General features: G+C 42.6%; 168 protein-coding genes, 2 tRNA genes and 3 pseudogenes (2 of these 173 only partly in view). 64 read left to right on the top strand and 109 right to left on the bottom strand.

Annotated features, from left to right (window positions below; genetic code table 11):
• Positions 1–1,125, top strand: partial view of a S46 family peptidase gene (locus tag KTR07_RS01900; RefSeq protein ID WP_008766212.1) — the 3' portion only. 1,035 nt of this gene lie to the left of the window's left edge; 1,125 of the gene's 2,160 nt are visible here — the last part of the coding sequence; its start codon lies beyond the left edge, outside the window; it ends in the stop codon at positions 1,123–1,125.
• Entirely contained in the window at positions 1,126–3,282 is a 2,157-nt protein-coding gene (locus KTR07_RS01895) for a S46 family peptidase (protein ID WP_008766213.1), read from the top strand.
• An 89-nt stretch (positions 3,283–3,371) separates the two neighbouring features.
• Here KTR07_RS01895 and KTR07_RS01890 read toward each other — a convergent pair whose 3' ends face one another.
• Positions 3,372–3,554, bottom strand: coding sequence for a type II toxin-antitoxin system HicB family antitoxin (locus tag KTR07_RS01890; protein ID WP_008760535.1), 183 nt, complete (start codon positions 3,552–3,554; stop codon positions 3,372–3,374).
• Positions 3,551–4,678: a glycosyltransferase family protein gene (locus KTR07_RS01885; protein WP_117981218.1), complete on the bottom strand. Its 1,128-nt coding sequence runs from the start codon at positions 4,676–4,678 to the stop codon at positions 3,551–3,553. The genes KTR07_RS01890 and KTR07_RS01885 overlap by 4 nt, the downstream gene beginning before the upstream one ends.
• A 195-nt stretch (positions 4,679–4,873) precedes the next feature.
• Here KTR07_RS01885 and trxA point away from each other — a divergent pair, with 195 nt between their 5' ends.
• Positions 4,874–5,173 carry a thioredoxin gene (gene trxA, locus KTR07_RS01880; protein ID WP_008760534.1) on the top strand — a complete coding sequence of 100 codons (300 nt, stop codon included), beginning with the start codon at positions 4,874–4,876 and terminating at the stop codon, positions 5,171–5,173.
• A gap of 14 nt (positions 5,174–5,187) precedes the next feature.
• Positions 5,188–5,652, top strand: a complete 465-nt coding sequence (locus tag KTR07_RS01875) for a co-chaperone YbbN (RefSeq protein ID WP_008766216.1) — start codon at positions 5,188–5,190, stop codon at positions 5,650–5,652.
• A 111-nt stretch (positions 5,653–5,763) separates the two neighbouring features.
• On the opposite strand, the gene KTR07_RS01870 is transcribed toward KTR07_RS01875, so the two are convergent.
• The 12 genes from KTR07_RS01870 to KTR07_RS01815 form a co-directional block, all read right to left on the bottom strand.
• Positions 5,764–6,399 carry a SagB/ThcOx family dehydrogenase gene (locus KTR07_RS01870; RefSeq protein WP_008760532.1) on the bottom strand — a complete coding sequence of 212 codons (636 nt, stop codon included), beginning with the start codon at positions 6,397–6,399 and terminating at the stop codon, positions 5,764–5,766.
• Between the two features lie 98 nt (positions 6,400–6,497).
• Entirely contained in the window at positions 6,498–7,058 is a 561-nt protein-coding gene (locus tag KTR07_RS01865) for an NADH peroxidase (RefSeq protein WP_008760531.1), read from the bottom strand.
• Positions 7,059–7,080: 22 nt separating this feature from the next.
• Positions 7,081–7,509: a Fur family transcriptional regulator gene (locus KTR07_RS01860; RefSeq protein WP_008760530.1), complete on the bottom strand. Its 429-nt coding sequence runs from the start codon at positions 7,507–7,509 to the stop codon at positions 7,081–7,083.
• Positions 7,510–7,697: 188 nt separating this feature from the next.
• Positions 7,698–8,174: a lipocalin family protein gene (locus KTR07_RS01855; RefSeq protein WP_008766217.1), complete on the bottom strand. Its 477-nt coding sequence runs from the start codon at positions 8,172–8,174 to the stop codon at positions 7,698–7,700.
• Between the two features lie 21 nt (positions 8,175–8,195).
• Positions 8,196–9,011: a DUF1573 domain-containing protein gene (locus KTR07_RS01850; RefSeq protein ID WP_008766218.1), complete on the bottom strand. Its 816-nt coding sequence runs from the start codon at positions 9,009–9,011 to the stop codon at positions 8,196–8,198.
• A gap of 12 nt (positions 9,012–9,023) precedes the next feature.
• Entirely contained in the window at positions 9,024–11,111 is a 2,088-nt protein-coding gene (locus KTR07_RS01845) for a subtilase family N-terminal domain-containing protein (protein WP_008766219.1), read from the bottom strand.
• Between the two features lie 50 nt (positions 11,112–11,161).
• Positions 11,162–13,144, bottom strand: a complete 1,983-nt coding sequence (locus KTR07_RS01840; protein ID WP_008766220.1) for a BACON domain-containing protein — start codon at positions 13,142–13,144, stop codon at positions 11,162–11,164.
• A 17-nt stretch (positions 13,145–13,161) separates the two neighbouring features.
• On the bottom strand, positions 13,162–15,876 hold the full coding sequence (locus KTR07_RS01835; protein WP_008766221.1) for a DUF4458 domain-containing protein: 2,715 nt from the start codon (positions 15,874–15,876) through the stop codon (positions 13,162–13,164).
• A gap of 45 nt (positions 15,877–15,921) precedes the next feature.
• Positions 15,922–17,874 carry a DUF5003 domain-containing protein gene (locus KTR07_RS01830; RefSeq protein ID WP_008766222.1) on the bottom strand — a complete coding sequence of 651 codons (1,953 nt, stop codon included), beginning with the start codon at positions 17,872–17,874 and terminating at the stop codon, positions 15,922–15,924.
• Between the two features lie 17 nt (positions 17,875–17,891).
• Positions 17,892–18,791 carry a DUF4984 domain-containing protein gene (locus KTR07_RS01825; RefSeq protein ID WP_217315025.1) on the bottom strand — a complete coding sequence of 300 codons (900 nt, stop codon included), beginning with the start codon at positions 18,789–18,791 and terminating at the stop codon, positions 17,892–17,894.
• Between the two features lie 17 nt (positions 18,792–18,808).
• Positions 18,809–20,344 (bottom strand): RagB/SusD family nutrient uptake outer membrane protein, encoded by a 1,536-nt coding sequence (locus KTR07_RS01820; protein ID WP_008766224.1) that lies wholly within the window; start codon positions 20,342–20,344, stop codon positions 18,809–18,811.
• Positions 20,345–20,361: 17 nt separating this feature from the next.
• The gene (locus tag KTR07_RS01815) at positions 20,362–23,304 is read right to left on the bottom strand and encodes a TonB-dependent receptor (protein WP_008766225.1); all 2,943 of its coding nucleotides are present in this window, start codon (positions 23,302–23,304) and stop codon (positions 20,362–20,364) included.
• 658 nt (positions 23,305–23,962) lie between these two features.
• Between KTR07_RS01815 and KTR07_RS01810 the strand changes: the two genes are divergently transcribed.
• Entirely contained in the window at positions 23,963–25,888 is a 1,926-nt protein-coding gene (locus KTR07_RS01810; RefSeq protein ID WP_008766228.1) for an NAD(+) synthase, read from the top strand.
• Positions 25,889–26,002: 114 nt separating this feature from the next.
• On the opposite strand, the gene KTR07_RS01805 is transcribed toward KTR07_RS01810, so the two are convergent.
• From KTR07_RS01805 to KTR07_RS01725, 17 genes are all read right to left on the bottom strand, one after another.
• The gene (locus KTR07_RS01805; RefSeq protein ID WP_008766229.1) at positions 26,003–26,563 is read right to left on the bottom strand and encodes a dual specificity protein phosphatase family protein; all 561 of its coding nucleotides are present in this window, start codon (positions 26,561–26,563) and stop codon (positions 26,003–26,005) included.
• A gap of 39 nt (positions 26,564–26,602) precedes the next feature.
• Positions 26,603–27,727 carry a bifunctional histidinol-phosphatase/imidazoleglycerol-phosphate dehydratase HisB gene (gene hisB, locus KTR07_RS01800; protein ID WP_008766230.1) on the bottom strand — a complete coding sequence of 375 codons (1,125 nt, stop codon included), beginning with the start codon at positions 27,725–27,727 and terminating at the stop codon, positions 26,603–26,605.
• Positions 27,728–27,730: 3 nt separating this feature from the next.
• Entirely contained in the window at positions 27,731–28,771 is a 1,041-nt protein-coding gene (gene hisC / locus KTR07_RS01795) for a histidinol-phosphate transaminase (RefSeq protein ID WP_008766231.1), read from the bottom strand.
• Complete coding sequence (gene hisD / locus KTR07_RS01790; RefSeq protein WP_008766232.1) at positions 28,768–30,051, bottom strand: histidinol dehydrogenase; 1,284 nt, start codon at positions 30,049–30,051, stop codon at positions 28,768–28,770. The genes hisC and hisD overlap by 4 nt, the downstream gene beginning before the upstream one ends.
• 12 nt (positions 30,052–30,063) lie before the next feature.
• Entirely contained in the window at positions 30,064–30,915 is an 852-nt protein-coding gene (gene hisG, locus KTR07_RS01785) for an ATP phosphoribosyltransferase (RefSeq protein WP_008760516.1), read from the bottom strand.
• A 253-nt stretch (positions 30,916–31,168) separates the two neighbouring features.
• Complete coding sequence (locus tag KTR07_RS01780) at positions 31,169–31,660, bottom strand: PaaI family thioesterase (protein WP_008766233.1); 492 nt, start codon at positions 31,658–31,660, stop codon at positions 31,169–31,171.
• 75 nt (positions 31,661–31,735) lie between these two features.
• Positions 31,736–33,640: a fimbrillin family protein gene (locus tag KTR07_RS01775; protein ID WP_113748593.1), complete on the bottom strand. Its 1,905-nt coding sequence runs from the start codon at positions 33,638–33,640 to the stop codon at positions 31,736–31,738.
• A gap of 309 nt (positions 33,641–33,949) precedes the next feature.
• Positions 33,950–34,603, bottom strand: a complete 654-nt coding sequence (locus KTR07_RS01770; RefSeq protein ID WP_008766234.1) for a DUF2490 domain-containing protein — start codon at positions 34,601–34,603, stop codon at positions 33,950–33,952.
• A 204-nt stretch (positions 34,604–34,807) separates the two neighbouring features.
• Positions 34,808–36,154 carry an MFS transporter gene (locus tag KTR07_RS01765; protein ID WP_011107160.1) on the bottom strand — a complete coding sequence of 449 codons (1,347 nt, stop codon included), beginning with the start codon at positions 36,152–36,154 and terminating at the stop codon, positions 34,808–34,810.
• 12 nt (positions 36,155–36,166) lie between these two features.
• Complete coding sequence (locus KTR07_RS01760) at positions 36,167–37,066, bottom strand: glycerophosphodiester phosphodiesterase family protein (protein ID WP_011107159.1); 900 nt, start codon at positions 37,064–37,066, stop codon at positions 36,167–36,169.
• Between the two features lie 20 nt (positions 37,067–37,086).
• Entirely contained in the window at positions 37,087–38,145 is a 1,059-nt protein-coding gene (locus KTR07_RS01755) for an MBL fold metallo-hydrolase (RefSeq protein WP_008766236.1), read from the bottom strand.
• A gap of 1 nt (position 38,146) precedes the next feature.
• Positions 38,147–39,028, bottom strand: coding sequence for a sugar phosphate isomerase/epimerase (locus KTR07_RS01750; protein ID WP_008766237.1), 882 nt, complete (start codon positions 39,026–39,028; stop codon positions 38,147–38,149).
• A gap of 6 nt (positions 39,029–39,034) precedes the next feature.
• Complete coding sequence (locus KTR07_RS01745) at positions 39,035–41,002, bottom strand: PQQ-binding-like beta-propeller repeat protein (RefSeq protein ID WP_008766238.1); 1,968 nt, start codon at positions 41,000–41,002, stop codon at positions 39,035–39,037.
• 27 nt (positions 41,003–41,029) lie between these two features.
• The gene (locus tag KTR07_RS01740; protein ID WP_008760507.1) at positions 41,030–42,421 is read right to left on the bottom strand and encodes a RagB/SusD family nutrient uptake outer membrane protein; all 1,392 of its coding nucleotides are present in this window, start codon (positions 42,419–42,421) and stop codon (positions 41,030–41,032) included.
• Positions 42,422–42,444: 23 nt separating this feature from the next.
• Positions 42,445–45,885 carry a TonB-dependent receptor gene (locus KTR07_RS01735; protein ID WP_011107158.1) on the bottom strand — a complete coding sequence of 1,147 codons (3,441 nt, stop codon included), beginning with the start codon at positions 45,883–45,885 and terminating at the stop codon, positions 42,445–42,447.
• 212 nt (positions 45,886–46,097) lie between these two features.
• Entirely contained in the window at positions 46,098–47,084 is a 987-nt protein-coding gene (locus tag KTR07_RS01730; protein WP_008760505.1) for a FecR family protein, read from the bottom strand.
• Positions 47,085–47,168: 84 nt separating this feature from the next.
• On the bottom strand, positions 47,169–47,771 hold the full coding sequence (locus KTR07_RS01725; RefSeq protein ID WP_008766239.1) for an RNA polymerase sigma-70 factor: 603 nt from the start codon (positions 47,769–47,771) through the stop codon (positions 47,169–47,171).
• Between the two features lie 192 nt (positions 47,772–47,963).
• Between KTR07_RS01725 and KTR07_RS01720 the strand changes: the two genes are divergently transcribed.
• A complete protein-coding gene (locus KTR07_RS01720) occupies positions 47,964–48,668 on the top strand; it encodes a pirin family protein (RefSeq protein ID WP_055299588.1) in 705 nt (234 codons plus the stop codon).
• A 95-nt stretch (positions 48,669–48,763) separates the two neighbouring features.
• On the opposite strand, the gene KTR07_RS01715 is transcribed toward KTR07_RS01720, so the two are convergent.
• Both KTR07_RS01715 and KTR07_RS01710 read right to left on the bottom strand, forming a co-directional pair.
• Positions 48,764–50,818 carry a cytochrome c biogenesis protein CcdA gene (locus KTR07_RS01715; RefSeq protein WP_016267980.1) on the bottom strand — a complete coding sequence of 685 codons (2,055 nt, stop codon included), beginning with the start codon at positions 50,816–50,818 and terminating at the stop codon, positions 48,764–48,766.
• Between the two features lie 15 nt (positions 50,819–50,833).
• Positions 50,834–51,133: a Dabb family protein gene (locus tag KTR07_RS01710; protein ID WP_008760502.1), complete on the bottom strand. Its 300-nt coding sequence runs from the start codon at positions 51,131–51,133 to the stop codon at positions 50,834–50,836.
• A 101-nt stretch (positions 51,134–51,234) separates the two neighbouring features.
• Here KTR07_RS01710 and udk point away from each other — a divergent pair, with 101 nt between their 5' ends.
• Both udk and KTR07_RS01700 read left to right on the top strand, forming a co-directional pair.
• Positions 51,235–51,852, top strand: coding sequence for a uridine kinase (gene udk / locus KTR07_RS01705; RefSeq protein ID WP_008760501.1), 618 nt, complete (start codon positions 51,235–51,237; stop codon positions 51,850–51,852).
• A 17-nt stretch (positions 51,853–51,869) separates the two neighbouring features.
• Positions 51,870–53,258: a transglycosylase SLT domain-containing protein gene (locus KTR07_RS01700; protein WP_008760500.1), complete on the top strand. Its 1,389-nt coding sequence runs from the start codon at positions 51,870–51,872 to the stop codon at positions 53,256–53,258.
• Positions 53,259–53,338: 80 nt separating this feature from the next.
• Here the strand turns inward: KTR07_RS01700 and KTR07_RS01695 are convergent, their stop codons facing one another.
• The 9 genes from KTR07_RS01695 to KTR07_RS01660 all read right to left on the bottom strand — a co-directional run bounded on the left by KTR07_RS01695 (position 53,339) and on the right by KTR07_RS01660 (position 62,099).
• Complete coding sequence (locus KTR07_RS01695) at positions 53,339–54,889, bottom strand: sodium:solute symporter (protein WP_008760499.1); 1,551 nt, start codon at positions 54,887–54,889, stop codon at positions 53,339–53,341.
• Positions 54,886–55,011, bottom strand: coding sequence for a symporter small accessory protein (locus tag KTR07_RS28700; RefSeq protein WP_008766705.1), 126 nt, complete (start codon positions 55,009–55,011; stop codon positions 54,886–54,888). Before KTR07_RS28700 ends, KTR07_RS01695 begins: the two co-directional genes overlap by 4 nt.
• A gap of 71 nt (positions 55,012–55,082) precedes the next feature.
• A complete protein-coding gene (locus KTR07_RS01690) occupies positions 55,083–55,682 on the bottom strand; it encodes a nitroreductase family protein (RefSeq protein WP_016267982.1) in 600 nt (199 codons plus the stop codon).
• Positions 55,683–55,694: 12 nt separating this feature from the next.
• The gene (metH, locus tag KTR07_RS01685) at positions 55,695–58,442 is read right to left on the bottom strand and encodes a methionine synthase (protein WP_117981219.1); all 2,748 of its coding nucleotides are present in this window, start codon (positions 58,440–58,442) and stop codon (positions 55,695–55,697) included.
• Between the two features lie 89 nt (positions 58,443–58,531).
• Positions 58,532–58,984: an SsrA-binding protein gene (gene smpB / locus KTR07_RS01680; RefSeq protein ID WP_008760495.1), complete on the bottom strand. Its 453-nt coding sequence runs from the start codon at positions 58,982–58,984 to the stop codon at positions 58,532–58,534.
• 9 nt (positions 58,985–58,993) lie between these two features.
• The gene (locus KTR07_RS01675; RefSeq protein WP_008760494.1) at positions 58,994–59,539 is read right to left on the bottom strand and encodes a Yip1 family protein; all 546 of its coding nucleotides are present in this window, start codon (positions 59,537–59,539) and stop codon (positions 58,994–58,996) included.
• Positions 59,540–59,565: 26 nt separating this feature from the next.
• A complete protein-coding gene (locus KTR07_RS01670) occupies positions 59,566–60,351 on the bottom strand; it encodes a hypothetical protein (protein WP_048693181.1) in 786 nt (261 codons plus the stop codon).
• Positions 60,352–60,433: 82 nt separating this feature from the next.
• Entirely contained in the window at positions 60,434–60,934 is a 501-nt protein-coding gene (locus tag KTR07_RS01665; RefSeq protein WP_032841243.1) for a DMP19 family protein, read from the bottom strand.
• Between the two features lie 760 nt (positions 60,935–61,694).
• Positions 61,695–62,099, bottom strand: coding sequence for an HsmA family protein (locus KTR07_RS01660; protein WP_008760491.1), 405 nt, complete (start codon positions 62,097–62,099; stop codon positions 61,695–61,697).
• A 238-nt stretch (positions 62,100–62,337) separates the two neighbouring features.
• Here KTR07_RS01660 and KTR07_RS01655 point away from each other — a divergent pair, with 238 nt between their 5' ends.
• The 8 genes and pseudogenes from KTR07_RS01655 to KTR07_RS01630 all read left to right on the top strand — a co-directional run bounded on the left by KTR07_RS01655 (position 62,338) and on the right by KTR07_RS01630 (position 68,588).
• Complete coding sequence (locus KTR07_RS01655; RefSeq protein ID WP_005677723.1) at positions 62,338–63,039, top strand: iron-sulfur cluster assembly scaffold protein; 702 nt, start codon at positions 62,338–62,340, stop codon at positions 63,037–63,039.
• Positions 63,040–63,058: 19 nt separating this feature from the next.
• Positions 63,059–64,069: a GGGtGRT protein gene (locus KTR07_RS01650; protein WP_008760490.1), complete on the top strand. Its 1,011-nt coding sequence runs from the start codon at positions 63,059–63,061 to the stop codon at positions 64,067–64,069.
• Positions 64,070–64,389: 320 nt separating this feature from the next.
• Positions 64,390–64,481 (top strand): annotated as a pseudogene (locus tag KTR07_RS28695) (GGGtGRT protein); the annotation flags it as partial.
• 262 nt (positions 64,482–64,743) lie between these two features.
• Complete coding sequence (locus KTR07_RS28325; RefSeq protein WP_008760489.1) at positions 64,744–64,956, top strand: hypothetical protein; 213 nt, start codon at positions 64,744–64,746, stop codon at positions 64,954–64,956.
• A gap of 138 nt (positions 64,957–65,094) precedes the next feature.
• Positions 65,095–65,490 (top strand): hypothetical protein, encoded by a 396-nt coding sequence (locus tag KTR07_RS01645; RefSeq protein ID WP_008760488.1) that lies wholly within the window; start codon positions 65,095–65,097, stop codon positions 65,488–65,490.
• A gap of 114 nt (positions 65,491–65,604) precedes the next feature.
• Positions 65,605–66,888 (top strand): zinc-dependent metalloproteinase lipoprotein, encoded by a 1,284-nt coding sequence (locus KTR07_RS01640; protein ID WP_117981220.1) that lies wholly within the window; start codon positions 65,605–65,607, stop codon positions 66,886–66,888.
• 171 nt (positions 66,889–67,059) lie between these two features.
• Positions 67,060–67,413: a DUF1622 domain-containing protein gene (locus KTR07_RS01635; protein ID WP_008766711.1), complete on the top strand. Its 354-nt coding sequence runs from the start codon at positions 67,060–67,062 to the stop codon at positions 67,411–67,413.
• A 119-nt stretch (positions 67,414–67,532) separates the two neighbouring features.
• The gene (locus tag KTR07_RS01630) at positions 67,533–68,588 is read left to right on the top strand and encodes an endonuclease/exonuclease/phosphatase family protein (RefSeq protein WP_016267987.1); all 1,056 of its coding nucleotides are present in this window, start codon (positions 67,533–67,535) and stop codon (positions 68,586–68,588) included.
• 54 nt (positions 68,589–68,642) lie between these two features.
• Here the strand turns inward: KTR07_RS01630 and KTR07_RS01625 are convergent, their stop codons facing one another.
• The 3 genes from KTR07_RS01625 to KTR07_RS01615 form a co-directional block, all read right to left on the bottom strand.
• On the bottom strand, positions 68,643–69,560 hold the full coding sequence (locus tag KTR07_RS01625) for a HEPN domain-containing protein (RefSeq protein ID WP_117979893.1): 918 nt from the start codon (positions 69,558–69,560) through the stop codon (positions 68,643–68,645).
• 1,185 nt (positions 69,561–70,745) lie between these two features.
• Positions 70,746–71,303 (bottom strand): TlpA disulfide reductase family protein, encoded by a 558-nt coding sequence (locus KTR07_RS01620; protein WP_048698511.1) that lies wholly within the window; start codon positions 71,301–71,303, stop codon positions 70,746–70,748.
• A gap of 15 nt (positions 71,304–71,318) precedes the next feature.
• On the bottom strand, positions 71,319–71,720 hold the full coding sequence (locus KTR07_RS01615; RefSeq protein WP_008766716.1) for an FKBP-type peptidyl-prolyl cis-trans isomerase: 402 nt from the start codon (positions 71,718–71,720) through the stop codon (positions 71,319–71,321).
• 96 nt (positions 71,721–71,816) lie between these two features.
• Here KTR07_RS01615 and KTR07_RS01610 point away from each other — a divergent pair, with 96 nt between their 5' ends.
• The 8 genes from KTR07_RS01610 (at position 71,817) to KTR07_RS01575 (ending at position 85,428) form a co-directional block, all read left to right on the top strand.
• Positions 71,817–77,465, top strand: coding sequence for an alpha-2-macroglobulin (locus tag KTR07_RS01610; protein ID WP_055228978.1), 5,649 nt, complete (start codon positions 71,817–71,819; stop codon positions 77,463–77,465).
• A 45-nt stretch (positions 77,466–77,510) separates the two neighbouring features.
• Positions 77,511–79,829 (top strand): penicillin-binding protein 1C, encoded by a 2,319-nt coding sequence (gene pbpC / locus KTR07_RS01605; protein WP_055228979.1) that lies wholly within the window; start codon positions 77,511–77,513, stop codon positions 79,827–79,829.
• A 19-nt stretch (positions 79,830–79,848) separates the two neighbouring features.
• Positions 79,849–81,024 carry an MFS transporter gene (locus KTR07_RS01600; protein ID WP_008766719.1) on the top strand — a complete coding sequence of 392 codons (1,176 nt, stop codon included), beginning with the start codon at positions 79,849–79,851 and terminating at the stop codon, positions 81,022–81,024.
• Between the two features lie 47 nt (positions 81,025–81,071).
• On the top strand, positions 81,072–81,506 hold the full coding sequence (locus KTR07_RS01595) for a hypothetical protein (RefSeq protein ID WP_008760478.1): 435 nt from the start codon (positions 81,072–81,074) through the stop codon (positions 81,504–81,506).
• A gap of 121 nt (positions 81,507–81,627) precedes the next feature.
• The gene (locus KTR07_RS01590; protein WP_008760477.1) at positions 81,628–82,500 is read left to right on the top strand and encodes a VIT1/CCC1 transporter family protein; all 873 of its coding nucleotides are present in this window, start codon (positions 81,628–81,630) and stop codon (positions 82,498–82,500) included.
• Positions 82,501–82,594: 94 nt separating this feature from the next.
• The gene (locus KTR07_RS01585; RefSeq protein ID WP_117981221.1) at positions 82,595–84,022 is read left to right on the top strand and encodes a Na+/H+ antiporter NhaC family protein; all 1,428 of its coding nucleotides are present in this window, start codon (positions 82,595–82,597) and stop codon (positions 84,020–84,022) included.
• A 67-nt stretch (positions 84,023–84,089) separates the two neighbouring features.
• Positions 84,090–84,680: a DUF4251 domain-containing protein gene (locus tag KTR07_RS01580; protein WP_008766721.1), complete on the top strand. Its 591-nt coding sequence runs from the start codon at positions 84,090–84,092 to the stop codon at positions 84,678–84,680.
• A gap of 85 nt (positions 84,681–84,765) precedes the next feature.
• The gene (locus tag KTR07_RS01575) at positions 84,766–85,428 is read left to right on the top strand and encodes a response regulator transcription factor (RefSeq protein WP_008760474.1); all 663 of its coding nucleotides are present in this window, start codon (positions 84,766–84,768) and stop codon (positions 85,426–85,428) included.
• Positions 85,429–85,457: 29 nt separating this feature from the next.
• On the opposite strand, the gene mnmA is transcribed toward KTR07_RS01575, so the two are convergent.
• Positions 85,458–86,525 (bottom strand): tRNA 2-thiouridine(34) synthase MnmA, encoded by a 1,068-nt coding sequence (mnmA, locus tag KTR07_RS01570; RefSeq protein WP_011107145.1) that lies wholly within the window; start codon positions 86,523–86,525, stop codon positions 85,458–85,460.
• Between the two features lie 329 nt (positions 86,526–86,854).
• Here mnmA and KTR07_RS01565 point away from each other — a divergent pair, with 329 nt between their 5' ends.
• Positions 86,855–88,309: a S41 family peptidase gene (locus tag KTR07_RS01565; protein WP_048692724.1), complete on the top strand. Its 1,455-nt coding sequence runs from the start codon at positions 86,855–86,857 to the stop codon at positions 88,307–88,309.
• Positions 88,310–88,315: 6 nt separating this feature from the next.
• Positions 88,316–89,191 carry a DUF4595 domain-containing protein gene (locus KTR07_RS01560; protein WP_117981222.1) on the top strand — a complete coding sequence of 292 codons (876 nt, stop codon included), beginning with the start codon at positions 88,316–88,318 and terminating at the stop codon, positions 89,189–89,191.
• A gap of 365 nt (positions 89,192–89,556) precedes the next feature.
• On the opposite strand, the gene KTR07_RS01555 is transcribed toward KTR07_RS01560, so the two are convergent.
• Together KTR07_RS01555 and KTR07_RS01550 are read right to left on the bottom strand one after the other, a co-directional pair.
• Positions 89,557–90,375, bottom strand: coding sequence for an alpha/beta hydrolase family protein (locus tag KTR07_RS01555; protein ID WP_008766725.1), 819 nt, complete (start codon positions 90,373–90,375; stop codon positions 89,557–89,559).
• Between the two features lie 26 nt (positions 90,376–90,401).
• The gene (locus KTR07_RS01550; RefSeq protein WP_008760469.1) at positions 90,402–90,836 is read right to left on the bottom strand and encodes a DUF2007 domain-containing protein; all 435 of its coding nucleotides are present in this window, start codon (positions 90,834–90,836) and stop codon (positions 90,402–90,404) included.
• Between the two features lie 97 nt (positions 90,837–90,933).
• Here KTR07_RS01550 and KTR07_RS01545 point away from each other — a divergent pair, with 97 nt between their 5' ends.
• The 4 genes from KTR07_RS01545 to KTR07_RS01530 all read left to right on the top strand — a co-directional run bounded on the left by KTR07_RS01545 (position 90,934) and on the right by KTR07_RS01530 (position 96,173).
• Positions 90,934–93,312, top strand: coding sequence for a TonB-dependent receptor (locus KTR07_RS01545; RefSeq protein WP_217315023.1), 2,379 nt, complete (start codon positions 90,934–90,936; stop codon positions 93,310–93,312).
• Between the two features lie 38 nt (positions 93,313–93,350).
• Entirely contained in the window at positions 93,351–94,133 is a 783-nt protein-coding gene (locus tag KTR07_RS01540) for a M48 family metallopeptidase (protein WP_032813850.1), read from the top strand.
• Between the two features lie 217 nt (positions 94,134–94,350).
• Positions 94,351–95,637, top strand: a complete 1,287-nt coding sequence (locus KTR07_RS01535; protein ID WP_117981224.1) for a hemolysin family protein — start codon at positions 94,351–94,353, stop codon at positions 95,635–95,637.
• 59 nt (positions 95,638–95,696) lie between these two features.
• On the top strand, positions 95,697–96,173 hold the full coding sequence (locus KTR07_RS01530) for a copper resistance protein NlpE (protein ID WP_008760465.1): 477 nt from the start codon (positions 95,697–95,699) through the stop codon (positions 96,171–96,173).
• Between the two features lie 99 nt (positions 96,174–96,272).
• Here the strand turns inward: KTR07_RS01530 and KTR07_RS01525 are convergent, their stop codons facing one another.
• The 10 genes from KTR07_RS01525 to KTR07_RS01480 form a co-directional block, all read right to left on the bottom strand.
• Positions 96,273–97,493, bottom strand: coding sequence for a glycoside hydrolase family 88 protein (locus KTR07_RS01525; protein ID WP_011107138.1), 1,221 nt, complete (start codon positions 97,491–97,493; stop codon positions 96,273–96,275).
• A 60-nt stretch (positions 97,494–97,553) separates the two neighbouring features.
• Positions 97,554–99,203, bottom strand: a complete 1,650-nt coding sequence (locus KTR07_RS01520) for a glycoside hydrolase 43 family protein (protein ID WP_055228983.1) — start codon at positions 99,201–99,203, stop codon at positions 97,554–97,556.
• 204 nt (positions 99,204–99,407) lie between these two features.
• Positions 99,408–100,784, bottom strand: a complete 1,377-nt coding sequence (locus tag KTR07_RS01515; protein WP_008766732.1) for an alginate lyase family protein — start codon at positions 100,782–100,784, stop codon at positions 99,408–99,410.
• 9 nt (positions 100,785–100,793) lie between these two features.
• Complete coding sequence (locus KTR07_RS01510; RefSeq protein ID WP_113748625.1) at positions 100,794–102,179, bottom strand: Ig-like domain-containing protein; 1,386 nt, start codon at positions 102,177–102,179, stop codon at positions 100,794–100,796.
• A 29-nt stretch (positions 102,180–102,208) separates the two neighbouring features.
• A complete protein-coding gene (locus KTR07_RS01505; RefSeq protein WP_008760460.1) occupies positions 102,209–103,948 on the bottom strand; it encodes a RagB/SusD family nutrient uptake outer membrane protein in 1,740 nt (579 codons plus the stop codon).
• A 10-nt stretch (positions 103,949–103,958) separates the two neighbouring features.
• Positions 103,959–107,189 (bottom strand): TonB-dependent receptor, encoded by a 3,231-nt coding sequence (locus KTR07_RS01500; protein WP_181981928.1) that lies wholly within the window; start codon positions 107,187–107,189, stop codon positions 103,959–103,961.
• A 133-nt stretch (positions 107,190–107,322) separates the two neighbouring features.
• The gene (locus KTR07_RS01495) at positions 107,323–107,838 is read right to left on the bottom strand and encodes an RNA polymerase sigma-70 factor (protein WP_008766735.1); all 516 of its coding nucleotides are present in this window, start codon (positions 107,836–107,838) and stop codon (positions 107,323–107,325) included.
• Positions 107,839–108,585: 747 nt separating this feature from the next.
• The gene (locus KTR07_RS01490; RefSeq protein ID WP_055228984.1) at positions 108,586–111,369 is read right to left on the bottom strand and encodes a two-component regulator propeller domain-containing protein; all 2,784 of its coding nucleotides are present in this window, start codon (positions 111,367–111,369) and stop codon (positions 108,586–108,588) included.
• A 185-nt stretch (positions 111,370–111,554) separates the two neighbouring features.
• Positions 111,555–113,474 (bottom strand): glycoside hydrolase family 127 protein, encoded by a 1,920-nt coding sequence (locus KTR07_RS01485; RefSeq protein ID WP_032813852.1) that lies wholly within the window; start codon positions 113,472–113,474, stop codon positions 111,555–111,557.
• A 110-nt stretch (positions 113,475–113,584) separates the two neighbouring features.
• Positions 113,585–115,195, bottom strand: coding sequence for a hypothetical protein (locus KTR07_RS01480; RefSeq protein WP_072067321.1), 1,611 nt, complete (start codon positions 115,193–115,195; stop codon positions 113,585–113,587).
• A gap of 152 nt (positions 115,196–115,347) precedes the next feature.
• Here KTR07_RS01480 and KTR07_RS01475 point away from each other — a divergent pair, with 152 nt between their 5' ends.
• The 3 genes and pseudogenes from KTR07_RS01475 to murQ all read left to right on the top strand — a co-directional run bounded on the left by KTR07_RS01475 (position 115,348) and on the right by murQ (position 117,335).
• Positions 115,348–116,130: a HipA family kinase gene (locus KTR07_RS01475; protein ID WP_072067322.1), complete on the top strand. Its 783-nt coding sequence runs from the start codon at positions 115,348–115,350 to the stop codon at positions 116,128–116,130.
• Complete coding sequence (locus KTR07_RS01470) at positions 116,108–116,491, top strand: DUF3037 domain-containing protein (protein ID WP_008760453.1); 384 nt, start codon at positions 116,108–116,110, stop codon at positions 116,489–116,491. The genes KTR07_RS01475 and KTR07_RS01470 overlap by 23 nt, the downstream gene beginning before the upstream one ends.
• A 10-nt stretch (positions 116,492–116,501) precedes the next feature.
• Positions 116,502–117,335, top strand: a pseudogene (gene murQ, locus KTR07_RS01465) (N-acetylmuramic acid 6-phosphate etherase).
• Here the strand turns inward: murQ and KTR07_RS01460 are convergent.
• Positions 117,319–119,268 carry a glycoside hydrolase family 97 protein gene (locus KTR07_RS01460; RefSeq protein WP_072067323.1) on the bottom strand — a complete coding sequence of 650 codons (1,950 nt, stop codon included), beginning with the start codon at positions 119,266–119,268 and terminating at the stop codon, positions 117,319–117,321. The pseudogene murQ and the gene KTR07_RS01460 overlap by 17 nt on opposite strands.
• Before the next feature lie 212 nt (positions 119,269–119,480).
• On the opposite strand from KTR07_RS01460, the gene KTR07_RS01455 reads away from it, so the two are divergent.
• Together KTR07_RS01455 and uxuA are read left to right on the top strand one after the other, a co-directional pair.
• Positions 119,481–120,296, top strand: a complete 816-nt coding sequence (locus KTR07_RS01455) for an SDR family oxidoreductase (RefSeq protein ID WP_072067324.1) — start codon at positions 119,481–119,483, stop codon at positions 120,294–120,296.
• Positions 120,297–120,308: 12 nt separating this feature from the next.
• Positions 120,309–121,496, top strand: coding sequence for a mannonate dehydratase (uxuA, locus tag KTR07_RS01450; RefSeq protein ID WP_080974017.1), 1,188 nt, complete (start codon positions 120,309–120,311; stop codon positions 121,494–121,496).
• 105 nt (positions 121,497–121,601) lie between these two features.
• Here uxuA and KTR07_RS01445 read toward each other — a convergent pair whose 3' ends face one another.
• From KTR07_RS01445 to KTR07_RS01435, 3 genes are all read right to left on the bottom strand, one after another.
• Positions 121,602–121,973: a hypothetical protein gene (locus KTR07_RS01445; protein ID WP_008766743.1), complete on the bottom strand. Its 372-nt coding sequence runs from the start codon at positions 121,971–121,973 to the stop codon at positions 121,602–121,604.
• A 210-nt stretch (positions 121,974–122,183) separates the two neighbouring features.
• Positions 122,184–125,477, bottom strand: coding sequence for an alginate lyase family protein (locus KTR07_RS28690; protein WP_080979771.1), 3,294 nt, complete (start codon positions 125,475–125,477; stop codon positions 122,184–122,186).
• A 144-nt stretch (positions 125,478–125,621) separates the two neighbouring features.
• The gene (locus KTR07_RS01435; RefSeq protein WP_048692704.1) at positions 125,622–128,378 is read right to left on the bottom strand and encodes a heparinase II/III family protein; all 2,757 of its coding nucleotides are present in this window, start codon (positions 128,376–128,378) and stop codon (positions 125,622–125,624) included.
• 581 nt (positions 128,379–128,959) lie between these two features.
• Between KTR07_RS01435 and nuoF the strand changes: the two genes are divergently transcribed.
• From nuoF to nuoE, 3 genes are read left to right on the top strand one after another with little or no spacing between them, the layout of a single operon-like run.
• Positions 128,960–130,867 carry an NADH-quinone oxidoreductase subunit NuoF gene (gene nuoF, locus KTR07_RS01430; RefSeq protein WP_113748630.1) on the top strand — a complete coding sequence of 636 codons (1,908 nt, stop codon included), beginning with the start codon at positions 128,960–128,962 and terminating at the stop codon, positions 130,865–130,867.
• An 11-nt stretch (positions 130,868–130,878) separates the two neighbouring features.
• Positions 130,879–132,645 (top strand): NADH-dependent [FeFe] hydrogenase, group A6, encoded by a 1,767-nt coding sequence (locus tag KTR07_RS01425; protein WP_022470149.1) that lies wholly within the window; start codon positions 130,879–130,881, stop codon positions 132,643–132,645.
• Positions 132,646–132,663: 18 nt separating this feature from the next.
• Entirely contained in the window at positions 132,664–133,140 is a 477-nt protein-coding gene (gene nuoE / locus KTR07_RS01420; protein ID WP_048692703.1) for an NADH-quinone oxidoreductase subunit NuoE, read from the top strand.
• Positions 133,141–133,190: 50 nt separating this feature from the next.
• On the opposite strand, the gene KTR07_RS01415 is transcribed toward nuoE, so the two are convergent.
• The 3 genes from KTR07_RS01415 to KTR07_RS01405 form a co-directional block, all read right to left on the bottom strand.
• Entirely contained in the window at positions 133,191–134,198 is a 1,008-nt protein-coding gene (locus tag KTR07_RS01415; RefSeq protein WP_048692699.1) for a beta-ketoacyl-ACP synthase III, read from the bottom strand.
• 174 nt (positions 134,199–134,372) lie between these two features.
• A tRNA-Ser gene (locus tag KTR07_RS01410) sits at positions 134,373–134,460 on the bottom strand.
• Between the two features lie 109 nt (positions 134,461–134,569).
• Positions 134,570–134,654 (bottom strand) — tRNA-Ser (locus tag KTR07_RS01405).
• A 240-nt stretch (positions 134,655–134,894) separates the two neighbouring features.
• On the opposite strand from KTR07_RS01405, the gene pflB reads away from it, so the two are divergent.
• Both pflB and pflA read left to right on the top strand, forming a co-directional pair.
• Entirely contained in the window at positions 134,895–137,123 is a 2,229-nt protein-coding gene (pflB, locus tag KTR07_RS01400) for a formate C-acetyltransferase (protein WP_016268114.1), read from the top strand.
• 16 nt (positions 137,124–137,139) lie between these two features.
• On the top strand, positions 137,140–137,865 hold the full coding sequence (pflA, locus tag KTR07_RS01395) for a pyruvate formate-lyase-activating protein (RefSeq protein ID WP_032841249.1): 726 nt from the start codon (positions 137,140–137,142) through the stop codon (positions 137,863–137,865).
• Here the strand turns inward: pflA and KTR07_RS01390 are convergent.
• From KTR07_RS01390 to KTR07_RS01380, 3 genes are read right to left on the bottom strand one after another with little or no spacing between them, the layout of a single operon-like run.
• Positions 137,858–138,307 carry an N-acetylmuramoyl-L-alanine amidase gene (locus KTR07_RS01390; protein ID WP_008766752.1) on the bottom strand — a complete coding sequence of 150 codons (450 nt, stop codon included), beginning with the start codon at positions 138,305–138,307 and terminating at the stop codon, positions 137,858–137,860. The two genes, pflA and KTR07_RS01390, sit on opposite strands and share 8 nt — an antisense overlap.
• The gene (locus KTR07_RS01385; RefSeq protein ID WP_008766753.1) at positions 138,294–138,461 is read right to left on the bottom strand and encodes a hypothetical protein; all 168 of its coding nucleotides are present in this window, start codon (positions 138,459–138,461) and stop codon (positions 138,294–138,296) included. The genes KTR07_RS01390 and KTR07_RS01385 overlap by 14 nt, the downstream gene beginning before the upstream one ends.
• A 59-nt stretch (positions 138,462–138,520) precedes the next feature.
• A complete protein-coding gene (locus KTR07_RS01380) occupies positions 138,521–139,024 on the bottom strand; it encodes an HU family DNA-binding protein (protein ID WP_008766754.1) in 504 nt (167 codons plus the stop codon).
• 193 nt (positions 139,025–139,217) lie between these two features.
• On the opposite strand from KTR07_RS01380, the gene KTR07_RS01375 reads away from it, so the two are divergent.
• Together KTR07_RS01375 and KTR07_RS01370 are read left to right on the top strand one after the other, a co-directional pair.
• Complete coding sequence (locus KTR07_RS01375) at positions 139,218–139,448, top strand: DUF4248 domain-containing protein (RefSeq protein WP_008760437.1); 231 nt, start codon at positions 139,218–139,220, stop codon at positions 139,446–139,448.
• Positions 139,449–139,534: 86 nt separating this feature from the next.
• Entirely contained in the window at positions 139,535–141,649 is a 2,115-nt protein-coding gene (locus tag KTR07_RS01370) for a BT4734/BF3469 family protein (RefSeq protein ID WP_181981930.1), read from the top strand.
• 69 nt (positions 141,650–141,718) lie between these two features.
• On the opposite strand, the gene KTR07_RS01365 is transcribed toward KTR07_RS01370, so the two are convergent.
• Together KTR07_RS01365 and KTR07_RS01360 are read right to left on the bottom strand one after the other, a co-directional pair.
• Complete coding sequence (locus KTR07_RS01365; protein WP_008760436.1) at positions 141,719–142,024, bottom strand: helix-turn-helix domain-containing protein; 306 nt, start codon at positions 142,022–142,024, stop codon at positions 141,719–141,721.
• Positions 142,005–142,337: a type II toxin-antitoxin system RelE/ParE family toxin gene (locus tag KTR07_RS01360; RefSeq protein WP_008766756.1), complete on the bottom strand. Its 333-nt coding sequence runs from the start codon at positions 142,335–142,337 to the stop codon at positions 142,005–142,007. The genes KTR07_RS01365 and KTR07_RS01360 overlap by 20 nt, the downstream gene beginning before the upstream one ends.
• A gap of 166 nt (positions 142,338–142,503) precedes the next feature.
• Between KTR07_RS01360 and KTR07_RS28310 the strand changes: the two genes are divergently transcribed.
• Positions 142,504–142,770 (top strand): hypothetical protein, encoded by a 267-nt coding sequence (locus KTR07_RS28310; protein ID WP_165938008.1) that lies wholly within the window; start codon positions 142,504–142,506, stop codon positions 142,768–142,770.
• A gap of 156 nt (positions 142,771–142,926) precedes the next feature.
• Here the strand turns inward: KTR07_RS28310 and KTR07_RS01350 are convergent, their stop codons facing one another.
• From KTR07_RS01350 to KTR07_RS01305, 11 genes are all read right to left on the bottom strand, one after another.
• A complete protein-coding gene (locus KTR07_RS01350) occupies positions 142,927–143,181 on the bottom strand; it encodes a hypothetical protein (protein WP_008766758.1) in 255 nt (84 codons plus the stop codon).
• Between the two features lie 17 nt (positions 143,182–143,198).
• Positions 143,199–143,333 carry a hypothetical protein gene (locus KTR07_RS28605; protein WP_008766759.1) on the bottom strand — a complete coding sequence of 45 codons (135 nt, stop codon included), beginning with the start codon at positions 143,331–143,333 and terminating at the stop codon, positions 143,199–143,201.
• A 117-nt stretch (positions 143,334–143,450) separates the two neighbouring features.
• Entirely contained in the window at positions 143,451–144,809 is a 1,359-nt protein-coding gene (locus KTR07_RS01345; protein WP_117981232.1) for an MFS transporter, read from the bottom strand.
• 15 nt (positions 144,810–144,824) lie between these two features.
• Positions 144,825–145,745: a glycerophosphodiester phosphodiesterase family protein gene (locus tag KTR07_RS01340; RefSeq protein ID WP_062695267.1), complete on the bottom strand. Its 921-nt coding sequence runs from the start codon at positions 145,743–145,745 to the stop codon at positions 144,825–144,827.
• A 14-nt stretch (positions 145,746–145,759) separates the two neighbouring features.
• Positions 145,760–148,291: a glycerophosphodiester phosphodiesterase family protein gene (locus KTR07_RS01335; protein ID WP_008766762.1), complete on the bottom strand. Its 2,532-nt coding sequence runs from the start codon at positions 148,289–148,291 to the stop codon at positions 145,760–145,762.
• Positions 148,292–148,312: 21 nt separating this feature from the next.
• Entirely contained in the window at positions 148,313–149,656 is a 1,344-nt protein-coding gene (locus tag KTR07_RS01330) for a RagB/SusD family nutrient uptake outer membrane protein (protein WP_008766763.1), read from the bottom strand.
• A 12-nt stretch (positions 149,657–149,668) separates the two neighbouring features.
• Positions 149,669–153,088, bottom strand: a complete 3,420-nt coding sequence (locus KTR07_RS01325; RefSeq protein ID WP_008766764.1) for a TonB-dependent receptor — start codon at positions 153,086–153,088, stop codon at positions 149,669–149,671.
• Positions 153,089–153,258: 170 nt separating this feature from the next.
• Complete coding sequence (locus KTR07_RS01320) at positions 153,259–154,236, bottom strand: FecR family protein (protein WP_113748637.1); 978 nt, start codon at positions 154,234–154,236, stop codon at positions 153,259–153,261.
• Positions 154,237–154,309: 73 nt separating this feature from the next.
• Positions 154,310–154,897, bottom strand: a complete 588-nt coding sequence (locus tag KTR07_RS01315; protein ID WP_008766766.1) for an RNA polymerase sigma-70 factor — start codon at positions 154,895–154,897, stop codon at positions 154,310–154,312.
• 180 nt (positions 154,898–155,077) lie between these two features.
• A complete protein-coding gene (locus KTR07_RS01310; protein WP_008766767.1) occupies positions 155,078–156,334 on the bottom strand; it encodes an outer membrane beta-barrel protein in 1,257 nt (418 codons plus the stop codon).
• 8 nt (positions 156,335–156,342) lie between these two features.
• Positions 156,343–156,891 carry an RNA polymerase sigma factor gene (locus tag KTR07_RS01305; RefSeq protein ID WP_008760422.1) on the bottom strand — a complete coding sequence of 183 codons (549 nt, stop codon included), beginning with the start codon at positions 156,889–156,891 and terminating at the stop codon, positions 156,343–156,345.
• A gap of 179 nt (positions 156,892–157,070) precedes the next feature.
• Between KTR07_RS01305 and KTR07_RS01300 the strand changes: the two genes are divergently transcribed.
• Positions 157,071–157,793, top strand: a complete 723-nt coding sequence (locus KTR07_RS01300) for a NigD-like protein (RefSeq protein WP_008766768.1) — start codon at positions 157,071–157,073, stop codon at positions 157,791–157,793.
• Positions 157,794–157,911: 118 nt separating this feature from the next.
• On the opposite strand, the gene KTR07_RS01295 is transcribed toward KTR07_RS01300, so the two are convergent.
• Entirely contained in the window at positions 157,912–158,601 is a 690-nt protein-coding gene (locus KTR07_RS01295; RefSeq protein WP_032841205.1) for an MIP family channel protein, read from the bottom strand.
• Between the two features lie 121 nt (positions 158,602–158,722).
• Between KTR07_RS01295 and KTR07_RS01290 the strand changes: the two genes are divergently transcribed.
• Entirely contained in the window at positions 158,723–159,655 is a 933-nt protein-coding gene (locus tag KTR07_RS01290; protein WP_008760419.1) for a DMT family transporter, read from the top strand.
• A gap of 6 nt (positions 159,656–159,661) precedes the next feature.
• Here the strand turns inward: KTR07_RS01290 and KTR07_RS01285 are convergent, their stop codons facing one another.
• The gene (locus KTR07_RS01285; RefSeq protein ID WP_008766770.1) at positions 159,662–160,588 is read right to left on the bottom strand and encodes a hydrogen peroxide-inducible genes activator; all 927 of its coding nucleotides are present in this window, start codon (positions 160,586–160,588) and stop codon (positions 159,662–159,664) included.
• Between the two features lie 136 nt (positions 160,589–160,724).
• Between KTR07_RS01285 and KTR07_RS01280 the strand changes: the two genes are divergently transcribed.
• Positions 160,725–161,201: a Dps family protein gene (locus tag KTR07_RS01280; RefSeq protein ID WP_008766771.1), complete on the top strand. Its 477-nt coding sequence runs from the start codon at positions 160,725–160,727 to the stop codon at positions 161,199–161,201.
• A gap of 105 nt (positions 161,202–161,306) precedes the next feature.
• Here the strand turns inward: KTR07_RS01280 and KTR07_RS01275 are convergent, their stop codons facing one another.
• From KTR07_RS01275 to KTR07_RS01235, 9 genes are all read right to left on the bottom strand, one after another.
• The gene (locus KTR07_RS01275; protein ID WP_165938011.1) at positions 161,307–163,655 is read right to left on the bottom strand and encodes a glycoside hydrolase family 3 N-terminal domain-containing protein; all 2,349 of its coding nucleotides are present in this window, start codon (positions 163,653–163,655) and stop codon (positions 161,307–161,309) included.
• Positions 163,656–164,015: 360 nt separating this feature from the next.
• Positions 164,016–165,899, bottom strand: a complete 1,884-nt coding sequence (locus tag KTR07_RS01270) for an alpha-L-fucosidase (protein WP_117981233.1) — start codon at positions 165,897–165,899, stop codon at positions 164,016–164,018.
• Between the two features lie 76 nt (positions 165,900–165,975).
• On the bottom strand, positions 165,976–166,710 hold the full coding sequence (locus KTR07_RS01265; RefSeq protein WP_008766774.1) for a DUF1573 domain-containing protein: 735 nt from the start codon (positions 166,708–166,710) through the stop codon (positions 165,976–165,978).
• Between the two features lie 74 nt (positions 166,711–166,784).
• Positions 166,785–167,747 carry a BT_3987 domain-containing protein gene (locus KTR07_RS01260; RefSeq protein ID WP_008766775.1) on the bottom strand — a complete coding sequence of 321 codons (963 nt, stop codon included), beginning with the start codon at positions 167,745–167,747 and terminating at the stop codon, positions 166,785–166,787.
• Between the two features lie 17 nt (positions 167,748–167,764).
• Entirely contained in the window at positions 167,765–168,976 is a 1,212-nt protein-coding gene (locus tag KTR07_RS01255) for a DUF1735 and LamG domain-containing protein (protein WP_224200291.1), read from the bottom strand.
• Positions 168,977–168,996: 20 nt separating this feature from the next.
• Complete coding sequence (locus KTR07_RS01250) at positions 168,997–169,938, bottom strand: endo-beta-N-acetylglucosaminidase family protein (protein ID WP_008766777.1); 942 nt, start codon at positions 169,936–169,938, stop codon at positions 168,997–168,999.
• Between the two features lie 42 nt (positions 169,939–169,980).
• A complete protein-coding gene (locus KTR07_RS01245; protein ID WP_008766778.1) occupies positions 169,981–171,576 on the bottom strand; it encodes a RagB/SusD family nutrient uptake outer membrane protein in 1,596 nt (531 codons plus the stop codon).
• Between the two features lie 24 nt (positions 171,577–171,600).
• Positions 171,601–174,900 carry a TonB-dependent receptor gene (locus KTR07_RS01240; protein WP_048692445.1) on the bottom strand — a complete coding sequence of 1,100 codons (3,300 nt, stop codon included), beginning with the start codon at positions 174,898–174,900 and terminating at the stop codon, positions 171,601–171,603.
• Between the two features lie 249 nt (positions 174,901–175,149).
• Positions 175,150–176,073, bottom strand: coding sequence for a FecR family protein (locus KTR07_RS01235; protein WP_008766780.1), 924 nt, complete (start codon positions 176,071–176,073; stop codon positions 175,150–175,152).
• Positions 176,074–176,297: 224 nt separating this feature from the next.
• Between KTR07_RS01235 and KTR07_RS01230 the strand changes: the two genes are divergently transcribed.
• A complete protein-coding gene (locus KTR07_RS01230) occupies positions 176,298–176,867 on the top strand; it encodes an RNA polymerase sigma-70 factor (protein WP_011109391.1) in 570 nt (189 codons plus the stop codon).
• Here the strand turns inward: KTR07_RS01230 and KTR07_RS01225 are convergent.
• The 9 genes from KTR07_RS01225 to KTR07_RS01185 all read right to left on the bottom strand — a co-directional run bounded on the left by KTR07_RS01225 (position 176,841) and on the right by KTR07_RS01185 (position 187,262).
• A complete protein-coding gene (locus tag KTR07_RS01225) occupies positions 176,841–177,944 on the bottom strand; it encodes an AMP-binding protein (RefSeq protein ID WP_008766781.1) in 1,104 nt (367 codons plus the stop codon). The two genes, KTR07_RS01230 and KTR07_RS01225, sit on opposite strands and share 27 nt — an antisense overlap.
• Positions 177,944–178,969, bottom strand: coding sequence for an o-succinylbenzoate synthase (locus KTR07_RS01220; protein WP_008766782.1), 1,026 nt, complete (start codon positions 178,967–178,969; stop codon positions 177,944–177,946). The genes KTR07_RS01225 and KTR07_RS01220 overlap by 1 nt, the downstream gene beginning before the upstream one ends.
• 3 nt (positions 178,970–178,972) lie before the next feature.
• Positions 178,973–179,797, bottom strand: coding sequence for a 1,4-dihydroxy-2-naphthoyl-CoA synthase (menB, locus tag KTR07_RS01215; protein WP_008760413.1), 825 nt, complete (start codon positions 179,795–179,797; stop codon positions 178,973–178,975).
• 3 nt (positions 179,798–179,800) lie between these two features.
• Positions 179,801–181,468, bottom strand: a complete 1,668-nt coding sequence (menD, locus tag KTR07_RS01210; RefSeq protein ID WP_008766783.1) for a 2-succinyl-5-enolpyruvyl-6-hydroxy-3-cyclohexene-1-carboxylic-acid synthase — start codon at positions 181,466–181,468, stop codon at positions 179,801–179,803.
• A 19-nt stretch (positions 181,469–181,487) separates the two neighbouring features.
• A complete protein-coding gene (locus KTR07_RS01205; RefSeq protein WP_008760411.1) occupies positions 181,488–182,600 on the bottom strand; it encodes an isochorismate synthase in 1,113 nt (370 codons plus the stop codon).
• Positions 182,597–183,829 (bottom strand): Cof-type HAD-IIB family hydrolase, encoded by a 1,233-nt coding sequence (locus tag KTR07_RS01200; protein ID WP_008760410.1) that lies wholly within the window; start codon positions 183,827–183,829, stop codon positions 182,597–182,599. Before KTR07_RS01200 ends, KTR07_RS01205 begins: the two co-directional genes overlap by 4 nt.
• A gap of 84 nt (positions 183,830–183,913) precedes the next feature.
• Positions 183,914–184,276 (bottom strand): DUF488 domain-containing protein, encoded by a 363-nt coding sequence (locus tag KTR07_RS01195; protein WP_011109389.1) that lies wholly within the window; start codon positions 184,274–184,276, stop codon positions 183,914–183,916.
• 70 nt (positions 184,277–184,346) lie between these two features.
• A complete protein-coding gene (locus tag KTR07_RS01190) occupies positions 184,347–186,116 on the bottom strand; it encodes an AraC family transcriptional regulator (RefSeq protein ID WP_008766785.1) in 1,770 nt (589 codons plus the stop codon).
• 378 nt (positions 186,117–186,494) lie between these two features.
• A complete protein-coding gene (locus KTR07_RS01185; RefSeq protein WP_008766786.1) occupies positions 186,495–187,262 on the bottom strand; it encodes an N-acetyltransferase in 768 nt (255 codons plus the stop codon).
• 145 nt (positions 187,263–187,407) lie between these two features.
• Here KTR07_RS01185 and KTR07_RS28305 point away from each other — a divergent pair.
• Positions 187,408–187,513, top strand: a pseudogene (locus KTR07_RS28305) (MmcQ/YjbR family DNA-binding protein); the annotation flags it as partial.
• Between the two features lie 85 nt (positions 187,514–187,598).
• Here KTR07_RS28305 and KTR07_RS01180 read toward each other — a convergent pair.
• From KTR07_RS01180 to KTR07_RS01155, 6 genes are all read right to left on the bottom strand, one after another.
• On the bottom strand, positions 187,599–188,849 hold the full coding sequence (locus KTR07_RS01180) for a TolC family protein (protein ID WP_008766787.1): 1,251 nt from the start codon (positions 188,847–188,849) through the stop codon (positions 187,599–187,601).
• The gene (locus KTR07_RS01175) at positions 188,827–191,934 is read right to left on the bottom strand and encodes an efflux RND transporter permease subunit (protein ID WP_008766788.1); all 3,108 of its coding nucleotides are present in this window, start codon (positions 191,932–191,934) and stop codon (positions 188,827–188,829) included. Before KTR07_RS01175 ends, KTR07_RS01180 begins: the two co-directional genes overlap by 23 nt.
• 6 nt (positions 191,935–191,940) lie before the next feature.
• Positions 191,941–193,050 carry an efflux RND transporter periplasmic adaptor subunit gene (locus KTR07_RS01170; RefSeq protein ID WP_181981931.1) on the bottom strand — a complete coding sequence of 370 codons (1,110 nt, stop codon included), beginning with the start codon at positions 193,048–193,050 and terminating at the stop codon, positions 191,941–191,943.
• Between the two features lie 237 nt (positions 193,051–193,287).
• The gene (locus tag KTR07_RS01165; protein WP_224200290.1) at positions 193,288–196,281 is read right to left on the bottom strand and encodes a hypothetical protein; all 2,994 of its coding nucleotides are present in this window, start codon (positions 196,279–196,281) and stop codon (positions 193,288–193,290) included.
• A gap of 287 nt (positions 196,282–196,568) precedes the next feature.
• Positions 196,569–197,492, bottom strand: a complete 924-nt coding sequence (gene rlmF / locus KTR07_RS01160; protein WP_008766791.1) for a 23S rRNA (adenine(1618)-N(6))-methyltransferase RlmF — start codon at positions 197,490–197,492, stop codon at positions 196,569–196,571.
• A gap of 117 nt (positions 197,493–197,609) precedes the next feature.
• Positions 197,610–199,055, bottom strand: coding sequence for an alpha-amylase (locus KTR07_RS01155; RefSeq protein WP_008766792.1), 1,446 nt, complete (start codon positions 199,053–199,055; stop codon positions 197,610–197,612).
• 297 nt (positions 199,056–199,352) lie between these two features.
• Between KTR07_RS01155 and pulA the strand changes: the two genes are divergently transcribed.
• Both pulA and KTR07_RS01145 read left to right on the top strand, forming a co-directional pair.
• Positions 199,353–201,320: a type I pullulanase gene (pulA, locus tag KTR07_RS01150; RefSeq protein WP_008766793.1), complete on the top strand. Its 1,968-nt coding sequence runs from the start codon at positions 199,353–199,355 to the stop codon at positions 201,318–201,320.
• A 56-nt stretch (positions 201,321–201,376) separates the two neighbouring features.
• Positions 201,377–202,441 carry a mechanosensitive ion channel family protein gene (locus tag KTR07_RS01145; RefSeq protein ID WP_008766794.1) on the top strand — a complete coding sequence of 355 codons (1,065 nt, stop codon included), beginning with the start codon at positions 201,377–201,379 and terminating at the stop codon, positions 202,439–202,441.
• Between the two features lie 593 nt (positions 202,442–203,034).
• Here KTR07_RS01145 and KTR07_RS01140 read toward each other — a convergent pair.
• The gene (locus KTR07_RS01140) at positions 203,035–203,613 is read right to left on the bottom strand and encodes an RNA polymerase sigma-70 factor (protein ID WP_032841206.1); all 579 of its coding nucleotides are present in this window, start codon (positions 203,611–203,613) and stop codon (positions 203,035–203,037) included.
• A gap of 134 nt (positions 203,614–203,747) precedes the next feature.
• Between KTR07_RS01140 and KTR07_RS01135 the strand changes: the two genes are divergently transcribed.
• The 7 genes from KTR07_RS01135 (at position 203,748) to KTR07_RS01105 (ending at position 219,287) form a co-directional block, all read left to right on the top strand.
• Entirely contained in the window at positions 203,748–204,773 is a 1,026-nt protein-coding gene (locus KTR07_RS01135) for a FecR family protein (RefSeq protein WP_224200289.1), read from the top strand.
• Between the two features lie 169 nt (positions 204,774–204,942).
• On the top strand, positions 204,943–208,473 hold the full coding sequence (locus KTR07_RS01130; RefSeq protein WP_217315020.1) for a TonB-dependent receptor: 3,531 nt from the start codon (positions 204,943–204,945) through the stop codon (positions 208,471–208,473).
• A 10-nt stretch (positions 208,474–208,483) separates the two neighbouring features.
• Positions 208,484–210,505, top strand: coding sequence for a RagB/SusD family nutrient uptake outer membrane protein (locus tag KTR07_RS01125; protein WP_070750401.1), 2,022 nt, complete (start codon positions 208,484–208,486; stop codon positions 210,503–210,505).
• 198 nt (positions 210,506–210,703) lie between these two features.
• Positions 210,704–213,391, top strand: a complete 2,688-nt coding sequence (locus KTR07_RS01120; RefSeq protein WP_070750402.1) for a glycoside hydrolase family 2 TIM barrel-domain containing protein — start codon at positions 210,704–210,706, stop codon at positions 213,389–213,391.
• 53 nt (positions 213,392–213,444) lie between these two features.
• Positions 213,445–215,016 (top strand): arylsulfatase, encoded by a 1,572-nt coding sequence (locus KTR07_RS01115; protein ID WP_070750403.1) that lies wholly within the window; start codon positions 213,445–213,447, stop codon positions 215,014–215,016.
• Between the two features lie 202 nt (positions 215,017–215,218).
• Entirely contained in the window at positions 215,219–217,660 is a 2,442-nt protein-coding gene (locus tag KTR07_RS01110; RefSeq protein ID WP_070750404.1) for a glycoside hydrolase N-terminal domain-containing protein, read from the top strand.
• 49 nt (positions 217,661–217,709) lie between these two features.
• The gene (locus KTR07_RS01105) at positions 217,710–219,287 is read left to right on the top strand and encodes a beta-N-acetylhexosaminidase (RefSeq protein ID WP_048693566.1); all 1,578 of its coding nucleotides are present in this window, start codon (positions 217,710–217,712) and stop codon (positions 219,285–219,287) included.
• Positions 219,288–219,294: 7 nt separating this feature from the next.
• Here the strand turns inward: KTR07_RS01105 and KTR07_RS01100 are convergent, their stop codons facing one another.
• Positions 219,295–220,566, bottom strand: a complete 1,272-nt coding sequence (locus tag KTR07_RS01100; protein WP_070750405.1) for a histidine-type phosphatase — start codon at positions 220,564–220,566, stop codon at positions 219,295–219,297.
• Positions 220,567–221,833: 1,267 nt separating this feature from the next.
• Here KTR07_RS01100 and KTR07_RS01095 point away from each other — a divergent pair.
• The 7 genes from KTR07_RS01095 to KTR07_RS01065 all read left to right on the top strand — a co-directional run.
• On the top strand, positions 221,834–223,189 hold the full coding sequence (locus tag KTR07_RS01095) for an IPT/TIG domain-containing protein (RefSeq protein ID WP_080973887.1): 1,356 nt from the start codon (positions 221,834–221,836) through the stop codon (positions 223,187–223,189).
• A 30-nt stretch (positions 223,190–223,219) separates the two neighbouring features.
• Positions 223,220–226,345: a TonB-dependent receptor gene (locus KTR07_RS01090; RefSeq protein ID WP_048693557.1), complete on the top strand. Its 3,126-nt coding sequence runs from the start codon at positions 223,220–223,222 to the stop codon at positions 226,343–226,345.
• 19 nt (positions 226,346–226,364) lie between these two features.
• Positions 226,365–228,383 carry a RagB/SusD family nutrient uptake outer membrane protein gene (locus tag KTR07_RS01085; RefSeq protein ID WP_008766808.1) on the top strand — a complete coding sequence of 673 codons (2,019 nt, stop codon included), beginning with the start codon at positions 226,365–226,367 and terminating at the stop codon, positions 228,381–228,383.
• Between the two features lie 56 nt (positions 228,384–228,439).
• Positions 228,440–229,393 carry a BT_3987 domain-containing protein gene (locus KTR07_RS01080; RefSeq protein ID WP_008766809.1) on the top strand — a complete coding sequence of 318 codons (954 nt, stop codon included), beginning with the start codon at positions 228,440–228,442 and terminating at the stop codon, positions 229,391–229,393.
• Between the two features lie 640 nt (positions 229,394–230,033).
• The gene (locus KTR07_RS01075) at positions 230,034–230,360 is read left to right on the top strand and encodes a helix-turn-helix transcriptional regulator (protein WP_118195647.1); all 327 of its coding nucleotides are present in this window, start codon (positions 230,034–230,036) and stop codon (positions 230,358–230,360) included.
• A 77-nt stretch (positions 230,361–230,437) separates the two neighbouring features.
• Entirely contained in the window at positions 230,438–230,671 is a 234-nt protein-coding gene (locus KTR07_RS01070) for a thioredoxin family protein (protein ID WP_004292400.1), read from the top strand.
• Between the two features lie 10 nt (positions 230,672–230,681).
• Positions 230,682–230,686, top strand: partial view of a nitrophenyl compound nitroreductase subunit ArsF family protein gene (locus tag KTR07_RS01065; RefSeq protein ID WP_117981722.1) — the beginning only. Its footprint extends 439 nt past the window's final position; the window shows 5 of its 444 coding nt (coding positions 1–5); its start codon is at positions 230,682–230,684; its stop codon lies off the right edge, out of view.

Raw genomic sequence — 230,686 nt, 5'->3', positions numbered from 1 at the left:
ATCATTGACAATGACGTATTGGGCACTAAAGCAGAACAGGAAGCTAAATTTGCTGAATATGCAAAGGCACAAAACAATACCGAATATGCCAATGTTGTGAAAAAGATCGATGATCTGGTAGCACAAACAGCTCCTCTCAATTATCAACTGACTTGCCTGACTGAAGTTTTCTTCGGAGCTATCGAATTTGGTAACTCAATGTTAACTAAAACACGGGAAGCTTTGGTTGATAAAAACGACTCTCTGATCAAAGTTCGTCTGGAAGGTCTGAAAGAAAACTTCAAAAGCATCCATAACAAAGACTATGATCATGAAGTAGACCGCAAAGTAGCTAAAGCACTGCTTCCTCTCTATGCAGAAATGATTCCGGCAAACCAACGCCCTGCTATCTATAAAGTGATCGAGCAAAAATATAAAGGAGATTACAACAAGTTCGTAGACGATATGTACGATAAGTCTATTTTTGCCAATCAGGCTAACTTTGATAAATTCCTCAAAAAGCCGACAGTAAAAGCTATTGATGAGGATCTGGCTTTGCAATATGCCCAATCCAAATACGATCAATACGGCAATCTCCTTGATCAGCTAAAAGAGCTAGACAAAGAACTTGCTCTGCTCCACAAAACTTACATCCGCGGTTTAGGTGAAATGAAATTGCCTGTTCCTTCATATCCGGACGCAAACTTCACCATTCGCCTGACCTATGGTAACGTAAAACCATATGATCCGAAAGATGGTGTACACTATAACTATTACACAACAACAAAAGGTATTCTTGAAAAAGAAAATCCGGAAGACCGCGAATTTGTGGTACCGGCCAAGTTGAAAGAACTTATAGAAAAGAAAGACTACGGTCGTTATGCATTACCTAACGGTGATATGCCTGTCTGCTTCCTGTCAACCAATGACATTACCGGTGGTAACTCCGGTAGTCCAGTATTGAACGAAAACGGAGAATTGATCGGCTGTGCATTCGATGGTAACTGGGAATCTCTGAGTGGTGATATTAACTTTGATAACAACTTGCAACGTTGTATCAACCTTGATATCCGCTACGTCCTGTTTATCCTTGAGAAATTAGGAAACTGCGGCCATCTGATTAATGAAATGACTATCGTAGAATAAATGAGAAAACAAATTATATTTGCTATTTTTTCACTGGCAACTCTTAGCATCCACGCCGATGAAGGTATGTGGATGCTAACTGACCTGAAAGCACAAAATGCAGTTGCCATGCGGGAACTCGGTCTGGAGATTCCTGTTGAAGAGGTATATAATGCCAATAGCATCTCTCTGAAAGATGCTGTTGTACACTTCGGTGGCGGATGTACCGGAGAAGTCATTTCTTCTGAAGGACTGGTACTCACCAATCATCATTGTGGTTACGGAGCTATCCAACAACATAGTAATGTAGAGCATGATTACCTGACAGAAGGATTCTGGGCCATGAACCGTGATGCAGAACTTCCCACACCGGGATTGACCGTCACTTTTATCGACCGTATCCTTGATGTAACCAGTTACGTAAACGATCAGTTGAAAAAAGATGAAGATCCGAATGGTACTAATTATTTGTCGCCAAGTTACCTGAGCAAAGTGGCAGAACGCTTCGCTAAAGATGAAAATATAGAAGTCACCCCTGCAACCAAACTTGAACTTAAAGCTTTTTACGGAGGAAATAAATATTATATGTTTGTAAAGACCGTATACAGCGATATTCGCATGGTAGGTGCTCCCCCCTCTTCTATTGGTAAATTCGGAGCCGACACAGACAACTGGATGTGGCCCCGCCATACCGGAGATTTTTCCCTCTTCCGCATCTATGCTGATAAAAACGGCAAACCTGCCGCATATTCTAGAGACAATGTTCCTTTGCAGGTCAAAAAACATTTGAAAATCAGCATTGCCGGAGTACAGGAAGGTGACTTCACCTTTGTTATGGGATTCCCGGGACGTAACTGGCGATATATGATTTCCGATGAAGTGGAAGAGCGTATGCAGACTACCAACTTTATGCGTCAACATGTACGCGGTGCCCGTCAGAAAGTTCTGATGGAGCAGATGCTGAAAGATCCTGCCGTACGAATCCATTATGCAAGTAAGTATGCATCTTCAGCCAATTACTGGAAAAATGCAATTGGTATGAACGAAGGATTAGTACGTCTCAAAGTACTGGATACCAAGCGTAAACAACAAGAAGAACTCTTGGCCCGTGGCCGCGAAAAAGGTGATGATTCTTATCAGAAGGCATTTGATGAAATACGTTCTATCGTTGCTCATCGACGGGATGCACTCTATCACCAGCAAGCCCTTAACGAAGCACTTGTCACAGCACTTGACTTTATGCGCCTCCCTTCTACAACAGAAATGGTCACTGCCCTTAAGTCAAAAAACAAAGAACAAATAAAAACAGCTACCGAAAATCTGAAACAAGCCGGTGAAAAATACTTTGCCTCCGTTCCCTTCCCGGAAGTAGAGCGAATGGTTGCCAAAACCATGCTGCAAACTTATGCCAGCTACATTCCGGAGGAACAACGAATCAATATTTTCGAGATCATAAACTCACGTTTCAAAGGAAATATAGATTCATTTGTAGATGCTTGTTTTGAATATTCGATTTTTGGTAATCCCAAGAACTTTGAAAAGTTTATCAAAAAACCAAGCTTATATAAGATAGGTCATGACTGGATGGTACTTTTCAAATACTCCATCACAGATGGAATATTGAAAACTGCCATTGCCATGAAAGAGGCTAATCAGAACTACGACGCTGCTCATAAGGTATGGGTAAAAGGAATGATGGACATGAGACAGGAAAAAGGAATGCCTATCTATCCGGACGCCAATTCAACCTTACGACTGACTTACGGACAGGTACTTTCTTACGAACCTGCCGACGGAGTAGTTTATGACGCTCATACTACACTCAAAGGAGTTATGGAGAAGGAAGATCCAGGAAACTGGGAATTTGTAGTTCCGCAGAAGTTGAAGGAACTATATAAAGCCAGAGACTATGGACGCTATGGTAAAGACGGTGAAATGCCTGTCTGCTTTATTGTTAATACTGATAATACAGGAGGAAACTCCGGCAGTCCGGTATTCAATAGCAAAGGACAACTAGTGGGCACAGCTTTCGACCGCAACTATGAAGGGCTGACCGGAGACATCGCTTTCCGCCCCTCCTCACAACGTGCCGCCTGTGTAGATATCCGCTATACCTTATTTATTATCGATAAATATGCAGGAGCCTCCCACATTATTGATGAACTGAGTATTGAATAAATAGATAATGAAAAATGGATAATGGAAAATCTCTATGCAGAATGGCATCATCAATTCTCCATTATCCATTATCCATTTTCCATTATCCATTAAATAAACTCTTCTACCATATACATCTCATCTATCATTTCATTCATTGTTTCCTGCAAATTCAGCACAGCTTCTTCAGGAGACTCTCCGTAAGCATTACATTGCATATTCACAGTCAACCAGGCATAATATCCGCCGTCTGACGCCCGCTCAAGTACATAATCTGTTTTATTCAGTTTCATATCGGTAAATAATTAGTAAATGTTGGTATTGAAGTAATTGCTGATTGTGATGCAGCCAGTTTTTCCAGTTCCAGAATAATACGTCGTTCACCGCTACGTACCCAACGAACGAAAGTACGATTAGGAGAATACGTTCCGGCAAAACGGAGTAAAGGCTTCAAATCAAAAGAATCACTGATAATTCCGGCTCCTGCCCTCATTGCATCATGGGCATTACAATCCTGCTCAATATGTGCCGGAACCATCAATACAGGTTTTCCCAGATACATTGCTTCACAGATAGATTCGAACCCAGCAGTGGTAGCATAAGCACGACAACCGGCCATCCCATTAAGAAACTTCACATCATCTATCTGATAGAAACTTAGTGTTTCGTCAATCCTGGTCACCTCATCTGCATCTGCTTTGTCCCAGAAAAACCTCAAAGGAACTTCCGGATATATCGTATGAAACTCCTCCACACTATCTGCAAAACCGGAATTTACCATATATCCATGAATATAATTTCCTTCTTCCGGTTGAATAGCAGTTACTTCCTGCCGAATTAAAGGAGGAACTACCACCACTTGTTCTACCCTGTCCGGTTCCATATCATTGAAAGATAAAGCAAGTTTCTTCGAAGATCTTACAGCTGTCATCTTGGTGAAGAAACGCAGCATCCGTAATTGAAAAGAGTTTTTATCCGGAAATTCAAAATTCTGATGTAAAAACAAGTATTGGTGTCCGACGCAGACATATGGAACGGAGGGACGAAAGAGTGTGTAGGTAAGTCCTGTCAAAAGCTCGTAGAAGTTGATCACTACTTCCGCCCCTGTATCCTTAATCCGCTGGTTAATATAGCACATACTGCGAAAATATTCCGGAATACGCAGTAAATTATAAATAAAACTTTTCTTTAGATTCGCTCGTTTATTATCTGCCGCAGGCAAGAAATTAGGACTGATAAAACGTTTGACCGGTGCCTGTATATTCCGGTTAAAAAATCCGGGCAAGATACGTGATGAACTCTCACCGACTAATACTTCCACTACTTCATGTCCATTACGCAACAACATTTCTTCAAGGGTAATAGCTTGTGTCAAGTGTCCCCTACCCTCGCCTTGTACAATAAATAAAAATTTCATGAGGCTATCATTATTAGTTTATTTCTTATTTATTTGTTTTTCGTTATGCAAAGTTCCCTTTTCTAGATTACAATAAGATGACTCTACAATTACTATTTTATGAACAAAAACAGCTTTTTCCCGTTATATTAATAAAATAGAAATTATATTTGCAGTCTTCAAAGACTGATATTTAAATTTAAGAAAGGAAAGATTATGGAAAAGTTTGAAGATTTAATACAGTCACCGATACCCGTTTTAGTTGATTTCTTTGCAGAATGGTGTGGACCCTGCAAAGCAATGAAACCCGTTTTAGAAGAATTGAAAACAATGGTAGGAGATAAAGCCCGTATTGTGAAGATAGATGTTGACCAACATGAAGATTTGGCTACTAAATATCGCATACAGGCAGTGCCGACTTTTATTTTATTCAAAAATGGAGAAGCCGTATGGAGACATTCCGGAGTTATCCACAGTAGTGAATTAAAAGGAATCATCGAACAAAATTACATATAAAAGGAAAATAGCGAATGAAGAAAGTATTAGCAATGGTAGCTTTTGTCATGCTGAGCGTTATCGTATACGCCTTCAATGACAAACCGGATGCCAATCAAGGTAAAAAAGAGGTAACAGGTAACGGTGAAGTCGTCGTAATGGACAAAGAAATGTTTCTGAAAGACGTCTTCGATTATGAAAAATCAAAAGAGTGGAAATACAAAGGTGACAAACCTGCCATCATCGACTTATATGCAGACTGGTGTGGTCCTTGTCGCCAGACAGCCCCAATCATGAAAGAATTGGCAAAGGAATATGCAGGGAAAATAACAATCTACAAAGTCAATGTAGACAAACAGAAAGAACTTGCTGCCTTGTTTAACGCAACAAGCATTCCATTGTTTGTATTCATTCCTATGAAAGGAGATCCGCAGCTTTTCCGTGGAGCGGCTGACAAAGCAACTTACAAGAAAGCTATCGATGAATTTCTACTGAAATAAAGAGCCCTAATTATAGTGACACTATCCGGTCAGGATAATGACATTATAATATAAAAATGGTGACACTATCCGGTGTGGATAGTGTCACCATTTTTATATGCAGAATAAAGATCATTTAAAGTATCCCACGGGATGATTCATCATAGGAATCTGACTATCTTTCAGTTTCAATACTTTCTTCAGCTGAGCGGCATCCATCGAAGCACGTGGCACTGTAGCCAGTTTAGCCGCAGAACAGAAAATAGAAATATTCTGAGAAACAATACCGGCATCCATGGCTCCCATTAGTTGATTCTGTATCTTCTGAGCATCACCAAAACGGGAAACATCACTGATTAATACTAAAGATACCGGAGCCGTTTTTACAAAAGCCTGGCCACCCGCTACCGCTCCACGGTAATCTCCTTCAGCAATCAGATTTAACTGATGATTCTTTGCGTCATACAAGTAACTTCCTTCCGATAATATCACATATACGTCTACATCCTGCTTATTCATAGCGGAAGGAGCCGTTCGTTTTCCAGCATCCGAACGATTGATTCCGTTGGCCGCCCATAATAAGTCTGACAAATCAGCAAGAGTTAACGCTTTCGAAGCATACTCACGCGTAGATTGACGTTCAGACAATGCCTTCATCACCGTACCAGTACGATTTAAATTAGGTTTTGGTAACTTAACAACCTTATCAGCAGCAAAAGCAGCCGCTGAAAGCATTAAACAAACGAACAATAGTTGTACCTTTCTCATAATTGTGGTATTTATAAAGTTAATAGGCAAATATAAACAAAAAAGGTCTGCATTCACTATAGAACACAGACCTTTTAAAAGTTATTTATAAGGCTTTATTATTTCTTATCTCCGAAATAACGGTTGTAAAGTCCTTCAAAACCTTTACCATGACGAGCTTCGTCCTTGCACATTTCGTGTACAGTATCGTGAATAGCGTCCAGATTCAAAGCTTTAGCACGAGTAGCGATACGTTTTTTGTCTTCGCATGCACCTTGTTCAGCATCTTTACGCTTTTGCAGGTTAGTTTTTGTATCCCAAACACAGTCACCCAGCAATTCTGCAAATTTAGAAGCATGTTCAGCTTCTTCCCAAGCATAGCGTTTGAAAGCTTCAGCTACTTCAGGATAACCTTCACGGTCAGCCTGACGGCTCATAGCCAAATACATACCTACTTCAGTACATTCACCCATAAAGTGATTATTCAGATCCTTGATCATTTCTTCGTCACAACCTTTTGCAACACCAATCACGTGTTCGTCAGCAAAAGACAATGCACCACCTTCTACTTCAACAACTTCTACGAATTTGCTGGCAGGAGCTTTACACAAAGGACATTTCTCAGGAGCTGCGTCACCTTCATAAACGTAACCGCATACAGTACATCTAAATTTTTTCATTTTCTTCTCAATTTTAAATTAATTAGTCAATACGTGTTTCTTTATCTTTTCTTAAGCAATTCTTGCATATACCTTTATAATAATAATGAACTTCCGTCACTTGATGCCCATCCATTTCCAGACTTTCAACTTTCTTCACGGCTTCCGGAGATTTTAAGTCGTAAATATGTCCGCAATACCTGCATAAGAAATGAGAGTGAACAGAAGTATCCGCATCAAAATTTGTATTCTTCTCATCAATCGTGAGCATCAATGCAGCTCCCTGTTCCGAAAACAATCTCAAAGTGTTGTATACCGTCGTTTTCGAAAGTGTCGGCATAGAAGGAGATAACGCTGTATAGATATCATCAGCCGAAGGATGAATGGGATGATTCATCAAATATTCCATGATCGCTATGCGCTGCATGGAAGGCTTTATATTATGCTCTAACAATCGTTCGTATGGTTTCATAAGTTCTCCCTCTTTTCAAAGTTGTATTCATTACAATTATAAATCTGATGCAAATATAGAAAGTCCCAATATCATTTCCAAATAAAATCAATATTTTTTTTGCAGATATGTATTACTAAATTCTTCCATACAAAAAAGGCCATCTTAATAAAGATGACCTTTAGACATTGATATACCTCTATTTTGCCTTAATTCTTGTTGGTTTTAGCCTCTTCGATTATTGATTCAGGTACTTTTTCGCAACGGACATATTTATTCACGTCACTATCATCATCTTTTACAGTCCAAATCATGGAACCGGATTCTAGCAAATCCGTTACGATATAGTCATTGTTCCAGTCACCATTACCAAAATCATATTCACCACTAATAACATATCCCAGATAAGGATCGTTTTCTATATTAAAAGAACCAGTAATATAACGTGCATACATACTGTCAAACTTCTGATACATTTCAAAAGTCAGTTCTCTACGATTAAAAGTTATATAGCAATATGTACCTTCTGCCAGAGCTTGTCCGTTCCATTCAGAAAGTTGCCACGTTCCGTTTAAATTAGCAGCAGTGACCGGCAAGGCAGGAATCTCTACCTTTTCATCGTCGTCACAGGATGCGAAACAAAGCACGAAGGCGAATAAAGCCATTAATTTGAAAATATTCTTCATGTCTTCTTTTTATTTTTATTGTTACTTAATACAGTTTACTTTTATATTCAATGTTCGGTCTGACGGTTGCCCTTCCACTCCCTCTATAATAATAGGAAAAGTAAATGAACGACCTTTTTCCACAGGAATCAGTGAGGCGTCTATTGTAATCACAACGTCGGCTTCACTACCCGGACTGATTACTTCCGGCTCGGTACGAAAAGTTGCAAACTCAGGAATAACAGCAGCCGACAAACGCAATGATTGGTTTCCGCTGTTACCACACAGGATTCGTTCGGAAGGACGCTTTCCCGCATTTACTTCCCGAAATTCTATCCGGTTTTGTTTCAGTCTCAATTTACCCATCTTATATGGATAACGTCCCCATTCATCCGCTCCCGGCAACACATTACCTATTAATGTAAGGCGTGCCACAGGCATTTTGTCCGAAGAAGACAGATAAACAAAAGCATTCGTGTCTATCGTTCCGGGATGATTCTTCGGATGATAAGTCAATACTACAACTCTCGTTTCACCGGGAGATATCTCCCCTGTACGTACATCTGCTACCGCACATCCACAAGTAGTTCTTACACGGGTAAGATTTATGGCTTTGCCACTTACATTAGTACATGTGAAACGATACATTTTTGGAGCATCATCTTCGGTTAATGTCCCGATATTCAGCACAGTCTTGTCAAAACGCAGAATATGTTCCGCTCCTTTTATCAACGGCGGATTTATCAGCGTATCTGTTTTTTCCTGTGGAGTGAAATGGACATTCCGGGCTTCAACCGCCCGGAATTGTCCGATGACTACACATAATAAAAAGAATCGTATCCAAGTAACTGGTTTCATTGAATATTAAAATTACATCCAACCATTATCATTAGCCTTCTTGCGAACGGTAACAGTAATGGATTGTTCGCTTCCATTGCTTACTTTCACTGTAATACGGGTTGCACCGGTTTTTACCCCGGATACTGTCATAAACGTACCATTGACAGATACTGAAGCGACAGTTGTATCACCCGATGTGCAGGTATAAGTTAGATTCTCTCCATTAACAAAATAGCAGGCAAGGTTTAAAGTCGATGCTGCACCTTCTGCTACATACATATTGGGTACTACCATATCAGAACCATTACCCTCAATATTGTTAAGCAACATTCCGGCATCCAGCAAACCTGCTCCCATCTTGCCCACATATTTCGATAACTCTACTCTAGTAGCGGAAGCTCCGGATGAGATGTGGTTACGATAGTAAGCCTTCACTTCTCCTGTATTATACCAGCTATCGAGTGGTTTTGTAGATGATTTCAATAGTTCGACAAACTCACTTGCTTTAAAATGACGACGTTGTTTGACAGCATACGACAACCCCAATGCTGCAACTCCTGATACATGCGGACAAGCCATAGATGTACCATCCATAAATCCATAGGTCGCATTACCGTTTTGTATCCAAGTCGAGAGAATAGAACCGGAATGGATTCCTTCTTCCCAACCTTCAGGGTCATCTTGCCCCACCGGATTGTAATATTCCGTATCACCACCTGGAGCAGATATCGTGACTTCCTTTCCATAGTTGCTATATGAGGCCGGAGTAAAATCGGCCGCTACCGCACTGACAGATATACATTTGGAATAAGCAGCAGGAAATGCAGCCATTCCCGCATATTCGTTTCCGGAAGCGAAAATTGCCAGTCCACCGTCTATCACCCCATTGGGCGAACCGGCATTATTGATAAAGTAGTCCAATGCATCTTTTTCCAACGGATACAATTTTTCCCATTCTTCTTCCGATCCCGGACCGGGAGTATATCCTTCAATCAGATTGGCCAAGGAAGAGTTGTATCCCCAGCTACACTGAAGAATGACTGCGCCATTATCAGCCGCATATTTTATAGCCCTTGCTTCAGCATCCAAGGTAACACCGGCTTCACCCGCAAACACTTGACATGACATAATTTTCACTCCGGAGTTTTTGGAACCATCGCCACCGGCAATACCGCAAACACCTTCGCCATTATTATTCATAGCAGCAATAGTACCTGCAACGTGCGTCCCGTGTCCCGTGTCAACTGCATCCATCCACGAAATGATTCCTGAATTGCTCACGAAATTGTAGCCATATTTATCGTCCTTATATCCGTTACCGTCAGCATCCTTATCTGCATAAAGTTCTTCCTTTTCATTGATCCACATATTACCTTTCAAATCAGGATGGGTATACATCACACCTTCATCCAGCACAGCAACAATGATAGAAGGATCGCCCGTACACTTCTTCCATGCTTCCATACAACCGACATCACACCCCGGCCTGGAACCATTTTTCAATACGTTCTGATTGTCAAAAGGGTTATTGCCACTGTTATTATAATGCCATTGATATGCCAATCCGGGATCGGAGAAGGTGCTTCCTGTCGTAACAGTACGTGTTGCCGCCTTCTGTCGCAATGCACTCTCACTAACATAACTCCGATAGCCATCAACTCTGTAAGCACGCTGAATGTGACTGTTAGCCTGTACTTTAGCTACTTCGCCTAATTTAGCAAGACGACCGGCGGCTTCCTTCAAGTCTGTATTTTCATCAAACTTTACCCGATACCACAAATGTAATCCTGAAGTACGGGTACGTTCTTCATTTTTAGTGTCTACCGGAAATATACGTTCAAAATGATATGTACCCAGAATATCCAACACTTCGTCAGTAGAAGGAATCCCGGAACGGGTCATAGCCCCCCCACTTCTTGTTGCAACTGTGAGAGCCTGATCAAGAATCTCTGTCATTGCAGGATCGAATTTAATCAGCAATTCACCGGAAGTGACATCAGCCGGAAGCTGAACTTCCGTCCCCCCTGTTGGGGTAGACGGTTGTTCGATCACTTCTTGTTCCGAGCATGAAGCCAGCATCAAGGCAAACAGTGCTGTATATAAGAAATTTTTCTTCATTGTTCTTATTTAAAATTATTCTTGTTAATGATATTTACTCTATAGCCCTGCTAGTCTGTAGTTCCCGACAATACAAATTTTCTAAAATACAACGGATAAGCGACACCGCTAACAATTTGATTTGTCCCAGGGTCTGTACTTCCGTAATAATAAGAAAAATCGTAGTTTACGATATCCACATTATTGAATCCCACTGTATTTCCTTTTGAGTTTCTGCCGTCTTCTTGCTGATTGAATATCATGCTTTCGGGTCCCCAATATACAAAGTAAGGATGGAATAGCAACCAATTAGGCAAAGCACCTGTCAGGAAGTTCAAATTAATATGAACTGTACGGGCAAACGGTAACACACGCGGAATATCCTGCCCGCTTACTGGAGTCTGCTTCCGATATCTTACCTGATTGTCGGTCGTCAACAGCCACTGGCAAGTATCTCTAGATATCTTATCCATGAATATGGATGGCTTGGCAGTCAACTCATCTTTACTGAAGAAATCATCCGATTGATAAGTTTCCGGTTTATCTGCAGCTCTCAATGCCGCTCTCACCTCTGCGTCTGTAGGTAATTCTCCCTCCAAGAAGTTGTATGACATTTGCAATGAAATCAGTTTATCCCAAGTCAATAACTTCAAGAAAGCTTCTCTTTCAGGTTGTCCTTGAGAAATATCAACATGCAGACCGACATCCCTACCATTGTATTGGTTGTTCCCATCAATCAAGCTCATATCTTTCAGTGTTTCCGTAGCACGACATCCGGTTAATGTCAAATATCTCAAGTGCGGGAAATTCTTTTCGTTCACCACATCTGTAACTACAGACAACGACTGGAAATTATTACTTGCCAAATCCAAATTCTCCAGTTTCTTACCCAATTTAATAAAATTCTCAGGGAGAGCATTTATACCAAAAGAGAATATTGTCAGATCCTTCAGATACTCCAATTCGCAAATTTCTTCTCCTAAAGAAATAGTACGTATTTGTCGGTTGGCATTACTCTGAACTGAAAATGATTCCAGGTATTTCAGATGACGAATTTCTTTGGGGAATGTTTCACCGTCTTGCAAATCAATCATTGCATAACTTACAGACCTCACACGCCCTACAGCTTCAGTAGGAACTATTCCATCTTTTATTTCTTTATCAGTAGCTTCCCAAAGGGTTACAAAACTCCAGTTCATCATACTTTCACTGGTATCAAAACTCATCATGCTCTGGAGTTTGCTATTGATAGTAATAATAGCCAATGAGTCACCGGCACGATTATCCTCAATCTTCATAGCTGCTTTTTGTGTTACAGTCAACACTACAGCATCTATTTTATTACCGTTATTGTCCACCAATTGGTCATTCTCATCTACTGGAACCAGATGGATCTTTGCCACACGGGTATAGGGAGCCACATTCATTCCCCAACGGAAATCCACTTTAAGAGTACGGGGACGTGCTCCTTTGTCTAAATTCACCGCTAGATCTTTATCCTTCGGCAATGTCACCCAACCGCTACGTTCTCCTTCTACCTCTCTTTTCTCCTCTTCAGTCATCGTAGCCTCTTCTGCGAAAGAATAATCCACACTTCCGATTTTGAAATTTACGTTAGTAGAGATAATTGATTTAAAGTGACGGTTATCGAATGCATCCGAACTGGGGATTTCCACTTCAGGTTCTTTCACCAAGATTTGCTTACCGAAACCGAACTGTGTAACCGTAACCAAGCTAGGCTCACGACCATTCATTGTGAAACTTATCTGTGCTGTACGCGCAACATTCGTCAGTGTAGAGTCTATGGTAAGTTCACATACCGCTGAACCAAAACCGTTTGCCGGTGAAACGGCAATCCAAGGTTTAGAAACGCGTACCACCCATTGATCATTAGATGAAACGGCGATCTTCTCTGTTCCTCCTTCTGCACCGATAGCTATTTCTTCTTTATCTACCGAAATGCCATCGATCCTTGTTTCGTCGTCATCCTTACATGAGGAGATGATCCCCATGCAAAGAATTAGTCCTAATGTTATTTTACTAAAATATTTCATTAATAGATTCTTTTATATTATCGTTCAATACCCAAAGCATCACAACCACGAATATCTTGTGTCTTATCATATAACAGAACATACATACCTGCCTCAATATAAGGACATACGCTAGTTACATCAATCGAGATGTTGGGATTGTCTGCAATATCCAATATATAAAGCTGCGGTGTCAGTTTCTCGTCTACTTTACGGATGTCGTTAGAACCAATTTGCAATTGGATCAAACTAGGGCAAGTAGTGATACCGGTCGGCCATTGGCGCAAGATACGATTGCCTTCCGCATCACGTTGATGGCGAATTCCGAAAGCTTTCAACTGGCTACTGTTCAACGGTTGCGTCGGGAACGAAGAGAAACAATTATAGCTAACGTCCATATTGCTCAAATAAGGTAAGGTAGTCGCCCGGAAGTCATCAGACAAGCTGGTCAATTTATTGAAACGCAAATCTATAGTAGTCAGCAAATACGTATTCTTATAGTTTCCGTCTTTTGGTTTCAATGAATTTTCCGGAATCGATGTCATTAAATTGTTGCTCAGGATAATTGTCGAAATCGGAGAACCGGTTGCAAACAGTTCTGTAGGGAACTTCTGGATTTCGTTATATGACAAGGTTACCGTTGAGGCATTAATACCTTTGTAATCATCCATCGAACAACTGATGTTACGTCCCTCCGAACCTATTTTATTATACGAGAAATCTACAGATCCCATCACATATACCGACTTGGCATTGAATATATTCGGAATATATTTCAGCTTATTATGAGAAAATCCTAAGCCTTCCACTTGATCGGTAAATGCACAGAAATCTTCCGGAATCTCTTCAATCTGATTGTAGTCTAACTTAAGGTCAGTCAGTTTAACATTGGTACCAAAAGCTTCCAGATGTCTTACCTTATTATGCACACAATCAAGTAAGCCTAGTTTCACCATCTTCTGTAAAGAAGCAGATGCGGGAAACTCTTCCAAATTATTATAACCCATATAAAAAATCTGAATTTTAGGTCCTGTATCCTCATCGTCAGCGAGTCGTGTCCAATCAGCTTTTAATTGGGCAGCACTAATGCCTCTGTTACATGCAATGTTCAATGACTGTAATTCAGGAAGATCATACAAGAAGTCCGGAAGCTGCGTCATATTCGGACAGTTATACAACTCTACATCCGTGAGATCTTTCAAATTACTCCAACTCAATTCTTCATTTTCATACTGTTTGGCATAATCCGAGTTGGCATCTTCCCAATCGACAGCAATATTATCATAGGTAAAAGGAGAATTAGCAAAATAGATAATCTGCAACTTGGTCAACCGTTGAATAGCCTTCGAAATAAACGTTATTCGATTGGTAAGATTACCGATTTGTGTATCTTTCAATGAAATACGGCTATCCTTCTTGATCGGTTTCATTTCAGGATTTCTATTAATGGCATCTTGTAGTAGGTCTGACAAATTCAAGCGTTGGTCATAGTCAAGGAACATTTTCTTATAGTGCATACGAATTCTATGCTTTCTTTCCTCGCTCATGTCCGGAGTCAGTTCTTCATCTCCAAATAATCTGCCGCTCACCGTTTCGCTATGTGTACCGAACGAAAGCACTTTTAATTCAGTTAATTGTCCGATAGCATCGGGTACTCTGCCTTTGGCACCGAAACCGGCAAGCGAGAGTCCGGTGACACGCCCATTATTATCCAAATCAACACCGGGTTGGTCACCCCACATATCAAGTTCTTTGTTGAAGTTCCAGTTTAAACTGTGAATAGTATTGTTTATCGTCCCACTATAATATCTCCAATTCTTTCCGTCCAAAGCTTCCCAAATGGCTTTCAGCGCTTTATAGTCTTTAATGTACTCCGCCGTTTCCTTCAATTGGATAGGGACGTTGGCATCTTTTGTCAATTTGTTGTCTATCACAGTAAAAGATTCTCCTCTTACAGATTGCGTTTCCAATTCCGATCTTTTGATACCGCTTTGTGAGTAGGTGGTATATGCTACTACCTGATAGGTACCGGCAGGAAGCCATACGGCAGAGTCGCATGTTGCTACACCTATATCCATATACTTATCATTGGCATTATCGGGATTTTGGTGTTCTTTAGAATCTTCTTTATAGGTGACTTTCATCCCCTTCAATTCTGTGGTGACACGATTAAAGGAATTCATCACCGTAACATCGACATAGCGAATATTGCTGAATAAGTATTCGCCGGCTGCACGTGTACTAATTCCTTCTTTCGACAATTTAAAGGTAACGGTTCCATGCGGAACTGCATCTACAGTCAATGCTTTTTCCAGCAATCCTCCACTTACAACTGTCAGTTCATTGTCATCGCCGGCAGGTCCTGCCAACAGTACCTCATCAAGACCGTCATACAAATAATAGCCGACAATCTTATAAGTACCGGCCAGTAATTGCAATTTGTCACTACGCAGACCATATTCCGCATTGTTCGCATTGTATGCGTTCAGAAGCAGAGTTTGTGAAACGGTGGTACCGTTATGCGTCATCACCACCTTTATCTTCTGTGCACTAGACATTGATTCAAGTTTGCCCACAGCACGAGTGGTTGTTCCTTTCTCAAAAGAGGTACTCTTATAGAGTTTAAACTGCACATAACCGTATTGGCTTTGCAGCTCCTCGTCATCATCGGAACATCCTGTCACTACCAACATTGTCAGCAGGCCGACAATAAAAGGCAGGAAGAATATTGAGTATATTTTATGTAGATTCATTTATAATCTATTATTCGTTATAATTATTCACAAGTAAAATATGCATTATATATTGATAACCAGCATATGCTTGCTACCGTCTTCTCCGGTAATTATTAAAAATACAGTTTTAGTTAAACTGCTTCCATTGCCCAACCATACATTCAAATTTTGCTTTCCGGTACTCCAATCTTCAGATATTTCAATATCTGAAGATGCATCAACTATCTTTTCGTCAACATCATAACATTTGAAATCAACTATACTGGATGTATTAAGTGTCACAAATATAGACTCCCCAATCGGCGGATTTTTTATATCAGAAATATCAGTTACCTCATATTGGGTAATGAAATAATTAGCACCTCCCATACTACCATCATAAGCTGTACAACTCACAGGAGCTAATTGGCTGGTAGTTACAGTAAAGGGCACATCTCCTCCACCGCCACTTCCGGCATTGCTGATTCTGACAATCAACATCAGTTTATTTCCCGATTCATCAGAGACTATTAAAAATACATCTTTACCGTTTGCAGCCTCTGTATAGATTGTTATGTCAGTTTCGCTTATTGGTTCAGTAACGCCATTGGCCTCTTGTTCATCTTCAAAGTAATAGCAAACTGAATTGCTCCAATTAAAAGGCATTTTTGCCACAGTAGCGACTGATGCAGGCTGTTTTATCTCAAAAATTCCTGTCACGCCATACTCTGACTTAAAGTAATCTGCATCGCCACCTGTATAAGACGTACAATCAATAGGATTATATGTTTGACCGTCTACCGCAGTAATGGCTAGTTCATCGCCACCGCCTTTCGTTTCTTTCTGAGTAAACTGAAGAACAAGATTAGACTGCTCATATTTATAAACCAAATCTTCACCGTCAATGATGGTCGCTTCCAAATTATCTTTGATATCTTCATATTGAGCACGTGAGAAGACAAGAACATATCCAACTCTTTCAGCCGGTTCGTACGAAGCAGGAGTATATTCGTCTACAATAAGTGTCGCTTTACCACCTTCACGTTCGCAACGCATCCATTCATTATAGCTGGCATCCATGATATACAAATCATTATTGTTGCTTCCTTTTTCAACGAATACTACCTCATAATCATCGTTCAATGTTTTAACAGTAAAAGGCACACGATTCTTAAGAGTCGTAGTACTGCCTCCGGTACCTGCCACTCCACCTGCGCTCTGAGTAAAAGTCTTTCCGTCCAAAGATACAGCCCAATCATACTTATTAGATGACGGAAGTGTCATTTCCAGTACACCCGGAGTCATACCATCATAAGAAACGTTGAAAGAATAGAATGCTTTTCCTTCTTCATCCGAGAACGTTATCACATTTTTATCTGAAGCCGGAACCGGATATTTTTCACGGTTATCATCTTCTATTATTTTCAAGCCACCACTTACTTTCTGATTAACCGGACCAACAAGAGAACCACCTTCGAGTTCCACCCATCCCGGCAGATTGGTAGCAGCAAAGCGGAAGTTTGCTTGCACACTAAATTTAGAAAAGTGTTGGTATCCTACTTTCAGTTCGTTAATCTCTACTCCTTCTTCATCGAATATTTTCAATTCATATCCTGCTGCCGAGCGCGTAACCTCACCGATCACAATAGTCTGACCACCCATTGTTAACTCCAACTTAGCCACACTTGCGTTATCGTTATTTTGGTTTTCATTAGTAGCCATGATTGTTACGGTTTGCGTTCCAGCAGTTCCGGATACTACAAACTCTTCCGTATCGTTGTTCTGAAACTTACACCAGATTGTTGATGATGCCAAACTCCAGTTAGTATTAGCCGTGAAAGTGAACTCTTTTTTCTCGCCTGCATTACAGACAATATTTTGTTTTTCCGGAAATATCGGAGTCACCGTATCATCATCATCGTCCGAACATGCCGTCAGGCAGAAAGTCATAAGTAAGCCAATGAAGAAGCAGCTCTTGCACAACATCTTCATGCAAGAATCTCCTAGTGGTTTTAAACTAAACTTTTTCATATCCATTTATATTTCTTGTTTTTTTAATATCCTTGTTCTTTTAATTTCTCCGCTTCTGCTTCGCTTATCCATTCGATCACATTGACAAACGTGCCAACCGTACCGTATGATGATCCATCTCTATTGTTCACGCTTAGCGTGACATACTGTAGGACGAAATTTTCGTTAGTACTGAAGTAAGAAGTATAAGCGGTAGGTTGATTCATCAGCAACTTGCCATCACCGTAAATAGTTCCGAAAGCCGTTGCTGTAGATGCACAAAGCTGTTCATCCATTTCAACTAGGGGTTCTTGAACATCCTCACGGTTGAAAGTGATTTCCGTATCGTATCCGTCATAGTAAAGACCATGTATGGCAATGGTATTTTCTTTGCCTTCTACGATATCCGAAGTTACCAAACGCAATTCTAAATTGTTCAAATAACTTGCAAAATAAGTCGAACAGACAACACAATAACCTGTAAAGTTTTTAATGTCAAACGGACGGATTTTCTGCATTACAACTTTTGCTTCAGTTCCATAGAGTCCCCATTGTTCCGTTTCAGGAATTACCAGTCGCAATGCAAAACCCAGCGAATCATTAATTTCCAGATTATCATAAATACCTTGTACCTCTAAATTGGTACTCCTTTCTCCCGCCTTAATGGTAACGGTATTCGACAGAATTTTATAATGCTTACCTTCCACGGCATTACTTTCGCGATCAATTACTTCGACAGCGAAGGTCCGGTCATGATCGGCAGCCACAGTAGCAGAGATCGGAACATTGAATATCTCATTCGTTTCTTGCACGGCATACGTATAAAGCGTGTCAGAAAACATAAGATAACTGGGTCCGTTGTATGCCACCTTGTCCTGATCGCATCCGGAAAGAGCCATCAGAGCAGCAACGGCTGCTATACATCCTAATAATAATTTCTTCATTATCATATGCTTTTAATCTATTTGTTACTTTCATTCGGTTGAACCTGCGAACCGGGAGCATCCAGTTCATGCTGCGGTATCGGCCATACAAATAATGGATCATCTGCTTCCACTTTCAAGCTGCTACCGTTAGCCAGTGACTGGTCTTGCGGCTTCCGTTCGAATCCTTTATGCCAACGTTTTAAATCATGGAGACGAAAACCTTCCATATAAAGTTCTTTCACACGCTCTGCTTCGATAACTTCCATTGCATTGGAAGCAGACAAAGCAGTAGAACCACCGTAAGTTGAATAACGTGCTGTACGGAGAGTCGTAATATCTTTTCCTGCACGACCATAGTCAGGTTGCGCTTGCTGCACATAAGCTTCAGCACGTATCAGATATTGTTCGGACAGACGAAGCACTTTAGGCATAGATACGTGAAGGATCTGGGCATTTGTAAATTCTTCATTGCCCAAATACTTAATCAACAAAGGCCAGGAAAGACCGTGGCTATAGCCGGTAGTGTATGTTTGAAAGAAACTTGACACACGTAAGTCGTTACTATCATACGAATTGATAGCCCAAGTTGCCGGTACATAATCCGGACGGTAGCTACTGTAATCATAGTTAAAAAAGATCTGCCCCAAACTACCACCATAAGAATTTACAGTAAAACCAACTTTCCAGATAGCTTCGGTAGAGAGGTCGCTAGTCCACATATATTTATAATAGCTGACGTTTTCGGACACATAATTTGTACAACTGGACAATAGGTAATAATTACTGTCTATTACTTTACTGGAATACTTAATAGCTTCATCCCATTTTCTCATATAAAGAGCTACACGTGCACGCAGTGCGTATACAGTATATTCATTAAAGAATGCAGCAGTGTTGTACAAAGCATCTTTGCCGGTAGGCTGGAAGTCTTTATCCAATGCCAGTAACTCAGCAGCAAGATCAAGATCGTCTAAGATAAACTGATAAGAATCTTTCAGCGAAGCACGCTTCATTTCTTCGTTTCCCTTATAATGTCTAGTCAAAATAACACCCAATTGATTGGCAGCATCTTCATCGCTTTCATAAGCCTTGCAGAAAAGTTTAACCAGTTCCGAATAGGCAATCGCACGGGCAAAATAGGCTTCACCGCAACACTGGTCAATCAGATCCAAATCATCATCATTAGTTGTGTTCTTTCTTACATTATCCACACGGTCGAGCAGAAAGTTACAGCGATTGATCACATTGTACAATGCAGCATAAACACCTTCAATATTGGTATTGGTTGCCAATATGTCTTTCCAACGCCAGATTTCTCCGTAAATATTCGTATTACCATTTACTCCATACACTAAGTCTGTCTGCAAATCGGGCAGCAATGTAAGACTCCCGGAATAAAGAGAACTACTTTTAAAAGCATCATAGATACCTATGACTGCTAGATTTACGTCATCTACCGTTTGGATTGCCTCATCGAAAGGTATAGAATCTTCAGGCATCTTATCCAAACATGAAGTAGTGGATAACACCACGGCAGCCAACAAGATATATAATTTAAATTTCTTAATCATCTTTCTTTTATATACTATTAGAATGTAACTTCAATACCCAAAGTGAATTGGCGCGAAGCCGGATACTGTGCTCTATAAATATTGCTTGCAACTTCGGGGTCTAGTCCGGTGAAGCCGGTCCAAGTCAGTAAATTCTGTCCTTGCAAATAGACACGTGCAGCTGAGAAGAAATTAGTTTTCTTCAACCACGGCTGCGGAAGTGCATATGCCAATGTCAGATTCTTCAAACGAAGGAAGGAAGTGTTTTCAAGAAAGCGATCGTCCAATCTCGCCACCACGTCGTAGCGGGGAATATCAGTAATATCACCGGGCTTTTTCCAACGATCATACAATAATCGTTTTGACTGATTATAGGCACTATAGATTCCGTTACTCTCTTCAAAGAAGCGGTCATTATTCATCACGTAGCGTTTCGCCATCCAACTAAATTGAGCTGACAACGAAAGACCTTTCCACATAAGAGTAGTTCCAAAACCACCCGCCCATGGAGAGTCGAATGTCTTACCGGTCATTACTTTATCTTCTTCACGGAATTCAGTAGTCAGTTCTCCGTCAGCAGTATACCACAATGCATCGCCATTGGCTGGATTCACACCGGCATAACGATTCATGAAGTATTCGTGTACAGAATGTCCCACTACGTATTTCAATCCGGTAGTAGAGTTAACATATTCTTCTACACCGTTGTAGAGTTCCAACAACTTATTCTTATTATAAGAGAAATTTGCACTAAGATTCCAAGTAAAATCTCTCGTACGGATGACGTCACCATCCACTGCCACTTCAACACCCCGGTTCATCATCGCACCGATATTATCCCAATGACCGGATTCACCGGATATGGCATAAGACTGAGGAACAAACATCAACATATTAGTGGTCTTCTTATGATAAAAATCGAAGTTTACATTCACTCGATTAAAGAGTCCGACACTCAAACCGATGTTGTTAGCCCAAGTCTGCTCCCAGCCTAGCTCTTCGTTTCCACTCTGCAAAGGAAACAGACCAGCTTGATCAAGGTAGTTAGCATTTCCAGAAACAAGCGCCAGATGATCGTAGTCAGGAATAGTGGAGTTACCGGATGTACCTGTGCTCAACTTAATCTGAGCACCAGTCAGCCATTCCACATCTTTCAAGAAAGCTTCGTTTTTTATGTTCCACATAAAGCCCAATGACCAGAAAGCCCCCCAGCGATGATCTTTACCAAAACGGGAAGAGGCATCTGTACGTGCAGCAACTTCCGCATAATACAAATCTTTGTAATTGTACTCGGTACGGAAGAAAAACGACATAAAAGAATGGGCTGTATTAGCATCTTGCCATGAAGAAGCCCGTGTACCGGCGGTTACATTTGTCAATCGGTCAATGGTCTGTCCTCTCGTTACTACTTGAAAACCGGTCGAACGATAGTCTATCCCTTCTTGTCCCAACATAAAGTTAAATGAATGATCCTCATTCAATGCCCATCGGTAATTTGCAGTAAGAGTTTCAGTCAAGTTTAGAATATCCGACGAACTGCGTCCGGCCCTTCCTGAATTATTATTAATAATGTAGCTCGGATAAGACTTCATAAAAGATGTAGAGTGAGCATAATCAGCACCGAATTGTGCCCGGACAGTCAAGTTCTTAACAGGAGTAATATCTGCAAAAACAGTTGACAACAACTTATATTTTTTATGTTCTACAGGGTTATTTGCCATCCACTCAATAGGGTTCTGTCCTGTCCCTTTCCAAGTTCCGTCATTTTCAGAAGCTAAAGAGCCATCAGCATTATAAGGATTCCAGTAAGGCAACATAAAGCGTGAACCGGAAATAGGAGTATAAAGTGCCATATCTCCTTCTTCAGCCTGCGCTATTTCCTCATAAGCCATCATCGTATTGGTACCTATTTTTAACCAGTTGCTGGCTTTTACCTCCGCATTGGCACGCATGTTATAACGACGGAAAGTTGAACTTTGGGCAATACCGTCCTGATCGTAAAATCCTCCTGAGACATAGTAGTTCAAACGATCGGTAGCACGGTTAACAGACAGTTCATAGCTCTGCAACGGTGCACGGTCGTTAAACACTTCATCCAGCCAATTAATATTAGTGCGGGAAAGCAGATTGTAATCTTTACCGGTATCCTGACCTATTTCCTTTTCAAATTGGATACGCTCCGGTGTATTCATCATCATCCAGTTATCATTCGACGCCAATTGTGAGAACCCCCACTGTCCGCGCAATGTCACTTTTGCTTTATCCATTGCCAATCCGCGTTTAGAAGTGATAACAACCACACCATTCGCTGCACGTGCACCATAAATAGAAGTGGAAGAAGCGTCCTTCAACACAGAGATAGACTCTATATCTCCCGGACTGATCGTATTAAAGTCAGCACTGGAAATAGGCACACCATCCAAAATAAACAACGGTGCCGTACCCGAATTAATTGAATTCGTACCTCGAATCTGGAAAACAGCCGCCTTACTAGGTTCTCCCGAGTTAGAGATTACAGATAATCCCGGTGTCTGTCCCTGCAGTGACTGATCAAAACCTGCAGCAGGCACATTTTCCATTTTTTCCGCTTTAACAGTGGATACGGCACCAGCAATCGTCCCTTTTTTACGAGTTCCATACGCTACTACCACTACCTCATCTATTAAAGCAGCATCTGAAACCAGACGAACATTCAGTGTTCCGGTTTTGGCACTAACCGCATGTGCCTGTGATTGCATACCGATATAAGAGAACAGCAAAGTAGCACTTGCCGTACCCTTAATCTCAAGAGTGTAATTACCATCAATGTCGGTAATTACACCATTTGTAGTACCCTTCTCTAAAATAGACACACCAACCATCGGCTCATTATCTTCTGCCGAAACAACATGTCCTTTTACCTTATATCCACTCTGTGCAAAAAGCATAAGAGGAATATTCAGTAGAGCAAAGAGTACAAACAAGAGAATTGATTTTCTCATCTTTGATACTTGAATTTAAATTAATGAATTGATTTATTTTTTACAGATTTATCTACAAAACGAAAACTTAGCATATTACGCTTCACGCATGAAACAGCAATATACTTCTCCCCTTGGAGCGACTTTGAAAAGTATACTTTTATCATCGTTCCAGGACAGACTATCAAATAGTCTATACAATATATAGAATAGGGAAATTAGCTTGGCTGGTTTTTAATATTACGCCATATGTCTAAATAAATGTCTTGTGTCGCTGCAATACTAATAAAGTGTATGTCCATCTCTCTAAAATTATAGATATTAATAAGTGCTTATCGTTTGTTTAGGTGTAAATTGCCTATAAAATTCTTTAATTTGGCTACAAATATAATTATAATAGTTAAATAGAAAAAACAAAAAGTCTCATTTTTTATACCAAATTTCCTCAAATGTCTTTTTATTGCATAATTAACAAAATATTAATAAACAAATAGATATATCCCATATAAACCGTCAAAAATAAGACCATCTTACTTTCCATTTGACATTCTTATTAGTTGCTTATGCAATAGTCATTAAAACGACATAAGACACCTCATTTTGAGGATTCAGAGTCAAAAGGGCAAAAATCCAAAACTATTTCCTATTTTTGTACCCACTATATATAAAAAGGTACAAGATGAACTACGGATTCGTAAAAGTAGCTGCAGCCGTGCCACACGTTAAAGTGGCCGACTGTAAATTCAATGTAGAGAGAATAGAAAGCCAAATCGCAATAGCTGAAGGTAAGGGTGTGCAAATCATAGTATTCCCAGAAATGAGTATTACCGGATATACTTGCGGTGACTTATTCGGACAGCAGATTTTGCTGGAAGAAGCAGAGATGGGGCTAATGCAGATACTCAATAATACCCGCCAACTGGACATCATCTCTATTGTCGGCATGCCGGTAGTAGTCAATTCAACCGTGATCAATGCCGCCGTAGTGATTCAAAAAGGAAAAGTACTAGGTGTTGCTGCCAAAACTTACCTCCCCAATTATAAGGAGTTCTACGAACAGCGCTGGTTTACTTCTGCCCTTCAACTGACAGAAGATACCGTACGCCTATGCGGACAAATCGTTCCCATAGGTGCCAACCTGCTGTTTGAAACTTCCGATACGACTTTTGGGATCGAAATTTGCGAAGACCTTTGGGCTACCATACCTCCCAGTTCCTCATTGGCTTTACAAGGAGCAGAAATTATTTTCAATATGTCTGCCGATAATGAAGGAATCGGAAAGCATCATTATCTTTGTTCTCTTATCAGTCAACAATCAGCACGTTGCATTGCAGGATACGTATTTTCTTCCTGTGGTTTCGGGGAGTCCACTACGGATGTAGTATTTGCGGGAAACGGATTGATTTACGAAAACGGCTCATTACTGGCACGTAGCAAACGTTTCTGCATGGAGGAGCAACTGATCATTAGCGAAATCGATGTGGAACGCATACGGGCAGAACGTAGAATCAACACCACTTTTGCTGCCAGCCAGGGAAATCCAGGAGATAAAAAAGCAATCTCCGTCGCAACGGAGTTTATTAATAGCAAAGAGCTTACTTTGACCCGAGACTTCAATTCACATCCTTTTGTCCCCCAAGGAGCAGAACTGGATGAGCATTGTGAAGAAGTATTCTCTATCCAAATAGCCGGCTTGGCACAACGACTGGTTCATACCAAAGCTAAAACAGCTGTAGTCGGTATTTCCGGCGGATTGGATTCAACACTGGCATTATTAGTCTGCGTGAAGACCTTCGACAAACTCGGTTTACCCCGCAAAGATATTCTGGGAGTTACAATGCCAGGCTTTGGAACGACTGACCGTACTTATAACAATGCCATTGATTTAATGAAATCATTGGGCATTTCTATCCGGGAAATCAGTATTCAAGATGCCTGTATCCAGCATTTCAAAGATATCGATCATGATATCAATGTACATGATGTCACCTATGAGAACTCTCAGGCACGCGAACGCACACAGATATTAATGGATATCGCTAACCAAACTTGGGGAATGGTAGTGGGTACGGGTGACTTGTCAGAACTTGCACTCGGATGGGCTACGTACAATGGAGATCACATGTCTATGTACGGTGTCAATGGAAGTATTCCCAAAACACTTGTGAAGTATCTAGTGCAATGGGTAGCGGAAAATGATATGGATGAGGACGCTAAAGCGACTTTACTGGATATTGTAGATACTCCTATCAGTCCCGAATTAATTCCAGCTGACGAAAACGGGGAAATCAAACAGAAGACCGAAGACTTGGTAGGGCCTTATGAACTGCATGACTTTTTCCTCTATTACTTCCTGCGTTTTGGTTTCCGTCCTTCCAAGATTTACTATCTGGCTAATATAGCTTTCAAGGATGTATATGACAAAGAAACAATAAAGAAATGGCTATCTACTTTCTTCCGACGTTTCTTTAATCAGCAGTTCAAGCGCTCCTGTCTGCCCGATGGTCCGAAGGTAGGTAGTATTTCCATCAGTCCCAGAGGTGACTGGCGAATGCCAAGTGATGCAAGTTCAACTATCTGGCTTAAAGAAATAGAAGATTTATAATCTCTTTGATCTTTCTTCTGTGACATTTTTGTATTTATCTTAAGTATTATACGGGGTAAAACAGAAATGTCACATAACTGTGTATCAATCATACAGAACATACGGTCAATTGCACTATTGTAATACTTCTCTTTTAATACGTTCTATATCAGCCTTCTCAATAGTGCGAATGATATTTTTATAAATACGATGAAAACCGAAACCTCCTTCGGTCATTTCCTGAATAGCTTTTTGCTTTGACACTCCTTGAAATACAATACGATACATAGCACATACTGCGCCTGTCCTATCAGAACCGTGATGACAATGAAAGACGATTGGCCCTTTGCGGTTCTTGATAATGCGCAATGCATTGATCAATTGATCTTCACTGACTGAATGCGCTTTCATTTTTAGCCGATAAAGCTTAATCTTTGTTCCTGCCGCCTCATCATCGTCACTATGCCTGTTGCGAAGATTCAGCACTTCACGAATACCGTATTTCTCCAAAGCCTTAAAGTCAGCATCCGATGGTTGCTCCGAACGATATACACCTGAGTCTATCTGATACAAATTAGTCAGTTTACTATCGGGAACAGTTATCTTTTCAGCGTTTATGTTTTGACCATAAACCGAAAAAGACATCACTATCCCGATAAATAAACCAAGCCAAATTCGTTTGTTATTGATTATCATATAGCAATCCTATGAGATTATATAATATGATGAGGTAAATTATAGTACTCCTTTGCTCGAAGGAAGCTCAAAATGATAGATATCTCTTTTCAATGCCATTTTCAGGGCACGTGCAAGCGCTTTAAAGATACCTTCTATCTTGTGATGCTCATTCTGTCCTTCAGCCTTGATGTTCAGATTCATTTTTGCAGCATCACTCAATGATTTAAAGAAATGCAGGAACATCTCCGTCGGCATCTCCCCTATTTTTTCACGATTGAACTCTGCATCCCATACTAACCAAGGACGACCTCCGAAATCAAGGCAAACCTGACAAAGGCAATCATCCATAGGCAAAGCATAACCATAACGTTCGATTCCGCGCTTACTGCCCAAAGCCTGATAAATACATTCTCCCAAAGCGATGGCAGTATCCTCAATGGTGTGATGTTCATCCACTTCCAGGTCGCCTTTTACCCGAATGGTCAGATCCATTCCGGAATGCTTGCCTATTTGTTCAAGCATATGATCGAAGAAGCCAAGACCGGTAGAAATATCACAGCCTCCATTTCCATCAAGATTGAGAGACACATAAATATCAGTCTCCTTCGTTGTACGGCGAACTTCTGCTTTCCGCTCACCGGCAAAAAGAAACTCTGCCACCTGATCCCAGTCTGTTGTTGCAAGTGCACAAACTTCTTCCAGACCTTTCTCTTTCAAATCATCTGTTGCTTCTTGCAGATAAATAGCACGGCAACCAAGATTCTTTGCCAGCTCCACATCAGTAGGACGATCACCGATTACAAAGCTTTCCGCAAGATCATATTCCGGATTATCAATATACTTCGTCAACATTCCTGTACGCGGTTTGCGAGTCGGCGCATTATCTTCCGGAAAACTACGGTCGATCAGAATATCATCAAAGGTAATGCCTTCTCCGGCCAATGTTTTCAGCATCAAGTTGTGAGCAGGCCAGAAAGTGTCTTCCGGAAACGAAGATGTACCCAGCCCGTCCTGATTGGTAACCATCACAAATTCAAAATCAAGCTTGCTACGGATAAAGCCCAAATTACGGAAGACTCTCGGATAAAATTCCAGCTTTTCCAGTGAATCAAGCTGATAATCAATGGGAGGTTCAATGACCAATGTCCCGTCCCTATCTATAAACAATATTTTCTTCTTCATATACTATCCTTGATATTTTTTGAGGGCAGCAAGTAACGTATTATTCTCCACTCTGGTACCCACCGTCACACGCAGACAGTTGCAACAAAGCGAAATGGAATGACGGTTGCGCACTATGATCCCTTCACCTACCAAATAATTGTAAATCTTCACCGCATCCGTTACTTTCGCCAAGAAGAAGTTGGAATCGGACGGGTACATTCGGACTGTACAAGATAATTTCGCAAATTCTTCTTCCAGATAGTCGCGTTCTTCCTTCAATGTTTTTATCCAGCGTTCTATTTCATAATATTTATGCAGCATAGCAATAGCCTGCTGCTGTGTCAGCTGATTCACATTATAAGGATACTTGATTTTACTCAGGATTCCGATAATTGCTTCGGATGCAAAAGCCATACCCAAACGGATAGCAGCACATCCCCAAGCTTTGGAGAAAGTCTGAAAAACAACCAGATTCGGATATTTATCCAGCTCTTCGAGGAAAGAAGGTGCTTCGGAGAAATCATTATACGCTTCATCCAATATGACCAATCCTTCAAATTCGCGGAGTATTTTTTCTATTTCAGAACGTAGCAGGTCGTTTCCCGTCGGGTTATTAGGTGAACACAGGAAAATGAGTTTCGTACGCTCATCTGTAGCTGCAAGAAGCTTTTCTGCTGAGAACTGGAAGTTTTCGTCCAACAAAACTTTCCGGTACTCCACATTATTCACATCGGCACAGACCTGATACATACCGTAAGTCGGATCGATAGCAACTACGTTATCTTTTTCCGGTTCGCAGAATGCACGAAACACCAGATCAATCGCCTCATCACTGCCGTTTCCTAAAAAGATATGCTGGGGAGAAACCTTTTTAATTTTAGACAACAGTGTTTTCAGTTCCCACTGCATGGGGTCCGGATAGCGGTTGTGAGGCAGGTTATAAGGATTCTCATTCGCATCCAGAAAAACGGAAGCCACAGCGCCTTTATATTCATCACGAGCCGAAGAATAAGGCTTTAGTTTCCATATATTCGGCCGGGTAAGTTCTTGTAATGTTTTCATTTCAATGTATTTAATCGTACTGTAACTGCATTCTTATGAGCATCCAGAAGTTCGTTGGCTGCCATTTCTTCAATAGCCGGCCCGATAACTTTCATGCCTTGAGGAAGAATTTCCTGAAACGTGATTTTCCGGATAAAGCTGTCCAGGCTCACGCCGCTGTATGCTTTCGCATAACCATTAGTCGGCAGCGTATGGTTGGTTCCGGAAGCATAATCCCCTGCACTTTCCGGCGTCAATGAGCCAAGGAAGACGGAACCGGCATTTATTACACGTTCAGCAACTTCCAGATAATTTTCAGTCTCTACAATCAGATGTTCGGGTGCGTATGCATTCGTCAACTCTAACGCTTCATCCATGTCCTTCACCAAAATCAGTTTACTGTTTTCCAGAGATTTCGCAGCAATTTCCCGTCGAGGAAGCTTTGCCAGTTGGCGGTTTACTTCTTCCATTACTTCTGCCTGAAGCTTTTCAGAGGTTGTTATCAACATCGCCTGACTGTCCACTCCGTGTTCTGCCTGCGACAGTAAATCTGCCGCAACAAACACCGGATTAGCAGATGCATCAGCCAGCACTTCCACTTCGGAAGGACCTGCCGGCATGTCGATGGCTACATCCCGAAGACTTACCAACTGCTTGGCAGCCGTCACATATTGATTTCCAGGGCCAAAGATTTTGTAGACTTTAGGAACACTCTCGGTTCCATATGCCATAGCAGCGATAGCTTGCACTCCTCCCGCTTTGAATATCTTACTGACACCTGCCAGTTGAGCGGCAAAGAGAATAGCCGGATGAATATTTCCGTTTTTATCGGGAGGGGTACAAAGCACAATTTCCCTGCATCCCGCAATTTTTGCGGGAACAGCCAACATCAATACCGTAGAGAAAAGCGGAGCCGTTCCACCGGGAATATAAAGCCCCACCTTTTCGATACCTACCGCCTTTTGCCAGCAAGTTACTCCTTCCATTGTTTCTACCTTTTTGCCAACGAAGCGTTGGGAAGAGTGGAAAGTTTCAATATTCCGTTTAGCCAGCGTAATGGCAGATTTCAACTCGTCGCTGATCAGTCCTTCGGCTTTCTGTATTTCTTCGGAAGTCACAGTGAGAGCAGACAAAGTCACCTTATCAAAAGCCGCCTCATATTCCAAAACAGCTTTATCACCTTCCGCTCTTACCTTATTTATAATAGTACGAACTGTATCGAACAAGCTCTCCGTATTCAAAGCCGGACGCTTCAGAAGTTCTGCCCATTGTTCTTTGGAGGGATATTTGATTAGTTTCATCATTCAAACTTATTAGACTATCATTTTTTCAATCGGCAACACCAAAATACCTTCAGCACCCAGTCCCTTCAATTTGCCAATGATTTCCCAAAAACGCTTTTCATCTAGTACAGTATGAACAGAGCACCAGCCTTCTTGTGCCAATGGCATAATAGTAGGGCTCTTCATACCAGGTAACACGGCAATTATTTCTTCCAGTTTATCCTTCGGAGCATTCATCAGCACGTATTTCTTGTCTTCGGCAGTCTTTACTGCATTCATTCGGAACAAAAGTTCTTCCAGTACTTCTTTCTTCTCATCGCTCATGTTTTTGTTGCCAATCAACAGCGCTTCGGATTTCATCACTACCTCCACTTCCTTCAAGCGGTTGCTTACCAAAGTAGATCCTGAACTTACGATATCAAAGATAGCATCTGCCAGTCCAATGCCCGGAGATACTTCTACCGAACCGGTAATGACATGTATCTCTGCATTTACTCCGTTCTTCTTCAGGAAGTTTCTCAAAATGACCGGATAAGAAGTAGCTATTTTCTTCCCATTGAACCATGACAATCCCGGATATTCAATGTCTTTCGGCATTGCCAAAGACAAACGACATTTGCTGAATCCCAATCGTTTGATGATTTCAGCATCTTCCTCTTTTTCCATAAATTCATTCTCACCGACAATTCCCAAATCAGCTACACCGGTAGCTACTGTTTGCGGGATATCATCGTCACGAAGAAATAAAACTTCGATAGGAAAATTGGAAGACTGCACCAACAAAGTACGCTTCGTTGTACTGATTTTAATATCCGACTCTCCTAAAAGTGCCATTGTCTCTTCGAAGAGACGTCCTTTGGCTTGTACTGCGATTCTTAACATGATTTTATTTATTATTTTATGATTTACAATTCGAACAATTCAGAAATAAAAAAAGGCTTACCGTATTCGGTAAGCCTTCGTTATCTTTATAGAGTTATACACACTATCAATCACGCCCACCGAGTTATTCGTTAGGAAAATGATGATGATGATGTGCAACTGTATATTTCATATTTCTTTTATTTAATGCGACAAAAGTAAAGCATTTGTTTGATACTTCCAAACATTTATCACAAAAAGTTCAGTTTTTATTTCAAATTAAAGGCAATATCTCTTCTGGCTCTACATCACACTTATCAAAGTGCATTTCATCTTTCGACTTTTCGTGCGAGAACGTAAAGTACGTACAAACCGCTTCGGTACATACTTCGCCATCCTTATTATATAACTTAGCTTCAATAATTACAATATTTCGCTTGACTTCCTTAATAGAAGCACGCAACACAATATGGGAATCAGTAGTACTGACCGGCTTGCGGTAACGAGTCTCCATTTTTGAAGTTACTCCCGTTGTCTGTAATTTACGAAGTATCACCCAAGCGCAAATTTCATCCATGAGAACAGCCTGAATACCACCGTGCAAGGTATTGATCCATCCCTGATATTCAGGACGGGGTTTCCAGATACTTACCACTTCGTCGCCATCTTCATAAAACTCCATCTTTATTCCGGCTTCATTATTAGGGGCGCAACCAAAGCAATTGTACCCTTCCAGACCTTTCCAGGGATTTATTATTTTCTTCATAATCTATGACTTCTATTTAAGTTTCACTTCCCAAATATAAGCAAAATATAAAAAAGAAGAACAATTTTCCACGATTTACTTTCGGATGCAACGAATGGCGTAAGCTTTGTCTAACCCGGTGTTTCCCTCTGCTATTTCGTTTTTATCACTTCTCAACAAGAATATTTTCTCATCCGCATCTGTCCCTGCTTCATTCAAAGTCCAATAAGAAAGATATTTTCCTTCATAGGCAGACTGAAACTTACCGGCATACATTCCTACCGGATATCCATCAAAACCCGTGAGATTGGTAGCAGTTCCTACTATTGCACCGGCACCGGTACTTATTGCTTTCCATGTCCCGGTTTTCAACAAAGAGGCATCATTACTCAAATAAGTTTTCAGCATATTCCAATCATTCCAATCAGGCATATTCCACCCCACAGGAAGCAGCTTATTACTGACAATTGTTCCAAAACTATAAAAATAATAACTCTTATCTGTTTGAGACAATAGATAACCTGTCGCTCCGGCATTCATAATCTCCAGTTTCGGAATTTCTTCTCCATCTATATATAATGATGTTTTCAGATTACTTCCCATCCAATACTGCGTACCAATTTTCACTATCGGGTAATTGTGAATACTACTCCCACGCACATCACGCATTATATCTTTCATGGCCAATACGGGCAACATTTCTTCAGGCATAGACAATGCTATTTGTCCGTCAGGCAAAATATACACCTTACTTCGGGCAGCCTGATTTCCAGGAGTATATTTCAATGAATGTTCTTTCAAATCCCACGCTACAGTTCCGCCGTGCACTTTATCTGCATGTCCGACCAATTGTACTACCGTTCCCTTGGATAAGTCAACCGCATGGTTATCTTTCATCGGATAAACGACAATTGCCTGTGAAGAAAAATCAGGCGTCACTAGATATTCTTTACATATTTCTGCTACCTGCTGCCCAGCACTCAACACTTTATACACCTTCGAATCGTCAAATACCAATTTTGACACATCCACATAATTGTGGAAAACTTCGGACCCGGACTGCCCTGTATTTCCATCTTCCCAACTATTGATTTCTCCTTCGACTTTACTTATCAAAACATCTTCGGTCGGGATGAAGGAAATCGCCAGCTCACTCTGCTTACCACTCTGCAACTGCAATGAAGAGGGCAATGGGCTGGTATATATCTTACCTCCAACATCCAATACGATATATTGATAGCCCAAAGTGGTTTCTTGCGGAATAAGGATCACTTCTTTTCCGCTCAACCGATCTCCCTGTATCTCCCATTTTCCGGCAGGAGTAATGCTTTTCTCATTAGAAAAAGCGGAATAAGTTTCTTTTTGGAAATCATAAACCGCCTTAGTATAAAAACCACAAACAGAAAGTTTTGGGTCAGCATCCAGTATACCCTGCAATTCTTCACCTTCCTTTCCTACCAAAGCGATTTTTAATTTGAAAAATTTGTGATCATAGTGCAGGGCGATGGCTCCTTTAGGAGCTGATTGCAGATTTTGAGAAGCAACCAGAAAATCAGAGCAGAAATAGCCGGCAGAAAGATTTTGATCTGTTTCTACCGCCACCGACATCGTACTTTCTCCCATATTCACTCCCTCTTCCTGATAAGGATAATAACTGATCAAACGTAATGTTACCTCATCATCAGGATAATAAATCGGCTCACTGGACTCAAAAACTTTTTCGGAAGTACGAAAGAAACGCAAATTATCCGCATAACGTTCTTCCTTCATGGTGGAGGACCCTACAAGGGCAAATACTCCCACTTCATCATTCTCTTCAAAGCCATTGCCAGCAACACGTGTATATGTCACTTCATGAATATCAGCAGTAAATTTCAATGGAATATCTCCATTGCTGACTGCAGCCTTCTCTCCCGGAATATGATTTACACATGCTAATACAAAAAAAGAAGAAAAAAGGCACACAGCGATTCCTTTTTCCATTCTAAACAAAATATTCATGTCCTCTTTATTTAAATATAAATAATAAGAAATCTTTGATTGGGCAGAAAGAAGGACATAAGAGGAAGTATTCACTTTCAGTTATGAGATTCCACACAACACGTCTGTTGCGACTGGAGAATCATCAACTCCAACATTTCATTCTGAAATGCCAAAAGCAAAAGTATAAATCATAAATCAACCAATACTTCATTTTCTTAAATAATATTTATATTTATTCATAAGTATCAAATTAGTAGCACTTTATGAATCAGGGATATTTCAAAACCAAATAGGCTTACACATTATTATATTAGTAATCTAACATTTTCAAAAAGAATAGCCTATTTCTACCCCGGCAATATGTTTACCTTTTGGAGACTCATACTGATAACAATAAAAAATATCTAACGCCCATCGTTTAGCCAAAGCTATCTCTACTCCAGGCCGATAACGCATACGATCTGCTCTCCAAAAAGGAGCGTCATCCAAACTTTGATAAATTTCAATTGAGAAGTAGGGGGAAACGATTCCTTTTTCAGGTGCATAAGCTAATTTTAAGCGGGAACGAAGGCGAGCTTTTGAATCTCCACGGTCAAAAGTTTGCTGAAACCTTTCTCTCAAAGCAATTTTCAACCACTGATATTGAAAACTTGCAGTTGCTCCAAAGTTATAACGGTGTCTGAATTTCCATTCCGAATCTCCCAAATTCCGGAAATGAGTTTCATATCCGGCTTCCAGTTTCAAAAATGAATAAGCCCGATACTCGCCTCCAATGGCCAATCCCAAACGGTCCATTCTACTTACGTCATCCTTTGTCCGAAACTCCAGATTGCTTAAAAGTGAAAATCGGGGATCGATCTTATAGTTCACTTTGAATTTAGTCCATGTAGTGAAATCATCGCTTTGCGCAAATACAGTGGAAGTCATTCCAGCCAATAGCACAAACAGCAGTATTTTAGTAATTGCAAATATTCTACTCATCGATTACCGGGTTAAAAGTACAAAGATAATAAATCTCCCGCAAAGAAAAATTATGATACTGAAATAATTCTGAAATATCAAGGCTCATTCCTTTAAAAGAAACACCCCGTTGGTTTTAAAGGAACAGGTCGTTGGTTTTAAACCAAGAGCCCGTTCCTTTAAAAGAAAAAGTACCTATTTTATACTCCACTGATAATCAATGATTTATTTTTGCTTCGCATTCCACACCCATAAAGCGAAAAATACCGACAATATAGCCGATCCGATCCAAAACCAATTGATATAAGTAAAGTCGTAAACCTCTACCCCACTCCGGATCGTTTTATGTCCTTCAATCAAAACTCCGCTCATGACATCTTGCAGCCCAGCTCCGATATAACTGGCAATTCCAACAACTCCCAAAGCAGCTCCCGAAGCATTGCGAGGAGCAATATCAACAGCCATCAGCCCACCTAAGAAACAAATCAGTACTCCGATGCCCAGTCCAAAGAGGATCATTGCCACAGCATCGAGCCAAAAGTGTACCCCTGGCACTAATAAGAACAAACATAATGCTAAAACATTCGTCAGTCCGAAAATCAAAGCCGGAACATTACGCCGGCCACCAAACAGTTTATCAGAAATTACACCGGAAAACATAGTGCCGATAATACCACAAACAGAACTAATGGAAATAATGAAACTGGCATCCAAAGTGGAATATCCTTTCTGTGCTTCCAAATAAAAAACTCCCCAACTGTTTACCGCATATCGGCTGATATACATAAATGCACTTGATAAAGCAAGGATCCAGATAGCAGGCATTGTCAGAACCTGCCGTTGAGCTTTATTAAAATCTGTCGTTTCGGAAGCACTCATCGTTTTCTTTTCTTTCGGAACATTGACCGGAGGAAAGCCCTTGCTTTCGGGACTGTCATGAAAAAAACGCCATACAATTAATGCCCCCAGCAATCCTACCATACCCGCCCCAAAGAAACCATAACGCCAGCCGCAAACACTAACAATAGATGCTACAATTATAAATGTCAGTGCTTCACCAATATTATGACTGGCGGACCAAAAGCCATAATAAGAGCCACGTTCTTTATCCGTGAACCAACGGGAAAGTCCGACTACACACGAAGCAGCCCCCATAGACTGAAACCAGCCGCTGACTCCCCAAAGAACAGCAAACAAAATAAATGAATGGGAGAAACCGAGACAAAGATTAATCAATGCGGTAACAAGCAGGCCGGTAGTCATAAAACGATTTATATTACTTCGATCTGCCAGAAATCCATTCGTAAATTTACCCACCGCATACGTAAAGAACAGCACCGAACCGATTATTCCGAGTTCCGTTTCAGAAAAGATTCCCTCGTCTACAATCGGTTTCTTTACTACATTCAAGCTCAACCGGCAGACATAATACATACCGTATCCGAAAGTTGCCGAAAGAAAGGTAGACCATTGCAGATATTTCAACCGACGCTTGCCAGATGAAGACATAACGTCTCCGTTACAAGGCCCCGGTGAAGAGACCTTGTAAAAATTTATAAGATGTTTCAGCATGAAGGAATATCTTTAGTCGTGCAGTTTCTTTTTACGCAAATATTCGAGTAATAATGCCGGGCGGTCTGTTTGAATCAGTTTAGCCCCCTGATTCAAAATCCATCCCCAGCTTTCATCCGGTTGGTGTAGTTCTACCGCGCGATCGTCATCGTGACCTCCACAAAGTTCAGGCCACAAAGAATTAATGAAAAGCTTGGCACCACTATCACGTACTTTCCTGATCAAGCGAAGTATTTCTTCATTATCATCATTAAATACCAGTTCATAAGCAGTCGGTTTCATGTGTGACTGATAATCATTGATTATCTTTTCCGCTCCTTCTTTGTGCAGATTCACAATAGGCATAAAAATAACCTTATCAAGTACATCACCATTTTCTGCTTTCACTCGTTCATAGGGGAGCCCTGCTTTAATTACGCAATGGTCAATTGTTCCTGTTTTTTCAAGTACAGCATAAGCTTCCTGAAAATAATCGTAACCTTTATCGATATTCACCATTATCTTCCCTTTGCAAAGTAACATAACTTCTTCGAGAGTAGGAATCTGATGTCTGGTTTTACAGCCTGCTCCATTTTTAAGTCGCATTGCTTTCAGTTCTGCCAGTGTATAATCCTCAGCGTTTCCTTTTCCTGTCATTGTACGGTTAATTGTCTTATCATGCATGATGACCAAGTGACCATCTTTGGTCTTCTTCAAATCTATTTCTACCATATCCACTCCCATATCAATGCAATTCCGTATTCCTTGCAATGAATTTTCGGGAGCATTTCGCCAATCGGCACGATGAGAAACGACCAACACTCTATCGGAATAATTTCCTAACAGGTTTTCTCTGATTTCCGCAATCCGATTTTGGGCAACAGCCAGTTGCACCAGGCATACAAGCAATATAAAGTTATAAATTCGTTTCATAAATTCAAATATTAAAATTATTAGTTCAGCTTACCGTTCTTCCAGACCATCTTTTCTCCCCACATAGGCACATAGGTCTGGTCACAGTTAATCTTGGACGCCCGTTCTAGTGCCATGTCCAATGACCATCTGGATGCATCAACACCTGCATGAGCCATTTCCAGAATATGGGATAACAGAACATAATCCGGCTGTACCTGTCCCGCTCCGGTACCTAAAATATTATTCTCAGTCAGCGCATTAGGAGCATAGCGGGGAATCAAGACATTAACATGTGGCGCAATGTTTGTATATTGTTCCGTTTTAAAATTGGAATCACCGACATGCATAAAGACGAAATTTCCAGTATCGTCCCCACAGTCTATCTGGAAAATAGTTACGAAATTTGATAATCCGGAATTATTATGATCGGTAATACAAGTACGGATTTTAAATTTACCTATTTCATAATCTTTATCCCCCTTTGCCGTGTAGGGATAAGTGGTGTCTTTCAAATAATTGGATAATACCGGCTTATCCAAATCAAACATTGCCTGAATCAAATCTGTATTATAATGATCAGAATGCTTATGCGTCACACAAAGGAAGTCGATATAGGGTGCAAGTTCCTTCGCCCAGCGATGAGAAATATCAATAGCAAAACATCCGGAAGGAGTCTTAACTATATATCCCATGTTATAAAGCAACCAGATTTCTGCTGTGCCATTCTCTACTTTGGAGTTTTCAATTCCGTCCATCACCCGGTCAAAAGCACTCCGGTAATAGTATAAGATCGGTTCACTCTTCTCCATACTCATACTTGCCTGATCAAAACCATTCAGAAAACTGATAAAATAGTCATCCAGACATTTATCGGCATATCCCTGAATAGTGCTCAAAGCATCGGCACGTTCAGTATTTACAATTGATGGAGAAGTTCCCCATAACTGTTGGGTAGTGGCATCTACCTCTGCTGCCAGTTCCGTAAGAATTCCTTCGTACCCGGTCTTCTTATCATTATTATCATCGTCACTACAACTTGCAAGTCCTATTGCCAGCAGGCAAAACAGGAAATATTGTATTCTTCTTATATTATTCATATTATTTCAGTGTTTTATAGTCATCAGTTATTTTATCGAAGGTCTCTGCAATCCGTTCAAGAGCAGGTCTCACATTATTATTTTCGTGATCCTTCGTCGCTTCATACATGAAAACGCCTTTATATCCGGTCTTCTCCAAATCTTGCATCAACTTTCCCCATTTTATATTTCCCTGTGTAGGAAGCCAGTGGCATTCGTTCACCAAATCAAAATCTGAAGCATGTATAGTGCCGATACGGCTACCTACTATTGCCACAAAGTGCTCTGTCGTGCCTTTGGTATAGTGATTTGTATCAAAGCACACTTTTACGTCCGGGATATCTCCGACAATCCTCATAAGTTCCTCCGGAGTATTTCCCAAACAGGTTCTGGGCAGATTCTCTATACAAAGTTGAGCGCCAATCCTATCAGCATATTTCTTCAAATAAGCAATAGACTCCGAAGCATTGGCAATCCGTTGCGCCCGAATACTATCGGCTATCGGTTCCGAACTTGGATGCAAAACCAGGCAAGTCGGTTGGAACATGGCACACAATTCTATCATCTCTGCCATAAAATCTACATTTTCCTTCCTTAACCGATCATCCAGAACTGAGATATCCAGCGTTCGGGAGAAAGGAAGATGAATAGACCAGACTTCAATATCCGCACTGTCTATCTTCGCTTTCATTTCCTTTATACGTGGAATCACTTCATCGACAGGAACTCCCCTATAACATTGATTAAAGGCTACTTCGACATACTTCACACCAATCGCTTTTGCATGAAGGAAGTCGGCAGCAGCAGGTGCTTTCCACACTGCTGTCGTAGTACCTACTTCATATTTCTGTGCATATCCACAAACAGACATCACCATAAATGCGATAAATATCAATTTTCTCATCACCGTTTATTTTTGTCGGTTTGTACCTTGAATATCTCCACCCCGTATACTCCAGGAGTCTGTTTCCAACGTTTTATTAATGTCAAACGCTTTTATAGAACCTATATTGCTCGCTCCAATAGTACCACAATAAAGACGCTTGTCCGGACCAATCGAAACGGATGCCATTACCTGTTGACCCACAGATTCCTCATAAACAGTACTTCCATCTGCCGTATTAAGTCCGAAAATCTTATTATTTGACTGCGTTCCGATATAAAGAACACCATCTGTACTCAACGCAGCACCACTGTAGTTCAGGTTATTATTTACCTTCTTCACCCATACTTTTGAACCGTCAGCGTCTACAGCGTAAACTGTTTGCGAACCTTTCTCTGTAAAATAAACAACACCTTTCTTATCTACGATAGGGAAATAAGCATCACCGCCTGTTGTCGGATAGGTCCATTTTTTGGTTCCGTTCGTGATATCAACAGCAACAAGTCCAGCCTTTGACTTCAAAGTTGCGTAAAGCGTGTTGCCATTCAAAGCAAAAGTTCCCTGCTCTGTCACATTAACACCACTGAGTTTCCAAAGTTCTTCCTTATTTGCGCTGAAAGCATAAATAGCTTCACTGGTACCTGCATAGATATGTCCGTTTCTATCAATAGCCACCGCACTTCCTGTTGTTCCATCAAGAGATTGTTGCCATTTAATCGCACCATTCGCAACATCGAGTGCATATAACGTACTTTTATTAGTCAAACAATAGAGTACACCATCAGCAGACAAAGCAGGGAACGCACCTATCGGTCCGTCTAATTGCAATGACCATTTCTGAGTACCATTCGGATTTATGGCATACACATTCTTGATAGAAGCATCTCTCACGCACTGATAGATAGTACCGTCAGACCCCACTAATGCACCGCCGCCATAAGTTATTTTATCAATGGCAAATACCCATTTGAATTCGCCGCTGACTACATCTAAGGCAAACAAATGCCCGGCAGGCGTTGAAGTCGGAATATACATCGTCTTTCCATCCGGGGAGAATACAGGATTGGACGTCTTGACATATCCTGTTAATCCGTTAAAATTTAGATTCAGACTATCCCATTTATATTCGACAACATTAATTTCCACACTTCCTGACTCCGTCGTATTATTCGTATATGTTACTGTAATAGTAACTGTATAAGTTCCAGTAGCAGCAAAAGCATGCGATGGAGTCGTTTCAGCAGAAGCAGTACCATCACCAAAATCCCAGCTGACGGATTTAACATTGCCACCAGTAAAATACATATCGTTATAAGCAAAGACAGCAGACTCCCAGACAACCAATTCCGTATTGACTGCTACCGGATAAATAATTCCCGGAGTAGCCACCGCTTCCGCCGAAACAGAATTCCCCATCGGATAAATGCAAACAACATCAAACTTATACTCCTGATCATTAGTCAACCCTTCAACCATATATTCTTCCAATGTTGTGTCATCCAATTTGATAACCTGATTGCCGGGACTTACGGTAATCTGATAATTCGTAAACCGTTCGCTGGCAGGCTTCGTCCATCTCAGCCGGACTTTCTTGTCTCCCGCTGACGCAGTCAGACCAGTCACCGGATATCTTGCATTCTTTGGCGTACAAGAAGTAGATCGCTTACTCGCCAATCCTCCGGTATAGCGAGGTTGTACGGAGAATGTATAAGCAACATCATTGACAAGATCACTGACAGTTGCACCGGAAGCCTCAGCCTCCACAGTCATTTGCCCTCCTTCCGCTCCCGAAGAGCCCGAAGTCCAGCTAATAAGATATTCATCAGGACGGGCGTCCGGATATGCTTCCCAGGAAAGTGCCACATTCATATCTCCGGCCGTTGCCGTAAGCGTCTTTAATTCATATAAATCAAAACTTGCTTTTGGCAGTTCTTCGTCACAAGCTGCACAAACTGCCGTAATGACAAACAACAAGCTATATATTATTTTTTTCATCGTCTGAATTCTTTAAGTTTAACCATATTAATACCCCGGATTCTGCCACAACAACTCGGTATTGTTGATTCTTTCCAATTCCGTTTTAGGAATAGGATACAGAAACTGGAAATCCTGAATTGTATGTCCCTCCGCTTTCATAGCTTCCTTGGCACCTCCCATGCGAACAAGGTCAAACCAACGGTGTCCCTCATAAGGAAATTCCTGTTGGCGTTCCAGCATAATGGCTTTACGGAAACTATCCTGATCTGCCAGTTCCGTAATCTGAACCGGAGATAATCCGGCACGGGTATGTACCGCATTCAAAGCAACCATTGCATCAGAAGTCTGAGAGTTGCTATAGCTGATTTCGTTCAGTGCTTCGGCATACATTAACAGTACATCGGCATAACGAAGAATAATCTGATCGTTACCGACGGTATTGTATGTCGCACTTTTCAAATCCTTGAATTTATTCATTACGCAAACTTTATCTTCTACTTTCACATAAGTGATCAGGTCTTTGCGTTTATCACCGTCTTTATAGCACTCCTTCAAAGCCTTTGTCTGGTTAGTATCATCTGTCAGGTTGATAATTGAAAACCAATAACCATGTCCTTCACCCTCAACGTCCTTATTAAAGCGCACTGCGAAAATGATTTCATCGTTCATTTTATTATCGACATCAAATACTTTATCCGGTGTAGGCATCAAAGAATATCTGCCTATCAGTTGCGAAAGTACATTGCGTGCCTCTGTCCACTTATGGAAAGTCAGATAAATCTTTCCCAGCAATGCCATTGCAGCACCGGAGGTCGCACGTCCCGTATCAGTACCCGTATAAGAAGAAGGCAGCATATTCTCATTGATAACCTGATTCAAATCGCCGGTAAGAAAATCAAAGACCTGCTGCTCTGAGCTTCTTCCGATTTTAAGAGCTTCAGCCACCGTCACCACTTTATCAGTCATCGGAATTCCACCCCACAAGCGATACATATTAAAATAAGTAAGAGCACGCACGAAAAGCGCTTCCCCTTTATATTGTTTCTTCAACGTAGCATCAAAGTCAGCTGCGTCTATTTTGTCCAATACCAAATTACAGCGATATACTCCGTTATTAAAATTCGCCCAGGCGGATTCCAATATTCCATTAGAGGCTTTATCCGCAAACTGATCTATATCATAACGGTCTTGTGTTCCGGCAGTAGGAGCACTCAACGACAGGTTGTCACTCCGATATTCGCAGCATTCCGTGAAGTAGGAAACCTGTCCCTGCAATTTAGAATAACAGCCGATCACTGCTACATTAAAATCGTCTGCTGTCTTGTATACTTTATCTGTAGGCACACTGCTACTTGGCTCCAAGTCGAAAAAGCTATCTGTACAGGCCACTGATACAAAAGCAGTTGCCAAGAATAGGATTTGTCTATATATTTTCATACACCGTATATTTTTAAGGATGACTAAAGTGTTATATTTAATCCAAACAAGAAGGTTTTCGCCAGCGGATATGTTCCGTAATCTTCACCCGGCGAAAGTGAATTGCTCGGACGTGCATTTACTTCCGGATTGTATCCACCGTAGTTGGTAGATGTCCAAAGGTTCTGTCCGGAGACATAGACTCTCAACTTCTCCACAAAGAAACGACGTGTCAGATTCTGAGGCAAAGTATATCCTAACGTTACATTCTGCAATCTCAAATAAGAACCATCTTCCAGATGCCAGGTTGAAGTACGGCCATTATAACCTTTCGATTTGCGGTTGGCACGGTTCACCTGACCATTTCCGGGGTTATCCGCACTTTTCCAGCGATTCAGGGCAATCGTGGTACCATTGGTGTTTCCTTCCAAATTATCAATATAGCGACGATTCAGATTCAGAATCTCATTACCGTAAACTCCCTGGAAGTTAAAGTCAAGATCAATGCCTTTATACCATACTTTACCACCAAATCCATAGGTGAAGTCGGGCATATAGTTACCTACTATCGTACGGTCTTTGTCCAAGTCCATCACACCGTCTCCATCCACATCTACAAAACGGAAGTCTCCCGGCTGAGTATTGCTGAAATGAGGATATTTCTTCAATTCTTCTTCGTTGGAAAAGATACCGTCCTGCACCAGCAAATAGTAACATCCGATCGGTTCGCCTACTTTTGTGATATAATAAGCATGATCTACGCTTCCGGTAGAGATAATGGGAGCATTTCCCGGACCAAGAGCTTTTACTTCATTGGTATTCGTAGCATAGTTGGCATTAAAAGAATACCCAAAGTCTTTGGTGAAATTTTTCTGAGATGTCAAGGCTATTTCCCAACCACGGTTATTTACTTTTCCAATATTCATCAGGGCAGTGCTGTATCCAGTCAGATGAGGAACAGGAACATTCAGCAACATATTGGAGGTATTGGTATTATAGTAATCAACTGTTATCCCCAATAATCCTTTGAACATTTGCAGGTCCACACCGACATTGACCATTGCATTCTTTTCCCAGCTTAAATCATCATTCTTAATTGTATTGGGCTTATAACCTTGTACCAGTTGCCCGTTACCCGTACCCAGTATATAATTATCAAGAGCCATCAATGATAGATGATCGTAGTTGCCTATCTGAAAGTTACCTGTAACACCATAACTGGTTCTGATTTTCAAGTCATCTACAAAGGAGAGAAATTTCGCCTTCGTGAAGAAATCCTCCCCGCTAACTCTCCATGCCAATGATGCGGACGGGAAATATCCCCAGCGGTTATTTTTTCCGAAACGGGAAGAACCATCCGCACGAATAGCTCCGGAAGCCATATATTTACCTTTATAACTATATTGCACACGAGCCAGATAGGAAGCAATCGACCATTGGGTCTTATCAGACGCCCCCTTTATAACTGTTCCACCGGAGATCGTCTGTATATAATCATTCGGAAAATCGGTAGCCGTCACATTATCTCCTTTATAAGTTTCTTTTTGTGCAGATTGCACCAGAACCGCATTAATCGAATGATCTTCATTAATCACTGTATTATAATTAATCTTATTCTCAATCAGCCAATTAAAATAAAAACCGGAGGAGCTGTATGCAGTAGGGTTCGACTTGATATCATAATATTTCTGGCCCAGTAAGGGTAGTTCTGACGAACGATACTGATCATTATGAGAACCATAATAATCACCACCGAAAGAAATATTATAAGTAAGTCCCTTGAAAAGTTCCAGTTCGGCAAAGACTTTCCCTACAATTGCCATACGGTCTACTACGTCCGATTGTAGATTGGCCATTGCCACAGGGTTTAATACCGCATTGTGCTGATAGTCATTGCCAATTCTCCAATAGCCATTTCCCTGATAGTTATAACTACCGTCGGAATTATATACCGGCCACACAGGAGGCATCATCAAGGCCGACTGAACAATACCATTCGATCCGGAAGCATCCACCCGATTGGAAGTCGAATAAGAAGGAGAGAAATTAAGACCGAATTTCAGTCTTTTATATTTTCCGTCCAGATTCATACGCATGCTATATTTCTTGAAATCAGAATTGATGATAATACCTTCTTTATCATAATAATTGGCAGAAATAAAATAACCAACGGTCTTTCCTCTGCCGGAGATAGAAACATTATGGCTGGTTGTAGCCGCACTACGGAAAATTGCATCCTGCCAGTCTGTGTCCGTTAATCCCTGATCGCCGTTCAGATAAGGAAAAAGTTCTGTAGGAATCCGTTCCCATGAATTCGGACGCATACCATTAGGGTCATTAGGTGAACCACCGGGATTAGCATCCAGATAAGAATTATCATGCCCGTCTTTGGCAAACTCCGCAAACTGATAAGCATTCAACATCGGAAGTTTTTTCGAAATACTCTGGATACCATAATATCCATCATATTGTACTTTCATTTTTTCCGACTGCCCTTGTTTGGTAGTGATAATAATTACACCATTTGATCCGCGGCTACCATAAATCGCAGCAGACGAAGCATCTTTAAGTACCTCTACCGACTCGACATCATTATTATTCAGATTGGCAAAGCCACGCTCCACAGGTACACCGTCAATGATATAGAGAGGATCACTCCCCGCATTGACTGTACTGATACCACGAACACGGATACTGACACTTCCTTCCGGGTCACCGCTCGGCTGAGTCACTTGCACTCCCGGCATCTTTCCAGCTAATGCCTGACGAAAGTCGGAAGCAGAAACCTCCGCAATCTGCTCGGCTTTCACGGAAGAGATGGAAGTAGACACATCCCGTTTCCGCTGTACACCATATCCTACCACTACTACTTCATCGATCATCTTGCTGTCTTCGGTCAACGTAATCTTAGCCGTATTCTTATCTTTTGCAGAAAGGCTGACGGTCTTATAGCCAATATAGGAAATTGTCAATGTAGCCGATTCCGGTACATTCATCAACGAATATCGTCCGTCCATATCGGTAATCGTACCACTGCCCTCTCCTTTGATCTGGACACTGGCACCAATAACTGGCTCTCCCTTATCATCTACGACCACTCCCTGAACGGTACGTGTACGTTGAGCGCTTTCTTCTTTAAGCGGCTGTTTACTGACAGCAATTGTATTATCGGTCCTATTGAAATAAAGTTTTGACTGAGTAGTTATCACTCCCAGAATTTGTTTAAGCGTAGCGTTTTTTACATCAAAAGAAACATGCGGAGCGTTATTTACCGTTTCCTGATCGTAGATAAATTTAAAGTTGGTCTGTTCACTGATTTTATTGAAAACATTTTCTACCGGCTCGTTTTGTACACGGAGCGTAATGTTGTTCTCTTTCAATGTCTGAGCAGCAGTCGGAGCAACTAAAAGGAAGGTGAATAGTAAAAAAGCTAAAAACGAGCAGCTATTTCTACTTTTTCCTTTACAAATAAGAAGATTATTCATAAATTTGTGCGTTTTAGTAATTGACTAAAGTTATTAAAAACAAGCAACGTGCGATACGTTATTCATTTGGGTCGAAGCGAATGAATATCCGTCCGGGTTGCGGATAGAAGCATTCCTTAGGAGTGCTTCTATCTTTTTAGGGAGTTTCTATGAGGGTGATGCTTTCATTCTGTCCTTATTAACGGGTTAAACATTGATCTATTTTTTAATTCTCATTTTTTATAAAGAAGTATATTCCTGCCTTCTTTCTTATAATTGATATCACTGATAAATTCGATGGATTTAAGTACGGACTCCAGACTCTTATTGTCATGTTCACCGGTAATCAGATTATCAAATTCCTGTCCGGAAGCAAAGGTTATCTGACAATTATAAACACGTTCCAGTTCTTTTGCCACATCCCGGATCGGAGTACTGTTAAAACGCAGGCTTCCCTTGATCCAGACTGCTACCCCACGTTCTTCCTTCTTCTTACTATATTCACCGGAAACGGTATTTATCAGAACTTGTTCTTTTGCAGTCAATCGCATCATTGCTTCCGGCAGATCAACCTGTACTTTGCCACTCTCTACACTTACCGATACGATTTCATCCGTAGAGTAAGATTTTACATCAAACCGGGTTCCCAAAACACGAACATCCAGTCGCTTCGTCTGTACAATAAACGGCATATCTTCATTATGGGCAACCCTGAAATATCCTTCTCCTTCCAGTTCCACTTTCCGGATATCCCCTTGAAAAGAATCAGGATAACGTACTTGTGAACAAGAGTTCAACACTAATATAGTTCCGTCCGGTAATTCCACCCGTTTCTTCTCTCCAAAAGAGGTTGAGATTTCAGCGAAAGTTATCTGCTGCTCACTCATATACCGGAAATAACTGATACTTCCTGTCACGATGGCTATTACAGCCGCCACACTGGCTGCAATCGTCATTACCCGACGAAACCAGGTACGTTTCTTATGTTCAATATGTTTCAGCAACTGGCGAGCCTCCTTTTTATACTTCTCACGCTCCAAGTCAGTAACAGGCTGCTGGCTGACGGATTCCTCCCAGACTTCGGCAGACAACTCATCCAATATATCTTTATGGTCAGCATCTCTCATACTTTCCAGTAACTGCGATGCTTCCTCCCGGATGTACATATCATCCAGATAACGACGTAATTTATTTTTTTCTGTCTTCGTATCTTTCATCATATATTCAAATAAGGGTGCTGATTTCTCCCCTTCGTATTAGTAATACACAAAGGCAGGAAACAGCTAGGGTATGATTAACATTTATTATAAATTCAGACAAAGTAGAATCAGCAATATGTCAGCAGAAGTACCCGAATATTTAGTCAAGTAGGCACGAATCACTTTCAACGAAACAGAAATATGCTCCTGTACGGTATTGACAGAGACTCCCAGCGCTTCCGCAATTTCTTTATGGGACATCTGTAAATCTCGGCTCATATTAAAGACTTCACGCTGACGGGGAGTCAATTGTTCCAATGCACGGCTAAGGACATCCTTCAAATCATCGAACAATATTTTATTATTCGTTTCATTGGCCGAATCAACCGCATGAGAAAGGATATGCTCTTTCAACTTATCTTCATTCGCCATATCCCGTATCTGATTAAGGATACGATTGCGTACAATCGTATATAAATAGGATGAGAAAGACGCATCCGGATTGATAAAACGCCTGCTTTGCCATACAACCGTAAACGCGTCCTGAAAAATATCTTCGGCAAACTCACGAGATTTGACGAACTTCATCGCAAAATACAGCAAGCGATTCTTATAGGCGGCATAGAGTTCGCAAAAGGCATCCTCATCGCCGTCTATCAGACGGAGAACTAACTCCCGTTCGTCCATAAGCGTGTCTGTTGCGTACATATTTTCTTTACTTTTGGGCACAAAGGTATTGTTATGATGTTACAAACGTATGTATTTTTTCTGAAATAAAAAAATAACCTTCTTTCTTATTGAGTTTCCGGCCGAGAACTTTGTGTACTCTTTAATTGTTGTCCTATTATAAAAGTGCGAACAAAGCACACAACAAAGTTCTATAAAAAAGAAAGGAAGATTATGAAAAAAGTAATCGACAGAGCTTCATCAAGAGGCTATTTTAATCATGGCTGGCTCAAAACCCACCACACATTCAGTTTTGCTAACTATTACAATCCGGAAAGAATCCATTTCGGAGCCTTGCGAGTGCTGAATGATGACAGTGTAGACCCGTCGATGGGATTTGATACTCATCCACATAAAAATATGGAAGTAATTTCCATTCCGTTGAAAGGGTATCTGAGACATGGCGACAGTGTACAAAATACGAAAACGATTACTCCCGGTGATATCCAAGTGATGAGTACGGGCAGTGGTATCTATCATAGTGAGTATAACGACAGCAAGGAAAAACAATTGGAATTCCTGCAAATATGGGTATTCCCCCGAATCGAGAATACGAAACCCGAATATAACAATTTCGATATACGTCCGCTGCTGAAACCGAACGAGTTATCTCTGATCATTTCACCGAACGGCAAGACACCGGCCTCCATCAAACAGGATGCCTGGTTCTCTATGGGAGACTTCGATACGGAAAGAACCATCGAATATTGTATGCATCAGGAAGGTAACGGAGCTTATCTGTTTGTGATAGAAGGAGAGATCAGCGTGGCCGATGAACATCTGGCCAAACGTGACGGCATCGGAATATGGGATACCAAAAGCTTCTCTATCCGTGCTACTAAAGGGACCAAACTTCTGGTAATGGAAGTACCCATGTAAAAAACATTATTTCTAGTTTTATTCTATTCTATTTAAATGAAGCGGTCCCACTCTACAGAGTGAGACCGCTTCTCATTGATAGTTATATCTTCGGATTATTTTTCCTTCCGATAATTCTCCAGTCCAGTTTGCAGGAATTCAATATATTTGGGAATGTCTTCATCGTAAGCATAAGACTTATTCAAAGGACTTCCCTGATTATCCAGCAATACATAGAAAGGCTGTGCATTAGCACCAAACTTCACACGTTGCAGATAGCTCCACTTATCACCGACTGTACGCAAAGTACGTTCCTTACCGTTCTCTACGATTTTCACAGGTTCGGTCAACGGAGTTTTATTATCCACATACAGAGTAATCAGCACATAATCATTATTAATCAGATCACTCACTTTCGGGTCCGTCCATACAGCGGCTTCCATCTTACGACAGTTCACGCATCCATAGCCTGTAAAGTCAAGCATCACTGGTTTGCCATTCAGACGTGCATACTCCATACCCAGATCGTAGTCATCAAATTTCGCATGTACTTCATTCTTATACAGATTAAAGTCTTGCGTATGCATAGGAGGAGCAAAAGCACTTACGGCTTTTAACGGAGCTCCCCACAAACCGGGAACCATATATACGGCAAACGCCAGAGAAATAAGTGCCATAAAGAAACGAGTCACTCCCACCTTATTGTCATCATCGTCATGCGGAAACTTGATTTTACCAAGCAAATAGAAACCCAGCAATGCAAAAATGACAATCCACAGAGCGAGGAAGGTTTCACGGTCGAGTAATCTCCAGCCATAAGCCAGATCGGCAACCGACAGGAATTTAAGCGCAAATGCCAGTTCCAGAAATCCTAACGTCACTTTGATCACATTCATCCATCCGCCCGACTTCGGCATAGACTTCAGCCATGACGGGAACAGAGCAAAGAGTGTGAACGGCAATGCCAATGCAATGGCAAAACCCAACATACCGATAGCCGGGGCCACCACGCTTCCTGTAGTAGAAACCTGTACAAGCAGGAATCCGATAATCGGACCTGTACAAGAGAAAGATACCAGTGAAAGTGTAAATGCCATCAGGAAGATACTCAGCAGACCGGTAGTCGATTCCGCTTTACTATCTACCGCATTGCCCCACTTTGACGGTAATCTAATCTCAAACGCTCCAAAAAATGAAGCGGCAAAGATTACCAGCATCAGGAAGAAAAGGATATTAAAGACAGCATTCGTCGATAAAGCATTGAGCGCACTGGCACCAAATATCAGTGTGATAGCCAATCCTAATGCCACATAAATAACGACAATGGAAGCACCATAAGTCCACGCATCACGAATACCTTTCTTCTTATCTTTGCTACGTTTCAGAAAGAAACTGACTGTCATCGGGATAATAGGCCATACACAAGGAGTGAACAGAGCCAGCAATCCACCCAGGAAACCTGTCACGAAAATATAAATCCAGGACATATCTCCCTGAGTATGTTCCTCGCCCAGTGCCTGCAATTCACTGATTACCGGACGCCAAAGGTCACCGGAAGCTACAGCTGGTTGAATATCGGCATTTGCATCCGTAGCAGAAGCAGGAACCAGTTCCATCATTGCAGCAGAGTCTTTGGACGCAGCAGGAGCAGTTACTTCTTCCGCCTCTTTTGTCTCCGGCTTATCAGCTTTGGCTACAGGAGCAGCCGTAGTTCCGGCCTTTGCTTCACCCGAAAACTTAAAAGGAACTTCTGTCGGAGGCAGACAACTCTCATCGTCGCAGGCTCCATATTCCAGATAACCTTCTATCGCATAAGCTCCACCAGTCAGCTTCACTTTCTGCACGAATTTGGCAGTATTCTCGAAATAGCGCACTTTCATTTCGAACAGTTTGTCGAAAGTAGCTATTTCCTTGCCGACAGGCTTCAATTTACCTACCAGTTCTACACCAGACTTCTTCTCCACATTAAATGTGGCAGAAATAGGTCCTCCGTCTCCAAGATCGGTAGAATAAACATGCCACCCTTTGTCAATGGCAGCCGTAAACACGATCTCCGCTTCTGTATCAGAAAGAGAGTTCAGTTCTGTTTTAAACTTTACCGGATCTTTAATCTGCGCCTGCAATGTATAGGCTACAAAGCTTAAAAGCAGAAAAGAAATTAATTTTCTCATTTTCATTATTGGGGGTTATAATTCATAATCCACGCATGCACGACTGTCCTTTGCTTCAGCTATAATCTTTCCGGCTGCCACATGATCAGGGTGTGTTGCATAGAACTTCACATCCTCCAGCGTGTCAAATTCGCTATAGAGAGCTATATGCCAAGCCTCTCCCGGATTCATATTCAGTCCGACTTCAATCTTACGGATCACTGAAATCTTAGCGGGGAGCGCTTCGATAGCTTCCTTAAATTTATTCATCACTACGAGTTTCTCCGCTTCGGGAACTTCGTCTTTTAACTTAAATAATACAATGTGTTTCACCATTACGTTGTTATTTTAATGAATTGTTTCTATATTTGTCTTGTCAATGCATTACATTACTAATGCAAAATTACTCTATTTGGTTCAAATAACACTATAAAGAGATGTTAATAATAGGAATAGCAGGTGGAACGGGCTCCGGAAAAACCACCGTCGTACGAAAAATAATAGAAAGCCTCCCCGTTGGAGAAGTAGTACTATTACCTCAGGATTCATACTACAAAGACAGTAGTCACGTGCCGGTTGAAGAACGTCAGAATATCAACTTTGACCATCCGGATGCTTTTGAATGGAGCTTGCTTTCCAAACATGTGATGATGCTGAAAGAAGGAAAAAGCATCGAGCAACCGACCTATTCTTATCTGACTTGTACCCGCCAACCGGAAACCATCCACATCGAGCCTCGTGAAGTCGTCATTATTGAAGGTATCCTTGCCTTGTGCGACAAGAAGCTACGCAATATGATGGATCTAAAGATATTTGTAGATGCCGATCCCGATGAACGCCTGATACGTGTCATCCAAAGGGATGTCATCGAAAGAGGACGGACAGCGGAAGCTGTCATGGAACGCTATACCCGTGTTCTGAAACCGATGCACCTGCAATTCATAGAACCCTGCAAACGCTATGCGGACCTTATCGTTCCAGAAGGCGGCAGCAATGCAGTAGCTATCGATATATTAACAATGTATATCAAGAAACATTTGAAAAATGAAGAATGAAAGATAAAGAGTTCAGAATGAGTGCCAAGACACTGATCCTCCCCTTGTTTCTTATACTTTTGTGCTGTGTATTCGGATGCCGGAACAAACATCATACCGAAAAGAATGAAACAGCACACGATCTTCCACAGATTAAAGACAGTGGAGAACTGGTTGTGCTGACACTCTATAGCTCTACTTCATATTTCATTTATCGCGGACAGGAAATGGGATTCCAATACGAACTCAGTGAACAGTTCGCTAAAAGTCTGGGACTGAAACTCAGAATCGAGGTAGCCAGAAATGTCCGTGAATTGATTCAGAAATTACAGTCAGGCGAAGGAGATATGATCGCCTACAACCTGCCGATTACCAAAGAATGGAAAGACAGCCTTTTGTATTGCGGAGAAGACATAATCACCCATCAGGTTATCGTCCAGCAAGGAAATGGAAAGCATAAACCATTGAAAGATGTAACGGAACTTATCGGCAAAGATATATATGTCAAACCAGGCAAATATTACGATCGCCTCGTGAATCTGAACAACGAACTGGGAGGTGGTATCCATATTCATAAGATAACGGGAGATAGCGTTACCGCGGAAGACTTAATCACCCAGGTAGCACAAGGTAAGATTCCCTATACCGTAGCCGATAATGATTTAGCCAAACTGAATAAAACTTACTATCCCAATCTGAATATCGATCTTTCTATCAGTTTTGACCAGCGTTCTTCATGGGCTGTGCGAAAAGACAGTCCCGAACTGGCAGCCGCCGCCACAAACTGGCATAAAGAAAATATGACCTCTCCTGCCTATACGGCAAGTATGAAGCGTTACTTCGAGAATAGTAAAATGATGCCACACTCCCCCATCCTTTCACTTAAAGAAGGAAAAATATCACATTACGACGATTTATTCAAAAAATACGCCAAAGAGATCGGATGGGACTGGCGAATGCTGGCATCCCTCGCCTATACGGAATCAAACTTTGACACAACAGCCGTATCTTGGGCAGGAGCCAAAGGATTGATGCAATTGATGCCTGCCACTGCACGCGCAATGGGCGTACCCGCAGGTAAAGAACAAAACCCGGAAGAAAGTATAAAAGCAGCCGTTAAATACATTGCCGCCACAGACCGAAGTTTCAATATGATCCCTGACAAACAGGAACGGCTCAACTTCATACTGGCTTCTTACAATGCCGGCCTAGGACATATCTACGACGCCATGGCATTAGCAAAAAAATACGGAAAGAATAACCTCGTATGGAAAGACAACGTCGAAAACTTCATCCTGCTCAAAAGCAATGAGGAATACTTCACCGATCCTGTTTGTAAAAATGGATATTTCCGTGGCATAGAAACGTTCAACTTCGTACGTGATATTCAGTCCCGGTTCGAATCGTACAAAAAAAAGATAAAATAAGTAATAAGTATCAGGTAATAGGTAATAACCGTAGCTTATCAATAGTGTATCCGCACGGCTTATTACCTATTACTTATTTACTACTTGTTTCTGCCCGTCAAAAGGCTAACCACAACAATAGCCAGTATAGACAATGGTAATGCAAAGAGAATAGGGTCAATTACCGGAAACGGATATGTCTCAATCAATACATCCTTGCCAAACAGGAATTTACATATTCCCATTGCGGCAGCTTCTTTCTGATGAAGGAATATTAGTGCAAAAGCACTGCCTAAAGTTCCTACCCAGAGACTTGCCATTACTCCCTGTTTCGTCGCTTTCTTCCAGTACAATGCACAGAAGTAGGCAGGAAGAAATGCAGCAGCACAGATACCCATGAAAATAGAAGTTCCGCGGGCGATAATATCGTGAGGCAGCATATAGCAAATAATATAGCTGACCAAAATAGAGAAAAGTACTCCCAAACGAATCACATTTGTCAATTTGCCACGAGAACGGGGTTTATAAGTACCATAAATGTCAGAACCAACCGATGCTCCCATTGTGTGGAACTGAGAACTAAGCGTAGACATACTTGCAGAAAGGATACAGAGCATAAACAAAGCGGCAAACCAGTCCGGCATAGCTTTATTGATGAAATAAGGAATGATTTTATCAATATCCTGTATCACTTCCGTAGCAACGGCTCCTTCTGTCTTCAAGAAGAAAAGATTGCTTAATGCACCGGCATGATAGATAGCTCCTACCGTTATAATCAGGAAAAAACAACCGATAAATACGCCACGATTCAACTGTTTGCTACTTTCTACCGTCATAAAACGTACCACCAACTGAGGCTGTGCAAGGCAACCGATTCCTACTCCCAAAATAAGAGAGGTAACCAATGAGTACCACTGCGGAGAACCTGTCACAGGCATTGCGGTCCATCCCTGATGCCCCAATGCCTTGAACTTTTCCGGAACCAGAGGGGCTATATTTGTCAATTCCTTGTTTGCTTCCGTAAAACCCATGCCAAGCACCTGATACAAAGAGAACAACAGGAACAACATACAGCCAAACATGATAACTGCCTGTAAAGCATCCGTATACATCACCCCCTTCATTCCTCCTGCAATCACATACGCAGCAATGACTAACGTAAATATCAGCAGAGATATATTAAAATCAATCTGAAAAATCTGTTCAATAAATACAGCGCCCCCTTTCATCACCACAGCAGCGTACAGCGGCATGCCTATAAATATGACGGCTGCAATGAACACCTGTATATTACGGGAACGAAAATGACGGCCTAATAACTGCGGAAAAGTGCTGACATTCAGTTTTGCTCCCATGCGCCGCGTACGCAAGCCGAAGAATATGAAGGCGATAACTACCCCGACAAACATATTGAGGAAACACAGCCACTGAATACCCATACCGAAAGCAGCCGCTACTCCGCCAAAACCAACTATAGCAGACGCAGAGATAAACGTAGCACCATAAGAAAGCGCCATCACTATCGGATTCATCTGACGTCCGCCCACCAGATAATCACTGGTATTCGTAGTCTTCTTATATCCTAAAAAACCGAGGTAGGCCAATGACAGCAGATAAGCTATCACAATCAAGCCAAGAGTAAATGTATTCATCGCGTTTCGTCTTTATCGTCGTCCTTATTCCAATATTTCAGCCCAAACCAGGCAGCAAAAATCACACATATCACTGATAGGATATATGGCAAGACTATAAAAGGGTCATCTATTCCAAACATTTGCGTATCAGATTTTAATCAATTAAGTCGCAAATGTAAGGAATTTATTGAAAAGACAAAACTTTTGTTTACTAATACTGATTATAATGTATCTTTTTCTCGTCATATTTCTGTTTCGGCTGCTCTTTTGTTGCAGGATAGCCGAAAGGAATGACACAAAGAGGAAGAATATTCTCGGGCAGGTGGGTATATTTGCGAACGACTTCCATACGATCTTCATACGGATAAGCAGCTGTCCATACAGCACCCAGCCCCATACTTTCAGCAGCCAGCAAAATATTCTGTGCTGCAGCAGAACAGTCTAAATACCAATAAAAAGAACGGGCAGAATCACCACAGACAATAATCGCATTACGGGCTTGTGTCAACATTTTGGCATAAGGAAGAGCCGCCGCCATCGAATCCAGTTTCGCACGGTCGGAAACAACCACAAACTCCCAGGGACGAACATCCTTTCCCGATGGAGCAGACATCCCTGCACGAAGCATTAAATCAATTTTCTCTTTCTCTACCCCTTTATTCAAGTAAGTACGCACACTCTTACGCTCAAAGATATTATCCAAAGCGGCATTTCCGGTGCCGGTTGTTCCTTTTTCCTCTTTTGAGGAAGAACACGAGATCATAGCAGTCATTGCCATGAACATACACAAGAAAGAAAAAATCTTTTTCATTGTGACAAGTCTTTAAAATAGGTTTAACTTATTTTTCTGGGCTTCTTCCAACGATACTGTTTCACGGCGTAATAGTCCACTCTTCTCACGAAGTGCCTGATATTCCGCATCTAACTCATTAATCAGTTCGGCTTTCATCTGCGAATTCAACAGCCGGGAAGCAACACTGGCATTCTGAGAAGCATCTTTCAGATGTACAACCGGCGCATGATATACAGGTGCGATTTTCAGTGCCGTATGCATCTTTGAAGTAGTGGCTCCGCCAATCAACAGAGGAATATCCAGTCCGGCTTTCTCCAGTTCGGCAGCCACATGAGTCATTTCTTCCAGAGAAGGTGTGATCAAGCCACTCAAACCGATCATATCGACTTTTTCTTCTATGGCACGCTGAACAATGGTTTCTGCCGGAACCATCACTCCCAAGTCAACTATATCATAACCGTTGCACGCCATTACGACGGCAACTATATTTTTTCCGATGTCGTGCACATCCCCTTTTACGGTGGCAAGCAGAACTTTTCCGGCAGAAGATGATCCTTCCACTTTTTCTGATTCAATGATCGGTTGCAGTATAGCTACGGCTTTCTTCATAGTACGGGCAGTCTTCACGACCTGAGGCAGGAACATTTTTCCTGCGCCAAAAAGCTCGCCGACATAATTCATTCCATCCATCAACGGACCTTCAATTACATCTACAGCTTTATCATATAAAGGTAAAGCTTCCGCTAAATCCTGTTCCAGATAATCACCGATTCCTTTCATCAAAGCATATTTCAAACGCTCTTGTACGGATTCTTCTCTCCATGCATCCTGCTTCACAGTTGCCTGACCGGAAGTACCGCCCATCGTTTCTTTCAATGCTTCCGCCAGTTCTATCAGACGCTCGGCAGCATCGGGACGATGATTCAATACAACGTCCTCTATCTTTTCCAGCGTATCTGCCGGAATGTCACTGTAGAGTACGGAAGTTCCCGGATTGACGATCCCCATATCCATCCCTTGCTGGATGGCATGATAAAGGAATACCGCATGCATTGCTTCACGAATATAATTATTGCCACGGAAAGAGAAAGAAAGATTACTTACTCCCCCGCTGACGTGTGCACCGGGAAGATTTTTCCTGATCCATCCGGTAGCTTCTATAAAGTCTACGGCGTAATTGTTATGCTCTTCGATTCCTGTAGCCACCGCAAGCACATTCGGGTCGAAAATAATATCATGAGGATTGAATCCAACTTTATCAACCAGCAGACGATATGCACGTTCGCACACTTCTATCTTGCGGGCAGCAGTATCCGCCTGTCCTTTTTCATCAAAAGCCATCACGACAGTTGCCGCTCCATATTGCTTGATGATCCGGGCATGCTCCAGAAATACTTCCTCCCCTTCCTTCAGAGAGATCGAGTTTACGATTGATTTGCCTTGCAGGCATTTCAATCCGGCTTCGATCACTTCCCATTTGGAAGAGTCGATCATAACAGGTACACGGGCTATTTCCGGTTCGGACATAATGAGATTCAGAAAAGTAGTCATCTCAGTACGGGCATCCAGCAGACCATCATCCATATTAACGTCAATAACCAAAGCTCCGTCTTCTACTTGCTGACGAGCTATGGAAAGGGCTTCATCATATTTCTTTTCATTAACCAGACGAAGAAACTTTCGTGAGCCTGCTACGTTGCAACGCTCACCTATATTCACAAAGTTGATTTCCGGTTTCACTTCCAGCAGTTCGAGTCCGGAAAGCCACATACAATCCGGTTTGGGTGCCGGAACATGAGGTTTGGCACCTGCTATCAGTGTCTGATATTCTGCAATGTAGGCATCTGTCGTACCACAACAACCACCGATAATATTAACCAATCCTTCCTGAATATACTCCTTCACTTCATGAGCCATATCTGCGGGAGTCTGATCATATTTCCCCAGACTATTCGGAAGGCCCGCATTAGGATAAGCACTGATATAATAAGGTGCACGCGAAGCCAACTGTTCAAGAAAAGGCTTCAACTGACGGGCACCAAAGGAGCAATTCAATCCGACTGAAAATATATTGGCATGCTGCACAGAAGCAAGGAAAGCTTCCAAAGTCTGTCCGGACAATGTACGTCCGCCGATATCGGATACCGTCACAGACAACATAACAGGGACTTCTATTCCTGTCACCTTCATAGCCTGTCCGGCTGCAAAGATGGCAGCTTTCGCATTCAGCGTATCAAATATGGTTTCGATAAGAATGGCATCCACCCCACCTTCCAGCATGGCTTCCATTTGCTGCTGGTAAGAGGCAGCCAGTTCGTCATAAGACAAGGCACGAAACGCCGGATTGTTCACATCCGGGCTCATAGAACAGGTTTTATTAGTAGGTCCAACGGAGCCTGCAACAAAACGCGGTTTATCCGGACTCTTTGCCGTATATTCGTCCGCCAGTTCACGTGCCAGTCTGGTAGCGGCAAGATTGATTTCGCGCACATATTCTTCTACATGATAATCCGCCATTGAGACAGTTGTAGAACTGAATGTATTGGTCTCGATAATATCCGCACCTGCTTCCAGGTATTTACGATGGATATCTTGAATGACATCGGGGCGAGTCAGACACAACAAATCATTATTCCCCTTCAACTGACCGGGAATATGCGCAAAACGTTCACCACGAAAATCTTCTTCTTTAAGATTATATTGTTGGATCATTGTGCCCATTGCGCCATCCAGAATCAGAATACGCTCGGATACAATCTGAGAAATTGTCTTTTTCATTCTTACCTTATTACATTAACACCTAATTGTCACTCTGCCTATCTTAGACCTATCACGATCTTATCTTACTATTACGCTATAAAGCCATCTTATCGCTTAAACATTCGGGCCATGTCTCTGCGGTCATCTTTTTCTTTAATTGATTCCCGTTTATCGTACTGTTTTTTACCTTTCGCCAAAGCAACGACCAGTTTCGCCAAACCTTTTTCGTTGATAAACAAACGCACAGGAACGGTAGTAAAACCGGGGTCTTTCATTCCCCGTTGAATTTTCTCCAATTCTTTCTTATTAAGCAACAACTTTCTGTCTCTACGAGCTGTATGATTATTGTACGAACCATAGAAGTACTCGGCGATATGCATATTCTTTACCCATAATTCGCCTTTCGCAAAATAACAAAACGTATCCACCAGACTTGCTTTTCCTAAACGAATGGATTTAATTTCCGTGCCTGTCAATACAATACCTGCCGTGTAGGTATCCATCAACTCATAGTCAAATGTAGCACGTTTATTCTTGATATTTACAGAAGGTTGTTTCATCTTTACACATTAATTAAGTATGGCTATCAACTTACTAAATACAATTTGAATCACCGTCGGACATAGTATTAACAAAACTGATGAGAAAAGGGTGTATTTCAATCGTACTTTTTCCTCCACTTGCATCAATATGGGAGCTCCTTCCCATACTACATAGACAATGTAGAACTGAAATAGCCAGGCAATAATTCTAAAATCAGGTAAAAGTCCGGTCACAATCTGAAGCAAGAAGGGAACAACAAGTGCGTATCCGGCAAACTGTTGTGTCAACGGAGCATTGGCAGGCATCCCAAACATTCTTACTCCCATTTCGTTAATTGCATAGGCCGCCAGAAAGTAACCACCAAACAATGCCACAGCTACGGCACAACAATTGGTCATCGCTATTTGAAAACTTTGCGGTCCTCCCCATCCATTCGTCAGCAAAGAGCCGATAAAGACGGACAAACCGCATAAACCAATCATAGGATAGACAAAAGCCATAAAAACTTTTCGCCTATCCTCTTCCATAGAAATTTCCTCCCAGGCCTTGGCCGGAGAGGAAATCAATTTCATTGCTATATTAAATAATTCTTTGTAGTTCAATTTGTTTTAAGTGTTTCACTCCACGTTGAATTTGCGGCACCATCCAAAGAATTCTTTGAGGAGTTGGTCTTTGCATTTACTTTTATTTTAGTTGGTTCTACTCCAGTAGCTTGTTTGAATGCATAAATAACACTAGACAGATTATATGCCTTATAAGTAGAAGTATACTTATCACGAGTCACAGTCTCCTCTGAACCATCTTTAATCACATGATTAAGATTCAATACAAGTTCAGTTGACCCTGATGCCAATTCATCAAAATCATATGTGAGTATAAAAGAATGCTTATTAAGTTCTTCTTTCTGCTTTTCGTCTGTACTCTCTACTTTTACCCAATACATAATAGGAATTACAAGATATTGATCAAAAAGTATTCCCGGCTGAGTTGATGTATCGCTATTAAAAGTATATAAAGGTGCAGTAGCTTCGTTATAATCTGCCGCTTTCTCTGGTCCTTCAGTAGATTTTGCACTAATAGAAGTCGGAGTACTTCCTGCATAAAGTGTTACATCAAGAGTCTGAGAATTCCCTGGCTGTTGCGCTGTGTCAAACTGATAGTAAAAGAAATAGATTTCTCCTATATTCAAGTTAGACATTGACAATTCATTCACAACTAATTTCTGCCCATTAGCCAATTCAAATGTAGCAGGAAAATAGTTTGTACATTTAGCGAACGCAGGTCCGGTATATATCGTATTATCATCCCCATTCATACAAGAAGTAACAGACATCCCCATTAAAACCGTCATTAAAGCTACTAATAAAAATTTCATTTGTTTCATAAACATATTTTTTAGAGTTTGCAAAGATATAAATTCTAATTCACAATTAATAAATGCAGATACTTAAAAAATACTGCATCGTTTACTTTATTATTTTTGCAAAAAGTTCCAGGTGATTATCTACATAGCTGGCAACCAGTGTTGTCACTTGTTCCTCCATATCTAAATATGCCTCTTCCAAATCATCAAAAGCCTCATATTGCTCATACATCGCCATGAATTCATCATCCGTCCGTTCTTTTTCCAGATCCTTCCGGTTGGCATCATATATCTTCTTGGCTTTATATACCAATTTAGAGAACTCTTCCGCCCCCCACAGGCGCATCACTTTTGCAAAAGGATTATCAAAGATATATCCGCCATAACCGTTCTGAATCAACTGACAGAATCCGCCGAACATTATTTCATCACGAAAAATCTGATAAGCCAGCAATGAATGCTGTTCACCTGTCAACAACGGCATTGTGTCAGCAGTCAATTCACCACCGATTATTTCCTTATATTTATCAGTAAAAACCTGGATAAATTCATCCATTCCTTCGCCCGCAGCTTTCTGTAAAGCGGACTCCATAACTTCTATCATAGCTTTGTTCAATAAATTATTCAGCAAAGCTACTAATTTTATTCTATATCTATCTAGTAATACCGCTACATTCTCACTAAAACATACCTGTTGGCGGAATTAATTTAATTCAAACCCATGAAAACAGGGTATCTCATTCTGCTTTCCGATATCCGCCAGATAATTGCATGCCGATATACTTTCCCTTTCCCGGAAAAGCCTTTAAGCACATTTCTTTTACCGTTCAATAGTATGCAAACAACCCTATAATAACCTGCTTTACAACTATTATTGTCGCATTTTCAAAGGGAGTTCTTCATCGTTCCACCCAGGTGAACAAGCATGTCCACCTAGGTGCGCAGACCTGTTTACAAGGGTACAACGATCGGTTCACCCGGGTGGAACGATGAAGATGTCGGTAAAATAACACACGAATAAAGGCATCAAATGCCATAGAGATAAGTAACATAATATATAAACAACAAGTAAACAGCAACCAAGATGCTAGATGCATTCGGCAACTACTTACGCAAAGGGCAAAGAAATGGAATGAGGGATATCCCCCAAAAAGAGTGAGAGATAGACTGAAATGAAGCGATTCTAGGGAGAAAATAATGAGAGATACCTATTTAAAAAGTATCTCTCATTCTGTAATATACTAATTATATGCAGATTACACAAAAACAGTGAGACCGTGAGACTAAAATATTTTTTTCTTTGCAGGAGTTAGCTGAAAGAAGGAACTCTTTTAAGTCTATCTAATGCAAAAACATATAACTATTTATGCATGTAAATGCATTCCTATGGCCATACCTATTAAATAAGGTATTAACCAAATGCACCAAACGACGATACTAAAACGATTAAAATGCCTTTTCGCCTCGGCAGATCCCTTCACATAAGTCCATATCGCCCATGAAGCATGTACAAACATCAGAAGAATGGCAATCGTCCCCGTTACCGTGTGGATTTCATCATGCAAATGCGTTAATTCGGCAATATGCTCCATCAGGCTGGTCCCGACTGCATCGGACACCAATCCTAAAAGAAAGAAAATAATATGCCATAACTTCAGTTTCTTTTGCAGCCTTTCTCCCCATACACCGATAGTATAAAATACCAATGCAGATGAAATAACGCAGATTGCCGCTATCAAATAATGTATATCAACCTGATTGAGTTCCATAAAATTTATATTTCAGATAACAACAAAGCAACGAATAGATAGTTCGACACATAGTAATCTTTCACAAATGCAATCCCGACTTAGCAAACGAAGAAAAAACGTAAACGGATTTGTCACTTTTCACAAAAAAGTAAGATATGGCGATTTGCAGAAACAAATAAATCGACTACCTTTGTGGGCGATTTAGAGAATCGTGACTACGTATTTTTAATTATATCACTAAAAAAAAGAGCTAATTATGACTTATTCACACGAAGTGGAACACATGTGTGTTGTAAAGAAGGGTCCTAACCACGGACCGGCTCCCATACCCGAAGAAGGCAAATGGGTAAAATCTAAAGAAATCGTTGATATTTCAGGTTTGACACACGGTATCGGTTGGTGTGCACCTCAGCAGGGTGCTTGTAAACTGACACTGAATGTTAAAGAAGGCGTTATCCAGGAAGCTTTAGTTGAGACTATCGGATGTTCCGGTATGACTCACTCAGCTGCTATGGCTGCTGAAATCCTTCCGGGTAAAACAATCCTCGAAGCACTGAACACTGACCTTGTTTGCGACGCAATCAACACAGCTATGCGCGAACTCTTCCTGCAAATCGTTTACGGACGCACTCAGTCTGCTTTCTCTGAAGGTGGTTTGATTATCGGTGCAGGTCTGGAAGACTTAGGTAAAGGTCTGCGCAGCCAGGTAGGTACCCTTTATGGTACTCTGGCTAAAGGTCCTCGTTACCTTGAAATGGCTGAAGGTTACATCAAAAATATCTTCTTGGATAAGAATGATGAAATCTGTGGATACGAATTCGTTCACATGGGTAAATTCATGGATGAAATCAAGAAGGGAACTGATGCTAACGAAGCATTGAAGAAAGTTACAGGTACTTATGGTCGTGTAACAGCAGAACAGGGAGCAGTTAAACACATTGATCCACGTCACGAATAATATAAGGAGGAAAGAAACTATGATTAGAGAAGTAAAATTCGAAAGCCAAGACCGTCGTATCAAAGGTATCATTGAAGCCTTGAACGCTAACGGCATCAAAGACATCGAAGAAGCTAACGCAATCTGCGAAGCTGCCGGACTTGATCCTTATAAAACGTGTGAAGAAACTCAGCCTATCTGTTTTGAAAACGCAAAATGGGCTTATGTGGTAGGTACTGCAATTGCTCTTAAGAAGAACTGCACAAACGCTGCTGAAGCTGCTGAAGCTATCGGTATCGGTTTGCAGGCATTCTGTATCCCGGGTTCTGTAGCTGACGACCGTAAGGTTGGTATCGGTCATGGTAACCTGGCTGCTATGTTGCTTCGCGAAGAAACTAAATGTTTCGCATTCCTTGCAGGTCACGAATCTTTCGCTGCTGCTGAAGGTGCTATCAAAATCGCTGCAAAAGCAGACAAAGTACGTAAAGAGCCATTGCGTTGCATCCTGAACGGTCTTGGAAAAGACGCTGCTCAGATCATCTCTCGTATCAATGGTTTTACTTATGTTCAGACTCAGTTTGATTATTTCACTGGTGAGCTGAAAGTAGTTCGCGAAATCGCTTACTCTGACGGTCCTCGTGCAAAAGTAAAATGCTACGGTGCTGACGATGTTCGCGAAGGTGTAGCTATCATGTGGAAAGAAGGCGTAGACGTATCTATCACAGGTAACTCTACTAACCCGACTCGTTTCCAACACCCGGTTGCCGGTACTTATAAGAAAGAACGTGTATTGGCTGGTAAGCCATACTTCTCAGTTGCTTCCGGTGGTGGTACAGGCCGTACTCTTCACCCCGATAACATGGCAGCTGGTCCGGCTTCTTATGGTATGACAGATACAATGGGTCGTATGCACTCAGACGCTCAGTTCGCTGGTTCTTCATCAGTTCCTGCTCACGTAGAAATGATGGGATTCCTGGGAATTGGTAACAACCCGATGGTAGGATGTACAGTGGCTTGTGCTGTAGACGTAGCTCAGGCTTTGGCTAAGTAATTAAAGTTACATTATATAAATAAACTCCTGTAGTCCATGTGATTACAGGAGTTTTTTATTTGTGGTAATTTGAAGTAGATGGCAGTTTCAGATACCTTATCTCACCTATCATTTAGAATTGTTGAATGATAGATTTATATACAATGAAAGCTACATTTACATAAAATCATAATCAAAAGAAGCAGCAGGAACGCTTGAACCAGCAGAAAGCTATGAGAGAGGGCAAATCGAAGAGTTAATATCTTTTGCCAACTCAAATCATTTATGAATAACTATTATAGTATTGATTAATAACAGATTGCTATAGTTTACAAGAAGCCGAAATGATAGGATTCTTGGGAATTGGTACCCCCCAATGGTAAGTTGCACTGTGGCTTGCGCTGTAAACGTAGCTCAGGCCTTAGCTAAGTAATAAAAGTTACTTATTATTATACAGGAGAGTATTTTTTATAAGGCACTCTCCTATTTTTATAAAAAAGATGATGATTGTTACAAATAATCTACACTATCGTTGTTTAGTTCTCTACAACAAATTCTTACCATGAACCAGCTTATAACATATCTTTGCAATGAGATAATAATATCCATAAATTATTAAAAAGAGAAGAGGATATAAAGAGAGAATTTTAGAAAATAAAGAATTACATAAAATAAACTCTCGAAAATAATCCAGTATGACACACATCGGACAAATTATTGAAAAAGAGCTCCATCGCCAAGAACGCTCGGTCACATGGTTCGCAAGACGACTCTATTGCGATCGAACTAATGTATATAATATATTTAGAAGACAGAGCTTAGATACAGAACTGTTGTTACGTATATCCATTATATTAGAATACAATTTCTTCCAAATATATTCTGATATATATAACAACAGAACATAGAAATATCTTCTACAACCTTGTATATAAAACAGCAACAATTAAAAGGATATTTATGTTTAAAGAGCATGTATCTTTGCAAAGTTTTTTAAGACAACCAAAGTATATGACTAAAAAGATTACACATTAAAAACAAAAAAGATGAAACAATTTAGAATTTTAAGTATGTTGATGATTGTGCTTATATCAAGCCTGTCATTTGTATCATGTGGAGATGATGATGATGAAACGTCTGGTGATTTCAGTGCCAGCATAGCAGGAGTTTATACAGGTAAACTCAAAGTTGGAACTAATGTTACAGCTGATGCATATGTAGTCACTGTCACCAAAGTATCTTCTTCTGTAGTAAAAGTTACCGCTGACTTCTACACAGATAACGGTAGTGAAAATTACAATGTTACTAAAGAAGGCAATCAATACATTCTTTCAAGCGAAAGCTCATCTGGTATCAACATAACTGTTACAGGTAAAGCAATGACTATAAGTTTCCTTAATAATGCAGGAAGTATGACCACTTTTACCGGAACTCGTGACTAAAGCCCACCAATCTTTACAGTAAAAGTAGAAATTCAGTAAAGGTTACAAATATCCCAAAGCCGTAATTTCCCTTTTCTTGAAAATGAGAAATTACGGCTTTTATAAATAAAAGCTATGAAAATTGTATATAACACTATTCTCTTTACATTACTATTTCTAGCCACAAGCTGTGATCATTCGGAGAAAATCGATGATATAAAACTTGAAATTTCACAAAACATCTTCCGCAACATCGACAATAACGGAGGGAAAATAACTGTTGCTATCACATCTAATTCTGAATGGATCACCGCAAATTCAGCTGATTGGTGCATACCAGACAAATATCAAGGAGAAGGAAACGATATACTTACTATAAAAATTCTAGCTAACACCAAACATGCAAACAGACAAACTAATCTAATCATATCCGCCCAAGGGATAAACCAAACAATTAAGATTTCACAACAAAAAGGAGAAGTTAATCAAGATTTAGATAAAATACACTATCAGTTACCCGTTATTTTCCATGTTCTTTATCAAAACGAAAATGACATAAATCAATATATAAAAGAAGACCATTTAAAAGATGTATTAGTGCGAGCTAACCATTTCTATCAATCTGAAAAGTGTGGAATTGATATAAATCTCGAATTTGTATTAGCAACCAAAGATAAGAATGGAACCACATTACCAGAACCTGGAGTAGAAAGAGTGCCATTTAATGAGCTTCCTATTGATTGCGAAAAGTTTATGAGAGATAATACAGGAAAATATACATCTTTACTATGGGAACCCAATGAATACATTAACATAATGGTATATCCTTTTACGGATTCGCAGATTTTAGGCATATCTACATTTCCATATAGTTTAAAGGACTTTTTTTTAGAAGGGACTCAACAGGTATCAGCTTCGTGGATCACTTTAGAGAATTTGAGTTTCCCATATTGTATATCGATCAATAGTTCATATATTTATGAGCAAAGTACAGATGAAAGAATTAATCAAAACGATGCTGCAATAACATTAGCACACGAACTCGGACACTATTTAGGATTACGTCATGTATTCTCAGAAGGAGGGACCACTTCAATGTGTACCGATACGGATTATTGCAAAGATACTCCCAGTTATAACCGTAGTGAGTATGAACAATGGCTTAACAATTTGGATAAACAGAATAAATATCAATTAAAAGATTTAGCTAAACGATATAGCTGTGAAAAAGGAGAATATGAAGCACACAACATTATGGACTATGCATATTGCTTTTATAATGAAATAACTTTAGAACAACGAAAAAGAATACGCCATATCTTAAACTATAGCCCACTGATTCCAGGTCCCAAAGAAAGCAGAATAGATACCAGAGGCGTACAAGGCAGATTGAATTTGCCAATATGTATAATGAAATAACATAATCAGGTAAAACGGGGCAGCAAGTATTTCATCGATTGTTCCTCCATAGTAGTCAAATGTCAGAACAAGTCTTGACTATTACAACTAATTATCCGTTTTCTACATCACAATACAAAACTTTTATACAGGATAACTTGTTATTACAATATAACCAAACATCATGAAACGATGCTACTGACATTTTTAAACATACTGGCCACCATCATTGGCGTAATCAGTTTATTGATTGTAACCTATGGAGTATTCGTAGGATTCATCGCTTTTCTCCGTAACGAATTCAAACGGATCAACGGAACCTATACCATCAATAATGTCCGGCAGCTGAGAGCTGATTTCGGCAGTTACCTCTTATTGGGATTAGAATTTCTAATTGCATCAGACATACTAAAGACCGTAGTAGACCCGACTTTAGACGAACTGGCTATTTTAGGAGGTGTAGTTATAGTAAGAACTGTATTATCAGTCTTTCTGAATAAAGAAATAAAAGAACTAGCCGAAGAAGAAAATTCAAAAAGCACATAAATAGATTGGAATAAATAAAAAATGTATTACTTTTGCATGAATTCTTAATGACCTATGGTATGGAATATATCAATGAATTTCACAATGACTGAAATTCCAAAGAATATAAAGGACACGATATGAAAAAGAACTTACTATTATTACTTTGCTTGTTTTGTCTGGTCAATGTTTGCCATGCAAAAGCGAAAGACACTTTTACCGTTTTCCAATTAAACCTGTGGCATGGATGTACTAAAGTACCCAACGGAGATCAAGGCATTATTGATGTACTGGATCAGATGGATGCGGATGTCGTTTTTCTGTGCGAAATCAGAGACGGAAAACAGTTTATCCCTCATGTGATCGAAGAGCTGGAGAAGAGAGGAAAACATTACTATGGTGAAACGTTTGATCTTGCAATCGGTGTTTTGAGTAAATTCAAGCCGGACAGTTGGACCAAATGCTGCATCGTACCTGGTGACGAAGGTCGTGCTATGGTGAAAATGGTTGCAACAATCGAAGGCCAACCCGTATCTTTCTATTCTTGTCATTTGGACTACCGGCATTATCAATGCTATATGCCACGTGGATATAATGGTACTACCTGGAAGAAAATGGATAAGCCGATAACGGATGAAGAAGAAGTCTTGAAAGCAAACAGACAGTCTTTCCGGGATGAAACCATCCGTGCTTTTATTCAGGAAGTACAATCTGACATTCAACAAGGCCGCCCGATAATCATGGGAGGAGATTTTAATGAGCCCTCTCATTTAGACTGGCAGGCAGATACAAAGGATTTGTGGGATCATAATGGGGCTGTCATTCATTGGGACTGCTCAATGATGTTGAGCAAAGCAGGATTCAAAGATGCTTATCGTGAAAAATACCCCAATACAGTTCGATATCCCGGTTTTACATTCCCTGCCGGAAACAAACTCGCAGAAGAGGCAAAACTGGAAAAGTTGGCTTGGGCGCCTGAAGCAGACGAACGTGACCGGATTGATTTCATTTATTATTATCCATTGGAGTCGATGCTTTCCATGAAGAATAGCAAGTTGGTAGGTCCCTCCGAAACAGTTGTCCGGGGAAAAATAACAGAAAACGATTCTAAAGATAAGATTCTGACGCCTTCTTGTATTTGGCCCAGCGACCATAAAGGTAATCTTGCTACATTTAAGATTCGGAAGAAACGGTAATAGTATATTGAGTAGGGTGACTTTCATCGTGCGTCACCCTAAAATTCCAAAGCTTCAAATCAGAGAATTCTCTTCCTTCTCTATCATCTTATCATAATACGCAATGCGTGCGGCACACTCCCGAATAGTCACCTCGCGCAATGCTTCCGTTCGTGCCAGCATGTATTCGTATTGTTCTTCACTGACAGTGAATAGTCGGTTGTACCGAGCTTCGATATACGCCCGACATAATTTATCAAACGCTTCTCTATCTTCGGGAGTATTAACTGGAAATACATTAGCAAAACCTCGTGAACGGCTTTTAGCCATCGGGCCCAACACTTCCAATTTATGGGATTTAGGGCGAGTGCCACTATGGACAAGCATATACGTCTTGTAGTAACGTTCGCAAGCTTGATGTAAAAAGAATGAACCTAATTTATATTCTTTTTCCACTTGAGCCAATTTTCCATGTCTTAATAATCCCTCTGCCATGTCGAAACATCCTGCATATTCTTCCTCCGCATATTGCTTAATTTCCCGATACGGCAACTTCTCAGGTTTGCCAATCTGAAACGTGCCGTCGTCATATAATAGAATGCCATCTCTTAAGGCCTCATAAAAAAAATAATGTTTTCTTCTTATAGCCCGATTAACGGTCGTCGTGCTTTCAACAATGATCTGAGGTGGTGCAGGATGTCTCCTTCCTTCCATTCGTTTATCATACTTAGGAACAACAAAGGCGTTCGCATGATTCTCCGCTTTAATAGCATCGCCCGTATCACATATCACCAGAATATCAAGGTCGCTTTGGTAGTAAGTAAGTCCACCTCGTTCGTCGTATGTTTCATCCCAAATGACATATTCTCCACGTGCATAACTCCCATAGAGGATAATCATACGTACATTCACAAGGTACTGCAATATCAGTTCTTGCAGCACTGCCAACTCTTCCTGTGTGCGTTTGGGCAAACGCTTTATTGATCTTTTCATAATGACAATCATCTATTCTTAACCGCAAAGATAACTTAAATCAGTGTATTAATGATTGTATTGAAACGCTTTTTTCAAGACTTTGATAGTGTGTTATACTAAGAAATGGCATGTCTGCTATTTTTCATTCCATTGATTCTAGTACTTACTCCCATCAACTCTTGTACTTCATCTTGCAGTTTCTCGTACTTCATACTTCCAACTCAAGTACTTCAAACTCTCAACTCCAGTACTTTACTTCTTACATTCTTGTACATCATTTTCCCTCTTCAAGTACTTCAATCGTTACACTCCTCTGCCTCATTTCCTTTCACTTTTCGTTCTTTTCTCTTTGTATTTCTGTTCTTTCGCACTCACATATGTATACTATTTGCACCATTAAAAAGTCCTTTATTCCCTACTGACACTGACAACTGCCACTTTAGCGTTTCTTTAATAATAACATTTCTTTTTCCGTTTGCATACATTACTAATTATCAACACATTATAAACATATAAAATATTAATTCCATGCACACTCTGTCAGTATGGAGCATTTAGTGGCAGTACTTTTCCATTCATTCATTTGTAAATATATACACTACAACAAATATGAATAACCGGACGAAGGTAGGAATACAATTTCAACAGCGTTGAATAGGCTTCTTTCTTCCAGTGATGACAAAGTTATTAGTAAACTATGATTAATTCAAGTTTCGCAAGTTACTTTTGCGTTATCCAAACTATCTTAATTCCCCTCCCTCCTGGGAGGAGACTTAAGATACTACCGACTTTTTAGTCACTCCCAATTGAGATACTACTGTTTGTCAATAATATAAAGAATTTGCGGAACTTCAGTGATTAAGAGTTATTTAAAGGCATTTTAATTTACATACTCATCCATTCCTCTTGGATGTATTCTCTGTAAAGAGGCCTTAAGGTGTCAGTTGTCAGTAGTGTCAGTAGATTTACTTTTCTGTAGGGATAGCACAACAATTAAAATCCTGATAATCAATCAAGAGATCATCTTTTTTATTTTTTCAGTCTTCTGCCGTTCCACCCTGCATTTACTGACATAAAAATTGTTAATCTCCCGGGGAATATCGTAAATATATGATACAAACAAGTTTTTCACCAGTCTATAAGAATGAAAACAAATAATAGAAAAAGCCAGATTAAACCACCTGTTGATTTGCAACAAATGAGCTATCGTTCATTCCCGGACAACTTATCGATTAGGACAGCATCGATATCTTTTGCCAATTCTTGATAGGTCGCCAAAGGATCATCTGTATATACAGCACGAATAATCCCCTCCTTGTCTGTTATCAATATACGGGGAATGGTATGGGAAGCAAAAAGCGAAAAGACAGCATCATCATTCTGAGCGGAAAAAGGCAAGGTAAACGAATGTTTTTCCCAATAGACTTGTACTTCAGAGCCCGATTCCGAACGGCTGATACAAGACAATAATACATCCGGATTCTCTTTATATGTATCATAAACTTTCTGAATAACCGGAAGTTCTTTCTGACAATCCGGACAATCCGTATGAAAAAAGACAATCACTCCAACCTTCCCGCTAAATGACTGCGTATTCAACATTCCCCCATCACTCATCTCTACCGAAAACTGAGGAAGGGCGTCACCGGCAACAAGAGCAAAGTCTCCCCTATCATCATCATCGTCCGTGATACAGGAAGAAAAAACTGCCAGAACGATACATAGCAATATCACCACTTTGCTTCTTATTTCCACTTTCATATCTTTCTTCGTTAGTTATGCAACTCCCAAAAGCTCTACCTCAAATACCAATGTCGAAAAAGCCGGAATCGGACCGGATGCACGGGTTCCATATCCCATCGTGTAAGGTATATAGATGATCCATTTATCTCCCGCACGCATCCGTTGGAGCGCCAGTTGCCAACCATCTATTACATCGCAGAGGCGGAAAGCTTCCGGACAATTACGTTCATAAGAATTATCGAACACCCGACCGTTAATCAGACTCCCCTTATAATGAACGGTAACAATACTCCGCACATTAGGAAAAACAGTCCCCGTACCGGTCTCCAAAACCTTATAATAGATGCCGCAAGGCAAGGCATAAACACCTTCCTGCGATGACAATTCTTTTAAGAACTCCAAATTCGTCTCTTTATATTCTTGCTTTCTTCCCATAAATACATGATTTGAATGTACAAAAGTAAGCAGATTTAAGAGAATTCTTCCATAAAAACTGTATATTTGTTTGTTGAATCATAAAACCTCATCGCTATGGGACAAATTAAAACCAGATGCAGCACTGCTGCCGGACTATTCTTGATTCTTTTGACAGTAATTGCGGGATTTTCGTCCTGTAAAAGTAATCAGAAAGACATTATTCCTTCTGCCGAATACGCTCCATACGTCAATGCTTATACGGGAGGAGTGATTTCGCAAAACTCAACGATACGCATAGAACTGACACAGGACCAGCCGATGGTAGACCTGAATCAGGAGCTGAAAGACAATCCGTTCAGTTTCTCTCCTTCATTGAAAGGAAAAACGTATTGGGTCAGCAACAATACCATTGAATTTGTCCCCGAAGAAGGGGCACTGAAACCAGGTGCCTTTTACGAAGGAACCTTCCACCTGGGAGATTTCGTCGATGTAGACAAAAAGCTGGAAGAATTCAACTTCTCCTTCCGCGTGCAGGAACGAAACTTTAGTATTCATACCGATCCGATAACCGTCACAGCCACCCAGCCCGACCAAGTGACCGTAACGGGTGAAATACGTTTCAGCGATGTAGTGAAAAAAGAGGAAGTAGAGAAAATGCTCACAGCCGGAAGCGAAAAGAACAAAAGCTATCCGATTGAAATCACCCAGACAGATCACCCGACCCGATACGCATTCAGCATCAGTCAGATAACAAGGGAGGCGGAAGATTACCAACTGGAAATTACCGCCAAAGGCAATCCGGCAGGCATCGACCGTACCCAAAACGAAAGTATTCTGATCCCGGCAAAGAACAGTTTCCGCTTCCTGTCCGCCGTACGCATCGACCAACCGGAAAACGGAATTGAAATCATATTCTCCGACCCTGTATCCAACACACAGGACTTGAAAGGACTCATCGACGTGCCGGAAGTTTCTTCCTCTATTTTCCAGATCAAAGAGAATAAAGTATTCGTTTACTTCGAAGCCGGCAAACAGAATAAACTGACACTGAATATCCATGAAGGAATAAGAAACAGCCAGGACAAACCGCTGGGCACTTCCCATTCCATCTCATTCAGCGAACTGAACCTGAAACCGCAGGTAGAAATGGCTACTTCCGCTGCTATCCTGCCCGATTCGAAAAGTCTGATCATCCCCTTCCGTGCCGTCAATCTATATGCGGTGGATTTGAGCGTGATCCGTATTTTCGAAAACAACGTATTGATGTTCATGCAGAACAATTCGCTCTCCTCAGCTAATGAATTGCGCCGTTCGGGACGACTGGTTTATAAAAAGACATTGTGGCTGGCGAAAGATTCTTCCAAAGATGTGCACCGTTGGGAAGACTATTCGATAGACCTTGCCGGATTGATTCATCAGGAGCCGGGAGCCATTTACCGTGTCATCCTCTCGTTCCGCCAAGAATACTCCGCTTATCCTTGCGGGGGAAGTGAAAACAAGGAAATGCAGTTTGCCGACAACAAGTCTTCCGACAACCTGACCAAAGTCAGCGGAGAGACATTGTCGGAAGACGATGAAGCGGTATGGGACACTCCGGAAACATACTATTATTATAACGGCAGCGTGCCGATGGACTGGAGCCAGTACCGATGGACAGAACGGGATAATCCCTGCCATCCGTCCTACTATATGAATTCCGACCGGATAGCTGCCTGCAATATCTTTGCCTCCAATCTGGGAATGATTGTGAAACGTAATTCACTGAATAAGTTGTGGATTGCGGTAAATAACATTCTGGATACAAAGCCGGTAGCGAAAGCACAGGTAACGATTTACAACTTCCAGCTCCAGCCGATTGGAAAGGGAGAGACGAACGGTGAAGGGCTGGTAGAAATCACTCCGAAGGGAGTTCCTTTCATAGCGGTAGCCGAAGCGGACAAGCAAAAGGCATATGTACGCGTGGTCGATGGCGAAGAGCAGTCGGTCAGCCGGTTCGATGTGGAAGGAAAAGACATTCAGAAAGGTCTGAAAGGATTTGTCTATGGCGAGAGAGGCGTATGGCGTCCGGGAGATACACTGCATATTTCCTTCATGCTGGAAGACCGGGAGAAACGCATTCCGGACAAACATCCGGTAGCATTGGAGATTTACAATCCAAGAGGACAGTTCTATACCAAAATGATCTCTACGCAGGGTACAAACGGATTTTATACATTTGCCGTGCCCACACAAGCCGACGATCCCACCGGATTATGGAATGCCTACGTGAAAGTAGGAGGAACTGCCTTCCACAAGGGGCTGCGCATCGAAACCATCAAGCCGAACCGTCTGAAGATTACGCTGGCTTTGCCAACCATCCTTCAGGCTTCGAGCAAAGACGTATATGCCCCGCTTACTTCTTCATGGCTGACGGGAGCCACCGCATCGCGACTGAAAGCAAAGGTCGAAATGTCCTTATCGAAAGTCAATACGCAGTTCAAGAACTACGGACAATACCTGTTCAACAATCCGGCAACGGACTTTACGACCGTCCGGGCGGATGTGTTCAACGGGGTACTGGATGGGGAAGGAAGAGCAGGCGTCAACATACAGCTTCCGGTAGCAACGGGTGCTCCGGGTATGCTGAATGCAACGCTCACCACCCGTGTCTTCGAACCGGGAGGAGATGCAAGCATTTACTCGCAGACTGTTCCCTTCTCTCCGTTCACATCGTATGTGGGCATCAATCTGAACCAGCCGAAAGGAAAGTATATCGAAACAGACAAAGATCATGTGTTTGACATCGTGACGGTCAACGATCAGGGACAGCCGGTGAACCGTTCCAATCTGGAATATAAAATCTACCGGATCAGCTGGAGCTGGTGGTGGGAAAACGGTGAAGAGTCTTTCGGAACTTACATCAACAACAGTTCCATCACTCCCGTTGCCAGTGGTAACCTGCAGACCACAGGAGGAAAAACCTCCTTCAAGTTCCGCATCAATTATCCGGATTGGGGACGCTATCTGGTGTACGTGAAAGACCGTGAAAGCGGACACGCCACCGGAGGAACCGTCTACATCGACTGGCCCGACTGGCGCGGACGTTCGAACAAGACAGACCCGAGCGGCATCAAGATGCTCGCTTTCTCACTGGACAAAGATTCTTATGAGATAGGAGAAACAGCCACGGCAATCATTCCCGCAGCCGCCGGAGGACGTGCGCTGGTATCCCTCGAAAACGGTTCGACCGTCTTGCAGCAGCAATGGCTCGAAGTGTCCGATCAGGGAGATACGAAACTCACCTTCAAGATTACACCGGAAATGGCTCCGAATGTTTATCTGCATATCAGCCTGTTGCAGCCTCATGCGCAGACAGTCAATGATCTGCCGATCCGTATGTACGGCATTGCTCCGGTATTTGTGACCAACCGTCAGACGATTCTGCAACCGCAGATCAAGATGCCGGAAGTGCTGCGTCCGGAAACTGACTTTAACGTGACTGTCAGCGAGAAAAGCGGAAAACCGATGACTTATACACTGGCGATTGTGGATGACGGTCTGCTCGATCTGACTAACTTCAAGACGCCCGACCCGTGGAACGAGTTTTATGCACGCGAGGCTCTCGGCATCCGTACATGGGATATGTACGACGATGTGCTAGGTGCTTCCGGCGGACGTTACAGTTCATTGTTCAGCACAGGTGGAGATGCCTCGCTGAAACCGGCAGATGCCAAAGCCAACCGTTTCAAACCGGTGGTCAAATTTATCGGTCCTTTCTATCTTGCGAAAGGCAAGCAACAGACACATACGTTGAAGCTTCCGATGTATGTGGGTTCTGTACGTGCGATGGTAGTTGCCGGACAGGACGGCGCTTACGGAAATGCGGAAAAGACTGCATTTGTGCGGACACCGCTCATGCTGTTGTCTACTCTGCCCCGTGTATTGAGTACGCAGGAAGAAATTACCGTTCCGGTAAATGTATTCGCTATGGAGAACCAAGTGAAGAACGTGACCGTATCGCTGGAAGCATCCGGCGCAGGCGTACAGATCACGGGCAATCGCCAGCAGTCACTCACTTTTGACCAGCCGGGTGACCAACTGGCATACTTCACTCTGAAAACAGGCAGCAAAACCGGAAAGGCAACCATCCACCTGACGGCAAGCGGCAACGGACAGCAGACCAAAGAAACGATCGAAATAGAAGTCCGGAATCCGAATCCGGTGGTTACCTTACGCAACAGCCAATGGATAGAAGCCGGTCAGGAGGCCGAACTGTCATACACACTGGCAGGTTCTTCTTCGGCTAACAATCAGGTGCAACTGGAAGTCTCCCGCATTCCGTCGGTAGACATCAGCCGTAGATTCGACTTCTTATACAACTATCAGCATCATTGCACAGAGCAACTGACTTCCAAAGCATTACCTCTCTTATTCGTCTCTCAGTTCAAGGCGGTGGACGAACAGGAAGCCGAGAAAATAAAGGCGAATGTACAGGAAGCTATCCGGCAGATATATGCCCGCCAGCTTCCCAACGGCGGATTTGTATACTGGCCGGGCAACGCCGTCGCCGATGAATGGATCACTTCTTACACGGGTATGTTCCTGACACTGGCACAAGAAAAAGGGTATGCCGTTCATCCGAACGTACTGAACAAATGGAAACGCTTCCAGCGTGCCGCCGCCCAAAACTGGCGTATGCCGCAGGAAGCAAGTAACTGGCAGATATGGCAATCGGAATTGCAGCAGGCCTTCCGCCTCTATACCCTTGCACTGGCCGGTGCACCGGAATACGGAGCCATGAACCGCATGAAGGAACAGCCGGGACTCTCCATCCAAGCCAAATGGAGACTGGCAGCCGCCTATGCGCTGACCGGTAAGATGAAACCTGCCGGAGAATTAGTATACAACGCAGAAACGACCGTCATTCCTTATTCTTCCATGAACCTGATTTACGGTTCGTCCGACCGGGATGAAGCAATGATTCTGGAAACGCTCATTCTGATGAAGCGGGATCGGGATGCGTTGCAACAGGCTAAGAAGGTATCACAGAATCTGGCACAGGAAAACTGGTTCAGCACGCAGTCTACCGCCTTTGCCCTGATGGCAATGGGACGCCTTGCGGAGCAATTATCCGGTACACTGGATTTCACATGGAACTGGAACGGCAAGCAACAGCCCGCCGTGAAATCTGCTAAAGCCGTATTTGAAAAGGAGATAGCTACTTCTCCGAAATCGGGAACAGTCTCTGTGAAGAACAAGGGCAAAGGAGCATTGAGTGTAGACCTGATTACACGTACCCAATTGCTGAATGATACGCTGCCAGCCATTGCCGATAATATCCGGCTGGATGTGAAATACACAGATATGGCAGGTTCACCGATTTCCGTGGAAGACATCAGACAGGGAACGGACTTTATGTCTGCGGTCACCCTATCCAATATCAGCGGTACTTCCGATTACAGCAATCTGGCACTGACGCATATCATACCGTCCGGATGGGAAATATATAATGAACGGATGATTGTTCCGGAAGTGTCCTCTTCCAGTACCAATGAGGCGAATGTTCCGGAAAGTTCAGCCGGTAAGTATACCTATAAAGATATTCGTGATGACCGGGTATTGACTTATTTCGACCTGCGACGGGGTGAATCGAAAACATTTACCGTAAGGTTGCAGGCAACTTATGCAGGTAACTTTATTCTTCCGGCCATTCAGTGCGAAGCTATGTACGACGCAGCGGTACAGGCACGCACCAAAGCGGGAAGAACGACTGTCAGCCGCTGACAAGACTCTGAACAATAAGACAGCATTGACAGATAGCATAAGTGCATGGGAAGCAAAATCTTGAATTTCTTCAAACGATTGTCCGTCACCAAAAAAGTAATACTTTGTATTCTTGCTTTTTTGGTGACAGGATATATCTTTTGTCTTCCCCGCCACCTTTTTCATGTCCCCTACTCCACAGTAGTGACGGACCGGAACGAGGAACTGCTGGGTGCACGCATCGCCTCCGACGGCCAATGGAGATTTCCTCCCCGAAACACGACTCCGGAAAAGATCAAGGAATGCCTCATTACTTTCGAAGACAAACATTTCTATCACCATTGGGGAGTCAATCCGTTCGCTATCGGAAGAGCTTTCTATCAGAATGTGAAGAATAAACGCATCGTAAGCGGAGGCAGTACGCTGACCATGCAGACCATCCGCCTGGCACGGAACGAATCGCGCACCTTCCGTGAGAAACTGATTGAAATGATCTGGGCCACCCGCCTGGAATTTCGCGCTTCCAAAGAAGAAATTCTTTCCATGTATATCTCCCATGCCCCTTTCGGAGGAAATGTAGTGGGACTGGATGCCGCCGCATGGCGCTACTTCGGACATTCTGCCGATGACCTATCGTGGGCGGAGTCTGCCATGCTTGCCGTTCTTCCCAACGCGCCCGCCATGATTCATCTGTCCAAAGGACGAAAAACGCTGCTTGACAAGCGAAACCGCCTGCTGAAACAGCTTCTCGAAAAGAAAACCATCGATTCGTCTACCTACGAACTGGCTATCAGCGAGCCACTTCCCGATGAGCCTCATCCGCTCCCACAGATCGCACCGTATCTGGTCAGCCGGTTCTATCAGGAACGAAACGGCGAATACTCCCGTTCGACCATCAACAAGGGCATTCAGACTCAGATAGAAGACCTGGCGGAACGATGGAGCAACGAATTCAGGCGAAGTGATATTCGTAATCTGGCCATTCTGGTGATTGACATTCCGAGCAATCAAGTGGTGGCATACTGCGGCAACGTCCATTTCGACCAAAAGCAGGGAGGAAATCAAGTGGACGTCATTCAGGCTCCGAGAAGTACGGGCAGTATTCTCAAACCTTTCTTATATTACGCGATGTTACAGGAAGGAAGTTTACTGCCGGATATGTTGCTGCCGGACGTACCTGTCAATATCAACGGATTTACGCCACAGAATTTCAGTATGCAGTTCGAAGGGGCTGTTCCCGCTTCGGAAGCTCTCGCGCGTTCATTAAATATTCCCGCGGTCACGATGCTGCAAAGATACGGAGTCCCGAAGTTTCATAGTTTCCTGCAACAGATCGGACTAAAGACGATTAACCGTTCTTCTTCCCACTATGGTTTATCACTTATTCTGGGAGGAGCGGAAGCCACTTTATGGGATGTAACAAACGCATACGCAATGATGGGACGCAGTTTGTTGCAACTGCCGCAAAGGTCTTGCAGCCTGTTGCTCCCGACAAGCCGAATCACAGAATCAACCGATCCTTTTCAGCCCGGCGCCGTATGGCAGACATTCGATGCCTTGAAAGAAGTCAACCGTCCCGAAGAGATCGACTGGAAATCCATTCCTTCCATGCAGACCATTGCATGGAAAACCGGAACAAGCTACGGATTCCGGGATGCTTGGGCGGTGGGTGTTACGCCCCGCTATGCAGTCGGCGTATGGGTAGGAAATGCCACCGGAGAAGGAAAACCCGGGCTGGTAGGTGCACAGACAGCCGGCCCCGTACTATTCGATATTTTTAATCTGCTCCCCTCCTCTTCGTGGTTTACACGTCCTGCGGGCATCTTTGTCGAAGCAGAGGTCTGCCGGAAATCGGGACATCTGAAAGGACGGTTCTGTGATGAAACGGACACACTTCTTGTTTTACCGGCAGGACTGCGGACAGAGGCATGCCCCTATCACCATCTCGTCACTTTATCAGCCAATGAAAGCCAGCGTATTTATGAAAATTGCGCCAACACGGAGCCTACGCTTCGAAAAAGCTGGTTCACACTGCCACCCGTATGGGAATGGTATTACAAGCAACATCATCCGGAGTATAAACCGCTGCCTCCTTTTAAAGCCGGATGCGGAGAAGATACTTTCCAGCCGATGCAATTTATATATCCTCCGATGAACGCACGCATCAAACTGCCCAAGCAACTGGATGGCAGCAAAGGTTTCCTGACTGTAGAACTGGCGCACAACAATCCTAACGCTACCGTTTTCTGGCATCTTGACGAGACCTACCAAGCACAGACACAGGACTTTCACAAAATCTCCCTGCAACCCGCCGCCGGCAAACATTCGCTGACGGCAGTAGACGGTGAAGGAAATACCATCTCCACCACTTTCTTTGTTGAGTGATATTCATTATCTTTGCGGCATGAAACAGTCATTAAAAGAAAACGGAGGTCTGCCGGCATCCATCCTGTGGACGCTCGCCATTGTGGCAGGAGTCTCGGTAGCCAACATCTATTATATCCAACCGCTGCTAAATATGATACGCCATGAACTTGGCATATCAGAATTCCGTACCAACCTGATTGCCATGGTCACACAGATAGGCTATGCAGCGGGACTCTTGTTTATCACTCCCTTAGGTGATTTGTATCAGCGGAAAAAGATTATCCTTGTCAATTTCTTTGTCCTGATATTCTCCCTGCTGACGATTGCTTTGGCAGATAATATCCATCTGATACTCCTTGCTTCGTTCTTCACCGGAGCCTGCTCCATGATTCCGCAGATATTCATTCCCATAGCCGCCCAGTTCTCCCGTCCGGAAAACAAAGGCAGGAATGTCGGGATCGTCCTATCGGGCTTGCTGACCGGAATCCTTGCTTCACGGGTGGTCAGCGGATTCGTCGGCGAACTGTTCGGATGGCGCGAAATGTATTACATCGCCGCAGCCATGATGTTCGTCTGCGCGATTGTCGTGCTCAAAGTCCTTCCCGATATTCAGACCAACTTCCGGGGAAAGTACGGCGACCTGATGAAATCCCTCCTGGCTTTGGTGAAAGAGTTTCCGCAGCTACGCATTTATTCCATTCGTGCGGCGTTAAACTTCGGTTCCCTTCTTGCCATGTGGTCCTGCCTTGCCTTCAAGATGGGGCAAGCCCCCTTTCATGCCAACAGCGACATCATCGGTTTGCTGGGATTATGCGGTGTGGCGGGAGCATTAACCGCCTCCTTTGTGGGGAAATACGTAAAGAGAGTGGGTGTCCGCCGCTTCAACTTCATCGGTTGCGGACTGATCCTCTTTTCATGGCTACTCTTCTTCGTCGGAGAAAACACCTACCTTGGTATCATTCTGGGAATTATCATCATCGACATAGGTATGCAGTGCATCCAGCTCAGTAATCAGACCAGTATCTTCGAACTGTCACCCCGAGCCTCCAACCGCATCAATACAATTTTCATGACGACCTACTTCGTCGGCGGTTCCCTGGGAACCTTCCTTGCAGGTACATTCTGGCAATTGTACGGATGGCATGGTGTTATTGGAATTGGAGCTACACTGACCTGCATTTCTTTACTAATTACAACTTTGTCGAAGAAGTGAGTCAACAAAACGGAGCAGTAAACCGTTTAATACAAAAAAAGGGAAACATGAAATACGGAGTTAACAAAGAAATCTTACTTATCACAGCAGGCACCGTCTGGATTATCGCCGGTGCCAATATCTTGCGAATAGGCATCGTTACATGGCTTAATAACTCCGAAGGCTGGATGTTCAAGATAGGAGAAGCAACCATCGTCTTTCTGCTGTTCTTCGTATTAATCTTCAAAAGACTCTATTACAAGCATACTCAAAGGATCGAACGGAAAAAGGAACAGAAGAACTGCCCTTTCTCCTTCTTCGATGTCAAAAGCTGGATCGTCATGATCTTTATGATCTGTATGGGCATCACCATCCGCAGCTTCCACCTGTTGCCCGAAAGTTTTATATCTGTCTTCTACACAGGACTGTCCATCGCACTGATCCTGACCGGCGTACTCTTCATCCGTTACTGGTGGCTGAGGCGCAAGACGAATCCGGTGTAACAGGAAAGCATCTATATTCCAATAAAATATAAACTTATAATAAATTTTATTGTGCTGTCCGGCAAGGCAAAAAGAATTCTGTCTTTTTATTGTATCTTTGCGCGACCAAAAAAATAAAGAAATGATTCCAACCCAACAGGATATTGCCGAATTCACCCGCTTTCAACGAAACGAGATAACAGAAAGCATCTTATATGAACGGCTCGCATCTATCGAAAAAGACGAGAATAACCGCAAAACGCTCCGACTGATAGCAGCAGAAGAAAAGTCGCATTACGCTATCCTCAAGAAATATACAGGAAAAGAAATCGGTCCGGACTATAAGCGTATCGCCCGTTTCTACTTTCTGGCACGCATACTAGGTATCACATTCGCCATCAAATTAATGGAGTCCAGTGAGGAAAATGCCCATAATAATTATGATAAATATGCCCATATACCGGACCTACAACGGCTGGCACATGAAGAAGAAGTGCACGAGCAAAAGTTGATTTCACTTATCAATGAAGAACGGCTGGAATATATGGGATCGGTCGTACTGGGACTTAATGATGCGCTGGTTGAGTTTACAGGTGCACTGGCAGGTTTCACACTTGCCTTGAGTGACAGTAAACTGATAGCACTGACCGGCAGTATCACAGGGATAGCCGCTGCACTGTCAATGGCATCTTCCGAATATCTTTCTACCAAATCGGAAGGGGATGATAAGAAACATCCGGTAAAAGCAGCTGTATATACAGGAATCGCCTATCTGATCACGGTAGTGTCACTGGTTACTCCGTTTATACTGATCAGCAATGTAATCGTAGCTTTGGGAGTGATGCTGACCATGGCACTTATCATCATTGCCCTTTTCAACTACTATTATTCCGTAGCCCGTGGAGAAAGCTTCCGAAAGCGGTTTACGGAAATGGCTGTACTCAGTTTCAGTGTGGCAGGTATCAGTTTCCTGATAGGATACGCTCTAAAGACATTTACCGGAATCGATGCCTGAAATCAATAAAGCATCCGACATCATTGAAGGTCCGGTAGTTACATAATAAAGAAACCTAAACCACCAGATTAAATAATAAAGCGTTATATTTAGAATGAAGAAAGCTCCATCTCCCCTCATATCACTATTGCCCATTGTCGTATTAGTGATATTACTATTCGCCACCATTCGTGTATTTGGCAGTGATGCCCTCAATGGCGGAAGTCAGATATCGCTGCTTACTACCACCGCCATTTGTATCCTTATCGGCATGGCTTTCTACAAAATCCCTTGGAAAGACTACGAACTGGCAATCACGAACAACGTGGCAGGAGTGACAACAGCCATCATCATCTTACTGATTATCGGCGCATTAAGCGGTATCTGGATGATTAGCGGAGTAGTGCCCACTTTGATTTATTACGGGATGCAGATTATCCATCCCAGTTTCTTCCTGACATCCACCTGTATTATTTGCGTATTGATCTCCGTTATGACCGGAAGTTCGTGGACAACGATCGCCACCATCGGTATTGCTCTCATGGGCATCGGAAAGGCACAGGGATTTGAAGAAGGCTGGATTGCGGGAGCTATCATCTCCGGTGCCTATTTCGGCGATAAGGTTTCTCCTTTGTCCGAGACGACCATATTGGCGGCATCCGTCACGGACACGCCCCTCTTCCGTCATATCCGCTACATGATGATTACTACGGTGCCCTCACTGATCATTACACTGATTATATTTACGGTAGCAGGACTGTCTCATGACGCCAGCAATACCCAGCACATCGCAGAAGTAGCAGCTGCCCTGAACGAAAAGTTCCATATCACCCCGTGGCTACTGATTATACCGATAGCAACAGGCATATTGATTGCACGGAAAGTGCCTTCCATCATTACCCTGTTTCTGTCCACTCTATTGGCAGGCATTTTCGCTCTGATCTTCCAACCGGATTTGTTGCGGGAAATTTCGGGGGCTGCTGTTTCCAACTTCGACTCCCTGTTTAAAGGACTGATGATGACCATCTACGGCAAGACAAGCCTGCAGACCGACAATGCTGTTTTGACAGATTTAATTGCCACCCGTGGTATGTCGGGAATGATGAATACCATCTGGCTGATATTATGTGCCATGTGTTTCGGCGGGGCAATGACAGCCAGCGGTATGCTGGGAAGCATCACATCGCTCTTCGTACGTTTCATGAAGAAAACGGTCAGCGTCGTATCGGCTACCGTCTGTTCGGGGCTTTTCCTCAATCTGGCAACTGCCGACCAGTACATCAGCATCATCCTGACCGGTAATATGTTTCGCGACATTTATGCTAAAAAAGGTTACGAAAGCTGCCTGCTCAGCCGGACCACCGAGGATTCAGTAACCGTTACATCCGTACTGATCCCATGGAATACCTGCGGAATGACGCAGGCTACCATTCTGAGTGTGCCTACGCTGGTGTATCTCCCCTATTGCTTTTTCAACATTATCAGTCCTTTAATGAGTATCGCTGTCGCAGCTATCGGATATAAAATTGTAAAACGCCCGTGAACAATCTGGCATACACTTTGTTTTTGCAATAAACGAACAACGTATTAAACCTAAACAAAAAAAAGTTATGAAAAAGTTTATTGCATTATTAGCATTAGTTTTAGTAAGTGCGAGCACAATGATGTATGCACAGGAAAGTAACGCAGCCATCCGCCGCGCAGACAGAAAAGCAGAAAGAGACGCAGAAAGAGCAAAACTTCGCGCAGAAGAACAGGTACAGGACATGGCAGCCTACCAGCAGGCTGTACAGGCTTTGAAGAACAAACAGTTTGTTCTGGAAGCCAATCAGGTGATCTTCCGTAACGGTATGAGTTCCTTCGTGACTTCCAACACTAACTTCGTCCTGATGAACGGAAACAGAGCCACTGTACAGACAGCTTTCAACACTCCTTATCCCGGCCCTAACGGTATCGGTGGTGTGACTGTAGACGGTAACTCTTCGGACATGAAGATGAATATCGATAAGAAAGGAAATGTAAACTGTTCATTCAGTGTACAGGGCATCGGTATCTCAGCTCAGGTATTTATTAATATGAGCAGCGGTAACAACAATGCTTCGGTATCTATCAGCCCGAACTTCAATAACAACAACCTGACGTTGAACGGTAACATCGTCCCACTGGATCAGTCAAACATCTTCAAAGGACGTGCCTGGTAATCCGAACAGAAGAATATAAGAATAACTCCGCTACAAATCGCGCAAAATGCGTACATTTGTAGCGGAGTTTTTTTAATTGATCATTATGAGGGAATATATCATCGCAGATAATCAGGATATCAGCAAGGCAGGAATGATGTTTCTGCTAAGCCGGCAAAAGGATGTATCCGTTCTTTTAGAAGCTGACAACAAGGCCGAACTGATTCAGCAGCTGCGCCTGTATCCGCAAGCGGTGGTTATTCTGGATTATACCTTATTCGATTTTGCCGGAGCGGACGAACTGATCGTCCTGCAGGAGCGGTTTAAAGAGGCCGACTGGATTCTGTTCTCCGATGAGTTAAGTATCAATTTTCTCCGGCAGGTATTATTCAGCAGTATGGCTTTCGGAGTAGTGATGAAAGATAACTCAAAAGAGGAAATCATGTCCGCCCTGCAATGCGCTTCACGCAAACAACGATATATCTGCAATCATGTCAGCAATCTGCTGCTTTCGGGAACGGCTTCTTCCGCCGCATCCCCTGCAACGGTGGATGATCATCTGCTGACGCAGACAGAAAAGAATATCCTCAAAGAAATTGCACTGGGGAAGACGACAAAAGAAATAGCGGCAGAAAAGAACCTCAGCTTTCATACAATCAACAGCCACCGAAAGAATATCTTCCGGAAGCTGGGAGTCAACAATGTGCACGAAGCTACCAAGTACGCGATGCGTGCAGGGATTGTGGATTTAGCGGAATACTATATTTGACAGCCGGTTCAGTTCTGAAAGGGAACAGCCTATCGGGTTATCTCACCACTTCCTACACATATCCCCGCTTCTTCATCATAAATCACCCCGAACTGACCGGGAGCAATGCCCTGCAACTTCTCAGAAGATAAGATACGGAACTGACCGCCCTCTTCCTGTACCAGCTTTCCCTTCGTAAATTCGGGAGTGTGACGAATCTTGAAGGTAATATCTATCTCCTTTCCGGCATCTTTCCACGGATTCTCCGTAATAAAGTGGAAATCATTGATACGGAACTCACTGCCAAACTGCGTTTCGACTCCATATCCATGAGAGACATAGATGATATTTTCCTCAACATCCTTCTTGATCACAAACCAGGGACCGCCACTCAATCCAAGTCCTTTCCGCTGTCCGATCGTATGGAACCAGTAGCCGCGATGCGTGCCCACTTTCTTTCCGGTTTCCAGTTCTATAATCGCCCCTTCCCGCTCTCCCAGGAAACGACGAACGAAATCATTATAGTTAATCTTTCCCAAAAAGCAAATTCCCTGACTATCCTTTCTTCGGGCACTGGGCAATCCTGCCCTGCTTGCGATTTCGCGTACTTCCTGCTTCATCAGTCCGCCGATAGGAAACATCAGTTTGGAAACTTGCAGGTAGTCTATCTGGGCCAGGAAATCCGTCTGGTCTTTAACAGGGTCTTTGGCTGTTCCAAGCCACGTCTTGCCGTCCTGCCGGATGGTAGTGGCGTAATGCCCTGTCGCCGTAAAATCGAAATTCTTTCCGACCTGCTGTTCGAAACAGCCAAACTTTATGAGTTTGTTACACATCACATCCGGATTCGGTGTCAGTCCTTTCTTTATTTTATCAATCGCGTAGGCGGCCACATTCTCCCAATACTCCTTATGCAAATCCACGACTTCCAAGGACAAACCATACTTACGGGCAATGGCAGTGGACATTTCAATATCTTCTTCGGCTGAACAATCCATATACTCCGCCCCGTCCATACCTATTTTGATATAGAAAAGAGTCGGTTTGTATCCTTGCTCACAAAGAAGGTGAACGACAACAGAGCTATCGACACCTCCGGACAATAATGCAGCTATATTCATCATCATAATTATTCGTTAAACAACAAAAGTTGTGCTAAGATGCCAATGTATTAATCACCGACAAATTAGCACATCAGCAAATCTGTTTCATTAAATCTTTATCAAAGTCAGGTTACGGTCCATCCAAAAATCATTTACTCTATATCACTCTCTTTGGATTCTAATTATTCTCTCTCTATTTATATGAATACCTATTGATCATTTTCGATGTTGCAAAGATAAGGCGGGATTTGCTAACAGCCTATCACATATTGAAGGCATTTTTATACCATAAATGTGGTAGATAAGCAAAGTATTTCCTACATTTGCACACTGAAAAGCTTTTTAAGATGACGAATTTACGCAAAATACTACTTATACCTGCCCTGATCGTCGTATCTGTCAGCAGCTTCTTTTCGTGTGGTGTGGACCGCTGGCCGGAATATGCCCACCTGACTGAACTGGATACATGGATGTATGATATCATGCAACAGAATTATCTGTGGTATCAATATATGCCTGGCTACGATGAAGTAAACCTGTTTCAGGACCCTGCCACCTTCTTATCCAAAGCAAAATGGGACAAAGACAGCTACTCTTTTGTAGATTCTGTCCTGGAAGCTCCGTTGCCAACCTATGGATTCGACTACTCGCTCGTCAAGAGTCAGGATAACGATACGGCATACAATGCCTTGATTACTTATGTTATCCCCGAATCACCCGCCGAAAAAGCCGGACTCCAACGCGGTGACTGGATTATGAAAGTAGACACTTCCTATATCAGCAAGAAGTATGAAACGCAACTACTGCAAGGTACAATAGCAAGAGAACTTTCGATGGGGGTATGGAAAGAAGTCGAGGAAGAGCCCGAAGAAGGGGAAGAAGTACCGGAAGAACCGGTTATGGTGTATAAAGTAGTGCCGAACGGTGTCACGCTGGATTTGGGAGCCGCCCAGTCTATAGAAGACCAACCGGTACATAAATACAAAATTCTGACTTTAGACAATGGTGCTAAAGTCGGCTATCTGATGTACAACAGCTTCACCGCCGGAACCAATAACGATCCGGAGAAGTATAATAATGAATTACGTAAAGTCTCAACGATATTTCAGGAAGCCAACGTACAAGCCACTATCCTTGACCTTCGCTATAACGAAGGAGGATCGCTGGACTGTGTTCAGTTACTTGCCACCATCCTTGTGCCAAATGCAAGAATGGGCACTCCGATGGCTTATCTGGAATATAACGACAAGAACTTGGACAAAGACGCGACCATCAATTTCGATCAGGAGGTGCTGAAGACCGGTGTCAATCTGAATCAAAACACTTTGGTAGCAATCACCAGCGGAACAACAGCCGGAGCAGCAGAAATGCTACTGACCAGCCTATACAAAGAGGATCAGGCTCCTAACATTATTGTCATGGGTAGCGCAAGCAAGGGACAAACAGTGGCTACAGAGCAATTCATCAACGAAACCTACCGTTGGTCTGTCAATCCGGTGGTATGCACCGTTTACAACTCCGACCATGATGCAGGCGAAGACGCATTCGTGCTTGTTCCCAGCGATAAATTCAAAATAAGCGAAACGTCTATTAACGGGACCACCGATTACAGCCAGTTCCTTCCTTTCGGCAATCCTAAAGAAAGAATGCTAAGCATAGCCATCCAGACATTGGAGGGAACCTATCCGCCGAAAGACGAAGACAAAGAAGAAGAAACTCGAGGTACCAAGAGTATTAAGATAGAAAAAAGTGTCAGCAGTCCTGCCAGCAGAAGATTTGCCGGAGGGTTACGGATTAAATAAACAAGTATGAAAAAGATAGCACTTCTGGTGTGTGCGATAGTAATGTTCGGTTGTTCGGATGATGAAGAAAAAGCAGGCACAGAAGTTCCTGACCCGGAAATAAGCAAGATGCTGTTCTCCGAATTTTGCAAGTCCGATGGAGCCGGGGTATCTGACGTTACTAAAGAAGAAGAGTTTCACTACGAAGATGCCTGGCTGACCGGTTATACCTACACGCAGGAAGTTTCGATAGCGGACTTGACAGAGATCATCAGCCATCCGCTTACCATCCAATACGGAAGCAACAGAAGCAGTGTTACTTTCACAGACGAAATAGGGACTGAGCGTAAATACACCTTAAACGAAGAAGGATACGCCACGCAATGCGAATATGCTTCTCTTGATCAGAAGAGACAATATACTTTTTCATATACGGAAGGCTATCTGACACAAGTGAATGAGAAGATTATGCCCCGGGAAGGAAGCAGCGATGCAGTTATCTCGCACACTCTTTCTCTACAGTATGACAAGGGCGATTTAATCTCCACCACCTCTCCTTCACTGCCTAATGAATCATCCACCGGATACGGAGAGCTTCAGACTAATTATGAAGCGGGAGAAGACATCAATTATTATCGCCTCCCCTGCATGCTGGTGGCAGATACTTATCCCCTCTCCTTCCATCGTGAAGCCTTGTTTGCCGGCATGCTCGGCAAACCGACTCAGCACCTTACTACCGCGTCCTGCCCCAATGAGCCGAGTGACACATACACCGAAAGAACCGAATATACCTACAACTTTGATAAAAACAAGAAACCTGTCAGTCTAAAGATCAGTACTAAATATAGCAATGGTAAGAGTACATCTTATCTGAATCGCACGATCTCAATTACGATTGAATAACCCGATTCTTGTCAAGAGCAGAATTATAGATTCTTAACTCCGACTGGCCTTTTCCGCTACATAAAAGCCTGTTTATCGAAACAAAGCCTCCGTTTTCACCTAACAAAGCATCTGATTACACTTAACATAGTATGTAATTTGCCTTAACATACCTTCTAATTCTTCCCGACATACCTTCTAAATTTCAATAAGCACCGAGCTGAACCACTCCCAGCACCGATCTGAACAGTTTCTCACCAAGTAGTACACAAAAAAAAGGAGAAAGTTTTCACTTCCTCCTTCTATCGTAGTTTAATTTCAATCTACTATATGATTATGTCTCCAAAGATACGACATCCGGATGCAAAAGTCAAGCTTTTCCGGTTTTATTTCCTGAAGAATTTATCAAAGAATAAAATCTGGTAATCGATAGCGTTATTCCAGTATTCTCCGGTATGTCCTCCGGGACGGGTGATAAAGTCATGATCGATCTTCTTTTCCAATAAGCGGTTGTGCAAATCCTTATTCACTTGAATGAAGAAGTCAGCCTCGCCACAATCAAAGATAATCGCTAAATCCCCGTTCTGAATCTTATCAATCTGATTGATTACAGTATGCGTGTCCCATATTTCCTTGTTGGATTCATAGTCCCCCAAGCGTTTTGCCATATCCCAGTTCTTCGGGAACGGGCGAATGTCTACGCCTCCACTTGTACTTCCACAAGCGCCAAAGGTATCTTTATGACGGATAGCAGTCCACAGACCACCATGTCCGCCCATACTCAGACCGGTAATGGCACGCCCCTTGCGGTCGGTGATTGTCTTGTAATGTCCGTCGATATACTTCACCAGTTCCGATGAGACAAAAGTTTCATATCGGAAAGACGGGTCTTTCGGACTGTCCCAATACCAGCTGGTACTTCCGTCCGGGCAAACAAATATGATTCCTTTCTCATCCGCGATCTGAGGCAGATTCGGTTTAATCTCAATCCACGTCTTGGCATGTCCGCCAAAACCATGCAAGAGATAAACAGTAGGACACGCCGTAGCTTTCTTTCCCAATGCCGCATCCGGAGTGACTACTACTACCTTGATGTCCTTGTTCATGGAAGGACTTTTCACTAATAACGTATCTACTTTGGCAGCAAAAGAAGACGCTGCCCCAACTAACAAAAGAGCGATTAATAGAAGTTTTTTCTTTTTCATTGTGTTTATAATATGTTTAGATCCAATCATTCTTCGTCTTCTCCCGAAGGTTGAAATTCGGCAACAGGTGTCTCAAAAGTCTGATGACACTGCTGGCAAGTATATTCCCAATGATTGTCCCCCGGAGGCGCCGCTGCCAGCATGGAAAGTACAGCCGCGCCAACAGCACGCAGTTTGTGTCCTTTTCTCAATACGAATTTAATATCGGACGAACCGCAATAAGGACAGAGCGTCAGTTCTTCGGGCCAGCTTTGGTTCTGCCTCAGCACCTGAACGGCTTTCTCATAATCTTCATCCGCTACCAGGATATCCACTCCCGCAATACTGCTCACGCAACTTTTATACAAAGTAGAAAAGTTCTCATTATGCAGAATAGATTCAATGCCCTCATTCTCCAGCGCCCCTTGAAGGATATGCGCCTTCATCGCGTCATTACAGGTAATCAATTTTACGGTTTTCATACTTAACCAGATTTTATTATTCCCACAAAAATAGAACATAAAATTGAAATGTGAAACTATTTTCCATTAACTTTGCAGTCGCTAAACTACAAATAACATGAAAAGACTACTGTCGCTTCTGCTGTTTTGCAACATAACCATATCCTTCCTTCTGGCACAGCCTGTCCACCAAGTGAAGGGAACAGTCATTGATAAATCCAGCCGTCAGCCATTGGAATTTATCAATGTAATGATTGTCGGACTCAATAAAGGCGGAGTGACGAATGCCGAAGGTAAGTTCTCGATCGGGCAAGTACCGCCCGGCATCTATCGCCTGCAAGCGTCCGCTATCGGATACAAAACTGTCACTACCCCCGAATACATACTTTCGACCAGAGACCTACATATACAAATAGAGATGGAAGAGAATCAGACGGAACTGGAAGGAGTGACCGTCACCGCCTCCCCTTTCCGCCGGGACATTGAAAGTCCGGTCAGCCTGCGCATCATCGGACTGCAGGAAATAGAAAAAAGTCCGGGAGCCAACCGGGACATCTCACGCATCGTACAGTCTTATCCGGGAGTTGCCTTCTCACCGATAGGATACCGTAACGACCTGATCGTACGCGGCGGATCGCCTTCCGAAAACCGCTTTTACCTGGACGGAGTAGAGATCCCTAATATCAACCATTTCAGCACACAGGGAGCATCGGGCGGTCCGGTAGGTATCCTTAATGCCGACCTGATACGGGAAGTGAACTTCTATACCGGAGCCTTCCCGACAGACAAAGGAAATGCGCTCAGTTCCGTGCTCGACTTCAAATTGCGCGACGGGGACATGGAACGCAATTCCCTGAAAGCTACTCTCGGAGCTTCCGAAGTCTCCCTTGCCTCCAACGGACATTTGGGCAAAAAGACTTCCTATCTGGTTTCCGTCCGTCAGTCCTACCTGCAATTCTTGTTTGATATGCTCGGGCTGCCCTTTCTGCCGACTTTTACGGATGCGCAATTCAAGCTGAAAACAAGGTTTGACGCCCGGAATGAATTGACTGTACTAGGGCTGGGCGGCATTGATAAGATGAAGCTAAACACCAAAGCCGACGATGAAGACAACGAATACATCCTCAGTTACCTGCCTAAGATTCAGCAGGAGACGTTCACTCTAGGTGCCGTATACCGGCACTATGCGGGGGCACACGTGCAGTCAGTCGTTGCCAGTCACAGTTATCTGAACAACCGGAACACCAAATATCAGCAGAACGACGAAAGCGATCCGGATCGTCTGATGCTCCGCCTCCGCTCTACGGAACAAAATACTCAGCTCCGTCTTGAGAACAGTTCGTCTTTCCGCAACTGGAAAGTCACAGTCGGAACCAGTCTGGACTATAGCCAGTATAGCAACACCACCTTTCAGAAGGTATACACCGACCGTGCGCAGACGTTCGACTACCACACCTATCTGGGCATCATGCGTTGGGGACTTTTCGGAACAGTCAATTACACCTTCATAGACGAGCGTTTTACGGCTTCTCTGGGACTGCGTGCCGATGCCAACAACTACTCGGCAGCCATGAAAGACCTGTCCGACCAGCTCTCTCCCCGCCTGTCACTCTCCTATCAACTGACGGAGCACTGGTCGCTGAGCGGAAACGCAGGACTCTATTATCAACTGCCTCCCTACACCGCTCTCGGCTTTAAAAACAATAACGGACTCTATGCCAACAAGTATGCGCTCCGCTATATGCAAGTCAGCCAGGGTAGCATAGGACTGAACTGGAGAAAGGGCGATACCTTCGAAGTATCCGTCGAAGGATTCTATAAAGATTATGACAAAATTCCTCTTTCCGTAGCCGACGGCATTCCGTTGACCTGCAAAGGAAACGATTACGGAGTGATTGGCAATGAGCTGCTTACTTCCACCGCACAGGGACGGTCTTACGGAGCAGAACTTCTCCTTAAATGGCTGGTCGCCAAGAAACTGAATCTCGCCTCATCTTTCACGCTCTTTAAAAGCGAATATCGTACTGATAAGGAAAGCGAATACATCGCTTCCGCATGGGACAACCGCTTTATTTTCAACTTGCGGGGAACTTACAATCTCCCCCGGCACTGGAGCGTCGGAATGAAAGTCAGCTGTATAGGCGGTGCCCCCTATACTCCTTATGATGCCGACAAGTCATCTCTGGTAACAGCCTGGAATGCGCAGGGAAAACCGTATTACGACTATACCCGATACAATGAAGAACGACTCCCGGCCTTCACTCAGGTAGATATCCGCATAGACAAAACATTCTATCTGAAGCGCTGTATGCTGGGTTTCTACATCGATCTGCAGAATATCGCGGGCAGCAAGCTGAAACAGGCAGATGTATTAATGAGCACCGGAGTAATCAAGAATCCGGACGCACCGATAGCCGAACAACGGTATGTCATGAAGTCCCTCAAGCAAGAAAGCGGTACACTGCTGCCGACTTTGGGAATCACGTTTGAATACTAACACTATATTATATAATAACAAACTAAAAATTCACTATGATGAAAAAACAAATTGCATTAGTAGCCCTGTTATTTTTGGGCATGAGTTGTTTTAACGCTTCAGCACAATTCAAGAAATTCAATTTAGGCAAAGCTATTCAAGCAGGAAAAGATGCCGCACAAGCACTCTCTCTATCTGACGCTGACATTGCTGCTATGAGCAAGGAGTATATGGAATGGATGGACAAGCATAACCCACTGACCAAACCGGACAGCGAATACGGAAAACGCCTGGAAAGACTGACCGGAAACATCAAAGAAGTAGATGGTATGAAAGTTAACTTTGGCGTATATGAAGTAGTGGACGTTAACGCTTTCGCCTGTGGTGACGGCAGCGTGCGTATCTGTGCCGGACTGATGGACGTCATGACTGACGAAGAAGTAATGGCAGTAATCGGTCATGAGATCGGTCATGTCATCCATACCGACTCTAAAGACGCAATGAAGAATGCATATTTCCGTTCGGCTGTAAAGAATGCGGCAGGAGCAGCCAGCAGCCAGGTCGCCAAACTGACTGACTCTGAACTGGGAGCAATGGCAGAAGCACTTGCCGGCGCACAATACTCACAGAAACAAGAGTACGAAGCAGATGCCTACGGCGTAGAGTTCTGCGTAAAAAACAACATCGACCCTTATGGTATGTACAAATCACTGAATAAGCTTCTCGAATTGTCCAATGGGGCTCCCGCATCTTCCTACATGCAGAGAATGTTTTCTTCACACCCCGACACTGCCAAACGTGTAGCCCGTGCTAAAGAACTGGCTGATAAATACAAACAATAAAAAAGACTCAAGATCAGAAATTACAAAAGAACATATTCCGAGAGCATTTACTTTGCAACCTCGGAATATGTTCTTTTGTTCTTAAACCCCCTCATTTCAAAGAATACATCACCATTCCGCACCAATTGTTTATTAAAAAATCATTAATATACAGCACATATTTGCATGATGTCGTGATTTCATGTAATTTCACGGCAATAATCATTTAAATCCATTTATGGAATTTCTTATCATACTTCTCTTACTTGTACTGAATGGCATCTTTGCCATGTACGAAATTGCGCTGGTATCATCCAGCAAAGCACGTCTCGAAACTCTCGCCGGAAAAGGCAACAAATCTGCACGTGGAGTACTGAAACAACTGGAAGAACCCGAAAAGTTCTTGTCCACCATTCAAATCGGTATTACCCTGATCGGTATCGTATCCGGTGCCTATGGTGGTGTCGCTATCGCAGACGACCTTGTTCCACTCTTCTCCCTCATACCGGGAGCGGAAGCCTATGCACGTAATCTGGCCATGATCACCACTGTGGTAATCATTACCTATCTCTCTCTTATCATCGGAGAGCTGGTTCCCAAGTCCATTGCCCTCAGCAATCCGGAACGGTACGCAACCTTGTTCAGCCCGATTATGATTTTATTGACGAAAGTCTCCTATCCGTTCGTCTGGCTGCTCAGTATCTCCACCCGCCTGCTGAACAGAATCATCGGCGTAAAAAACGAAGAACGCCCGATGACACAGGAAGAGATCAAAATGATTCTCCACCAAAGCTCCGAACAGGGAGTGATCGACAAGGAAGAGACGGAAATGCTGCGTGATGTGTTCCGTTTCTCGGACAAACGTGCCCATGAACTGATGACGCACCGCAGAGACCTTGTCATCTTCCATCCCGACGATACAAAAGACAAGGTGATGAAGACAATCGAAGAAGAACACTACAGCAAATATCTGTTGGTGGACGAGCGGAAAGACGAGATTATCGGTGTGGTATCCGTCAAAGATATTATTCTGATGGTAGGCAATAAAAAGGAGTTCAATCTGCGCGAAATAGCCCGCCCGGCTCTGTTTATCCCCGAAAGTTTATATGCAAATAAAATTTTAGAGCTGTTCAAGAAGAACAAAAACAAGTTCGGAGTTGTTGTTAACGAGTATGGTAGTACAGAAGGTATCATTACCCTGCACGACCTTACCGAAAGCATCTTCGGAGATATCCTTGAAGAAGACGATACGGAAGAGGAAGATATCGTCAGAAGACAGGATGGTTCGATGTTGGTGGAAGCCTCGATGAACATCAAGGACTTTATGGAAGAGATGGGAATCTTATCTTATGAAGACCTGGAGGACGAAGACTTCACAACCCTCGGAGGATTGGCAATGTTCCTGCTGGGCGGTATCCCGAAAGCCGGAGATATCTTCACCTACAAGAACCTGCAATTCGAAGTAGTGGATATGGACCGTGGACGGGTAGACAAACTGCTGGTCATCAAACGGGACGAAGAATAAAGAAAAAATAACCCGAGCAGTAAGCTCACTATATTTATATTAACTTAAAGCACTTAACGATGAAAAAAGTAATTATGTTAGCAGCAGTCGTAGCTGCTTTGGCATCTTGCCAGTCAAAAGCCAACAAAGCCGCAGAGGCAGAAGCAGACAGTCTTTCTATAGAAATGGCTCCGATCACAGAAGTGACCGAAGTTTATGAAGGTACACTCCCTGCTGCCGACGGTCCGGGTATCGACTACGTATTGACTCTGAACGCTGCAACTGACGGTGTAGATACCACGTATACACTGGATATGACTTACCTCGATGCAGAAGGTCAGGGTAAGAATAAAACCTTCTCTTCTAAAGGAAAACAACAGACTATCCAAAAAGTAGTGAACAAAAAACCTACCAAAGCTGTTAAGTTAACTCCGAATGATGGTGAGGCTCCAATGTATTTTGTGATTGTAAATGACACTACCCTGCGTTTGGTAAACGATAGCCTGCAGGAAGCTGTCAGCGATCTGAATTATGACATCATCAAGGTAAAGAAATAACAACCTAAACCCTAACCAGTAAAATCATCCTCGCTACAGCTATCTGTGGCGAGGATGATTTCGTTAAAAGGGAAGTCTGACACATCCCCCTTTTTATTTCTATCCCAATACTCCTTCTCCCTCCTGCAGGCGTTTCAGACGAAGCAATGCCTCTATATAATAATAGTCTGCATAGATAATAGAAGCGTCTATCTCCGAATGAGCCGGCCAATGGCCTGTGCTATGAAGCAGGAAAGCCGGATTACTTTTACCGCTCTGATAATTGTCGGAACTCAGGCTTGTCAGCATTTCGATAGCGGCATCCTTGTAGTGTTTGCCCTTCCCATTGGGGAGATAGGCAGACAGTTCGAGCAGTGCGGAAGCAACTACGGCAGCCGCCGAAGCATCACGCGGAACATCGGGTATGCCTGGAGCACTGAAATCCCAATAAGGTACTTTGTCTTCGGGCAAGCGTTCCAGATAGACATCAGCTACTTTCTGCACAAAGTCAAGGTATTTGGGATCTTTCGTTTCACGATAGACTACGGTGTAGCCATAAATAGCCCATGCTTGTCCACGTGCCCACATTGTGCTGTCCGCATATCCTTGATGAGTCACTCCTTTAATCAGGTTACCTGTAATAGTATCATATACTGCTACATGATATGAGGTATAGTCCGGACGGAACTGACACTTCATAGTCTTGTCGGCATGAGATACAGCGATGTCGTATAAGTAAGGATTCCCCCCGTTCTTTGCTGCCCAGAAAAGCATCTCAAGATTGATCATATTGTCCATGATGGTATTGTGGGGCCAGTTGCGGGGTTCTACTTCCCGCGGCCAGGACAGCATCGTGCCGACTACCGGATTAAACAAAGTAGCCAATGAATCGGCTGTGTCCAGAATCACTTGTTTGTAAGCGGGATTCTTGGTCAGGCGATATCCGTTGCCGTAGCTGCAAAAAACCAAAAAGCCCAGATCATGATCATAAGCCGGAATGCGGGAAAGGAACTCTAAGGATGCCGTAAACTTTTCGGCTTCTTCCAGTATATGCTTGTCTTGTGTATACTCATAATCATACCACAACACTCCCGGCCAGAAACCGGCACACCATTCTTCCTTCGTTGCTTTCCGACAGTTCCAATGATGTTCGTCTGCCATGACATTACGTGGCATCATTGTATAGTCTATACCCGAGTCTCCTTTCAGTTCTACCAGTGAACGTTGGGTCTGTTCCGCGCAATAATCCAGAGCTTTATTCACATCCAACGTACCGGAAGTCCGATGGGCACATGCACAAAAGCCTAGTACTACAACCAACCCTGCTACAATCTTCTTCATTTTTTCGTTCTATATCTTCGTGTTAGTTTCTTATTTTTTATTCTCACTTATTCTTTCTTATCATTTAGTTACCCGGAACCAGTCTACATCCGCCCATCCGCGATTTCCGTCATTAGGAGTGACGCAGAATAAACCGACTTTCGCTCCTATCCACTTTCCCTGCCGGGCAGTAAAAGGTTCTCCCGCTGCTGTATACTTCTTTCCATCGAGACTATAGGCAAAGGTGCAAACGGCTCCCTTGGCAACCTTTACCCGTAAGTAAACGGTCTTCCACTCATTATCAGCCACTCCCGGCATTTTCAGATATTCCACCGGAAAACTCGCCAGTTCCTTCACTTGTTCGGGGTGCTGTTGTTCCGCATCTTTGCATACGACTTGTTGCAGGATAAACTTGTCGCCGGCTTTACGGACAGACAAATAACTATAATCCCATCCCATTACTATCATTCCGGCTTGCTCTCCATCCTGCTTGGCGGTAAACGTCAGCTTGGTAGTAGCCGTAAACTCTTCAGCGGGAAACTTTTGCAGCAACAGATTAGGCACTTCCCAAAAGTTCACGAACTCTTTGGAAAGGCTGCCTGCATAGAGCCGGATATATCCCAGATCGGTCGTAAATCCGTAGGTATCCTGTTTGTTGGCATGCCACTGCCACTGTAATCCCAAGTGCCGTGTATCGAACTCGTCACTTTCCGGAGGAGTAGTTACCGGATACATCTTTCCGACATTCGGCTTTTTATAGGTGGTGACAGGTTCTCCGCAACCGTCTTTGTCTTTATCTACTCCGATCACAGGCCATTCATTCACCCATTTCATCGGATTGAGATGAATAACACGTCCGTAAGCCCCTTGATCCTGAAAGTGGACGAACCACGATTCTCCTGTATTTGTATCTACCCAGCCCCCCTGATGCGGACCGTTGATGGTGGTCTTCCCCTGCGCCATCACGATCTTTGATTCATAGGGACCATAGATATTCTTTGAACGAAGCACTAGCTGCCAACCGGTAGCTACTCCGCCTGCCGGAGCAAAAATATAATAGTAACCATTTCGTTTATAGAGCTTCGGTCCTTCTACCGTATGGTTCTTCCCGTCATTTCCATCGAACACCATTACCGGATCGGAGATCACTTCCGTTCCTTCCGCATTCAGTTCGCAAATAACCAGAATGCTGTTCACTCCGCTGCGGCTGCCGGCATAAGCATGTATCAGATATACTTTCCCGTCCTCGTCCCAAAGTGGCGTCGGGTCGATCATTCCTTTTCCAGCTTTCACCAATACGGGTTTGCTCCATGATCCTTTCGGATCTCTGGTCTTTATCATGTAGATTCCATAATCCGGATCGCCCCAATAAATATAAAACTCTCCCTTATGAAAGCGGATAGCAGGAGCCCATACACCTTTCCCATGCTGCGCTTTATCGAAAAACTCTTTGGGTTCCTGTACCGGCAACGCATAATTCACCAGCGACCAGTTTACCAGATCACGGGAATGAAGTATAGGAAGTCCCGGTATGCAATTAAAACTGGAAGCCGTCATATAGAAATCATCTCCTGCCGCACATACGTCCGGATCGGAATAGTCGGCATAAAGCACAGGGTTCTGATAAGTACCATTGCCTTTATCAGCCACCCAGGTCTGGGATATTTCCTGTGCACCCGCCCAAGTACAGCAAGCCATCATTCCTGCTATAAACAGAATCTTTTTACGCATATTACCTTACTAATAATTTCATTCAAACATACTAATCGTTATTCCTAAAAACAGGTTCTTTTTACCTTATATTAAAACCAATCTTTCAAAAACTGAATCCTTTATCTCTTTTCAACAATCTTATTACTGACCTATTTGCTTATATATACGAAGGGGATCAGGTAAATACCTAATCCCCTCGCAAAAATATTCCAAAATGTATCGTCATTCCCGGTAATACATCAATGTGCCGAAACCTAACTGATCAAATCCACCGCTATTCGGTCCATAGTTTCCACCACCTCCGTCGGGGCGCATTTGCTCTGCCCACTTCCCGCTGTAAATGGAAGATATACCTTTTGCCTTGCAATATCCATAGAACAGTTCCCATGCCGGTCTTTTCGTTCCGCGCTGGTCTGTAGATATAGTTGTATTGGTATAAGACGGATTTGAATAGGAAGTATAGGGGAAAGAATTGGAATCATATACAAAATCATCACCAACTAATGTTCCTTTATTGAAGGCTTCATCTTTGATCAGATTGTACTTGCCTACATACTCAGCCATTGCTACTGCCCTATAATTATCAAAAGCAAACAGGTCCTCACCGATACTATAAGCCATCTGACAGAATGCCCCCATCAATGACACACACAATGTCGCATGCCCTTGGTCACGTCCCGACTCTTCACACTGTCCCAAAATCTCATCAGAATCCGGATCCTGATGCAAAAAAGGAACTGCATTTTTGATATTTCCAGCTTCTTTATATCTTCCTTCTTCATTCTTAAAATATACGATAGCTTGATTAATCAGCACATTATCATCACACAATATTCCAATGGAAAGAATAGATGTCATCTGAGCCAGATCCCAGTTTAGCCAGTAATGCATATTGCCCTGTCCGCCGTTATGATTCTTAAGGAACATATTGGAAACACTGTAAAACGTATCTTTCATCCAAGTCTTGAACTTCTCAAAATCATTCCTATCCCATCCGTTGTAATCTCTGAGCAATTCCGCCGCATTTGCCCACTGATGTGCCTGAATAGGTATCAAATATAAATTAGGGTCTGGAATATTATTAGTATAACCTTCCATTCTCAATATACCCTTGCAGTTCGTAGCCCATGCATTAAACAGTTTTACAGCAGCATCTGCAAATACGGTATTTCCCGACAACTGATAGCGGAGTGCCAGTTGGTAAGCAGCCGCAGCATCATACATACACGATGTGTAATTAGAGTAATCCGGATATTTACCCGACCAATTATTCTTATCCATTCGTTTCAAATATCCATCAAGCAAAGCACTCGTTTTTTCTGTATAAGAACTTTGCGCATAATCGCTTGCTTCCAGTTGAGCGTAGGCATCTTTCCAGGGCGATCGTGTCAGATTACTTTTTACGCGATCAATATCGGCCTGTGTATGAAGCATACAAGGATGCTTCAATGGCAAATAGTCTTTCTTAACCATATCTTCTTCAGGACTTTTCAAATCACTGAATTTACTGGTATCCCCATTGGGAATTTCACTACTGCAGGACATCATACCAAATGCTATCACAAAGCTAAAGAATAAGCTTATATATTTCGTTTTCATATTTCAGATTTATTTGTTATTTTCTTTTTCTACGTAAACTTTTAAATCTTCCAATGTCTTGAAAGTACGTACCCAATATACCTTATAAGAATAAGGTTGTACAGTAACGTCCGCTATCTTCAGCTGGAAAGTCGTCAACTTATCCGATGGAGCATCCGTTGGAAAATAGGGCTTAGCCTGCAAATCATAATATATAACCTGCGAATCTTCAGCCAAAACTCCGGTCGGATTGTTACCATAATCACCTTTGTTCGTATCCAACTTAAGACTTCCGTTACCCGGCACATCCATTCTAAAGGCAAGATAGCGGTAAGTTCCTATATTCAAGACAACCGGACGGTCATTAGAAGCCATCTTTAAGTCTGCCCTATATTTGCTGTTCGATTGCAGAGACATATTTACAGTCATACCTTCAGCATCAAAATTGACCGAAGCGGGCGTTTGTCCAAATCCCCATCCCAGTGCTTTCAGTTCATCCTGATTACGAACATAAGATAGTGACAATGAGACTACTCCTTCACCAACTACTTTGACAGCTATCGATGCTGATAGTCCGGACAATGGATCCTGAGCTATAATTTCGGCTTCACCTGCACCCACAGCAGTTACCAAGCCATCAGCATCCACTGTGGCAACTCTGTCATTGGTAGTACTCCAGCTTAATAATCCAACCGATGCATCAATTGGTTCCAAAAGACAATTTATCAGAGTCTTATCTCCTATCATCATATCATATCCCGGTTCACTTAATGTGATTTTATCAATAGGAATCACTTCTTTTACTGTTACTACAGCCGTAGCAGTCAATTGACTACCATCTTGACTTGAAACTGAAATATTAGCTGTTCCAGGCTTTTTCCCCGTTATCGTACCATCGTCCGCTACCGTTGCAACTTCTTCATTATCACTTTTCCAATCAAACACATTATATCCGTCTGAAGGAGTCACATTGACAATCACTTTCTTATTTGTTCCTTCAAACAGTTCCACGTTTTCAAGCTCTATAGCTGTAGCCACCGGCATTACTTGGACTTCTATTGTTTTGAGAGTCTCAAAGGCGGTACTCTGAGACAAATTAATATATGCTTTTCCGATCATCTTAGCCGCAACCCTACCGTCCTGCGAAACAGACACCACATTTTCATCCGATGATGTTAAAGTAATCTCCGGATTCGTCACATTCTCCGGAACCGGCTTATAATCTAAAACAAAATCCATTCCTACAGCTAAAGGTAGTGATGAACCTACATTTACCTCTATATCATTCATTAGTTGCGCCTCATTCATAGCATCACCATATTCCTTATCGCCACATGAAGCTACTGACAGTAATAAGCTTAGCATCCCAAGACCTACTGACATCCATTTTACTGATAAGAAAGCTATATGTTTCATATTTTTTCTTTTTTATTATTCATATTCCATTATTCTCCCCAACCCGGATTTTGTCCCAAAGTCGGATTTAACTGTAACTGATCAGAAGGCAATGGGTACAAGTAATTCTTATCCGCCCACTGACGCCCAGTCTCTACAACAACACATCCTTCATCATTCAAACTAAAGGTTGTATTCCAGGACTCATATTCAGTCCCCTTCCATTTAATTCCCAACATAGTCTGCGGCATCTCGTTCTCTGCTGTTTTCCAACGTTTCAAATCATCAATGCGAAATCCTTCATTAAAGAGTTCGACAGTACGTTCCCTCCGTATTTCCGTTCTCATATCCAACCCATGTGCCTGTGTAAGCTCGTTAGTCAATGCCGGCATATTGGTATTTACACGTTGACGAACCAGATTCAAGGAAATATTCAAGTCTTCATTTTCAATTTTATCATCTCTCTCATATATGGCTTCTGCATAATTCAACAAGACTTCCGCATAACGGATAAGCGGGAAATCATATCCCTCTTGCGTATCGGGTACCACACGTTCAGCACTCCATTTTTGGTTGCCATAACATGTACCGGAAGCTGGATCATAGACTTTGGATGTTTTAAGATCCGTCTCATCCCACTGCCACGAAGTTCGGCCGAATTTATTCCCCCAATAGCGGGTACCCGGTTTCAGCAACGTATAACGCATACGATTATCGCGATTCAAAAATTCAGAGACCTTTTTATCATACTTCTGGAAGCGCCCCGATTTCTCAATAGGCAATCCATCATCACACAAATAAAGATTGGCAAACTTACGAGTGACCCATTGCACATTTGCCAGACATTCTTGAGTTATATTCTTACCGATTGAGGCCAATACCTGATCATGACGACGAGCAAAAATATACTCATGATTAGAAGACTTTTTAATACCTGCCGGATTTGACTTCTCATTTTCCAAAATGAACATATACTTCTGCGCACTATCACCCAGTATTTTTGTCTCACTGTCTGTTCCAAACAATCGGAATGTGTATCCATATTTAGCATCAATCACAGTCCGTGCTGCTTTGGCAGCTATGTCCAACAGATTAGCGGAACGTTGCGTATTCTGATTACCATTACGCGACTTCTGCCATGTTCCTTCATAAAGAGCCACTCTTGAAAGGAAAGCCTGTGCACCTTCTTTAGAAATTCGTCCTTCCTCTTCGGTCGTAAGTTCTTTAAAAGCCGGTAAATTTTCAACGGCATGATTAAGATCATCGATAATAAGATCGACTACTTCGCTGCGGTCATTCCGTTTTACTTTCATCTCAGGGTCTGTAATGTCCAACGGCTTCTTGGTGATGATAACGTCTCCATACAATTGAAGTAAGTCAAAATAACTATAAGCACGGAAAAAATAAGCCTCTCCTATATATTGCTTTATATCTTCCGGCTTAGCATAAGCTTCAGCATTCTGCAACAATAAGTTCGTGCGCCGGATATGCTTGTAGTTATCCGTATAGTTGGCGTCCGAAGACGGAATTGAATTTATTCCTCGGCTAAATTCATTGTAGCTCTGATAAGTAATCAAATCCGAACGTTTGTCACTATGTGTTCCATCATATACGACAGAAGAAAAATCACGCGTCCAACTATAAAAGGTATTGGCAAACTGCTTATAATCATTGACAGAAGTCCACATATTCTTACCACCCAACTGATCCTGAGGTTCCAGATCCAAACAAGAGTGGAATGTCATTCCTAACACTATGGCAAGGAGAATTGTTATTTTTGATCGTTTCATACTATTCTATTTAAAAAGTTGCATTAACACCTACCGTGAAAGTTCTGTTAAAAGGATAACGTCCTAAATCTTTAGTTTTACGTGAAGCTTCCGGATCCCAGCCGTCTCTTAACTTACTATGTTCCCATAAATCAGCCCCTGTAAAGTATATCCGTAGTTTACTGATCGCATTTGTTTTGGCCAACCATGAAGCAGGTAACGTATATCCCAAAGTCAGATTCTTTAAACGGAGATAGGCTCCATTCTCTACAGACCAAGAAGAACACTGACAATTATAATTATTTATAGAACCAATGCTTGTATAAGAGGGATAATAGGCATTTCTGTTCTCCGGGTTCCATGTATTACCGATGGACTGGGTTGTAGTATTCAAGTAAATAGCACTCATCGGTACCCGCCATGTTTCATTTCCTTCACCACCACGGAAAACTGTTCTGCGCCCCACTCCCTGAAAAATAGCAGAGAGATCAAAGCCCTTCCATTCCAATCCGATGTTGATTGAATAAGAAAGTTTCGGATCATCCGTCCCTAAATATACATAATCATTCTGATCCAGTTTGCCATCACCGTTCACATCTTCGAACATGTGGTCTCCCAGACGAAGATTATCCTGCATTCCAATTCCATTGCCATCCAAATAGTAATATTTGTATTTTTCCAGTTCTTCTTGGGTCTGAATTTTACCGACATAGCGTAATCCAAAATATGAGTTCAACGGGTAACCTTGCTGCTTACCAACAAAACCTGATTTCAGAACGGAAGTTGCTCCCAAATCAATCAACTTATTAGTAGTATAAGTTATAGTCCCTCCAATATGATATTGTACAGGTCCTATTTTGTCCGACCACGTCATGTTTCCTTCCCATCCTTTAGCCTCAAACTTTCCAAGATTCATCGTTGGGGCATTATCTCCCAACACACCCGGATACTGGGCATCAATCAACATATTATTATTTTTCTTCATAAATAACTCTACAGTACCAGTCAGTCGGTTATTGAAGAATCCGAAGTCCAGCCCCAAGTTATAACTATGAATACGTTCCCAAGTACGGTCTGTAGTTACAATCTTCCCATTCGTATCAATAGTCGAAACTTTTCCAGAGCCAATATATGCTCCGCTAGACGAAGAAAAATTATACAACTGAGTACCATCGTAACGATCTACGCCACTTTGATTGCCCAATACACCATAAGACAGTCTCAGCTTTAAGTTACTGACCAAAGAAGATAACGGCTGCATGAAGCTTTCCTCACTCAAACGCCATCCTCCAGATACTCCCCAAAAGAATTGCCAGCGATTTTCGGGACGGAACTTTGAAGAACCGTCATATCGCAGATTGCCTTCCACCAAATAACGTTGTTTATAATCATAGTTCAAACGTCCGAAATAGGACATCATTGCCTCATGCCATTTTGCAGGCTTACTGTCTCCATCTTTTATCAGAACTTCTCCGGCACCATTTGGTATCTCTAAAGACGGATTGATATCTTTTACAGATACAAAAGTATATTTATACTGTGTGTAATTATACTGTGTACCAGCCATTGCACTCAGATTATGTACTTCCGCCAATGTTTTGTGCCAATTCAGGTAACCGGAAACCATATAGTAGTCTGTTCTTGAAAAAGAATCAGAGTATTTACTCTTTTCCTGAGTAGGTTCTGTCGCCAACAATTTAGTGCCTGCATAATTATACCAATCAATAGATTTCTCTACTTTCTCACGTGTAGCGGTTGAAGTGTTATAGCCCACATTGACAACGGCATCCAGATCCGAATATATCTTCCAGTTCAACGATTCGCTGATATTGATAGCCGAAACCTTCAGTTTATTGTCTCCACCTTCCTCAGCCCACCAGTTCAATGCACGCCACGTTCCCCATCCATAGGGACGTCCGTCGATAGTAGAAGCAGGCAAACCCGGTTGTGGGGAAGACTGGGAAAGAACTTTCCCTATCATACTGGGAGATACTTGATCCTGACGGTTATAACCGATACTAGATGTCAACATCACAGCATCCGATAGCTTAAATTGGTTGTTCAAACGCATATTGTAACGTTGATTGTTATTATTTCCCCATTTCAAGGTACTGTTGTCATACATATATCCCAGTGACAAACGAAACAAGTTTTTCTCTGTACCTCCCGAGACACTGAGGTCATGTTGTGTAGACCATGAATTTCCCCATAAAATATCCTGCCAGTCATTATCCATAAAGACAAAGTCTTCCACATCCTTGAATCCTTCGGGAATCGGGTGTGCACTATGACTCAAATCAATGTACTGGTTCTTATACAATTTGGCTAGTCTGGCATAGCGAATCCAGTTTGAATCAGAATAGCCATCATTAGTCTGAGCAGTAATCACTGCATCCGCCCATTGATCCAACGACATCAATTCCGGTTGAAGCCCTACCACTTTTCCAGTAAAAGAACCATTATACTGGACAACAGTTTTACCCGCTTTTGCCTTCTTCGTTGTAATCAATACAACACCTCCCGCTGCTTTCGATCCATATATAGCAGCCGAAGCATCTTTCAGGAAGTTGATAGATTCAATGTCATCCGGATTCAAATTACGCATACCGTTGATACCGTCACTATATTCCACACCATCTACAATAATGAGTGGATCAGTAGAGTTGGATGAAGACGCTCCACGAAGTTTCATACCCCAACTCTCATCTCCAGGAGCTCCGGAATTACGAGTGATAAGTACTCCGGGCACAGTGCCCTGCATTGCCTGCAACGGGCTTGACATCGTACCTTTATTTTCCAGTTGTTTGGCTCCTACAACGGTTACAGCACCTGTTAAAGATTCCTTTCTCTGAGTACCATATCCTACAACCACCACTTCGTCCAGTACTTCAGTGTCTTCTTTCATTATAATCTTCCGCAATTTAGGATCGGAAGCCGGAAGTTCCATTGATTTAAAACCAATATACGAAATAACAATCACAGCATTCGGAGAACTTACATTTAAAGAGAAATTCCCATCAATATCAGAAATTACTCCATTCGTAGTTCCCTTCTCGAGTATACTTGCACCAATAACAGGTTCTCCCTTCGCATCCACAACCTGACCTTTGACTTGTTTTTGAGACTGTGCTATAGTCCTGCTATCATTAACATTTGCATAAGCCCATGTCCGGGAAGCCGGACACAGCATCAACATCAGTCCTAAAGCAACTATGACCGCCTTATTAGGTTGCGAATTAAAAATTAATCCTCTTCGTTTCATAACATTAAATTTGAGGTTTAAAAATAGTATTAAATTCTTGTTCTCTAAAATTTGTTGAGGCATAAAGATACCTCTCACTCAGTATTGATTCCTTTTCCATAAGCACCAAAGGTTGTTTATTATATGAATAATTTTATATACAGTTTCGGAAGAAGTCACGCATATCACGGCGTCCGAGAAAAAGATGGTTTTCCACTGTACGGCAACTCAATTCTAATTCGGAGGCTATCTCCGGAGAAGATTTATCCTCAAAACGATTTAACGTATAGATCAGCCGTCGCTGTTCGGGCATGGCTGCCAACCGTGTCCGTTCCATCGCCATCAAATCATCAGCAATGATTTTCTCTTCAGTATCATTGGAAGAAGTGACAGTAAAATCATAGAGGTAACTATCTATCTCCTGCTTTTTATAATAACGACGGATATAGTCGGTCACTAAATTGCGTGCGATCGTAAAAAGGAAGTATTTTACTGTATCCGGACGGAGCATCTGTTTGTAATCCATCAGACGCACAAATACATCTTGAGTTAAATCCTCCGCTTCATAACGGTGAGCAATCCGATAGGTAATATAGTTTAAGATTACCTGATGATATTCCTCGTAAGAACGGGTGATAATGTTGTCGGAAGTGTAAGCTGTTGTCTCCATAATACTATCTTTTTCGGTTTTGAACACGATGCAAATATAAAGGCAATTCCGGAGAATGATTTCAAAAAACAAGGGAGATGAATCTCAACGCATCTAGGTAGACTTTATTTTATTTAAGCAAATGAATTACAATCACTTACACACTTTTTAAACGGAGTCTCACTTTATAAAATGAGACTCCGTTTGGGCATAATAAGCAGACCGATGGTTCACATCTCATCAATTTGAGCAAAGTAACCTGGGAAATAAAAAGCCTTTGGTTATTGTCACTTATCACCTTGGCAGGACAAGTGTCTTATAATTAAAGCAGTAAGGGTGATAATAGATGGTGATAATAAGGTGATAATAGAATAGTTATTGATTTCTATTATCACCTGTTTTTGATAAACGATCTATTTATTCAATTGATTATCAGGTGTTAGACAGACTATTCAAGGGTAACGTCTACCAATGTTAAAAACACCATTTTTGCCATGAATGTACGTTGTTTACGCCCAATATTGTTCTATGTAAGCTGCATGTATTAAGACAAAGGCTGGGAAGCTTAACATACAAACAAGGCTTGACTAATATATTCAGGTGCTTTCATGTATTCATTTCACGTACGTGAACCGTTCAGCTCATGTACGTAAGCCCAATGAATCACGTACATGAACCGATGGAATCACATACATGAAACGATCTCTTGTTACTGACCGAATACATTAATCTTACCTGCATAATATCTTAATGAAGGGAGCACATTTACTATTCATCTTTAGCCGTTCCTCCGATACTGCGAATATACTCGTTCGGAGTAACTCCGGTACTTTTCTTGAATGAACGGAAGAAAGAAGCACGTGAACTGAAGCCGCATAGTTCGGCCAATGCTGTCAATGTATAACGGGAGTAATCATTATCCTCTACCATTTTCTTGAACTGGGCAACCCGATACTCATTTATAAAGTCATAGTATGACTGATTAAGATATTGATTGAGCAGATAGGACAAGGAATGGGAAGAAGTATGCAATGCGGCGGCAAGTTCTCCCATTTTCAAGTCGGGATTAATATAAGGTTTTTCTTTCTCCACATAAGCAACAAGCCTGTCATGAAGTTCTTTACATTCGGCTTCGCTCATACGGTTGGCCTTATATTTTTCTTCTGCAGGATGTGGTTCCGCCGTCTTTTCTTCTTCCTCTTCTTCTTCGGATGAGATCTCGTGTACTTCCGTGACCAATGGAGCAGATTTCCGCACATAATATCTCACCAGAACAACGATCAGAATAATCGATATAGCGAGAATCACCCATCCCCACCAAGGAATCATCGGCTGCACAGTCACCTTATAAATGGCCATTGATTGTTCATTGCCCGGAATACGTACACAGAATGTGTATGTCCCGGAAGAAAGCCCATAATACGATACTTCACTCTGTGCTGTCAGCAACTTCCAGTCACTGTCCACTCCCTCCAGTTTATACTCATATAACAAGGCAGAAGGTAATCCATATGCAAAATCGGTAAAACAGAAAGTAAGATTGTTCTGATTATACTTCAAAGACGATTTATTGATAGAAACTCCATTAGCCAGAATATCCGTAAAGACAATCGGACGGACCTTTCCACGTACCTCATCTACCTGTTTCGGATCTACATAGATCAGCCCCTTGGTATTGCCAAACCACAACAGTCCTCTTTCATCTTTATAAGCCGCTCCGTTAGTGAAAGTCGGTCCCGGCACTCCGTCATTGAAGGTGAAGGAGTCATACTCTTCTCCTTCTTCCTTAATACGCAACAATCCATCGTTGCAGCCTACCCACAGCCAGCCTTGATTATCTTCTGTTATTGACATCAGCGAGTTATCGGGAAGCGTAGAAAGTACTGATTGATTGCGGAAATGGTCCATCGTTAAGGTAGAAGTAAACAGACTGCCTTTCTCACGGATAAAGTAAAGGTTATGTTCTGCATCTTCATAAATAGTACGTACTTTATCTTTGTGTACAAATCCTTCCGGAAACACATTGGAACGAAGGCTTTGTGAGGCCGGATCATAGATGCACATACCGGTTTCTGTAGCAATCCATCCTTTTCCGGTAGAGTCAAAACTTACTTCATACACATTTCCTTCGGGCAACTGAGAGTTGGTGCTGGTGAAGTTTTTGATTTGCTTTGTCTGCCCGTTGTAACAGAATAGTCCCTGCGAGGTGCCAATCCAAAGATTTCCCCTGTTATCCGGTTTTACACAGAAGATATGTCCTTTCTGGAAGAGTTCCGTATCACCTTGTGTAAAGTATTTGAGAGATAACGTCTGCGGATTTAATACCATCATACCACCGCCATACGTACCGATATAATATTCACCTTCATAGAAGCAAATGGTAAGGATCAGATCGGACGTAAGAACCGGTTTCACGAAACTTTTCACTATGCCGGTAGCTTCGTTAATATAGAACAATCCGTCACGCGAACCAATCACTTTCTCCGGTCCCCGGTTTACGAACGAACGAATTGATAAATTGGCAGAGTTAAACTGAGGAGGATAAGCGTACGTACGGAACAGTCCGTTTTGATACAGTGAATAATCCAATCCGGCTTGGAAATGTCCTACCCAGACTGCACCCCTGTCATCCACCAGTAGTGAGTAGATAGAATTACTGCGAATCCCTTCTTTATCATTCACATCATGGAAAAAGCGGCGAACCACTTTCCGGTCTTTGTGAGAAAGGAAATGAACCCCATTTCCATCTGTAGCGATGTACACCGTCTCCTTTCCATCACCGGAAATATCAGATATCACATCACATCCCAAAGAAACCGTATGGGCAAATGTCTGTTTCGGGATATCGAAACAGACGACTCCCTGACTCATTGTACCCAGATACAGCGTTTCACCTATGCGGGTCAGACAACGGAAATAATCGGCTTCGGGAACATTCTCTCTGAAATGCCAGGAATTGATCTGACCATCTTTCAGCGAATAAGAAAATAACCCTTGCACTGTTGCCAACCAAAGGACACTCTTATCTTCATTCAGGCAGAGGTCCATGATCCGGTTACAGGCTGCCAGCATATTTTTATCGGTCTGTACCTGAAGCAACTGACCGTCTTTCTGAATAAACAGTCCTCTCTCCGTACCTATATAAAGTACATCTCCATCTGCCAACAAAGCATTGACGGCACAGTCGATCTTCTCGGGAACGATTCTCTGCAATTCACTACCGGAGCGATTCAGCCGCCAGAGTCCGATTCCATTTCCGATCCATAGTTGCTTGTTATCGGTTTCTGTAATACAGTTCACCCGTTTCTTTCTTCCCGAATCTACTCCGCGGAATTCGAAATGCTTCACCTTCACACCGTCAAAACGGTCGAGGCCGTTGTCTGTCCCCAACCAGATGAAACCTTCCGAGTCTTTATAAATAGCATTCACCAACAAACCGGAAAGGCCGTCGGACATAACGACATTACGAAACATATAGGGTTGTGCCTGCAAGTTTTCCCCGCAAACCCAACACATTATTATAAGAACCAAATATTTAATCGTGCTTTTCACCTGCCAACGGGCTTTATCATATTAAACATGTGACAAACATACACAAAAATCTCCAAAAGAGAGCGGTTCCTTATCTAAAAAGTCGCCTCTCCGTATTTGCTGATGCTAATAGACAAATACGAAGAGGCGGAAGTATTTACTCAATGCACCCGAATAATTTATTCGTGCCTGTTCATTAAATTAAATCAATCTTGTAAATCCCAATACACTACATAACGCTGGTGATGCAAATCATAAAGCGGACGGATCACATCTCCTTGCTCCGTAGTAAATTTCAAGTCTTTTCCCACACGGTGCAATGTTCGTTCGGGGTGTTTCACGTCTATTTTCAATGATGTACGCAGATCGGCAGGAACATGAAAATTATAAGTATAATAATCGTTGTAAAGAGCAGGATCAGAGAAGGGAGCAGGTGCCTGCATTCCTTCCGTTCCCCGTTCTCCGGCAAGTACTAACGGTCCATACAGCAAAGCTACTTTATTCGGATTATCGGGAGTAGCTTCCAGTTCGATCTGCATGGGATAAGTGGCCGCAATACGGTCACCATCTTTCCATTCACGGGTAATAGCAATATAAGAACCCGGTTTCTGTTTCACTGACACCTTTTTACCATTCACAAGTACTTTCACATTTTTACTCCATGAGGGATATCTCAAATAAATAGTAGTATGCCTTGGCTTTTCTGCACGAAGAGTGAGCCGAGTAGTCTCTTCCTTCGGAAAATCGGTTTCCTGAAGAAGCGTCAGTCCTTTTTCTTTCCAAGTCACTTGGGAAGGAATAAACAGATTCACATAGATGCCTTTATCATTATGGTAATAGATGGCTTCTCCATATTTGGCATGATTCTCAAATCCACTGCCTACACAACACCAGAAAGAATTTTCTTTGGTGCTATACAGTTTATGAGAGCCGGAAAGTAACGGAAGGAAATAAGTTACCATCCCTGTTTCCGGGTCTTGCTGTCCAAGGATATGATTGTATAATGCTCTCTCGTAGTAATCGGCAATAGAAGAATCACCGGTCCAGCAGAAAAGATGGCGACTAAGTTTCAACATATTGTAGGTGCAACATGTTTCACCGGTATAACCAGTCAAGTGTTTAGAGCATTTCTTCGGGTCGAAAAAATGCTCTTTATCACTGCTGCATCCCGGAGCAAAGGTGTGATGGTCAATCATGGTATGCCAGAAAAACTCTGAAAGTTTTTTACTCGTCTCATTCTGTGTCAATTCATAGTTGCGAGCTTCTGCAATTACTTTCGGGATAAATGTATTTGTATGTTTGGTTCCCAAATCATCCCGAAGTTCTTTCAGTGGGTCGATCACGTCATTATGATAGAAATATTCCGCCAACCAACGATAACGCTCGTCGCCTGTGATGGCATATAAATTATAAAATGATTCGTTGATTCCCCCGAACTCATTACGTATCATTAACCGGCGTGTCTCTTCACTAAGCGGTTTCAGTTTGTTATAAGCCCAGTCGCCCATTTTGGTCACCACACTCAAAGCCTGCTGATTATCTGCATATAAGTATTGGTCTATCAGACCGGAATAAAGTTTATGCAAGGTATACCAAGGTGCCCAGACACTCTTTCCCTGAATATTGCGGTTGATCAGTTCTTCGGGATATGCGCTCAAATATCCTCCTTTAAGTGCATTCTGCACTTCGGTCAATCCATTTACAAGGCTATCTCCTTTAAGTTTGAAAATCTCACTTCCGGTAGCAGCGTACATCAATGCGTAAGCTGAAAGCAAATGTCCGGTAGTATGTCCGCGAAGTTCGCAGTCCAGAGATTCCCAGCCACCGAGTTTTTTTACAGTCATATAGCCGCCTTCACGACCTGCAAAGACACCGGCATTGGTCCGGAAGCTATGTAACAGACGATTCACATCAAGAGAAGTCATCCATGCCGAATCCCGCAACATATTATCACGAAAACGACTCGCTAAGAGGCGGACATCCTTTAAATCAAAACTCTGTACCCGAATTGGAGCCACTGTCTCTTTTTTCATTTTTCCCTGATGCTGACCGGGGTATACAGACTGGGCGGACATCATAGTCGACACTGCCAACCATGCTATTACAACTAGATTTTTCTTATTCATAATCATTCTTTGTATCCTTTTCAATAAGATACGAATAAGCGCTGTTCAACACTCAATACAATGAAATTAATTCTGATTGATCGTTCCGTAAGCTTTCGTTTTATTCCATATTATTGATAAATAAAGAAACTTCGTTCTATCGGCTCTGCTGTCTGTACCTTTCCCGCCAGCCCATATTGCCAGGCAACTACTGTCACCTTCAACGGATATTTACTGCGAGGAGGTATCGGAGTAAATACAAGTTTGTTTCCGTCGATTTCCGCAGGGCCTTCTTTCACATAATAATATACAGGCAGTCCGCAATCGGAAGTAGCCCGAAGAGTGACGGACTCCACCCCTGCCTTCACATCCCCAATGCCAGGGAAAAGTATATACTGTCGTTTCCCCTCCGTGTTACGGTAAGGAATCCGGAAACTAAGTTCCTGCACTGTACTTTTATATTGATTATCACCGTCATGACTCGCCAAGAGGCAGATGTCTCCTGTGCGACGCTTATTATACATTCCCATGCGGTAGAAACGAACAGTAAAAGTAGTATCATTCACCTTCTGTACCGGTCCGCAGATGCGGGTTATTTCGGGAAAGGTCGATGAATGTTCGTCGGAGATGGTTGTATGCAGACTATCCGTAAATACAGCTTTCAGATGAAAAGTAAGTCCATCTTCCTCCGGCAGGAAACGGGCGGCAACTTTCACATGAGACTTCGGGTGATATGCAAGAAGGCTGTTCTCTTGTACAAAACCAAGATATTGCGGTTTTTTCCTTCTTTCCTGACGATAACGTTCTTCTGTCATGTCAGCCATCTCTTTATCGAAATACCAGAAGGCATCATGCGGATCGCCTTTGTATTGTTTGAAGGGAGCTGCTTTAGCACGTCTCTTTTGGTCAGGATGCCAACGCTCGGCAAGCCATCCGTTTTCCGGATTCAATTTCTTCAGCATCACGGGCTTATCTACATCATACGTTTCCGGCAATCGGTACTCCATGGCTTTCTTCAGAAACAATGCAAGGTATACTGCCGTACGGTCTGCAATATCAAAATGTCCGCGCCCAGTATCACAAAGAAACGAGATGCAACTCCGGGGATACATCAGGCGAAACGCCAATGCCGGATTTACGCGATCTTCCCACCATTCATATTCTCCTTCGATCATCAAGCCGGGAATGCCGTCAATAGTACGTTTCCCCCACTCCATGTTATCACGTCCATATCCGGTAAGATTAGTACGCGGTGCGTCTCCATGAAAGGATATGACAGCCAATGTCCGTTCGGGATTCCATGCTGCAAAATTCCAAGGATAAGTTGCCATCGCCGAATGTCCGAAAGGAACAATCGGAACGTATTTTAATTCATTGTAACCGCTGATAGCGGCAAAGTCCTCCAACATCTGCTCAAATGCCCTCTGACTTCCGGCAGATACATCCCATTTCTGGTCCCAGCCCGGAGTAATCCAGATCAAGCCCATACCTATTTCGGACATTTTCTCCCGAAACAGAAGATTCTCAAACAGGGTTTCCTCTGTCATATTGTGAGTACCTATCATCACACCTCTTACCTGGGCACAATCGGAAGGTATCCATAGGAATGCCTGTGGATGATCATCAGTTTCGTTAGAAATAATGCCGGGTATCTGTACAGACCACTGCCATTCCGCCGCTATACATTCCGGCCATAACATAAACACTAATATTCCAAATACTAAAAATCGAAGTAGTTTCATGTTCCATTCATTTATCGTTATTTTATGTAATACGTAACGAAACCAAAGTATACTCAACCGAAAAATATAAAAAAACTATTATTATAGGAACTCTTTCATCGACAATTTCACAAAAACGTCGTATCTTTATTCTCAATTAAGAAAGGAGTGATATGGATTTACGTACAGCAAACGTAACTAGATATATTCTTCCCCTGCGGGAAGGCGGATCATTGCCGGCTTTGGCTGAAGCTGACGATGAGTTCAAATATGTCGTAAAATTCAGAGGAGCAGGGCACGGAACCAAAGCCCTTATCGCTGAATTGATCGGAGGAGAAATAGGCCGTACTCTGGGCTTCAGAGTACCGGAGATCATCTTCCTGAATTTAGATGAAGCTTTCGGCCGAACGGAAGCAGATGAAGAGATACAGGATTTACTGCAATGGAGCCGTGGATTGAATATCGGTTTGCATTTCTTGTCCGGAGCGTTGACCTTCGATCCTGTCGTACATCAAGTGGATGGTAAAACCGCCTCACAGATTGTGTGGATGGATGCTTTTCTGACAAATGTGGACCGTACCATCAAGAATACCAATATGCTGATGTGGCATAAAGAATTATGGCTGATCGATCATGGAGCTTCCCTTTACTTCCAACATAGCTGGACCAACTGGCAGAAACAGGCACTCACCCCATTCGTGCAGATAAAAGATCATGTTTTATTGCCATTTGCCGACCAACTGAAAGAAACAGATATGGCATTCAGACAGTTACTAACCTCCGATAAGATACGGGAAATAGTCAATACCGTCCCCGACGACTGGTTGAACTGGACGGAAGGACAGGAAACTCCACAAGACCTGAGAGATATTTATATTCAATTTTTAGAGGAAAGGATCAAGCATTCCGAACTATTTGTAAATGAAGCGCAACATGCAAGAAAGGCACTTATATGAATACGCAACCATTCGTTTCGTTCCCAAAGTAGAACGTGAAGAATTTATCAATGTAGGTATTGTACTGTTCTCCAAACGATGCAAATACCTCAAATCACTTTATACGATAGATGAGAATAAACTGAAACTGTTTTCTTCCGAACTGGATATGAATTGTCTGAAAGAAGGACTGCATGTCTTCGACAGGATTTGTTCGGGTAGTAAGGAAGGGGGAATGATAGCAAGCATGGATGTCCCCGATCGTTTCCGGTGGCTGACCGCTGTAAAAAGCTCATGTATACAAGTATCCCGCCCGCATCCCGGATTTTCCGAGGATTTGGATGCTACCTTGGAGCGTTTGTTCAAAGAATTAGTGCTTTAAATGATCAATCATGGAATTTATCAAGATAACAGAGCAACCATCGCTCTATGATGACCTCGACAAGAAGTCGGTAAAAGAGATTCTGGAAGATATCAATACTGAAGACCATAAAGTAGCAGATGCCGTGCAGAAAGCAATCCCACAAATAGAGAAACTGGTCACATTAATTATTCCCCGAGTAAAAAAAGGTGGGAGAATATTCTATATGGGAGCCGGAACAAGCGGACGTTTAGGTGTACTCGACGCTTCCGAAATACCTCCGACTTTCGGTATGCCTCCCACCGTAGTTATCGGACTAATCGCCGGAGGAGATACCGCCTTGCGCAATCCCGTCGAGAATGCGGAAGATGATATGTCCCGCGGATGGGAAGAGTTATTGCAGCATCATATCAATAGTGAAGATACAGTCATCGGAATTGCAGCATCCGGCACCACTCCTTATGTGATCGGAGCCATGCATACAGCACGGGAACACGGAATACTGACCGGCTGCATTACCAGTAATCCAAATTCGCCGATGGCTACCGAAGCTGATGTACCGATAGAAGTTATTGTCGGTCCGGAGTATGTGACAGGAAGTTCTCGGATGAAATCGGGTACTGCTCAAAAGATGATTCTGAATATGATCAGCACTACTATCATGATTGAACTGGGACGCGTGCAAGGAAATAAAATGGTCAATATGTAATTGAGTAACCAAAAACTCATTGATCGGGGAACGCGCATGATCATTGAAGAACTCCATCTGGACTACGAAAAGGCTGAGGCACTTCTGTTGCTACACGGTTCGGTTAAGTCTGCGATAGAGGCCTATCGCAGACACAACTCTACTCAGCAAGAGTAAAATGCAGTGCAGCACCACCGGAGGACTTTAACTTCAAAGTTAGCTTATCTCCGGCTTTTATCTTCTTATGAGTAGTACGAACCTTTGTACGTGTATTCAACTTGTCGTCATCTTCATACAAGTTGACTATATACTTCGTTCCCGGTTTCAAAAAATCCGTGGTTAACGTAATGGTACGCGCTTCTGTATTTGTCATTGCTCCCACAAACCATTCTTTTCCGGAACGACGAGCCTGCACAATATATTCACCTATTTCTCCATCTAATGCACGACTTTCATCCCAAACAGTCGGGATGGCTTTCCAGAACTCCAGTTCCTCCTCACCTTTATACATAGCAGGATTATCATACCAAAACATAAATTGCAAAGGACTGTAATATACGGCTGCCATTGCCAATTGATGTGCTTTGGTGTTTTTCACGCGACTATTAAAATAACAGAGTGTATAATCTCCTGCGCCTGCCAAAAAACGAGTATAAGGGAGAATGGTATTGTGTGTCGCATCCGGCATCTCTTCATTTCCACGGATACCTTCTTGCGTCATCAAATTGGGATAGGTACGACTGAAACCGGTTGGACGATATTCATCATGAATATCCACCATCATTTCATATTCCGCACATTTACGGACTGCATCATGTAGCCACGTACTCCAATGCTGATTACCTATCTGTACAAAACCGAATTTAATTCCTTTCAATCCCCATTTTTTATACAATGGCAATAAAGAATCTAGCTGTTGAACCAAAGCACGTTGATTGACATAGACCATTAATCCAATGCCTTTAGATTCTGCATATTTACATAAAGCAGAAATATCAAGATCTTTATCCGGAGAAACCGTAGTAGCATCCGAACTCATTTTCATTTCCGGGCCATACCATCCTGCATCCATATGTACATATTGAATGCCACGTTCCGCTGCAAAATCAATGGCTGCTTTTACTTTCTCCTGTTTTAAGTCTCCAGAACGGAATACTTTCCCAGGCTTAATCCAAGAAGTATCTGATATCCGACAAGGAGTATTTAAATTCAAAGCCAAATCATTATGATTGATCAAATCGACCGGACGTTCGGCAGCCATAATGACACGCCAAGGGGTACTGTAGGGAGAAATAATGTCAACGCTGCTATACAAGCTAGTTTCCAGTGTTGAAGGCTTCTCTGCAGACAAACGGAATTTTCCACGAGCATAATCCACCATCTCCGCTTCCAGTAATGCAACAGTCAATCCATCTGGCAGTTTCATAGTCAAAGGGCGTTCACTTTCCTCTTTTCCCCACCCTGACAGGGGACGAAGCTCATAAGGACCTTGTGCCCAACGTTCATAGTAAGCCATTGTACCTTCAGGCATTGTGAAACTTGTCCGTTCACCTGTAATATGTAAAAATAGCCCATTGGTCGTTTCCGGAAAATGATAACGGAATGCCACTCCTTCGTTATAGGCACGGACGATAATATTCATAAAGTAGTTTTTACGTTTGTCGTAACCGCCTTCAGTCATCCCTTGTCCCTCACCTTTACGAAACTTTAAAGTCATTTCATTATAACAGTCCCGAACTTCGGCACGTTCTCCATATACAGGTTTCCATGTTGCATCGTTTTTCCGATGATCAGTATCCGTTAATTTCAGATTCTCGCACCAAAAATAGCAAGTATCATTTGGTACTCCCAATGCCGATTCAAACAATTGATTCTCTACCTGTACACCAAGTTCACCCTCCTCCACTACCGGACGATTCTTATATGTCAGCGTATAATACATTCGTGCATTATCCTCTCCGAACGAACGCTGGTAAAAGGTGAACCGATACGCTCCGTCTGGGGAAGTCAGTTCCCGGCGGGTTTCTGTCATCACATTCTGTGCCTTTGTCAGTGTCGGTATTACCAACAGTAAAAGCAAGATACTTTTCTTCATTCTATTTAAATTCATGTTTATCCGTTTTTCCAATATATACGAACGAATTAATTATTATACTCAATCTGTCTCCCAAAGAAACACTACTTCTCAATTCTTTTTATAAAAGTCTCTTTTCTTTCATACATTTCTGCAAATATAAACAAACATCTTGCAAAAATAAGCACAACATCACATTCAAAAAGCAGCTACTTTTGCATCAATTCATATAAATAATAAATAAAACCATGAACGAATTATTTAGTATTGCCGGTAAGGTAGCTGTAATTACCGGAGCAGGTGGTGTGTTGGGAGGAAATATCGCCCAGCACTTTGTACAGCAGGGAGCAAAAGTTGTAGCTATCGACATCCGTCAGGAACAACTGGACAACCGTGTAGCAGAACTTAAACAATATGGTCAGGATATTATCGGTATTATTGGAGACGTGCTGGACATCGCCAGTCTGGAAAAAGTAGCGGAAGAGATTGTTGCCCAATGGGGACAGATTGATATTCTGTTGAATATTGCCGGAGGCAACATGCCGGGAGCCACTCTTGAATCGGATCAGAACTTCTATGATATGGACATTTCCTGTTGGGAGAAAGTGACCAGTCTGAATATGAACGGTACAGTCTATCCGTCTATGATCTTTGGTAAAGTGATGGCAGAGCAGAAAAAAGGTTGCATTATCAATGTGTCTTCTATGGCTGCTTATAGTGCCATCACCCGTGTGCCGGGGTATTCGGCTGCAAAAACAGCTGTAGCTAACTTTACACAATGGCTTGCCAGTGAGATGGCTCTGAAATATGGTGACGGCATCCGTGTAAATGCCATTGCTCCCGGTTTCTTTATCGGCGATCAGAACCGTCGCGTACTTATCAATCCGGATGGCTCGCTGACTGACAGAAGCAAAAAGGTTTTAGCCAAGACACCGATGAACCGTTTTGGTGATATTAAAGAATTGAACGGTGCCGTACAATTTTTGTGTAGCGAAGCTGCCAGTTTTGTAACCGGTGCAATGTTGCCTATCGACGGTGGATTCAGTGCATTCAGCGGCGTATAAAGAGAAGAAACTATGATGGAAAAAACATGGAGATGGTTTGGCAAGAAAGACAAGATTACCTTGCCAATGCTCCGGCAAATAGGTGTGGAAGGGATTGTTACAGCTTTGCACGACATACCGAACGGAGAAATATGGACAATAGAAGCGATTAATGATCTGAAATCCTATATAGAATCATACGGACTGCGCTGGTCTGTAGTAGAAAGTTTGCCCGTATGCGAAGCGATCAAATATGGTGGGTCAGAACGTGAACAGTTGATAGAGAACTACAAAGTAAGCCTTACCAATCTAGGTAAATGTGGAATAAAAACTGTTTGCTATAACTTTATGCCAGTCATCGACTGGATACGTACAGACTTGCAGTACCTCTGCCCTGACGGTACTAGCTCATTGTATTATGACCGTATCCGTTTCGCCTATTTCGACATGAAGATACTGGAACGGGAAGGGGCTGAAAAGGATTATACGGAAGAAGAACTTCATAAAGTTTCCGAACTGGATCAAGTGATCACCGAAAAAGAGAAGGATGATCTGATTGATACCATTATCGTTAAGACACAAGGATTTGTCAATGGGAACATCAAAGAAGGAGACAAAGAACCGGTCGTCCTTTTCAAACGGTTGTTAACTTTGTACAAAGATATTAACCGTGACATCCTGCGAGAAAATATGTGTCACTTTCTTTCTGCCATTATGCCGGTTTGCGAAGAATACGGAGTGAATATGTGCGTGCATCCCGACGATCCTCCATTCCAGGTTCTTGGTCTTCCTCGTATCGTCACCAATGAAGAAGATATAGCCTGGTTCCTGAATGCAGTAGACAATCCGCACAACGGACTGACATTCTGTGCAGGTTCCTTGAGTGCCGGCGAACACAATGATACCCGCGAATTGGCTAAGAAGTTTGCTAAACGTACGCACTTTATACACCTACGCAGCACAGCCGCCATGCCGGGTGGAAACTTCATTGAAAGTTCTCACCTGGCAGGAAGAGGACATATCATTGACCTTATCCGAATCTTTGAGAAAGAAAATCCGGGATTACCTATGCGCATTGATCACGGGAGAATGATGCTGGGAGATGAAGACAAGGGGTATAATCCAGGCTATTCTTTTTATGGACGTATGCTGGCACTGGCGCAAGTAGAGGGTATGATGACGGTAGTGGATGATGAAATAAAACGTCAGATGAAATTATGATTCTCTTTCACCAGACATTGATGCAAAAAAGAAGGGAGAAGTCATATTTAACATCTCCCTTCTTTTTATCTATCATAGCAATAATCAAATTCTCTTTGAAACGATTTATTTCTTTTGTCCTTCTTGGAAATCCGGTATACGTTTTACATCCGCACCTTTCATTACACCTTTTTTAATTGCTTCATTGGTTTCTGAAATTTCTTTCTTAACACGCTTATAATATTCTTTAGTCAGTCCTTTCTCCACAGCTTCAGACTCTGTAGCCGCCCAGAAGTACTGGTAATCCATCAGCATCAAGTCAGGAGCAACCACCTTAAAGAAAATACTATCTCCTTCAAATTTTTCACGTAAATCACCTAAATAAATAGTGTCTGCCGGATTTACTTCTTGTGTACTTGCATTTTTTTGTGAACTACTGCTACCACAAGAGGCTAACAATAAGCCTCCAAATAACGAAATAAAAATTAATAATTTCATATATCTATCATTTATAATATAAAACATGCTCAACGGTTCAATTATCAGGATCAGAATATCATCCTGTAACAGAGTGCACAAAAATAGTAATTTATAATATCATAATGATCATTTTTCTGTTCTTTTTCTATATTTTCCTACAAATTACTTGAGTAATACGTTAATTACTCCCTAAAAATGCTTCACACATACTTATATCATATCACCACTTTATCTATCCCTTTCTACTTTTTCCAATCGGAAAGCACTGAGACATAACTTTTGTCCGGCCTTGTCAACACGTAAACGCAATACACAGGCACCAGCCGAAAGTGAAAGTTCGCCAAGTTTTGTTTCTTTCCACTTTTTAGAAGAAGGGATCGAAGACGAGATTTCTAATCCCTGATCAGAGGCCATTGCTACATGTGAAGAGGAATTTGCCGAATAAGTAAGATAAACAGCGTAAGCTCCACTTTTAGGGATATTAACAGTATAATTCATCCACTCGCCGTCTTCTACCTGAACCACTACGTATTTATTATCTATTTTCTGTAATTCAACTGCTCCATCCGGACGATACTCATTTCCACGTACTGTCCCTATATTATGATAGGTATGCCCTTCAGGATTTTCTGATATACAATAATAATCATAATCAGCAGCCAAAATTGTACTGGGCAATTGATGCAAACCGGAAACTCGCTTACCTGTAGAAAAAGTAACCGGATCACCTGCCATCCAAGGGGTCAGTCGCTTAGTTAAAGTCCCCCAACCAGTCCACTCATAAAACCAATTCGGGGCTACTCCCCAATTCTCACATCCATAACGTTCTATCATATAATCACGATAACGCTGTAACCAGGTATATTTTTCAGCCGGTAATCCACTACGCACCGCATAATGTGCCAATGCCATTTCTCTGGTTCCTCCTGTCCCGGCAACATCTCCCCGTCCATGAGAGGAGATATTCACAGACTCCCAACGTCCGCTACGACTTTTTATCTGGAGATATTTCCCGTTATCAAATGTGACTTCATTCATATCCTTTGTTAATCCTGTTGGCTCCCAAGGTGTTTCCTGTTTTTTGTAAGATTGAATACTTGACAGGTTATAACGATAACTCCATTCTAGCCCGAGCAATAAACGATTGTCCAAACTACTATATAAAGAATCCCCCTGATTCCATGCCATTTCTGCAATAGCAACATAATTGTGCAACCCGGCTAATACATGTCCCTGATCACGACTAGATTCCTGACACTGACCATTAGGATAAATATAATATTGAAGCTGTTCGTCATAACCATAATCCTGAATATCATTCTTCCGTTGTAACAATTTATAATCAATCATAGTAGGAGAAACATGAATGGGTTGATCGCTGGAAATAGCCGGTCCTGAAGGATATGGCAAATCATCTTTACGATGTTTCATTCCCAGTAAATAGCGATAAGCACGGTCATACATTATCTCATTATCAAGATAGATAGCCATTGCCATCATACTGCGTGCTGCAAACAATCCTTGATTACCGAAACGCGCTGCATCAAAATTATAGATATTCCAATAAAAAGTTACTCCATTTTTTGTATCATCCAGATAATTAGCATATTTAGCAGAATAATTTTCCGTATTACTATACCCCGGATAAACCAGCATATCTTTGAAACGTTGCTGATCTTGCCGTGTCCATCCAGAATAATCTCTCATCATTTCAGCCGCATCAATCAACAAATAAATTTTCCCATTATCCAACGGTCCTGTACCACGGCTACTAGTATTAGTATAATAAGAATTTGCATTCAAATATTCTACAGCCTTACGTGCATAGGCTTCTTCTCCTGTCAAGTGCCAAAGAAGAGCTAAATCATGAGCACGACGCCCATCCACCCCGATTGTAGCATTAAATCGCCCTTCCTTTATTTGCTCTCCACGATTCACCACAGGTGCATCAAGTGATGAATAAGAAGACTCCTTCAATTTCAAAAAGGTAGAATAATAAGGTTCTTGTCTGGCCTCTACCATTGCTTTCATACGATCGAGGTCACCTTGCGTATAAGTAATACCCGGATGAACAAAACGACGTTGTGACTGAGCTACATCACTTGTAAAAACAATATTTTCCACATGAGGTCCTACATATATGCGTGCCATATCTGAAGTCTTATACCACCGAGGTTTGTCCGGCATATTATCATCAATCAATTTTCCATTTATTTTCAAATTTTCAAAACGTATGTTCTTTACCTTACGTTTTTCATCATATCCTTCAATAATAGAAAGTTCCGCATTCTCTCCGGTATAGGATATATTCTTAAACAATACGTTCTCAATTCCTCTTCCGGGAGCAGTACAGTATTTTTCATTATAAAAGATACGTAAATTGACAAGTTGCCCCTGACGGAAATTCTCAACACGGATGTCCTCAAAATGAACATTGCGTATTAAATTGTTATCACCTGCATTAATAGCCATACATCCTTGATAATCGACTTGTTTCTCTCTATGATCCAATATATCAATATTAATATAATTCAGATCTTCCAAAACTTCGGGAGCTTTAGAATTACCATGAATTCCAATAAAAATAGGATGGGCTACATCTGCCCAAAGAGTGGAATTCTGCATTGTTATATTCCGACAACCTCCTTCAAATCCCAAACGAGTGCCATAAACAGTTGTACAATCATCTGAGTTACGGCAGAAGACACCATCAAATAATACGTTATTGCTCGCAAAAACATTCATGCCATCTCCCCACCCATAATAACTAATACTTTTGACATTACGGATAGTAACATTTTCCGACCCTCCTGTCGCACATTGAGTAGCAACAATTCCTTCTACATAGACATCTCGGGAATTCGCAATACGAATACCTCCTTTTATAGAATAATCGATAATTCCTCTTCCTAGCAATTTTACATCATGTACGTTTTCGATTAGGACACGCCCCATTAAAACAGCTCCTCCTGCCAGATACACAGTCTTACCAGATGGCACTCTCAATTCCCCATTTTTTACTGTATGTATTCCAGGACCAAAGTAAATTACTTCCGGATTATCTTTGTCCGGAATCGTTCTTTCCGGAGATCCTGTAAATAAGTGAAGATTATGAAAAATATCCCCATTTACTTCTACTGACAAATTTCGAGGATGCTCTAATGTAAAAGTTACTGTATTACCATCGATCTGAAATGGGATATCATACGAGAGAGGACGGACTTTTGCCGTCTGTACTTCTCCCAAATTATAGGTTACGGCTACTTCCACTTTTCCTGTAAAATCAAAAATTGCCATCGAAGCATTTTCTACATAATGTCGTGTATCTCTTACCTCATCCACCTTAATCAGATAAGAAGATAAGGTATGCCAGACTCCATCTTGCAAACGGACCTTAACCGTAAAATCACTATTTAAAGCAACTCCTGCGGGAGCCTTCCAGGTTGCAAGCGTGTCTTTAGCAAAGATACAAGTTGCACCACCTAATAATGCAGCTAATAATAAGAACCAATATTTCTTCATGATATTACCGAATAAAATTCTTTTATAGTATTACGAACAATAAAGACGATTCACCTATTCTCTATCAAAGATATTTATGAAAACTCGCAAAACAACAATCGTTCAATTAAAACAATGATATGTTTATTCATCTAACAATGATTCTTATTGTACAGCCAACAACGTCAATTCGGTGGTTATTCCAGATTGCACCGCTTTTCCGTCAATCACTATCTTACAGGGGGCAGAAGAAAGAATATACCATTTTCCCTGCTTCTTTTCGAGCAGCACATTAGCAGCCTCCGAAGTCTGGATACTGATACTGGATGCAATCAGTTGCGTTCCGTTCCCTATAAACAGCGTCCGGTTTCCCGCATATTCGTTACTGATTACGGCATAGTCCGCTTTCACTTTCATTCCCTGATAGGTTGCGGTCTGCGACGAATCCGTCAAAGAGAAAATATGGTCAGTACGCCCGTTTTTACTTTCCACACAGATACCGGCAAAGTCTTTCAAACCGGGCTCTTCCGCATCGAAGTAAGAGACAGATTGAATAGCCGAAGGCTCTTTCTGCGTACTTGGTTCATAAACAGCAACAAAAGGACGGTTCCATGCTTCTCCATGCTGCCGGGCAACGAAGGTGAGCGTAGGCTGCTCCTTTATATTATAAGGCATATGGGGAGTCCGGCTCAATCCTTCGGTCATCGGTGACAGTGCGGTGAACACTTCCCGTTCCGGTTCTCCTTTCATCCAGAGATTCATGGAAATATCATCTCCGCCTTTATCCTTCATATCGATGGTAAAAGTCACTTTCACATCCTGACCGGTGGTAGCCACTTTCTTATCATATAAGTAGGAATAAGCATAAAGATGGGCACCTGCAAAAGCAAGTTCTTCGGTAGGCTGCAAATTCAAGTCCGTGCCGTCGGCAGCCGTTAGTGTCATTGTCTGACCTAGATTATGGTAGAAATAATCGTGCATTTTATCGCCTCCCCGTTCTTTCCGGCTGCGGAATACATCCACATAATACCCTGTCTCCGGACCGGTAGTAACAATGCCCATCAGTCGAGTCTGATCCGCCCTGCTCTCCGGCTCACGGAAAGCTACCTGACTATAGGTGACGGAAGTAAATCCTTTACCCGGTTCCGCCGAAGCCGGAAAACAGGAAAGCAAATCGAAAGAATGATTACTTTTCATCACCGGATAACTGGAAATGCCATCTACACAAACCGTATTATGACTGGGGAATTGAGAGTAATATTCCGCATAGTCCAGACCGCTATACAGAAAAAGTCCGATACCCGCATCCGGTCCCAGCACATATCCTTTTCCATAAAGCTCCATCGAAATGCCATTCGCGTGCATATGATTGCCTTCACTTGCATTGAGAGAAATCATCAGACTGTTGTGCGGATGCATTCCGTTGCGCTGTACCAGCCACGATACGTTGGGGGCATAGAACAGAGGAGATACATAATCCTCAATTTTCCCCGCCTTCACCTTCGGGTCCAGCACCAACGGCTTGTCCTCAAAGAAGGAGTTGACAGAGGCCCGTACATTCTTCTTGCCACTTTTTTCGCTGCCTTCCTCCGGATTCAGACATTTCAGCAAAGCGGTGAAGTAACGTTCCTGCTCTTTCTTTCCGTTTGCCTGCGCATTCTGTATCATCCGGATAAAGAAGTTCGTACTTAAGTAACTTGGATGCGTATCTCCGAAACCACAGATCATCCGGTTCGGAAAAAGATACTGCGGAGTGGCCGCTACGGCTTTTGCCAGCACAGGCATTGCCTTTACCAAGTCATACTGCAGATTATGGTCAAACTGATGGGTGAAGTTCGCGTAGTCATTGATAACTACACTGCTGTATCCCGGACATTCCGCCCATATTCCCGTTTCGGAGTCAAAGCCGTAATCGGCCAACTTGGTCAGACTCCACTGGCGGATGCTCGAACGGTTCATTACGTAGTCAATATAGTATTCGCGTCCTTTCCCGTCCGCATACTCTTCATTATCTTCCAGCACCAGTCCCACGTTCATGATATATCGTGCCTGCAATAAATCCCAGTTGTTATGAGGGACTCCGTTGGTGATAATATTATCCGCCCATTTCTTCAATGCGCCGGCATAAATCATCATCTTATCCGGATAGTTGGATTGCAGATAATGATAGAGAAAGTCATACAAAGGGACAACGATATGCAAAGCATCCTCATGGATCACTTCAAAAGAAGTCAGCCCCACCAGTGTCTGCTGATGCCCGTGATTCAGGTCAACAGGAACATTTCTGTAATAGATTCCCGTCATATAAGTATCGAAAACACCGGCAGCCAGCCGGGCATACTTTTCTTCTCCCGTCATCCAATAGAGGAAAGCGGCGTCACGGGCAATTCCCAGAATCTCACAGTTCAGACTCTCAATATTGCGCCCGGTCTTGGACGGATGCACACTTTCCTGCGGACGGCCTTCCAAGGCATTGTTGCAGAAAGTCACGTTTCCTTCCGCACTATCGTCATAAGGTACTACATCTTCCAGTTTAGGTCGACCGTGCGTAGCGGCCGTCCCTCGTGTTCCGGTATAGCGAACTGTCGGGGCAGGTGCCTTCGCGCCTCCGGCATGGTCGAACACCTCACCTTTCACGTACACTTCCGTTGCATGCGACTTCCAGTACATGGCCAAACGGGATAATAACCAGTCCGGCTGACTTTCCGTACGTCGCGTATATACTTCCGTCCGTTCTTTCAACTTGTTAAAGACATCTTGTGCCCATGCTTCCTTCTTGATCAACTTCCATGTTTCTTTTTTTCCTTCCGGGGTAGTCAGCACTCTCGGATGATCCTGCGGCATCTTCTCCGGCAACGGAATCTCCTGCCCGTGCGCATTCAGGAAAAAAAGCACACACAATCCTAACAAAATTCGTCTCATACTTCCATTTCTTATTTACGTTTGCTACGTATTTAATACGAAAATAAGGAATTATTTACCTAACTGGTATCAGAAAACCCGTTTTTATTTTCACCGGTACGGACTGCCTTCATACTCCGGACATTCAAGTATACTCAAAAAAGATAGCCTGCAAGCATACCACTTACAGGCTATCACAATCCCCTTTTTTCCCTTTGTATCAGGGAGGCAACTTACGTTTCCCCGTCCCCGCCGGAACTCTTGCTGTACATCCTTGCCATCAAGCTATATATACTTCATACAAGGAGCATTTCCCCATTCAGATACAATACCGGCAGGTCCCCATAAGTCACTCCACAATGTTCTTGCGAATCTCCCCAACTATCGTTGGATTCATATGGGTATCCGCCCTTTTTCGATGCGAAGATAATTTTTTTATGCTACTATTATAGTTAACACCGTCTATTAAAAGTGTTAAAAATAAAGATTTCATACCATACTTCTGCAAGCCGGCACCAAAGAAGAATATTTATTTTCTCTAAACAAAGCGTTAATTCCGAACAAAGAATTATATTTGCAGAAATCTAACAATTCTGATACTTATGAAAATACTATCTATCCATGATTTGCAAATAATCAGGAAGAGAGCGGAGCACCATCTTTCATTGCGCGAAGAAAGTAATGAAAAGGTTTCCGAAAAATGTTGCGGGCTGGCGTCCGGAACAGCACACCTCCAGATTCTTATTTGCGGAGGTACCGGTTGTAAAGCCTCTTCCAGTCAGGGCATCACTGAAAATCTTCAAAAAGCCATTGAAAGAAACGGGATAACCGACAAAGTAGACGTCATCACAGTAGGCTGCTTCGGCTTCTGCGAAAAGGGTCCCATCGTAAAGATCATTCCTGACAATACGTTCTATACCCAAGTCACTCCCGAAGATGCGGAGGAAATCATCAACGAACACATCATCGGAGGACGAAGAATCGAACGGCTGCTCTACATAGACCCGAAGACCGAACAAACTGTCAGTGACTCCAAACACATGGACTTCTACCGGAAACAACTCCGCATCGCCTTGCGCAACTGCGGATTCATCGACTCCGAAAATATAGAAGAATACATCGCCCGTGAAGGATACTTCGCACTGGCCGACTGCCTTCTCAACAAACAGCCTGCCGACGTCATCGACATCATCAAACGCTCCGGACTGCGGGGACGTGGCGGTGGCGGTTTCCCCACCGGCTTGAAATGGGAATTTGCCAGTAAGCAGGTATCGAACGTAAAGTACGTTGTCTGCAACGCCGACGAAGGCGACCCCGGCGCCTTCATGGACCGCTCCATCATGGAAGGCGACCCGCACTCTATTGTAGAAGCGATGTGCATCTGCGGTTACTCCATCGGTTCCTCCAAAGGACTGGTCTACATCCGCGCCGAATATCCGCTGGCCATCAACCGGCTCAAAAAAGCGATTGAGCAAGCCCGTGCATTCGGATTACTGGGGGACCACATCCTGGGGACAGATTTCAGCTTCGACATAGAGATCCGTTACGGAGCAGGCGCGTTCGTCTGCGGCGAGGAAACCGCCCTCATCCACTCGATGGAAGGAAAACGGGGAGAGCCGACCCTGAAACCTCCTTTCCCCGCCGAATCCGGTTATCTGGGCAAACCGACCAATGTGAACAATGTGGAAACCCTCGCCAATATTCCCATTATCCTGACCAAAGGCGCCGAATGGTTCGCCTCCATCGGAACGGAGCGCTCCAAAGGAACCAAAGTCTTCGCTCTTGCCGGAAAGATCAACAATGTCGGACTGATCGAAGTACCGATGGGAACTACCCTGCGAGAAGTAATCTACGAAATCGGCGGAGGCATCAAGGGAGGAAAGAAATTCAAAGCCGTACAGACAGGCGGCCCGTCGGGAGGCTGTCTGACGGAGAAACATCTGGATACTCCCATCGACTTCGACAACCTGCTGGCAGCCGGTTCCATGATGGGATCGGGAGGCATGATCGTGATGGACGAAGATGACTGTATGGTATCCGTCGCCCGTTTCTATCTCGACTTTACCGTCGAAGAATCCTGCGGTAAATGTACCCCATGCCGTATTGGCAACAAGCGCCTGCTGGAACTGCTGAACAAGATAACGGAAGGACGGGGCACGGAAAAAGACCTGGACACGCTTGCCACCCTCGGACGGGTGATAAAGGATACGGCACTCTGCGGACTGGGACAGACGTCCCCGAATCCGGTACTGTCTACCCTCGACAACTTCCGTGACGAATATCTGGAACACGTCAGAGACAAGACCTGCCGCGCCAAACAATGCAAGTCCCTGCTGACCTATACCATTAATCCGGAACTTTGTATCGGTTGCCACCTATGTGCCAAGAATTGTCCGGCGGATGCCATCAGCGGCTTGGTACGCAAGCCTCATGTCATCAACCCCGAGAAATGTATCAAGTGTGGCATGTGCATGGCACGCTGTAAATTCAAAGCTATTCTTGTCTGCTAAAATCTACTGCTATGGAAGAAAAACAAATTACCCTCCAGATAGACGGTCACTTTATCACCGTACCCGAAGGAAGCACGATCCTCGAAGCCGCCTGCAAAATCGGCATCAACATACCTACGCTGTGTCACATCGACCTGAAAGGAACCTGCATCAAGAACAATCCCGCTTCCTGCCGCATCTGTGTAGTCGAAGTGGCAGGACGCCGCAATCTGGCTCCCGCCTGCGCTACCCGTTGCACGGAAGGGATGGTGGTGAAAACCAGCACCCTGCGTGTGATGAACGCCCGGAAAGTGGTAGCTGAACTGATCCTGTCCGATCATCCCAACGACTGCCTCACCTGTCCCAAATGCGGCAACTGTGAACTCCAGACACTGGCACTGCGCTTCAACATCCGTGAAATGCCGTTCAACGGCGGCGAACTTTCTCCCCGCAAACGGGAAGTGACCTCCTCCATTGTGCGCAACATGGACAAGTGCATCTTCTGCCGCCGATGCGAAAGTGTCTGCAACGATGTACAGACAGTCGGCGCACTGGGAGCCATCCGCCGCGGATTCAACACAACGATAGCCCCTGCCTTCGACAGAATGATGAAGGACAGCGAATGTACCTACTGCGGTCAATGCGTAGCCGTATGCCCGGTAGGCGCACTGACCGAACGGGATTACACCAACCGCCTTCTGGACGATTTGGCCGACCCCGATAAGATCGTAATTGTCCAGACTGCCCCCGCCGTACGTGCCGCCCTGGGAGAAGAATTCGGCTTGCCTCCCGGCACACTGGTAACCGGAAAAATGGTTTACGCCCTCCGCGAACTGGGTTTTGACTACGTATTCGATACCGACTTTGCCGCCGACCTCACCATCATGGAAGAAGGTTCCGAAATCCTGAACCGACTGACACGCTATCTGGACGGAGATAAATCCGTCCGGCTTCCGATCCTGACTTCCTGCTGTCCGGCTTGGGTAAACTTCTTCGAACACCACTTCCCGGACATGCTGGATATCCCTTCTACCGCCCGTTCTCCGCAACAGATGTTCGGCTCCATCGCCAAGTCTTACTGGGCAGAGAAAATGGGAATCCCCCGCGAAAAGCTGGTAGTCGTCTCCATCATGCCCTGCCTGGCCAAGAAATATGAATGTGACCGCGACGAGTTCAAAGTAAACGGCGTCCCCGATGTCGATTACTCCATCTCCACCCGCGAACTGGCACGCCTGATAAAGCGAGCCAACATCGGCTTTACCCTCGTGCTGGACAGCCCGTTCGACAACCCTATGGGAGAATCGACCGGCGCCGGTGTCATCTTCGGTACGACGGGTGGTGTCATGGAAGCCGCCCTGCGCTCCGTTTATGAAATCTACACCGGACAGCCGCTGAAGAATGTCAACTTTGAACAGGTACGCGGACTGAGCGGTGTCCGGCGCGCCACCATCAACCTGAACGGATTTGAACTGAAAGTAGGCATCGCACACGGACTAGGCAACGCAAGGCACTTACTGGAAGATATACGAAACGGACATAATGAATATCATGTCATCGAAATCATGGCATGCCCCGGCGGCTGCATCGGAGGTGGCGGGCAACCCTTGCATCACGGCAACTCGGACGTTCTCTACGCCCGTGCCAACGCCCTTTACCGGGAAGATGCCAACAAACCTCTGCGCAAATCTCACGACAACCCCTATATTCAGAAACTGTATGAAGAATATCTCGGCAAACCGCTGGGTGAGAAATCGGAAATGCTCTTGCACACGCATTATTTCAACAAATCGATTGATTAACTTTAAACAAGTACTATTATGTCAGATATCAAGCTAGCCTGCGATGTGGTGGAACAAGTCAAGACGATTTGCGACAAACACGGGAACAATACGGGCGAATTAATCAATATTTTGCATGAAGCGCAACATCTGCACGGCTATCTGCCCGAAGAGATGCAACGGATCATAGCCTCCAAACTCAGAATCCCCGTGTCGAAAGTCTACGGAGTTGTGACATTCTACACCTTCTTTACAATGACTCCCAAAGGAAAGCATCCGATTTCCGTCTGCATGGGCACGGCGTGCTACGTACGTGGTTCGGAGAAGTTGCTGGAAGAGTTCAAGCGGGTACTCGGCATCGAAGTCGGAGAAACCACCCCCGACGGAAAGTATTCGCTGGATTGCCTGCGCTGCGTAGGCGCCTGCGGACTGGCTCCGGTAGTGATGATCGGCGAAAAGGTGTACGGACGACTGCAACCGGTGGATGTAAAGAAGATTATCGAGGAACTGGAATAAGTCTCTCCTACCCTTCAAAAGAGGATGTGACGTATCGGGTACCCGATATGTCACGCATCCTCTTTGGGGTCATATCCCCACTTCACATAAACCGCTCCCCAGGCAAATCCTGCACCGAATGCGGTAAATATCAGATTATCGCCTTTCTTCAGTTTCTTCTCAAAATCCCAGATGCAAAGCGGAAGCGTGCCGGCACTGGTATTGCCATAACGTTCGATGTTGACCATCACTTTCTCGGACGGTACTTCCAACCGTTGCGCCACAGCGGTAATGATACGCTGGTTAGCCTGGTGGGGAATCACCCAATCAATATCCTCCTTAGTCAAGTGGTTTCTGGCGATAATAGCTTCACAGGAATCCGACATATTCGCTACGGCATACTTGAACACCGTGCGGCCTTCCTGATAAATATAATGCAGATGATGATCCAATGAATAATAGGAAGGAGGACATACGGAACCTCCCGCTTTTATATGCAGAAAAGGCAGCCCTTTACCATCCGTTCTCAACACCGAATCCATGATGCCGACCTCTTCCGTAGTCGGTTCCAGCATAAAAGCGGCCGCACCGTCGCCAAAGATAGGGCAAGTGGCACGGTCCGTATAATCGATTACGGATGACATCTTATCAGCACCTACAATAATAATCTTTTTATATTTCCCCGAACGGATAAAATTCGCTCCCGTTTCCATCGCATACAGGAAACCGCTGCAAACCGCCTGCATATCGAAAGCGAAAGCATTCTTCAGCCCCAGCCTTTCGCACAAGATAGATGCCGTTGAAGGAAAACGGTAATCCGAAGTAGTAGTGGCGACAATGACCAGATCGATATCATCGGGACGACTCTTTGTGCGTTGCATCAACTGCTTGGCGGCCTTACGGGCCATATACGAAGTTCCAAGCCCCTCTTCATTCAAGATATGTCGTTCTTTTATGCCGATACGCCCCATGATCCATTCGTCGGTGGTATCCACCATTTTAGAAATTTCATCATTAGTCAGCACATAATCGGGCACATATCCCCCGACCCCAGTAATTACCGCATTTATTTTATCCATCAAGTCTATTTTCAGAATTACAAAAATGTGATATCTCAAAAAAAATATCGGGCGCAAATATACAGAAAAGAGAATGATATACAAGAGAAGAGTACTAGAAATACCAGACACTTTGACCTATGAAAAGAACTTTTGGCTAAAGAACGAGAAGTTTTGACTAAATTTCAGATTCAGCGGAGAGAGCGGGATTCGAACCCGCGATACACTTTTGGCGTATACACGCTTTCCAGGCGTGCCTCTTCAACCACTCGAGCATCTCTCCTTTCAAAAAACTCAATAAACACTAAGAAAACGCTCCCGTTTTCGTTTCACAACATCGGAGGCGTCGCCCTCCATAAAAACAAAAAAGCAGCCCAAAAGCTGCTTTTCAGCGGAGAGACAGGGATTCGAACCCCGGGTACCTCGCGGTACAACGGTTTTCAAGACCGCCGCAATCGACCACTCTGCCACCTCTCCAAAACTTCCTTGTCAGAAGTGCTTTTCGTTAAAAGCGGTGCAAAGGTACGAAGATATTTTAAACTTGCAAGAGTTTTCACTAAAAATTTAATCTAATCTTTTCCTAAGGATAGCAATTAATAGGTATTTTATGTTGAAAAGCATAAAATAGAGCATATTTATGCTGATTATATGAAAAATGATTGTAACTTTGTGCGCTCTAAAGAATAGGATAACTACAACCTCTAATTTTATCATTTTATGGAATTAAACAAGATCTTTAAAGACGGTCTTTGGAGCAGCGAAATCAACGTCAGAGATTTCGTAAGTCATAACATCACTCCGTATTACGGAGATGCTTCATTCCTCGAAGGACCTACAGAACGTACCAAAGCCGTATGGAACCGCTGCCTCGAAGCACTGGCAGAAGAAAGAGAAAACAACGGTGTCCGCTCATTAGATAATGTTACCGTATCAACCATCACTTCCCACAAGGCCGGATATATCGACAAGGAAAACGAACTGATCGTCGGCCTGCAGACAGACGAACTTCTGAAACGTGCCATCAAGCCTTTCGGAGGTATCAACGTAGTCAGCAAAGCCTGTCACGAAAACGGCGTGGAAGTGGACGACCGCGTAAAAGATATTTTCACTCACTACCGCAAGACGCACAACGACGGAGTATTCGACGTATATACGGAAGAAATCCGTTCCTTCCGTTCGCTGGGATTCCTTACCGGACTTCCCGACAATTATGCACGCGGACGCATCATCGGTGACTACCGCCGTATGGCTCTTTACGGCATCGACCGTCTGATCGAAGCAAAGAAGGAAGATTTGCACAACCTCACCGGTCCGATGACAGAGGCCCGCATCCGCCTGCGCGAAGAAGTGGCAGAACAGATCAAGGCACTGAAAGACATGAAAGTGATGGGCGAATACTACGGTCTCGACCTGAGCCGTCCCGCTTACACGGCACAAGAAGCCGTACAGTGGGTATATATGGCTTACCTTGCCGCCGTCAAAGAACAAGACGGTGCCGCTATGTCACTGGGTAACGTTTCTTCTTTCCTCGATATCTATCTGGAATATGAACTGAGCAAAGGAACCATCACCGAATCGTTCGCGCAAGAGCTGATCGACCAGTTTGTCATCAAACTGCGTATGGTCCGCCACCTGCGTATGCAATCATACAACGACATCTTTGCAGGCGACCCGACCTGGGTAACCGAATCTCTGGGCGGACGTCTCAACGACGGACGTACCAAAGTGACAAAGACCTCCTTCCGTTTTCTGCAGACATTGTACAACCTCGGCCCTTCACCGGAACCGAACCTGACCGTACTCTGGAGCCCGGAACTTCCGGAAGGATTCAAAGAATTCTGTGCAAAGGTTTCTATCGACACTTCTTCTATCCAGTACGAAAACGACGACCTGATGCGTGAAGTACGTCAGTCCGATGACTACGGAATCGCCTGCTGCGTATCATACCAGGAAATAGGCAAGCAGATTCAGTTCTTCGGTGCCCGTTGCAACCTGGCCAAAGCCCTGTTGCTTGCCATCAACGGCGGACGTTGCGAGAATACCGGTACAGTCATGGTGAAGAACATCCCCGTACTGACCAGCGACACGCTGAAGTTCGAAGAAGTAATGGACAACTACAAGAAAGTGTTGACCGAAATCGCCCGCGTATACAACGAAGCGATGAACATCATCCACTATATGCACGACAAGTATTACTACGAGAAGGCCCAGATGGCTCTTGTAGATACGAACCCGCGCATAAACCTTGCTTACGGTGTTGCCGGACTTTCCATCGCACTCGACTCACTGTCTGCCATCAAATATGCGAAAGTAACTGCCCGCCGCAACGATATCGGCCTGACAGAAGGTTTCGACATCGAAGGAGAATTCCCTTGCTTCGGTAACGACAACGACAAGGTAGACCACCTCGGCGTAGACCTGGTATACTTCTTCAGCGAAGAATTGAAGAAATTGCCTGTTTACAAGAATGCCCGTCCTACCCTCTCCTTGCTGACTATCACTTCCAATGTGATGTACGGCAAAAAGACCGGTGCTACTCCCGACGGACGTGCCAAAGGTGTTGCCTTCGCTCCGGGTGCCAACCCGATGCACGGACGCGATAAGAATGGTGCGATCGCTTCTCTGAGCTCTGTAGCGAAACTTCGTTACCGTGACTCACAGGACGGTATCAGCAACACCTTCTCTATCGTTCCGAAATCACTGGGTGCTACGGACGAAGACCGTATCGAGAACCTCGTAACGATGATGGACGGTTACTTCACCAAAGGTGCCCACCACCTGAACGTAAACGTACTGAACCGTGATATGCTATACGATGCCATGGAGCATCCGGAGAACTATCCGCAGCTGACCATCCGCGTTTCCGGTTATGCCGTAAACTTCGTGAAGCTGAGCCGCGAACACCAACTGGAAGTTATCAGCCGTAGCTTCCACGAACGTATGTAATCTATTACTCTATATGATGATAAACGTACATTCATACGAAAGTATGGGAACATTCGACGGGCCGGGCTTACGGCTCGTCGTTTTTCTTCAAGGATGCAACTTCCGCTGCCTCTATTGCGCCAATCCGGATACGATAGCAGGAAAGGGAGGCACGCCTACCCCACCGGAAGAAATCGTCCGCATGGCAATGAGCCAGCGCCCCTTCTTCGGGAAACGAGGAGGAATCACTTTCTCTGGAGGCGAACCGACGTTTCAGGCGAAAGCACTCGTCCCGCTGGTCCGCGAACTGAAAGAAAAAGGCATCCATGTCTGTCTGGACAGCAACGGAGGACTTTGGAACGAAGACGTAGAAGAATTATTCAAGCTGACCGATCTTGTGTTATTGGATATAAAGGAATTCAATCCCAACCGCCATCAGACGCTCACCGGAAGAAGCAACGAGCAAACCATCCGCACGGCCGCCTGGCTGGAAGAACAGGGAAAACCTTTCTGGCTGCGTTATGTGCTAGTGCCCGGATACAGCGATTTTGAAGAAGACATACGCGCACTGGGAGAAGCACTCGGAAAATACAAGATGATCCAACGGGTGGAAATACTGCCTTACCATACACTGGGCGTACATAAGTACGAAGCGATGGGACAGGAATACAAGATGAAAGGGGTAAAAGAAAATACCCCCGAACAGCTTGAAAAAGCTGCGGAGGTATTCAAAGAGTATTTCACTACGGTAGTAGTTAATTAATGGAGAATTCTCCAATGACCTCAAAGCAAGGGCATTCTTTAATCCGTTCCCAAGGATCTACGATCCCATTATAGTTGGTGTCGGGACTTAAATCCCGATGCCCTACTACTTTAGCTTCCGGATAACGCTGCAACAATTCGTGTACCAAGCGATGTAGCGCCTCCTTCTGACGGGGTGTACGCGTATCCGCCGCTTTTCCATTCTCATCCAGACCGCCCTCATAGCATACACCTAAGCTGATCGCATTGTAGCCACGTGCATGAGCTCCGACCGTATCTTCATCCCGCATCGGCTCAATCTCGCCCGACTTGCGTATATAATAATGATACCCCCAGCACGAAAAGCCACGATAACGGTGAGCCGTATCCACATCCTTTGCCGTAAAGTCGCAATCGACACGGGTGGCGGAACAATGGATCACAATCAGACTAATCTTTCTCATGTTCCTTTTCCCTTTCCGTCGTTTTCACTTTGCACACCTCCTTACAAGTAGTATGATAGCGCACTTCTCTCACCACCTTGTCCCGCTTTCTCTTTCCGAAGAAAGGAATCAGATACATGATCACATCTAAAATCCGGTTTACTATTTCTTTCATCTTATCAAAATATTAATGGAAGTTATTCTAATTCGTTATTACCTTGACCCGTCTGCCAATTATACCGTAGGGTCCGGAGCCTCTTCATCACCGGAGCCATCACCACCGGAATCCGGATTCTTGTCAGGGTCTTCTCCCCCGCCATCGCCTGCACCCGCCTGCGCCACCGCACGAGTCAGCACTTGCTGGTAACTCAGAATCTTCATCAATTCCGCCAGCGTTTTACCGGGGCGGAAAATAAGATGCGCCCCCTTAATCATCGAACCGGAAAATTCCTTGACCGATGCCGCACCTTCACTGTTCAGTCCTATCTGCAAACTGCCCAAATCACCCAGTCTCGCAATTCTTCCTGCCTTCAACGCACGCTTCACTTCGTAAAGAATACCCGAAATAGCCGCACGTACATCCGTTTCCGTACAAGTAGAACGACTGGTGATCGCTTCGCACAACTCTTCAAAGTCCAGCTCACCCGACGCCTGCGCCTGTGCATAATACTTTGCCGGTTCACTCTTTTTTGCAGGATTCTTGCGCGGCACCACTGAATAAGATACTGTCATTGCCATAATAAAATAATTTTAAAGTTTATAATACGTAGGATGCATCCCTTTCTTGTTAACAGCACAAAGATAAGGATAGCCGGACAAGCCATATTCCCCAACGAAGTTTCTTGATTCCCAACGAATAAAAATGAAGTCAAACCTTTGAAAAACAAGGAATTTTATGTAACTTTATAGCATAAAACAAGAAGAAAACATCATGAATTACAAAGAAGATTCTTTCCTTATCCGCACCTATACCAAAGCGGAACTGGCTCACCTTTACAATCCCCATGTCTGCCTCAAAGTTGCTTTACAAATACTTCGTCGTTGGATTATTTACAACCTCCCTCTCCTGCACGAACTCGAACAGGAAGGCTACCGCGCACGCAACCGTCTCCTTTCGCCGAAACAAGTGGCAACTATCATACACTTTTTGGGCGAACCGTAGTAACTTATTGCCATTTTATACAAAGTTCCTTTACACATTTCCGCAAAGAAGTTCCTTTGCATCGACAAACAATAATCAAAATAAAAATGAAACATTTCACCATATTTCAAGGTTTCTACTACGCAATAGCAGAGATGACCGAAGAAGAAATAGTGTCCACTATCGGCAGTTTTACCTACCGGGAAAAAGTCGAAGAAATACGCCGCATCTTTGCAGAGCAAGGAGAAAAGGCTGCCAATGAGAAGAAAAAAGAATTGCCGGCAATCGCCTTCTCCGCCAGCTACCGAGGAAGGCGTACCAAAGTGAACCTCGTCAAATATCTGGGACACATCGTGATAGACATCGACCACCTCAGCAAAGAAGAATTGGCACGCATCCTCCCTATCATCAAGAGATGCGATTACACCCGCATCGCCTTTATCAGTCCCAAAGGGATGGGCGTGAAAATCATAGTGCGCGCATGCCATCCGGATGAGACATTGCCCGAAACCCTTCAGGAAATAGAAGACTTCCATCATGCAGCTTACACCAGACTCGTTTCTTTTTACACCGAACTCTGTCGGATAGAAATCGACACCTCCGGTCAGGATGTGGCACGCACTTGTCTGTTCTCTTACGATCCGGAGATCTATTTCAATCCGAACGCTGACGCTTTTCTTGTAGATCAACCTCAGGCATCCTACAAGATTTCAAATCGTAAAAATCTCTCCGGCAGTAAACAACAGACTCCTCCGGACGGCACCCCGACGAATGAAGACACAGCACTCAACGCCCATTCCGCCAACGCTTCTTTGGTGTTGACTTTAACTTACTATCACAACAAGTCCGAAAAATACATAGCAGGCAACCGGAACAATTATCTGCACCATCTCTCATGTACCTTCAATCGCTACGGCATTCCGCAGGAGGAAACATCCGCCTTTATCAAAAGCCAGTTTACAGACTTTCCGGCGGACGAGACAGTCTCTTTGATCAATAGCGCCTACGCTCATACCGACGAATTTAATACCTGTAAACTGAATGGCACGCAGAAACGAAGATTACGGATAGAACAATATATCAGCGAGCACTACGAAACACGCTACAATGAAGTGCTGCATATCATGGAATATCGCAGAAGGCGTCCCGACACCGAGAAACCGGAGCCTTTCCGCATCTTGGATGAGATGATGGAAAACAGTATCTGGATAGAAATCAACGAGCTGGGATATCCCTGCACTGTCAAAACAATCGAAAATCTGATTTACTCCGATTTCAGCCAGTCGTATCATCCCATTCGCGAGTATTTTGAATTACTGCCCGAATGGGACGGAACCGACTATATCCGTATCCTGGCGGATAGTGTCCAGACGAGTCATCAGGAGTTTTGGGCGGAATGCCTGGAACGTTATCTGGTGGCGATGTGCGCAGCGGCTACTCAGGAGAATATTGTCAATCACACGGTACTTCTGCTATGCAGCGAGATACAGAACATAGGAAAGACTACCTTTATCAATAATCTCCTGCCTCCCGAACTGCGTGCTTATCTCTCTACCGGACTAATCAATTCGAACAATAAAGATGATTTAGCCAAAATAACGCAGGCCATGCTGATCAATCTCGACGAGTTTGAAGGGATGAGCGGTCGGGAACTGAATGCATTCAAAGATTTGGTAACGCGCAAAGTGATCAGTTTCCGTCTGCCATATGCACGCCGTTCGCAAAACTTCCCTCATACGGCCTCTTTTGCAGGAACCTGCAATTATCAGGAAGTGCTTCACGACACGACAGGCAACCGGCGTTTCCTTTGTTTTCATCCTTATTCCATCCAATTTATTACCATCAATTATGCGCAGCTCTATGCTCAGATCAAATATCTGCTGAATAAGCCGGGGTACCAATACTGGTTCACGCAAGCGGACAATGAACGGCTTGAAGAGAATAACGAGGCTTTCATCTTTCATTCACCGGAAGAAGAAATGGTTCTTACGCATATCCGCAAGCCGGAACGTTTTGAGAAGGTTTATTATCTGACTGTCAGTGAGATTGCGGAACTAATACGTGAGCGTACCGGTTATCAGTATTCCATCGGATCAAAAATACAGTTGGGGAAGGTGATGACTAAGCACCATTTTGAATCTAAAAAAGGAAATAACGGGCGCCGATATGCCGTATTTATTATAGATATCGAGCAGGTAAAATCAAACAGGCTGTATGAATAGAAGCGGGAAAGCCTTGTGAATATAGCAAAATGCAGAGTCATCTTGACAGATACTCTGCATTTATTGTTTTTACAAAATCATTGAAAATTCGATTTTACAGCCTAACGCATTCATTATACGATAGAAAGTAGATACTTTAGGCTCTGTCTGACCACTTTCTACTCTTGAAATATAAGAACGGTCAGAGCCGATACGCCGGGCTAATTCAGCCTGAGTGATTTTAGCCTTTTTTCTTGCGTCCTCGATAATCTGTCCTGTATAAAAGGCGTAGGCCTTTTCTTCTGCCTCTGCACGAGAAGCTGTTCCTTCCTTACCAAAACGCTCATCTATTAATGCACTGACATTAAAGAATTCCTCATTTGTTTTTGCTTCCATAATACTCCTTTCTTAATATCTTTGCTTTATCAATTTCTTTCTTTGGTGTTTTTTCGGTTTTCTTTTGAAAACCGTTAAACAGAATCACAATACGCCCTTCGTCGAAACAAAAGAATATTCTATATATATTGCTTTGGTACTCGATACGAAGTTCATAAAGTCCTTCTTCTATCAACCGCATAAATTTCAAAGGTATTCTGTCTTGTGTCTGCAATAACATTAGCACATACAATATCTTATCTTGGGTGCCAGCATCTAAATTTTCAAAGAATTCTTTGAAGTATCCTTTATATGCTATTATTTCTCTTTTCATAACGCAAATATAAGAAATGTTGTTCAACTATACAACACATTTCCTCGTTTTATATTATTTTTCATCATCTTCACCCACAAAAGTGAGAGGAGTGAGAGAGGAATTGAAACTTTTTCTATTTTATTTCTTTATTTCTACTTTCTATATTTCTCTAAAAAAAATACGAATGTTAGAAATCCTCTCTCACTCCTCTCACTTTTTACCTTTTCTTTCTCCAAAAAGACGGCGGGAAATCGGAAAAACACAACCGTCTTTTTTCGATTTCTCACCGCATTTTCAAATCAACCCACCAATTGAAGCAGACTTCAGGAAATATTTGTTATCTTTGATGTGCAAAAGATCAAAAGAATCAGATATGGGCAACTTGATGCGTAAACTTCCTATTGGAATACAAACCTTTGAAGATATACGAAGGAAGAATATCTTATTGTAAAGATCGGAGTGGAATTTAGTTCAGAAAGCCGGAACTTAAACCGTTGGTTAATAGAGACTATTGAGTAATAGAAACCCAAGTGGCGGCAATCTGCAACAAGTTTCCATCCAGATTTCCGCCACTTTTTTAATTCAACCGTTCAGCGATGGAAACAGATTATTTAAAATCTCCCTCCGAATAATCTGAAAACTCCCCGGCACGTTCTTTCTTCTCATACGAGACCAACGTTTCGATACTAAGCGCTTTCCCGTTCTTAGGGCTTATGACATCTATCACACTTGACAAGGACCGGAACGTCTGTTCGCAATTCGCGTCTCCATTATACGTCAACCTCCCCCGGTCAATAGCACCTAGAATGACAGAAATGTACCGTTTCGGATCTCCCCGATATTCGATAACAGTGGGCGTCATTTGTTCTTCTTCCCGAATCAGTTGGACGACAATTCTTTTTTTTGGTCAATCAGCTCCAACAGTTTTTCACTATGCACACTGATTTGTGCATCTACTTCACGAAGTTCATTCTTCAATGAACAAAACAATTCATCACTCAATGAATTTTCCATAAAAACGATTTTTATTAATTATAAAAAAGCCATTCCGGAAAGCACAGCTATTGCCTGCTTCCCGAAATGATGACTAATACCTTCAAAAACAATGACTCTATTTTTACTTTAATGTACTCAATTTATTTCACTTCTTTTCTCTCCTGCATTCCAAACCAACAAAGCAAACACTACTGAAAGCAAGGCTGCACCAATCCAAAACCAATTGATATATGTAAAATCGTAAACTTCTACTCCATTTTGCACCGTCTTCTGACCTTCGATCAGAATGCCACTCATCACATCCTGCAAACCGGCTCCTATATAACTCGCTATACCGACAACTCCCAAAGCGGCTCCCGAAGCATTGCAGGGAGCAATATCGACCGCCATCAGTCCTCCTAAAAAACAAATCAGCACTCCAATGCCCAAACCGAAGAGCACCATCGCCAAAGCATCCACCCAAAAATGTACCCCCGGAACCAATAGAAACAAACAAATAGCAGACACATTCATTAATCCGAATATCAAAGCCGGAACATTACGACTGCCAGCAAAAAACTTATCTGAAATAATACCTGAGAAAACCGTACCTACAATTCCGCATACAGAACTGATAGATATAATAAAACTAGCATCCAAAGTAGAATAACCTTTTTGCGCTTCCAGATAGAAAACACCCCAGCTATTGACTGCATAACGGCTGATATACATAAAAGCACTGGATAATGCAAGAATCCAAATAGCAGGATTCTTCAAAACTGCTTTCTGAGCTTTATTGAATTCCTCGGTTTGTTTACCGGAAACGGAATGAGCATCTGACGTCCCCCGCCGATCTAGCAAAAAGCCCTGACTTTGAGGCGTATCACGCATAAAAGCAAGCATCATCAGAAAACCAAGCAAACCAATCACTCCCGCACCGATCATCCCATAACGCCATCCCATCCAACTGACCAGCAAAGCGATGGATATAAAAGTCAGAGCTTCACCCAAATTGTGGCTGGCCGACCAAAAGCCATAAAAAGTACCTCGCTCTTTACTACTATACCAACGAGTCAGCGACACAACTCCTGATGCTGCCCCCATCGACTGAAACCAACCATTCAACCCCCAAAGGAGAACAAAAGCAAAGAAGGAATTCGTGAATCCCAGACATAAGTTGATCAGAGCAGAACACAATAATCCGGTAGACATAAAACGCTTTACATTGCTACGGTCAGCAAGAAAGCCATTGGTCAGCTTACCGACGGCATATACGAAAAAAAGGCAGGAACCGATAATCCCCAGTTGGGTTTCGGTAAAAACTCCGTCTTCTACAATCGGTTTACGGATTACATTCATACTCAAACGACAAACATAATAAATGCCATATCCGGTAGTGGCAGACAGAAAGGTAGCCCAACGAATACGCTTGAAACGGACAGAGCGTTCCGAATCAGTCTCTCCCCCGGACACCGGAGGAGAGATTTTATAAAAATCCAATAGTTTAAATCCCATAAAGAAGTCTATATTTTAATGATACGCATCTTGCCCGTTTTCACTACGCTTCTTACGCGATTGCAAATATTCCAGCAGATAGGCAGTACGGTCTGTCTGAATGATGGCCGCTCCGAGTGTATCGATCAGATAACCATATCCTTCGTCCGGATTCTCCAACGATTTATCATCATCATGTCCGCCAGCCATCGTATCCCACAACGTATTATACCAGATTTTACTTTTTCCTTTCAACTTCGTTTTTACTTGCTTGGGGACCTGGCAGGTATCCGATACAAATAGAAGTTCAAAAGCTACGGGATGCAGCTCCGTCATAAAATCATCCAGTTGCTTCATTGCTCCCGGCTTATCCAAATGAATGATAGGCATATAAATGATACGGTCCAGATATTTACCTAAGTCGTTCTTTACGTCTGCCACAGGCTTGGAACCTTTCATGATAATCTGATCCACTGTTCCCGTCTTTTCGAGGATGGGGAAAATCTCGTCAAATATCGGATATGCTTTATCCAGATTGACCATCACACGACCTTTGGCAACCCATAAAGCCTCTTCCAAAGTAGGTACACGATGCTTGGTTTTGAGTGCCGCTCCATTCTTCAGATAGAGTGTCCGGATAGAATCCAATGTCCATTCGGCTACCTTTCCTTTTCCGGTAGTCGTTCGGTCCAGCGTTTTGTCATGCATCAGGATCAATTGACCGTCTTTGGTTTTCTGAACATCCAGCTCCACTACGTCAGCTCCCAGACGAATGGAACTTTCAATAGCGGCAAGTGAATTTTCGGGTGCGTAACGCCAGTCTGCCCGATGAGCTACAACCGTGATTTCTTTATTGTCAGGGTTCGTTATCTTCGCATAAATGGCTTTCACCGGTTCGTCTGCCGACAGGCAGAAAGGAAATGCGAATAAGATTCCTATCATTATATATTTCTTCATATCTATATGTACTATTATCTGTATCCTTTAGACTTTAAATATTTGGCAGCTACTTCAGCATAGTCTGTTTGCACAATGTTGATGCGTTTGTTAATCATTCCCACCAAACCGGAGTAGTTTTCCGACAACATATTGGTATCATTCGCTCCGACAATGTTGGAGAAAAGAAGCCAGCCTTGATCTTTAATCTCATTAACCATCGTTCCACCCATAGCGTCTGACGTAGACAGCTGCATCATTTGTACATTATCAGTGTAGGATGAGGAGAAGTATGTGATATCATCGGCGGCTTTTGCCATCGGGTGCAACAGCAAACTACTGTTGGCTGTCTTCAAATCAAATGCATAATTGCGATTGTTGGATACATACAGCAAAGTGGAACCTTCCATATCCAATTTTTTAAGCAATGCGACGATCGTATTTACCGCAACATTCTTGTTGACAATATCCAGATTATAATAAACTTTTCCTTTTCCCTTCTTCATCGCTTCCTCCAAAGTCGGGATTCGTTCGCCAGTTATATTGCCGGATGCATCTTTCAGATAAAATTGTTGTAATTGCTGATAAGTAAAGTCTCCCACCGCACCGCTACCGTTTGTTGTCCGGTCGATGGTGTTGTCGTGCATCAATACCAACACACCGTCAGAGGTCGGCCGTGCATCCAGTTCGATCATCTCAACTCCTGCTTTGACCGAGTGTTCTATCGCAGGTAACGAGTTTTCGGGAATCCCCTCTTTCATCCCTTTTTGGGTATTTCCACGATGCGCGCAGAGCCACACTTTATAAGAGGTGCTTTCAAACAGACTCTTTAAATCTGCTTTCAAATTCCCCGTCATAGGCAACTGTCCTCCTTCTTCTCCACCGGGATTCTCTCCATTCCCTCCCGATTGGGCTCCGGAGTGACGTCTGTCCTTCCCTTTCATCGGCCAGGCAGAGGTTGCGGCCCCGGTAATTCCCTCATCTTCCAAAGCTACTAACACGCTCTTTGTAGGGTCCACCGTATTGGTGACTCCGATATAAATCGCTCCATCCGGTCCGATGGTAGGCGAACTCCAGATTTTACCGATTCCCGCTTCCCAATCTCCTTTTAAAGGAGAGTCACTTTCACTAATCAACGCAGCAAGGTCTTTTTTCAGAATCAATTGTTCATCCGATTCTTCCGGTTTAATGATATAATAATTGCCGGACTGGGTGCCGAAATGTATGTTTCCTGCTTGATCAATTGCCGCACAACCGCTTACATCTTCCGCAATGCCGTAATGCCATTGGATAGCTCCTCCCGGAGACAAAGAGATGATTCCTCCGGTTGCTTCCCCCGGAGCACGTTTCACTGTAACGATAATGCTTCCGTCGAGTCCTATCACAACACCGCCTTGATCCAGCGTGCCGACATTGCCCAAAGGAGTACGCCACTTCTCCACTCCATCACTTCCCATAGCAAATGCGCTACTTCCCATTCCTGCAAACGTAGCTGTTCCGTAAATAGTACCAGCCTCATCTACTGCCGGAGAACCGTTCATATTTTCTGACGGCTTATCATCGCCGGAGCTAAATACCTGCCAAGCCCACATTACATTTCCACCGGCATTCAACGCAGAAGCAGAAGCCCCGAACAATCCATTCTTTCCGCCACCCCAAACTAAAGTGTTGTTTGCCAATACTATTCCGGCAGATACTCCTCCGGAAGGACCTCCGGAATTATCCGCATTCGCTACGTATCCTACCCGATAGCCGGTCACCTTATCTACTGCAAGCACTGATCCTGTAGAACCGCCATTACCCATATATACATGATTCTCACCAATGGCACAGGTCAGGTAATTGATACGGGGTGTGGAAGCGTTTCCTTTATTCCAGAAGCCCTTTTCAGCGTCACCTGCCACCAGCCATTTCTTACTCCCGTCCGGATTTATTGCATACACACGTCCTACTTTGCCACTGGTGTCTCCTGTTCCTACGTAGATTGTTCCGTCTATATCAATGCTTGGAGTAGTATGCGTATTTCCGGATGGTGCATCGCCGTCAGCAGATGTCCAAAGGTCAAATTCCCAAAGCTGGTCTCCTGTCGCTGCCGAAAATTTACGTAAATAATGATCATTGGAAGTCATATACACCCCATTATCATCACTGACAGCCGGAGCTGTAGAACGTACTTCTCCTAACACATGACCGCCTACCCATTTCAGTTTTACATTTCCTACTTCAGGCAAAGGCTCCGAATCAATGGTCAACAATTTGTGAGCCATCGCATAAGTGCCTTTTGCATCCTTCACATGAAGAGTCACCGTATAGGCACCGTTCGTTTGATAGGTGACTACGGGATTGGGGTCCGTTGAAGTCTTTCCGTCTCCCAAATCCCACTCATAAGTGTAGTTTCCTTCTCCGCCTACGGTTTCATTAGTAATGCGAACTTCATCTCCGACATAATACAGCGACTTGTCAAAAGAGAATTTGGCTGTTAACGCATTTTCTTTCCAGTCATCCGAACAGGCTGAAAACAGCAGCAAGCAGATGCAAAACGTTGCAAATATTTTTATATTCTTCATAATCTGTTCTTTCTTAATTTATTAATAACCATCGTTTTGAGGATAATTTTCGGCTCCTGCCAAATCGCGTTCCGACTGGGGAACCGGATAGTACATTAAATAGTTTCTTCCGTTCAGCGAAGTAAATAAATCCAACCGATTGGTCCTCTTCAAGTCGTACCAGCGCTGTCCTTCTGCATACAGTTCACGATGGCGTTCGTCCAGTATCTGATTCTGAAACTCGGTGTCGCTCATGCTTGAAGGTAATGAGACTGTAGCATAACGCTTATTCATAAACTCTTTCAAGGTCGACAGGCCGTTCGTTGCTCCCAGTGCTTCCGCTTTAATCAGATACATTTCGGCTACACGAGCCACTACTATAGGAGTTTGAGAAGGTTGTTCGTTGGTCACAAACTGCCCGGTGCTTCCATTCGGAAATTTGATGATCCGGCTATTGTCTGCCCCAAAGACTGCTTTGGCACGAATATCCTGCTTTTTGACTGAAGTATCGGCATAAAGATGACTATAGCAATCGGCAGAGGGAGAATAATCCCATGTCGGGTCAATATCATTAACAGACTGATAGAAAAGTAACAATCCCGTGCTGCGTTTATTGGCCAGAGCAAAAATCAGTTCTTTGCTATTACTATTGGAGATGAAAGCATTAGCATATTCAGCTGATGTGGTACTCAATGCGAAATTGGACTTAGTAATCACTCTGTCTGCATAAATAGCCGCATTCGTATAATCTTTCAAGGCCAGACAAACTTTTGCATTCAATGCATCACATACACTTAAAGATACGTAAAAGCGATCGGTAAATTCCGGAAGTAAGCTCTCTGCCTTGCCCAAATCTTCTTTAATAAAATTCCACACATCGGCTTCGGGTGAGATAGGCACTACGTCGTAAGTACGCTTACGTAAAATAGGCGCTCCTCCCCAACGGGTGACTAAATGATAATAAATCAATGCCCGGAAATAATAGCCGGTTCCTCCGGTCTGTTTCACCACCTGACTGTCTTTATTGGAGGATGCTTCGTAGGTCTCCACCAAGAAATTGACTTGCTTTAAGGCTGTGAAACATTTCTGCCACTGCCCCAATACATCTTTGGAGCTCGGAGCCATCGACATCGGATCATTCATGGAAAATCCCGGGCCCGCCTTGAAATTCTCTCCTTTCACATCACCGTCCATATAGAACTTGAAAACCAGTTCTTCCATTTCAGCATATACCCCGTTAAGCAACTTTGTCAAGTCGGACTCGCTCAATGCGTCTTGAGGTATCTTGTCCTTCGGTCGCATTTCATCCAGCATATTTGAGCATCCTGTCATCCATAAAAGACAAATGCCGCATAGTAAATAGTTGATCATATAAAATCGTTTCATACTCGTCTGTTTTTAAAAGTTTAGATTCAAACCAAAGATAAATGTTCTCAACACTGGTTGCAGGCCGAAATCAACTCCGTAATTGGAGTCTCCGGGACTGCCCGAGAAAGAAGTTTCGGGATCGTAACCCGAATATTTTGTAAAAGTCAGCAAGTTGTCTGCCGAAACGTAAACTCTCAGAGAGTTCACATGAATTTTCTTCGTGATGGATTCCGGCAAGGTATATCCTAATGTGACTGTTTTCAGTTTGAAGTAGGAAGCATCTTCCAGATAGCGGGTGGATGTCTGAACATTGTAGTCATAATCATATCCGGTATGCACACCGATCCTTACAGGACGGGGAATCGAGTTGCTGGTGCCTTCACCGCGCCAGTATCCATTGGCTACCTCCTTACTGATATTAAAGAACTGTTCTACGGATTCTCCACGGTCGCCCACTTTTACATTAGACAGTGCCAGACCTAAATGGTCGGTACCTTCGGAACCATTGACACCCCGCCATGCCGCCATCACTTTTCCACCTACGGAAAATTGCCCAAATAATGACAGATCAAAACCTTTGTATGAGAAATTCGAAGTAATACCACCGTAAAAGTCGGGAATAGCTTTTCCTACATTCACACGGTCGGCGTCGGTGATGTCGCCATCTTCATTGTAATCAAAATATCGCACATCACCGGCACGCACTCCCTTGGCATAAAGTTTGGCGGGAACTTCATCGTCACGCTGATAAATGCCTTCCATCTTCAACATATAAAATGTACTGATGGGTTCTCCGTTGATCAAAGCATGCATGGAACCACCCAAAAGGTTACTCCCGCTACTGGGTACAACGTACATTTCACTTCCTTCAATTAAAGAGAGCAGTTTGTTCTTTACGAAAGAAATATTACCTCCCAAGTCCCATTTGAATTTTCCGGTGAGAATTTTGCCGTTTAATGCCAATTCAAGTCCTTTATTCTCCAACGAACCGATGTTAGACTGTAGAGTGGTATATCCGGTACTTGCATTTACAGGTTTCTTAAACAGCAGATCGGTCGTTTTCTGATAGAACATATCAACGTTCAAGGTTAAACGAGACTGAAACATTTCGATATCAAAACCTATATTGAACTGACTTGCTTTCTCCCAAGTCAGCGCACGTGCGTCCTGTGAAATCTGGAATCCGGCAGAGCCATTGTAGGATGCGCCTCCCGCACTAATGAGCGACAACGGAGCATAATTGCTGACACCTGCCATGCTGCCTGTCATACCCCAGCTTAATCTCAGTTTGGCATCATTGACATATTTGTTTTTGGGAAAGAAGCCTTCATTGGAAGCTCTCCATGCAAAAGAAGCCGAGGGAAAGTAACCATACCTCTTATTCTTCGCAAAGCGGGAAGAACCATCGCTGCGTAACGAGGCATTCAGGATATATTTATTATCCCAGTTCAGGGCGATTCGACCAAAGTAAGACTCCAAAGCGTAGGAAGTATAACTGATATCTCCGGCATAGATGTTCGGTCCGGCATTAATGAGATCGAAACTGGACGAAGGATAGGCACCATTGGCGTAATTATCACTCTTTGCTCCAAACTGTTCGTAAGTGTATTTCTCGAAAGAGTGTCCTAACATAACTGAGTAAATAAGTTTATTCCATTCGTTATTGTAAGAGAAAACATTATCAATCACATAACGGAAACTCTGGTCTTTCTGTTGAGCCAAAGCTCCCCAACCACTACTGTTTTTACGGGCATCGTGCTTATCCGATAACTTCTTTGAAACATTATCCAAAATGCCGTACGCACTCACTGTCGGTGTATATTTAAAACCTTTGAAGGGGGTGACGTCTATACTGAATACTCCCGACAACTGATATTTCTTTGCTACCCAGTCTTCTTCATTTATTAACATGAGGGGATTATGGCGCAGGATATCCGTTCCATTCACTTTATAGGATGTCCCGTCTTCTTTGTAAGGAGAATACCAAGGTTGTTCCTCACGAGCTGTACGCAATACTTTCAAACTGGTACTCGTTTCTTCCAATAAGTCCGAACGACTTGCCGAACCTGCCAGATTCATATTTAGTTTGAAGATGCTGTTTATTTTATGTGAGAACTTAGCACGCATATTGTATTGGTCATACTTACTCTTATTCAAATAGCCTTCCTGAGTATTGGCTCCTAAGGAAGCAAAAAAAGTAGTCTTTTCATTTCCGCCGGAAATGCTGATAGAACCGGTACCCGTCTTTGAGTTCTTTCTTGAAATCTCTTTCACCCAGTCGGTTTCCTGAATCTGAGAAGGAATATACAGTTGCAGGTTGGTTCCCATCTGCACATTGTAGTTATCAATAGCAGCCTGCATAGTATTCATGTATTCCGTTGAATTAGCCATCTCTATATCACTGGCAAGGGAGGCAAAGCCGTAACGGCCGGATACTTCGATCTTTGTTTTCCCCTGCTGCCCCGATTTGGTAGTGATCAGCACCACCCCGGCATTGGCACGCGAACCATAGATTGCCGCTGCCGACGCATCTTTCAACACTTCCATACTCTCAATATCATTGGGATTCAAATTCGGATATTTTTCGCTGGGGATTCCATCCACTACATACAGCGGTGAACTTCCTCCGCTAACGGAACCGATACCACGAACAGTTATATTGGGAGTTTCACCCGGTGTTCCGGAGGCAGAAGATATATTCACACCTGCCACACGACCTTGCAACATCTTAATCGGATTGTAATCATTTCCCTGATCTATATTCTCCATCTTCACTTTACTGATAGAGGTAGTGACCAGCTTCTGTGACTGAACTCCATAACCTACTACTACGACTTCATCGATCATCTTACTATCTTCCTCAAGTACTACCTTTACCAATGTCTGATCGGTAGTAGCAAGATTGACTGTCTTGTAACCGATATAAGAGATGGTCAAGACTGCTTTCTCCGGTACGTCGGGCAATGCGAACTTACCATCAAAATCCGTTATTGTCCCGTGAGACTCACCTTTAATCACGATACTTGCACCGATAATGGGTTCTCCGTTGGCATCGACAACTGTTCCGGTTACTTTTTTCGTCAGTTGTTTACTTTGTGTTTTACGAATCAACACAATGACGTTTTCCTGTTCTTTTTTGTAAGTCAGTTCCATTCCTTCCAAAAGACGTGTCATGGTCTGGTCGATCGTTACATCCCGAACGTTCAATGAAACTTTCCAACTCAATTCCGGCAGACTCTCACTGTAGAAAAACTTGTAATTACTAACTTGCTCAATCTTTTTTAATGAGGCTCTTAACGAGATGCCTTTCAAATCAACCGTTATTTGAGAATAAGCGGTCAAAGAAATGCTCATGAACAGTAGCAGACAAATGGCCCGTAATGTTCTCCAGTTCTTACTTCTCCCTGCTGTAGACTGAGGGAGTTTCACAAAGGGTGTTCTGTTTTCCATATATCAAAACTTTTAAGTTGTTTGACAGGTATACCGACTGCTCTCCCCTTTCGTCCAATCGGCTATCTATCTTTAACTCTTGTTAACTAACGGTTCTTCATAAATTAAAAAGCCATTCCGGGGGAAAACTCAGGAATGGCTATATCTAATTTCATGATAAAGATGCTTATCTACTTCTCTTTCAAGACAATGACCGAGCCATCCATTTCATAATAAAAAGGCGAAGTAAGCATGAGAATATTCAAGGCGTTCTGTATGCCGCCACTAGGAATCGTTCCCGTAAAGTATTCTTTAGGAAGTTTATTCGAATCGAAACGTATCTCCACATCATAAATCCGTGAAAGAGTTTTCATGATGTTTTCCAACGATTCTTTCTCGAAATAGATATTTCCTTTCGTCCATTCAATATAATCATTGGGATGCACTTGGGTAGCAACAAGTTGATGAGTGGTTTTATTGTATTCTATTTTATCACCGGGCTTCATCATACGCGAAGTTTCCTGAGTGTAAATTCCTACTTTCCCTTCCAACAAAACAACCGTAATGTCTTTTGCATCTTCATAAGCAGATACATTGAAGGAAGTCCCCAATACCTTTACTTCCAAATCACCTACCTGCACTATAAACGCATGTTTCTCATCAGGAGCGACTTTAAAGTAGGCCTCACCATTCAGTTGCACTCTGCGGACTTTCTCTCCAAAATTATTCAGATAACTCAATTGAGAAGCTGAGTTAAGCACTACATTCGTTCCATCCGGCAATTCAACTGTAGCTTTATCACCTTTATCTGCTTTGACAATAAAAGGCGCACTGGTCATTTGCGACGAATCGATCAAATAATAAGTGAAAAAAGCAATACAGACAGGTAACAAAATAGCAGCCACCCACCTCCAAGGAATCATAGGGAGAGTTCTCACGCCCTTCGTTCTCGGTGACGTATGTTTCAGTGTTCCTTCTTTTATCCGTGCAAAGAGTTTATCACGCAGTATCGGATCAATAGCGGCATCCGACTTGGTAAACTCCTGTTCCCACCAGTTTTGCAACTGACGGTCGTTCTTTATCCAATCGGACAACTCCTTTATTTCAGTGTCCGTTATATTTCCTTCGAAATATTTTTCAATCAGCTCTTTATAATGTATCTTATCCATCTTCCTACTTATTTACAGGTATACATTTTCATCCTATCTGCCATCCAAAAGCAAAGATTACAATTACATTTCATTAACAAAAAAAGGCAAACAGAAGCGCAACGATTTTATCATAATGCTTCATTAACTGCTCACGCATAAACTTCACGGCCAAAGATAGTTGCGTGGCAACTGTACTTTCGGAAATGCCCATCATCTCCGCTATTTCTTTATTTGTATAATTTTGCCTTTTGCTCAGAATAAAGATTTTCTTCCGTTGCGCCGGCAATTCTTCAGCCAAAGAATCGATATATTCATTCAAGAATCGCAAGTCAATACTTTCTTCTGTCTGGGAGTCACGGTCTACTCCAGTATTTTTCAAATATTCATTGTAAACATACTCTACAGTCTGACGCTGATACATATTCATTAATAAATTCTTGGCGATGGTACAAAGAAAAGAAATAAATGAAGACTCCGGCTCTACTCGCTCACGTACTTCCCAAACACGTATAAAGGCAGACTGAACTACTTCTTCAGCCATATATTGATTGCCGGAAGAAATTCGCATAATGAAGTTGTATAACTTACCGCTATACATATTATATAATCTTTCAAATGCTTGAAAAGAGCCGTTCTTTAATTCGGTTAATAAACGTTTTTCATTTATAGAATCCACCATAGCTTAGAATTTTGCAACAAAGGTATGTTACCATCGGTCAGAAACAGGTGACAATGATATTAATATTTTCTCAGATTTCCGATTTTTCAGCAGAGTTTCTGCACATAAAACTTTAAAAGCGATATTTTAACCGTCATTGGTAAAATATCGCTTTTAAAATATATAGCTCAACTATATTGACTAATAAGTAAGTCGGATACCCGCCTGAATATTGAAGTTGAACGGATTCTCCTTACGGATGGTCTGTACATCAGAACCATCATCAAAGAAATAAGCAACACCGGGTTCTACGTATATACCTACCCGTTTGGTGGCATTAAACTGTGCGCCGACTGCACCGGAGACGGAGAATTGCAAAGGTTTCACAGTTTCCTTTTCCGTGCCCAGCTTACCATAAACACATTTCTCAATCATACCTCCACCGGATACATAAAGAGTAAACAGTTTCTTATCAAGGAAGTTCCAGTTCGCTTTTAACGGGATACCCAGATAATGCAGTTTCTGTTCGGTCTTCTGGTCGCTGTCCGCAAACTTTGCATCCGAAGAAAGCAAGGTGTAAGTCAATCCTGTTTCGACAGAGAACCCTTTCGCCAGACTCTTGCGGACAGATAATCCGAAGGAGATAGGTTGATGGTGTTCCATATCGACCACCTGATTGGCCTGACGCAAATATGGTACTCCATCTTCAAAGACCAATTGCTGATCATTGGGTATGCTCAGCAGACCGTTTGATACCGATACCATGCTCACACGGGACATATAAGAAGGAATGCCCGATCCCAACTCTGTAGAAGCACCACCGGAGTTACCTACCGAAAGTCCCATCGACCACGTGCCTTTCTGCGAAGATGCTTTTTCTGCCGGAATATGCAGTTTGTCTCTGCTGGAAGGACGGCGTGGCTTATTTCTCGGTTGTTCCGTATCTGCGGGCTTATGCCGGATGGCTTTCGTTTCTTCCACCGGTTCCACTTCTTCTTTTTCTTTCCGGTCGCCGGTCTGAGCGTTCAGCTCCGAAGGTTGCTCTTCTTTCTTCACCGGTTCGTCGATATTTGCCGTTGGTTGGGGAATGTTCCGTTCCGCTTTCGCGATGCGGTTCTTCACTACCGGACGCACTACCGGTTCTATCGTTGTTCCTGTCATATCCGGTTGCTGCGCATCCGGCAAAACATCCGGAACAGAGGCTAACGCCGGAGTCTTGGCATGACGAATTTCATCAGCAGCAGGAGTCCCGAGGAAATACAGGCTGACCGATGACCCCAAAGCCAATAAAATGACAGCCGCAGCGGCTACCGTCCATTTACGATAAGGATATATCTTCCTCTCCACAGGAGGCATAAGTTCTTTTTCCAGTTGTTCCCAACCGGAAGCAGGAAGCGGCTCCGAGTAATCCCCGAGCTTCTCCTTCAACTTATTCATCCATAATTCTTTCTCTTCCATATCTCTACCTATCCGTTATTCATTATCCATTCTTTTACTCTCTTAGCCAACACGCTCTTCGCCCGAAATAATTGCGAAGCCGATGACTTCTCATTAATACCTAACAACTGTGCTATTTCCTTATGCGATTTTTCCTCGAAGGTGTAAAGGTTGAACACGGTACGGTATCCTGCCGGCAACTCTTCGATAAATCGCATCAATACCGCTTGCGGAATCATCTCTACAGCCGAAGCGTCGGGTTCCTCGTAATCTTCGGGTACTTCTTCCAAAGGCGTAGACTGACTGATTACATCACTCTTGCGAAGATACTGTAAAGCGGTATTGACCATCACTCGTTCCATCCAGGCCCGCAGTGAGCCTTCACCCCGCCAGGTGAACTTGTCGAAAGAACTGAATATCTTTATAAAACCATCGTGAAGCAGATCCTGAGCTGTATCACGGTCGCCGGTATAGCGCAGACAGACGCCTAGCAAACGCCCTCCATAATGCTCATACAATTCTTTGCGGGCTCGATTATTTCCCAGCCTGCATTGTTCCGACAACTCAAATTCTTCCATTTGCTTATACACGTGTTTACCTTATAAATGCAGCAAAGATAGAAATACTGCACAGAGAGAACAACTCTTTTGCAACTTTTGTTTCTTTAACAGATCCAAATGCAATATTTTCTCCCCCCTTGCATTTTCAGAGTACAAAGCAAGTAAATAGTACTCATTAAAAAACATTTTTATAGTATATGAAGAAATTTAAATTCATTGCATTTATTATTGCTGTTATGACCACAATGCCGATACTTCAGTCGTGTCTGGATGATGATGACTCCTCATCCGATTCACTGGTCATCAGCACCATCAATCTGATCAGCCCGGATAGCAAGGATTTCTATTTCACTCTGGATGATGGAAAAACAATGTTCCCGAGCAATGGAAACGGATGGATCAGTGACAAGAATAAAGACGGGCAACGCGCCTTTGTGATATTCAAAGAGCTGGAAGAACCGGTGAAGGGATATGACTATAATATTCAGGTAAGAGAAATAAAAGAGATCCTGACCAAAGAAATCGTGACTATGGGGGAAGGAGAAAATACGGAAGAGAAGATCGGAGACGATAAAATCAATTCTACTTATATGTGGATTACCCAAGACAAGAAATATCTGACAATCGAATTCCAATATTACGGCACGCATAGCGAGGACAAGAAACATTTCCTGAATCTGGTCATCAACAACAAGGAAGCTGAACCCGCTGCCGATGATGCCAACGATGAGTATATCGATCTTGAATTCCGGCATAACGACGAAGGCGACACCGCCGACCGTCTGGGCGAAGGGTATATATCTTTCAAACTGGATAAGATTCAAGATCAGATGAAAGGCAAGAAAGGACTCAGAATACGTGTCAAGACCTTATATAACGGGGAAAAATTCTATGAAGTGAAATTCCCCTCATCTAATTAAATCTAGTAATTATAGAAACACTCTTTTTATTATAATATATAATTACGCAAAAGAGGGCGACAGTTGTGAAACTCTCGCCCTTAATTTTATCATAAAGTGATCCGTTTATTTCTTCTTATTATTTCTTTTCATTCTTGTCACCGAAATAATTCCAGACGAGCGCACTGACAGCCGCTCCTACAAACGGCGCTACAATAAACAGCCACAACTGCGACAACGCTTCTCCACCCTGGAACAATGCCGGACCGATGCTACGTGCCGGATTGACGGAAGTACCTGTAATAGGGATACATACGATATGCACCAATACCAGAGAAAGACCGATGGCAAGGCCTGCGAAAGCTCCCGCCCCTTTCTTCGGATCGGTAGACCCCAGCACCACCAATACAAAAATGAAAGTAAAGACCACTTCTGCGATGAATGCCTGTAGCATCTCGCCGTCACCAAAGCCGTTGGAACCGGTAGCCGTCGGTCCGTCATGCCCGCCGGTGGTCACCAGGGCATAAAGAATAGCCGAACCGATAATCGCTCCTATAACCTGGAAAAGCATATACATACCCGCATCTTTTCCATTCATACGACCCGAGAGGAATACTCCTAACGTAATAGCAGGATTGATGTGACATCCCGAAATACCTCCGATAGCATACGCCATCGCCACTACTGAAAGTCCAAATGCCAAAGCAACGCCGACCGTTCCCACGCCGGCTCCTACAGTACCAGCCATACTGCCGGCAAAAACAGCACTTCCACATCCCATCAGGACGAGCACCATCGTCCCAATCATTTCTGCAATGTATTTTTTCATATTACTAAATAAAAAATGGTTGATTCTCCAAATATAAGGAATTAATACCTAGATTCAAAATGTATGTGCCTAATTATTACTATCTTTGCAGCATTTTTGAATAAAACCACCAAACCATAAAATGAAAAAAGGACTTTTTTATGCTATACTGGCCTCTGTATTATGGGCTATCGTCAATCCGTTTATCAAGCAGGGGCTGAGTTACGACTTTTCGCCGATGAACTTTGCAGGAATCCGCTTTACCACTGTAGGTATCATTCTTTTTGCTTATACCTGGCATAAGGGAATGTGGAAAGAAATACGCCAACACAGCAAACTGTTTCTGAATCTGATCCTGATCAATATGTTTATGGGGTACACGGCTTTCTATTTCGGAGTCGATTTCGTCAGCGGGGCTATCTCTTCTATCATTATGGGAATGACACCTCTGATCAATGTACTGCTAGCCCATCTGCTGGCCAGCAATGACCGGCTGAATGTGCACAAGATTATCAGCCTTATTGTCAGCCTCATCGGTTTGCTGCTTATCGTAGGCATGGGCAGCAATGGCGCTCCGCTGGACTGGAAAGGGATCACGGGAATTGTACTTCTGCTGCTCAGTATCATCTTTCAGGGATATTCCGCGATTTCGGTATCGGAAGATAAAGGCAAGATAAACCCTATTTTCCTGAATGCCGTGCAGATGTTCTTCGGCGGACTGCTCATCTATATGATAGGATTAGGTACGGAAGGGTATCATTCATTTATCGGAAAGCCTGCCGGATTCTATATCAGTCTTTCTATTCTGGTATTTATCTCGGTCTTTGCTTTCAGTTTCTGGTTTATCGCCTTACAGAGTAAAGGAGCCAAAGTGAGTGATATCAATATGTGCAGACTGATCAACCCGATATTGGGCGCCATACTTAGCTGGATCATGCTCCCGGGAGAGTATCCGACATTCAGTACCGTTGCAGGAATGATTATCATAGTCAGCTCCCTCATTATCTATTTTAAGGGAGCTGAAATAGGGCGATGGTTGAAACGCCATACAGCCGGAAGCAGTACGCAGGAATAAACAATATTACAGCAAGTACTGAATGGATTGCAGGGATTGCATTTCTTTGGGTACTGCTGCCAGTATCTCTTCTTTGAGTACATTGAGCAGGCTATGACGGATAAAATCCCTATTGGTCGCAAGCACTATCTGCCGTGTAGGACGGGGAATGGCAAACGGACGTACCAGTTTCTTTTGTTCTTCGTTCAGTTGCGAAACAGCCAGTTCGGGAATGAAGGTGATTCCTTTTCCGCTTTCTACCATACGCATAAAGGTTTCCATACTTCCCAGATGGTAGGCCATCTGATTGACTTTGACCGTTTCCATCTGGCAGAAACGTACAAGCTGGTCACGGAAGCAATGCCCTTCGTCCAATAACCAGAGACGTTCGCCCGTTATATCGGAAGTGCGTATCACGTCGTGCTTGAACAGAGGTTCTTTGCAGGATACATATCCGAAGAATGTTTCATAGAAAAGTGTTTCTTCTTTCAGGAAAGTGTCTTCCAATTTGCTGGCTATAATTGCGGCATCAATATCTCCGGCATGCAATGCCTGCTGGATATTCTGTGTTTTCATTTCTGTGACACGTATATCCAGTTCCGGATACTTTTCCATCAGTTGGGGGAAGAAGCGGGGAAGTAAATAAGGTGCTATGGTAGGCAATACCCCCAAATGGAACACGCCTGCCAGTGACTGTTTCTCTTCACTGATTATTTCTTTCACCTGCGCTGTCTGTGCCAGAATGACACGTGCCTGATCAATGATCTTTTCTCCAATCGCTGTGGGACAGACCGGCTGCACCGTACGGTCAAACAACTTCACTCCCAGCTCATCTTCCAGTTTCTGGATCATAGCACTCAGCGTGGGCTGCGTCACGCGGCAATATTCCGCCGCTCTGGCAAAATGACGGAACTGATCAACCGCCAATATATATTCTAATTGTTGTATTGTCATCTATCAAATATGATTAAGTTATAGATTTCTTCTATGCAAAGATAGAAATTATCAGTTTGACAACAAGCATTTTCCGCCTTATCTTTGCAGTACAGAAAAAAGAAAACGAATATAAATCATTAAAAACAAATAGAATATGAAAACTTTAGAATTTATCAAATTGAACGAATCGGGAGCAAACAACGTAGTAGCATCTTTGCAACAATTACTGGCAGACTTCCAAGTATATTACACCAACCTCCGCGGTTTCCACTGGAATATCAAAGGGCATGACTTCTTCGTACTTCACAGCCAATTCGAAAAGATGTATGATGACACTGCCGAAAAAGTGGACGAAATCGCAGAACGTATCCTGATGCTGGGCGGTACTCCTGCCAACAAATTCAGTGATTATCTGAAAGTAGCCAATATTAACGAAGTGGATAAGGTAAGCAACGGAGAACAGGCACTGGATAACATACTACAGTCTATCAGTTATCTGATCGGTGAAGAACGCAAGATTCTGTCTATCGCTTCACAAGCCGGAGATGAAGTAACCGTTTCGATGATGAGCGATTATCTGAAAGAACAGGAAAAGCTGGTTTGGATGTTGACGGCTTATAACAGCAAGTAAATACAAGGTTTAGGTTTTAAGTGAAAAACAGGCTGACTCGTGATTATTCAGAATCAGCCTGTTCCATGTTTATAAACTCAGATTAGAAATAAGTCTCTTCGTCACTCACAGACTCTCTACAGAAATATCTTTTGTTAGTCTTATGTCATCCGAAGAGGCACCAATCATTATCCGGAAATCTCCTGTTTCCACAACACGTTTCATATTCCGGTCGATAATGGACAGATCTTTTTCGGTCAAAGTGAAAAAGATTTCCTTCTCCTCTCCTCTTTTCAGGAAGAAGCGTTCAAAACACTTTAATTGTCTGAGAGGCTGAACTACTGAAGCATATTCATCCCTCAGATAAAGTTGTGCCACTTCTTCACCGTCATAGCTTCCTGTATTTTTCACTTTGAATGAAACTTCAAAATAGCAGGGAGATTTACGCATTACCTGTAAATCCGAATATTCGAAAGTGGTATAACTCAACCCATAGCCAAAAGTGTATAATGGAGAAGCAGCCTGTTCGACATAATCATGATTGCAGGGAGCCTTTTTATTATAATAGACAGGTATCTGTCCAACAGAACGGGGGACGGAAACCGGCAATCGTCCGGCAGGATTATAATCTCCAAACAAAACATCAGCTATTGCATACCCTCCTTCCTGGCCCGGATAAGAAGCGATCAGCAATGCGTCGGCATACTCAGATGCCCAGACTTTATCCAGCGGACGACCTTCAATATAGACAACGATCAGTGGCTTCCCGGTAGCCTTCAATGCATTCAATAAATCTTGTTGTTTTCCCAGTAAAGTCAAAGTAGCCCTGTCAAACCCCTCGCCACATTCCATGTCGCTGATACTCTTTTCGTCAGCAATTGCTGCACCCGTCTCCTGATAGCTCGTCTTGAAATCGCGTGCGCTGGAACCTCCTACCACCGCTATTATAACTTCCGAACGGCTAGCTGCCTCCACCACTTCCGCTATTTCGTTCACTGTCGTATCACGAATAGCGCATCCACGCACGTACTCCACCTTAGAAGGAGACAGTTTGGAGATCACTCCGTCTAACACGGTTTTTATGTTTTCATCTTCTTGCGGAGCTGTATAGTCCCCCAGCATATTATAACGATTATCCGCATTAGGTCCGACAACTGCCACTTTTTTAATCTTTTTATTCAAAGGAAGAATCGAATTCTTGTTCTTCAGCAATACGATAGATGATTGCGCCACTTTATGTGCCAGTCTGATATGTTCCTCACTACGTACCACCTTCGTTGCAGACTTCGGATTCACATAAGGATGCTCAAACAAACCCATTTCAAACTTCATCCGTAATACCCGGCATACGGCAGTATCAATCACTGCTTCACTGATTTTTCCGGATTGAACGGCATGAGTAAGATTCATAAATGCATTGCCCCCCAAATCAATATCCACTCCGGCAGAAACGACCTGCATAGCTGCCTCTTCTATAGTAGGAGCAACAAAGTGACTTTCATGGACTCCTTCAATACTATATAAGTCTGAAACAACAAAGCCACGGAATCTCCACTCGTTACGCAGTAATTGTGTCAGCAGATAATAATTAGCCGTACAGGGGATACCATCTATTGAATTGTAGGAGGTCATTACAGAGAGTGCTCCCGCATCAATCGCTTCCTGAAAAGGAGGAAGAAAGTTTTCGTGCAGATCTCTAGTCCCTACCGATGCATAATTACCGTTTTGTCCACCTTCCGGTACCGCATAAGCTAAAAAATGCTTCAGGGTAGCGATAGTAGCATATTCACGGGATAGGTCTCCGCTACCTAGCCCTATGACCATCGCCGCTCCCAGTCGTCCACTCAATACAGGATCTTCACCAAAGGTTTCTTCGACACGTGACCAGCGAGGATCACGAGATAAATCCAGTACAGGACCATAACTGATATGTGCACCCTGTGAACGAATCTCTTTAGCAATCACATTTCCTACTTCTTCAATCAGTACCGGTGACCAAGTTGCCGCCATCCCTATGCCGGTTGGAAAAACGGTCGTTCCAATCGCCATATGTCCGTGAGGCGCTTCTTCAGCCAAAAATAAGGGAATACCCAAACGGGTATTTTCAATCACATATTTCTGCAATGCGTTGCCGGCTTTGGCAGCCAGTTCGGGATTAAGTCCATTTTCCAATGTCTTCTTAGTCCAAGGGTCCGCACGATAAGTTGCCCACAGCATACCTGCGTTCTTTTCTTTCATTAGTCTTTTAAACTTTTCAGAAGGATGTACTTCATCGTCCTTTATTTCGTACATTTCCCAACCAAGAGGACATAATAGTTGCCCGACCTTTTCTTCCAACGTCATACGTGAAAGCAAGTCTTTCACCCGTTCGTCAACAGACAAGACCGGATTTTTATAAGGTAACAGAGAAGATTGGGCAAAAGCCACGACATTCATCGCCAACCCTACAATCAAAATATATAATCGCTTTGTCATCATACAATATGATATAATATAAAAATTACTTTCCGTTGGTTTCGCAGAAGTTTCATGCGGTGAAACTTTAGTTCCAAGCTGACGAAACTTTTGTTTCAAGCTGATGAAACTTTAGTTTCAAACAGGAGAAACTTTAGTTTCAAGCCTCAGAAACTAAATGTTCTGCCAATTGAGACAAACCAAAGATACTATCAATTCAAAGAATCCATCAAGAGATCACACAAAGATATAATAATCCCTATGTTGCAGATAAATTATCTGCAACAGGTATCTGCAACACTATAAGCCACTATAAATCACCTAATAAACAAGCAGGTGGCAGATATTGCAGATAAAATCAAAAAATATTCTAGAGAGAGGCTATCGACACCCAATTTCCGCTATTCCCAAAGAATCACTTTCGTCTACCATACGAGTCGCTTTTAACTTAAAATAGCGAGCCTCAACCGGACTAAAGTACATATTCTGAAGAATCGGATTATTACGGATGTTCGAGAATTCTCCCTGTGCTACGACTTGCATCGCCTCTTCGGTAATACCGGCAGACAATTCGTATGATGAGATCAACCCTTTACTATATTCACTTTGATCAGGTAAATAGTAGAATGAATGGATTGTACGATTTTCGCCAAGATCAATCATGATTTCCTTGCCTGAGATTAGAGCGGTAGTCTGATCGTCCTTGTCACTACATTTCTTTGCTTCTTCCATATCCACTCCCAAAATTGTAAAGGGGAAACTTTTCAGTTCTGAGGTTGCCGGTGTATAATTTTCCGTTGCATCGGGAGCGTAATAAGCCCCGACCTCATTGATACACAAACATGCACGAGCATCCGTAAACCGTATACGCAATTCTTCTGTTTCGATCATTTCAAAGCGTAACAAACGTTTGTATCCTACGGTTGTGGTTTCTTCGTTGCATTTAACCGACAGCCATTGATCGCCCTTCTTATATTCTACAACAAAGGATTTAACCCTTTGTCCCAAAGGTATATACTCCTGAATCATTACCCGATTCATCTTCGTCGGCTGACTAAAAGTGAAAGTCAGATCGGCGGTAGTCACTCCGTCATTGGTTGCCCAATAAGTATCGTACTTTCCGTCCGTTACGGCACGAACCTTGAATTGTCCTCCACGCTCGTCGGAAGCTGATACTTTTGCACTGCTCAATAAATTATCTGCCAATTCTTTCTGAACTCTCAGATGAAATGAAACAGCATTCAATGAATCGGTCGGATGAATCAAACCGTTGCGGTCTACAGGAAAGTTTAATAATAAAGTCGCATTATGACCTACACTACGATAATACAAGTCCGTCAGTTGATCGACTGTTTTTACCTTGTCGTCTTCCTCTGGGTGATAGAACCATCCCGGACGGATAGAAACGTCACACTCGGCAGCGACCCATTGATTTCCATCGGCATGCCCGTACTGTAATTCCCGATACTTGGGATATCCCGGATATACCTCGCCTGCCCGAAGGAAAGACCAGTTAGTAGCTCCGGCAAATCCATTCTCATTTCCTACCCAACGGCAGCCCGGCCCTCCGTCTGAGAAAATCACAGCCTGCGGTTGCAGTTCATCGATCATCTTATAAGCTCGCGGGTAATCATAGTATGTTTTGCGGTCGATCGTACGTGCGTCTTTCGCTCCTCCGTACCAACCGTCTCCTCCGTTGGCTCCGTCAAACCAGATTTCAAAAACATCACCATAATTAGTGAGCAATTCATGCAACTGCTTATAGAAATAATCTACATACTCCGGCGTTCCATAATTGGCTTGATGCCTGTCCCACGGAGAGAGATAAACGGCAAATTTGATTCCATACTTCTTACAGGCATCGGAAAGTTCGCGTACAATATCACCTTTACCGTCTTTGTAAGGGGTATTTCTAATACAGTATTCGGTAAGCTGTGTAGGCCACAGACAAAAGCCGTCATGATGTTTGGCAGTCAGGATTACTCCTTTCATACCGGAATTGACAAATGTCTGCACCCATTGTTCGCAGTCCAGACGAGCAGGATTGAACGTTTTCGGATCAGAGTCGCCATAACCCCATTCACGGTCATTGAAGGTATTGAGACCGAAGTGTACAAAGGCATATGTTTCCATCTTCTGCCAATTTACTTGCTTTTCCTGAGGAACGGGTAAAATAGCTTCCGGTGCCGAAACACTCTGACATCCTGTTAAAAGTAGACTGAATACTACTGTAGAAATACTGGTTGCGATTGGTTTTCTCTTCATGGTGTTCGATTCATTTATAGTTTTATCTTTTCAGGTTATTTTATTTGCCGGTGCTAAGATAGGAAATATTATATTACTAATCAACCGGATTGGTACATGTTATCTTCAGCGGTTTCATTAATGCCCGCCCGTTGATCACAGGATAGACACGTGTTTCGGTCGGAAAGCTGCCGGAATATTGATATTCAACGGGCATCACACCTTCTTCACGGGCTTTCACCTGACGGGGACTGGTAAACTTAAGATCTGTATTACCACCTATAACGACAAACATAAGCTGTATATCATTATCGGTATCGTTTACGTATTTCAGTTTCATTGTTTTCGTACCGCCTTTGCCTATGGTACCGAATGCCATTACTTCGAAATTCATCCAAAGTCCGCTACCGTACTCATACGGATAATTCTCTGATACCGGATGTTTGCAGGGAATGACGGTGCCTTTTACCCAAATGCGGTTGTAATTAGCATTGTTATTGCTCAAAACAACTACTTCTTTACTAAAGAAGCCCGGTCGGTAGGCCGGGTTGTAAGTCACTTTCACTTTACCTGTAGCATTCGGCCGGAGCGGTTCTTTAGGAAATTCAAACTGTACACAACCACAGCCACTTGTTACTCCATTGATAGAAATAACTTTTTGACTGACATTCTTAAACTCAAATTCATGTGAAACCAGTCCATTTTCTTCCTTTATTTCTCCAAAATCAAAGACACGTTCTTCGAACACCAGTTCGTCAGAAAGAGTCTGTGCGTACGAGGCAACCAAATACAAATTAATGCAACAAATCAATATAATAAAGCGCAGCACCATACTTTTTTTCATTTAAAACAAAAGCCTCTCATAATAACTCATTAGCTATTATAAGAGACTTTCATCAATCCCGTTTATTCATTCTGATACATATCAAACTCAGACAAAACAATCCCATATCCACTACTATACGGCAATAATTCAAGTTTGACATATTGAGCACTCACAGCTCCATAGAAACGAATATATTGCGGCGTTGCACGAGAGAAAGTAACGTTTCCCTGATACTCATAATCTTCACCTCCTATTTCACTTGTATAGACAGCGGCACTGGACAAACTATAATTACGGGAATAATACTGTAATCGAATTCCTGTTATGTTTTGGTATACGCTATTCAAATTAACAATAACGGTAGAACTGGCATCCTGAGACGGATAAGTCCTTGTATTTCCGTCGAACAGAGTTGTTCCAACATCTACACCATTGTTAGTGGCAGTCCACGCGCTTCTATCACTAATTAATGTGCCTTCCACACTCGTTGCTCCCGGAACACAATTCGTAAAAGAGGTGCTAACAGCGAGATAAGCAGAGGAATGAGTTTCACTCAATGCCGCATTCGATACCGATGTTACTTTTAGCGGTAAAAGATAACTTGTATTGACAAACTCGCTCCACTTTCCATCCTCTATTTCAATAGTAACTGAATCAGAAGAAAGCATACTTCCCGCAGGAATCACGAGTTCTTTTTTATCCAAGGTTACTTTTACCCCGTCAGGGAAAGAAGAAAATTCACCTATGGATGCACTATTATCAATATCCAAAGTAACCGTTATATCTTTAGAGGCAACTTTAGTAGAGCGTACCCCTACCTTAACTATTTCCGGTCCACTCTCTAAACTAGAGCCAATCGGTGTTCTCAACACTTCATAGACAAATGTATTTTGAGGATATTCTGTTGAAGTCCAACGGTTCACATTAATATATACATAATTTTGGTTGCTTCCTTCGATATCGTAACTTTCGTCATCACAAGACTGAAGACTAAATAATCCGACTACAACCAACAATCCTAAGATATGCGTATTTATTTTCATAGCAATCATTTATTTCGTTACTCGTTACATCTGTTATTATCATCACTGTCCCATGCAATAGCACTGCTATAATTCAGATTATATGTTAATCCAGCTCCTTCATTTATTTCACGGGCAGTGTTCGTCCAATCCATATCATAGCCATGTCCTGTTGCATCTTTAAAGATGTGTCCTTCGCCTTCATTCATTTTCCAGTATGCAACCAAACCTTCTGATTGTGAATCAACGCCACAAAGATTCATCTGTAGTTCGCCTGTACTCAAAGCACGGTTCCAGACACGAACTTCAGCAATACGGCCACGAAAATACTGAGATCCGCGATATCCCGTCCAAGACATTCCTAGTTCAAAACGCTGGAAATCGACCGGTTTACCATCACCATCGCCTTGTGCATCTTTCACTCCGTCTACATACATAGTCAGTTTACTGCCATCATATGTCAACGAGATCATATACCAACGATCAGTGCTAAAACGTGTACTCGATACAATACTTCCACTTGGACTTACCCACTGCAAGGCATTGATATCTAATCCATTTTCTCCAAATCGCAGCATACTTGAGCGCTGTTCGTCAGCAGAAGTGAAACTACACAGACGAGCTATACGATGCCACTCTTGAGAATAGCATTTGATCTCATAGGTGAAGTTAGACAATTCCTGTTTCTTATCATCTGAGAAAATAAAGTTACTATAAAGATTCGTATTGCTGATATTCAATGAGGTGAAATGAATAACACGAGATATCTGCAAGAAAATAGTTTTCGAAGGTTTTAATATTTCAAGTCCATCCACTTCTACCATAGTAACTGGAACTACATATACTCGCCCTTCTGCAAAGTCTTCGGTAGAAATAACTTTAACTGTAGCAGGAGTAGAAAACGCTTTACCTGTCTGAATTACAGCATCAGCATCTTCAAGAGTCACAGCGCCCTCCGGAATCGCATAATATTTAGTATTATGCTCATTATTATATGTCTCTACCAGTGACCTGTCAATGGCAAACTTCACATTTACGTCTTTATCTACTTTATCAGTAGTAGAAGCAGTGACGGCATACGAAGAAGGGGTATCTTCTACCACAAACTTGGTTACAGGAGTAGTCTCTGTCCCTGTAATAAAAGCCATATTCTTGTTATAATCAAACTTATCACCTTCTGTACAACCCAGAATGGATAAACCTAATATAACTCCCAACAAAGAATGTTTAAATATATATGTTTTCATCATGATTCTTATTTATTCATTGTTTACTCATTTACAGCAGGATTCATTATCTGAATAGCCTCCCGGAATTCATTATAAGGTATACCCGATGAAGAATAATAATTTCTTCCTAAGTAGAATACTCCACAACCGCCTTTACGGCCTTTCGACGGTTCCCAACGTGCATAGTTCATAAGTTGTCCCCCATCGGCATAGAATACTCCGAACGATTCGCAGTAAATCATCTTCTCGGGTGGAAAGTTACTGGGTTGAGTCAAGAACCCCACTTGATCACTATAAGCCTGTTGAACGATATAATCACAATAAGGTATGATGTCTGTCGGTGGTGTTCCACTAAAGTAGTCAACGATAAGCAACTTATCCGGCTGTTCGCCTTCAGGACCAAAATACTTGCCAAGTTCCTTTATCAATCTGACCAAATCGGAACCACTCCAACCTTCCCAGTCAACGTCTACTCCATCAAGTCCCGGTTCCAACACTTGATTCACAATCCATTTTGCATATGCAGCCATCGCTTCATCGTCCTTATTCTGGCTAAGATCATAATCAACCCCATCAACGGTAAACTGGTGTCTGTAATGAGAAGCATCGGCATGCATGACAAAACGTGTACCCAATTTCCGCTGGCAGTATTGCATATCCGCATATGCTATCGGATGTGTCTCTGCTGTCGGTATTCCCATCCAAAGATTTACAATATCTATACTGTCAGGCAGTCCTACCATACGTTCACCCCACGACGCGGGATCTTTATAGCCGGTCACACCTTCAATCGGTGACCACGCTTCGTAATAAGCATAACTTATCTCATGATCGCTTTTCTTGAAAGCACGCAGATTCTCAAAATACTGCTCGTCATATGTTTTCAGTTTCTGAATTTCTAACGCTTCCACATCGGTATCACAACTATAGAAAAAGAATGTTCCGATAAGGAAAGTCAGTAAACCTGTTATTTTTGTTTTCATCGTAATTAGTGTTTTTAGAATTAAACAATGTCCATTCTCCTGTTATCGGGATTTTTTGTCCCACCAGAGTTTAGTTCCACCCGTATCCTGACCACCCAAAGCCGATATACCACTGGCAACGCCGCTAGCATTGTTGATCTTCTCGTCGCGTGTATAAGGCAGACGGCGGACTTGTAACTGGGTATCAATCGTACCATTACTACTGTTTCTTACTACAGGAATAACTTCCGGATAGCCTGTACGACGATATTCACTCCAGCCTTCGGGACCGTCGGGATAATTGGCAATCCACTTCTGTGTAATGATGCGTTCCAACTGAGCTTCAAATCCGGCATTATCATCCCATGCAGGAGTAACCCTGCTGCTGAAAGTATAATTATCACTACCCACATTGTCTGCAAAAGCACCCGGAGTCGAAGTATGATCAGCCAAATAATCGTCTACACCGGCGGCATTATTCTCCTCAAACGACATGCGTACACCTTGCTCATAGAATGATTTGGCCGTTCCACCCATATCCCAGCCACGTAATGCACCTTCGGCACGCAGGAAGAACGATTCGGCAGCCGTCATCCATACTACCGGAGTAGAAGCACGGTTAATATTCAGATTAGAGATTTTATTGCCTTGATAATTGCTCATATTGCTTGTTGTGATACCAATACGTACGCCATGATATTCACCGTCATCGGCTGCTGTAAAATAAGAGCTGATTCGCGAATCATTCAGTCCGTTCAAATAGGCTACGATGGTAGCACCCGGACGACAGTCACCCGAATTGAAGTTATAGGCAATCTCGTGCAACGGATGATGATATTCCAATGAATTATGCGAAAGTTCGGCACGTTCCGCTTTACTTTCGATAAAGCCGAACATGTTTTCCATCGACTTCTTTGCCTGTGCTTCTGCCAGTGTGGGATTCGCATATGAAACACGTATAGCAAGACGCAAACGCAGTGTGTTGGCGAACTTCACCCACTTCTCTACGTCCCCCCCATATACACAGTCATAGTCACTCATCAGCTTAGCATCCACATTTCCGTTCACATAATTGCTCAATACTTCGATAGCATTATCCAGTTCTTCAAAAAACTTATTATAAACCAAATCCAATGCGTCATATAAGCTGGAAGAGCCATAGTTTACATATGGAATAGGACCAAATGTATCAGCAATACGGTGCATGCCTTCTACCTTTACGATGGTAGCCAATGCGTCAACTTCCGGCAGTTCCTGTTCAGTGGCTATTTTGTGAATACTTTGCCATGGTGCCATAATTCCGGTATAGGCATAATCAAAAGTGGCATTCACCCATTGTTCCTGAAAGTTATACTGCCCGTTATGATTGGTAGATCCTAAGGTAGCGGCAATATAGCCCGAATAAAGGTCATGCGATAAGTTCTGAGCAATCTGATAGTCAGAGTCGAGCTTGTCGCCATCATTTATGATTACAACCCGACGCAGCATTTGCGAAAAGAAAGCACCCGTCTTCAAGTTGTCTACTTCCATCATTTCCTCGGTGACTTCATTCGGATTTACGTTATCCTCATAGTCGATACACGAAATGTTATTTAATAGCATCAAAGATATCCCGAGAATGGAAAGTTTGTTCCATGATAGTATTTTATTTAATATCATATCTTCTACAATTTATAAGTTTGATTAGAAATTAACTTTCACAGAGAATCCCAAATTACGCAGACTTGGCGACATAAACATGTCGATACCTTGAAAGTAAGTGCCTGTACTTGCTGTCAGTTCCGGATCGAACGGAGCTTTTCTATAAAGGAAAAAGAGATTCTTACCGATGAAAGATACGTTCAACCCCTTAATCCAGTCCACATACTTGTTGATAGGAATATCATAGCCTAACGATAACTCAGCCAAACGGACATTAGTCGCACTGTAGGTGTACATAGAACCAATACCACCCTGAGCACCTGCACCTCCAATTTTCGTATAGTAATCTTCCGCACCGATTGGACGACCGTTAACAATGGCTCCGCCATTATCACGGGCAATAGCTGTAGCCTTTGAAGAGCCGTATGCGTCCATCGTCGCCTGTGTCTGTGATACAACTACACCACCGACACGTGCCGTGAACAGGAATCCCAATGAAAGCCCTTTGTAACTGAATGTGTTTCCCCAACCGAGGTTATACTTAGGAGCACTATTACCAGCCTTTACAAATTCATCAGGCTGAGTAACTACAACCTGGTCCGAAGGATGGACATAGATAGCTCCATGTTCGTCCGTGCGAAGCGTATTCACATAAATATCGCCGATAGATCCGCCTTCTGTCAGTATCATTTTATACATACTTGTCCCGCCCATATCAATTCTATCCAAAGAAGTAAGTTCGTGCGTATAAGGATCTTCATAGTTGCGCAGCAATTCCACCACTTTATTTCGGTTCAATGAATAGGTCAGATACGAACTCCAGCCAAAATTTCCCCATTTGTCCTCAAAACGCAAAGACAATTCGATACCTTTATTATCTACACGACCGCCATTGACTACTTCCGATTTATAGCCGGTAGTAGAAGAAAGGGTACGTTCAAAGAACTGATTGTAGGTACGTGACTGATAGATAGATCCATCCAATCTCAAACGGTTCTTGAAGAAGACAAAGTTAAATCCGGCTTCCCATGATTTGGTACGTTCCGGCTTCAGATTGGGGTTAGGACGTCGGGACTGAGTAACAGGAACGCCATCAACCAACGCATAAGTCGGAATAGCCAGAAATACATCCGGTGAATTACCTACTTCCGAATAAGAAATACGTACTTTCATGTATGGCATAATATCCGTACTGCAACGGAATATATCTGTGATAATCCCCGAAAGACCGATAGACGGATAGAAGAAAGAACCGGTATTCGTCCCTTTGAAGGTAGATGACCAGTCGTTACGAGCCGTCACATCCAGATAAGCCATAGACTTGTAACCGATCTGAGCACTACCGAATATGGCGCGTTTTTTCAAATGATAGCCATATTGGTTGGCCAGATTCTTCTCTGAAGTATCCACGTTGCCAAAAGTAAAGAGGTTGGCTACCGACTTCAGTTTGCCTCCGAAATAATCAGACTGATAATCATTGTTTTCAAAGTTCCCACCCACATTAGCTGTTACATTTAGGGTATTATCGACAAAGTACTTATTAATATTCAGCAATAATTCACCGTATATCTGTTGATTCTCGATATTACTCTTGGAGTAATAACCGTATTTAGAAGCAAACAAAGTATTTGTTCCGGCATCATACATGCGCTCACGGCGTTCGTTGTTGCGGTCCATTTTGGCACGGGCTGTTACATTAATCCAGTCAGCAAATTCATATTTTGCCGATGCAGTTGCCATATAACGGTTCTTATGATTAGGTATTTTAATATGCTCGGTAATCCAGTATGGATTCTGTAAAGCCAGACTTGTGCTGTAAGGCCAGTACTGAGTCAGTAAATTTCGTTCCGAATCATACCGCTGATATGCCTGTACTTTGGAGAAATCATCTCCCGCAGGAAATAGATAAAGAGGTACTAACGGGTTATAATAAAGTCCCTGAGAGGTCATATTTTGTTCTTTTACAGAGCTAAGCATAAAACTCAGGTCAAGAGTCAGCTTATCTTTCAGCATCTTGGCAACATTACGGACAGTGACATTGTAACGTTCGTAGTCATTATTATGGATAATACCTTTGGCATTGGTAGTACCTAAAGATAAGTAAGTCTGATTCTTGTCAGTACCTGTAGAAAGACTGGCAGCATTTGTTACATTCACACCTGTCTGAAAGAAGTCTTTAGGATCATAGCTGCTCGGCGTATTCAATTTACTGCCCCAGCTGTAGTAACTACCCACTTCTGTCTGCCCATAAGTATTTTGAAATTCGGGCAAGACAAGAGGAGCGGAGAAAGTCGTATTATTGGATATGCTGACTGAAGTACGTCCTTCCCTACCTTTTTTAGTAGTAATCATCACAACACCATTGGCAGCGGCACTACCGTAAAGAGCTGCAGCTGACGGTCCACTCAAAACAGAGATACTCTCTATATCCTCGGGATTCAGACCGGAAATAGGATCACCGGACTGACCGGCACCTTCGTATGAGTCCGTAGGCTGTGTAGAAGCGGCACTCATATCACTCATCGGGATACCATCAACCACATAAAGAGCATTGTTATTACCATTCAATGATTTGGTTCCACGCATCACTACACGTGAAGAGCCACCGACACCAGCTGAAGATGAGTTAATTGTAACACCCGCAACTTTACCGTTCAGATTATTGACGAAGTTGGCATCTGCAATGCGTGTAATCTCGGCATTGCTTACTTGCTGTACATTGTATGACAAAGATTTAGCTTCCTTCTTGATACCCAATGCAGTAACAACGACTTCATTCAGTACTTCTGTATCTTCTGTCAGCACAATATTCAGAACTTGGGCATTCTGTACCTTTACTGTTTTCGTGGCATATCCCACATAAGAAATTTCCAGAATATCTCCTTTCCTGGTCTGTAGCGTAAAGTTTCCGTTTATATCGGTGATAGTACCGACCGTAGAATCTTTCACTTTCACATTCACACCGATCAAGGGATCTCCGCCAGCATCTTTCACAACTCCTTTTATTTGGATTTGTCCTTCCTGCTGAACAAGTTGCATTTTATTAGTCGATAAAATAATCTGCTTGTCAACTACGGTATACGTAATATCGGTCCCCTTAAAAATATCATCTAGAATATCCAGAATCTTACCTGATTTATTTCTCACAGAAACAATACGATTCTTCTGAATCGTTTTGTCATTGTAAAGGAAAACATAATCGGAAGCTTCTTCTATTTTATTCAGTACCTGTTCTACAGATACATTGTTCATAGAAATGGCAACATGCGTCCGTTGAGCATAGCCATTCTCTGCAGATAGTTGTAAAACGACTGCAAAAAGTAGTGCCAGACTAATCCTCATAACTAAAGGTAGTTTTAGATTTAAAGCATATTTAGGATATAATGCAATAAATGAATGATTTTTTTTCATACATTTGCGGTTAACTAAAGTTTATTACTATAATGAACTGTGGTTTGATTCCGGTTAGCGTTTGCAAGACTCCTTACCGCGAATCTGAAAAATTGGGGGAAGACAGCTGTTGGTAGCAGCTTTCTTCCTTTTTTTACGATCTTTGTGTTATCTCATAGGCTATTCTCATTTTTATGGTTACTAATATAAATCTACTATTATCTTTTTCTTTGTGAATGTATCATCTGCCTGTTGTACCGCCTCCTCAGTTCTCCACTTCAAGGCAGCAGACTTAGCCAGATAATCCAATATCTGTGGCAGTGTTTCATTACGGAAGGTCGCACGATATTTATATTCTTTTCCCGATATATTATTAAACTGAATATCTACATTAAAATGCCGTGCCAGCCGTTTGAATATTTCACCCAACTCGGCATTGCGGAATATCAACTTACCGTCTTTCCATGCCACCTTTTCATAAACATCCACTTTTCCCTTCAACAATTTCTGATCTACCTTATTATAAAGCAATCGTTCTCCTGGAGCTAACTGAACTGTTGTTTTTCCGTCCGGTGAAATAACGTTTACTTTACCCTTTTCTAATACCGTTTCTATACTATTATCATCTTCGTAAGCATTCACATTAAATTTGGTTCCGTACACATAGACACTTAACCCGGCAGGAGTATTGACGTAAAAAGGCCGTTTCCTGTCCGCTTCTACTTCAAAATAGGCTTCACCTTTTAATTCAACATTACGATTATCTTTCTTAAAAACGGTAGGATAACGTAAAGTACTACCGGAGTTTAACCAGACAACCGAATGGTCAGGAAGTTCGTAACGAATGACTGAACCTGTAGCCGCCATGACTTCTGCATACTTCTCTTCAGTATCCGTTGCTCCCCAATATAAATATCCCAAAATCAAAGAAGAAAGTAATAAAGGTATAGTCAAGAATGCAGCATAACGCATCAACTGATTATACATACTCCTTCTTCTGTTTGTCTTTATTTGGGTCTGTGCTTGTTGATAGGCACCCATTACATCAATAGACTCCATTTCCTTAATATCCTCTCCTAATGCCTGCGCTTTTCGGAGCAATGATTCCGGATTCATATTTTCCATATTCTCTTTCAAAATCTTATCTTTTAATTGCAATTACACTAATAGTACAACTGAGGTAATCGAAAAGGGACAGGTATAACATACTTTTTTTTATTTTATTTTTTAAGCTATCTTATTTTCCACAGCTTCATACCAAAAACAAAAAAAGAAAGAAAATTTTAGGAAATGCTGATTTTCTTATTATATATTTGCAGTAAAATGAAAAACTACAGAATCTCAAAATAATGAAAATATCTTTTTCCAGACAGACTAAAGAAAGAGCTTTCAAACAACTTTACGAGGATTATTATGCCCCTTTCTGCCTGTATGCAAAAAGATTTGTAGATGATAAAGAAGTCCGCGAGGACATTGTTTCGGATGTATTCACCTCCCTATGGGACAAGTTGGATACCGACTCTTTCGATTTGCAATCAGAGACAGCATTGGGATATATAAAAATGTGTGTAAAAAACAGCTGTTTGAACTTTCTGAAACATCAGGAGTATGAATGGAGTTATGCCGAAAATATCCAAAAGAAAGCTCCTCTATATGAAACAGAAACAGATAGTGTATATACACTTGATGAGTTATACCGAATGCTATACGAAACATTAAATAAGCTTCCGGAAAACTATCGCACCGTATTTATGAAAAGTTTCTTTGAAGGCAAAACACATGCGGAAATTGCCGAAGAAATGAATCTCAGCGTAAAATCCATTAATCGGTATAAACAAAAAACAATGGAACTCCTGCGGAACGAGTTGAAAGATTACCTCCCGCTGTTTTTATTATTCCTGTCTCCCGAGCAACTGTAAGCTCTCTGCTAAAACACGGCACTCTTTACGATTAATCTTCCCATTTCCCGTTTGAGGAATATGATTTACCGTATAAATATATTTAGGACGATAATAAGATGCTAAGACTGATTCCAATTTAGTCCCTAGCGCACTTATCTCCATCTGCCCTTCTATCAATAAAGTAACAGCCTGCCCCAAACGCCGATCCGGAACGGAAGTGATCACAAACGGTACAGGGATAGACGACTGAAGTAACCTTTCGATCTCTTCTGCCTGCACTTTAATTCCTCCGCTATTGATTACATTATCCTTTCTTCCCAGAATCGTAAAACTACCGTCCGGATAAATGCGGGCAATATCATTTGTCTGCAGAGTATCATCGCAAACAAGCGGAGCATTAATCATCAAAGTATTTTCTGAAGACAAAAACAACTCTACGGATGAAAAAGGATAATAACGATCGGATGCTGCTGCGCCATTCAGACGGCGAAGAGCGATGTGAGAAAGGGTTTCCGTCATCCCGTAAGTTGAATAAACAGCATTGGACAGATTTCTGATTTTTTCCTCTAAAGCCTTGTCAACTGCTCCGCCTCCTATAATTAAAATCTCCGTTTGCTTTAATTTCTCTTTCTCTTCGGGTATCTGAAATGTATTATACACCTGCAAAGGCACCATAGCCGCAAACCTTAAAGGAGTGTCCACATCTGCCAATGGATGACCGGAAGCCCGACGTACTATAAGATTCAACCCGGCAATCAAAGAACGGACGACTACCATCATCGCCCCGATATAGCGAAGGTTCATACACAATAATGCCGTTTCACCCTGCTTTAAATCCAGAAACTCACAAGTCAGGCGTGCACTCTGTATCATCTGATCTTTGCGAACAAGCAATTCTTTAGGTGCCCCCGTAGAACCGGAAGTATGTACAGTGATCACAGGATCATCATTAAACCATTCGTTTAGAAAAAGATACAAGTCCCATATAGCAGAAGGGTGGTTTCCCTCACCTTCTGCTACAAGGCTATGTATATCGCCCGGAGTATATTCCTTTCCCTCCAGCAACAAACGCTGTTTTTGTCGGTCGAATATCATCATTTACAAAACCACAAACAATCTTTTCTGATTTCAAGAGGCATCTCTACATTATCTGTAAAGAGTAACCCGGTGCCTAACCCTTGCGGCAATGGATTCTGAAAAGTAGCACACCATTGAGCGATAGCATTCAGACCGATATTAGACTCCAGAGCAGAAGTTATCCACCAACCGATATTCAGTTTCTCCGCTTCTGCAATCCACTCCTCGCCACCGGCTAATCCGCCATGAAGAGAAGGTTTGATAATAATATATTGCGGACGGATAGCCGAAAGTAATCTTTGCTTTTCTTCCCAGGTATTATAGCCTATCAGTTCCTCATCCAAAGCTATCGGCAAAGGAGATTCGGAAGTAAGACGTGCCATTTCTTCCCATTGTCCGGCACGAATGGGCTGTTCTATCGAATGTAAGTCCAGTTCGGACAAGCGTTTCAATTTCTCCATCGCATCTGTTGGTGAGAATGCTCCGTTGGCATCTACACGCAATTCTATTTCTTTAGAAGAATAGTGAGAGCGGATATGTTGGAGTAAAGCCAGTTCTTCTTCAAAGTTGATGGCACCGATCTTCAACTTTATACAGCGGAATCCCGCCTCCATCTTCTTCTCTATCTGAGCAAGCATTCTATTGAAGTCACCCATCCAGATAAGCCCGTTTATCGGAATACCTGCTTCCCCACGTGAGAAGGGTGTATCCCACAAAGCCCAGCTTCCTTCAAAAAAGTGACGAATGGCTGTCTCCAAGCCAAAAAGGATGGAAGGGTACTTGCATAGAGCTTCCATGTCCAGCTTACCTCCCTGATTCTCTACCTGCCGGCAGATTTTAGCCAGCACTTCCTCGTAATCGGGAAGATCATCACAGCTAAGATTTGGCAGAGGAGCGCACTCCCCGATCCCTACCCAATTGGGAAATTCGGGAGCAGTAAAATGAAGATACCAGACTTTTCGCGTTGTGTATGTGCCTCGTGAAGTTCCGGCCGGCTGCTTGAAATGAAGCACCCGCGGAATAATGTCTATTTTGCAATCCATTGTTTAAGGGAACTTCGGATATTTCTTAAAGTTAGGTTTACGTTTCTCCAGAAATGCATTCTTTCCTTCCTGAGCCTCATCCGTCAGATAGTAAAGCAAGGTCGCATCCCCTGCCAGCTCCTGAATACCTGCCTGGCCGTCCAGTTCGGCATTCAATCCGGCTTTAATCATCCGCAAGGCCAACGGACTGAGCAGCATCATTTCTTCCGCCCATTGCACATACTCATCCTCCAGTTGCTCCAATGGAACTACTTTATTCACCAATCCCATATCCAACGCTTCCTGCGCATTGTATTTCCGGCAAAGGAACCATATCTCACGTGCCTTCTTCTGACCGACGACACGAGCCAGATAAGAGGCTCCGAAACCTGCATCAAAGCTACCTACGCGAGGACCGGTCTGTCCGAAGATCGCATTCTCCGAAGCAATCGATAAATCGCAAACTACATGAAGCACGTGTCCGCCACCAATGGCAAATCCATTTACGGCAGCAATTACCGGTTTCGGAATGCTGCGGATTTGTTTCTGTACATCCAGAACACTCAGACGGGGAACACCGTCCTTGCCGATATAGCCGCCACGCCCTTTCACATTCTGGTCACCGCCCGAACAGAAAGCCTTGTCACCAGCTCCCGTAATCACGATCACATCAATATCCGCTTCTTCCCGGCAAATGCGCAATGCGTCACTCATTTCAGCCGTTGTAGTCGGAGTAAATGCATTTCGATAGCGTTCACGGTTAATGGTGATGCGGGCAATCCCATTATAGTAATCAAAGAGGATATCTTCGTATTCTCTGATGGTTGTCCATTCTCTTTGTGTTGACATAATCTATTTTTGTTTTAGTTGATGATAATAATCTTTCAGTATACGTGCATCTTTATTTTTATTGCTGAATACTTCCATCAGAACCGGTTGTTCCATGGCTTCCGGTTGTGTGAAGGTTTTCATCGCTTCGGCAAGCTGTTCTTCATTCTCTACCCGTTGATAAAGGAATCCGCGTTCTTCCGCCCATCCTTTGGCAGATGTCTTGTGAACGGCTGTAATATACTTGTGCGATGTACCCGACATATCCAGTCCGGGTAATGTATGGAAAATCTCCCCTCCTCCGTTATTCAGCAAAAGAATGCGTAGATTGGGACGGACATTGATGTTCCACAAAGCATTCATATCATAAAAGAAACTAAGGTCACCTATAACTATAAAATTTAGTTTATCCGAACCGGCGGCATATCCCACTGCCGTGGACAACGAGCCTTCGATGCCGCTTGTACCCCGATTACAGCATACCTCAATCGTAGAAGGAACCTGGTATAACTGAGCATAGCGGATAACAGAACTATTTGCCAGATGCAATGCACATGATTCCGGCAATGCTTTTATCAAAGCACCGATAGCCGACATTTCCGAATATCCGAACTCCGGTTCGGGAATGGTCTTGCAATAATTCTCCCATACACGGGGATACTCCGGCACGCGGTTATCCAGCAATGGAGCTATTTTCTCCAGAAACTCAAACGGGTCCATTTCGATGACGGTAGTCAGAGAACCGTAAAGGTCAACCACTTCTCCATCAGCAGACACATGCCAATGTTCTTTAGGCGGATGCTGCCGAAGATATTTTTTCAACCGCTTGGAAACCACATGTCCGCCATAAGTAATCAATAACTCGGGAGTCATCTGGCCGGTTTTCTCTTCGGGCATCGCATAAAGCGCCGCATCAAAATTCTTCACTGGAATACCGGGTACTGTCTGATTACCGATATGCTCGGTCAGCCACACGAAATGTTTATATAACAATTTGGTATGCCGTTTCTCAAACAAGTAAATCAAGTTCATCTGTCCGACAATAATCATCCGCTTCTGATATCTGTTCAAGCGTTCGATCAGGTCATTGTAATCCCGGTCGTATACATTCAGCCCCTGATAGCGCGTAATGACACGTACTTCGGGAAGCGACTCCACCGTAAACTGGAACAAAGGTTCGGATATAGGAATATTAATATGTACCGGACCTTTTCCATGATGGTTGGTTTCCAGCAAGGCTTCATTCACCAAGCGGTTACAGTACCATTCATCCTCTTCTGTCTGAATCTCCGGAAGGTTTACCGACTTCTTCACCAATGTCTGAAAAACACCGGGCTGCGGCAATGTCTGTCCCGCCATCTGTCCAATCCAGGCAGCAGGCCGATCGGCAGAGATAACAACTAAAGGTATATTCTGATAATACGCTTCTGCCACAGCAGGATGAAGATTGAGCAACGCTGTACCGGAAGTACAGCAAACGGCAGCAGGATGCCCGCCATTCAGCGCAAGACCAATCGCAAAATAACCGGCACTCCGTTCATCCGTCATAGCATAACAAGTAAAACCCGGATGAGTAGACAGCGTATGCACAATAGGTGCATTACGGCTACCGGGACATAACACTACTTTCGTAATTCCATGCGCCTCAAGCAGCGCGACCAACTGGAGTATATTTTTCTTGTCCGAATACATATTGATAGTGATTAGCTTGTTAGTGATTCATCATTATTGGAGCAGACACAAGAATACGCCTCATGGTCTGCAATTTCTTTTCCGTTTCCTGCCATTCATCATTCAACTCTGAAGAGGCTAACAATCCGCCACCGGCATACAGTGTCAATTGCTCGTCTTCAATGTGCATGCAACGCAGATTCACATACAAATCTGTGCGTCCCTCCGGATCGAGCCAACCGATAAAACCGGAATAATACTTACGATCGTACCCTTCATTTTCCAAAATGAACCGGTAGGCTTCTTCTTTAGGCAGTCCGCACACGGCAGGAGTCGGATGCAGGACTTTCAGAAGGTCTCCCAGATTTTTATTATCTTTCAAAGAGAAATGGAAATCAGTTTTCAGATGTGACAAGGCACCGGCATAAGCCGGATAAGGTCCGCTCTCTGTGGAGCGAATGCCCAGCGAAAGAAGCTGCCGACGGATATAGGACGCCACATAATCCTGCTCCTGACGGTTTTTGTCATCCCATACTTGCGGAAGTTTACCATTCTGCAAAGGTTGAGTTCCTGCCAGGGCAACTGTGTTCCATTCATTTTTTTCGCCCGACAATATAATTTCGGGGGTACTTCCCAGCCACACGCCCGTCTGAGGAGTATAACACAGATAGATATAGGAATGAATATAACGTTGACAAGCTGCACGAAAAACAGCTGAAGGGGAAAACTCCGGATTCTTTCCAATAGTGAGACTACGGGAAAGCACCAGTTTATCAAAGGTAGCATCACGCAAGGCTTCAATAAATGTATGAAAACAGGTCGCATACTTCCCAGTACAAAGGGTATGAAAAGATTCCTCCGGATAACTTTGCAAGTCCTGCTCTTCCTCTGCCACGATTTCCATAGGCAACGGTTGTCCAGTCCTGTCGGACTGTATCAACACAATCGGACATGACTTATCTATACGGAACGGAGCAATCACAAATCCTCTTTGTCCATTCAGTTCTTTCAAATCGAAAATCAAGCGGACAGCTCCGACATCTTCTGTCAACAGACGAGGATACTTCTCCCCGGGAACACGATAAACAGCAAAGGGCTGTTTCCGCTGAATAAGTGCATCAATAGTTGTCAAGTTACTTTTTTCGTCAATCATCTTTTTTTCATCACACTGTTGACCACCCGTATAGAGGACACCAGTTTATTGGTTGAAGTAAAAACGTCCACATTCCATACATGGGAGGAACGTCCTTTGTGTACAATCGTCGCTACTGCACGTACTGTATCACCTTCGTGCGCAGAAGATATATGATTTCCGCTGACCTGCATTCCTACCACAATTTCATCCGGCTGACAGAGAATCATCGAGCCGAGTCCGGCAACTGTTTCTCCCAATGCAAGCGTAGCTCCACCGTGCAAAATACCGAACGGCTGACGGGTACGGTGATCTACCGGCATCGTCGCCTCTACACGGTCTTCGTCGGCATATGTATATTGGATACCCAGATTACCCATCAATGCGTGACGCGCCTGTGCATTCAACTGGTCCAAAGGAATCTCTGCAGCGCGAACTTCCGCTATTATCGCCTTTTCGACAGCCAGAGCCACTCCGTCTTCCTCATTGGAAGCTGTCACATAATCCGCACAGACCTTTACCGAATCCTGCGAATGCCCCATCGCCACTCCCAGTCCTGCCAGCTGAATCATCGTTACATCGCACACACCGTCTCCTATAGCGATGACTTCTTCACGCTTCACATCCAGTTCTTCCAATAAAGCTCCCAATGTGTTGGCTTTATCAATCGCACACGGCACTACTTCCAGAAAATAAGGTTCGGAACGGAAAACATCCAAAGCTCCGTTCAACCGTCTCTTCCAGTGTCCTTCCAGACTAACCAACGCTTCCTCGTCATCGCTGACAAGCATACACTTACACGGAGCAAAGTCAATTGCTACAGAAAATTCCTCTTCCTTGATCACTTTCAAATTATTCAAGCGAGCTTCATTCTGGATATGTTCATTCTCCGGAGTGTCAGTAATGATCGTATCATCATGGTAAGTGAACAGTGCGAAATTATTTTTTCTTGCCTTCTTTTCCAGATAAGGCAACATTTCCGGATTAATCCTCCGCTCAAACAGTATTTCTCCGTTTTGAGCATTAATTATCTGGCAACCATTATAAGAAAGGATATAACCTCCATAATTTCCGAGTTCTAGGGATTTGGCTAAAGGCATCAGACCGTAAGTCGGTCGGCCGGATGCCAACACGATACGTACTCCCATCTGCTGAACTTTCAGCAAAGCAGCCAATGTACGTTTACTAATTTCTTTTGCATCATTGAGAAGCGTTCCGTCTACATCAAGAACTAATAATTTATACTTCATGGACACACGATTTTGATTTAGATTACAAAGGTAGGAAATTGAGTGAACGACTGAAAGCGGAAAGAGATAAAAATTACTTTAATTTCACTCTTTCAGATGCATTTCCAAATAATCACGAAGGATTCGGGCATGATTATAAACCGGTTCTTTGGATGCATAAAGCAAAGTGATCACCGGATGAGGTTTGATAAGAGTCAGAAAATCGGCAACAGCTTGAGAAGCTTCCAGTTCCTTCTGATACATTACGACAAAATCATTCCAGTGACCCGGAATATCTTCATGAAACCATCTGCGCAGTGCTGCGGAAGGCGTTATATCTTTTGCCCAGTAATCATATTTCAACCATTCTTTTTTGATTCCACGTGGCCAGAGTTTATCTACCAGCACCCGATATCCGTCGGTCTCTGAAAAGTCTTCGTACACTCGCTTTATCCTAACTTGCACCATTTCCGTTTATATTTAGTTATCATAAGAATAAACCGATAAAACGGAAAATTGTTTATCGAAAAAGCCAAAATCAACCTAAGGATTCCTGCGTTTTTTTAAATTCGTAAGGAGTCATACCAGTCTTTTTCTTGAACATACTGTACAGAATAGGCGTACTATTAAATCCGGCTTCATCAGCTATCGCACGAATGGTATAATTGGGATGTTGCTTCAATAACTGAATCGCATAGTTAATACGAAGTTCATTAATATACCCGTTGAAATTAGTTCCGGTGTTTTCCTTGATCATCCGGGCGAAACGCGCATTATTCAAATGTACAATCTGAGCCAGATCCTCTCTCGACAATTCCGGAGACAGATATAACTGATCCTGAACAACAATACGATTCAGTTCTTTGAAAATTTTCTTATTCTCATCCTCTTCCTCCCTACTCTCCACTACTTCATCCGGAGATAAATCGTCTTTTTCGGAAAAGCCAGTTTCCGGTTCCAAGTCCAATGGAACAGCTATCGGATCTTCCGCATCTCCATCTATGAATAATTGTTTGTTCTCTACTTTTCCAGCCAGTTTCTCATTGATAAACTTTGCCAGCATTTTGTTTTTATATTTAACAATAATCGTATGACGCCAAATCCGCCATAGCACAAATAAAATGAGACAAGTGACACATCCCAAAAAAGCAAGTGATATGTTTCTGATTCTTAACTGTAAAGTCTGTTCGGCAATATATTCTTCCTGCTCGTCAGCTTTATGAATAGCATTTAATTCCAAAGCCGCATTCTGTTTATCCTTGCTGTTAATACCATCAATAATAGAAATAATAGACTCACGTAATGCTGCTACTTTTTCAAAATCCTTCAAGCCTTTATAAGCTTTCACCTCTTTCTGAAGGATACTAATATACTGCAAGTTGACAGTATCCTGCTCTTGCATCAATTTCTTAAAATCCTGACATTGATCAACGACTTTCTGATATTGTTTAGACACTAGCAGATAAGGTATCGCATAGGTTTTTCCATCCGGTGTCTGTGAATTCTCTGTTGACAAATATTGTTGATAATATTTTTCCGCCTGATCATACTTTCCTTCCAGATAGCAGATATACGACATTTTTGCATACAAGTAAGTATATTGCAGATCAAGAAAGCCTTTTGTTTTTTCCGGTAATTTAGCTATATCTTTAAGTAGCTTTTCGCGCTTCAACCCAACCTCCAATGCTTCTTTACTACGGGAATCATTGAGCAGATAATCCATTTTCATCCCATAAAAGTATGAAAGCATAGCCATTTCCAATTTGGAACTTGTACCTTGAAGCAATTTGATAGCTTTGTCAAAATAGTCATATGCCTCCTCTTTGAAAGACAATTGCCATTTATTTTCACCAATGCAAAACAACAGCTTACTTTCAGCCCCTTTATCCTTTTCTTTTTGTGCTAGCTTGATACCATCAAGAGCATACCTCATACTCTCTTTATGGTCACTCATAAGCACTGCTAATTCTGCCAGGTCGACAGTCATGGTCAACAAGTGCTTAGTATCTTTCTGAGAAACGGAATCCAGCAAATAAGACTTTTTGGCATACAAAAAAGCCAGTTTAGTCATATACATATTACGATAAACCCTGCTGCGTAATTCATGTATAATACGCAGAGGGATAGTCTTCTTACTTTCAGCTCCATCCAACAAACTTAAAGCCCGTTCAGGTTCTGCCATATAAATTCGACTTATATACTCACTGGTATATAGCGAATCATTCTCTATAGTTTTGTCGGCGAAAAGGAGCTGGTTAAACACAAACAAAAACAAACAAAAACAAATAACCGAGCGAATACTTTTCATTATAATCCCAATGATTTTACTCCCCAAAAGTAAAACATAGTTTCATAAAATGCAAGAATTGAACATATTTGAATGAACTAAAATAAGAAAAGTTAGTGATTATAAAAGTCAGGAGCTATCAAGTTTTCCCCACCAACCACATACAATAAAATACTAAAAATCAAGCATATGTCACATACATAAAACAAAACATCTCAACATATAAATAAACTGCCGATTCTATTAATGAATCTGCATAAGATCAGAGCAGCACATGAAAAATCGAACCGACCAGTCTAAATAAACACCAGACAATTATTAACCCGCCACACTCATCAGAGCAAAACAGCACAAAAACAGAAAATCAAAAAAGAGAAACACATACTGTAATAAGAAAGATTATAATCCCAACGCTTTATCAAACCGTTGCTCCATACATGCACTCAAATCCGTCGTTACAAACTTTCCTTTATAGAAAAGAGAAAAGATAGTAGCAGGTGTAGGTGCATTTTGTGCTTGTGCCATCGTTTCCAATCTGACTATCTTCAATGGAATACCTTTGTTCTCAGTCACACTCACTAAAGAATTACGGACATGAAACTCTGCAAACGGACAACGATGTGTATAATAAACGACTACACCTTCTTTTTCCTCACATTCTCCACTTGATACTGTTCCATTGAATGACGGATCAGGAGCTGCCGGATTTATCTTCAAAGCCAAAAGACTGAAACCATAGGGTAGTTTTTCTATCGTCTCAAACCCCTGACGTAATAACCATTTCGCATCACCCATAAAATGAAATTTAGAGGTACCGACCACAGTCACCAAGCCATCCCTACCCTGTGCTTTGGCATCCTCGACAGCAGACTGCAATAGTGCTTTGCCATGCCCGCATCCTTTATATTTTCCTGAAACCCAAAAACAGTTTATCATTAAATAGTTAGGTGCATTAACCGGAACCCAAGCTTTTTCGGCAGGTCCATATTCTATAAATACTTTTGCACGTTCGTCAAGCCGTCTGAAAACATAGCCATTCTCAAACTCATTTTTCAGCCATGTCTTTTTCAACTCATAGCTATCCTTACATTTCTTATCGGAGAAAGCACAGCAAATATGTTCTTTTTCGATATTCTCTTTAGTCAGAGTGATATACTTCGCTTCCATAATATTCTGTTTATTAGTATATAAATTCCGGTTGTCCATTTCAACTACAGCAAAGATACACAATCGAAAGTAATAAAACATTGTCCAGTCTCGTCAAAATGACACAGTAGTACGGATTAAAGTTCGGAAAACAGATAAGTAAATAAACCTGAGTGACAAACTTATCAAAGAACTTATTGACCACTCTGTGGAAGAAGTGATCAAAAAAACTCCCTAAGAAAAAACAGGAGGAATATCGCACAATGATTTAACATAAAGCGTGAAACCGCTGACTGGTAACCATACAAATATCCGGCTTTGCTGCAATTCACAATAGTAAAGCCGGATATTTAACTGTCAAAAGCATATATCCCATATACCACAAGCTCTTTCCAATGCTACTAGTGAAGCGGCATATCCTTTCATTGTTTCCAGATACTCCTGTTGCACTTCATTATAAGTACGCTGGGCAACCAGTACATCAAGAATACTCGTTTCTCCCCGTTTGTATTTATATACCATTCCGTCGAGCACCTTCTGCGAGTCTTCAAGTACACCGGCTTTATATTGAGCTATCTTTTTCTTTTCAGCCTCATAGTTGAACCAGGCCTGGGTTATCTCTGTCTGTATCTGCAATTCCATATCTCTTTCCATTATCTCCGATTGGGCAATCCGAAACTTTGCAGCTTTTACAGCTCCTTTATTTATATTCGAGAATGTCAGAGGAACAGATACACCGGCAGTAGCAGAACGGGACGGAGGAAGAAAGCCGTTCCAGTTTCTTTCATAAGAAACAGATACTCCGATATCGGGTCTGCGTTCCGCTCTCGTCAGTTTATATTCCCGGGTAGTAACTTCAGTACTTTTTTGAGCAACAAGCAGGTCGATGCGATTATCCAGTCCCGCTTTGACCAAATCAGACAGAGCAAAGTCCCTGCTTAGCTCTTCCCAATTTCCCAAAGGGATATGAAGCGTATCAGCACTCATCCCCATGTGTTTATTCAACAAAACCAAAGCGGAATGATAAGCCGCCTCCTGACTGTAAACAGTATTAAGCAAGGTGACAGTTTCCAGTTTTGACTGCCGGACATCATTCTCCGTAATCTCTCCCGAAACATAACGTAAACTATCTGACTGACTCAGCTGATACATATACTCATAAGAACTTTTCTGTACTTCAAGTAATTCGCGCTGAAGAATTGCTTCTAGAAAAAGGTCGGCAGCCTCCGCCCTCAAATCCTGAAAGCCCTGTTGCAGGAACAGTTTCTCCAATTCTGCCTGAGTCCGCGCCAACTTAATACGTGCTCCCCTTTTATTTCCCATTTCTAATGAATAGGAAACTCCCAACGAGAAAGTCTCATTACCTGCTTCAAATTCCAACTCCGGATCCGGAAAGATTTTCCGGGCAATTACTTCCGCATCAGCAATACTCACATTGAGTTTTTCGGCTAAATAACTCAGGTTCTTTTTCCCTACCCGATTCAGATATTCTTCGAAAGAAATAGACTGCCCCTGCTTTATTTCAGGCATTTGCGCAAAAGTCGGAATGAGTACGGCTTCCACCATTAAAAGCAAGAGCACTATATTATATCGTATATTCTTTTTCATCGTTCTTCTTTTTATTTAAAACATTGTTCTCAACCAGATAATAGAAAGCCGGAAGCAGAAACATAGAGATAAGGGTTGAAAACATCAATCCATACACAATCACTGTTGCCAGCGGACGCTGTACGTCACTACCAATTCCGGTTGCCAACGAAGCCGGGAAAAGTCCGAGTATCGTAGTGACCGAAGTCATCAGAATAGGTCGGAAACGCTGGCGTGCCCCTTCTATGACCGATTTCCGGAGTTCCATTCCTCCCCTGCGCAGCCCATTGACCTGCGATACCATGATAATTCCATTTTGTATGGAAAGCCCGAACATCGCTATAAATCCTACGGCAGAAGATACATTCAGCGTCATACCACGCACATTAAGAGCAAGCATACCTCCGAAAAGTGCCAGAGGAACAATAGCCAATACCAGTCCTGCCTGCCGGAACTTCCCGAACGTGACATAAAGCAGTATAAACATCCCTGTCAGTGTCAGCGGTATAATGACAGCAAGACGTGTATAAGCCCGTTTTTGATTTTCGAAGGCCCCTCCCCATTTGATGGTATATTTATTCTTGTCATAATGTACTTTCTCATTGATCGTATTCTGGGCTTCATTCAGAAAAGATGTCAGGTCACGACCGCGCAAATTCAGCTTTACCGTCAAATGGCGTCTGTTCATTTCCCTGGTAATCGTACTTTCGCCGACACTCAATCTGACATCGGCAACCTGAGAAAGAGGTATCTTTGCACCGGTGGAAGAAGTCAACATAAGTCCGGCTATTTTCTCCGGAGTATTCCGCGCTTCCTCTTTATACTTACAGGTGATGCCATACTGGCGGTCACCCTGATAAAGTTGTGCGATAGCTTTACCTCCGACAGCCACTTCAATCAGATCCGCTACATCGGATACATTTAATCCGTAACGAGCTATGGCATCACGATTCATACTGATCTGTAACTGTGGCAAGGGTGGTTCCTGATCAATATCCAGATCAACAGCCCCTCGCACAGTTCCTAATGCCCTGGTTATTTCTTCGGCAATACGACGTGTTTCACGAAAATCTTCGCCATATACTTTCACCACCAGTTCACTATGGGCCCCGGCTATCTTATCCATCACCCCGTCTATCATAGGTTGGCTAAATCCTACTTTAAAACCGGGAAGTAACTTATATTCTTCTTCCAGTTCATGAATCAAATCCTTTTTAGTTTTTCCTTTCGGCCATTCATCATAAGGCTTAATACCGATGGACACTTCAAAATGTGAAGGGGTGAACGGATCAGTTCCGTCGTCATTCCTTCCCGCCTGTACCATAATATAAGTTACTTCGGAATACTTCATCGTACGGGCACGCAAAGTATCAGATAACTCCCGTGACTTTTCTACGGAAATTCCGGGTGGCAGATTAACCTGTAACCATATCGAACCTTCATCCAGCTCCGGAAGGAAGTCTTTTCCTACGACAACACTCAACACGATCCCCGCTGTCAGAATCAGTCCTGATGGAATGATGGCTTTTAAGGGAGCTTCCAGAAATCCTGTAATGGTACGAATGTATTTATCCTTTAGTCTGTCCAGCCATTTATTCTTATATATTTTATGTGGTTTACGATAGATTGCATAGGCAAGTCCCGGAATCAATAAGAGCGCAACCAACAGTGCTCCAATCATTGCATAGCTCATCGTAAATGCCATTGGAGTAAAAAGTTTGCGTTCAACACGTTCAAAGGCAAACAGCGGAAGGTATGCCGTAATAATGACAATGGTTGAGAAAAGAATAGGCCGACCCACTTCTTTGGCGCGTTGCGCCATGCTTTTTTCTTCGAGATATTGTTTGGGATTATCCTCACGTTTCTTAAGGATCGTTTCCAGCATAACGATAGCGCCGTCCACAATAATACCGAAATCAATAGCACCAAGCGACAGAAGGTTAGCCGGAATATCCGTCAGATGCATAAGAATAAAAGCGATAAGCAATGACACAGGAATCGTTATAGATACCAATAATGCACCACGCCAGTTGCCTAGAAACAGAATAAGCACAAGAACCACCAAAGCCATACCCATCAGCAAGGTATGGGATACGGTACTCAAAGTAGTATCCACCAAGTTGGTACGATCCAGAAAAGTATGTATCCTCACTCCTTCCGGCAATGTCTCATTATTTAACTCATCAACTGCCACATGAATATCTTCCAGTACTTTAGACGGATTCTCATGTTTCAGAAGGAGTACAATTCCTTCCAGACTCTCAGAGTAGTTGCGGGTACGGTCCGTATATCCCAGCACTCCCTTTCTTTCAAGATTTCCATACTTCAAAGAACCTATATCATTCAGAAAGACAGGAACTCCGGAAGTAGTACTCACTACAATATGTCCCAAATCGTCCAAATTTCCGATTAATCCAATTCCCCGTACCACATAACCCAAGTCACCACGATTCAACACGCTTCCCCCCACATTGGCATTGTTATTCTCAATGGCTTCAACAACCTGGCTGAGAGATAAATTATATTGTTCCAGTTTGGACGGATCTACTTCAACCTGGAACTGAGTAGTGATCCCACCGAAATTGGTTACATCAGCCACTCCCGACACTTCCTTGATACGGGGAATAATTACCCAGTTCTGAAGGTCGGTTAATTCGCGTAATGAGTGCTGGTCACTTTCTATGATATAACGGTACACTTCTCCTACGGGAGATGTCAGCGGATCAAGTCCCGGAACAGCTCCATAAGGCAGTTCTACTTCATTCAATCTTTCCTGTACGCGCTGGCGGCTCCAGTAGTCCTCTGTCCCGTCCTTAAAGACAATGGTAATCATTGACAGCCCGAATGTACTCTTACTCCGCATGACGTGCATACCGGGCAGCCCATTAATAGCGCGTTCCAAAGGAATGGTTATCTGCTGTTCCACTTCCTCCGCAGCCAGTCCGGGAACTTGAGTGACCACCTGGGAAGTGACATCTGCAATATCCGGATATGCTTCTATCGAAAGCTGTTTCCATGAGTAATATCCAAAGATACACATCATCACAAACAGGCAAAGCATTACCCATCTTTTTTGTATAATTGAAAGCATTAATTCCTTCTTCATAATTTCTTACTTTAAATAATATCCTCCTTCACTGATTATCTTATCTCCGGGACGCAATCCTTCGCTGATCACCGCTATTCCGTTTTCTGTTGTCTCCACTGTCACCGACGTCCGTACGAAAACCAACGGAGCAATCTGCACAAATACATAGCTATCCTTTTCGCCCTGCAGTAACGCTTTCTCCGGGATTTGAATTTGTCCGACCGGAACACTCAGAAAGTGGACAGTAGTGTACATCCCCAGCTTCAGATGTCCGTTCAAATTATCACAGACCGAAAGTACCTGAATGGACCGGGTTTCCTCGTCTACCTCCTCCTCTACATGATACACATTGCCTTTAATAACCGTACCGGGCAATGCCGAAATTTCAATATCCAGACTACTGCCTTCATTTATAAACCGGATATCTTTCTCCTTTACCTGAGCCGCAATCCATACCTTAGACAGGTCGGCAACAATAGCTATCGGTTCGGTATCGTCTTTCAGATATTGCCCTGTTACGATGTTATCCTTTATCACTTCCCCGGGAATAGGAGAACGAACAATCATCGGTTGCCCCAATATCATTTCCACCGGATTGTCCACCTGATATACCCGCAATGCGGCAGAGGCGTTTTCAAACTCCTTATCTGCTATCAATAAAGCATTCTGGGCTTCTTCCAGTTCTCTTTGCGAACTGACACCATTCCTTATCAGATCTTCTTTGCGTTTCAAATCTTTTTTAGCAAGTTCCCTGGACGAAAGTGCCTGAAAGTATTCCTTTTGTGCAGAAGTAAAGTCGGGGGAACTGATTTCAAATAAAGGTGTTCCCTGACGTACCGACTGTCCGATACGCACATAAGATTTTGTGACTCTCCCTGCAAATGGAGGAGCAACATAAGCATAACGGGGAGGAATGGGACGCACCACACCGGACGTTATCACCTTCTTGGAATAGGGTTTCAGTTCAGACACTGATACTTTGATCTTTTCAAGTAAAAGAGGATCTGCAATATAGACCGTGTCACCTTGTATACGATAGCCACTTTTTTGCTCTGATTCCTGTTTATCCCCGCATGCGGTAAAAAACAACACACTGCCAATAATAAATGTGTGTAACTCTCTCTTCATCATCATAATTAAACATAAGTTAAGTTAGTAACCGGATTTCCGGGCACAAAGATAGACGGCTCCCTTCGGAGAGCCTGTTAGAGAATAGTTAGAATCCTATTAGAATCTTATTAGAGTAAATAAAGATTTCTTCTTAAAACAGCAGCTTTGTTGTTAGAGAGTACGCACAAATAAGGGGTTGACTAAAAAGCCAACCCCTCAACGGATGATATTCCGGTATTTTTATCGTAAGCCGAAAAGTTCTTATTCTTTCACACAACGTATACTTTGAGCAAAACCTTGATATGACAATCTGAAATTATGAGAATTATATGCAGACTCAAGCGACCAGGCTCCATAACGTATTCTCCTGTCATAAGGTGGATTCTGCAATTCTGATCTCATATAAGGAGGACCTACACTTGCCGACCAATAGTATCCGGTACTACCCCTACTTTCCAAAGCACCACTTGTGTTATTCAGACGACCGGCTGACGGAAAAAAGACAGATGCATTCGTTCCGGAATCGGGATTAAAATACAATACTCCCTGATAAGCAACATTACTATTTCCTAATGATACGCCATAGTTTCCATTCGAAGCCTCTTTTATCGGACGTCTGTCGAAAAATCCGTCCGAATAAAATGTATAAGTTGTTCCTTTTAGTTGTTTCCGGGCAAGCATATCTTTGTTTGCTCCGTAAGGATATGTCCCAGGACCTGTATTACCAGTTCCACCAAAAGGAGTAGTAAAAGCTGTAGCGTAGTCTGCACTTGAAGCCGCATTTCCTGCAAAAGGTACATTAAATAAAGAAACCCTTAATTCTGAATACTCTATTTGATCTTTATAATTCGTGGCAGTACCCGTAGTACCCTCATCCGGCAAATAATCATAATATCCATTATAAGATATTTTATCCGTATAGCCATCCGTCGGACGACGATATCCCGGAGGGCAAACTTCAAACTGTTCTTTATATGCAGGAATATTAGCACTGACATCTCCATCCCACATGATCGGAAATTCCCCATATCCCCAAGGGAATCCTGAAACAAGATATGACTTCGAGGGATTAAAAGCTCTGCGGTAATAATCAGTCATACCGGAAGTAGTGCCTTTCAAATCGACCGCCCACTGAAAGAATGCACCCGCCTGCGAAGGGAAGTCTACAAAACGAGCACCTTTTACGTTCACATTCTCATAATCCGGATTCGTATTCCCTGCTAACCTCTCGCTTGTCAGGTTTAAAGCAGAGAACTTAGCTGCTCCCCTACGGGCATTCGTCGATAAAAGACGCATATCTTCTCTCACATGTGTAGTAATATCCGTACCTCCATTCCACGCTCCCCATACAGTTCTCGGAATAGCATCCCCCGGCGCATATATATAAGCACCGGCTTCGCCCTGACGAATATAAATTTTCATTGTTGTCCGCCATCCCGGATAATATGACAAATTGATATATCCAAATTTAGGATCGGATTCTTTAGTTGGTACAAAATCGGCATTTTCCTTAACGCCAATACGGAAATATATACGACCGGTGAGACCTGAGATACTAGTACCATCTTCTCCCCTATACGGATTGAGAGTTACCGGATAATGTTCCGCATCACCTGGTGATTCTGTTCCAATATTCGGATCAAAGCTGGGAGTCGCGCTCACAACAAGCCAGTTTTGATAGGCAACAGGTACACTAACAGACCATGTTTGATCCAATCGATGCTGTCCTGTTATAATACGTTCTCCTTTCTGGTTATGTTTAAAAAATGCTGCATTGAACAAACCATGTTGATTTGCCGTAGGATTGTGAACAAATCGCAAACCTTCTTGTGTGACGGTAACCTTTATCTTCCTCTGCAATGCATTCTTACCATTAGTATCCTCTGCTGCAGATAATGTCAATGTATATGTACCACTCATATTCTCGGTCCTGTCATGCGTACCAAAACCGGTGGTATTTGTTCCGTCAACCAGTAAATCCATATATCCGCTGCCCGAAGCCGAATCATAAAAGAAACGATAAGGATCAGGATTATTATCATCTACTGCCAAACAGTTAAAGACTGTATTAGTCGCTCTTTCATTCGCTTCACCTTCTTTCTTTACTGTGCCCAACACCTTCACTACCGGCATATTGGACCAGAAAGAAATTCGGACTCCGTTCATATCCGTCATCTTAGCCTGTATATGCGATACATTCAGAACACGGACGCCTGATATTTCCCAATCATCTCCATCGTCAATCCACGGAGAAGGCTGTATATTTACTTCTAAAGGTTCTCTTATGATACCTGTCAAATCAAGTTTCGCATTTGCCGGTAATGTATAATCCGGGTCGAACAGAATCTTCAATTTGCAGGAAGGACTATACTTGTCAATCAGGTTAACAGTAAAATTTATCGCATTCGTCTCGTCGGACTTCGATGAAAAGAAGCTAGATGGCAGAATTACTTTTTTAACTTTAACAGCCCAGACTAAATCGTTATTTTTATCCTCAGTGGTCAATAAAGTGGGATCTATTTTAAAACAGTCGGCATTATCAGCTAATGTGAGTTTACGTTCCACATTTCTGGTTATGGCCGTTCCACCATAAGGAAGAACCGGATCGGCATACGCCCAGGAACTGGGTAAACAATCACTAGGCAAGCCATATACCAAAGGCACTCTATCCGGTATATTAGAAAAAGTAATTCCTTCAAATTCACTCGAACTGGCATCACCAAAATCGACTTTCGATTTCAAAACCACATCCACACGTGCCGCCAAGCGTCTGAGTCCTACTGTCAACTTGGTAGATGCAACACCATTTACCTCCAAGTTTCCATCAGCCAGCACTTTTATACTATTATTTTCCGCAATCATAGGTATAACCCGTTCCGAATCGAAGAACTCCGCCGGATAGGATATTGACTTTAGTGCATCATAATCAGTTATATTGTCAAGAACCGCCTTCACAATTGTATTATGAGGTTCATTGGCCAAAAAGACAAAATCATATTCACCCTTATTAATCGGATGCCGTAGCGTATTTCCGCCCAGCACATCTCCATAATAAAAAGTATTACTTTCGCAGATGCGACTTGTCTTATTGAAAGCCAGAATACGCAGAGTTTCAACCTTATCATCGAGCCCGTCACCCGGATAGGCTCCTGTATAGGCACGTGTATTGATACCGGTAATTGTTATATATCCCTCTTTAGGTGTATCTTTATAAAACTCATCAATACAGGAGGAAAACAATAAAAATATAACCAAAAACGACAAATGTAAATAGTTTCTCAATCTAACAACAAACATATATTCCCTTGATTTGATATTTCCTAGCACTATAATCTCATACTACAAATATCGGCATATCAAAGAAAAGGAGAAAGGGGAATTAATACTCATATAGAATATACAGAGAGAGAAACGACTCTATTATAGAAAACAACAACAAATCCAGGCACATTATAACAAATAACGGTCTTAATCATCAATATTTTTTCATTATACAGATAATCTTCTTTAAAAATATCCGTTTATCGAAAAAACAAAATCAGCTATTCCAAAAATCGCCAAGCCAAAATTCTGCTATTTTTTGTACCCTGACACATTCGAATTATCTTATATTCCGATACATGGACGGCTTTTAATTTAGCATATAGTTTATCCAGATTCTTCTCCTTAGAAACCAGACTTGTAAACCAACCGCAATTCTTCCGGTATTTCCGGCTCTCAGAAATCATATTCAGCAAAAAACGTAATTCTCCGCCCTCACACCAAAGTTCATTCGCATTTCCACCGAAATTCAATTTGGTTTTCTTTACTTTCTCCCCTTTCAGACTACTCAATTTACGTAATGTCCCCTCTTCTGCTTCTTTTTTCGAACTGTGAAACGGAGGATTGCAGATTGTTACATCAAAATATTCATCGGGAGCGATGATTCCGTCAAAAATCCTCCGATTGTCTTTCTGAAGCCGCAAATCAATCTTATGTGCCAATACAGGATTGCAAGTCACTATCTTACGCGCATTTTCTATAGATACCGGATCAATATCGGAACCCACAAACATCCATCCATACTCAACGTGCCCAATAATCGGATAAATACAATTTGCACCTACACCGATATCCAAGCATCTGCACTGTCGTTTTGGCTTATCTCCATTCTCTTCATTTGCCGTATTACTGACTCTCTCCGGATCAATTAAATCGGCAATATAATGAACATAGTCTGCCCTCCCGGGGATAGGCGGACACAAATAATTCTTTGGAATATCCCAGTAGCGGATACCATAATAACTTATCAGCAATGCTTTATTCAGCGCTTTCACAGCATGTGGATTAAAAAAATCGATTGTTTGTATTCCCAAAGGATTGAGAAGTACAAATTTTCTGAGCGGTGGATAATTCTCTGTCAACAATGAAAAATCATATTGCCCATTGTGTTTATTTCTCGTATGTAGTTCGCTTCTTTCTGCCATGGCGACAAAGATACAGAGAATCTTTCTGTCTGCAAATGACTTTCATACAAATCATGAAGATACCTGATTACAACTGTAACAAGCATCTTCATAATTAATTATATAAATACCATATACCTAATCCTTCTTCACCCAAACAGCCAGGTTACGGGATTCGACAGAGAACTCTCCATTTCCTTCTTCATCTAAAGTTATTTCTTCGGATATACTTCCGGTTATTTCGTGCCAGACTTCGCCTTTATGTTTCTCACCCAAGCTCATTATTTTACTTCCCGCCTCGTCATTAGACATAAGGAAGACCAGCCCGGAGCCATTATGTTCCTCATCTCCTGTACGGATAAAGCCAATCGTTGAAGGATGGTCGAAGTATTCTATCTGATCACCGTAAGCGTACTTTCGTCTCGCATCCAACAATATATCAATAATCCGGGTATGAGGAGACTTCTCCCCCTTTATACCATAATAATCTCCATAAAACAGACATGGATAACCTTCCTTCATCAGCAAAATCAAACCATAAGCCAACGGTTTAAACCAATCTCCTACATTGGATTCAAGAGAACTTCCGCGTTGCGTATCATGATTGTCAACAATGGTTACAGCCAGATCGGGATGATGTTCAACCAGAGTATCTTTTAAAATATCCCGCAAATCATAGTCTTTACCTTCCTGTGATGCCTGGAACATATTATAATGTAACGGGACATCAAATAGGTTTACTTTGTGCCCAACAGCTTCTATATAAGCATCCAATGCTTCCAGGTCACCATTCCAATATTCACCTACGGCATAAAAATCATTGCCTCTTTCACTCCTCACCGCATCGAGGAATTGTGCGACGAATTGATCTTTCATATGTTTAATGGCATCCAGACGCATTCCGTCGAGATTCAATTCATTGGAAACCCACTTTCCCCAACGGTTCAATTCAGATACAACTTCCGGATGGTCCAAGTCAATATCGTTACATAACAGAAAATCATAATTACCGTTTTCACTATCCACGCCCTCACTCCAAGCTTTTCCTTCTCCCTGTATCTGAAAAACACCGCTGCGCTTTTGCGCATCATCAAAACCCGTCCCGGAAAAATGATACCAATGCCATTTAAAATCCGAATGTTTGTCCTTACGTCCGTGAAAGCTATACCCGGTCCACCCTTGTATCTCAAACGGCTCACCCAAAGCCTTGGTTCTCTCCTTGGGATCGACCTCCACTACCATAAACTTTTCAGTAAAATCACCACCCGCTTTATGATTCAATACAACGTCCAGATAAACAGCAATATGATATTTGTGCAATTCGTCAATCATTTTCTTCAGTTCATCTTTCGTACCATATTTAGTTCTTATGGTTCCCTTTTGGTCAAATTCGCCCAAGTCATACAGATCATAAGTCGCATATCCTTCGTCTTGCTGCTCATCGGCCTTATAAGCAGGGGGAATCCAAACAGCAGTCACACCTATATCATGAAGATGCAACGCATCTTCCTTTATCTGTTTCCATAACTTCCCGTCATTCGGGAGATGCCATTCAAAATATTGCATCATAACACCATTTTCCATACGCTTCATTTTTTTTTATAATTAACTTTATACAAAACAAAGATGATGTTAACAAAGTTCCTACGTTTCTATAAATTATAAGCTAACAAATACAAAAAAGTGCAAAGGATAAAAAGCTGATTTACAACACCGTAAAATTACCTTAATTATTCTTTTATTATTCATATTTATCAGAGCGTAAACAGGAATTTTTGATTTCACATTTGTTTTCAGTCATACCATAACGGAATAATCCGGTTCATTTATTCCACAACATGATTATTTTTTTTATATAGTATTAATATAAAATTAGAAAGTATGAGAGAGTTGAAAAATCATCCGTCCCCGGACCAGTTGGATTCGTATGACAAGTATCCGTGCTATTATGAGAACGATTTGGAATTAGTCTATACACCCCAGCAATCCATATTTACGCTATGGGCACCAAGTGCCGATAATGTCCGTTTAAACCTGTATTCATCCGGCGAAGCGGGAGATCCGGAAGAACAACTGGAAATGGACATAGCCGACAATGGGACCTGGTGTATCCATATAGACCGTGATCTGAAAGGTTCTTTCTACACCTTCCAAATAGAAAAAGATGGAAAATGGCTGGACGAAACACCCGGTATCTGGGCAAAAGCAGTCGGCATCAATGGCAATCGCGCTGCTGTAATCGACTGGAACGAGACAAATCCCGAAGGTTGGGAATCAGACCAGTCACCCGAACTGAAAATGTATTCCGATATCATTCTTTATGAACTTCATCACCGCGATTTTAGTATTGATCCAAACTCAGGAATTGAACATAAGGGGAAGTTTCTTGCTCTGACAGAGACCGGAACTAAAACTCCCGAAGGAGAATCTTCCGGACTGGATCATTTAAAAGAATTGGGAGTAACGCATATACACATCCTTCCTTCATTCGATTTCGCCACAATCGATGAAAGGAAATTGGAGAAAAACAAATACAATTGGGGATATGACCCGAAGAATTATAATGTACCAGATGGAAGTTACTCCACCGATCCTGTCACCCCCACCACCCGTATCCGCGAATTTAAAGAGATGGTAAAAAGCCTCCATCAAAATGGTTTTCGTATTGTACTCGATGTGGTTTATAACCATACAGCCTCAACCGAGCATTCTAATTTTGACCTGACGGTTCCGGGATATCTTTACCGCCAGAATCCCGACGGTTCCTATTCAAATGCTTCCGGGTGTGGAAATGAGACAGCCTCAGAACGCGAAATGGTTCGCCATTATATCATTGAGTCGGTCAAATTCTGGGCGAAAGAATATCACATTGACGGTTTTAGATTCGATCTGATGGGGATACATGACATCGACACCATGAACCAGTTAAGAGAGGAATTATTAAAAATTGACCCCACCATTTTTGTATACGGAGAAGGTTGGGTAGCAGCAGATTCTCCATTACCTTTCGAGCAACGGGCTGTAAAGGAGAATGTACGAAAAATGAAAGGTATTTCCGTATTTAATGATGAATTTCGTGACGGTCTGAAAGGAAGTACCTTTGACGAACAGGAACCAGGGTATGCCTCCGGAAATATCAACGGGCATTTTGAACCTGTCAAATATGGAATCGTTGGCGGAACACAACACCCACAGGTAGATTATAGCGGGTTACTTTACTGTGACGGTCCATATGCCGCTGCTCCCTCTCAAATGATTAACTTTGTTTCCTGTCATGACGGATATACGCTGGTAGATAAGCTGAAATTATCTGTTCAAGGCGAACATTCTGAAGAAGAACTGGTTCCTATTGACAAATTAATACACACCGTGCTTTTAACCTCGCAAGGTATTCCTTTTATTCGTGGCGGTGAAGAAATCATGCAGGACAAACAGGGAGAGCCAAACAGCTACAAGTCTTCTGACGCCGTCAACCAAATAGACTGGGCGTTAAAAGCTAAAAACCGTGATATATTCAATTATATCAGAACATTAATCGCACTCCGCAAAAAACATCCCGCCTTCCGTATTCCTACAGCAGAGGGCTTAGAGAAATGGCTTCATTTTCTTGATACAGGCGATTCCGGTGTCATCGCTTATACTCTAGGCGAGTATGCTAACGGTGATGAATGGAAAGAAATTCTGGTTGCATACAACGGTAACCGGAATCAGGCAGATATCAATATCCCGGAACAAGATTGGATTATAGTCTGCCATAACGGACAAATTGATCTAGACAGTCAGGAGCATTTATCGGGAGGGGATATTTCTATCGCAGCATCTTCAGCTCTTATCTTGTATCGTCAATAAAAAGGAGATCAACTTGATATTATTAAATAAAAGTACAATTATAAATCAGTTAGACTATGTTAGAAAATGAATTATGGGGAAATACTATTGAAAACTGGGGTATTTCCATTCTTATTATTTTAGGAGCAATTATTATTGTCAAATTATTATCGCTATTAGGCAAGAAAGTTATCAAACCTTTTGTTACGGGAACCGACAATCACCTGGACGACGTCATTTTTTACTCTTTGGAAGCGCCTGTTAAGTTTGCTATAATTCTGTTGGGAATCTGGATCGCTATCCATCGGTTGGTTTATCCGGACAGTTTTGTGAAAGTAGTTGACAATGCTTACAGCATTTTGATTGTTCTGGATATTACTTGGTTTTTCGGCCGTTTGTTCAGTAGTTTACTTCAGGTTTACTGGGGAAAGCAGTCCAACGGACAAGCTAACAAAATGATGCCAATCATCAAAAGAACCATCTTGGTTATAGTCTGGCTCATCGGCATCGTCATGGCTTTGAGTAATGTGGGAGTTAACATCAGCGCTCTGTTGGGAACTTTGGGTATTGGTGGTATCGCATTTGCGTTGGCAGCACAAGATACAGTAAAAAACGTTTTCGGTACGTTTACCATTCTGACGGATAAACCTTTCAGCATCGGAGACACAATTCGCGTGGATAGTTATGAAGGAACGGTAGTAGACGTAGGAGTCCGAAGCACAAAAATAATGAATTACGACAAACGTATTATAACTTTCCCCAATTATAAGATTACCGATACTTCTATCGTTAATATTTCATCCGAACCTATGCGCCGAGTAGTCTTGAATCTTGGACTGACGTATGATACGACTTCCGAAAAGATGAAAGAAGCTTTAGAACTATTGAAATCCATCCCCAAAAGAGTAGAAAATGTATCTTCTAACCCTTCTGATATAGTCGCTGTTTTTACAGAATACTCAGATTCCGCATTGGTTATCATGTATATCTATTTTATAGAGAAACAAGGAGATATTTTAGGCGTAACCTCAAATATGAATATGGAAATACTGGCTGCTTTTAATAAAGCAGGATTGAACCTTGCTTTTCCGACACGGACTGTCTATATTCAGAAAGACGAATCATTGAAACAAGAAAGTTGATAAACCCATCGTTCTCTTAGAAATATGTACATGCAGCCCAACATCAATGTGCTATTTTTAAGATTAAACAAAAATACAGTTGAAATAAAAATAGTAAAACAAAGAATAAAGCGCATAAATTAGTGCAATAATATACGGAATAACAGATTATTATTGCATAAATTCACATGAGATATGCATCTTTTTCTATCACTAAACCATTCGTTGGTCTTAAAGAAACGCCTCCTTGGTTTAAAACCAACGTATTCTTCCTCACCGAGGAACCTGTTTTTCCTCGGTGAGGAAGAGATAAAAAGACTATCCGGAGCTTGTTTTCACGCTGGTTAATCACAAATAGCGAAAAGGCAAGATTAAACAAAAAGTTATCCTTTCAGCCAATACATCATCCAAAAGAAAACATAAGAAGTAATATCATATCAATCTATTCAGCATACAACTTAAATAAAAGAAAGGAAGATTTTCATTCAAGCAAATGCAGGCGTTTTTCTACTTCTTATTTATCCGTAATGTAATTTATAGCATTCCTTGGCTGATTAAATATTCCTTTTTTAAGAAAGTTCTTTTTTTCAGCAATAGGTAAGCCTGAGCAATAGTTAACGAACGACTGACAATACACAAACGATCATAGTAATTAGTAAGTCTGCAAGATCTTTTCGAAGCAGCTTTGTTGCCTGTTGTATACGATAAGCAATTGTTTTTACTGAAACCCCGGAACTCTCAGCTATTTCCTTATAGCTCTTTTTAGTAAAACGATGCATAACAAAAGCCTCCCTATAGGAAGCAGGCAATGCATCTATAGCTTCTTTCACTCTTTTTGAAAGCTCTTGGAACTGGTAAGTCTCTGCATCATGTATCAGCTTTTCCATCTCCTCATAATACATAGTATCAGCATGATTCTTCAGCTGTTTTTGCTTGATGCAGTTAAGTGATCTATGGTAAACCGATTTGAGTAAATATCTGCCTAAGGAAGTTTCAACCTGAAGTGTTTCACGATGTTCCCACAGCCATAAAATAGCGTCACCCGCTATTTCTTTCGACTCTTCATAGTCTACAAACCTATTTCCATACGCACAAAGAATCGGGTAGTATTTTTTAAATATACTATCAAAAGCGATCATCTCCCCTCTCCTTAGTGCCATCAATAAGTACGCATCTTCATTGCTGTATTCCATGGCTGCAATGATAATGCTTATATTTTAAATAAGCGTAAAATAACACAGTTATTAACCATAAAGTTTATTAATGTTAATTATTTAAATAACCTTAGTAGTTTTATTTTCCCGCTTGTCTCTTTAATAAATTTATCATGGAAATGCATCATTCAACTATAGAAGACTTGCTGATCAGCTATTATGATGGTAAAGCAACAGCAGACGAAATTCAGGAAATAGAAGCCTGGATCAAATTGTCAGATGAAAATAAAAAGAAGGCCATGGACATTTACACACTTCTTCTTATGACTGACACGCAACAGATTACTGAAAAAATGGATATGAATGAGGAGCTATCAAAAGTGAAGGGACGGATGCAAGAGAATAAGTATCATATTTCCTGGTGGGGTTGGATACAACGTGCAGCTGTTGCCTTACTCATACCGATGGCTATTACTATTTTGGTTTTGCTTAACCAACCCCAATCTACCGCCCCCGTCCATGCCCAGATATTCGAAGTCCGGACACAACCCGGAATGATAACTTCTTTCAGATTACCAGACAGCACTTTAGTGTACTTAAACTCCGGCTCAGTCTTAAAGTATCCTTCCATTTTCACCGGTAACATTCGTGAAGTGAGTCTGAATGGCGAAGCGTATTTTGAAGTTGCGAAAGACCCTGAACATAAATTCATTGTTTCGACTCCCCAAAAATCTAAAGTGGAAGTTTTGGGTACACACTTTAACCTGGAAGCATTTGATGAGATGGATGAGGTGATTACCACTTTGGTAGAGGGAAAGGTCGAATTTGTTTATGAGAAAGACGGACAGGGAAGTAAAATACTAATGCGTCCCGGACAAAAAGTGATTTATAATAATAAGGACGGACAGATTCTGTCATACAACACCAATGGCGAATCGGAGCTTGCCTGGATGGACCAAAAGATTATTTTTGATAAAACTCCATTTAAGGCAGCATTGCATATACTGAAGAAACGCTATAATGTAGATTTTATTGTAAACACTTCGAAATTTGACAAATATACATTTACCGGAGCGTTTACAGAACAATATATAGAAGAGATTCTGGAGAATTTTAAAATATCCTCACACATACGCTGGCGTAATGTGAAACTGACAAATAATCAAAGTGAAGAAAGGAGGCAGATTGAAATATATTAAAGCCTTTCATGTTTAACCAATAAAATTATAATACGTATGAGAAACTTCCAACCGCCTTAAAAAAAGCATACAGGCAGATGTTCCCGCATCCAGCCTGTATGAGAAAGCCTTTAACCTGTTTGAATACAAACAGAGAAAATTATTTCTTAACTTTAATTCATGCAAATATATGAAGAAAAACAATTATGTCCAACAATTGCGGGCGGATAATCCCGTTTTTATTGTTTGGAAAAAAATTCCTTTGTCTATGAAACTGCTCTTTGTTTTCTGTTTTTGTTTTGTTGGGCTTCTATGTGCTAACGACAGCTACGCCCAACGTACTATGATCTCTGTGAAAGCACAAAACTTGACTGTGAAAGAAGTTCTGTCACAAATTGAGGCACAATCTGATTTTAGCTTTTTCTACAATGACCATCATATTGATGTAGACCGCCGGGTATCGGTAGTTACCGAACAGAGCAATATATTTACCTTATTGAATGAAGTGTTTAAAAACACCAATGTCAAATATGCCGTACGTAATAAAAAAATAATATTATCTACGCAAATAGTGGACGCGCCTGCCGTTAAGCAAACCGTGCAGATAAAGGGAAAAGTGACGGATATGTTTGGTGATCCGGTCATTGGCGCTACCGTAATGGAAGATGGCACCCAGAATGGTACGATTACAGACCTGGATGGGAATTTCATATTGAATACAGCATCTGCCAATGTGACGATTACGGTTTCCTACGTAGGCTATATGTCTCAGACCGTGAAGGCACAATCCGGCAAAAGTCTGTCGGTCATTCTGAAAGAGGATACCAAGACACTGGACGAAATCGTTGTCGTAGGTTTCGGTACGCAGAAGAAAGTCAACCTGACCGGTTCGGTATCTACGGTAAATGCCGAGGATTTACTGTCACGTCCGGTTTCTAATGTAAGCCAGGCATTACAGGGATTAGTCCCGGGAATGAATTTTTCTTATGCTTCGGATGGCAACGGCGGTGAAATCGGCGCAGACATGAAAGTGAATATCCGTGGAGCCGGTACGATCGGCGACGGTTCCAATGCATCTCCGCTGATTCTGATCGACGGCATGGAAGGAAACATGAATATGCTGAACCCCAATGATATTGAAAGTATTTCGGTATTGAAGGATGCGGCAGCCTCTTCCATCTATGGTTCCCGTGCGCCATTCGGCGTAGTGTTGATAACGACTAAAAAAGGAAAAGCGGGGAAAGTCAATATTAATTATAATAATAGTTTCCGCTGGTCGGAAGCCATTAATCTGCCGGATGTAGCAGACGCCTACACTTATGCCATGTACTTCAACAAAATGCAGTTGAATGATGGTAAAACAGCGGTGCAGTTTGATGATACCCGTCTTCAGGCTATCAAAGATTACGCATCGGGCGCGATTACCACTACGACCCAACCGAACAGAAATACTCCTACTATCTGGGACTGGATCGGTAATACGGATACAGACTGGTATGACGTGGTGTTCGGAGGTACGGCATTCTCACAGGAGCATTCTCTCAGCGTCAGCGGAGGAACAGAAAAAATACAGTATTATTTCTCCAGCAACTATATGGGACAGGAAGGAATGATGGCTATCCGCCGTGATAAATTACAGCGTTATTCGGTGAGCAGCAAGATTAACGCACAGCTTTATCCGTGGCTGAACATGAATTACAGCATGAAATACATGAGGAAAGATTATAGCAAGCCTACCGCGATGACTGATAATACCTTATATCAGAATATAGCCAAACGCTGGCCGATGAAACCGACCGTAGATCCCAACGGTTATCCGATGGGCAACACGATTATCCGGCCTATTCTCTATGGAGGCGACAACAATTCGCAGACTGACTGGCTATACCAACAGTTCCAGGTGGTGATAGAACCGATCAAAGACTGGAAAATCTTCGGAGAAATCAATTATAAAGTGATAGATGCCTTCACCCATACGGATTATTTAAAGGTGCCGCAGATGAATGTAGCCGGCGAGCCTTATTCCGGTGATACATGGAAAACGTCGAAAGTTACCGAAGGCGCCGAACGTACCAATTATTTCAATGCCAACGTCTACAGTGAATATTACAGATCATTTGCCGACGCACACCATCTGAAAGCAATGGTCGGTTTTCAGGCCGAAGTAAATAAATGGCGGCAGTTGCAGGCGTCCAAGCTGGACTTGATCTCAGAATCCGTGCCCAGTATTAATGCCGCTACGGGTGAATCGACTATCGATAAGTCCAAACTGACACATTGGGCAACAGCCGGTTTCTTCGGCCGACTCAATTATGATTATAAAGAACGGTATCTGCTGGAAGTCAATCTCCGGTATGACGGTACTTCACGTTTTGCAAAAGACAAACGCTGGAATTTGTTCCCTTCCTTCTCTGCCGGATGGAACGTGGCGCGTGAGGCATTCATGGAACCAACCAGCCATATCATCAATACGTTAAAGATCCGCGGTTCCTGGGGAGAACTGGGCAATCAGAATACGGAAAATCTATATCCGTATATCCAGTTAATGAAGTTTGTTGCCCAAGATCCCGACTCCCACTGGCTGATTAACAACAGCCGTCCCAACACAGCGAATGCACCGGATTTGATTTCAGCGCTATTAGGATGGGAAACCATGCGGTCATGGAACATCGGTTTTGACCTGGGTATGCTGAACAACCGTCTGACTGTAAGTTTCGACTGGTTCAACCGGAAGACTATCAATATGGTGGGACCGGCTCCCGAACTTCCTGTAACTTTAGGGGCGAATGTACCCAAAATGAACAATGCGGATATGCAGTCCACCGGTTTTGAATTGGATCTGGGATGGCGGGACCGTATTAAAGATTTTGACTACAGCGTGCACCTGTTGCTTTCGGACGACCGTCAGAAAATCCTGAAATACCCCAATACCACCGGTAAAATAAATACTTGGTATGTCGGTAAATATAATGGAGATATATGGGGATTCGAAACCATTGGCATAGCCAAAAGCCAGGAAGAAATGGATGCTCATCTTGCTTCACTGCCCAACGGCGGACAGGATGCATTAGGAGTCAAATGGGGCGCAGGTGACATCATGTATCGGGACCTGAATGGTGACGGTAAGATTTCCGACGGAGCCACGCTTAATGACCCGGGTGACAAAAAAGTGATTGGCAATACTTCCCCCCGATTCCGTTTTGGTCTGGACCTGAATGCATCCTGGAAAGGCATTGATGTACGCTTATTCTTCCAAGGAGTGGCGAAACGTGATGCCTGGCTGAACGACAACATGTTCTGGGGAGCTACGGGAGGTATCTGGCAATCGGCCTGCTTTACTTCTCATCTTGACTTCTTCCGCGAAGAAGGGGATGATTTCTGGAGTGCCAACAAGGATGCTTATTTCCCCCGTATCTTGGTTGATAACTTCGCCAAAAATCAAAAGACGCAAACCCGCTATCTTCAGAATGCCGCCTATGTACGGTTGAAGAATTTGCAGATCGGGTATACCATCCCCGCCCAGATCACACGTAAAATAGGTGTCTCCAACCTGAGAGTCTTCTTCTCGGGAGAAAACTTATTCACCCTTACGGGATTGCCCGGAGGATTCGACCCGGAGACAATTAATACCGGTTATGGAGCAAAAGACGGATCGAACAGTTCAGGAAAGACTTATCCGCTGTCCCGTACTTTTTCCACAGGATTTAGTGTTAACTTTTAATTGATGACGTATGAAAAAGATAATTAAATATTTATTTTTGCTGACAGGGGGAAGCTTTATACTCGCTTCTTGCAATGATTTTCTGGACAGGGAACCTTTGGACAGTGTGACTCCGGACAACTTTTTCTTTACTGAAAATGACTTGGCCGCCTATGCCGTAAAGCATTACAACTTCACGACGCATGAAGGATTTAATGCCGGAATCTGGAGAAATGACAATGCGACTGATAATCAGGCTGCCACCGACTATGATAAGAAATGGATTCCCGGTCAATGGAAAGTTCCGGAAGCATACGATAATCCTGCAAGCAATGATCCGTGGTATTTCTCTGCCATTCGTGAAGCTAATTACTTCCTCGAAACAGTAGTACCCCGATTTGAAAAGGGAGAGATAGAAGGTTCGGAAACAAACATAAAACATTATATAGGTGAAATGTATTTCCTGCGCGCCAAGAATTACTTATCAAAACTGGAGACCTTCGGCGACTTCCCGATTATAAAGAATACGTTGCCGGATGAAAGTGCATCTCTGATTCAGGCAAGTAAACGGGAACCCCGCCATAAAGTGGCACGTTTTATCCTGGAAGACCTGGATCTGGCAATCGGCTTGCTAACCAATACTATATCCGGTGGAAAGAACCGCATTACCCAAAACGCAGCTCTGTTATTGAAATCCAGAGCAGCCCTGTACGAGGCTTCCTGGTTGACTTATCACAAAGGCACCGCTCTAGTACCGGGTGGTCCGGGATGGCCGGGAAAGGCAGAAGACATTGCGGACTTTAATATCGATACGGAAATCGCATTTTTTCTGAAGGAGGCCAAAGCGGCAGCCAAAGAAGTGATAGGCAATGCAGCCTTGGTACAGAATACAGCAAAAGACTGCATGGATGAAACAGTTAAAACAGACGAAGACAAATATAAAATGAGCAACCCCTATTTTGCTCAGTTCTCAGCGAATAGCCTGGAAGGATATTCAGAAATATTATTGTGGCGTGCGTATAACCTGCTTGACTATAAGATTGTGCACTCAGCTCCTTTCTATATTCGCGTGGGTGGAAATACCGGATTTACCCGGCAATATGTGGAGAGTTTCCTCTGCCGTGACGGTAAGCCGATCTATGCAACCGACCAGTATAAAGGGGACGAGTCATTATCGGATGTACGCAAAAACAGAGATCTACGCCTACAACTATTCCTGATGACATCGGGTGAGACTCTCAGCCCGAATGTAATGAATGGTACTCCCGATTTGCTGCCGGAGGTTCCGCAACTTTTGGATATAACGGAAAAGAGATGCGTAACAGGCTATCAGGTACGTAAAGGATTGTCAGGAAACTGGTACCGGGATGGCAACACAGCGATTGAAGGGTGTCCGGTATACCGCGTAGCCGAGGCTTATCTCAATTACATCGAGGCTGACTGTATGGAGCATAATGGAACTTCCATTGGTTCCGAGGCAGCAGGATATTGGGGAGATCTCCGCGAAAGAGCCGGATTGCCAAGAGACTATACAGTGACCGTGAACAATACCGATCTGTCCAAAGAACTGGACTGGGCCGTATATTCGGCAGGTAAAACAGTCTCTCCTCTACTATATAACATCCGCCGTGAACGGCGTTGTGAGCTACTTGCAGAAGGTTTGCGCATGTTAGACTTAAAACGCTGGAGAGCGCTGGATCAGGTTAAACAATTTGTAATCCAAGGGGTTAACTTATGGGAATCCGATTTAAAGGATAAATACATGCAGGACGGAAAAAATCTTCTGATACAGGAAGGAACGGAAGGACAGACCTCTAATGTATCAAGCTATGCTAATAGCGGTAAATATCTATGTCCTTACCGCGCTGTGAAGACAAACAATCTGATGTATGATGCAGGATACACATGGTGTGAAGCGCATTATCTGAATCCTATCGCTATCACGCACTTCAGAATTACGGCCTCAAATCCTAACGATCTGAGTACTTCTATTATTTACCAGAATCCAGGATGGCCGATTCAAGCCAATGAAGGGCCGATAGGTATTAAATAAAATAGATAAAGCCATCTTGGATATGGTAAAAAAGTGTAGGACGAACCGGGCTAATGTTTAATAAAAAATAAAGCTCGGCGTCCTATGCTTCAAACTATCGGGAAATTTGTACCTTGCCCGAACGAAATTCTAATGCGAAACAAAACAGTCTGATACTAATATATAAAAAGATAAATCAATCAAGCAAATCTAAGAATTATGAAAACGACTTCTACATGGTGGAAAATCTTACTCAGTGGTCTGTTATTGGCTGGAACACTGGTAGCTTATGCCGACGCTTACCAGCCATCTTACTCCACAGCCGGCTTTTATCAGCTTTCCAACACAGGCCGCACAGCGTATAGCATGAACCCAGCCTGGCGGTTTTACAAAGGTCATATCGAAGGGGCGGAACAGCCGGAATTCAATGACAAAGACTGGAACATCGTATCACTGCCCGACGGCATAGAATACCTCCCTACCGAGGCAAGCGGATGCATCAATTATCAGGGTGAAATCTGGTATCGCAAGCATTTCACTCCCGAGGAAAGCTGGAAAGGGAAACAGCAGTTCCTCCATTTTGAAGCCATTATGGGAAAGTCAAAAATATGGGTAAACGGCAAGTTACTGAAAGAACATTTCGGTGGTTTTCTGCCTGTCATCGTAGATGTCACTTCCAGTCTGAAGTACGGAGAAGACAATGTAATCACTGTATGGGCAGACAACAGTGACGATCCCTCCTACCCTCCCGGCAAACCGCAAGATGCACTGGATTTTGCATACTTCGGAGGAATTTACCGGGATTGCTGGATGATAGTTCACAACAAGGTATTCATCACCGATCCGAATTATGAGAACGAGACAGCCGGAGGCGGATTGTTTGTCTCTTTCGACAAAGTTTCCGAGCAATCCGCACAGTTGAAACTGGATGCACATATACGCAACACTTCCGGAAAGTCCTTCGGTGGTAAAATAATCTATGAACTCTATGACCGCGACGGCAAACGTGTTCTCTCTAAGGAGACCGGTTTGTCGGTAAGCAAGGGGCTTGCGAAACAAACTTCCTGCAAAGTGACTGTAGAAACACCTCATTTATGGTCACCCGACAGCCCCTACCTTTACAAACTACACATTTATATAAAGGATAAAGCCGGTAATACCATTGACGGATATTACCGCCGCATCGGTATTCGCAGCATTGAATTTAAAGGAAAAGACGGATTCTGGCTGAATGGCAAACCTTATCCCTATCCTCTGATGGGAGCCAACCGTCATCAGGATTTTGCAGTGATAGGCAACGCCTTACCCAACAGCCTTCATTGGCGGGATGCGAAGAAATTGCGTGATGCCGGAATGCGTGTTATCCGCAACGCCCACTATCCGCAAGATCCGGCGTTTATGGATGCTTGTGATGAATTAGGACTGTTTGTTATTGTCAACACACCGGGATGGCAATTCTGGAATGATCAGCCGATCTTTGCTCAAAGAGTGTATAGTGATATCCGCAATATGGTTCGCCGCGACCGCAACCACCCCAGTGTATGGATGTGGGAGCCGATTCTGAACGAAACATGGTATCCGGCGGATTTTGCCAAAAATGTAGTAGACATTCTCAATGAAGAATATCCGTATCCGTATTGCTATGCCGGATGTGATGTAACCGCACGTGGACACGAATACTTCCCGATACACTTCACCCATCCGATGAACGGAGGTGGCGGAGCCTTTAACTCCGAAAATTTAGACCCGAAAATCAGTTATTTCACCCGCGAATGGGGAGATAATGTGGACGACTGGAATTCTCATAACTCGCCAAGCCGGGTCAACCGTGGCTGGGGAGAAGTACCGATGCTGATACAGGCACAGGGCTATGCTAAGAACGATTATCAGCTTACCAGTTATGATATATTGTACAGAACTACCAGACAACATATGGGTGGTTGCCTGTGGCATTCATTCGATCATCAGAGAGGCTATCATCCAGAACCGTTCTACGGAGGTATCATGGATGCCTTCCGACAACCGAAGCTATCTTATTATATGTTCTGTTCCCAGCGTCCTGCCGAACCCAACAAGGAATTGATCGCAGATAACGGACCGATGATTTACATAGCTAATGCCATGACTCCTTTCTCTCCGAAAGATGTAACGATATATAGCAACTGCGATGAAGTTCGCCTCACCTATTGCAAGGGAGGCAAAGAGTATACTTATCATAAGCCGGCAAATGAAGTCGGAATGCCTTCACCCGTCATCACATTCAAGGATGTATTTGATGTCATGTATGATAAAAAGCTGTCACGCCAAAAGAAACAGGCAGATTCTTACCTTTTGGCAGAAGGATTAATGGACGGGAAAGTGGTTGCGACACATAAAGTAACACCCACACGCCGCCCGTCAAAACTATTGCTCTGGGCAGATGACGAGAAAGTGCAGATGAAAGCGGACGGATCGGACATTGTGACGGTCATTGCAGCCATCGCAGATGAAAACGGAAACATCAAGCGTTTGAATAATTATGAAGTAAAGTTCGAAATCGAAGGACAGGGACAACTGGTTGCCAACGAAGAAACATTCACCAATCCACGTCCGGTACTTTGGGGAACTGCTCCGGTGCTGGTAAGATCTACCACCACACCGGGAGAAATCAAAATCCGCGCATCGGTGGTATGGCAAGGCAAACATACGCCGGTTCCGGCAGAACTGATTATTCCTACTTTTCCTTCGGAACATATGCTGGTAGCAGACAAAGAAGAACTGACACAAGCACAATCCGCAAGCAAAGATGCCGGAAATAAGGTGAATGCCGCCTCATCCGATTGCGAAAAGCGTGTACTTGAATTACAACAGGAACTGAACCGCCTGAAACTGAAAGAAGTAGAAAAGCAACAAAGTGACTTTGAATAATGCACATGGTTCTATCTATAAACAGAAAAACACAAACTTATTAAAATACAGTTATGATAAATAGAATAGTATATACTTCATTTTTGTTAGGAGCGAGTTTCGCCAGTACAGAAGCACAGGTAAGTACTCCTCCCAATATTGTATTGATTTTATGTGACGACATGGGATTCTCCGATCTGGGTTGCTACGGAAGTGAAATCCAGACTCCCAACATAGACCGTCTGGCAGAAAACGGGGTACGCTTCAGCCTGTTCAAAAATACAGGAAGAAGCTGCCCCAGCCGTGCTGCTTTACTGACAGGGCATTATCAGCACGAAGCCGGCATGGGATGGATGACGGCAGTAGATGAACACCGCCCCGGATACAGAGGACAAATTACGAAAAACATCCCCACCATTGCCGAGGTGATGAAAGCGAATGGCTACAGCACATATATGAGCGGTAAATGGCATGTCACAGTAGACGGAGCTTTTGATGCTCCCAACGGCAGCTATCCGGCCCAACGGGGATTTGACAAATATTACGGTTGCCTGAGCGGAGGAGGCAGTTATTATAAACCGACACCGGTATACAGCAATCTGACCCGAATCACTGAATTCCCTGATGACTATTACTATACCACTGCCATCACCGATTCCGCCGTCAGTTTTGTCAGGCAACACCCTACAGACAAACCGATGTTTATGTACGTAGCTCATTATGCCCCTCACTTACCCCTCCAGGCTCCTGCCGATCGTGTAGAGAAATGCAGAGACCGGTATAAAGTGGGATATGACGTGTTGCGCAAACAACGTTTCGACAGGTTAAAGGAACTGAAGTTCATTTCGGACGAGATGGATTATCCTGTCTACCAAAAAGAATTTGGCGGGAAACGTCCCTCCTGGGAAACGCTTACACCCAAGCAACAGGAGCAATGGATCACCTATATGGCGACTTATGCCGCCATGATCGAAATTGTGGATAGCGGAATCGGTGAACTGGTGGAAACCATCAAGGAGAAAGGGATGCTGGACAATACCGTATTTATCTTTTTAAGCGATAACGGTGCAACCAAAGAAGGCGGATACCTTGGGCAGCTTATGGCTGATTTGAGCAATACTCCTTATAGGAGCTATAAGTCACAATGTTTTCAGGGAGGCACAAGTACCCCTTTTATCTTATCTTATGGCGATGCCGAAAAAAACAAGATGAAAGGTCAGATTTGCAGGCAACCTGCCCACATTATAGACATACTGCCTACCTGCATGGATATTGCCACAGCTACTTATCCGTCAGAATTCAAAGAGAATTTGCCCGGCAAGAGCTTACTCCCTCCAATCCATGGAAAAAAGATAAAGCCCAGAGAATTATACTTTGAGCATCAAAGTTCCTGCGCCATTATTTCCAATCATTGGAAACTGGTACGCGGCAGCCGGAATGAACCATGGGAGCTAATCGACTTATCGGCAGATCCGTTCGAAACCAAGGATTTGTCCGCCCAATATCCGAAGCTAGTGAAAAAACTAGAGGCTAAATGGAATAAATGGGCGAAACAATGTAATGTCTTTCCACTCGAAAACAAACCTTGGACCGAAAGAATTAACTACTATCTGAAACAAAATCCGGATCAAAGCGGAATAGAATAAAATCCGGGAACAATAGCCTTCTTAATACTAGGTTTAGAAAAAAGACTGTTCCTTTTAGACGAACAGTCTTTTTTCTGTTTACAAGACATATTGTTTGTATATAGCTGTTTTTTTATTACTTTTGTGCTTTCAGCCCCAAAGAGCTGTAACACACTTAAATTCATGAAATATACTTTTATCTAATAATAAACACGCTACGACAATGAGAAAGAAACATTCGCTCCTATTTTGTGCCTTATTTACGATTTTTACGGGACATGCAGAAGATACGGATTATACCAAAGGACTTTCTATCTGGTTTGATTCTCCCAATACATTACAAGGAAAAGAAGTCTGGCATAGTTCCAAACAGGATGCCAGTTGGGAATCACAGTCATTGCCTATAGGTAATGGAAGTATCGGTGCTAATATTTTGGGTTCAATAGAGGCGGAACGCATAACTTTTAATGAGAAAACGCTTTGGCGTGGCGGTCCTAATACAGCCAAAGGAGCAGATTACTATTGGAATGTGAACAAACAGTCCGCGTACATCCTGGACGAAATACGTAAAGCGTTCGTAGAAGGAGACCAGAAAAAAGCGGAAAAACTGACACGCGAGAATTTCAACAGTGAAGTCCCTTATGAATTTTCCAGAGAAAAGCCTTTCCGGTTTGGTAACTTCACTACAATGGGAGAATTCTATGTAGAAACAGGATTAAGCACAATAGGTATGAGTGACTACAAACGTATCTTATCATTGGATTCGGCAATGGCGGTGGTTCAGTTCAAAAAAGATGACGTAGCATATCAGCGTAACTATTTTATTTCTTACCCTGCCAATGTGATGGTGATGCGTTTCAGTGCCGACCAACCGGGCAAACAGAATCTCACTTTCAGATATGCCCCCAATCCGGTATCTACAGGACAGTTCTCTGCCGACGGTAATAATGGTCTTGTTTATACGGCTTCTCTGGATAATAATGGAATGAAATATGCAGTCCGTATTCAGGCAACAGTAAAAGGCGGTACCTTAAACAACACAGATGGACGGATTACAGTGAAAGAAGCTGATGAAGTCGTATTCTATGTGACTGCAGATACCGATTATAAAATGAATTTCGCACCGGACTTTACCGATCCTAAAACATATGTCGGTGTTAATCCGCTTGAAACAACCCAGCAATGGATGAAGGATGCCGTAGCCAAAGGATATGCCAACTTACTGGACGAACACTACAAAGACTACGCTTCTTTGTTCAACCGGGTGAAACTGGAGTTGAATCCTACAGTGAAAACATCCAATCTGCCCACTGCTCAACGACTGAAAAACTATCGGAACGGACAACCTGACTACTACTTGGAAAAGCTCTATTACCAGTTCGGACGCTATCTGTTGATAGCCAGTTCCCGACCGGGTAATATGCCTGCCAATCTGCAAGGCATCTGGCATAACAACATAGACGGCCCCTGGCGTGTGGATTATCATAATAACATTAATATCCAAATGAACTACTGGCCGGCCTGCTCTACAAACCTGGATGAGTGCATGCTCCCGCTAATTGATTTCATCCGTACCTTAGTGAAACCGGGTGAAAAGACCGCTCAGTCTTATTTTGGTGCAAGAGGATGGACAGCATCTATTTCCGCCAACATCTTTGGCTTTACTACCCCATTGGAAAGTCAGGACATGTCCTGGAACTTTAATCCGATGGCAGGTCCCTGGCTGGCAACTCACGTTTGGGAATATTATGACTATACCAAGGACCTGAAATTCCTGAAAGAAACAGGATATGAACTGATTAAGAGCAGCGCCAACTTTACTGTTGACTATCTTTGGCATAAACCGGACGGAACGTATACGGCTGCCCCCTCTACTTCACCGGAACACGGCCCTATCGATCAGGGAGCTACATTTGTGCATGCAGTTGTCCGTGAAATCCTGCTGGATGCCATCCAAGCGAGCAAAGAATTGGGAATAGACAAAAAGGAACGTAAACAATGGGAGCACGTGCTTGCCAATCTCGTCCCTTATAAAATAGGTCGCTATGGTCAGTTACTGGAATGGTCAACCGATATCGACGATCCGAAAGACGAACATCGCCATGTAAATCATCTCTTCGGTCTGCATCCCGGACACACTGTTTCTCCTATCACTACTCCCGAACTGGCAGAAGCTGCCAAAGTTGTATTGGTGCATCGTGGCGACGGTGCTACCGGCTGGAGTATGGGATGGAAGTTGAACCAATGGGCACGCCTGCAGGATGGAAATCACGCCTATACCCTCTTTGGTAATCTGTTGAAAAACGGAACAGTAGATAACCTTTGGGATACACACCCGCCTTTTCAAATAGATGGAAACTTCGGTGGCACAGCAGGTATCACAGAAATGCTGTTGCAGAGCCACATGGGATTCATCCAACTGCTGCCTGCATTGCCGGATGCCTGGAAAGACGGTTCGATTCAAGGTGTATGCGCCAAAGGAAATTTCGAGATAGATATGATATGGAAAGACGGGCTCTTGCAAGAAGCCACCCTTCTATCCAAGGCGGGAGAAAATTGTACCGTAAAATATGCCGGTAAAACAATCTCTTTCAAGACTGCAAAAGGACGTAGCTATCAACTTAAATATGACAAAGAGAATGGATTAACCCAAATCAGACAATAGCACTGAATCTATTTCATTCAGATGAACACATTTACCCCCAATATCGACCATGAAAATTTATACTTGCCTTTGTTTGCTTTTCTTAGCCGGATATCTGGTTGCCCAGAATAATACTTCGGCTTTGTTGCCCATGCCCAATCAGATCACACCGGTAAAAGGGAAACCTTTTACCGTCCGTTCCGGAAAGACGGCTATCTATTTGAATCAGCCGGAATTGCAGTTTACAGCAAAGACGCTGCAAACGATATTACAAGACAGGATGCAGGCAAAGGTTCCACTTGCATCCGAATCCGGCCGTGCGGACATCCGTTTGCTGGTTGATCCTGCAATGGAAGGAAAAGAGCATTATCGTATCAAAATAACCTCCAAAGGGATCACTATCAGCGGAGCTACCGCAGGAGCGGTCTATTATGGAGTCATGACGATGGATCAGCTTCTATTAGGTGACGCGTGCGCCACTGCACACAAGGAGATTTCTCCAATCCGCATTGATGATGCACCCCGCTTCCCTCATCGGGCATTGATGCTCGACCCTGCCCGTCATTTCCTTCCGGTAAATGATGTGAAGTTCTTCATTGACCAGATGGCACGTTACAAATACAACATACTCCAGTTGCACTTGACAGACGACCAGGGATGGAGAGTCGAAATAAAAAAACATCCTAAATTAGTCGGCAAAGATTATTATACGCAAGAGCAGCTTGCCGAAATCATTCAATATGCCGCCCAACGGAATATCGAAGTCATTCCCGAACTGGATATCCCCGGACATACAGTAGCTATACTAGCCGCCTATCCCGAATTGGGATGTACACACACCGATACGCTACCTAAGATAGTAGGCAAAACTACAGATCTAATGCTTTGCGCGAACAATGAGAAAGTGTATTCCGTATATCAGGATATCATCAAAGAAATATCTTCCTTGTTCCCATCCGATTACATACATTTAGGAGGCGACGAAGCTGTGATAGAAAAGAACTGGACCCAATGTAGCCGTTGTCAGGCCATGATGAAAAAGCTAGGTTATCAGAAAGCTTCACAGCTCATGATTCCTTTTTTCAGCCGTATGCTTTCTTTCGTCCAAGAGAACAATAAGACTCCTATACTTTGGTGCGAACTGGACAATATTTATCCGCCTGCCAACGACTATCTCTTTCCTTATCCCAAGAACGTAACTTTAGTAAGCTGGCGTGGAGGATTGACACCTACCTGTCTTGAACTTACCCGAAAACACGGTAATCCGCTTATCATGGCACCAGGTGAGTACGCTTATCTGGATTATCCGCAACTGAAAGGAGATTTTCCCGAGTTCAACAATTGGGGTATGCCCGTTACTACTTTGGAAAAGTCGTATCAATTCGACCCGGGATATGGCGTGCCTGCCGAAGATCAGGCTCATATCACCGGAGTTATGGGAACTTTATGGGGAGAAGCGATACGAGACATTAACCGGGCAACTTATATGGCATATCCCCGCGCTTTCGCATTGGCAGAAGCCGGATGGACACAAATGAAATTCCGTAATTGGGAATCATTCAAACAACGTCTCTACCCCAACCTAACTAATCTGATGAAGAAAGGGGTTTCGGTACGCGTTCCCTTTGAAATAGCTGACAAGAAATAGATTCAAATTAGTTTCTGACAAGTATCCTTTTTGCCATTTCTATTCGTTCTTTAAAATATGCGCAAACGGTTTCCCAGGGATAATAGGGAAAACGAGAAGTTGCAATGGGGAGTTTCGCTTCTTTTTCATTCAAAAGAATCTTAACCCATACCCCACGGGCTTTATCATGGTAGAAAATCCATTGTACATTAGCAGCCATTGGAGATATCTCATAATCTTTCCAATATCGGGAAACTGAATCAGGATTGGAAATTTGAACATCCGTATTCTCTATGCCCATCAATGCCACAAAAGGGATCACCGTTTCCGCATGAGCAAAACGAAAGTTCGCAGCATTATCAGACTTGCCTTTTATTACTTCATCAGTAGTATAAATGAAATCTGATAACAAAGGCCATGAAATGGCAACAGGCAACATCCTTCCGACAGGTGCGGAGCTTTTACTCATATATTGTCTCAAATTCTGAGTTTGCCAATAGCTACGCCATTCTTCCATTGTGAAAAGGTCGTCTAAATTCGTCAATAGACCTGTATCAGGAAGTATGGCAGCTATGGAAAACAAAGCCATAACAACCTCTTCCGCTTCTTCATCGGTCTCTCGTTCCGGTTCAATAAAAAATTTCTTCATGATAGAAGCAGAAGATATTTTATTCCGTACAAATGCTTCATATATAGAAAGCCAATCACCATTATTCTTATAATTTACATAAGATTTGTTTAAATCAAAAAAGCGGAGAATATCATCGTATTGCCTCCCCTCATTTCGTTGTATACGTAAAGAAGGATTATCCTGCATCAAACGAGTAAGAAATGCATCCATACTATTTATACACCGAGGAACATAGGTTGCTATAGCCTCGACTTTAACCGAATTACTGAATAATTGAGGATAATGTCTCATCATACGTCCGGCAATTCCCTTTTGTTCCAACTCTCCCAACACTGACAGTTTTCCCCACTGTCCCTCAAAACTATCAGATAAATGCTGTAATGTAGAGAGTAATATTTTCCCATCAGTTGTTAGTCTGTTTTCCTGTTGCCCCAGTATAAGTGCTTCTTTAGCCTTATCCAGTGCCTTCCCTGAAGTTGGGAACCGGGCTCCATGTCTTCCCAAATGGTTGATATAAAATGGCACCATATCACTAGTAGAAAGATGGAATGAATCTTCCTGAACAGGATATAGCATTGCTGTTCCTGCATATTGTTTTATTACATCCTGTCCCCAAACACTGGAAATAGAATAAAACATAAAAATCCCAATTAACAATAACCCTTTCATATTATAAATCCATTATATTTATAGGCTATAACGATGAAAACAATGATTATGTTTACCCAAACTCACACATAAAACCCTAAGATTTCAGTTTCAACTGGTCATTTATGAACAGTCTCTATATGAATAGAAAAATAAAGTTGTACTATACACACTTTCTATTCTTAAAGAGACAAGCATACCTTTCCATACAAACAAGTGAATATATATAATTTAGGGATAAAGCGTTTTTTGCAACCATTTAAACAGTAGTATAAAACGGAAAGCATACTACTATTATTAAGTTAATATACAAATAGATACAGATCATTATATTCTCAACATGTTCTCATGCCTTTGAGAAAAAATTCTCACCATAATGAGAAAAAATACTCATGCCTTTGAGAATATTTTCTCATTGCAATGAGAAAAACTTCTCATTGCGGTGAGAATAAAAGTCCCTTGTAGGAATCTGATAATGATTCACTACTTCACGTTTTATAGATGCTTTAATTCATGACGGAATAAAGAAAAGGATAAACTTTCGATGCTATTACTTGAAGATTTCAAATAAGTTCTTGTGGAACTTGGTTAACTCTGTCTTTTAATAAATCCAATACTGTTTGTATTCACCAATATCATATTTATGTCTGTGCAAATATAAAACTATTTTTTAAAGAATGATATAATAACCCCATTTTTTCTTTATTTTCCTCCTAATAAAATGTTTTTTCCAACGAATACTCATCAAAATAATACAATTTGAGTCTCTATATTAGTACTCAAAATATAATAAAAGTCATTCTTATTCATAAGCAACTCATAGACTACTATTTAGCTATTCTCCATATAATTATATCAAGTTCCACAAGAACTATAATCTAATTTGTATTTTTTATAGAAACAAAACAGCACAGTTCGGCATTGCAGAAAAAAAAGATATAATATGTTAGCCTTTTAGTATAAATAAAATAACAATAATGCCTATGGAGAAATAAATATTAAACTATTTAATGTACACACAACATTACAGAAAATACATGATTTAAATTAATCATGTATACAACGAAGCGAAATCCTATATCAAGGAAAACACAATGAAAGATTGCCTATACAGACAATAGTTTGAAATAACCTTAATAGTTTAACTAATATCATTTTCATGGAAAACACATCCTAGGACTCCACTCGGAGATCTCGCCAAGCGAGAGTTCTCTGTTTACTCCAAGTATACATTTAGCAACTTAAATCTCTCCCCTTGCCGAGGAGTATTAACATTTAAATACTATTTATGAAAAAGAAAATCACACAAACGTTACTGCCAATAGTTATGGGATTATCCCTAATAATGCAGTTTGCCTGTTCGGATGACGATAAATCAGGCGGAAATTATAATGGACCTCTAAAACTAACCACTTTTTATCCGGATTCAGGATATCTTTCCTCCAAAATTATAATAGAAGGTGAAAATCTAGGAACAGATGCTTCTAAATTGTCAGTCTACTTTAATAAAAAGAAAGGATACATTTCACAAGCATCCGGAAATATTCTGATGGTTTATGCACCTAAATTACCGGGAGACACCTGTATCATCTCTGTAGTAAAAGGAAATGATTCTCTTACTTTCGACAACAAATTCCGCTACATCTCCCGTTTTACAGTAGAAAATGTATGTGGTAAAACAGGTAGTGGATATAATATTGGCGGAGATCTTGCCAGTACAACCTTTGAAGCTTGGCGATTAAAAGTAGGATGCTGCGATCCGGAAGGGAATTATTATTCATGTTATTCTTCATTTGGAAATAATGGAGGTCTTGCGTTAATCAGTGAGAAAAAAAACCAATCAAAGAAAATCATATCAGAAATGGTTAATGATGTAATGTATCACAATGTAACCGAGAAACTGTACGCCGTAGGTACACAAAAAAACGTCATTTATGAGATTGATCCTTCCAACGACTGGAAAGTTAAGCGACGTTACTTGAAACCACAAGACCCTCCTGCCAAACAAATTGACTACAACTCTACAGCTTGTATAGCTTATTGTACTACAGATGGCTACTTTTACGGCCGTACGGCAACCAAACAATTATTCCGATTTAAACTGGAAGATATGGTATGTGAATACATCAAAAACGATGTATATAACTCGACAACTCCAGAAACAGAAAACAGCTATATTGTCAGCATGATGTTCGACCCGACTGAACCAACTCATCTATATACTTCTTACGGAGCATCTTCTGTTATAACCATGCAGGATGTATCGAAACCTGAATCTGAAGAAATAATATATGCCGGACATCTTAATGTAAGAGCTGATAATACGAGTACTACTCAAGTAATTAATGGATATCGGACAGACTGTTTGTTTAACTGGAACAACCAAATGACCATTATAGTAGACGAATCTGGACAAAAAAACATGTACATTGCAGATGCCGGAACCCAGACCATACGCAAAATTGATATGAATACAGGTATGGTAACAACCGTTGTAGGCAGACAAAATGTTAAAGGTAACCAAAGTGGCACTCCACTGGAAGCCACCTTCAACTGGCCCAAGGGAGTAGGATTGACTGCCGAAGGAGATTTGTATATTTCAGACTGCGGGTCCGGATGTGTCCGCAAGTTGAGTCTGCGTTAACCCCAATAATCATATGTAAAGAAGACACTAATGAAAAAATACATATTACTATCATTACTGTTCTTCTGCAACGCATCAATAATGATGGGGCAGGAGAAACAATTAACAATTTCGGGACATGTATTCGACGAAAGCAATGAGTCGCTGCCCGGAGTCAGCGTATACCTAAAGGACCGCGCAGGAGTAGGTACCAGCACCGATATTAACGGAGCCTTCAAGTTATCTGCCCAAAAAGGAGATATGATTATATTCTCTTTTATCGGTTACAAAAAGATGGAACATATCGTTTTGAAAGATGAAAAGAATCTGCGGATTATGCTGAAAAGCGATTCACAACAAATGGATGAAGTTGTCATCACCGGTATGGGAACAAAAGAAAAGAAGGTCAACCTGACCGGAGCTGTCACCAATGTGGATATATCACAGATACAGACACCAGCCACTTCCCTAACTAATATGCTCGGTGGTCGTGTACCCGGTATTATCTCCGTACAGTCCAGCGGTGAACCGGGCTCTAACATGTCTGAATTCTGGATTCGTGGTATTGGTACGTTTGGAGCAAGCTCGAGTGCACTTGTACTTATCGACGGGCTCGAAGGTGACTTGAACAGCATCGACCCCGCCGATATCGAAAGTTTCTCCGTATTGAAGGACGCTTCCGCAACTGCCGTATACGGTGTACGCGGTGCGAATGGAGTCGTACTGGTGACTACCAAGCATGGGACATCCGACAAGATGGAAGTAAACGTTCGTGCTAATGTCAAAATCTCCTATCTCACTAAGCTTCCCGAATATTTACGTGCATACGACTACGCTGTGTTAGCCAATGAAGCAAGTGCCATGCGTGGAGCACAGCCTATTTATGATGACATTGAACTGAAAGCCATTCAGTATCATCTGGATCCCGACTTTTATCCGGATGTAAACTGGCAGGATGAAATTCTGAAAAGAACCTCGCTTCAGCAAACATATTACGCTAGTGCCAGAGGAGGTGGTAGTATCGCCCGTTATTTTGTCAGTATGAATATGTCAAATGAATCGGCAATCTACAAGCAAGACGAAAACAGCAAGTACATCAAGGATGTGCACTACAACACTTACGGAATGCGTCTGAACGTAGACTTCAACCTGACCAAGACAACCGAACTTTATTTCGGTTCGGATATCTACCTATCCTCACAAGCACTACCCGGGCAAGGAGCATCAACCGACCAATTATGGGATGCCCAAGCCAAACTGACTCCGCTCACTATTCCTGTCCGTTATTCTACAGGAGAACTGCCCACCTACAAATCGGGCGCAAAAGATGTGTACTCACCCTATGCCATGTTGAATTATACAGGTTTGAAAAACATCAATACTTACTCTGGTACCTATACAATACGCTTACAGCAAGATTTCAGTTTTCTACTGAGAAATCTGGCTCTTAACATTCAGGGGGCCTACAGCAACAGCTCTTATTTTGAAGAGACACGTTCTGTCAAGCCCGACATGTATTGGGCGGAACGCAGGGATGAGAACGGAAATCTGGAACTTATACACACTATAAAGAAAGAAGGAACAAAATATACTAAAAACAGAGACAGCCAGTACCGGAAATACTTTCTTCAGGCAAATCTAACCTGGAAAGCTATGCTGAACGATGAACACCGTATTTCCGCTCTTATACATTATGAAATGAGTGATAGCAAAAACACAAAAGATTTAAATAAGGACGGTATGGCTGCTATTCCTTTAAGATATCAGGGTTTGTCTGGAAAAGTCAGTTATGGGTTCAGAGATACATATCTGCTCGATTTCAACATAGGATATACCGGTTCAGAAAACTTTGAGAAAGGTAAACGCTTTGGGTTCTTTCCGGCCATATCCGGTGGTTGGGTGCCTACCCAATATGAATTCATGCAAGAAAAGCTTCCTTGGCTGAATTTTCTCAAAATCAGAGCTTCGTATGGTATCGTAGGTAACGACCGTATTTCAGACAAACGTTTCCCCTATCTGACGATTATCAATGAGTCTGCCGAAAAAGGCTGGGGATACAATGAAGCCGGAATCACTGAAAATCAAATGGGAGCCGACAATCTGAAATGGGAAAAAGCGAAAAAGATAGATGTAGGTATCGAAGGCGAATTATTCAACAGCAAACTGAGTTTCGTGATCGATTTCTTCAAAGACATCCGTGATGGCATCTTCCAGCAACGCCAACAAGTTCCAGAGTATATCGGCCTTGTCAGCATGCCATTTGGCAATGTAGGCAGCATGAAAAGTTATGGTTCGGACGGAAACGTGACCTATATACAGAATATTGGCAAAGATATGTCGGTAACATTCCGAGGAAATTTTACCCTTAGTAATAACAGGGTGAATTATTTTGAAGAGGCAGATACCAAATATGAATATAATTCTGCCACCGGACGTCCTTATGGATACCAAAAAGGACTGATCGCATTAGGATTGTTCAAAGATGACGAGGATATCGCTAATAGTCCTAAACAGACTTTCGGTAGCTATCTGCCCGGAGATATTAAATACAAGGATGTCAATGGAGACGGTGTTGTAAACGGGGATGACAAAGTACCTTTGTCATTCAGCAGTACTCCACGCTTCATGTATGGATTCGGAGTTGAATTCAGATATAAGAGACTGTCGGCTGCCGTACTATTCAAGGGAACCGGAAATACCGATGTTTATCATGTGGGGGTACCAGCTTCAAACGGCGCTCTATATGACGAAGGCTACATTCCATTCTATGGCAAACAGACTGGTAATGTACTGAGCATAGTCAAAAACCCTGCCAATCGTTGGATTTCCCGTGAATATGCTGAGAAGATGGGGCTAGATCCATCTTTGTCAGAAAATCCTAATGCCCGATTCCCTCGCATGTCATACGGAAATTTGGAAAACAATTCCCAGACATCCAGTTTTTGGAAAAACAATGCAAAATACCTGCGGCTATCAGAAGTAAACATCAATTATAGTGTAAATGTACCCAAGACTATAAAGAATTTGGGAATCAATTCTATCGACCTTTCACTCGTAGGCAACAATCTTTGCGTATGGGATAAGATTGATATCTGCGATCCGGAACAAGCATTATACAACGGACGGCGTTATCCAATTCCTGCCAGCGTGACTTTGCAGGCATACATCAAATTCTAACTATCAAAAAATGAATTATATGAGAAAACTAATATTGCATTCAATTCTATTGTTGTCCGTCTTTTCTATCTCTTCCTGTAATTATCTGGATGTAGACAAGTGGTTTGACGATACAATGAAATATGACTCCATCTTCTCCCGTAAAGAATACTTGGAAAGATATATGTGGAACGTAGCATCCATGTTTCCCGATGAAGGAGACTTTCTCAATAGTCCGGCGACAGCAGGACCGTTAGCTACCGATGAGGCTTTTGAAACTTTTAATGCAGAAACCTATACTGGTATGGCATACGTCACGGGAGCCATTAACGAAGAAAACATCACCAATAAAGATGCTAAAAAGAAAAAATCTATTTATCAATGGGACACGATGTACAAAATCATCCGTAAGGCAAACATTATCCTCTCACGTATGGATGAAGTGACCGATATGAGCAATCTGGAAAAACCGGACATCTGGGCATACACCTATTTTATGAGAGCCTACGCATACTACCATCTCATCATGGATTTCGGTCCTGTCATCCTTGTAGGAGATCAGGTATATCCCTCCAACGAGCAGCCGGAAGCCTATGCAAACGTACGTGCGACGTATGACGAATCAGTAGACTATGCTTGCGAACAATTTGAGTTGGCGGCACAATATCTGCCAGAGACTCAACCGAACAGCAGCTTCGGCCGTCCCACCAAGGGAGCGGCTTACGCACTGATTGCACGGTTAAGATTGATACAGGCTAGCCCATTATACAATGGCCGCGGACAAACATACTTCGGGAACTGGAAACGGAGCAGTGACGGAGTGTTCTACATTTCCCAGCAATACGACGATCGTAAATGGGCGGTAGCCGCAGCAGCTTGCGAAAGAGTCATGGACATGGGGCGTTATGAACTGCATACTGTCCCTGCAGATAAAGACTCTTTTGTACCTCCAACCAACGAGAATCAGGCGTTTCCCAACGGAGTAGGCGGTATTGACCCGCTTAAATCTTACAGCTATATGTTCAATGGCGAAACAGATGGCAGAAAAAACAAGGAGTTCATATGGGGAAGAACGACCGGTAATCTATGCATTAGAGAATCTTTTCCACATTCGATGGACGGATACAATGGGATGGGCGTAACACAAAAGATGGTCAACATGTTCTATATGAATGACGGAACAGACAACTATCCCGAAGATGCAAAGCCATACAAAGAAGACGGAACATATGATAATACAAATTTCAGCACCGAGGATGAGACCTTCTCCGAATATGTATTGAAGTCAGGAGTCTTCAACATGTACCGTAATCGGGAAATGAGATTCTATGCCAACATCGGTTTCTCCGGCCGTTTCTGGAAAGCCCGCTCATACAGCGGAAGCGATGCTAAAAAGGAGCAGATGATTAAATATGACAACTCTTCTGTAACGGATGGGAAGCACTCCTCCAGTGGTAATGTGAACAACTACCCCGCCACCGGTTATGTCATTACCAAATACGTGCATGACGACGATGCATTCTCTTCGCCCGGAGGAATATTAATGGAAAAATTTTTCCCTATCATCCGTTATGCTGAAATCCTGCTGGCTTATAGTGAAGCACTCAATAATCTTCAGGGCAGTTATTCCATCGAACTGAAGGGATCGAACGGAGAGACTAAAGTCTACGAGGAAAGCCGTGACATATACAAAATCAAGCAGGCGTTCAACCCAATCAGATACCGTGTAGGACTCCCCGGAGTGAAAGATGATGAGTTGGCCAGCGTGGATGGCTTTAACAAAATCCTTCAAAGAGAAAGAGCTATTGAATTCTTGTATGAGAATCAAAGATACTATGACGTGCGCCGATGGGGCATCTACGAAGAGTCCGAAAAAGAAGCGATACAGGGGATGGACCTCAGCAAAGATGAGATGAGTGGATACTTCTATCCGGTAGTAGTAGACCATCCCTGGATAAGACACAGAGTAGTAGATCGTAAAATGGTATTCCTACCTATTGGCAAATATGAAATAAGAAAAGTGGATGGTCTGGATCAGAATCCCGGCTGGGGAGATTAAACAAATCACCCTATGAGACAATTCGTTAGCATTGAATATAAATTAAAAGAATAAGAATGAAAACATATAAAATAAGCATCCTGTCGCTGTTACTCGCATTACTATTTCTTGCCGGATGCAGTGACAGAAAGAAGTTCTTTGAAGATGAACGATACGAGAAAATGGTATACATTGTCAGCGACAATAACAATATACACAATTTGGTTTACGACCTGGATGGCAAAGACGGTAATATACGCAATCTGTCGATTGCGTGTAGCGGAACCAATCCGACAGAGGAACCGGTTACAATATCGCTCACAGAAGACACAGTTCTTCTGGATGAATATAACTATACGAACTTTATCGAAGATTATAGCCGATATGCCCTCAAGATGGACCCGAAAGACTATGCGATAGAAAGCAGCACAGTTACTTATCCGACAGGAGAACCATACACGTTGGTACCTATCAAAATAGACATTTCAGTCATTGAAAGTCTGGACCCGGATAAAATCTACTTTATTCCCATAGCAATAGCCGACGCAACTCCTTATCCTATAGTAAAAAAGAAAGGAAATGCATTATTACAGATACAAAAGAAAAACAAATATACCAGTTCCGCAGAACCTGCAAGCTATAATGCATCAGGGTATGAAGGCAGCGGATACTTTGTCATCACCAAAACAATGGTACCTCTGACCAAAAATCGGGTAAGAATCAATATCGGTACTAAGAGATTACCGGCAGAACCGGAGAATCAGCCGGACTTCATCAAGAAAAATACGATTGTTATCGAAGTAGCTGATGATAACTCCCTGACTGTAGAACCTTATGATCCTGAAGAAATGGAAGTGGAAACAGTGGATGTCAAAGTAGCCCATCCGGGTGATAACGCCTATGCACTCTACAACAACCGGCTCGACCCGACAACTACGACCTTCTGTGTATGCTATAAGTATAGACTCAAAACAGGTAGTTGGACCGAAGTACGGGAAGCAATACGCTTACCGGTGATTGTCATAGAGTAAACAAGCCAAATAAAGACCTATTAATATAAATCCGGAATAACCATCCGAATCAGAAGAAGTTATTGCAAAAGTCTGTAAGCTCTCCTCCCCCCTCTCCTTTTTTTTAAGGAGAAGGGAGAGCTGAAGACCCGAAGAGCAGATAAACACACAAACCATTATCATATAAATTCATCCTGCCGACACCTTTCTGACAATAAGGCAGAGAAATAAAAAACAATTATGGAATAAACACAAAAAGTCCCTGTAAAGTATTAATTTACAGGAACTTTCTATTTTCTTAAAGCGGAGAGACAGGGTACTGAACCCAAACACCCAACCGCCTATAAATCAGTCTTTTATTTTCCAATATTTCAAATAGGTAACGAAACAGTAACGATTTTTATTAACGCTTTTGTCCGGCTTTGTCCGCTGTTTGTCTGCCTATCTCACGGGTTCAAAGATACAACTCTTTTCCGAATTACGCAAATGCCTGAATATAAAAGATACCATGTAGGTGCAAGGTGCAAGCTATATATATAGATATATACTTGCACCTTGCACCTAAAAAATGTTTAATCTAAAAAATATCATCTGTTTTATTTTGCCAATTTAAAAATAGTTCGTAGTTTTGCGAACAACAAACAAGAAAGGAGATATAAAAGTGAAAACTAAGCAGTACACAGAGGAACAGGAACAGATGGCTCGTTTTGCTAAAGCTATGGGTCACCCGGCACGAATGGCAATTCTTAGTTTCTTAGCTAAACAAGAAAGTTGTTTCTTCGGAGATATTCACGAAGTACTACCCATTGCTAAAGCAACCGTTTCGCAGCATTTAAAAGAACTGAAAGATGCAGGGTTAATTCAGGGGGAAATAGAAACACCAAAAGTTCGGTATTGTATCAACCGAGAGAATTGGGAACTTGCCCGTAAATTATTTGCTGCATTTTTGGGTGATTGTAAATGTACGGGTACATCGTGCTGTGGATAACAGCACCTTTTTTTGAGAATAATGTTCGTAGTTCTACGAATTACGATTAGTATATTAACTTTATAATTGAATAGAAAATGGAAATCAAAGTATTAGGAACTGGGTGTTCAAGCTGTAAGGCATTGTACGAAACCACAAAACAAGCTATTTCAGAACTGGGCTGCGATGCAACTCTAATTAAGGAAGAAGATTTATTAAAAATCATGGAGTATAATATTTTAAGTCTCCCGGCTTTGGTTATTGATGGTAAAGTCATATCTGCCGGAAAAAGATTATCCTTATCAGAAGTGAAAGAATTGATAACTAAATAAATTATTTACTATGAA

The sequence above is a fragment of the Bacteroides sp. MSK.20.82 genome (assembly GCF_019052485.1).
Lineage (GTDB): Bacteria > Bacteroidota > Bacteroidia > Bacteroidales > Bacteroidaceae > Bacteroides > Bacteroides thetaiotaomicron.
The sequence above is the reverse complement of the archived record's forward strand: the minus strand, read 5'-3'. Positions and strand labels throughout refer to the sequence as shown.

What these genes read in the sequence shown, in the direction of transcription:
- KTR07_RS01895 (WP_008766213.1), top strand. Translation starts at nt 1,126, where the DNA reads ATGAGAAAACAAATTATATTTGCTATTTTTTCACTGGCAACTCTTAGC.
- KTR07_RS01890 (WP_008760535.1), bottom strand. Translation starts at nt 3,554, where the DNA reads ATGAAACTGAATAAAACAGATTATGTACTTGAGCGGGCGTCAGACGGC.
- KTR07_RS01885 (WP_117981218.1), bottom strand. Translation starts at nt 4,678, where the DNA reads ATGAAATTTTTATTTATTGTACAAGGCGAGGGTAGGGGACACTTGACA.
- trxA (WP_008760534.1), top strand. Translation starts at nt 4,874, where the DNA reads ATGGAAAAGTTTGAAGATTTAATACAGTCACCGATACCCGTTTTAGTT.
- KTR07_RS01875 (WP_008766216.1), top strand. Translation starts at nt 5,188, where the DNA reads ATGAAGAAAGTATTAGCAATGGTAGCTTTTGTCATGCTGAGCGTTATC.
- KTR07_RS01870 (WP_008760532.1), bottom strand. Translation starts at nt 6,399, where the DNA reads ATGAGAAAGGTACAACTATTGTTCGTTTGTTTAATGCTTTCAGCGGCT.
- KTR07_RS01865 (WP_008760531.1), bottom strand. Translation starts at nt 7,058, where the DNA reads ATGAAAAAATTTAGATGTACTGTATGCGGTTACGTTTATGAAGGTGAC.
- KTR07_RS01860 (WP_008760530.1), bottom strand. Translation starts at nt 7,509, where the DNA reads ATGAAACCATACGAACGATTGTTAGAGCATAATATAAAGCCTTCCATG.
- KTR07_RS01855 (WP_008766217.1), bottom strand. Translation starts at nt 8,174, where the DNA reads ATGAAGAATATTTTCAAATTAATGGCTTTATTCGCCTTCGTGCTTTGT.
- KTR07_RS01850 (WP_008766218.1), bottom strand. Translation starts at nt 9,011, where the DNA reads ATGAAACCAGTTACTTGGATACGATTCTTTTTATTATGTGTAGTCATC.
- KTR07_RS01845 (WP_008766219.1), bottom strand. Translation starts at nt 11,111, where the DNA reads ATGAAGAAAAATTTCTTATATACAGCACTGTTTGCCTTGATGCTGGCT.
- KTR07_RS01840 (WP_008766220.1), bottom strand. Translation starts at nt 13,144, where the DNA reads ATGAAATATTTTAGTAAAATAACATTAGGACTAATTCTTTGCATGGGG.
- KTR07_RS01835 (WP_008766221.1), bottom strand. Translation starts at nt 15,876, where the DNA reads ATGAATCTACATAAAATATACTCAATATTCTTCCTGCCTTTTATTGTC.
- KTR07_RS01830 (WP_008766222.1), bottom strand. Translation starts at nt 17,874, where the DNA reads ATGGATATGAAAAAGTTTAGTTTAAAACCACTAGGAGATTCTTGCATG.
- KTR07_RS01825 (WP_217315025.1), bottom strand. Translation starts at nt 18,791, where the DNA reads ATGAAGAAATTATTATTAGGATGTATAGCAGCCGTTGCTGCTCTGATG.
- KTR07_RS01820 (WP_008766224.1), bottom strand. Translation starts at nt 20,344, where the DNA reads ATGATTAAGAAATTTAAATTATATATCTTGTTGGCTGCCGTGGTGTTA.
- KTR07_RS01815 (WP_008766225.1), bottom strand. Translation starts at nt 23,304, where the DNA reads ATGAGAAAATCAATTCTCTTGTTTGTACTCTTTGCTCTACTGAATATT.
- KTR07_RS01810 (WP_008766228.1), top strand. Translation starts at nt 23,963, where the DNA reads ATGAACTACGGATTCGTAAAAGTAGCTGCAGCCGTGCCACACGTTAAA.
- KTR07_RS01805 (WP_008766229.1), bottom strand. Translation starts at nt 26,563, where the DNA reads ATGATAATCAATAACAAACGAATTTGGCTTGGTTTATTTATCGGGATA.
- hisB (WP_008766230.1), bottom strand. Translation starts at nt 27,727, where the DNA reads ATGAAGAAGAAAATATTGTTTATAGATAGGGACGGGACATTGGTCATT.
- hisC (WP_008766231.1), bottom strand. Translation starts at nt 28,771, where the DNA reads ATGAAAACATTACAAGAACTTACCCGGCCGAATATATGGAAACTAAAG.
- hisD (WP_008766232.1), bottom strand. Translation starts at nt 30,051, where the DNA reads ATGAAACTAATCAAATATCCCTCCAAAGAACAATGGGCAGAACTTCTG.
- hisG (WP_008760516.1), bottom strand. Translation starts at nt 30,915, where the DNA reads ATGTTAAGAATCGCAGTACAAGCCAAAGGACGTCTCTTCGAAGAGACA.
- KTR07_RS01780 (WP_008766233.1), bottom strand. Translation starts at nt 31,660, where the DNA reads ATGAAGAAAATAATAAATCCCTGGAAAGGTCTGGAAGGGTACAATTGC.
- KTR07_RS01775 (WP_113748593.1), bottom strand. Translation starts at nt 33,640, where the DNA reads ATGAATATTTTGTTTAGAATGGAAAAAGGAATCGCTGTGTGCCTTTTT.
- KTR07_RS01770 (WP_008766234.1), bottom strand. Translation starts at nt 34,603, where the DNA reads ATGAGTAGAATATTTGCAATTACTAAAATACTGCTGTTTGTGCTATTG.
- KTR07_RS01765 (WP_011107160.1), bottom strand. Translation starts at nt 36,154, where the DNA reads ATGCTGAAACATCTTATAAATTTTTACAAGGTCTCTTCACCGGGGCCT.
- KTR07_RS01760 (WP_011107159.1), bottom strand. Translation starts at nt 37,066, where the DNA reads ATGAAACGAATTTATAACTTTATATTGCTTGTATGCCTGGTGCAACTG.
- KTR07_RS01755 (WP_008766236.1), bottom strand. Translation starts at nt 38,145, where the DNA reads ATGAATAATATAAGAAGAATACAATATTTCCTGTTTTGCCTGCTGGCA.
- KTR07_RS01750 (WP_008766237.1), bottom strand. Translation starts at nt 39,028, where the DNA reads ATGAGAAAATTGATATTTATCGCATTTATGGTGATGTCTGTTTGTGGA.
- KTR07_RS01745 (WP_008766238.1), bottom strand. Translation starts at nt 41,002, where the DNA reads ATGAAAAAAATAATATATAGCTTGTTGTTTGTCATTACGGCAGTTTGT.
- KTR07_RS01740 (WP_008760507.1), bottom strand. Translation starts at nt 42,421, where the DNA reads ATGAAAATATATAGACAAATCCTATTCTTGGCAACTGCTTTTGTATCA.
- KTR07_RS01735 (WP_011107158.1), bottom strand. Translation starts at nt 45,885, where the DNA reads ATGAATAATCTTCTTATTTGTAAAGGAAAAAGTAGAAATAGCTGCTCG.
- KTR07_RS01730 (WP_008760505.1), bottom strand. Translation starts at nt 47,084, where the DNA reads ATGATGAAAGATACGAAGACAGAAAAAAATAAATTACGTCGTTATCTG.
- KTR07_RS01725 (WP_008766239.1), bottom strand. Translation starts at nt 47,771, where the DNA reads ATGTACGCAACAGACACGCTTATGGACGAACGGGAGTTAGTTCTCCGT.
- KTR07_RS01720 (WP_055299588.1), top strand. Translation starts at nt 47,964, where the DNA reads ATGAAAAAAGTAATCGACAGAGCTTCATCAAGAGGCTATTTTAATCAT.
- KTR07_RS01715 (WP_016267980.1), bottom strand. Translation starts at nt 50,818, where the DNA reads ATGAGAAAATTAATTTCTTTTCTGCTTTTAAGCTTTGTAGCCTATACA.
- KTR07_RS01710 (WP_008760502.1), bottom strand. Translation starts at nt 51,133, where the DNA reads ATGGTGAAACACATTGTATTATTTAAGTTAAAAGACGAAGTTCCCGAA.
- udk (WP_008760501.1), top strand. Translation starts at nt 51,235, where the DNA reads ATGTTAATAATAGGAATAGCAGGTGGAACGGGCTCCGGAAAAACCACC.
- KTR07_RS01700 (WP_008760500.1), top strand. Translation starts at nt 51,870, where the DNA reads ATGAGTGCCAAGACACTGATCCTCCCCTTGTTTCTTATACTTTTGTGC.
- KTR07_RS01695 (WP_008760499.1), bottom strand. Translation starts at nt 54,889, where the DNA reads ATGAATACATTTACTCTTGGCTTGATTGTGATAGCTTATCTGCTGTCA.
- KTR07_RS28700 (WP_008766705.1), bottom strand. Translation starts at nt 55,011, where the DNA reads ATGTTTGGAATAGATGACCCTTTTATAGTCTTGCCATATATCCTATCA.
- KTR07_RS01690 (WP_016267982.1), bottom strand. Translation starts at nt 55,682, where the DNA reads ATGAAAAAGATTTTTTCTTTCTTGTGTATGTTCATGGCAATGACTGCT.
- metH (WP_117981219.1), bottom strand. Translation starts at nt 58,442, where the DNA reads ATGAAAAAGACAATTTCTCAGATTGTATCCGAGCGTATTCTGATTCTG.
- smpB (WP_008760495.1), bottom strand. Translation starts at nt 58,984, where the DNA reads ATGAAACAACCTTCTGTAAATATCAAGAATAAACGTGCTACATTTGAC.
- KTR07_RS01675 (WP_008760494.1), bottom strand. Translation starts at nt 59,539, where the DNA reads ATGAAATTGATTTCCTCTCCGGCCAAGGCCTGGGAGGAAATTTCTATG.
- KTR07_RS01670 (WP_048693181.1), bottom strand. Translation starts at nt 60,351, where the DNA reads ATGAAACAAATGAAATTTTTATTAGTAGCTTTAATGACGGTTTTAATG.
- KTR07_RS01665 (WP_032841243.1), bottom strand. Translation starts at nt 60,934, where the DNA reads ATGATAGAAGTTATGGAGTCCGCTTTACAGAAAGCTGCGGGCGAAGGA.
- KTR07_RS01660 (WP_008760491.1), bottom strand. Translation starts at nt 62,099, where the DNA reads ATGGAACTCAATCAGGTTGATATACATTATTTGATAGCGGCAATCTGC.
- KTR07_RS01655 (WP_005677723.1), top strand. Translation starts at nt 62,338, where the DNA reads ATGACTTATTCACACGAAGTGGAACACATGTGTGTTGTAAAGAAGGGT.
- KTR07_RS01650 (WP_008760490.1), top strand. Translation starts at nt 63,059, where the DNA reads ATGATTAGAGAAGTAAAATTCGAAAGCCAAGACCGTCGTATCAAAGGT.
- KTR07_RS28325 (WP_008760489.1), top strand. Translation starts at nt 64,744, where the DNA reads ATGACACACATCGGACAAATTATTGAAAAAGAGCTCCATCGCCAAGAA.
- KTR07_RS01645 (WP_008760488.1), top strand. Translation starts at nt 65,095, where the DNA reads ATGAAACAATTTAGAATTTTAAGTATGTTGATGATTGTGCTTATATCA.
- KTR07_RS01640 (WP_117981220.1), top strand. Translation starts at nt 65,605, where the DNA reads ATGAAAATTGTATATAACACTATTCTCTTTACATTACTATTTCTAGCC.
- KTR07_RS01635 (WP_008766711.1), top strand. Translation starts at nt 67,060, where the DNA reads ATGCTACTGACATTTTTAAACATACTGGCCACCATCATTGGCGTAATC.
- KTR07_RS01630 (WP_016267987.1), top strand. Translation starts at nt 67,533, where the DNA reads ATGAAAAAGAACTTACTATTATTACTTTGCTTGTTTTGTCTGGTCAAT.
- KTR07_RS01625 (WP_117979893.1), bottom strand. Translation starts at nt 69,560, where the DNA reads ATGAAAAGATCAATAAAGCGTTTGCCCAAACGCACACAGGAAGAGTTG.
- KTR07_RS01620 (WP_048698511.1), bottom strand. Translation starts at nt 71,303, where the DNA reads ATGAAAGTGGAAATAAGAAGCAAAGTGGTGATATTGCTATGTATCGTT.
- KTR07_RS01615 (WP_008766716.1), bottom strand. Translation starts at nt 71,720, where the DNA reads ATGGGAAGAAAGCAAGAATATAAAGAGACGAATTTGGAGTTCTTAAAA.
- KTR07_RS01610 (WP_055228978.1), top strand. Translation starts at nt 71,817, where the DNA reads ATGGGACAAATTAAAACCAGATGCAGCACTGCTGCCGGACTATTCTTG.
- pbpC (WP_055228979.1), top strand. Translation starts at nt 77,511, where the DNA reads ATGGGAAGCAAAATCTTGAATTTCTTCAAACGATTGTCCGTCACCAAA.
- KTR07_RS01600 (WP_008766719.1), top strand. Translation starts at nt 79,849, where the DNA reads ATGAAACAGTCATTAAAAGAAAACGGAGGTCTGCCGGCATCCATCCTG.
- KTR07_RS01595 (WP_008760478.1), top strand. Translation starts at nt 81,072, where the DNA reads ATGAAATACGGAGTTAACAAAGAAATCTTACTTATCACAGCAGGCACC.
- KTR07_RS01590 (WP_008760477.1), top strand. Translation starts at nt 81,628, where the DNA reads ATGATTCCAACCCAACAGGATATTGCCGAATTCACCCGCTTTCAACGA.
- KTR07_RS01585 (WP_117981221.1), top strand. Translation starts at nt 82,595, where the DNA reads ATGAAGAAAGCTCCATCTCCCCTCATATCACTATTGCCCATTGTCGTA.
- KTR07_RS01580 (WP_008766721.1), top strand. Translation starts at nt 84,090, where the DNA reads ATGAAAAAGTTTATTGCATTATTAGCATTAGTTTTAGTAAGTGCGAGC.
- KTR07_RS01575 (WP_008760474.1), top strand. Translation starts at nt 84,766, where the DNA reads ATGAGGGAATATATCATCGCAGATAATCAGGATATCAGCAAGGCAGGA.
- mnmA (WP_011107145.1), bottom strand. Translation starts at nt 86,525, where the DNA reads ATGAATATAGCTGCATTATTGTCCGGAGGTGTCGATAGCTCTGTTGTC.
- KTR07_RS01565 (WP_048692724.1), top strand. Translation starts at nt 86,855, where the DNA reads ATGACGAATTTACGCAAAATACTACTTATACCTGCCCTGATCGTCGTA.
- KTR07_RS01560 (WP_117981222.1), top strand. Translation starts at nt 88,316, where the DNA reads ATGAAAAAGATAGCACTTCTGGTGTGTGCGATAGTAATGTTCGGTTGT.
- KTR07_RS01555 (WP_008766725.1), bottom strand. Translation starts at nt 90,375, where the DNA reads ATGAAAAAGAAAAAACTTCTATTAATCGCTCTTTTGTTAGTTGGGGCA.
- KTR07_RS01550 (WP_008760469.1), bottom strand. Translation starts at nt 90,836, where the DNA reads ATGAAAACCGTAAAATTGATTACCTGTAATGACGCGATGAAGGCGCAT.
- KTR07_RS01545 (WP_217315023.1), top strand. Translation starts at nt 90,934, where the DNA reads ATGAAAAGACTACTGTCGCTTCTGCTGTTTTGCAACATAACCATATCC.
- KTR07_RS01540 (WP_032813850.1), top strand. Translation starts at nt 93,351, where the DNA reads ATGAAAAAACAAATTGCATTAGTAGCCCTGTTATTTTTGGGCATGAGT.
- KTR07_RS01535 (WP_117981224.1), top strand. Translation starts at nt 94,351, where the DNA reads ATGGAATTTCTTATCATACTTCTCTTACTTGTACTGAATGGCATCTTT.
- KTR07_RS01530 (WP_008760465.1), top strand. Translation starts at nt 95,697, where the DNA reads ATGAAAAAAGTAATTATGTTAGCAGCAGTCGTAGCTGCTTTGGCATCT.
- KTR07_RS01525 (WP_011107138.1), bottom strand. Translation starts at nt 97,493, where the DNA reads ATGAAGAAGATTGTAGCAGGGTTGGTTGTAGTACTAGGCTTTTGTGCA.
- KTR07_RS01520 (WP_055228983.1), bottom strand. Translation starts at nt 99,203, where the DNA reads ATGCGTAAAAAGATTCTGTTTATAGCAGGAATGATGGCTTGCTGTACT.
- KTR07_RS01515 (WP_008766732.1), bottom strand. Translation starts at nt 100,784, where the DNA reads ATGAAAACGAAATATATAAGCTTATTCTTTAGCTTTGTGATAGCATTT.
- KTR07_RS01510 (WP_113748625.1), bottom strand. Translation starts at nt 102,179, where the DNA reads ATGAAACATATAGCTTTCTTATCAGTAAAATGGATGTCAGTAGGTCTT.
- KTR07_RS01505 (WP_008760460.1), bottom strand. Translation starts at nt 103,948, where the DNA reads ATGAAACGATCAAAAATAACAATTCTCCTTGCCATAGTGTTAGGAATG.
- KTR07_RS01500 (WP_181981928.1), bottom strand. Translation starts at nt 107,189, where the DNA reads ATGAAACGAAGAGGATTAATTTTTAATTCGCAACCTAATAAGGCGGTC.
- KTR07_RS01495 (WP_008766735.1), bottom strand. Translation starts at nt 107,838, where the DNA reads ATGGAGACAACAGCTTACACTTCCGACAACATTATCACCCGTTCTTAC.
- KTR07_RS01485 (WP_032813852.1), bottom strand. Translation starts at nt 113,474, where the DNA reads ATGAATAAGAAAAATCTAGTTGTAATAGCATGGTTGGCAGTGTCGACT.
- KTR07_RS01480 (WP_072067321.1), bottom strand. Translation starts at nt 115,195, where the DNA reads ATGAAACTACTTCGATTTTTAGTATTTGGAATATTAGTGTTTATGTTA.
- KTR07_RS01475 (WP_072067322.1), top strand. Translation starts at nt 115,348, where the DNA reads ATGGATTTACGTACAGCAAACGTAACTAGATATATTCTTCCCCTGCGG.
- KTR07_RS01470 (WP_008760453.1), top strand. Translation starts at nt 116,108, where the DNA reads ATGCAAGAAAGGCACTTATATGAATACGCAACCATTCGTTTCGTTCCC.
- KTR07_RS01460 (WP_072067323.1), bottom strand. Translation starts at nt 119,268, where the DNA reads ATGAATTTAAATAGAATGAAGAAAAGTATCTTGCTTTTACTGTTGGTA.
- KTR07_RS01455 (WP_072067324.1), top strand. Translation starts at nt 119,481, where the DNA reads ATGAACGAATTATTTAGTATTGCCGGTAAGGTAGCTGTAATTACCGGA.
- uxuA (WP_080974017.1), top strand. Translation starts at nt 120,309, where the DNA reads ATGATGGAAAAAACATGGAGATGGTTTGGCAAGAAAGACAAGATTACC.
- KTR07_RS01445 (WP_008766743.1), bottom strand. Translation starts at nt 121,973, where the DNA reads ATGAAATTATTAATTTTTATTTCGTTATTTGGAGGCTTATTGTTAGCC.
- KTR07_RS28690 (WP_080979771.1), bottom strand. Translation starts at nt 125,477, where the DNA reads ATGAAGAAATATTGGTTCTTATTATTAGCTGCATTATTAGGTGGTGCA.
- KTR07_RS01435 (WP_048692704.1), bottom strand. Translation starts at nt 128,378, where the DNA reads ATGAGACGAATTTTGTTAGGATTGTGTGTGCTTTTTTTCCTGAATGCG.
- nuoF (WP_113748630.1), top strand. Translation starts at nt 128,960, where the DNA reads ATGAAAATACTATCTATCCATGATTTGCAAATAATCAGGAAGAGAGCG.
- KTR07_RS01425 (WP_022470149.1), top strand. Translation starts at nt 130,879, where the DNA reads ATGGAAGAAAAACAAATTACCCTCCAGATAGACGGTCACTTTATCACC.
- nuoE (WP_048692703.1), top strand. Translation starts at nt 132,664, where the DNA reads ATGTCAGATATCAAGCTAGCCTGCGATGTGGTGGAACAAGTCAAGACG.
- KTR07_RS01415 (WP_048692699.1), bottom strand. Translation starts at nt 134,198, where the DNA reads ATGGATAAAATAAATGCGGTAATTACTGGGGTCGGGGGATATGTGCCC.
- pflB (WP_016268114.1), top strand. Translation starts at nt 134,895, where the DNA reads ATGGAATTAAACAAGATCTTTAAAGACGGTCTTTGGAGCAGCGAAATC.
- pflA (WP_032841249.1), top strand. Translation starts at nt 137,140, where the DNA reads ATGATAAACGTACATTCATACGAAAGTATGGGAACATTCGACGGGCCG.
- KTR07_RS01390 (WP_008766752.1), bottom strand. Translation starts at nt 138,307, where the DNA reads ATGAGAAAGATTAGTCTGATTGTGATCCATTGTTCCGCCACCCGTGTC.
- KTR07_RS01385 (WP_008766753.1), bottom strand. Translation starts at nt 138,461, where the DNA reads ATGAAAGAAATAGTAAACCGGATTTTAGATGTGATCATGTATCTGATT.
- KTR07_RS01380 (WP_008766754.1), bottom strand. Translation starts at nt 139,024, where the DNA reads ATGGCAATGACAGTATCTTATTCAGTGGTGCCGCGCAAGAATCCTGCA.
- KTR07_RS01375 (WP_008760437.1), top strand. Translation starts at nt 139,218, where the DNA reads ATGAATTACAAAGAAGATTCTTTCCTTATCCGCACCTATACCAAAGCG.
- KTR07_RS01370 (WP_181981930.1), top strand. Translation starts at nt 139,535, where the DNA reads ATGAAACATTTCACCATATTTCAAGGTTTCTACTACGCAATAGCAGAG.
- KTR07_RS01365 (WP_008760436.1), bottom strand. Translation starts at nt 142,024, where the DNA reads ATGGAAGCAAAAACAAATGAGGAATTCTTTAATGTCAGTGCATTAATA.
- KTR07_RS01360 (WP_008766756.1), bottom strand. Translation starts at nt 142,337, where the DNA reads ATGAAAAGAGAAATAATAGCATATAAAGGATACTTCAAAGAATTCTTT.
- KTR07_RS28310 (WP_165938008.1), top strand. Translation starts at nt 142,504, where the DNA reads ATGTTAGAAATCCTCTCTCACTCCTCTCACTTTTTACCTTTTCTTTCT.
- KTR07_RS01350 (WP_008766758.1), bottom strand. Translation starts at nt 143,181, where the DNA reads ATGACGCCCACTGTTATCGAATATCGGGGAGATCCGAAACGGTACATT.
- KTR07_RS28605 (WP_008766759.1), bottom strand. Translation starts at nt 143,333, where the DNA reads ATGGAAAATTCATTGAGTGATGAATTGTTTTGTTCATTGAAGAATGAA.
- KTR07_RS01345 (WP_117981232.1), bottom strand. Translation starts at nt 144,809, where the DNA reads ATGGGATTTAAACTATTGGATTTTTATAAAATCTCTCCTCCGGTGTCC.
- KTR07_RS01340 (WP_062695267.1), bottom strand. Translation starts at nt 145,745, where the DNA reads ATGAAGAAATATATAATGATAGGAATCTTATTCGCATTTCCTTTCTGC.
- KTR07_RS01335 (WP_008766762.1), bottom strand. Translation starts at nt 148,291, where the DNA reads ATGAAGAATATAAAAATATTTGCAACGTTTTGCATCTGCTTGCTGCTG.
- KTR07_RS01330 (WP_008766763.1), bottom strand. Translation starts at nt 149,656, where the DNA reads ATGAAACGATTTTATATGATCAACTATTTACTATGCGGCATTTGTCTT.
- KTR07_RS01325 (WP_008766764.1), bottom strand. Translation starts at nt 153,088, where the DNA reads ATGGAAAACAGAACACCCTTTGTGAAACTCCCTCAGTCTACAGCAGGG.
- KTR07_RS01320 (WP_113748637.1), bottom strand. Translation starts at nt 154,236, where the DNA reads ATGGATAAGATACATTATAAAGAGCTGATTGAAAAATATTTCGAAGGA.
- KTR07_RS01315 (WP_008766766.1), bottom strand. Translation starts at nt 154,897, where the DNA reads ATGGTGGATTCTATAAATGAAAAACGTTTATTAACCGAATTAAAGAAC.
- KTR07_RS01310 (WP_008766767.1), bottom strand. Translation starts at nt 156,334, where the DNA reads ATGGAAGAGAAAGAATTATGGATGAATAAGTTGAAGGAGAAGCTCGGG.
- KTR07_RS01305 (WP_008760422.1), bottom strand. Translation starts at nt 156,891, where the DNA reads ATGGAAGAATTTGAGTTGTCGGAACAATGCAGGCTGGGAAATAATCGA.
- KTR07_RS01300 (WP_008766768.1), top strand. Translation starts at nt 157,071, where the DNA reads ATGAAGAAATTTAAATTCATTGCATTTATTATTGCTGTTATGACCACA.
- KTR07_RS01295 (WP_032841205.1), bottom strand. Translation starts at nt 158,601, where the DNA reads ATGAAAAAATACATTGCAGAAATGATTGGGACGATGGTGCTCGTCCTG.
- KTR07_RS01290 (WP_008760419.1), top strand. Translation starts at nt 158,723, where the DNA reads ATGAAAAAAGGACTTTTTTATGCTATACTGGCCTCTGTATTATGGGCT.
- KTR07_RS01285 (WP_008766770.1), bottom strand. Translation starts at nt 160,588, where the DNA reads ATGACAATACAACAATTAGAATATATATTGGCGGTTGATCAGTTCCGT.
- KTR07_RS01280 (WP_008766771.1), top strand. Translation starts at nt 160,725, where the DNA reads ATGAAAACTTTAGAATTTATCAAATTGAACGAATCGGGAGCAAACAAC.
- KTR07_RS01275 (WP_165938011.1), bottom strand. Translation starts at nt 163,655, where the DNA reads ATGACAAAGCGATTATATATTTTGATTGTAGGGTTGGCGATGAATGTC.
- KTR07_RS01270 (WP_117981233.1), bottom strand. Translation starts at nt 165,899, where the DNA reads ATGAAGAGAAAACCAATCGCAACCAGTATTTCTACAGTAGTATTCAGT.
- KTR07_RS01265 (WP_008766774.1), bottom strand. Translation starts at nt 166,710, where the DNA reads ATGGTGCTGCGCTTTATTATATTGATTTGTTGCATTAATTTGTATTTG.
- KTR07_RS01260 (WP_008766775.1), bottom strand. Translation starts at nt 167,747, where the DNA reads ATGAAAATAAATACGCATATCTTAGGATTGTTGGTTGTAGTCGGATTA.
- KTR07_RS01255 (WP_224200291.1), bottom strand. Translation starts at nt 168,976, where the DNA reads ATGATGAAAACATATATATTTAAACATTCTTTGTTGGGAGTTATATTA.
- KTR07_RS01250 (WP_008766777.1), bottom strand. Translation starts at nt 169,938, where the DNA reads ATGAAAACAAAAATAACAGGTTTACTGACTTTCCTTATCGGAACATTC.
- KTR07_RS01245 (WP_008766778.1), bottom strand. Translation starts at nt 171,576, where the DNA reads ATGATATTAAATAAAATACTATCATGGAACAAACTTTCCATTCTCGGG.
- KTR07_RS01240 (WP_048692445.1), bottom strand. Translation starts at nt 174,900, where the DNA reads ATGAGGATTAGTCTGGCACTACTTTTTGCAGTCGTTTTACAACTATCT.
- KTR07_RS01235 (WP_008766780.1), bottom strand. Translation starts at nt 176,073, where the DNA reads ATGGAAAATATGAATCCGGAATCATTGCTCCGAAAAGCGCAGGCATTA.
- KTR07_RS01230 (WP_011109391.1), top strand. Translation starts at nt 176,298, where the DNA reads ATGAAAATATCTTTTTCCAGACAGACTAAAGAAAGAGCTTTCAAACAA.
- KTR07_RS01225 (WP_008766781.1), bottom strand. Translation starts at nt 177,944, where the DNA reads ATGATATTCGACCGACAAAAACAGCGTTTGTTGCTGGAGGGAAAGGAA.
- KTR07_RS01220 (WP_008766782.1), bottom strand. Translation starts at nt 178,969, where the DNA reads ATGGATTGCAAAATAGACATTATTCCGCGGGTGCTTCATTTCAAGCAG.
- menB (WP_008760413.1), bottom strand. Translation starts at nt 179,797, where the DNA reads ATGTCAACACAAAGAGAATGGACAACCATCAGAGAATACGAAGATATC.
- menD (WP_008766783.1), bottom strand. Translation starts at nt 181,468, where the DNA reads ATGTATTCGGACAAGAAAAATATACTCCAGTTGGTCGCGCTGCTTGAG.
- KTR07_RS01205 (WP_008760411.1), bottom strand. Translation starts at nt 182,600, where the DNA reads ATGATTGACGAAAAAAGTAACTTGACAACTATTGATGCACTTATTCAG.
- KTR07_RS01200 (WP_008760410.1), bottom strand. Translation starts at nt 183,829, where the DNA reads ATGAAGTATAAATTATTAGTTCTTGATGTAGACGGAACGCTTCTCAAT.
- KTR07_RS01195 (WP_011109389.1), bottom strand. Translation starts at nt 184,276, where the DNA reads ATGGTGCAAGTTAGGATAAAGCGAGTGTACGAAGACTTTTCAGAGACC.
- KTR07_RS01190 (WP_008766785.1), bottom strand. Translation starts at nt 186,116, where the DNA reads ATGAAAAGTATTCGCTCGGTTATTTGTTTTTGTTTGTTTTTGTTTGTG.
- KTR07_RS01185 (WP_008766786.1), bottom strand. Translation starts at nt 187,262, where the DNA reads ATGGAAGCGAAGTATATCACTCTGACTAAAGAGAATATCGAAAAAGAA.
- KTR07_RS01180 (WP_008766787.1), bottom strand. Translation starts at nt 188,849, where the DNA reads ATGAAAAAGAATATACGATATAATATAGTGCTCTTGCTTTTAATGGTG.
- KTR07_RS01175 (WP_008766788.1), bottom strand. Translation starts at nt 191,934, where the DNA reads ATGAAGAAGGAATTAATGCTTTCAATTATACAAAAAAGATGGGTAATG.
- KTR07_RS01170 (WP_181981931.1), bottom strand. Translation starts at nt 193,050, where the DNA reads ATGATGATGAAGAGAGAGTTACACACATTTATTATTGGCAGTGTGTTG.
- rlmF (WP_008766791.1), bottom strand. Translation starts at nt 197,492, where the DNA reads ATGGCAGAAAGAAGCGAACTACATACGAGAAATAAACACAATGGGCAA.
- KTR07_RS01155 (WP_008766792.1), bottom strand. Translation starts at nt 199,055, where the DNA reads ATGGAAAATGGTGTTATGATGCAATATTTTGAATGGCATCTCCCGAAT.
- pulA (WP_008766793.1), top strand. Translation starts at nt 199,353, where the DNA reads ATGAGAGAGTTGAAAAATCATCCGTCCCCGGACCAGTTGGATTCGTAT.
- KTR07_RS01145 (WP_008766794.1), top strand. Translation starts at nt 201,377, where the DNA reads ATGTTAGAAAATGAATTATGGGGAAATACTATTGAAAACTGGGGTATT.
- KTR07_RS01140 (WP_032841206.1), bottom strand. Translation starts at nt 203,613, where the DNA reads ATGGAATACAGCAATGAAGATGCGTACTTATTGATGGCACTAAGGAGA.
- KTR07_RS01135 (WP_224200289.1), top strand. Translation starts at nt 203,748, where the DNA reads ATGGAAATGCATCATTCAACTATAGAAGACTTGCTGATCAGCTATTAT.
- KTR07_RS01130 (WP_217315020.1), top strand. Translation starts at nt 204,943, where the DNA reads ATGAAGAAAAACAATTATGTCCAACAATTGCGGGCGGATAATCCCGTT.
- KTR07_RS01125 (WP_070750401.1), top strand. Translation starts at nt 208,484, where the DNA reads ATGAAAAAGATAATTAAATATTTATTTTTGCTGACAGGGGGAAGCTTT.
- KTR07_RS01120 (WP_070750402.1), top strand. Translation starts at nt 210,704, where the DNA reads ATGAAAACGACTTCTACATGGTGGAAAATCTTACTCAGTGGTCTGTTA.
- KTR07_RS01115 (WP_070750403.1), top strand. Translation starts at nt 213,445, where the DNA reads ATGATAAATAGAATAGTATATACTTCATTTTTGTTAGGAGCGAGTTTC.
- KTR07_RS01110 (WP_070750404.1), top strand. Translation starts at nt 215,219, where the DNA reads ATGAGAAAGAAACATTCGCTCCTATTTTGTGCCTTATTTACGATTTTT.
- KTR07_RS01105 (WP_048693566.1), top strand. Translation starts at nt 217,710, where the DNA reads ATGAAAATTTATACTTGCCTTTGTTTGCTTTTCTTAGCCGGATATCTG.
- KTR07_RS01100 (WP_070750405.1), bottom strand. Translation starts at nt 220,566, where the DNA reads ATGAAAGGGTTATTGTTAATTGGGATTTTTATGTTTTATTCTATTTCC.
- KTR07_RS01095 (WP_080973887.1), top strand. Translation starts at nt 221,834, where the DNA reads ATGAAAAAGAAAATCACACAAACGTTACTGCCAATAGTTATGGGATTA.
- KTR07_RS01090 (WP_048693557.1), top strand. Translation starts at nt 223,220, where the DNA reads ATGAAAAAATACATATTACTATCATTACTGTTCTTCTGCAACGCATCA.
- KTR07_RS01085 (WP_008766808.1), top strand. Translation starts at nt 226,365, where the DNA reads ATGAGAAAACTAATATTGCATTCAATTCTATTGTTGTCCGTCTTTTCT.
- KTR07_RS01080 (WP_008766809.1), top strand. Translation starts at nt 228,440, where the DNA reads ATGAAAACATATAAAATAAGCATCCTGTCGCTGTTACTCGCATTACTA.
- KTR07_RS01070 (WP_004292400.1), top strand. Translation starts at nt 230,438, where the DNA reads ATGGAAATCAAAGTATTAGGAACTGGGTGTTCAAGCTGTAAGGCATTG.